Below are 226480 nucleotides of genomic sequence, written 5' to 3' on the forward strand. Positions count from 1 at the left end.
GCCTCGGAGCGCGGCTTGATCTCTTGCAGGATGCCGATCACCGCCAGCCCCCACACGATGCCGAACAGCGTCCAGCCCCAAGGGCCTCTCAACGTCACCAGGCAAAACGGCGTGTAGCTGCCGGCGATCAGCAGGTAGATCGAAAAGTGATCGACCTTCTGCATGATCTCTTTTCGCCGCCCCTGCACGCTGTGGTACACGGTCGACGCGCTGTACAGCACCATCAGCGTAAAGCCATAAATCGCCACGCTGACGATTTTCCAGGGGCTGCCGTCCAGGCTCGCCACCACCAACATCCACACGGCGCCAATACACGCCGCGACTGCACCGAGCAAATGGCTCCAGGCGTTGAATCGTTCCCCGTGATACATCTGTCACTGACCTCCTGTAGCCGCTGGAACTGGCTGGCAAGCGTCCAGCCTTGCGCATAAGAGTGCAAGCGACTTGTGACGTTCCGAGGACGCCGCCGGGTTTTGCGGGCACAATCGGACGCATTCGAACAAGAGCCCACGGCCATGCTGATCGACGAAGAATTCACCCTCAAGAAGCTGGAAATCTTCCTGGCATTCATGCGCACCGGCAACCTGGCCCGCGCCGCCGCCGAGCTGCAAACCAGCAATGTCAGCGTGCACCGCGCCATCCACTCGCTGGAAAATGCCTTGCGCTGCCCGCTGTTCAAACACGAGGGCCGCAACCTCACCCCGCTGGAAAGCGCCTACGTGCTGGAAGAACGCGCACAGAAACTCATCGCCGATGTGGTCGACAGTGTGCGCCTGACCCGCGAAGCCGCCGGTTTCTCCGCCGAACGCTTCAAGCTCGGCTCGCTGTATTCGCTGACGGTCAAGACCGTGCCGCAATTGATCATGGGCCTGAAAATCAGGCGCAGCGAACTCAATATCGACCTGATCCTCGGCTCCAATTTCGACCTGCTGTACAAGCTCAAGAACATGGAAGTCGACGCGATCCTCATCTCCCTCGACGAACACGCCAACGACCCCGACTGCGAACAGATCGAGCTGTTCTGCGACGACATCTTCCTCGCCACCCCCGCCGACTCGCCCTTCGACCGCACCCAGGAAATCGACCTGGCCGACGTGCGCGACGCCACCTTCATCACCCTCACCCAAGGCTTCGCCACCCACCAGGATGGCAACCGGGTGTTCAAGCAGGCGGGGTTCGAGCCGAAGGTGGCGATGCAGGTCAATGACATCTTCACACTGCTGAGCATGGTCAGTTCGGGGGTGGGTTATGCGTTGCTGCCGGGAAGGATTGCGGCGGTGTACGAGAACCGCGTGAAGCTGATACCGCTGCAACCCAGGTATCGGTTGCAGCAGCATATCGGCGTGGTGTTCCTGAAGGCCAAGGAGCGTGATCCGAATTTACTGGCGTTGCTGGCGGAGTGTCGAATGTATGCCAATCGGCAGGCCTGAGACCGCTATCGGGGGCAAGTCGAATCGTCGCGCCGCCCCTCCCACACTTGACCGAGTTCCAACATGAGAATGCGGTCAAAATGTGGGAGGGGGCTTGCTCCCGATAGCGCCAGACCAGTCACCGCAACCCCCAAGGTCAGCCCACCAACCCACGCACAATGAAGTACAGCAACGAAGGCCCCAGCAAACACCCAAGCCCGGTATGGAACGTCGCCGTCAACGCGCCATACGGCACCAAGCGCCGATCCGTCGCCGCCAGCCCTGCCGTCACGCCGCTCACGGTGCCGGCCAAGCCCCCAAACACCATCGCCGAACGCGGGTTGTCCAAGCCCATCCAACGCGCCGCCACCGGGGTGCCGACCATCACCAGGATCGCCTTGATCAACCCGGTTGCGATGGACAGCGCCATCACATCCGAAGTCGCGCCAATCGCCGCACCGGTCACCGGGCCGACGATGTAGGTCACGGCACCCGCGCCGATGGTGGTCATGCTGATAGCGTCGCGATAGCCAAACACCCAGGCCATGCTGGCGCCGACGATAAACGGCAGGATCGTGCCCAGCAGCAGCGCAATCACACCGATCATCCCGGCCTTGCGCGCTTCGGTGGCCTGTACCTCGAACGCCGTGGCAACAATGGCGAAGTCGCGCAGCATCGCGCCGCCCATCAGGCCGATGCCGGAGAACAGTGCCAGGTCGGCCAGGCCTTTTTGCCCGCCGGTAAGGGTGCCGCCGACCCAGGCCAGGACCAGGCCGATGACGATGGCAATCGCCGAGCCGTGGATGCGCCCGAACGTCAGGCGCTTGGACAGCACCACGGAAATCCACATCACCACGCCAACAAACGCAAACGCGGTGATCAGGCCGTTATGTTCCAGGCCTTTTTCGATGAGATCCCACATATCAGCGACCTCCCGCAGGCACGATCAACGGCTCTTCGGCGGGCAGGGGCTCGCCTTTGTGCGTACGGCTGATCAAGGCGATGGTGCAACCACAGACCACCACCGAACCAATCGCCGCCAGCACCGCGACCGGGCCGCCGTGCAGGGCGGTCACGACGTTCTGCTGCGCGGCCATCGCCACCACCACGGGAATGTACATGGCGCCCCAAAAGCCCACGCCCATCTCGCACTCCTTGGTCATGCCGCCGCGTTTTTGCATCCACAGGCGAGCGCAGATCAGCAGGATCATGGCGATGCCCACCCCGCCCACGTTGGATTTGACGCCCAGCAACACGCCGAGCATGTCACCCATGATCACGCCTGCCAGCGTGCAGATCGCCAGCAATGCCACACCGTAAATAATCATTGTTGTTGTCCTCGAAGTGCTCGATCGAAATTGTTGTTTTTGTGCTTCGACAGCCTTGGGTGGTGCTTTATCGGTGGCGGCGCTCCTCCTCTTCCAGCAGGGCCTGCAAGGTATCCAGGCGTGCACCTTCGCAGGCGATCACGGTGCCTTGTTCGAACACGCGGCGTGACAGGCCGGTGAGCACGGCGCCCGGGGGCAGTTCGATTTGCAGGCGCACACCGCGCTCGTAGGCGCCTTGTACGGTGCCGCGCCAGTCAACGACGCGGCACATGTTGAAGGCCAGGTCGTCGCGCAGATGTTCAGGGTGGTGGATCGGCCGCGCGCGGGTGCTGCTCAGGTAGGTGATGCGCGGCGCCTTGAGCGGGACAAATGCCTGGGCCAGGGCCTGGGCCGGTTGCGCCAGCAGCGCGCAATGGGACGGCACACTGACGGCCAGGCGTTTGGCAATGCCGTTGCCCTTGATGCGCGCGGCGACACGCTTCATGGCCTCGTCGCTGCCGGCGATCACAGTCTGGTTATCGGCGTTGATATTGGCCAGGTACACCGGGGTTTCGGGGCTGTGGATGTCGGCGAGGAGTGTTTCGACGGTGGATAACTCCACGCCGATGATCGCGGTCATGCCGTAGCCGTGTGGATAAGCGCTTTGCATCAGTTGGCCGCGCAGGCTGACCAGCTTTACCGCATCGGCAAAATCCAGGGCCCCGGCGATGACCGCCGCCGGGTAGGCGCCGATGGACAGGCCCGCCACGTAATCCGGGGTGCGCTCCAACAGGCGGGCGTGGGCGACGCCGGCGATCAACAGGCACAGTTGCACGGCGCGGGTACTGGCCAGGGCTTGCGCTGAATCGAGCCGGCGCACGTCTTCGCCCAGGGCATCGCTGGCTTCTTCCAGCACAGGTTCGGGCAGCGACTGGAGCATGCCTGGTCGCTGGGCACCCTGCCCCGGAAACACCAGGAGGCTGCTCATGCCACGGCCTGCCAGGGATCGTCGACCAGGTGCGCGCCGCTGATGGTTTTCAACAGCACGCGACGTGATCCGCCAGCCCATTCGCGCAAGGCCACGGCGCCGAACGGGGTTTGCAGTTGCAGGTCCACGGGGCACACCGCCGCGTCCAGGCTCGCCAGCAGGTCCTCGGCATCGCTGCGTTCAAGGCGCTTGGGCGTACGCAGGATCAAATCCAGATCACTCTGGGCATGCAGCGCTTCGATGCCGGTGGCCAATTCAAAGCCTGCGCTACCGCTGACGCCCCATGCCTCGTGCACCAGCACCGAACGCAATTGAGCAAGCGCTTGCAGCGCGGGTAAATCCCGTGACGAAACCACGTCGCGCAGGGCTTCCGGTGCAACACGCCGCTGCACCGCCGCCAGCGGCATCTCGGCGGCGAACCGCTGCTCACGCAAACGCCCGCGCACGCCGACCGCCACATGCCCCGGCGCGGCAATGGCGCGGCGCACCACCACGGGATGGCCGGCGCCGAGCGCTTCGAGCACCCAGGCCGGTACATCGGCGGGCGCATGCGCCGGGGTCATGCCCCAGAGCAAGTCGTGGGCGTTCACCATTGTTCCCGCAGCAGTTGGCGAACCTGGCTGGAGGCGGCGCGATTAGTCGCGCCGAGGCGTCCGCGCAGATCGGCGCTGCCGATGTCCTTGATCGCATTCACCAGGCAATCGCTGACCCGCGCTATATCGTCCGCCGTGGGCTGTTCAATCTGGCTGACCGACAAGGTCTCCCACAGCAAGCCAAGGCTGGCATAGCTGTCGATGTCATAGGCCATGGGCGGCACACTGGCGGCCAGGGCTTCCAGCTCTTCAACGCTGCGCAAGGTCACCCGCGCGGCCGAGGCCTTGCCCATGGCGTGCACCATCACGCCGGGGTCGCGCAGGGCGATCAGGCGGTTGGCCTGGTAACCGTGGGCCAGGAACGCACCGGACATGGCCTTGCCCACCAGCAGCGCAATCACTGGGTGGCCGGCGAGGCGCGCGCGGGCATAGCTGTCGGCCGCAGCGGCCAGGGCCTGGTGGATGCCGAGGGCTTCTTCGCGGCGGCCGTAGGCTTGGCTGGGCACATCGACGATGGCGATGATGGGGCACTTGTTGCCGCGGGCGATGGCCTCATCGACGGCCCTGGCCAGGCCCCAGCCTTCGAGCAGGCCGACTTCGCCATTGCGCGCCCGAGGGAAGCGGTTTTGCGCGTCGGTGACCACGGCGACAAAGCGCACCTGTTGCTCACCCAATACACCGTCGGCAACCCTCAGCGACGCTGGCAAACCTTCTACGGGTGGAGCGCCGGCGCTCAATGCGTTGAACCACTGCAAGCCTCTCATGAGCGTTCTCCCTGATACAGCTCGCGCACCGTCGCCGGGTCGATTTGCGCTACGGCGTCCAACTCAGCCAAACGTGCGAGGTAATCATCGGCCTGGCGACTGCGCTGTTGTGCGGGCAGGCCCTGCTGCAACAACGCGCTGACCGTCTGCTGGATCTGCGCCACATCGTCGGCCACGTAACGGTCCGCCAGGCCACTGTTAAAACGCTGTTCGCCGCCCGTGAGGCTCCAGATAAAGGGACGGTCGCGGGAGTCGTACTCTTCCAGCCCGGCCTCCTGCTCGATCACCTGCGGACCGTTCAGCCCCAGGCGCGCTTCGCGGGTGACGACAAGGTAACTGCACAGCCCGGCCGCGATGGACATGCCGCCGAAACAGCCAACGCTGCCCGCCACTACGCCGATCACCGGCTGGTACTGGCGCAGGTCGACAATCGCCGCGTGTATATCGGCAATCGCGGCCAGGCCGAGGTTGGCTTCCTGCAAGCGCACGCCGCCGGTTTCCAGCAGCAGCACGGCGCGGGTCGGGATGCCCTTGCGGTTGTCTTCGGCCGCCAGCTCCAGGGCGCCGGCGATTTTCGCGCCGCCCACTTCACCGAGGCTGCCGCCCTGGAAGTTGCCTTCAATGGCTGCAATCACCACAGGCAAGTCGCCGATGCTGCCCTTGGCGATCACCACGCCGTCATCGGCCTGGGGCACCACCCCTTGGCGGCTGAGCCAGGGCGACATGACGCGCTGGAACGGGTCGATCAGTTCGCGAAAGGTGCCGGCATCCAACAAGGCCTTGGCCCGCTGCCGCGCCCCCAATTCCACGAAGCTGTGTTTAGCCAGCAAGTCAGTCATGGCCGATCTCCTCGAAACCCTGTTCCAGGCGCAAACGCACCACGCCGGGGGTGGCACCGAAATCGTGGATATCAATGTTCAGGGCCGGAGGCGTCTGCTCCTGGAAGATGCGTTCGAACAGGTGCTGCCAGCGTTGTTCGGCGCCATTCACCGAGGTCTGGACCTGGATGGTCAGCGTGCCGGCCGTGCCCGGTTCCAGCAGCACTTCCAGGTCGCCCGAGCCAACGCAGCCCACCAGCGCACGGCCTGTTGGCGGCTGCCCGGCGGGGAATTCAAAGGATAAGGTTTCCATCACAACGCTCCGTCGAGGCGGTCGATAAACAGGCAGGCGGCCAACAGGTCGGCGGCGCCACCGGGGGAGGCATTCAGGGCCAAGAGCTGGTTGTCCAGTTCGTGCAGGCTGCGGCGCCCGGCCAGGGTGGCGCTGCCGCCAGCGTCGAGCACCGCTTGGGCGCCGTGTTGCATTGCCTGCAGGCCTGCGGTGCCGGCGCGGTAGAGCACGCAGGTGTCGGCAAGCTCGGTCATGATCGCGAGCAAGGCGTCAAGACGCGCGTTCTGTTCACCGACGTTCTGGCGGCGGCTCTGGCGCAGTTGCGGCAGACCACGTTGGGTCACGGCGGGGAAGCCCAGTTGCGCTTCTTCACGGGCACCGCGTGCGCCATAACGCTGGGCGACCTGGGCGCCGTGGCTCGGGGTTTGCGGCGCGTAACGGTCGTTGAGCAGGGCCAGTCTGGCGGCGTTCAGCGTTATGGCTCGCGGTTCCAGGGCAGCCGCTGCGGTCAGCAGGCCAAGGGCCCAGATCGCACCGCGATGGGTGTTCACGCCGTGGGTGGTGACGAGCATCGCCTGTTCGCCTTCGCGCCCGATACGGCCGAGGGCTTCGCGCAGGGGCAAACCGACTTCACCGAATTCAAGCGCGGCCTCGGCCATTGCCTTGAACATCGGCCACAGCGACAGCGCCGAAGCGTGCATCAGCCCCAGGTGCAAATCGCTGTGAGCGCCGTTGCCGCGACGGTCCACCAGGGCGGGCTTGGGCGACAGGTCGGCTTCATCGATCAGCGCATCGACGGCCATATCCGCCAGGCGATCCGCGAGGCTGAGTTCGTGCAGTTTAAGTGCGCGCATTTACCAGCTCCTGAATTTGGCGGGCGGGTTGTACAGGCCACCGGACCACTCCACCAGGTCCGCCACACTCTTGGCGGCCAACAACTCGCGGGTGGCGTCGGTGCGGCGGATGCCCAAATCTTCGGGCAAGGCGATCAGGCCTTCGCGGCGCATGCGCGCGGTGTCCTTGGGGTTGTGGCGCATGCCGATGGCGGTCACCCCGGCGACGGCGGCGATCATCGCCTGGCGTTCCTCCAGGGACCGCGCCTTGTACAGGTAGGCGATGCCTTCTTCGGTGAGCAGGTGGGTGACGTCGTCACCGTAGATCATGATCGGCGCCAGGGGCATGCCGCTTTTGCGCGCCACTTCCACGGCGTCGAGGGTGTCGACGAAGGTGGGCTTGCCGCCTTCCTGGAAGGTCTCGACCATCTGCACCACGAGCTTTTTGCCGCGCTCCAGCAGCGCTTCCGGCGCGTCGCCGTGGCGCATGTCCAGCCATGCCGGCGTGCCGTGACGACGACCGCGCGGGTCGTGGCCCATGTTCGGCGCCCCACCGAAACCGGCGAGGCGGCCACGGGTCACGGTGCTGGAATGGCCGTCGCCGTCGACTTGCAGGGTAGCGCCGATAAACAGGTCCACCGCGTATTGCCCGGCCAGCTGGCAGAACATCCGGTTGGAACGCATCGAACCGTCGCGGCCGGTGAAGAACACATCCGGGCGCGCGGCGATGTAGTTCTCCATGCCCAGTTCGGTGCCAAAGCAATGCACGCTTTCCACCCAGCCGCTTTCGATGGCCGGGATCAGCGTCGGGTGCGGGTTGAGGGTCCAGTTGCGGCAGATCTTGCCCTTCAGGCCGAGGGATTCACCGTAGGTGGGCAGGATCAATTCGATGGCAGCGGTGTTGAACCCGATGCCATGGTTGAGGGACTGCACATTGTGTTTTTCGTAGATGCCGCGGATCGCCATCATCGCCATCAGCACATGCACCGGCTTGATATGGCGCGGGTCGCGGGTGAACAGCGGCTCGATGTAGAACGGCTTGTCGGCCACCACCACGAAATCCACCCAACTGGCGGGGATGTCGACGCGGGGCAAGTCGCTGACGTCATCCACCAACTGGTTGACCTGCACGATCACGATGCCATCGCTGAACGCGGCGGGTTCGATCAGCGCCGGAGTATCTTCGGTGCTGGCGCCGGTGTAGATATTGCCGGCACGGTCAGCCATGAAACCGGCGGACAGTACGACGTTGGGGATCAGGTCCACCACCAGCCGTGCATAGAGTTCGATGTAAGTGTGGATCGCACCGATTTCCAGCAGGCCGTCTTCGAGCAATTGGCTGATGCGCAGGGATTGGGTGCCGGCGAAGGAAAAGTCCAGCTTGCGCGCGATGCCCTTTTCAAACAGGTCCAGGTGCTCGGACCGCCCGACGCTGGGCATGATCATGTGCAAATCGTGGAGCTTGGCCGGGTCGGCCTTGGCCAGAGAGCGCGAGAGGAAGTCGGCCTGCTTCTGGTTGTTGCCTTCCAGCACCACTCGGTCGCCGGGGAGGATCAGCGCCTCAAGCGCCTCGACGATCCTGTCGCTGGGCAAAACCGCCCCGTCTGCATACTGCAAAACCCGCCCGAGCCGCCGCTGCTTCTCGTCACGCCGCCGCGTCCAGCGCGAGTCGGGGGTAGTTATTGTTGTCATGGTCGCTCCACGGGTTTGCTGTCGTGGGCTGTACCTTAGGAGTGATTCGGGGGGCCATCAATCAAGCTTAGCGGTGGATCGTTACGGTTGGAGTAATGGAGAATCAGCAAACACTGATCCGAGCCAAAAGATGATCTAAATGTGGGAGGGGCGGTGCGACGATTCGACTTGCCCCCGATAGCGGAGGGTCAGCTAAGTGATGTATCAACTGACACTCAGCCATCGGGGGCAAGTCGAATCGTCGCACCGCCCCTCCCACATTTGTTCAGTGATGCCTGTTAGATAGCGGTCCCAAACAGGGGCTGATCAGTCCCTGTTTGGGACCTTTTCCAGCGAAGGGCTGACCTGCTCCAGCGCCCGATCCACCAACAACTGCCCCAACTCGGCCATTTGCTGGATCCCGAGCATGATGGCGCGCTGGGAAGTGTCCAGGTCGAAGGCCAGGTTGCAGGTGAGTGCATTGAGGGAGGACAGGGTTTCGCTGGCGTTGACCAGCAGGGTTTCGGTGTTTTGGTGGGGGTTTACGGTGAAGAGGTTGGTAGAGGATGAGTTCGACATGATGTGCAGTTCCTGAATGAATAATTAAGGAACGCCTTTGGATCTAGGCGTTTTGAGCGCCTAAACAGGTTTCTCGGACTTGCACGTCCGTGTCACCGTTTTTTGCGATGACGGGAGGAAGACTAGGCGCGCGGGCTGCAGGCGACAAGTTCATGCACAACCAAAAATCTTGCAGGAAAAATCCGAAGCCCCAGTCGCAGCCGCCAGCCAGCGCAAGGCCAAAGCCTTGCAATAGGGTGACGCGGAGCGTGGGAACGATCATCGACACTCAGAAGAGAATTATCTGACAGACTTTTCAGGTTGTTGCTCGGAACCGTTGTCCCTAGCCTTTTCGCTCCGAATAGCTACGGGCAGGCATCATGAACCCGATCGTTAATCCCGATGCAAGGCCATTGCAGAGCGTGATGTATCACATCACAATCGCGCCATGATCGTCAGCTGGAAACATAAAGGACTCAGGGCGTTCTATGAGACCGGTTCAACCAGAGGCATCAACGCAAATCATGCAAAGCGCTTGCGCCGCGTGCTGCTCATTCTGGACAAGGCCGAGCACCCAGATGCACTGGACCTGCCCGGCTGGCGCTTCCACCGTTTGAAGGGCGACCTGATCGACTACTGGTCCGTCAGCATAAGTGGTAACTGGCGCATCATTTTTCGAATGTTCGACGATCAGGTCGAACTGGTTGATTATCTTGATTACCACTGAGTGGAGGTATCGATATGGGTATGCACAACCCACCTCACCCAGGTGAAATTCTGCTTGAGGACGTGGTCCCAGCCTTGGGCATCACCATCACCGAAATGGCTAAACGTCTTGGCTTTGCCCGCGAAACTTTTTCAAGGATCTTGCATGGCCACGCTCCCGTCAGCCCGGACCTTGCCGTCCGGTTGGAGCGAGCCGGCGTAAGTACTGCGCAACTATGGCTATCGATGCAAAGTGCCTACGACTTGTGGCAGGCCGAGCATCGGGAGCAGCCGTTGATTGAGCGGTTTGCGCGGATTGATTGAGGGCTTGAGCAGGTCTCCCTGCGTAGCAGCTGTCGAGCCCTGGCGAGGCTGCGTCAGCGGTGTGTCAGACGGGCCGCAAACGCAGCCTCGCCGGGGCTCGACAGCTGCTACGCAATATCACATTCAGATGCCCCTCCCACAGGGGATCCTCACATGACTTAGATTCAGGCCAGTCCGGACTCGACCAATAAGGCTTCAAGCCCCATCAAATCCGGCACCTTCGCCACCTGTTCCCCCACCTGCACCGCCGCCAGTTCCAGCGGGCACAGTGGCACGTCCACGTAGCTCAATTCGCTATCGAGCTTGTACGACCGTGGAATCCCCTGGATCACCAGCGCAATGAACTTCAACGTCGGGCGCCCGCCCAGTGCATTCAACACCACGATCCGCGAGCGTTCGCCGGTCACGCTGGCCTCGCCGCATGCCGCTTCAAAGCTGATCAACGGGATTTGCCGATCCCGCCACGTCACTTGCCGCAAATACCACGGCGGTGCATCGCTGGCCGGTTCGCCGCGTTGGAAGTCGATCAACTCGGCGATGGCGACGTTGGGCAGTATCAGGTGGCGGTCGGCCAGGGGCAGGAGCAGGCCGGTGAGTTGGCTGGTGCGGTGGTCAAGCACGGGATTTGCTCCAGTAGGCGATGCTTTCGAGCAGCACCGATTCCTGGTACGGCTTGCCCAGGTAGTCGTTGACACCGATGGCCATGGCGCGGTCGCGGTGTTTCTGGCCGGTGCGGGAGGTGATCATGATGATCGGCAGGCGCATCAGCCGGGGGTCGTTGCGCACCTGGATGGCCACTTCGAAGCCGTCCATGCGCGGCATTTCGATGTCGAGCAGCATCAGGTCGGGGGTATGTTCCTCGAGCACGGCAAGGGCGTCGATGCCGTCCTTGGCGGTGAGTACGTTCATGCCGTTGCGCTCCAACAGGCGGCTCGTGACTTTGCGCACGGTGACCGAGTCGTCCACCACCAGCACCAGCAGCGGGCGCTTTTTCAGCGGGTCGTTGAGGATCAACGGAGCATCCACCGGCTGGGCCGGCAAGGCCGGTTGCCGGGCGCGGATGTGCGCGAGCAGGTCGATGATCAACACCACGCGCCCATCCCCCAGGATGGTCGCGCCGGATAACCCCTGCACCCCGGAAAACTGCGGGCCCAGGCCCTTGACCACAATCTCCCGGGTGCCGGCCATGGCGTCCACATGCACCGCCACACGGCGCTCGTTGCACTGCACCAGCAATACCGGCACGGGTTGATACTGGCCCAGTAATTTCGGGCGACCGACGGTGTGCAGCAGGTCACCCAGGTAAAACAGCTCGTAGCGTTGGCCGGCATATTCATAACACGGCGGATCCTGCTGGTAGTGCCCCGCCAGCTCATGGGGCAGCACCCGCACCAGCCCTTCGATGGTGTTGAGCGGGATCGCGTATTGATCGTCCGCGCAGTGCACCATCAACGCTCGGTTGACCGACACGGTAAACGGCAGGCGGATGCGAAAGTGCACGCCCTCCCCCGGTGTCGAGTCAATGAACATCGAGCCGCCGAGCTGGCGCACTTCTTCGTGCACCACGTCCATGCCCACGCCACGCCCGGAAATCTGCGTGATCTTTTCCGCCGTGGAGAACCCCGGCTGCAGGATGAACTGCAACACATCACGGTCGCTCATCTCTTGATGAGGGGCGAGCAAACCGCGCTTGATCGCCTTGCGCCGCACCGCGTCCAGAGGCACGCCGGCACCGTCGTCGCGCATGTCGAAAACGATATCGCCGCCTTCGTGGGTCAGGTCCAGGGTGATGCGGCCCTTCTCCGGTTTTCCGGCCAGCAACCGCGCATCGCGGGACTCCAGGCCATGGTCGACGGCGTTGCGCAGCATGTGTTCCAGCGGTGCCGCCATGCGCTCCAGCACATTGCGGTCCATCTCACCCTCGGCATTGCCGACGATGAATTCCACGTCCTTGCCCAACTCGCCCGCCACCTGGCGCACGATGCGTTTGAGGCGCGGCAGCATGCGTTCGAAGGGCACCATGCGCGTGCGCATCAGGCCTTCCTGCAACTCGGTGTTGATGCGCGCCTGTTGCTGCAACAGGCCATGGGCGTCCTCGTTGCGGCGGTCGAGGGTGTCCTTGAGGTCGAGCAGGTCGGAGGCCGATTCCGACAGCGCCCGGGACAGTTGCTGCAACTGCGAATGACGGTCCATTTCCAGCGGGTCGAATTCTTCATAGCCCAGGCGCTCGGCCTCGGCCTGTTGACGACTGAGGATGCGCCCCTGGGTTTCAGTGTCGAGGCGGCGCAGTTGGTCGCGCATGCGTTCGATAGTGGTTTCCACCTCATGCAGGGCAATGCGCGCGTCGTTGACTTGCTGCTCGATACGACCACGGAAGATCGAGGTCTCGCCGGCCAGGTTGACCAGGTCGTCCAGCAGTTCAGCGGAAATCTTCACCATGTCGGCGCCGGGATCAACCACCGCTTCGGCCTTGCCTGCGGGCAGCGCCACGGGCGTCACGGGCTCATCGCTGGGGTGCACCAGGCTCTTGATACGTTCGATGAGCTTGTCCACCGAACCCACCGGCAGCCCATCCGCCACGGCGTCGATCATCTGCGCCAGGCGGTCGTGGCAGCCCTGCAGCAACGCGAACAGTTCGGCGGACGGCGCGAGCAAACCGGCGGACAGCCCTTCGTAGAGAAATTCCAGCTCATGGGCCAGGTCACCGATCGGCCCGATCTCGACCATGCGCGCGCCGCCCTTGAGGGTGTGCAGGTCGCGCAGCAGGGTTTCGACTTCCTGGCGATTGTTCGGCTCGGCCTGCCAGCGCAGCAAGGCGCTGCCGGAGCTGTCGAGAATGTCGACGGCTTCTTCGAGGAAGATGTCCAGCAACTCGGGGTCGGTGCCCGGCGTTTCCGCAGGTGGAGCGGCCTGTGCAGCCGGCATGCCGCCCTGGCGTAGCGCGCGCAACCTGGCGACCAGTTCGGCGCTGTCGCTCAAGGGTTGATGGTGCTGCAGTTCCTCCAGTTGCAGGGCCAACCGCTCATGGCTGGCCATCAGCACCTGCGACAGCTCGCTGGAGTAGCTGTAGCGCCGATCCACCAGGCCTTCGTACACGCACTCCAATTCATGGGCAAGGTCGGCCACCGGTCCGATGTCGGCCATGCGCGCGCCGCCCTTGAGGGTGTGCAGGTCGCGCTGCAGGGACGACAACGGCGCGGCACTGTCCGGCTCCAGCAGCCAGCGTTTCAGGGACTGCCCCGCACTGTCGAGGATATCCACGGCTTCTTCGAGGAAGATCTCCACGAGTTCATCGTCGATCCACGTTTCATCCCGCAGTTGCGCGGTGGCGGCGCCCAGTTCGGAGATGCTCAGGGCGCGGCTGCCGTCGCTTTTGATCAGGCCGGTGGCAGAAGGGTCCAGTGCATCGTCCAACAGTTCGCGCAGGGCGTGTACACGTGCCGGTGCCGGGATGATTTCCTGGCCGGCGGCCAATTGATCGAGCATGTTGATCAGCGCTTCATGGGCCTGTTCGGCCTCATGGAAAAACCGCTCGCTGACCGCCAGGCTGCTTTCTTCCACGGCGCCGTAGAGGTCGAGCAAGGCTTCGCAGAGTTCATCGATGGCGTGCAGGTCGGCGACATGGGCGCCCTCCCCCAGCGTGGTCAATTCATCCAGCAGCGCGGTGAGTTCCTGGCGTTCGCCGGGGTGTTGCTGCCAGCGGCGCAGCAGGCTTTCGGCGTCGAGCAGAATGTCCATGCCCTGGGCCAGGAAGTTGGCGATCAGTTGCGGGTCGCGCTTGATCCGCAACCCCGTGTTGGGGGCGTCGAGCAGCGCGGCCAGTTGATGGTCGAGCAGGGCCTGGGTACGGCGGATCAAGTCATCCGCGCCCTTGATCGGCACCAGGGGATCGCGGTCCAGTTGACGCAACCCGCGCTGGAACAGGCCTTCGGCTTCCAGCAGCAACTCGACTTCGTCCAGGTCCAGCGGCAGGCGATGGGCCTTGTATTCGCGGGTCAGGTGATCCAGTGGGCGCACCAGCTCGGCGATGGGCAACACGCCAGCCATGTAGGCGCTGCCCTTGAGGGTGTGCAGGGCGCGTTGCAGTTCATCGCTGACTTGCAGCGGCACATGCTCGGCGGCCTGTTGCAGGAAGTGGTTGAGGCTGTCCAGATGGCTCTGAGCTTCGTTGCGGAAGATCTCCAGCAACATCGGATCGTGGGGTTCTGCGGCCGCCCCTGCGGCGCCGTTGGCCCAGGCGTGGGCGCGGGCGGCCAGGGCGTCGACCTCATCGCGCTGGTGTTGCTCGCCCGTCGCGAAGTCGGCGATCAATGCTGGCAGCAGGGCCACGGCGTCATCCAGCACCTGTTGGATCTCGGGGCCGAGGGCCACACTGCGCTCGAGCACACGGTTCAGCAGGTTTTCCACGGCCCAGGCCAATTCTGCCAGCACCAGGGCGCGCACCATGCGGCCGCTGCCTTTCAGGGTGTGGAAGGCGCGGCGCATTTCGCCCTGGGCGGTTTTGTCCGCGCTGTTGGGCAGGTGGCGGTGCAGCACCTCAAGGACTTCCTCGGTTTCTTCGAGGAAGACGTCGCGCAGTTCATCGTCGATGGGCGCTTCATCGGCCGGCGGCGGCAGCAGGCTACCGGGGCGTTGCAAGGCCGGTGGATTGAGGCCCGAAGTGGGGTTGGCCAGTGCGTCGAACTGGGACTGGCTGGGCGCAACCTCGCTCGACAGCGCGCCATCGGGTGCTGCCAGCGCCTGGCGCCAGGGTTTTTCGGCGGGCAGGTAGCCCAGCGCAGCCAGGCTTTGGGTGGCCAGTTCCAACACCCGCTCACCGGCGGCGTCCGGGTCCTGGAGCATGCGTTCGAGGTAATACTCCAGGCTGCTGATCACATCGGCGAAATGCCCCAGTTGCAGCTCCGACGGCGGGCTGTCGTTGACCATCAACTGTTCGTCGACGTAATCGGTGCAACCGCGCATCAGGCTGGCCGCGCGGGGCAAGGGAATCATCGCCAGCGCGCCGCGCACCTGGCTCAGCAGTTCCGGCAGGGATTCCAGGCGCTGGCGGTCCCAATCGGCTTCGATACAGTCGATCACCAGCTCCTTGGCTTGCTGCAGGCACTGGCAGGATTCGCGGATGACCAACTGGTGGATCTGGGTCAGGTCGGTGGTGGGCAGGCGGCTTTCTTCGTGGCCTTCCGGCTCGACGGTGCCGACCATTCCCGCCAGCGTGGCTTCCACATAGAGCAGCGCGCCGGCGACGTCCATCAACACCGCATCGTTGGGCTCGCGATGCCCCTGGGCCAGGCTCAATACCACCGCCAGCTGGTCGATGATGACTTTGCGCGGCTGGCCAAACCCCAGCACCGCGAGGGTATCGGCAATCTGTCGCAGGGGCGCCAGCAGCGCGTCGAGGTCGCTCGTGTGCTGGCGGTCGCTGCGCACGAACAGGTCGAGGCGCTCTTTGACCCGCACCAACTCTTCACACAACGCACCGAGCACCGAGCCCATGGCGTTGCGATCCGGCCCGGCAAGGCGCGCGCGTTCGGCGTCCACCACTGCGCTGTCGGGCAAGGCCTCATCCAGGCTGTAGCGCTCTTTCAGACTCTGCATGCGCGGGGTCGGTCGAGTGACTTTGGCGACGTAAAACAACAGGCTCTTGAGCAGTTCATCCGGTGCGGGTTGGTTGATCCCGCCGATGCCCTGCGCCAGCAGGCGCTTGAGTTGTTTGTCACTGGCCTTGAGCAGGCTGCGCAGTGCCGGGCTGTTGGCGACCACGCCGGTGAGCATGCCCTCGACCAGCGCCGACGTAACTTGCCACAGCGGTAACAGCGGCGCGCCCTGGCACAGCGCCTCGAGGCGCGCGAACACCCGCGCCATGTCTTCCAGGTTGCTCGGCCCGTGGTCTTCACGCAGCAGCCCGGCGAGGGCTTGCTGCAACAGTTGATGCCACTGGCGCAGTTGCGCCTGAAAGTCGGCCGGCGCGCGTTGGGCCAGGGTGTCCTCGGCAAGCGGCGCAATCGACAGCAGCGGCGGGCTGAACAAGCTGGTTTCCGACAGCAGGCTTTCGCCGTGGGCGCTGCGCAGGTCGTTGAGCAGCGGCAGCACCACCAGCGGTAAATCACGGCGGGCGCTGTGCACCCGGTCAAGGTACAACGGCAGTTGGCCCAGGGCCTGTTGCAGCAGGCGGATACTTTCCTCGCGCTGGCCGACATGCCCGGCCTGGAGCGCCAGGGCCAGCTCCTCGATCTCCTCGGCCAGCAGCGCCGCGCCGTAGAACTCGACCATTTGCAGCGCGCCATGCACCTGGTGGATAGCGTCCAGGCACTGGCTGATCACGCCATCGTCGTGGGTCTCGACAAATGCATCCAGCGCCGAACGGGCCTGTTTCAGGGTTTCGGCAATGTCGCCCTTGACCCATTCGAGGGCCACGTAGTCGTGCCGATCAACCATAACTGCTCCGCTTAGAATTCGTGGGTTGCCTGGATCTCAAAGCCAATAGAGATCTAGTGTGGGAGGGGGCAAGCCCCTCCCACATTTGGATCGCATTTCAATCATCAACCTGTTTGGCCGCAGGCAGGGTGAAACCCGACACCGACCTGCGCAACTGGCTGGCCATCTTCGCCAAGTTGCCGATGCTTTCGGCGGTAGCGGTGGAGCCCGATGACGTCTGCGTGGTGATCTGTTGGATCACGTTCATGGTCAGGGAGATCTGCCCCGCCGATGAGGTCTGTTGCTGCGCCGCGTTGGAGATGCTCTGGATCAGCGCGGCCAGGGTTTTCGATACGCCTTCGATCTCTTCCAGCGCCACCCCGGCGTCCTGGGCCAGCCGTGCACCGCGCACCACTTCGGTGGTGGTCTGTTCCATGGAGATGACGGCTTCGTTGGTGTCGGCCTGGATCGCGCGCACCAGGGTTTCAATCTGCCGGGTGGCCGCCGACGAACGCTCGGCCAGCCGTTGCACTTCATCGGCCACCACCGCAAAGCCGCGCCCGGCATCCCCGGCCATGCTCGCCTGGATCGCGGCGTTGAGGGCGAGGATGTTGGTCTGGTCGGCAATGTCGTCGATCAGGCTGACGATGTCGCCAATCTCCTGGGACGACTCGCCCAGGCGCTTTATGCGCTTGGCGGTGTCCTGGATCTGTTCGCGAATGTTGTCCATGCCGTGGATGGTGTTGTGCACCACCTCGTTGCCTTTGTTGGCGATTTCCACCGAACGTTCCGCCACCGCCGAGGATTCGGCCGCGTTGGCCGACACCTGGTCGATGGACTGGGCCATCTGGTTGATCGCGGTGGACGCTTCGGCGATCTGCTGGGCCTGATGCTCGGAGGCCTGGGCCAGGTGCATGGCGGTGGCCTGGGTCTCTTGCACGGCGCCCGCCACTTGCCCGGCGGTGAGGTTGATGGTGGCCACCAGGTCGCGCAGCTGGTCCACGGAATAGTTGATGGAGTCGGCGATGGTGCCGGTGAAGTCTTCAGTCACCGAGGCGGTCACGGTGAGGTCGCCGTCGGCCAGGTCTTCGATTTCATCGAGCAGGCGCATGATCGCGTTCTGGTTGCGCTCGTTCTTCTCGGCGGTCTCGTGCAGTTGGCGGTTGGTTTCGCGCACCATCACCAGGCCGATCAGGATGATCGAGGCCAGCGCCAACAGGCCCAGCACATAGCCGCCGATGGTGTCGAAGCTGCGTCCGCTGGCGAGGTTTTCAAAACCGGTGGCCAGGTGCGAGGCTTCATCGAGCAGGGTTTGCGACAGGTTGAAAATATTGCTCGCCGAGGCGCGGACCTGGAACAACTGCGGTGAGGTTTCGAGAATTTCATCCACGGAGCCGGAGACAAACTCGAACAGCTCGGCGATTTCCGCCAGCCGCGCGCGGGCATCGCGGTCTTCGACCTGGGTGATGCGCAGCCCGGGGTTGCCGTTGAGCATGCCATTGAGCACCTGCCCGAAGCGATTGGCATCGCGGCCAAAGGTGTCGGCGGCCTGGACGGCGGTTTCGTCACCGGCCAGCACCGTGTTGACCGCGCCCAGGATACGCTCGGCCAGCAGCGACTGGCGCTGGGCCAAGGCCACCTGGCTGGCCGGCGCGCCGCGTTGCAGCAGGATGTCGACGACCTTTTCCGACTCCATCTGCAATTGCGGTACGGTTTCGGCGAGGGTCGCGGCCACTTGGTGCAGGGACAGCACGGTCTGTTCGCTGGCGAGGATCGCGTCGGTGTTTTTCAGCAGCGCCTCCCAGTCAGTCTGCACCGCGCGCATTTCGGCACGGACCGCACTGGGCGCAGCGGGCAGGCCGGTTTCCGGGTCGCCTTTTTTCAGGTAGCCCCAGCGTCGGGCAAAGTCGTTGCGCGCATCGCCCAACAGCTTGAATGCGGCGGCCTTGCCGGCGGCGGCCTCGGTAGCATTCTTGGCAATGCGTTGGGACAGCACGCGCAGTTCACCGGCGTGGCCGATGTACTGTTTGTCGTAGGTGGACTGGGTGTTGAGGTAAGCGAAGTTGGCGAACAGCAGCATGATGAACACGATCAGCGCGATAAACAGCACGATGATCTGTGAACGGCTACGTGAGCCGGCCTGGGGTTTGGGCGTAGTAGCGGTGGTCATGCGGCGACATCCATGAAGCCAGGGGCCTGGGCCAGGGCGAAGGGGCTGAAGACCTGCCACAGCGGCTCGCCGTCGAACTGGCCCTGGATAAATGGCGCGCCGGGGCTGGGGCTCGCCAGCAAGGCGTCTTGCGCAAAATGCTGCATCCCCACCACCTCGTCTACCAGCAGCCCGACAAACAGATCGTTGTATTCCACCACCAGCACCCGCCGTTGCTTGCGCGCCTTGGACAGCTCAAGGCCAAGGAAGCCGCCGAGGTCCATCACCGGCAGCAAACGCCCGCGCAGGTTAGCAACACCCTTGACCCAGGCCTTGACCCCAGGCATTAAAGTGCAGCGCGGCTCATGCAGGACTTCGGCGACTTCGCCCATGGGCGCGACATACCAATGCTGCCCCAGGCGAAAGCCAATCCCGCTCCAGCGTTGCAGGCGGGTTTCCTGGGATGGCAGGTCGGCGGCCAGCAGGCGGCAGCGGCGGTCGATGTCCAGCAGCAACTCGAAGGCGGTTTGCGACTCGGTCATGATGGCGTGCCGTCAGCCGGCCAGCACCTTGTTCAGGGTGGCGATCAGGGTTTCCTCGTCCACAGGCTTGGTCAGGTAATCCTTGGCACCCTGGCGTGCGCCCCAGATCTTGTCGGTCTCCTGATCCTTGGTGGTGATGATGATGATCGGGATGCCGTTGGTTTCCGGCTCCTTGGACAGCTGTCGGGTGGCCTGGAAGCCATTGAGGCCCGGCATCACGATGTCCATCAGCACGGCGTCAGGCTTTTCCTGGCGAGCCAGGGCCACGCCGTCGGCGCCGTTCTCGGCCTTGAGGACCTGATGGCCGTGCTTTTCCAGCATGCCGGTCAGTTTGTACATTTCGGTCGGCGAATCGTCGACGATCAGAACACGTGCCATGGTTTTCCCCACTACATTGGTCGGCACCGGCCCTTGTGAGGCGGCGTCAGTGTGCTTGTTCCACTGCGGCGAACCCGGGCACATAGGCCTTGATCGCACTCAGCAGTTCTTCCTTGCTGAAAGGCTTGGTCAAAAACTGATCGACACCCACGATGCGCCCCTTGGCCTTGTCGAACAGGCCGTCCTTGGAGGACAGCATGATTACCGGGATCGACTTGAACACCGGGTTGTTCTTCACCAGGGCGCAGGTCTGATAGCCATCCAGGCGCGGCATCATGATGTCGACAAAGATAATGTGTGGGTGATGATCCACAATCCGGGCCAGGGCATCGAAACCGTCGATGGCCGTGATGACATCGCAGCCCACGTTCTTCAACAGCGTCTCGGCGGTGCGGCGGATCGTCTTCGAGTCGTCGATCACCATCACTCTCAAGGCGTTGGAATGCTGTTCCATATCTGCTCTACCATCGCCACAGCGAATCGGTTTTCGGTGTGTACTGCCTGATGTTGCACAGGATGAGCGCCGCAGGCCTTGGAATTCAAGGGCTGCTGCGCCGTGGCAGTCTTTTTAGCACAGTCTCGGGGAGCAATCTATCGAGGCACCCGCCCGGTGGTTTTTCCTTGACCCACAACAGCCGCAGCGCCACTCTGACGCCACTTTTATGCGCCCCAATTTTGCTAGAGGAAATCCCCCATGAGCGTTCGCGTCGGCATTGTCATGGACCCTATCGCCAGCATTTCCTATAAAAAGGACAGCTCGCTGGCCATGCTCCTGGCCGCCCAGGCCCGCGGCTGGAGCCTGTTCTATATGGAACAGCGCGACCTTTACCAGGGCGACGGCGAGGCCCGTGCACGCATGCGCCCGCTGCAGGTGTTTGCCAACCCCGAGAAGTGGTTCGAACTGCAGGACGAAATCGACAGCCCCCTGAGCGACCTCGACGTGATCCTGATGCGCAAGGACCCGCCGTTCGACATGGAGTTCGTCTACTCCACCTACCTGTTGGAGCAGGCCGAGCGTGCCGGCGTGCTGATCGTCAACAAGCCGCAAAGCCTGCGCGACTGCAATGAAAAGCTGTTCGCCACGTTGTTCCCGCAGTGCACACCGCCCACCGTGGTCAGCCGTCGTGCCGACGTGCTGCGTGAATTTGCCGCCAAACACGGTGATGTGATCCTCAAGCCGCTGGACGGCATGGGTGGCACCTCGATCTTCCGTCACCGCGCCGGCGACCCGAACCTGTCGGTGATCCTCGAAACCCTGACCGCCCTGGGCACCCAGCAGATCATGGGCCAGGCCTACCTGCCGGCGATCAAGGACGGCGACAAACGCATCCTGATGATCGACGGCGAGCCGGTGGATTACTGCCTGGCGCGTATTCCGGCGGCGGGCGAGACCCGTGGCAACCTGGCAGCCGGTGGTCGTGGCGAAGCGCGGCCGTTGTCCGACAAGGACCGCTGGATCGCCAGCCAAGTTGGCCCGACCCTGCGGGAAAAGGGTTTGCTGTTTGTTGGCCTTGACGTGATTGGTGAAAACCTCACCGAAATCAACGTCACCAGCCCGACCTGCATTCGCGAGATCGACAACGCATTTGGCACGAACATCGGCGAAATGTTGATGGCCGCCATCGAACGCAAGCTGCAGGCCAAGTGATATAGAACAGCCGGACACACACCAACATTGCGCTATCATGCCCGACCTGTGAAACGCGCGATGTTGGTTTTCCTGTCATGACACTCCCGTCCGATCTGCCCTCCGAACTCTCCCACAGCGGCGTGCGCCCGGCTGATCGGCTCGGATTTACCCTGTTTCTCGCGGCATTGATTCACCTGGCCTTGATCCTCGGCGTGGGTTTCACCATGGTCGAGCCCAAGCAGATCACCAAGACCCTGGAAATCACGCTCGCCACGTTCAAGAGCGAAAAGAAGCCCGAGAAGGCCGACTTTCTCGCCCAGGACAACCAGCAGGGCAGTGGCACCCTGGACAAGAAAGCGATCCCCAAGACCACCGAAGTGGCGCCCTTCCAGGACAACAAGGTCAATAAGGTCACACCGCCGCCGGCGCCCAAGCCTGAAGTCAAACAGGCCACGCCCAAGCCCACGGTGACCACCGTCGCACCCAAGCCACAAAAAGCCCCCATCCAGCGCGAGAAAACCAAGACCGAGCCGCAACCCGAGCCCGTGAAGCCGGCACCGACGTTCGACAGTTCGACACTGTCCGACGAAATCTCCAGCCTGGAAGCCGAACTGGCCCAGGAACAACAGCTGTACGCCAAGCGCCCACGCATTTACCGCCTGAACGCCGCCTCGACCATGCGCGACAAGGGCGCCTGGTATAAGGACGAGTGGCGTAAGAAGGTCGAGCGCATCGGTAACCTCAACTACCCGGAAGAGGCACGGCGCCAGCAGATCTACGGCAATTTGCGTCTTTTGGTGTCGATCAACCGCGACGGCACCTTATATGAAGTGCAGGTGCTGGAGTCGTCCGGTCAGCCGCTGCTGGACCAGGCGGCCCAACGCATCGTGCGCCTGGCCGCGCCCTTTGCCCCGTTTACCGGGGACTTGAACGATGTGGACCGCCTGGAAATCATCCGCACCTGGAAGTTTGCCAAGGGTGATCGCCTTTCCAGCAACTGAACGCGCCGTCCTACAGAAAAGCCGACAGCACTGTATTCGGGTCACGTCCAGCTTGTCAGTTCGCCCCTCCAACGCCACACTAGCGGACATGAAAAATGTCAGCCCGACCTACCTCAAGCACCAATTCCTGATCGCCATGCCCCATATGGCCGACCCGAACTTTGCGCAGACCTTGACCTACATCGTCGAGCACACGGCCAATGGTGCCATGGGGTTGGTGGTGAACCGCCCGCAGGCGCTGAACCTGGCCGATATCCTTGAACAACTGCGCCCGGAGGTCGACCCGCCGGCCCGTTGCCAGGGCGTGCCGATCTACATCGGCGGGCCGGTGCAGACCGATCGTGGCTTTGTGCTGCACCCCACCGGGCCGAAGTTCCAGGCCACGGTGGACCTGGACGGAGTCTCGCTGTCCACCTCCCAGGACGTGTTGTTCGCCATCGCCGACGGCGTGGGCCCTGAGCAAAGTGTGATCACCCTGGGTTACGCCGGCTGGGAAGCCGGGCAGCTGGAAGCCGAACTGGCCAGCAATGCCTGGCTGACCTGCCCGTTCGATGCCGACATCCTGTTCAACACCGCAAGCGAACTGCGCCTGGAAGCCGCCGCGGCCAAGCTGCGGGTCAACCTCAGCCTGCTGACCAGCCAGGCGGGGCACGCCTGATGGCCTTGCGTTTGATCCTCGGCTTTGACTACGGCACCAAGCAGATCGGCGTAGCGGTCGGCCAGGTCATCACCGGCCAGGCCCGCGAGCTGTGCACCCTCAAGGCCCAGAACGGCATACCGGACTGGAACCAGGTCGAAGCCCTGATCAAAGAGTGGAAGCCCGATGCCGTAGTGGTCGGCCTGCCCCTGAACATGGACGGCACCCCCAGCGACATGTGCCTGCGCGCCGAAAAGTTCGCCCGCCGTCTTAACGGCCGCTACAACCTGCCCTTCTATACCCACGATGAACGCCTGACCACCTTTGAAGCCAAGGGCGAACGCCGCGACCGTGGCGGCCAGAAAGGCAGCTACCGCGACAACCCGGTGGACGCCATCGCCGCCGCCTTGCTGTTGCAGGGCTGGCTGGACGAAAACACTGCTTTATTTGAATCCTGACTGACGCGGCTTGCCTGTCGCTTTTTGTAGGAGCGAGCTTGCTCGCGAAAAACGTAAACGATAACGCATGAAACCTGGATGAACACGGTGCCTGTGAGTTCTTCGCGAGCAAGCTCGCTCCTACACACTATCGCCTGCCTTGAAGGAGCCACCATGAGTCTGCCAAACCCCGCCGAACTGATCCGCCAGATGGCGGTTAGCCTCAAGACGCACCTGGAACACCGTGGCATCAGCGAACCGCGCTTTATCGGCATTCGCACCGGTGGTGTGTGGGTCGCCCAAGCGTTGCTGGACGAACTCGGCAGCGACTCACCCTTGGGTACCCTGGACGTGTCCTTCTACCGCGACGACTTCAGCCAGAACGGCCTGCACCCACAAGTGCGCCCGTCCGCCCTGCCGTTCGAGATTGAAGGCCAGCACCTGGTGCTGATCGACGACGTGCTGATGAGCGGCCGTACCATCCGCGCCGCCATGAATGAATTGTTCGATTACGGGCGCCCGGCCAGCATCACCCTGGTCTGCCTGCTGGACCTGGACGCAGGCGAACTGCCCATCAGCCCGGACGTGGTTGGCGCCACGCTGTCCCTTGAGGCCAGCCAGCGAGTAAAATTGTCCGGTCCCACGCCGCTCGAACTCGAACTGCAAGACCTTGCCCTTTAAACCGCCTTGTAAAGAGTCCCCGCGATGACGCCTCTAGATGCCAAGCGCCCGCTGCAGCTCAATGCTCAGGGCCAGTTGCAACACTTCTTGTCCCTCGACGGTTTGCCCCGCGAACTGCTCACCGAAATCCTCGACACCGCCGACTCGTTCCTCGAGGTTGGCGGCCGGGCGGTGAAGAAAGTCCCGTTGCTGCGCGGCAAGACCATCTGCAACGTGTTCTTCGAGAACTCCACCCGTACACGGACCACCTTTGAACTGGCGGCCCAACGGCTGTCGGCCGACGTGATCACGCTGAACGTGTCCACCTCGTCGGCGAGCAAGGGCGAGACCCTGCTCGACACCCTGCGTAACCTGGAAGCGATGGCCGCCGATATGTTCGTGGTGCGCCACGGCGACTCCGGTGCCGCCCACTTCATTGCCGAGCACGTGTGCCCGCAGGTGGCGATCATCAACGGCGGCGACGGCCGTCACGCCCACCCGACCCAGGGCATGCTCGACATGCTCACCATTCGTCGGCACAAGGGCAGCTTTGAAAACCTCTCGGTGGCCATCGTCGGCGACATCCTGCACTCGCGGGTGGCACGCTCGAACATGCTGGCCCTGAAAACCCTGGGTTGCCCGGACATCCGCGTAATCGCACCGAAAACCCTCTTGCCCATCGGCATCGAGCAATACGGCGTGAAGGTCTACACCGACATGACCGAAGGCCTCAAGGATGTGGACGTGGTGATCATGCTGCGCCTGCAACGCGAACGCATGTCGGGTGGCCTGCTGCCGAGCGAAGGCGAGTTCTACCGCCTGTTCGGCCTGACCACCGCACGCCTGGCCGGCGCCAAGCCCGACGCCATCGTAATGCACCCGGGGCCGATCAACCGAGGCGTGGAGATTGAGTCGGCGGTGGCCGACGGCAGCCAGTCGGTGATTCTCAACCAGGTCACGTATGGCATCGCCGTGCGCATGGCGGTGTTGTCCATGGCCATGAGCGGGCAAACCGCGCAACGTCAATTCGAGCAGGAGAAGGCCCAGTGAAGCTCAGCATTCTCGGCGCCCGAGTCATCGATCCGGCCAGCGGCCTGGATCAGGTTACCGATCTGCACCTGGAGGCCGGCCGGATCATCGCCATCGGCGCCGCGCCCGGTGCTTTCAGCCCCAGCGAGACCATCGATGCCAAAGGCCTGGTGGCCGCACCTGGCCTGGTGGACCTGAACGTCGCCCTGCGCGAGCCGGGCTACAGCCGCAAAGGCAATATCAACAGCGAAACCCGCGCGGCCGCAGCCGGTGGCGTCACCAGCCTGTGCTGCCCACCGCACACCAAGCCGGTGCTCGACACGTCGGCCGTGGCCGAGCTGATCCTCGACCGCGCCCGTGAAGCCGGCAATTGCAAAGTGTTCCCCATCGGCGCCCTGAGCAAAGGCCTGGAGGGCGAACAACTTGCCGAACTGATCGCCCTGCGCGACGCCGGTTGCGTGGCGTTCGGCAACGGCCTGGAGAGTTTCCGCAGCACTCGCACCCTGTGTCGCGCCTTGGAATATGCGGCCACCTTCGACTTGACGGTGATCTTCCACTCCCAGGACCGCGACCTGGCCGAAGGCGGCTTGGCCCATGAAGGTGCGGTCGCCAGCTTCCTCGGCTTGCCGGGCATTCCGGAAACCGCTGAAACCGTAGCCCTGGCCCGTGACCTGCTGCTGGTGGAACAAAGCGGCGTGCGTGCGCACTTCAGCCAGCTGACCAGCGCCCGGGGCGTAGCCCTGATCGCCCAGGCCCAGGCCCGCGGCCTGCCGGTGACGGCAGACGTGGCGTTGTATCAGCTGCTGCTGACGGATGAGGCGCTGATCGACTTCTCCAGCCTTTACCACGTGCAACCGCCGCTGCGCACATTGGCCGATCGTGACGGTTTGCGTGCGGCAGTCAAATCCGGTGTGGTCTCGGCGATTTCCAGCCACCACCAGCCCCATGAGCGCGATGCCAAGCTGGCGCCGTTCGGCGCGACAGAGCCGGGCATCAGCAGCGTGGAGCTGTTGCTGCCGCTGGCGATGACGCTGGTGGAAGACGGTTTGCTGGACCTGCCGACACTGCTGGCGCGCCTGAGCGCAGGCCCGGCCGAGGCCTTGCGCCTGCCGGCGGGCAAGCTGGCGGTGGGGTCGGCGGCGGATCTGGTGCTGTTTGACCCGGCCGGCTCCACAGTTGCGGGCGAGCACTGGCTGTCCAAGGGTGAGAACTGCCCGTTCATCGGCCATAGCCTGCCGGCGAGCGTGCGCTACACCTTGGTGGATGGGCGCATCAGCTATCAGGCTTGAGCCATTAAAAACTGTAGGAGCGAGCTTGCTCGCGAAGAACGTTAACGATAACGCAGCGCTATCAGGTAGCCCGCATTGTCTATTCGTTCTTCGCGAGCAAGCTCGCCCCTACAGGTTATTTATGATCTACCGGCCGCCATTGCGCTCGGCATTGCGGATCGAAATCTGCGTATTCAAGGTCCAGAAGTCATACAGCACCCCCACCAGGAACAAGCCGCCGGTCAGCAGGTAGATCAGGCCAGTGATCCATTTGCCCTGGTACATGCGGTGCACGCCGAACACCCCCAGAAACGCCAACAGAATCCACGCCACGTTGTATTCGATAGGCCCAGCGGTAAAACGCAGGTCCGCTTCACGGTCCATGGCCGGAATCAGGAACAGGTCGATCAGCCAGCCGATCCCCAGCAAGCCGAGGGTGAAAAACCAGATCGTTCCAGTGACCGGTTTGCCGTAATAGAAACGATGGGCACCGGTAAACCCGAAAATCCAGAGCAGGTAACCGATCACCTTGCTGTGAGTGTCTTGCTGCGGACCAACCTGTTGATAGGTGTTCATGGAGTACCTCTTTTGCTTCGATAGATAAATTTTTTCACTTTCTTTGTGACTTTTTTACAGGCGCCCGACGTACGGCAAATGGTATCTTCCCTCCCCTGAAAGCCTTATGCCACCTGACTTGTGTAGGACAATCGCGGCGAATCGTCGCGTTTTTCCTGAGTTTGACCCCAAGGTTCAGTCGACAAACGGCCTGAGAACGACACAAAAAGCTGTTATAAAGTTGCGCGCAAACCCATAAGAGCCACGCCTAATGCGACCATTTTTAAAGACATGGCTAACCATTTGCCTATTAATGCCACTGGCCGCCCACGCCACCAATCGTGAGCAACGACTTCCGAACGTCAACGGTTTCACCCCTAAAGTCCACAGCGCGCCCAGCACTGCCAAATCGGCAAAGCCGACCGTCAGCCGCCCGACTCAACTGAGCAAGGCCCACGGTAAAGCAGTTCCAGGCCTGATGGCAGTCAACACCAAGCAAAGCAGCACCGTCCTCAGCCGCGCCGTAAACGTGCTCGGCACTCCTTATCGTTGGGGCGGCAGCAGCCCAAGTAAAGGGTTCGACTGCAGCGGCCTGGTGAAATATGCGTTTAACGACGTAGCGGCCGTGGATCTGCCGCGCACCTCCAACGCCATGGCCGCCGGTCACGGGCAGAAGGTTGAGCGCAAGGACCTGAAACCGGGTGACCTGTTGTTCTTCAAACTGAAGAGCCGCCAGGTGAACCACGTAGCCATCTACCTGGGCAACGACCGCTTCATCCACGCACCGCGTCGTGGCAAGTCGGTCAGCATCGACACGCTGAAAAAGCCGTTCTGGGACAAGAACTACGTGATTGCCAAGCGGGTTCTGCCGAAAGAACAGAACACCTTGCGGGTAGTACAACGCTGATCTGAAGCTGGAATGCAGTAGTACATGTGGGAGGGGTGTAGCCCCCTCCCACATTTAGACCTGCCTATATCTCCCGATCTTATATATCCCCAGGCACCCTCGCCTTCTCCCGCGCCTCTTCCCGGCTGATCACGCCTTCCGTGACCAACACCTTCAAGCTCATATCCAGCGTTTTCATACCCAACGCACCGCCGGTCTGAATCGCCGAGACGATCTGCGCCACTTTGTCCTCGCGGATCAAATTTCGAATGGCCGGCGTGCCCAGCATGATTTCATGGGCCGCCACCCGCCCGCCGCCAACCTTCTTGACCAGCACCTGGGACACCACCGCCTGCAGCGACTCCGACAGCATCGAGCGGACCATGGCCTTTTCCCCCGCCGGGAACACGTCCACTAGCCTGTCCACGGTCTTCGCCGCCGAGGTGGTGTGCAGGGTGCCAAATACCAGATGCCCGGTCTCAGCCGCCGTCAGGGCCAGGCGGATGGTTTCCAGGTCGCGCAGTTCGCCCACCAGGATCACGTCGGGGTCTTCGCGCAGCGCCGAACGCAAGGCCAGCGAGAAACTGTGGGTGTCGCGATGCACCTGGCGCTGGTTGATCAGGGCGGTTTTCGGCGTGTGGATAAACTCGATGGGGTCTTCCAGCGTGAGGATGTGCTGGCGCCGATGCTGATTGAGGTAATCGATCATCGCCGCCAGGGTAGTGGACTTGCCGGAGCCCGTGGGGCCCGTCACCAGCACCAGGCCACGCGGCAACTGGGCAATACGCCGGAACACCTCCCCCAGGCCGAGGTTTTCCAGGCTCTGGACCTCGGCCGGGATGGTGCGAAACACCGCGCCCATGCCGCGATCCTGCTGGAATACGTTCGCCCGGAACCGCGCCACGCCCGGCAACTCGAAGGCAAAATCCGTTTCAAGAGATGTTTCGAAATCCTTTTGTTGGTAGCGGTTGAGCAACGGGCTCAATAAATCTGCCACTTGCGGGGGTGAAAGCACTGGCCAATCCAACGGCCAGACTTCGCCATCAATGCGCAGCATGGGTGCCACACCGGCCGACAAATGCAGGTCGGAAGCGCCGCGACGCACGCCCGCCTCCAGTAATTCAGTGATATCCATAGGGCTTTCCATTTCCAGTAGAATGCCGCGGACTCCATATCCACGGGCGCATCTTGAATGTCGACGATAGCAGACAACATCGGCCAGGTTAGCCAGCGCATCCGCGCCGCAGCCGACGCCGTGCAACGTGACGCAAACAGCATCCACCTGCTGGCCGTGAGCAAGACCAAACCCGCCCAAGCCGTGCGTGAAGCCTATGCCGCCGGGATGCGTGATTTTGGCGAAAACTATCTGCAGGAAGCCCTGGGCAAGCAGGCCGAATTAACCGACCTGCCCTTGAGTTGGCACTTCATCGGCCCCATTCAATCGAACAAGACTCGCGCCATCGCCGAGAATTTCGCTTGGGTGCATTCCGTGGACCGTCTCAAAATTGCACAACGCCTGTCCGAGCAACGCCCGGCCGACCTGCCACCGCTGAATATCTGCATCCAGGTCAATGTCAGTGGCGAGGCCAGCAAGTCCGGCTGCACCCCCGCCGACCTGCCGGCCCTGGCCAACGCCATCAGCGCCCTGCCGCGCTTGAAGCTACGGGGCCTGATGGCGATTCCCGAGCCGACGGACGATCGTGCCGAACAAGACGCCGCGTTTTCCAGCGTGCGCGACCTGCAAAACAGCCTGAACCTGCCTCTCGACACACTTTCCATGGGCATGAGTCACGACCTTGAGTCGGCCATCGCCCAGGGCGCCACTTGGGTGCGGATCGGTACCGCCCTGTTTGGCGCCCGCGACTACGGCCAGCCATGAAATGGCTGACATCCATCTAAGTAAGGACCTGTCATGAGCAACACGCGTATTGCCTTTATCGGCGCCGGCAACATGGCGGCCAGCCTGATCGGCGGCCTGCGGGCCAAGGGCCTGGAAGCGGCGCAGATCCGCGCCAGCGACCCGGGCGCCGAGACCCGTGCCCGCGTCAGCGCCGAGCACGGTATCGAAACCTTCGCCGATAACGCCGAAGCCATCCAAGGTGTCGATGTGATCGTGCTGGCGGTCAAGCCACAGGCCATGAAGGCCGTGTGCGAAAGCCTGCGCCCAAGCCTGCAGCCGCACCAACTGGTGGTGTCGATCGCCGCCGGCATCACCTGCGCCAGCATGAACAACTGGCTCGGCGCGCAACCGATCGTACGTTGCATGCCCAACACCCCGGCGCTGCTGCGCCAGGGCGTGAGCGGTTTGTACGCCACCCACGAGGTGACCGCCGAGCAACGTGACCAGGCCCAGGAACTGCTGTCCGCCGTGGGCATCGCCCTGTGGCTGGAACAGGAGCAGCAACTGGACGCGGTCACCGCCGTGTCGGGCAGCGGCCCGGCTTACTTCTTCCTACTGATCGAGGCCATGACCGCCGCCGGCGTGAAACTGGGCCTGCCACAGCAAGTCGCCGAGCAACTGGCCGAGCAAACCGCCCTGGGCGCCGCGAAAATGGCTGTCTCCAGTGAAGTGGACGCTGCCGAGTTGCGCCGCCGCGTCACCTCCCCCGGCGGCACCACGCAGGCTGCCATCGAATCGTTCCAGGCCGGGGGCTTTGAAGCCCTGGTGGAAAAAGCACTGGGTGCCGCAGCACATCGTTCGGCTGAAATGGCCGAGCAGCTGGGCAAATAGTCGTACCCCTACGAAGGAATAAATGATGCTTGGACTCAATGACGCCGTCATCTTCATCATCCAGACCTTGGGCAGCCTGTACCTGCTGATCGTGCTGATGCGTTTTATCCTGCAACTGGTGCGGGCGAACTTCTACAACCCGCTGTGCCAATTCGTGGTGAAGGCCACCCAACCGCTGCTCAAGCCCCTGCGTCGAGTGGTCCCGAGCATGTTCGGCCTGGACATGTCGTCGCTGGTGCTGGCATTGCTGCTGCAGATCCTGCTGTTCGCGCTGGTCCTGATGCTCAAGGGCTACCTGCCTTACACCGTGCTGCTGTTGCCATGGGCACTGATCGGGATCTTCTCGTTGTTTTTGAAGATCATCTTCTGGTCGATGATCATCAGCGTGATCCTGTCCTGGGTCGCACCGGGTAGCCGCAGCCCAGGTGCCGAGCTGGTGTCTCAGATCACCGAGCCGGTGCTCGCGCCGTTCCGTCGCTGGGTGCCCAACCTCGGCGGCCTGGATATTTCGCCGATCTTCGCGTTTATCGCGATCCAGCTGATACAAGGCTGGGGCATCCCGTACCTGGCTGACTTCGCGAACATGCCCAAGTTACTGTTCGGGCTGATCTGACAGGCGAAGCAAATGCAGGAGGGGCGGTGCGACGATTCGACCGGCCCCCTCCCACATTTGGCCTTTGCTTGCCGCTGGGTGCATCGGTCTTTAGACTTACGCCTCATTTAAACGAGAGCAGGGTCGATGCCAGCTGCCTTCCCCCCCGATTCTGTTGGACTGGTCGTGCCCCAAGTGGCGCACTTCAGCGAACCGCTGGCCTTGGCCTGCGGCCGTTCGTTGCCCGCCTACGACCTGATCTATGAAACCTACGGCCAACTGAACGCCACGGCGAGCAACGCCGTGCTGATCTGCCACGCCCTCTCCGGCCATCATCACGCCGCTGGTTTCCACAGCGTTGACGAGCGCAAGCCTGGCTGGTGGGACAGTTGCATCGGCCCCGGCAAGCCCATCGACACCAACAAGTTCTTTGTCGTCAGCCTGAACAACCTCGGCGGCTGCAATGGCTCCACCGGCCCCAGCAGCCTCAACCCGGAAACCGGCAAACCGTTCGGCGCCGACTTCCCCGTACTCACCGTGGAAGACTGGGTGCACAGCCAGGCTCGCCTCGCCGACCTGTTGGGCATCCGGCAATGGGCCGCGGTGATCGGCGGCAGCCTGGGCGGCATGCAGGCCCTGCAATGGACCATCACGTATCCGGATCGCGTGCGCCATTGCCTGGCCATCGCCTCGGCGCCCAAATTGTCGGCGCAGAACATCGCCTTCAACGAAGTGGCGCGCCAGGCCATCCTCACCGACCCCGAATTCCACGGCGGTTCGTTCCAGGAAGCCGGTGTGATCCCCAAGCGCGGCTTGATGCTGGCGCGAATGGTCGGGCACATCACCTACCTGTCCGATGACTCCATGGGCGAGAAATTCGGCCGTGGCCTCAAGAGCGAAAAGCTCAACTACGACTTCCACAGCGTCGAGTTCCAAGTGGAAAGCTACCTGCGTTATCAGGGCGAGGAGTTCTCCGGGCGTTTCGACGCCAACACCTACCTGCTGATGACCAAGGCCCTGGACTACTTCGACCCGGCAGCCAACCACGACGACGACCTGGCGAAAACCTTCGAGGGCGCCACGGCCAAGTTTTGCGTCATGTCGTTTACCACCGACTGGCGCTTCTCGCCGGCCCGCTCCCGAGAGCTGGTAGATGCGCTGATGGCGGCCAAGAAAGACGTCTGCTACCTGGAGATCGATGCACCGCAAGGCCATGACGCCTTCCTGATTCCGATCCCGCGCTACCTCCAGGCTTTCAGCAACTACATGAACCGCATTACTTTGTGAGAACGCCATGAGAGCCGACCTGGACATCATCCAAGACTGGATCCCCGCCGGCAGCCGCGTGCTCGACCTGGGCTGCGGCGATGGCGAACTGCTGAGCTGGCTGCGCGACAACAAGCAAGTCACCGGCTACGGCCTGGAAAACGACCCGGACAACATCGCCCAGTGCGTGGCCAAGGGCATCAACGTGATCGAGCAGGACCTGGACAAGGGCCTGGGCAACTTCGCCAGCAACAGCTTCGATATCGTGGTGATGACCCAGGCCCTGCAAGCGGTGCACTACCCGGACCGCATCCTCGACGAAATGCTGCGCGTGGGTCGCCAGTGCATCATCACCTTCCCCAACTTCGGGCACTGGCGCTGCCGCTGGTACCTGGCGACCAAGGGCCGCATGCCGGTCTCGGACTTCCTGCCATACACCTGGTACAACACGCCGAACATCCACTTCTGCACCTTCGAAGACTTCGAAGCCCTGTGTGGCGAGCGTGAAGCCAAGGTGATCAACCGCCTGGCCGTCGATCAACAGCATCGTCACGGCTGGGCAAGCAAGCTATGGCCCAATCTGTTGGGCGAAATTGGTATCTATCGGGTCAGCAGCCCTGGCCTGACGGATCACAAGATTGCCGTCTAATCATTTTCAAGAGGGACGATCATGAGTCGCTTGGCTATTTTTCTACTGACTGCATGCCTGGGCGCCAGCGCCATGGCGGCGGACACTATCGACGCTAATCGCAAGAAAGACTTCGGTGATATCACCGTTCATTACAACACCTTCACCTCCAGCTTCCTGCAGCCGGAAACCGCCCAGAAAGTCGGCGTGGTGCGCAGCAAGGAGAAGGGTTTGATCAATGTGACCGTGATCAAGGGCGTAACCCCGGTGGCAGCGCAGGTGACAGGCACCATCAAGGACCTGGGCGGCAAGAGCGAGATCCTGACGTTCAAGCAAATCGACGAGAAAGGCGGAATCAATTACCTCGCGCCGTACTCCGTGACACAGCGGGAGTACAAGACGTTTACCATCAATGTTGAAACCGGCGGCAAAGCCCATAGCTTCCAATTCAACCAGGAACTGTTTCCGGCGGAATGATGAACCTTACTCAACTCGTATTGGCCAGCCATAACGCCGGCAAGCTCAAAGAACTCCAGGCCATGCTCGGCGAATCCGTGCAGTTGCGCTCGATCGGCGAGTTCAGCCAGGTGGAGCCGGAAGAGACCGGCCTGTCGTTCGTCGAGAACGCCATCCTCAAGGCGCGCAATGCCGCACGCATCTCGGGCCTGCCGGCGCTGGCGGATGACTCGGGGCTGGCAGTGGACTTTCTTGGCGGCGCCCCTGGCATCTATTCGGCGCGTTATGCCGACGGCAAGGGCGACGCGGCCAACAACGCCAAGTTGCTGGACGCCCTCAAAGGCGTACCGGATAACGAACGCGGTGCACAATTCGTCTGCGTGCTGGCCTTGGTGCGGCATGCCGATGACCCGCTGCCGATCCTCTGCGAAGGCCTGTGGCACGGGCGCATCCTGCACGCTGCCAGCGGTGAGCACGGTTTTGGCTATGACCCGCTGTTCTGGGTGCCGGAGCGCAATGTCTCCAGTGCCGAATTGAGCCCGGCCGACAAGAACCAGATCAGCCACCGCGCCCGCGCAATGGATTTGCTGCGCCAGCGCCTGGGCTTGAAATGACCCGGAACACCTCCGCGCAGCCGCTGATCCACGGTGGCGCGCAAACACCTCGGGCGGCGCTGCCGGTGCTGCCGCCCCTGGCGCTGTACATCCACATCCCGTGGTGCGTGCGCAAATGCCCTTACTGCGACTTCAACTCCCACACCGCCAGCAAGGTGCTGCCGGAAGAAGAGTATGTGGACGCCTTGCTGGCCGACCTCGATCAGGACCTGCACGCGGTGTATGGGCGCGAACTGAGTTCGATCTTCTTCGGCGGCGGCACGCCAAGCCTGTTCAGCGCTGCGGCGCTGGGCCGATTGCTCAAAGGCGTGGAAGCACGCATCCCGTTTGCCGGCGACATCGAGATCACCCTGGAAGCCAACCCCGGCACGTTCGAGCAAGAGAAGTTCGTCGCCTACCGCACGCTGGGGATCAACCGGCTGTCCATCGGCATCCAGAGCTTCCAGCAGGAAAAGCTTGAGGCCCTGGGCCGTATCCACAACGGCGACGAGGCAGTACGCGCCGCCGGAATGGCGCGCCAGGCCGGGTTCGACAACTTCAACCTGGACCTGATGCACGGCTTGCCCGATCAGTCCCTGGACGATGCGTTGAGCGACCTGCGCCAGGCTATCGCGCTCAAACCCACACACCTGTCCTGGTACCAGTTGACCCTGGAACCCAACACCGTGTTCTGGAACCAGCCGCCCGCGCTGCCGGAAGACGACACCCTGTGGGACATCCAGGAAGCCGGCCAGGCGCTGCTGGCCGAGCACGGTTACGCACAATACGAAGTGTCGGCCTACGCCCAGCCAGGGCGCCCGGCGCGACATAACCTCAACTACTGGAGCTTCGGCGACTTTATCGGCATCGGCGCCGGGGCCCACGGCAAGCTCAGCCATCCGGACGGACGCATTGTGCGCACCTGGAAGACCCGCGCGCCGAAGGACTACCTCAACCCGGCCAAAAGCTTCCAGGCCGGGGCGAAGGAGCTGACCAACGAAGAGTTGCCGTTCGAGTTCCTGATGAACGCCCTGCGCCTCACCGAGGGCGTCGACGCCACGCTCTATGCCGAGCGCACCGGCCTCGACCTGGCGAGCCTCGACGAGGCGCGGCGCGAGGCAGAACAAAGTGGCTTAATGCAGGTCGAACCGTCACGCCTGGCGGCCACCGATCGCGGGCAACTCTTTCTCAATGACCTGTTGCAGAAGTTTTTGAGCTGATCGCTCTAAGGAAATCGAATGGATCTGGTACTCGACCTGCTCGCCACCGTATCCCGCTGGAGCCGCAGCAACCTGTCGGAAATCTCCCTGGCCCTTGTGGGCTGTTTGCTGGTGCTGTTTGGCGCCGACATCAAGGGCTGGGTCGAAGCACGCCTGGGCAGCGTTGCCGGCGCGTTGCGCGTACCGTTGATGGCCCTGCTGTGCATGATCGGCAGCGGTGCGGCGCTGATCTACGCCACGCCGTGGATTGTGCGGGGATTGAGCCAGTTCAATAACTACAGCCTGGCGCCGGTGTTGGTGGTGGTGCTGGTGCTGATTGGCGTCGTCGCCGATCGCCGCTGATTCCAACCAGGCCAAGACAGGGACGCTCATGAGCAAAAAGCTACTGGACGACACCAGCAAATTCCTAAGCTATGTATTACGCCACGAGCCTCAGGCTATTGGCCTGACGCTGAACACACAGGGCTGGGCAAGCATTGCCGAACTGATCGCCGGCGCCGCCCGAGACGGACGCAGCCTCACCCACGAACTGATCGGGCAGGTGGTGGGTACCAACGAGAAGAAACGCTTTGCACTGTCCGAGGACGGCCAACGTATCCGTGCGATACAAGGCCACTCCAACACAGGAGTGCAACTGCAACTGGATGAGAAACAACCACCGGCCATTCTTTATCACGGCACCGCGACCCGCTTTTTGGAGTCGATTAACGACAAAGGACTGATCCCTGGCTCGCGCCATCATGTCCATTTGTCCGAGCGCGTCGAGACGGCCACTGAGGTGGGGCAACGTTACGGAAAGGTGGTGGTCCTGAAAGTTGATACGCCGAAGATGCTGGCGGAGGGCTTCAAGTTTTATCAGGCGGAGAATGGCGTTTGGCTGACGGACCAGGTTCCTGCTCAATTCCTCGAAACCCTGTAAAGACAAGTTATCTGCCTATACCTCCAGTAGCACACAAACAAATGTGGGAGCGGGCTTGCTCGCGAATGCGGTGTGTCAGCCAGCGTAAATGTCGACTGATCTACCGCATTCGCGAGCAAGCCCGCTCCCACATTTTTTACTGCATTCCAAGCCAGGGACTTGTCAGTCGACTTTCTCGAACTTCAAATCCCAAACCCCATGCCCCAACCGCTCGCCACGACGCTCGAACTTGGTGATCGGGCGTTCGGCCGGGCGTGGTACGCATTTGCCGTCTTGCGCCAGGTTGCGGTAGCCAGGGGCAACGTCCATCACTTCCAGCATGTATTCGGCATAGGGTTCCCAGTCGGTAGCCATATGCAGGATACCGCCGACTTTCAGCTTGCTGCGCACCAGTTCCGCGAAAGAAGCCTGGACGATGCGGCGCTTGTGGTGACGGCTCTTGTGCCATGGATCGGGGAAGAACAGCATCAGGCGGTCGAGGCTGTTGTCGGCGATGCAGCGGTTGAGCACTTCGATCGCGTCGCAGTCATAGACCCGCAGGTTGGTCAGGCCTTGAGTCAACACGCCATTAAGCAGCGCACCGACACCTGGGCGGTGGACTTCCACGCCGATGAAATCCTGTTCCGGCGAGGCTGCGGCCATTTCCAGCAGGGAGTGGCCCATGCCGAAACCGATTTCCAGGGAACGCGGGGCCGAACGGCCGAACACCTGGTCATAGTCCACCGGCGCATCGGCCAGGGGCAGGACGAACAGCGGCGTACCTTGCTCCAGGCCCTTTTGCTGGCCCTCGGTCATGCGGCCGGCGCGCATCACAAAACTCTTGATGCGGCGGTGCTTGGACTCGTCGCCTTCTTCCACGGTGTTCGGCGTTTCGTTTGATTCAGTCATCAATGGCTCTTACTTGATCAGACCATCCAGCGGCGAAGAGGCGCTGGCGTAGAGTTTTTTTGGCATGCGCCCGGCGAGGTAGGCCAGGCGGCCGGCGACGATGGCGTGTTTCATGGCTTCGGCCATCAGCACCGGTTGCTGGGCGTGGGCGATGGCCGAGTTCATCAGCACCGCTTCACAGCCCAGCTCCATGGCGATGGTGGCGTCGGAGGCGGTACCGACACCGGCGTCCACCAAGACCGGGATCTTGGCTTCTTCGAGGATGATCTGCAGGTTGTACGGATTGCAGATACCCAGCCCGGAACCGATCAGGCCGGCCAGCGGCATCACGGCGATACAGCCGATTTCGGCCAGTTGGCGGGCGATGATCGGGTCATCGCTGGTGTAGACCATCACGTCAAAACCTTCCTTGACCAGGGTTTCTGCGGCCTTGAGGGTTTCGATCACGTTGGGGAACAGGGTTTTCTGGTCGGCCAGCACTTCCAGCTTGACCAGGTTGTGGCCGTCGAGCAGTTCACGGGCCAGGCGGCAGGTGCGCACGGCTTCGATGGCGTCGTAGCACCCGGCGGTGTTCGGCAGGAAGGTGTAGCGATCCGGCGACAGCACGTCGAGCAGGTTCGGCTCGCCTTCGATCTGGCCGAGGTTGGTGCGGCGCACGGCGAAGGTCACGATCTCGGCGCCCGAGGCTTCGATGGCCTGGCGGGTTTCTTCCATGTCGCGGTACTTGCCGGTGCCGACCAGCAGACGGGACTGGTAGGTACGACCGGCCAGGACGAAGGGCTTGTCGCTACGAACGATGCTCATGGGAAATCCTCGAAATGGGGTGAGGTTCTGCAGAATCCGGGGCTACATACACGCGTAGGACTAGCCGCCGCCGATGGCGTGGACCACCTCGACCTGGTCACCCTCGGTGAGCGTGGTCTCGGCGTGCTGGCTACGCGGGACGATATCCAGGTTGAGTTCCACTGCGACGCGACGCCCGGTCAGGTCCAGGCGGGTCAGCAGGGCCGCAACGGTTTCACCGTCGGGCAGTTCAAGGGATTCGCCGTTCAACTGAATGCGCATGCCACAGGCCGCCATCGATTTTAGGGGCCAGCATTCTAGCTCGATTGGCACCTGCAGGTCAGCTCCAAGCGTCAAGCGGTCAGTTGCATGCGCCAGGCAGCCAGGCCCAGGAAGAACCAACCCAGCAGGAACGCCAACCCGCCGAAGGGCGTAATGATGCCGAGTTTGCTGATCCCCGTGGTGGTCAGCACGTACAGGCTGCCGGAGAACAGCAGGATACCGACGACAAAGGACACGCCCGCCCACGTCACCAGGCGCCCCGGAATATGCGCCAGCAGCAGCGCCACGCCGAACAGCGCCAAGGTGTGCACCAACTGATAGGTCACGCCGGTGTGAAAGATCGCCAGGTACTCGGCGCTCAGACGGCTTTTCAGGCCATGGGCGGCGAACGCACCGAGGGCGACACCGGTGAAGCCGAAAAAGGCAGCCAGCATCAGAAAGCTACGCAGCATGAGGAACTCCAGTCAGACTCATTGGACAGGGTCTGTATAATGGCCCGCTCAACGGGTTCGGCCAAGCCATCTCTATGCTGCGTGTCCTCTTCAAACGCTTTCTCACCGTCGTGAAATGGTTTGCCATTGGCAGTGTTCTGCTGGTGCTACTGTTCCGTGTCGTCCCGCCGCCCTTTACCGCGCTGATGGTGGAACGCAAGGTCGAATCCTGGTTCGACGGCGAACCCATTGACCTGCAACGCACCTGGGTGCCGTGGGACGAGATCTCCGACGACCTGAAAGTGGCGGTGATGGCCGGTGAAGACCAGCGTTTCCCGCAGCACTGGGGCTTTGATTTCGGCGCGATCCAGGCGGCGCTCCTGCACAACGAGCGCGGCGGTTCGATCCGGGGCGCGAGCACGCTGAGCCAGCAGGTGTCGAAAAACCTGTTCCTGTGGGCGGGTCGCAGTTATTTGCGCAAAGGCCTGGAAGCCTGGTTTACCGGGCTGATCGAGGTGTTGTGGCCCAAGCAGCGGATTCTTGAGGTGTACCTCAACAGCGTGGAATGGGATGAAGGCGTGTTTGGCGCAGAAGCGGCGGCGCGACATCACTTTGGCGTGAGTGCCAAGGGGTTGTCCCGGCAGCAGGCCAGCTACCTGGCGGCGGTGTTGCCTAATCCACGGGTGTGGAGTGCCAGCCATCCGACCGCGTATGTGGCGCGAAGGGCGGCATGGATTCGCCAGCAGATGAGCCAGCTGGGCGGAGAGGGTTACCTGGTGGAACTGAACAATTCCCGCAAAGCACCTTGGTCCGACTGATACAAACAAATGTGGGAGGGGCTTACCCCCTCCCACATGTTCAGGCGGCGATCGACAACTTCAGCTTGTTCATTGCGCTTTTCTCAAGCTGACGAATGCGCTCGGCCGACACGTTGTACTTCTGCGCCAGGTCGTGCAGCGTGGCTTTTTCTTCCGCCAGCCAGCGCTGGTAGAGGATGTCACGGCTACGGTCGTCCAGCACTTCCAGCGCTTCGTGCAGGTTGTGGTTGGAGTTGTCGCTCCAGTCGGCGTCTTCCAGTTGACGCGCCGGGTCGTACCGGTGGTCTTCCAGGTAGTTGGCCGGCGATTGGAAAGCACTGTCGTCGTCCGCTTCGGCGGCCGGGTCGAAGGCCATGTCATGGCCGGTCAGGCGGCTTTCCATCTCGCGCACTTCACGGGGCTCCACGCCGAGGCTTTCGGCCACGCGGTGGACTTCCTCGTTGTTCAGCCACGCCAGGCGTTTTTTCTGGCTGCGCAGGTTGAAGAACAGCTTGCGTTGGGCCTTGGTGGTCGCGACTTTCACGATGCGCCAGTTGCGCAGGATGAACTCGTGGATTTCCGCCTTGATCCAGTGCACGGCAAACGACACCAGGCGCACGCCCATCTCAGGGTTGAAGCGCTTTACAGCCTTCATCAGGCCGACGTTGCCTTCCTGGATCAGGTCAGCCTGGGCCAGGCCGTAGCCGCTATAGCTACGGGCGATATGTACGACAAAACGCAGGTGGGCGAGCACCATCTGCCGAGCCGCCCCCAAATCCTGCTCATAGTAGAGACTCTCGGCCAGTTCACGCTCCTGCTCGGGCGTCAGCAATGGAATGCTGTTGACCGTGTGCACATAGGCTTCCAGGTTCGCACCCGGGACCAAGGCATAAGCAGGTTGCAAAGAAGTGGTCATACGAAAAAACCTCCGACTCACATAACTCGTGCAGTTCAGCACTGCGAAAATTGACCGGGAACCGTAGGACAAGTTCCCTAAACCACTGATACGGTCAATACAAACGAAACCACATTACCCTGACATTAACTACTTCGGTGCCAGCTCGCGTAAATGCCGTGCGACCGCAATCCAGGCACCGATATAACCCAACAATACCGCGCCAAGCAAGAGCGACAGACCATCGGCAACCGGCACCCCGGCCAGGGCAAAATCGCTGCCGTACAAGCCGGCAAGCCCGACAACCGCGTCGTTCAGCCAGTTAAGGCCGAACGCCAGCACGCCCCAGGACAAAATCCCCGCACCCAGGCCATAAAGCGCGCCCATGTACAGAAAAGGCCGACGCACATAGCTGTCCGTGCCGCCGACCAGTTTAATCACTTCTATCTCGGTGCGACGGTTTTCAATATGAAGACGAATGGTATTACCTATCACCAAAAGTAATGCAGACACCAACAGCACTGTCAGGCCGAACACAAACCGATCGCCCAGCTTGAGGATCGCCGCCAGGCGCTCCACCCAGACTAGATCAAGTTGCGCCTGTTGCACCTTCGGCATCTCTGCGAGTTTTTGTCGCAGGGCTTCAAGGCCCGCCTTGTCGACTTCATTCGGCGTCACCAGCACCACGCCCGGCAACGGGTTCTGCGGCAGCTCCTTGAGCGCTTCGCCCAGGCCGGACTGCTGCTGGAACTCCTCAAGTGCCTGATCGCGACTGACGTACTCGGCGTCCGCGACGCCCGGCATGTTCTTGATATCGTCCCGTAGCGCTTCGCCTTCCTTGGTGCTGGCATCCAGGTTCAGGTACAGGGAAATCTGTGCCGCACGCTGCCACGAACCGCCCAGGCGCTCGACATTATTAAGCAGCAGCGACAAGCCCATCGGCAGGCTCAGGGCCACGGCCATCACCAGGCAGGTAAAAAAGCTGCCGATCGGCTGCTTGCCCAGGCGACGCAGGCTGTCCAGCAGGCTGGCGCGATGGCTTTCGATCCAGGCGCGCAGCAGGGTGCTGAAGTCCGGGCCATCGTCATCGTCATGTTTTTTCTTTTTCGGTTGCGGGTCGGCCGGTTTCGGCGCCACACGCTCGGAAACCTTGGGGCTACGTGTTGCACTCATACGCCAGCCTCCCCGTCACCGATCAGGCGACCGCGTTGCAGGGTCAGCATGCGATGGCGCATGCGGGCGATCAGCGCCAGGTCATGGCTGGCGATCAGTACGCTGGTGCCCAGACGGTTGATGTCTTCGAATACGCCCATGATCTCGGCCGCCAGGCGCGGGTCGAGGTTACCGGTGGGTTCGTCCGCCAGCAGCAAGGCCGGGCGATGGACGATGGCGCGGGCAATGCCGACGCGCTGTTGCTGGCCGGTGGACAGGTCGCCGGGGTAGAGGTCGGTCTTGTCCGACAGCGCCACGCGCTCCAGGGCCGAATCCACGCGCTTGACGATTTCGGCCTTGGACAACCCAAGAATCTGCAACGGCAAGGCAATGTTGTTGAACACCGTGCGATCGAACAGCAACTGGTGGTTCTGGAACACCACGCCGATCTGGCGGCGCAGGAACGGGATCTGCGCATTGCTGATGGTGGCCAGGTCCTGGCCCGCCAGCAGCAACTTGCCCGTGGTCGGGCGTTCCATGGCCAGCAGCAGGCGCAACAGCGTACTCTTGCCGGCCCCCGAGTGACCGGTGACAAACAAGAACTCGCCGCGACGCACTCGAAAGCTCAGCTCATGCAAGCCCACATGCCCGTTGGCATAGCGTTTACCGACCTGTTCGAATCGAATCATGAACGCTCCCGCTCGGCAAACAGTGCCTGGACAAAGGGTTCGGCTTCAAAGGTGCGCAGGTCGTCGATGCCTTCACCGACGCCGATATAACGAATCGGCAACCCAAACTGCTTGGCCAGGGCGAAGATCACGCCACCTTTTGCCGTGCCGTCGAGCTTAGTCAAGGCCAGACCGGTCAGCTGAACCGTCTGGTTGAATTGCTTGGCCTGGCTGATGGCGTTCTGGCCGGTACCGGCGTCCAGCACCAGCAGCACTTCGTGCGGGGCGTCTGCGTCGAGCTTGCCGATCACGCGGCGGACTTTCTTCAGCTCTTCCATCAGGTTGTCTTTGGTGTGCAGGCGACCGGCGGTATCCGCGATCAGCACGTCGATGTTACGAGCCTTGGCGGCTTGCACGGCGTCGAAGATCACCGAGGCGGAATCGGCACCGGTGTGCTGGGCGATGACCGGGATCTTGTTGCGCTCCCCCCAGACCTGCAATTGCTCGACGGCAGCGGCGCGGAAGGTGTCGCCGGCGGCGAGCATGACTTTCTTGCCTTCCGACTGCAGCTTCTTGGCCAGTTTTCCGATGGTGGTGGTCTTGCCGGCGCCGTTGACACCCACGACCAGGATCACGAACGGCTTGTTCGGGGTGATCACCAACGGTGCTTCCACGGGCTTGAGCATCGCAGCCAGCTCGGCCTGCAAGGATTTGTAGAGGGCGTCGGCATCGGTCAACTGCTTGCGCGCGACCTTCTGGGTCAGGCTCTGGATGATCACGGCGGTGGCTTCGACGCCCACGTCGGCGGTCAGCAGGCGGGTTTCGATGTCTTCCAGCAGCTCATCGTCGATGACTTTCTTGCCGAGGAACAGGCTGGCCATGCCTTCGCCGATGCTGGCGCTGGTCTTGCTCAGGCCTTGCTTGAGGCGGGCGAAGAAGCCGGTCTTGCTGGTTTCGGTGGGGGCGACGGGCGCTTCGACGACGGCGGGAGCGGCAACCACCGGCTCCACTAGCGCAGGCACGGGGGCGGGAGATTCGACAACGACCGGCTGCGGCTCAACGGTCACCGGAATCGGCGGCACCACATGCTCGGCCTGCACATCTTCAACCAGCGCCACAGGCTCTTCGGGCACCGGCAGCTCAGGCCACGGCTTGTGTTCGGGCTCAGGCTCCACCTCGGCCACCGGCTGCAACACCGGCTCAGCCATCGGCAACACCACCGGCGCCGGCGCTTCGGCAACGGGCTCGGCTTCTACTATAGGCTCGGGGATCGGCTCAGCTTGAACCTGTGGCTGTTCAGCGACGGTTTCCTGCGGCTTTTTGCGCAGCCATCCGAACAGGCCTTTCTTCTCGCCAGCCGCAGCTGGGGTCTTCTTGTCGTCGTTGGAACCAAACATGGAGACGGCTATCTCAAGGTAGCGACGCGCCAAGGGGCACATCGGTAAATAAAATTCGATGCGTAACAGACTGTTTTTTAGCCAGCTCGTTCATGCGCAACATTTTGTAAGGCCTAAATAGGGCCTTAACAAGACAGCCATAGTGGCCGTCCCTAGGTCGGATCAGTATCCTAGCACCTCCTCGCCCGCCGACGCTAAGACCAAGCGAGCAGCCCAACAGGTTTAAAAACGAATGAATGCTCTAGCCCGCCACGCCGCAGGCCTGCTGTTCAGTACAGTTTGTCTGCCCCTTTCAGCCTTGGCTGCCGACCCACAACCCACCCATGAATTCACCCTGGATAACGGCCTCAAGGTGGTCGTGCGCGAAGACCATCGCGCGCCGGTGGTGGTTTCCCAGGTCTGGTACAAGGTCGGTTCGAGCTATGAAACCCCGGGCCAGACCGGTTTATCCCACGCCCTGGAGCACATGATGTTCAAGGGCAGCGCCAAGGTCGGCCCCGGCGAAGCCTCGCTGATCCTGCGTGACCTGGGCGCCGAAGAAAACGCCTTCACCAGCGATGACTACACCGCCTACTACCAGGTGCTGGCCCGTGACCGCCTGGGCGTTGCCTTTGAGCTGGAAGCCGACCGCATGGCCAGCCTGCGCCTGCCGGCCGACGAGTTCAGCCGCGAAATCGAGGTGATCAAGGAAGAACGCCGCCTGCGCACCGACGACAATCCCATGTCCAAGGCCTTCGAGCGCTTCAAGGCGATGGCCTTCCCGGCCAGCGGCTATCACACCCCGACCATCGGCTGGATGGCCGACCTCGACCGCATGAAGGTCGAGGAACTGCGCCACTGGTACCAGTCCTGGTATGTACCGAACAACGCCACGTTGGTGGTGGTCGGCGACGTCACCCCGGACGAGGTAAAAAACCTGGCCCAGCGCTACTTCGGCCCGATCCCCAAGCGTGACGTACCGCCCGCCAAGGTTCCGATGGAGCTGGCCGAGCCCGGCGAGCGCCTGCTGACGATGCATGTGCAGACCCAATTGCCGAGCGTGATCCTGGGCTTCAACGTACCTGGCCTGGCCACCGCCGAAGACAAGCGTTCGGTCCAGGCCCTGCGCCTGATCTCGGCCCTGCTGGACGGCGGCTACAGTGCACGGATCTCCGAACAACTGGAGCGTGGCGAAGAACTGGTCTCCGCCGCGTCCACCAACTACGACGCCTACACCCGGGGCGACAGCCTGTTCACCCTCTCGGCCACCCCGAACCAGCAAAAGAAGAAAACCGTTGCCCAAGCCGAAGCCGGCCTGTGGCGCCTGCTGGAAGAGCTGAAGGCCAAGCCACCGACCGCCGAAGAACTGGAACGCATCCGTGCCCAGGTCATCGCCGGCCTGGTGTACCAACGCGATTCCATCACCAGCCAGGCCACGGCCATTGGCTCCCTGGAAACCGTGGGCCTGTCCTGGAAACTCATGGACACCGAACTGGCCGACCTGCAAAGCGTGACCCCGGAAGATATCCAGAAGGCCGCGCGCACCTATTTCACCCGCGAACGTCTGAGCGTCGCCCATGTTTTGCCTGAGGAGACCGCTCATGAGTGATCGCAAAAGCAGCCGCCTGATCCTGCCGGGCCTGATCGTCGTCACCCTGATCGCGGCGAGCGCCGTGTACTTCCTGCGCCCGAGTGACTCCGTCGCCAGCCAGGCATTGGACAAGGCTCAATCGACCAACAAACTGCAATCCCTGGCGGAGCTGGACGGCAAGGCGCCGACCAACCGCAAGCTCGACGTGCAAACCTGGACCACCGCCGAAGGCGCCAAGGTGCTGTTCGTCGAAGCCCATGAGTTGCCGATGTTCGACATGCGCATCCTGTTCGCCGCCGGCAGCAGCCAGGACGGCAACGTGCCGGGCCTGGCGCTGATGACCAACGCCATGCTCAACGAAGGTGTACCGGGCAAGGATGTGAGCCAGATTGCCAGTGGTTTTGAAGGCCTGGGCGCCGACTTTGGCAATGGCGCTTATCGCGATATGGCGTTGGTGTCCCTGCGCAGCCTCAGCGACAGCGCTAAACGCGAGGCCGCCCTGGCGCTGTTTGACGAGGTGATCGGCAAGCCGACCTTCCCCGCCGACTCCCTGGCGCGGATCAAGAACCAGATCCTCGCCGGCTTTGAATACCAGAAGCAGAACCCCGGCAAACTGGCGAGCCTGGAGTTGTTCAAGCGCCTGTACGGCGATCACCCCTACGCTCACCCTAGTGAAGGCACGCCGCAAAGCGTTCCGAAGATTACCCTCGCGCAGCTGCAGGCGTTCCACGCCAAGGCTTATGCGGCGGGTAATGCGGTGATTGCCGTGGTCGGCGACTTGACCCGCGCCGAAGCCGAAGCAATGACGGCCAAGGTGTCGGCCGCGCTGCCCAAGGGCCCGGCCATGGCGAAGATCGCCCAGCCAACCGAGCCCAAGGCCGGCCTGAGCCATATCGAGTTCCCGTCCAAACAGACTCACCTGCTGTTCGCCCAATTGGGCATCGACCGCGCCGACCCGGACTACGCAGCCCTGTCCCTGGGCAACCAGATCCTCGGCGGCGGTGGCTTCGGCACCCGCTTGATGAGCGAAGTGCGCGAGAAACGCGGCCTGACCTACGGTGTTTACTCGGGCTTCTCGCCGATGCAAGTGCGTGGCCCGTTCATGATCAACCTGCAGACCCGCGCCGAAATGAGCGGCGGCACCCTGCGCCTGGTCGAAGACGTGCTGGCCGACTATCTCAAGACCGGCCCGACGCAAAAGGAGCTGGATGACGCCAAACGCGAGCTGGCCGGCAGCTTCCCGCTGTCCACCGCCAGCAACGCCGACATCGTTGGGCAGCTGGGCGCCATGGGTTTCTACAACCTGCCGCTGAGCTATCTGGAAGATTTCATGAAACAATCCCAGGCCCTGACCGTAGAGCAGGTCAAGGCTGCCTTGAACAAACACTTGAGCGCCGACAAGATGGTCATCGTGACCGCCGGCCCAACGACTGCGCAAAAGCCACTACCGCCCCCCACTGATAAACCTGCCGAGCAGCCGCTCGGGGTTCCGGAGCATTAATGGCCAGTTCATCTCGCCCGAAAAAACCTGTCCACAACGTGCATAACGGTGTGGGCCAACTGCGCATCATTGGCGGCGAATGGGGCAGCCGCAAGCTGAGCTTCCCCGACGTCGTGGGCCTGCGCCCGACGCCGGACCGCGTGCGTGAAACCCTGTTCAACTGGCTGGCGCCGTACATTGCCGGCGCCAAGGTGCTGGACCCGTTCGCCGGCAGTGGCGCGCTGTTCCTGGAGGCGCTGTCCCGTGGCGCGGCCCAGGCCCAGGCGCTGGATGCGAGCAATGTCGCGGTGTCCAGCCTCAAGGAACACCTGGGCACCCTGCGCTGCACCAATGGCCAGGTGCAGACCGCCGACGCCCTGCGCTACCTGGAAACCCAGGCGCCCAGCGCCTACGACGTGGTGTTCCTCGACCCACCGTTCAACCAGAACCTGTTGCCGACCGTGTGCGCCTTGCTCGAAGAGCGCCAATGGCTGGCGCCGGATGCGTGGATCTACACTGAAAGCGAGACCGCGCCGTCTACCCTGGGTTTGCCGGGCGCCTGGCGCCTGCACCGGGAGCAGAAATCCGGTCGTGTGTATTACGCGTTGTGGCATCGATTGGTCGAAAGCGTCGCTTAAAATCTGTGGTGAGCAAGCCCGCTCACCACAGACAGTGCAGCTCAAAACTGAGAGTGTCATGACACCGTCCTCCGACCAGTTCACCCCCGCCTTCGGCCTCGGCAACCCTCACCTGCAAACGCTGTGGGGGCCGCTGTGGCGGCCGACTACCCATATCGAGCGCCAACGCGAACGCCTGTGGCTGGAAGACGGCGACTTTCTCGACCTCGACTGGCATGGCCCCCATGACGCGCAGGCGCCGTTGGTGCTGGTGCTGCACGGGCTGACCGGCTCATCCAATTCCCCCTATGTGGCCGGCCTGCAAAAAGTCCTCGGCGCCCAAGGCTGGGCCAGTGCGGCCTTGAACTGGCGCGGCTGTTCGGGCGAGCCCAACCTGTTGGCACGCAGCTATCACTCAGGCGCCAGCGAAGACCTCGCCGCCGCGATTGCGCACCTGCGCGCCAAGCGGCCGTTGGCGCCGCTGTATGCGGTGGGTTATTCGCTGGGGGGCAATGTGCTGCTCAAGCACCTGGGGGAAACCGGCGAGGCGTCCGGGCTGCAAGGCGCAGCGGCGGTATCGGTGCCATTTCGCCTGGACCAGTGTGCAGACCGCATCGGGCTGGGCTTCTCGCGGGTTTATCAAAAGCACTTCATGGGTGAAATGCTCGCGTATATCCGCGTCAAACAACGCCGTTTTTTACAGGATGGCCGTGCGGACGGGCTGAAAACCCTGGAAGCGCTTGGCTCGCTGGAGAAGATGCGCACCTTCTGGGACTTCGACGGCCGGGTTACCGCGCCGCTGCATGGGTTCTTGAGTGCCGAGGACTATTACCGTCGCGCGTCGAGTCGCTACTACCTGGGCGCGATCCGCACACCGACGCTGATTATCCAGGCGGCCGACGACCCGTTCGTATTCGCCCACAGCTTGCCCGAGGCCAGCGAGCTGTCGGCGTGCACCGAGTTTGAGCTGACGGCCAAGGGCGGGCACGTGGGCTTCGTCGATGGCTCGCTGAAACGCCCAGGCTACTACCTGGAGCGGCGCATCCCACAATGGTTATTGGCACGACACGGTTAAACACCTGGGAGGGGCAAGCCCCTCCCACATTTGGACTGGGCTTACCGGGCCGGGAACTCAGTCACCCGTAGCTATTGCCCGTGTCGGATCGGTAATCCACTCGCTCCACGACCCCGCATACAACTTGCCCAACGGGTAACCCGCCAGGCTCAGGGCGAACAGGTTGTGGCAGGCCGTCACGCCCGAGCCGCAATACGCCACCAGTTCCTCCGGCGAGCGCCCCTGCAACTGCGCGGCGAAGCGCTGCTTGAGTTGCTCGGCCGGCAGGAAACGCCCGTCACTGCCCAGGTTTTCGTTGAACGCCGCACATTGCGCACCGGGGATATGCCCGGCAATCGGATCAATGGGCTCAACTTCACCGCGAAAACGCGCCTGGGCGCGGGCATCGATCAGGGTCAGGCCGGGTTGGCCCAGGCGTTTTTGCAGATGTTCGGCATCCAGCAGCAGGTGATTGTCCGGCGCGCCATCGAAAGTCCCACGCTCGGTTACCGGCGCGTCCAGGCTCAACGGGAAACCCGCGGCATGCCAGGCCTTGAGGCCGCCGTCCAGGATAAACACACCGTCACGCTTGCCCAGCCAGGCCAGCAGCCACCAGGCACGAGCTGCATAGGCGCCAGGGCCGTCGTCATACAGCACGATATCGGTGTCAGCATGGATACCCCAGGCTCGCAATTGCTCGGCGAAGGTGCCCGCCGCCGGCAACGGGTGACGCCCGGTCACACCTTTGATCACTGGCCCGCTGAGATGGCGCTCCAGGTCGGCATATTGCGCACCCTCGATATGCCCTTCGGCGTAGCTGCAACGCCCGTAATCCGGGTCTTCCAGGGCAAAACGGCAATCCAGGATCACCAGCCCCGCCGACGTCTGGCGCTCGGCCAATTGCTGGGGGCTGATCAGTTGGGCAAGCGGCATGACGGACTCCTGTGAACAGATTCGGGAAAGGTCCTACTTCACTTCTTCCAGTGCCTGGTTCAACGGCACGTAAAACTCTTTGAACAGTGCATCCACCGCTTCTTTTGCCTGGGGCGTGACAAAGCCCGCCTCCAGCACCAGCACCTGATACACCCCGCGCTTGATGGCTTCGGCACTCAGGTGGGTGGAATTTTCATTGGTGGTGCACAGGAAACGCACCCAGGAGGTGAGGATGATCCAGGCATTGAGGGTCAGGGCTTCGGTTTGCACCGGGTCCATATTCAGGATGCCCGCATCGACAAACCCCTGGTAGATGGCGCCGCCCTGGATCAGGCAACGCTGGGAAAAACGCCGATAGCCGGTGGCCAGCTCCGGGTCGCTCTCCAGCAGGTGTTCAAGGTCGCGGTGCAGAAAACGGTAGCGCCACATACCGGCCAGTACGGCCTGGAGATAAAAGCGCTTGTCTTCCACCACCATGGCCCGCCCCTGGGGCGGACGCAGGAAACTGTCCACCAACGCTTCATATTCGCGAAACAGCACGGAGATGATCGCTTGCTTGTTGGGGAAGTGGTAGTACAGGTTGCCCGGCGAAATTTCCATATGGGCGGCGATATGGTTGGTGCTGATACTACGCTCGCCCTGCTGGTTAAAAAGCTCCAGGCTGGTTTGCACAATACGCTCGCTGGTCTTTACTCGTGGTGCCATAGGGGAATCAGCTTCTGTACACGTGATAGGGCATCTTACGGCCTATCCTTGCCAGGATAAATCTGCATGTTGCTGCAATGTTATTTGACAATTTAGAGTAATGACTCTAAAAATCCACGCAGACCAATAACAATCGGTGCTGCGCCATGTCTGCCAACGTTGCCTACCTGCAAGATGCCCAGGTGCTGGATCAACTCCAGGACCTGTTCGACGCCCAACGCCGCGCCTACGCCGCCAACCCGATGCCGCCAGCCGCACAGCGCCAGCAATGGCTCAAGGCCTTGCGGGATGTGCTCAGTGACGAGCGCCAGGCACTGATCCATGCCATCAGCCAGGATTTCAGCCAGCGCAGCGCCGACGAAACCCTGTTCGCCGAACTGATGCCCAGCCTGCATGGCATTCACTACGCCAGTAAACACCTCAAGGGCTGGATGAAACCTTCCCGCCGCGCTGTAGGCCTGGCCTTCCAACCCGCGTCAGCCAAAGTCATTTACCAACCCCTGGGCGTGGTCGGCGTGATCGTGCCGTGGAACTACCCGCTGTACCTGGCCATCGGCCCACTGGTCGGTGCGTTGGCGGCAGGCAACCGGGTGATGCTCAAGCTCAGCGAATCCACGCCCGCTACCGGCGAACTGCTCAAGGCGTTACTGGCGAGGATTTTCCCCGAGGACCTGGTGTGCGTGGTGCTCGGCGAGGCCGAGGTGGGCATGGCGTTTTCCAAGCTGCGCTTCGATCACCTGCTGTTTACCGGCGCGACCAGTATCGGCAAGCACGTAATGCGCGCCGCTGCCGAACACCTCACGCCGGTCACCCTGGAACTGGGCGGCAAGTCGCCGGCCATTGTCTCCGCCGACGTACCGCTCAAGGACGCCGCCGAACGCATCGCCTTCGGTAAAGCCTTGAACGCCGGGCAAACCTGCGTGGCACCGGACTACGTGCTGGTGCCGGAGGACCGCGTGGAGGGTTTCGTCGAGGCCTACAGCAAGGCGGTTCGCGGGTTTTATCCGACGCTGGCCGACAACCCGGACTACACCGCCATCATCAATGAGCGTCAATTGGCCCGGCTCAATGCCTACGTCAAGGACGCCACCGACAAGGGCGCCACCCTGATCCCGCTGTACGACCAGGGCCAGGCACGGCGCATGGCCCATAGCCTGCTGCTGAATGTCAGCGATGACATGACCGTGATGCAGGACGAAATATTCGGCCCGGTGCTGCCGATCGTGCCTTATCGCGGCATCGACCAAGCCTTTGCCTACATCAACCAGCGCCCTCGCCCGCTGGCCCTGTATTACTTCGGCTACAACAAGCGCGAGCAGGACCGGGTCCTCCACGAGACCCATTCCGGCGGTGTCTGCCTGAACGACACCCTCCTGCACGTGGCCCAGGACGACATGCCCTTTGGCGGCATCGGCCCCTCGGGCATGGGCCACTACCACGGCCATGAAGGGTTCCTGACGTTCAGCAAAGCCAAGGGTGTGCTGGTGAAACAGCGCCTGAACGCGGCGAAATTGATCTACCCGCCCTACGGCAAATCGATCCAGAAACTGATCCAGAAGCTGTTTGTCCGCTGACACCGCCACCCACGGGATAACAATAACAATGAACCCTAGCCTCACGGATTCACCCGCGCTGTCGCGGCGCGGCGTCTTGAAAATCGGCCTGTGTGCCAGCGCTTTCCTGGCCACGGCCGGGCTGGGCGCCAGCCTCAGCGGCTGTTCCAGCAGCACCCCGGCCAGCGGCTTTGCCATGTTGCGCAGCAGCGACCTGCCGTTTCTGCGCGCGGTGATCCCGGTGCTGCTCGAAGGCGTGGCCAGCGCCCAGGATGTGGTCGCCGGGATTGAAGACACGTTGAAAAAACTCGACTACAGCCTGCAGCACCTGTCGCCGGAGATGTTCAAGCTCACCCAGCAGCTGTTCGATGTGCTCGGCATGGGCATTACGCGCGGACCGTTGACCGGCATCTGGGGCAGCTGGGAAAACGCCAGCGCGGAGCAGATCCGCAACTTCCTGCACCGCTGGGAAAACAGCTACCTGAACCTGCTGCGCATGGGCCAGGGCTCGCTGCTCAAGCTGGTGATCATGGCCTGGTACTTCCGGCCCGAATCCTGGGCGCATTGCGGCTACCCCGGCCCGCCGAAGATCTGATTTGCATCCCTCACAATAAAAACAAGAGACGACCCTGATGCCCGTACCCGATCTGTTCCGCGACGGCCTGGCCCGCGGCTGGAAAACCCACAATGGCGCCGCCCTCGACAGCGACCTGACCCTGGAAGCCGACGTGGCCATCATCGGCAGCGGTGCCGGTGGCGGCACCACTGCCGAGATCCTCAGCGCCGCCGGCTACAAAGTGCTGCTGATCGAAGAAGGCCCGCTCAAGACCAGCAGCGACTTCAAGCTGCTGGAGGACGAGGCCTATGCCAGCCTGTATCAGGAAGGCATCGGCCGCATGAGCAAGGACGGCGCGATCACCATCCTGCAGGGCCGCGCGGTGGGCGGTACCACGCTGATCAACTGGACCTCCAGCTTCCGCACCCCGGACGCCACCCTCAGCCATTGGGCCAGCGAGTACGCGGTAAAAGGCCACAGCAGTGCAGAGATGGCACCGTGGTTCGAAAAGATGGAGCAGCGCCTGGGCATCGCACCGTGGGCCATCCCCCCGAATGCCAACAATGATGTGATCCGCAAAGGCTGCGAAAAGCTCGGCTACAGCTGGCATGTGATCCCACGCAACGTCCGTGGCTGCTTCAACCTGGGTTATTGCGGCATGGGCTGCCCGGTCAATGCCAAGCAGTCGATGCTGGTGACCACCATCCCGTCCACCCTGGAAAAAGGCGGCGAGCTGCTGTACCTGGCCCGCGCCGAGCAGCTCAAATACAGCGGCGACACCATCAGCAGCCTGGAATGCGTAGCGATGGACGCGCGCTGCGTGGCGCCTACCGGGCGCAAGATCACAGTGAAGGCCAAGCATTACGTGCTGTCGGGCGGCGGCATCAATAGCCCGGCGCTACTGATGCGCTCGGATGCGCCCGACCCGCATTCGCGGCTGGGCAAGCGGACCTTTTTGCACTTGGTGAACTTCTCCGCCGCATTGTTCGACGAGGTGATCAACCCGTTCTACGGCGCGCCGCAGTCGATCTACTCCGACCATTTCCAGTGGCAGGACGGCACCACCGGCAAAATGTCCTACAAGCTTGAGGCGCCGCCCTTGCATCCAGCATTGGCCAGCACCTTGTTCGGCGGCTATGGCACGCAGAACGCCCTGGACATGGGCCAATTGCCGCATACCCACGCCATGCTCGCACTGTTGCGTGACGGCTTTCACCCCGACAGCCAGGGCGGCAGCGTGGACTTACGCGGTGACGGTACGCCGGTGCTCGACTATCAGGTTTCGCCCTACGCCTGGGATGGCCTGCGCCGGGCCTTCCACAGCATGGCCGAAATCCAGTTCGCGGCGGGCGCCAAGTCGGTCAAGCCCATGCACCATGACGCACGGTTCGTGAACACCTTGGCCGAGGCACGCAGCGTCATTGAGGGTTTGAATCTGGAATTGCACCGGACAACCCTGGGCAGCGCCCATGTGATGGGCGGCTGTGCCATGGGCGAAGATCCCAAAAATGCGGTAGCTGACAGCCTTGGCCGGCATCACCAATTGCGCAACCTGTCGATCCACGACGGTTCGTTATTCCCCACCAGTATTGGGGCCAATCCGCAATTATCGGTGTACGGATTAACCGCTCAACTGGCGACAGCCTTGGCCGAACGTCTGAAAACAGCGTGAAAAAACACGCTATTCACGGTGTCTATACGGCTTTCTTATGCATAAGTTGACTTGGCCGACCGGGATGGCTGCGATACCATCCGGTTCCCCAACGGACTCCGCCAGGACGACGCGATGAACCGAGTGTTGTACCCAGGTACCTTCGACCCGATTACCAAAGGCCATGGCGATCTGGTCGAACGCGCCTCTCGTTTGTTCGACCATGTGATCATCGCAGTCGCGGCCAGCCCCAAGAAAAACCCGCTGTTTCCCCTGGAACAGCGCGTGGAGCTGGCGCGTGAGGTCACCAAGCACCTGCCTAACGTGGAAGTGGTGGGCTTTTCCACGTTGCTCGCGCATTTCGCCAAAGAGCAGAACGCCAATGTATTCCTGCGTGGCCTGCGCGCGGTGTCGGACTTCGAATACGAATTCCAGCTGGCCAACATGAACCGCCAACTGGCGCCGGACGTGGAAAGCCTGTTCCTCACGCCGTCGGAACGTTATTCGTTCATTTCCTCGACGTTGGTCCGTGAAATTGCCGCTTTGGGCGGGGATATCACCAAGTTCGTGCATCCGGCCGTGGCTGATGCGCTGACGCTGCGCTTCAAGAAGTAATGTGGTGAGCGGGCTTGCCCCGCGTTGGGCTGCGTAGCAGCCCTAATAAAGACTTGCGTCGCCTCAGGTGAATAACCGGTCGTCTGGTTTTGGGGCCGCTTCGCTGCCCAACGCGGGGCAAGCCCGCTCACCACAGCTCGCACTGCGGGCGCCAATGCGGCACAATTGCGCGCATTAGTTTTCAGATGCCTTGGCTGACAGCCCTGGCAGGAGTTTCCATGTCCCTGATCATCACCGACGATTGCATCAATTGCGACGTCTGCGAACCCGAGTGCCCGAACGCCGCCATCTCCCAGGGCGAAGAGATCTACGTGATCGACCCCAACCTGTGCACCCAGTGCGTCGGTCACTACGACGAGCCGCAGTGCCAGCAGGTGTGCCCGGTGGATTGCATTCCGCTGGATGAAGCCCATCCGGAGACGGAAGAGCAGTTGATGGAGAAGTACCGGAAAATTACCGGCAAGGCTTGAGCTTCTTTAGTGCCTGGAAAGACCTCATCGGGGGCTTGCCCCCGATAGCGATATTAGCCACTACACAGCAATCAGCTCTGGCACCTGGGGCAAAACACACTCGCCCGCTGCCCCAGCACCACATTGCGCAGCTCAGTCCCACAGACCTTGCACGCCTCGCCACCCCGGCCGTAGACGAACAATTCCTGCTGGAAATACCCCGGCAGCCCATCGCCACCGATAAAGTCCCGCAACGTGGTGCCGCCACGCTCGATTGCCGCCGCCAGAATGCGCTTGATCTCGATCGCCAGCTTCAAATAACGCCCGCGTGAAATGCCGCCGGCCGCGCGACGCGGATCAATCCCCGCCGCAAACAACGCCTCAGTCGCGTAGATGTTGCCTACGCCCACCACCACCGCGTTGTCCATGATGAACGGTTTCACCGCCATCGACTTGCCGCGGGACAGCTGGAACAACCGCTCACCGTCAAACAGCTCGGTCAACGGCTCCGGCCCCAGGCGAATCAGCAGTTCATGGTTGTGCGGGTCCTGGCTCCAGAGCATCGCGCCGAAACGCCGAGGGTCGGTGTAGCGCAGGGCCAGGCCGGACTCCAACTCGATATCCACATGTTCATGCTTGGCCGCCGGCATGCCGACTTCGACCAGGCGCAAGTTGCCCGACATGCCCAGGTGGCTGATCAAGGTGCCCACTTCGGCATTGATCAACAGGTACTTGGCGCGCCGCTCCACCAGCACGATGCGCTGGCCGGACAGGCGCACATCCAGGTCTTCCGGGATCGGCCAGCGCAGGCGCCGCTCACGCACCACCACGCGGCTGACCCGCTGGCCTTCCAGGTGCGGCGCAATCCCACGCCGGGTGGTTTCGACTTCTGGTAACTCGGGCATGTGTACCTCGTGAAGGGGGAATCAGTGCGCGCCCAGTTCGCGGATCGACAACTTCAGGCTTTCGAAGTCGTAGTCCGACAGGCCCACGTAGTCCAGCACCAAGTGGCCGATGGCATTCCACTCATGGTCCACCGACTGGTTGCCCAGGACGCGATAGGACGAGCAGATGTGCTCGGCCATCTTCAGGATCGCCAGCAGGTTTTTCAGCTGCGGATTGCGCGACGTCTCATCGCTGAAGATCGCCAGGGCATTGTGGTGGTTGGCGATGGCGTCGGTCACATGCTCCGGCAGGCGCCAGGACTTGGCGGTGTAGTAGCCAACCACCGCATGGTTGGTGTTGAACGCATTGTTTTCGGTGTCGACCACGCGGCAGTCGGGGCCGGCGTTGGCGTAGGCCTCTTCGAGCACCGTCATGTAGTTGGGGAAACGCTTGAGCATCAGCGGCACGCCGCAGTCGTGGAACAGCCCCAGGGCATAGGCCTCGTCCACCGCCTGGGCGCCGGTGCGCTTGGCCAGGGTGAGGCAGGTCATGGCCACGTCCTGGGCGGTGTCCCAGAAGCGGTTGAGGGTGACGATGGTGTCGTCGCTCATCTCGCCCCTGATCGACAGGGCGTTGATCAGGTTGATGATCGAGCGGCTGCCCAGCAGGTTCACCGCGCGCTGGATCGAGGCGATCTTGTTGCTCAGGCCGTAATAGGACGAGTTGACGATCTTCAGCAGCGCACCGGACAGGCCCGGGTCCTGGGAGATCAACCGCGCGATCACTTCCAGGTCCGGGTCGGGCATGTACTGCTCCATCTGCAAATCCACCATGATTTGCGGCTGGGGCGGCACGCTGATGCCTTGGAGGGCCTGTTGGATCTGTTCGGCGGAAAGCTCTTGGGACATAAGTACATACTCTGGGCTAGGTGGGGATTCTAACCCTTATCAACCCTCGGCTGACACCTCCCCGCACATCCGGCAGCCCGGCCATTTCCTACATAACAAGGTATACTCCCGCTCTTTTTTCCGGAGCGACGTCATGTCCCTGCCAAGCCTGCGTCTCAAAGCCAACGCCGATCGTCGTTTGCGCAACGGCCACCTGTGGGTCTACAGCAACGAAATCGACGTGGCCGCCACCCCTCTGCACGGCTTCCAGGCGGGCGACCAGGCTATCCTGGAAGCGGCCGGCGGCAAGACCCTCGGCATCGTGGCCATGAGCCCGAACAACCTGATCTGCGCACGCCTGCTGTCGCGCGATATCAAGTTGCCGCTGGACAAGTCGCTGCTGGTGCACCGCATCAACGTCGCGCTGTCCCTGCGTGATCGCCTGTTCGACAATCCGTTCTACCGCCTGGTCTACGGCGATTCCGACCTGCTGCCGGGCCTGGTGGTCGACCGTTTCGGCGACATCCTGGTGGTGCAGATCGCCTCGGCGACCATGGAAGCCCATAAAGACGACGTGATCGCCGCCCTGACCCAAGTGCTCAAGCCGAGCGGCATCCTGTTCAAGAACGACTCCGCCGCGCGCGACGCCGAAGGCCTCAACCGCTACGTCGAAACCGTGTTCGGCCTGGTGCCGGAGTGGGTCGCGCTGGAAGAAAACGGCGTGAAATTCGAAGCCCCGGTGATCCAGGGCCAGAAAACCGGTTGGTTCTACGACCACCGCATGAACCGCGCGCGCCTGGCCCCGTATGCCAAAGGCAAACGCGTACTCGACCTGTACAGCTACGTCGGCGGCTGGGGCGTGCAGGCCGCGGCCTTCGGCGCCAGTGAAGTGTTCTGCGTCGATGCCTCGGCCTTCGCCCTCGATGGCGTGGAGCGCAACGCCGCGCTGAACGGCGTTGCCGAGAAGATGACCTGCATCGAAGGCGACGTCTTCGAAGCCCTCAAGGAGCTGAAAGCCAGCGAAGAGCGCTTCGACGTGATCGTCGCCGACCCACCGGCCTTCATCAAACGCAAGAAAGACATGAAAAATGGCGAAGGCGCCTACCGCCGCCTGAACGAGCAAGCCATGCGCCTGCTCAGCAAGGACGGCATCCTGGTCAGCGCCTCGTGCTCCATGCACCTGCCGGAAGACGACCTGCAGAACATCCTGCTGACCAGCGCCCGCCACCTGGACCGCAATATCCAGATGCTGGAACGTGGCGGCCAGGGCCCGGATCATCCGGTGCATCCGGCGATTGTCGAGACGCGGTATATCAAGAGCATTACGTGCCGGTTGTTGCCCAATAGCTAAGACGTGAACCCTCTGTAGGAGCGAGCTTGCTCGCGAAAAACGCATATACAACGCGGGCTACCTGATAGCGCTGCGTTATCGTTGACGTTCTTCGCGAGCAAGCTCGCTCCTACATTGCTACGGGAAGCCTCCCACAATAGTTTTGATTGAATTCCACTTTTCGCAGACTAGTATCGTTTTCTGGTTTTACTCCGGAAAACAAAAACAATGTCTGGGCCCACCCTCTCCCGCTTCATCCTCATCACCTGCATTTCACTGATCAGCTTTTTCCCGATCAATATCCTGCTCCCGTCGTTCCCCGCCCTGTCCGCCCGGTTCGACACGCCCAGCGCAGACATCGCACTGTCCATCAGCCTGTTCACCCTGGTCTTTTCCATCTCCCAACTGCTCGCCGGTCCGCTTTCGGATAAATGGGGGCGCAAGGAAGTCCTGCTCGGCTGTATCACGCTGTCGATCCTCGGGGCGATAGGTTGCGCCATGGCGCCGGATTACCTGACCTTCCTGCTGTTCCGCACGGTCCAGGCCATGGGCTGCGGCTTCTTCGTACTGGGCCATGCACTGGTGGAAGACCTGTTCGACGAGCAGGACCGAGCCCGGGTGCGCCTCTATTACATGACCCTGAGCGGCTCGTTTGTCGCGCTGTCGCCGCTGATCGGCTCCTGGCTGCAAACCACCTTCGACTGGCAAGGGAGCTTCTATGGGTTTGCGCTGATGGCATCGGGCATGTTGATCCATGCGCTCTGTATCCTGCCGTCGAAGTCCTCCAGCCCGCACCGCGAACCGGTATCCATCATCGGCACACTCAAGGCCGTGGCGCGCAATCGGGACTTCCTGCGCTATTGGTGGATCGCCGCCCTGGTATTTGCCTGCTACTTCGCCCTGATCAGCGTGACGCCGCTGATTTTCATGGATGCGCTGAAGCTGTCCGAATACCAATATGCGCTGGTGCTGATGGTGTACGGCCTGGCCTACCTGCTCGGCGGCGTTGCTGCCTCGTACCTGCAAAAACGCATGGCGCTGTCCCGGCAAATCAATATCGGTCTTGGCTTGCTGCTCGTCGCAGGCGCGCTGTTAACGCTGATCGTCAGCATTGAAGCCCTGACCACCGTGACCTTGTTGATCCCAATGCTGATCAGCGCCCTGGCCGTCACCCTGGTCAGGCCAGCCGCGATTTCCGCAGCAATGCTGTTGTTCTCCAGCAGCGCGGGCACGGCGGCGTCGGCGGGCAATAGCATCATGTTTCTCACTGCCGCTGTCGTCAGCGCGGCACTGGCCCAGGCCGGCGATCATCTATTGATGAGCATCGCCCTCGGTTTTATCGGATTCAGCCTCTGGGGGCTGGTGACCAATCGGCGGACTACGGCTCACGAACCACCGGCGTGAGCAACATGTCACTGGACTGCAACTGCCGGTAACGAGGCTTGACCAACGAGATCTTGCCCTCACGGATATCGTGGATCAGGGTCTCGGTGTCCACATAGCCGTCGGGCAGTTGCGTCCATACGAGAGGGCCGCGATCGTCCCATTCGCCCTTATCGTCCAGGACAAAAATGCGCGGCGGCTTGAAGTCATGGCGATAACTGGTGCGCGGTATCGCAAGCACTTCGGGCTGCCCGTCCTGATCGAAGTCCACCGCCCACAACACACAGCCGGGCTCGCACCCAGAGTCAGTGTTCAGGCTGAGCTCGGCAAACTGCTCGCTGCCCTTGGGCTCAGGGCCGATCCATTCCAGCTCGGGCTTGGGCCGGCGGGCACGCTCTTTTTCATACTGTTCACTGAAACTTAGCGAGGTGTCTTCCATCCGCTCACGCAAGGCACGGCGCGATTCCGGGTCCAGAATGCGCTCCTGGTCCAGGTCGACCTGCAACTTGGCATACGCCGCCTCCCCAGCCTTCTCCAGGCCAAAACGCAGGTAGTGCGCGTCAAACGCTTCAGCCTTGGTACGCCCGTCGAGCAAACGCCGGACCTGATCGTCGACGCTCAGGCGCACCGGATCGAGGATCGGCGTGTTGACCAACACCACCAGCCCACAAAACAGCAGCGCCAAGGCCGGGTTGGTAACACGCAGGTTGGCCAGCCAGACCGGCGAACGCAACACCACCGCCCACACGGCCGCCAGGCCATACAAACCACAGAGTAACGCCGCCGCCAATGCAATGAAGCGCTGTGGCGATAAGGCATATTGCTCGACCCGCAACCAGCTCGAATAAAACGCCAGGGCGGCGAGAATCGGCAGGCACAGCAGGCTCAATTCGATAAACCGCGTTAACCATTTGGGGTACGGTGGAGGTTGAACGCCCTCCTGAAAAACACCATTGAGCAAGAACAGCTGCGCCCCCGCCAGCACCAGCAGAATCGGCGTGGAATAACCCGTCGCCCAAATCCGACCGAGCCCGGTGAACGGCAAGGTCAGGGTAAACAGCAGGCTGATCAGGGCGATCAACGGCAACAACAAGCCACAGGCGCTGAACAGCATGCCGCGCATCTGGCCGATGACTTTCTCGCTGCGCGCCGCCAGGTACATGCCCAAGGCGAACACCAACGGCAAGCTGATGCACAGGAATAGCTGGCTCCAGAAGTGGCGCTCAAAAAATTCGATGCCCAGCATCAGGAACAGTCGGCCCCATAGCTTGAGCAGCAACATGAACACCCCCACCAGGATCAGGGCATACAGCACGATGAATACGCTGTTCCAGGCCTGCTGGAACAGGTCTTCATAACGCCAGCGTTGCCCTTTTTCGGCGGGCCAGGCGAACAGAAACGTGGCACAGACATAGCTCAACACCACCACGCTGATAAACCAGGAATTGATCGCCCAGCGGTTATTGCCGACATGGTCGAGGCCGTAGCAGACCCACAGCGTCATGCCACCCATCAACAGGGTGAATGCCAGCGTAGGCAGCAACGACCGCCACTGTCGGGCTTTTTCCCCCAGCAGTTGCAAGGTGGTACCGCCCACCAACACCACGGTGTAGGTGACAAAAAACACGGTTTCGCTCAAGCGATAGAGCTGATCGGAGTAATAGAAGACGATTCCCTGGATCAGACCGATCAGCAGGTAGAACCCAAGAAAACGATGGATACCGGGCATTCCAATTCCTTTGGAGAGGGGTCGGGGCAAAGGGCCGCCAGTCTAAACAAAGCCAGCGGCCCTGAGTATCCCGTTCCCTCCAGCCGCCAGCGGTGTAGAATCGGCCCTATTCATCGCCAGTCATCCCCCGGCGGGTTTATGAGCTCAAGGCCACTGCGCGCGGCGATCCCGCAGCGTTTGAGGCAACCTCCGGACACACGGCTATTTCTGAGTGCTCCAGACGTCAATAGAAGCTCACTCCCCTGTTTAGTACCTGATTAGCCGCCCGGAGTGCTCCATGCCAGATTACCGCTCGAAAACATCCACCCACGGCCGCAACATGGCCGGCGCCCGCGCACTGTGGCGTGCCACGGGGATGAAAGATGACGACTTCAAGAAGCCGATCATCGCCATTGCCAACTCCTTTACCCAGTTCGTACCCGGCCACGTGCACCTCAAGGACCTGGGCCAACTGGTCGCCCGCGAGATCGAACGCGCTGGCGGCGTGGCAAAAGAATTCAACACCATCGCCGTGGACGACGGCATCGCCATGGGCCATGACGGCATGCTGTATTCCCTGCCGAGCCGCGAGATCATCGCCGACTCCGTGGAGTACATGGTCAACGCCCACTGCGCCGACGCCATCGTGTGCATCTCGAACTGCGACAAGATCACCCCCGGCATGCTGATGGCCGCCCTGCGCCTGAACATCCCGGTGATCTTCGTCTCCGGCGGCCCGATGGAAGCCGGCAAGACCAAACTCGCCTCCCATGGCCTGGACCTGGTCGACGCCATGGTCATCGCCGCCGATTCCAGCGCTTCTGACGAGAAGGTCGCGGAATACGAGCGCAGTGCCTGCCCGACCTGCGGGTCGTGCTCCGGCATGTTCACCGCCAACTCGATGAACTGCCTGGTCGAAGCCCTCGGCCTGGCATTACCGGGCAACGGTTCGACCCTGGCCACCCACAGCGACCGTGAGCAGCTGTTCCTGCAGGCCGGCCGCACCATCGTCGAGCTGTGCAAGCGCTACTACGGCGAGAACGATGAGTCGGTGTTGCCGCGCAATATCGCCAACTTCAAGGCGTTCGAAAACGCCATGACCCTGGACATCGCCATGGGCGGTTCCACCAACACCATCCTGCACTTGCTGGCCGCGGCCCAGGAAGCCGAGATCGATTTCGACCTGCGCGACATCGACCGTCTGTCCCGCCATGTGCCGCAACTGTGCAAGGTCGCGCCGAACATCCAGAAGTACCACATGGAAGACGTGCACCGCGCCGGCGGGATCTTCTCGATCTTAGGCTCCCTGGCCCGTGGCGGCCTGCTGCACACCGACCTGCCGACCGTGCACAGCAAATCCCTGGCCGAAGGCATCGCCAAGTGGGACATCACCCTGACTGACGACGAAGCCGTGCACACCTTCTTCAAGGCTGGCCCGGCCGGTATCCCGACCCAGACCGCGTTCAGCCAGTCGACCCGTTGGGACACCCTGGACGCCGACCGTGAAAACGGCTGCATCCGCAGTGTCGAGCACGCCTACTCCAAGGAAGGCGGCCTGGCCGTGCTGTACGGCAACATCGCCCTTGACGGCTGCGTGGTGAAAACCGCCGGCGTGGATGAATCCATCCACGTCTTCGAAGGCCGCGCCAAGATCTACGAAAGCCAGGACAGCTCGGTACGCGGCATCCTCGCCGACGAAGTCAAAGAAGGCGACATCGTGATCATCCGCTACGAAGGCCCGAAAGGCGGCCCGGGTATGCAAGAGATGCTCTACCCGACGTCGTACCTGAAGTCCAAGGGCCTGGGCAAAGCCTGCGCCCTGCTCACCGACGGCCGTTTCTCCGGCGGCACCTCGGGCCTGTCCATCGGCCACGCGTCACCTGAAGCCGCTGCCGGCGGTGCGATTGGCCTGGTGCAGGACGGCGACAAGGTCCTGATCGACATTCCGAACCGCTCGATCAACCTGTTGATCAGCGATGAAGAGCTGGCAGCGCGCCGGGTCGAGCAGGACAAGAAGGGCTGGAAGCCGGTTGAAAAACGTCCACGTAAAGTGACCACCGCACTGAAGGCTTATGCCCTGCTGGCCACCAGCGCCGATAAGGGTGCTGTGCGTAACAAGGCGATGCTCGACGGCCTGTAAGCCTCGCGCATAAAAAAGCCCCGCCTGGTGCGGGGCTTTTTTTGCCTGTCCGTTCAACCGGTTTTTGCCTTTTACCCTGGGCGCGATAAAGTGCGCGCCAGAATTCTCATGGATGGCTCCCGCATGGACGCACGTTTGACCTTTCTATACCCGACCGCAGGGTGTGCTTCGTTACTGACCCTCATCCTGACCGGTTGCAGTACCCCTCCGACCTCTCAAGCACCTCAAGTGCATCCGGCCTTGGCACTGTTTAATGAGGCACTGGCGCTACCGGCGATGGACCACTCCATCGTGCGCGAAGGTGATCGGATCACCTACATGGTCGAGTTGAAACAAAGCCCGGCAATTGTTCGGTTCGACGCATCGTGCACCCAAGGTCCAGGAAGAATGTCCTACCCGACTCGGACCAGTTTCAGACCATTTGCCAACTTGGATGGAACGGGCACCGATTTACCTGCCCCGCAAGCTCAGCAATTGCAGCACAGCGCGCAACTGCAGAACGTCTGCAAAGCACGGCCCGCACCCGATTGGCGAGCGTTGACGGCAGCGGTTGATCAGGATTGGTTGCTTCTGGACCGCAATAGCCTGGAACAAAACGGTGGGCTCTTGTACGTATGGGCCGCGCACCGTTATCAGCACTACCAGATCATCAAGAACTCGTTGTTGGTGGCGCAAAACCAAGAGCGACTGTCCCTTGATTGCACAAAGCAAACGATCACACGCCTGAGCCAATTCAATCTCGACGACGCTCGGCAGGTCGCCAACGGCAGTGTCCAGGTCCAGCTCGATCCAACGCCGCTGAAGCAGGCTTCTGCCGACCACCAAGAGGTATTCAAGGCTGCTTGCCAATCGCCCGCAGCGCTGGGCCGGCTGCCTGAGGCCAAGCCGCGCCAGCCACTGGCGCCGGCCATCAGCACACCGGTTGCCAATCCGGCAGTGTTAGCGGCCATCCGAGCCCTGGAACTGCCGGTGCCTCCAAGCGCCCTGGGCCGATTGGACTACGACTATGAGGCCGTGCTCTTCAACGGCGCGCGCATCGGTGATCAGACAAAACAGACACTCATCAGCACTGATGCCGCGTCCGCTCAGACCCTCGTGCAAACCGAGGACTCCGCACTTGGGTTTTCTCTAGACCTGACGTTCAGAGGCCTGTTTGAGTTGGCAAGCCACAAGATCGACCGCAAAAGCGCTGAGAAAAAGACAGAATCACGTGCCTTGGTGGCGTTGAGCTTTCAAGGCGACTGGCGCAACTTACCCCTCGACAGCCACGTCAGTTACACACGAACCTGGTCAAAATCCGTCAACCCGGATGGCAGCCCTTCGCTCGAAACCAGCGAGCCAAGGACGGTGACCTGCCGCGTTGTCCGTGAGCAACCCGCAAGCAGCTTGAATCCAGCCTTACACGGTTCGGCCAGAATGCTGGAGTGCATCACAATGAAAATGCCCAAGCAGGATTGGACCTTCAAATCATGGTACCTGGCCGACTATGGGCTGTTCGCTCAGGTGCAGGAGAACACAATGCTTGGCGTGTGGAACTGGGATCTGAAATCGGCGCAATGATTGCGAGGGGTTAAATACCCACAATCCTGGAAGCACTGAGTATCCAATGTGGGGGCAGGTTTGCCCGCTCCCACAGGGACCGGTGCAGCGCTTTAGAACTGCGGTGTGTAGGTCATCGTAAACATCACATTACGCGGATCGCCGTAGTAGTTGCTGCCCCAGTTCGCGTTGTAGGCAGGGATGTAATACTTCTTGTCGAACATGTTGTACAGGTTCGCCGCGACGGTGAACTCCTGGTTGATCTTGTAGGCCACCCGCGAATCCCACAGTGCATTGCCCGGCACACTGAAGGTGCGGTCGTAGGCCACGGTACTGCTTTGCGCGGTCACCCCGGCGCCGACGCTGACTTTATTCCAGTCCCCCGGCAATTGGTAATCGCCCCAGACCTTGAGCAAGTGCTTGGGCGTCCAGGTACTGAAGACCTTGCCTTCGTAGGTGTCGTCCTTGAGGAATTTGGTCGTGTTGTAGGTATAACTGGAGACCAGTTGCAAACCCGGCAGCACTTCGCCGCTCAATGTGGCTTCCAAGCCTTGGCTTCGGACCTTGCCCGAGGCGACCGAGCAGTACCAGCCATCGCAGTTCATCGGCCCTTGAAGGTCTTGGACGCCGCGATTTTCCTGATCATAACGGAAGATCGCGAACGAGGTATTGAGACGACCATCCGCCAACTCACCCTTGAGACCCAGCTCGTAGTTCTTGCCCTCGATAGGCTTGAGCAAGGAGCCGGAAGTTGTCCGGTTGGTTTGTGGTTCGAACGCATCGGCGTAACTGGCATAGGCAGACCATTGGTCATTGAGGGCATATACCAGGCCCGCATACGGCGTGACCTTGCCATTCGTCTGAGTGGCGCTTCCGGACGGGCTGCCGTACACCCCCCTGGAACCACTCTGGTCGATGTAGGAATAGTCATACCAACTGGTACGTGCACCAACGATCAAGGTCAGCGGATCGAGCACTTTCACGCGCCAGGTGCCGTAGATGCCTTTCTGACGAATGTCGTACCAGCTCCTCGACGCATTTCCTGCCTGAAACAGCTGGTACTTATCGCGCTGCGGACGGTTGTGGTCGATGTTGAAAATATCGGCGCCAGCCGTCGCCGCACGGGCCCATTGGTCGTCTGTGGTGAGCTTGGAATAGTTGGCGCCCAACACCATCTCCTGTTGGAAACCCAGGCCTTCAAACTCGCCGTTGACATACACATCTGCACCGCGACTTTTGGTATTGAAGTCGGTAACCCAGTCCACATAACGCACGTTACCGGTGTCGCCGGGGTTGGGGATGGCGTCCCACGTCGCTTGGTATGTCGCGTCGTTATGCTCGTCCATCGCCACGAGGGCGGCTTTCACTTTCCAGTCGTCATTGAAGCGATGCTCGATGTCGGCGAACACCTGGGTCTGGTTGTTGACGGCGCGGTTCCAGCTGGCACCGACGAAGGTGGAGCGTGACAGGCCAATATCGTTGCCGTTGGCGTAACGGGGCAGCGACATGAAGTTGGGGCGTGAATGGCCTTTCTGGTTGCTGATACCAACACCCACGGTGGTGTCAGGCGTGAAGTCGTAGTCCACCGCCCCGTAGACCGTCTGATTCCAGCCGCCGGCATAGTCGACAAAGGAATCGGTGGTGTCGTAATCCGCCACAAAGCGGCCGCGCAACGTGCCTTCGGCGTTCAGCGGACCACCCGCATCCACCTGGGTGCCATAGTGATCCCACGAACCGGCCTTGGCGGTGACGGCCACCGTGGGCGCCTGCTGGCCGCGCTTGCGCACCAGGTTCATGGTGCCACCGGGGCTGTTGGCGCCTTGCAGCAAGGCGGCCGGGCCACGCAGGGTTTCGACGCGGTCGTAGATCGCCATGTTTTCGGTAAGGTAGCTGCCCAGCGCGTAGGTGTTACGCGGGATGCCGACGCCGTCGTATTGCAGGGTGCCGATCTCGAAGCCACGGGAGAAGATGAACATGCCGGGGCCCGGGGATTTGGTCGCTGTCAGACCGGGCGTGCGCTTGACCACTTCGGAGAGCTTGGTGGTGTTCTGGTCGTCCATCTGCTTGCGGGTCATGACGCTGACCGATTGCGGGATGTCCTTGAGTTTCTGTTCGCCCTTGCCCAGGGTCACTGCGCCGGTGGTGTAGGATCCGCTGCCTTCGGTGGTGGCGCCCAGGTGTTCGGCGCTGATGGTGGTGGCGCCGACTTCGATGGCGGAGCCTGTGTCCATGCGCTTTTCCAGGGTCACGGTGTCCGCGTTGATAAACGCCGCACTCAGCCCGGTACCGCCGAGCAGTTGCCCCAAGGCTTCGCGCTGGCCGAGGTTGCCTTTGACACCCGGCGACAGCACGCCCTGGGTCAACTCACCCGACACCAGCACCTGAACTCGCGTCACCGCCGAAAACGCCGCCAGCGCACCGTCCAGGCTTTGCCCTGCAATATCGAAACGGTAGGTCTGGGCCTGGGTGGTTTCGGCGGCCTGCAAATACAGCGGCGCAGTGCCACAGGCCATGGAAATGGCCAGTGCCAACAAGGACCGTGCGGCGAATCGATGTGCCATGGATGGTGCTCCCCGGTGCAAAAAGTCTGTGATCGGCGCCGCACTACTTGAGAGTGCTTACTATTTACGCCTCAGTGATCAAGGACGAGTGCCTGGGGAGAAACCCTGAAAGTTTTTTCAAAAAGTTGCGATTACGATGCCTTGCCTTCGCGCAACACCAGTAAATATGGGGTGTAGTGCTCGGCACGCAGGTTAAGGGTGTACTCCAGCGCTTTGATCACGGCTTCGGGTTTGTCGATTTCAAACACACCCGACACCACGCGATTGCGCAGCGCATCACCGAGCACCAGGGTCTTGCCGGGCCAATAGCGATTCAACTCGCTGACCACTTCCGACAGCGGCTGCTGGCGGAACACCAGTTGCCGTTGGCGCCAGGCAAAGCCGCTGGCCGGGTCGAAAGCATGCACCTCGGCCAGGCGCTGGCCTTGATATTCCACGGCCCGCCCTGGCTCCAGGTACACCGGTTCACCGCTGCCGGCACTGACCTGCACCTTGCCCTGCGCCACCTGCACCCGCGTCTGCGCATCGCGCCGCGCAACGCTGAACTGCGTCCCGACCACCTTCACCCAGCCGTCGCCGGACTGCACCACGAACGGCCGTGTCGGATCCTTGGTGACGTCGAAAAAGCCTTCGCCACGCAGCAAACGGATTTGCCGTTCGCCCCCGCTCAAGCGGATCTGCACCGCGCTGTCGGTGTTGAGTTGCAGGTGCGAGCCGTCGGCCAGTTCGATGTTGCGCGACTCGCCGGTGCCGGTGGCGTAGTCCGCGCGCAGGCGATCGAGCCATGGCGTGTTCTGCACGGTAAGCCCCACGGCCAGCAACACCGCCGCAGCACACGCCCAACGCTGCCAGGCTCGCGCCGGTTTGCGCCAGGCGGCCTGTTCGGCGCGGCGAATCACCCGCGCCGGTTCGCGCAGGCCGCCGAGCATCGCCTGCACTTCCCGCCAGGCGTCATCCTGGGCCGGGCCTTGCCCCAGCCAGGCGGCAAAAGCGTCCATGTCAGCCGGCGTTACGTCCTCGGCCTGCAGGCGGAAGTACCAGCCAGACGCTTCGTCGAACAACACGTCGGCAGTGGAGGTGGCGGTCATGAGCGACGTCCTTGTTCATCGCAGGCAAGCCGCGTCTTGATGTACGCGCGGCATTCAATCAAGGCGCGACGCAGTTGGTATTCCACACTGCGTGCCGTGATCGACAGACGTTCGCCAATCTCGCGGTAGGAAAGTTCGTCGACATGATAAAGCAGGAAGATCTGCCGAGTCGCTGGGGGCAACGCCAGGATCGCATCCTGCATCAGTTGTTCCTGTTGGTAGGCGGCTAATTGCTCGTCGGCCCCCGGATTGCTGCACGGCAGCTCTTCGCTGGGCTCACCCGCGTCCAGGCGCTCACGGCGGATGGCCTGGCGCTGGTGATCGCGCACCAGGTTGCTGGCGATGGTGAAGAGGAAGGCTGGGAGGTTGTCGATCTTTTCGCCGCAGTCCATGCGAGCCAGGCGCAGGAACGACTCCTGAGTCAGGTCGGCGGCCACCTGGGGGCTGCCGGTGCGGCGAGTGACGAAGGCTTCGAGGGCTTTCTTCTGCTCCGCGAACAGGCGCGCGATCTGCGAATTCCAGGAGGGCACAGCACTACCTTGAGAAGAACGAAGGGTTCAGGAAGTGCGCACGCTAGCAGAGGATGAGATTGGTTCGCAATTGATATCTATTTTAGGCTGGGTTTTGTAGTGCTATTCAGACAGCCATCGGGGGCAAGCCCCCTGCCACCTTTTGATGTGTGAACACCTTAAAAATGTGGGAGCTGGCTTGCCTGGGATGCAGGCGACTCGGTGTTACTGAATCTCGTCAGGCTTGACGATCACCCAGTTCTTGTCCGCCGTCACCGGCAACCCTTCCTTGGCTTGCGCCGCTGCATGCTTGGCGATCATGCCGTTGAGTTGGGTCATGTATTTGTCCTTGCGGTTGATCCACAGGTGGATACCGCCCTTGGCCACGTCCACATCGTGGAACAGCATGTAGCCATCGCTGGTCGGCGTATCGCCGCCGACGATCACCGGTTTTTTCCATTCATCGATGTAGGTCAGGATCGCCGCGTGCTTGCCGGCCATCCAAGTTGCGGGAGTCCACAGGTAGGGGGTCAGTTCCAGGCCGAGGTTGGCTTTTTCGTCGTATTTGCCGGCGGCGATCTGTTTACGTGCGGTGGTCAGTTCGCCCGTGTTGCGGTCCTTGAGCAAGGTCGTTACGCCAATGACATTCTCGGGTTTGACGTTGTAGCCGTACTTCGGATCGGCGGCGACCATGCGCACCAGTTCTTCCGACGCGGCGGTCATCACGTACACCTCGATGCCGTTTTCCATAAGCTTGTTGTACAGCTCGGCCTGGCCGGTGAAGACCTTCGGCGGCTGTACCTCGGACTGCTTGACCACGTCGCCTTCGAAATAGCTGACCGGCACGGGCTTGCCGGAGGCCATCAGTTCATCCACCTGGACCTTGAGTTCCTTGAGGGTAAAGCCGGAAAACACCTGCGCAACCCACGGGTAGCACACCATGTCGTCGACTTCGCAAAGGCGGTAGTAGTAGCTGAACAGACTTTCCTTATGGTTGGCGGTGTCTTTGAACGGCATAAGCTTGAGCGACGGGTCGAGGCTGTCGCGGGTGATCAGGCCCTTGTTTTCCATGTAGGGCAGCAGGGATTCTTCGAGGTCGTAGCGGTAGCTGGTGTTGTCCATGTCGAACACCGCGAAGTTACCCTTGTTGGCGTTGGCGGCGATCATCTCGTTCAGTTGTTTGGCGGCGGGTGCCGGCCAGTGTTTCAACTCGGTGGCGGCGAACGCCTGGCTGGCGAGTCCGAGGCAGAATGCGGCGGCTAGTAATTTCGGCGCGAGCTTCATAGGCGTTGTCTCCCTGAGTGAAAGACATGGACGCTAACAAATCCCTGTGACAGTTCCCAACGCGAGCACGACGGTGTGCGTCCTGATTCCGTCACGGGCATACGCCGGAGCGTCAGCAGCTTATTCCAAAAACGACAGTCGCCATTCCATATTGGTATTAAATCAATATATTTCAAGCTGTTAGCATTTCCGGTTCGCAATCGCAGGCTCACGCGATTGGCTGCCTTCTCAACGGAGCTTCAATGAATCTGCCCCTGATTCTCAACTTGCTGGTGTTCGTGGCCCTGTTGCTGGGCCTGGCACAAACCCGTCGCACCCACTGGAGCCTCGCCAAGAAGGTTCTGTTCGCCCTGGTCCTCGGCGTAGCGTTCGGTACGGCCTTGCACGCCATTTACGGCGACGGCAACCCCGTGCTCAGAGCCTCCATTGGCTGGTTCGACCTGGTCGGCAACGGTTACGTGCAACTGCTGCAAATGATCGTGATCCCGCTGGTATTCGCTTCCATCCTCAGTGCCGTGGCGCGCCTGCATAACGCCTCGTCCCTGGGCAAGATCAGCTTCCTGACCATTGGTACGCTGCTGTTCACTACCGCGATTGCAGCGCTGATCGGTATCGGCCTGACCAACCTGTTCGGCCTCACCGCCGAAGGCCTGGTGGCCGGCACCCAGGAAATGGCACGCCTGCAAGTGATCCAGAGCGATTACGCCGGCAAGGTCGCCGACCTGAATATCCCGCAGTTGCTGCTCTCGTTCGTGCCGGCCAACCCATTCGCCGACCTGGCCCGGGCCAAGCCGACGTCGATCATCAGCGTGGTGATTTTCGCCGCCTTCCTTGGGGTTGCCGCGCTGCAACTGCTCAAGGATGACGTGGAAAAAGGCCAGAAGGTGCTCAACGCCATCGACACCCTGCAAGCCTGGGTGATGCGCCTGGTGCGCCTGGTGATGAAGCTGACGCCGTACGGTGTGCTGGCGCTGATGACCAAGGTGGTCGCCGGTTCCAACCTGCAGGACATCATCAAGCTCGGCAGTTTTGTGGTGGTGTCGTACCTGGCCTTGGGCCTGATGTTCGTGGTGCATGGCCTGCTGCTGTCCCTGGCCGGGATCAACCCGCTGCGTTTCTTCCGCAAAGTCTGGCCGGTACTGACCTTTGCCTTCACCAGCCGCTCCAGCGCGGCGGCCATCCCGCTGAGCATTGAAGCGCAGACCCGCCGCCTGGGCATCCCGCACTCCATCGCAGGCTTCGCCGCCTCGTTTGGCGCGACCATCGGCCAGAACGGTTGCGCCGGCCTCTACCCTGCCATGTTGGCGGTGATGGTCGCGCCGACCGTGGGCATCAACCCGCTGGACCCGCTGTGGATCGCGACCCTGGTAGCGATTGTGACCCTGAGTTCGGCCGGTGTGGCGGGCGTGGGCGGCGGCGCGACTTTTGCCGCGTTGATCGTGCTCCCGGCCATGGGCTTGCCGGTGTCACTGGTGGCGCTGCTGATTTCCGTGGAGCCGCTGATCGACATGGGCCGTACGGCGCTGAACGTGAATGGTTCGATGACGGCGGGGGCCATTACCAGCCAGATCATGGGGCAGACGGATAAAGCGTTGTTGGATGCGGATGAGCATGGGGAGTTGGCGCAGGCCTGACGGAATAAGCTAGCAGGGACCTCACTCCCTGCTAGCTCAAACGATCAGCAGCCTTTCGGTAAACCTCATCACGCTCACGCTTATCGACAGCCACGACAAACACCGTGATCTCCTGATCAATGACTTGATACACCAACCGATAACCGGTGCTGCGTAGCTTGATTTTGTAGCAATCGGGCAAGCCATGCAGACGGCTGGCTTCAATACGTGGATTGTTCAGGATCTCGACCAGCTTCTTTTTAAACTGTTGACGAACGGTATCGCCCAGTTTGTGCCATTCCTTCAAAGCCCGTGCATCGAAACCCAGTTCATAGGTCATCCAGTGAGACCTTCACCCGCTGGGGCGCAGCCAGCCGCTCCCGAACTGTTGCCAACAATGCCTCATCATCTTCAGTCATGAGGACAGGCTTGAAAGGTAACTGGCCGCGGTCTGCCACGTACTGCAAGGCTTGACGCATTAATTCCGATGGGGTGACGCCGAGCTTTTCCAACTCGTGATAAGCACGAGCCTTAAGGTCGTCGTCGATACGTACGTTGATAGAGGCCATGGGGCAGCCCTCACTGTAAAGACATTGGTCATTACAGTGGCGCATCGAGGCTTCTTTTGCAAGTCTGACTAATCTGGTGCCTGTCAGGCCTTTTCCCAAACCTCAAAACTGTACGCCGGCTTGTCCCCTTCCGGCGGATTCTCGACATTCGACACCAACTTCCACTGGCTCGCATCAAACGCCGGAAACCACGCATCCCCTTCCGGGCTCAGCGCCACGCGCGTCAGGTACAGGCGATCCGCCTGTTCCAGCCCCTGCGCATATAACTGCGCGCCGCCGATGAGCATCAGCTCATCCACGCCCTGCTCCAGCGCCCAGGCTTCAGCCCGCGCCACGGCGGCATTGAGTGACGGAAAAACTTCCGCACCTTCCAGCGCCAGGTCGGTCTGACGGCTGACCACAATGTTCAAGCGCCCCGGCAGCGGTCGGCCTAGGGAATCCCAGGTCTTGCGCCCCATGATGATCGGCTTGCCGAGCGTGGTGGCCTTGAAATATTTGAAATCCCCCGGCAAATGCCAGGGCATGCTGTTGTCGACGCCGATCACGCGGTTTTCACCGAGGGCTGCGATCAGGCTTAAAGGGAGAGTTTTTTTCATGGCGACGAGAATACCAGAGCCACGAACCAGCGGTTATGCTCCAAGCTCACTTGCACGACAGGAAGACGCGTGACCGCACTGACCCCCCTGCAAAAACTCTGGCTGACGGAAACCGTGCGCCTGCGTGAAGAACACGCCGGCCCCCTGGAAGACCAGGAAGCCAATCGCCTCGCGCGCACGGCGGGCAGCGATCTGCCGACGCGCATCCAGCAGCGCGCCCTGCACCTGGCCGAGCGCGATGGCCTGACCGCCGCCCTCACGCGCTGGCTGCAAGGCGCACGCCTGGCCCTGGTGCTGCTGGCGGTGGTGGCTGTCATCAGCGGCGCGGGCCTGGCCTTTGCTGCGCTGGGCAACGGCTTGACCCCGGTGAATGTGTTCTGGGCCCTGGGCAGCCTGCTCGGCCTGAACCTGATCCTGCTGTTGAGCTGGGCGTTGGGGCTGCTGTTTGCCGGCGAGCACGGCGCCAGTCTCGGGCGGCTGTGGCTGTGGCTCAGTGAAAAGCTTGCGCGCGATGCCAAGGCCGCCCAGTTGGCCCCGGCGTTGCTGCTGTTGCTGCAACGGCAGAAACTCAATCGCTGGGCGGTCGGGGTGCTGGTCAACAGCCTGTGGTTGCTGGCGCTGCTCAGCGCGCTGGTGATTCTGCTGACGCTGCTCGCCACCCGCCGTTACGGCTTTGTGTGGGAAACCACTATCCTCGGCGCCGACACCTTCGTCGCCGTGACCCAGGCCCTCGGCACCCTGCCCGCCCTGCTGGGCTTCAACGTACCGACCGTCGAGATGATCCGCGCCAGCGGCGACTCCGCACTGAATATCGAAAGCGCCCGCCAGGCGTGGGCCGCCTGGCTGGTCGGGGTATTGCTGGTCTACGGCCTGCTGCCCCGCTTGATCCTCGCCCTGCTGTGCCTGTGGCGCTGGAAACGCGGGCGCGCCGCCCTGCACCTGGACCTCAACCTGCCCGGCTACAGCCCACTGCGCGAACGCCTGATGCCCAGCAGCGAGCGCCTTGGCGTCAACGACGCCGCGCCGGAACAACTGCACCCCGTCACCGGCGGCGTCAGTGCGCTGGAAAGCGACGGCGCCTTGCTCGTCGCCATCGAACTGGACGATCAACATCCCTGGCCGCCCAAGTTGCCGGCGAAGGTTAAGAACGCCGGCATCCTCGACAGCCGCGAATCGCGCAACAAGCTCCTGGAGCAACTCAGCCGCTTCCCGCCCGCGCGCCTGGCCATCGCCTGCGACCCGCGCCGCTCGCCGGACCGCGGCAGCCTGGCGCTGATCGCCGAACTCGCACGCAGCGCCGCCGCCACTCGCGTATGGCTGTTGCAAGCCCCGCCCGGCCAGGCGCTGGATGCCGAGCGCCTGGGCGACTGGCACAGCGCGCTGCAACAACTGGAGCTGCCGTTCGCCGATTGCGCGCCGTTGAACTGGCTGGAGACCGGTCATGACTAAGCCACTGAAACTCGCCGTGGTCGGCCACACCAACGTCGGCAAGACCTCGTTGCTGCGTACCCTCACCCGTGACGTCGGGTTCGGCGAAGTCTCCCATCGCCCCAGCACCACGCGGCATGTCGAAGGTGCGCGCTTGTCGGTCGACGGCGAAGCCTTGCTGGAGCTGTACGACACGCCCGGCCTGGAAGATGCTATCGCCCTGCTCGACTACCTGGAACGCCTGGATCGCCCCGGCGAACGCTTGGACGGCCCGGCCCGCCTGGCGCGGTTCCTGGAAGGCAGCGAAGCCCGCCAGCGTTTCGAACAGGAAGCCAAGGTGCTGCGCCAACTGCTGGCCTCGGACGCCGGCCTGTATGTGATCGACGCTCGCGAGCCGGTGCTGGCCAAGTACCGTGATGAGCTGCAAGTGCTGGCCAGTTGCGGTAAACCGTTGCTGCCGGTGCTTAACTTCGTCAGCAGCAGCGACCACCGCGAGCCGGACTGGCGTGAAGCCCTGGCACGCCTGGGCCTGCATGCGCTGGTGCGTTTCGACAGCGTCGCGCCGCCGGAAGACGGCGAACGCCGCCTGTATGAAAGCCTCGCCCTGCTGCTGGAAAACGCCCGGCCGCAGTTGCAGCGCCTGATCCTCGACCAGGAAGCCCAACGCCAGGCCCGTCAACAGAGTGCCGCGCGGTTGATTGCCGAATTGCTGATCGACTGCGCCGCGTGCCGACGCAGCGTGGTGACTGAAGATGAGCAACAAGCCATCAGCGATTTGCGCAAGGCGGTGCGTCAGCGCGAACAAAAATGCGTGGAGGCCTTGCTCAAGCTGTTCGGCTTCCGCCCCCAGGACGCCGCCGCCAGCGACTTGCCGTTGCTCGACGGCCGCTGGGGGGATGACCTGTTCAACCCGGAAACCCTCAAGCAACTCGGCGTGCGCCTCGGCGGTGGCATCGCTGCAGGCGCAGCGGCCGGAGCCGGTGTGGACCTGCTGGTCGGCGGGCTGACCCTCGGCGCCGCCGCCCTGGCGGGCGCCATCGCCGGTGGCGCATTGCAGACCGCGCGCAGCTACGGCAGCCGCCTGCTGGGCAAGATCAAGGGCCAGCGCGAGCTGACCGTGGATGACAGCGTGCTGCGCCTGCTCGCCCTGCGCCAGCGCCAGTTGCTCAAGGCCCTGAACCTGCGCGGCCATGCGGCGATGCACAGCATCAAGGTCGATACGCCCCAGGACAAGACCTGGCGCGAAGGCAAATTGCCGGACGCGTTGCACAAGGCCCGCGCCCACCCGCAATGGTCGTCCCTCAACCCCCAGGCCAGACTGAGCCAGGCCGAACGCCAGGAACAGGTCGAAGCCCTGGCCCAGCGCCTCGACGAGGCTTAAGCCGCCAGCAGCTGCCGGGCCTTGGCCTTGAGCACTTGCAGGTCGAGCACCGGCACGTGCATTTGCTTGGCCTGTTCGTCCCAGTGGCGCAGGCGCAGGCTGATCTGGCACAGCGGGTCTTGTTCAAAGGCGCGGGCCTCCTCGGCCGTCATCACGCCGCCCTGGTAACCCAGGGTGCGGCGGCTCGCCTCGCTCAAGCATGCGTAGTAGTCCGGCCGGCTGAACGTCAGGTAGCGCTTGGCCTGGACGTGGTACTCCACCAGCCTGGCCAGGCGCTCACTGAAGCCTGCGCGGCGCAAATAATCCGCGCCCAACCGTTCATGGCTGACCACGCCATAACCGCCCATGTTCTCGCCACCCTGGCCACACAGATGGCCGATATCGTGGAAAAACGCCGCCAGCACCACTTCATCATCGAAGCCTTCGGCCATGGCCAACTGCGCGGCCTGGGACATGTGCTCGATCTGCGACACCGGCTCGCCGATGTAATCCGCCGCGCCGTGCTGCTCGTACAAAGCGAAGATTGTGGCAATCGCCTGTTCCGGGCTCATCACGCCGGCCCCCACAGGGTTGTGATATTGCGCTCGGCCATCGCCGGCCCCACGCTCATGCCCACACCGGTGTGCATCAAGGCGGCGCTCACACCAGGTGCGGCCTGCACAAATGAAAATGGCGCCGGGCCCCTGGCGCCGTAGACGCCCTGCCAGCGTTCCATTACCTGGATCTTGCAACCCAAGGTCTGTTCGGCCAACTCGATCATCCAGTCATCCACCTGCTCGGCATTGAACGGCGAGGCATCGCTGCCGTAGTCGTGGGAGTCGCCGATGATCAGTTCGCCATGGGGTGTCGGGCTGATCAGCAGGTGAATCCCGTGTGCATGCAGGTGCGGCGCCTCGCGCAGGATTTGTGCCTGTACCGGCGCGGCTTCAGGCAGGTCGGCAAAAGCGCCGTAGTGCACGCAACTGAGGCCGGTGAGCAAGGCGTGTTGCAGGTTGAGGTTGAGTGCCGGCCGGGCGCGCAGCATTTGCAGGCGGCAGATCTGCGGGTTGAGTTCGGCGATCGCCTCGGCCAACAGGGTTTGATAATCGTGGCCGGAACAGACGATAACCTGCTCGCCACGAAAGCTGCCCGCCGTGCTGTGCACCTGGCCCGGTTCGACATCGCGCACCAGGGTGGAGAAGTGAAACTCCACACCCAGTTGCTGGCTCAGGTAGTGGATCAGCGCCGGTATCGCCTCGCGCGAATACAGTTGCTGGTCGTCCTTGCCATGCAGCGCGGCGCGGTGATGGCGGAACTGGCCGCCATACAGATCCTTCAACGCCGCGCCTTGCAACAGGTCGACGTTATAGCCGTGTTCACGCGCGCGGCCGGCGCAGAAGGCTTCCAGCAGATGCTCTTCGGCTTCGGTGCGGGCGAACAGGTACGAGCCGTTGCGCTTGAGCTGCAGGCCGGCAACCCGAGCCCATTGCCCCCAGATATCACGGCTTTGCCGTGCCAGGTCGAGCATCGGCCCCGGCGGCTGCCCGGTGACCAGGGCCTGGCCGAAGTTGCGTACCGAGGCGCCCAGGGGTGTGGCGCTGCGCTCGAACACCTTGACCTTGAGCCCGCGCCTGGCGGCGGCGTAGGCGTGGGACAGGCCGAGGATGCCGGCGCCGATGATGAGCAGGTCGCTGTGGTGTGTCATTTAGTGATGTCCTGTTTTCAAGACCGCTATCGGGGGCAAGCCCCCTCCCACATTTCGATTTGTGAATGCAGTCAAGTGTGGGAGGGGGCTTGCTCCCGATGAGGCCAGTAGCCCTAACGAAAACCTTACTGCCCCGCCACCTTCTCCGACTTCCCGTCATAGCGCTTGCGCCACTCAGCCAGGATGCTGTCGCGGTTTTTCGAGGCCCAGCCGAAGTCGTTCTTGATCAAACGCTGCTCATAGTCAGCCGGCAATTCGGTCTGCGGCTTGGCGATCCCCGGCTGGGCGAGCACGGCGAAGTTGTCCTTGTACAGGTCCATTGCCGCTGTACTGGCGGAGAAATCCGCGAGCTTTCTGGCGGCGTCCGCATGGGCGGTGCCCTTGATCACGGCGGTGGCTTCGATATCCCAGCCCAGGCCTTCCTTCGGCAGGATGATGTCCAGCGGCGCGCCCTGGCGCTTCAGCTGCACGGCCGGATACTCAAAGGAAATACCAATCGGGAACTCACCGGAAGCCGCCAACTTGCACGGTTTGGAACCGGAGTGAACGTACTGGCCGATGTTCTGGTGCAAGTCGTCCATGTACTGCCAGCCCTGCTTCTCGCCGAAGGTTTGCAGCCAGGCGCTCACATCCAGGAAGCCGGTGCCGGACGAGGCCGGGTTGGGCATCACGATCTTGCCCTTGTACTCGGGCTTGGTCAGGTCTTGCCAGCTCACCGGCTTGGTCAGGCCCTGCTTTTCGGCTTCGACCGTGTTGAAGCAAATGGTTGCCGCCCACACATCCATGCCGACCCAGGCCGGTGGGTTGGCGGCGTCACGGTAATTCTTGCCGATCTTGTCCAGGTCCTTGGGGGCGTAATTGTCCAGCATGCCCTGCTGATCGAGGATCGCCAGGCTCGATGCGGCCAGGCCCCAGACCACATCGGCCTGCGGGCGGTCTTTTTCGGCCAGCAGCTTGGCGGTGATGATGCCGGTAGAGTCGCGCACCCATTTGATCTCGACGTCAGGGTTGGCCTGTTCGAAGGCTTTTTTGTAGGTCTTCAACTGCTCGGCTTCAAGGGCCGTGTACACGGTCAACTCGGTCTTGGCGAAGGCATTCAGGCTGAATGCAGTGAGTACGGCAGCGACCAGCGCCAGGGGCTTGAACATGGAGCACCTCCTTCAGGGATGGTTATTGGCCGGGCGCGGTCTGGCGCCAGGCTTGGGAGCGGCGCAAGGCGCCACGTGAAGCCCACGCCAGCAGCAGCGAAACGCTGCCTGAGGTGAACAGGATCAGGGTCGACATGGCGGCCGCGCCGCCCACATTGCCGGCGTCGTCCATGTTCAACACGGCGACGGCGGCGAGGATGGTGTCGGGGCTGTAGAGGAAGATCGCGGCGGACACGGTGGTCATCGCCGACACAAACAGGTAGCGCACGATGTCCAGCAGCGCCGGCAGGCAGATCGGCACCGTGACTTTCAAGTAATGGCGATACAGCGGCGCCTTGAGCGACAGCGCCGCCGCTTCGAACTCGGCGTCCAGCTGGCGCAGCGCGGTGGTGGCGGTCATCTGTGCGGTGGTCAAATAGTGAGCAATGGTGCACACCACCAGCAGGGTCATGGTGCCGTAGAACACATGCAGCGGGTTGCCGCTCAGGTTGAAAAAGAACACGTAGCCCAGGCCCAGCACCAACCCCGGCACGGCCATCGGCACAAAGCTGAGCATGCGCAGCGCCAGGTTCAGGCCCTTCTGGCCCTTGGTCTTTTCCATCAGGTAGGCGCCGGTGAAGATCAATACGCTGCCGATCAATGCCGTGCACAACGCCAGGGTCAAGCTGTTGCGATAGGCCAGCCAACCGCCGCCGGCCGTGTCTTCGAACTGGTAGTGGCTGAACGACAGCGACAGGTTGTACGGCCAGAATTTCACCAGCGAGGAGTACACCGCCATGCCGAACACCACCAGCAACACGGCACTGATGAGCAGCACGATAAGCAGATAGGCGCTATCCCTCAGGCGCGACGGCGCCGGCTGGAAGACCTGGGCGCGGCCACTCATGGCATCGCCGTGGCGACGGCGCAACCAGGCGTCGACGCCAAAGCTGAACAGCGCCGGCAGCAGCAACACCATGCCGATCAACGCACCGCGACCGAACTGTTGCTGGCCGACCACCGCCTTGTAGGCTTCCAGCGCCAGCACCTGGTAATCCCCGCCCACCACCACGGGCACGCCGAAATCCGTAATGGTCAAGGTGAACACCAGGCAGAACGCGGCAAATACCGCCTGGCGCGTGGCCGGCCAGGTGATGCTGCGAAACGCCCGGGCAGGACTGGCGCCCATGCTTGAGGCCGCATCGAACAAGCGCGCATCGGCCAACGACAGCGCCGACAGCAAAATCATCAGGGCATGTGGGAAGGTGTAGATCACCTCACCGAGGACAATGCCCCAGAAGCCGTAGATGTTGTCCGAGAACAGCCCGCGCAACAGGCCCTGGTTACCGAACAGGTAGACCAGTGCAATCCCCGGCAGCATCGACGGCGCCATCAACGGCAGCAGCGACATACCGCGCCAGAGGGACTTGCCGGGTATCAACGTACGTTGCAGGGCGTAGGCAAACAGGTAGGCCAGCGGTACGACAATGGCCGCTACGCTGAGGGAGACTTTCAGGCTATTGCCCAGCAGCCAGTGGAAGTTGGCGCTGGTGACCAACGCCCGTGCGGCCACCAGGCCACCGCCCTGCCCGGCCTCGCTGCTGAAACCGCGCCAGAAGATCGCCAGCAGTGGCAGCAATACGGCGATGCCCAGCAGCACCAGCCAGAGCAGTTTGCCGCCAACCACGAAAATACGGTCGCCGATTTCGGCACGTGACGCTTGACGCGCCAGAGTCATGACCGCGGCCATCTCAGGCAAACACCTGCAGGCTGCGCGGCGGCAAGGCTACCCAGATGTCCTGGGCGCCCAGGCGCGGCATGGCTTCCGGGGCCAGCTCGGCAAGCAGCGGATGGCCGGGCAGCTGCTCCAGCTCAAAGCTCATGCGGCAGCGGTTGCCCAGGAAAGTGATCTCGCGGACCTTGGCCGGGAACAGGTTCTCCTCATGCACCGCCGGGTTGACGCTGATCGCTTCCGGGCGGCAGAACAGCCGGCCGGACCTGGCCACGCCGGCATCCTCGGCCAGGCGCATGTTCATCCCGCCGACTTGGGCATGGCTGGCACTGTTGCGGCTGAACGGCAGCCAATTGCCCTGGCCGACAAACTCTGCCACAAACGGCGTGGCCGGGCGGTCGTAGATTTCCTGGGGCGTGGCGTATTGCTCGACCTTGCCGTTGTTCATCACGGCGATGCGGTCGGCCATCAACATGGCTTCGTCCTGGTTGTGGGTGACCATCAGGGTGGTGATACCCAGGCGCCGTTGCAGCTGGCGCAGCTCAGTGCACAGATGCTCGCGCACGCGGGCGTCGAGGGCCGACATCGGCTCATCCAGCAACAGCAATGACGGCGCCGGTGCCAGGGCACGGGCCAGGGCAACCCGCTGCTGTTGGCCGCCGGAGAGTTGGCCGGGGTACTTCTTTTCACTGCCAAGCAGCCCCACCAGTTCAAGCATCTGTCCGACGCGCTGGCGCACTTCATCGCGACCGCTGCCGGTGAGGCCGTAGCCGATGTTCGCTTCGACGGTGAGATTGGGAAACAGCGCGTAGGACTGGAACAGAATGCCGTAGTCCCGCGCCTGGGGCGGCAGCAGGGAAACATCTCGATCACCCAGGTAAAGTTCGCCGCTGTCCTGGCGTTCCAGGCCGGCGATGCAGCGCAGCAACGTGGTCTTGCCGCAGCCGGAAGGGCCGAGCAGGCACACCAGCTCGCCGGCAGCCACGTCCAGGGACACATTGTCCAACGCTGTAAAGGCGCCGAAGCGTTTCTGGATACCGCGCACGTTCATCGGCGCGCCGGGTTGGGTCAGGGCTGTGTTCATGGTGGCACCTCATCAAACTGATGAAGGCCATGCTAGGCAGGCAATGCGTCCCTCTTGTGGCAGAAAGGCAAAAGGCGGCGATAGTGGTATTCGCAGATTTGTGTAGGACGCTTAGCGGTGAGCTGCCTGGTCTACCGCAATCGGGAGCAAGCCCCCTCCCACACTTGACCGAGTTCCAACATGGAAATGCGGTCACCTGTGGGAGGGGGCTTGCTCCCGATTGGTCCCCAAAGCCACTACAAGGCTTTAGATCGGCGACATTTCCTGCGCCAACCCCAGAAACGCCGCCGGCAGACGAGCGCCTTTTCTTTCCTTGAGGCAGTACAGGTACTCCGGGATCTGCGGCGCATGCTCGAGGGTCAGCACCTTCAGCTGCGGGTCATGGGGCACTTCCTGGCGGGCGATGATGCTGATGCCGATATTGCGCAGCACCGCTTCGCGGATCGACTCACGGCTGCCGATTTCCAGCAGCGGCCCGTAGCTCACGCCGGCGCCTTGCAGCATCTCTTCCGTGAGCCGCCGCGTGGTGGAGCCGGCTTCACGCATCAACAACGTATGCCCGGCCAACGCACTCAGCGGCACATGGTCGAGCTTGGCCAGTGGGTGGTTGCGGTGTACCGCCAGCACCAACGGGTCGGTGCCCAGTACACGACGGATCAGGCGCGGGTCTTCGAGCAACTGTGAGGACGCTGCGACATCGACGCGGTAGTCATCCAAGGCTTCAAGCACCTGCTGGGAGTTGCCGATTTCCACCGACACCTCCACCTGCGGCAGGCGTTCGCGAAAGGCTTTGACCAGGTCGAGGATGTAGTACGGCGCCGTGGCGGCAATCCTCAGCGCACCCTGGACCTGGCCGCTGTTGCGCAGGAAAAACTCGATGTCCGCTTCCTGCTGCAGCAGCGTCTTGACCATCGGCAGCAGGCGCGCGCCCTCGTCGCTGACGGTGAGGCGGCGCCCGCCACGGTAGAACAACTCAACGCCGTACTGGCTTTCCAGGTTGCGAATCTGGGTGGTAACGGTGGGCTGGCTCAGGCCGAGTTTTTTCGCCGCCTGGGTAATACTGCCCAGGCGGGCGACCATAAAAAACGCCTTCAACTCGGCACTCAGCACACCACCCTCTCATCCTCTATTTGCGCAACAGGCGCAGGCCATTGAACACCACCAGCAGGGCCACGCCCATGTCGGCGAACACCGCCATCCACATGGTCGCCATGCCCAGGAACGTGACCACCAGGAAGATCGCCTTGATCACCAGGGCCAGGGTGATGTTCTGCTTGAGGATACTCGACGTTTGCCGCGACAAACGAATGAATGCCGGAATCTTGCGCAAATCATCGTCCATCAAGGCCACGTCGGCCGTCTCGATAGCGGTGTCGGTGCCTGCCGCGGCCATGGCAAAGCCAATCTCGGCGCGCGCCAGGGCCGGGGCGTCGTTGATGCCGTCGCCGACCATGCCCACCCGGTGGCCTTGGCCGTAGAGGGTTTCGATGGCGTGCAGCTTGTCGGTGGGCAACAGGTCGCCCTGGGCCTGATCGATGCCGACCTGGGCCGCAATCGCCTGGGCGGTGTGGGTGTTGTCGCCGGTGAGCATCAAGGTCTTGATGCCCAGCTCATGCAGTTGCTGGATGGCTTCGCGGCTGCTGTCCTTGACCGTGTCGGCCACGGCGAACAGCGCCAGCGGGCCGGACTTGTCGAGCAACAGCACCACGGACTTGCCCTGTTTTTCCAGGGCGAACAGTTTTTCCTCCAGCTCCGGCGAACACAGGCCAAGGTCTTCCACCAGGCGGTGGTTGCCCAAGTGGTAGGTCTGGCCATTGATGTCGCCGCGCACACCGCGACCGGCCAGGGCTTCGAAGTTATCCACAACGTGCACCGGCAGGTTTTTATCCACAGCCGCATTGGCAATCGCCAGGGACACCGGATGATCGGAGCGCCCGGCCAAACTGGCGGCCAGGGCCGGGGCGCTGTCTTCGACAGTGGGGAACAGTGCCAGGTAATCGGTTTGCACCGGCTTGCCGTGGGTAATCGTGCCGGTCTTGTCGAGGGCCAGGTAGTCAAGCTTGTAACCGCCCTCCAGGTACACACCGCCCTTGATCAGGATGCCTTTGCGCGCCGCAGCCGCCAGGCCGCTGACAATGGTCACCGGGGTGGAGATCACCAGCGCGCACGGGCACGCCACTACCAGCAGCACCAGGGCGCGGTAGATCCAGTCGAACCAGGCGCCGGCCATGAACAGCGGCGGGATCAGCGCCACACCCAGGGCGAACAGGAATACGGCCGGGGTGTAGATTTTCGAGAAGCTGTCGACGAACCGCTGGGTCGGTGCCCGTGCGCCCTGGGCCTGCTCCACCGCATGGATGATGCGGGCCAGGGTGGAGTTGTTGGCAGCCGCCGTGACCTTGTACTCCAGGGAACCGGCCTGGTTGATGGTGCCGGCGAAGACCTTATCGCCGACGGTCTTTTCAATCGGCAGGCTTTCACCGGTGATCGGCGCCTGGTCGATGGTGGACTGGCCGGCGATGACTTCACCGTCAAGGCCGATACGCTCGCCGGGTTTTACCCGCACGATTGCGTCCAGCTCAATGCTTTTGACCTCCATTTCGACCCAGCTTCCATCAGCCTGCCGAACCGTGGCCTGTTCCGGTGTCATCTGCATCAAGCCACTGATGGCATTGCGCGCACGGTCCAGGGACTTGGCTTCGATCAGCTCGGCCACGGTAAACAGGAACATCACCATGGCCGCTTCCGGCCACTGGCCGATCAGGACCGCGCCAGTGACCGCGATGCTCATCAAGGCGTTGATGTTCAGGTTGAGGTTTTTCAGGGCGATCCAGCCCTTCTTGTAAGTGGTGAGGCCGCCGCTGAGGATCGATACCAGCGCTACCAGCGCAATCACCCAAGTGGGCGCGGCATTGGTGAAGTGCAGTACTTCGGCGCCCAACGCCCCCACACCGGACAACGCCAGCGGCCACCAATGCTTCTTGGCGGGCGGCTCGGCGGCCGGGGTGCCCTCCACGATCGGATCGGCCTGCATACCCAGGGATTTGATCGCATCGATGATCGGCGCGGTACTCGGCAGGTCATGGGTAACGCCGAGGATGCGGTTGATCAGGTTGAATTCCAGCTGCTGCACACCGGCCAGCTTGCCCAGTTTGTTCTGGATCAGCGTCTGCTCGGTGGGGCAGTCCATGGCTTCGATGCGGAAGGTACTCAGGCGCGAGCCGGCGGTGGGCGCCTCGCTCAACTGCACCAGCACAGGCGCGGGCGTGCCGGAACAGCAGGAACCGCCATGGCCGTGATCGTGCACGGGGGTGAGTTTCTTCGGCCCATGATCATGATCATGGTCGTGTTTATGCGGGGTGTGAATGGAGTCGCTCATCAGGTCGCGTCCGTAAGGTGCCTGTTGCCAAGTAAAGACCCTGTAGCCACTATAGGGTCAAGCACCCATTTGGAGATTGCTGCAATGAAGATCGGCGAACTGGCCAAACTGACCGATTGTCCGGTGGAAACCATCCGTTATTACGAGAAGGAAGGCCTGCTGCCACCCCCGGCACGCACCGAGGCCAACTACCGCGTGTACACCCAGGCGCACACCGAGCGGCTGATCTTCATCCGCAACTGCCGCAGCCTCGACATGACCCTGGAAGAGATCCGCAGCCTGCTCGGGCTACGGGACAGCCCCCAGGACCAGTGTGAAAACGTGAATGCGTTGATCGACGAGCATATCCACCATGTGAAAGCGCGGATTGACGGGCTGCTGGCGTTGCAGGAGCAGTTGCTGGACCTGCGCCAACGCTGTGGCGGCGGGGACCACTGCGGGATTTTGCAACGGCTGGAAGTCAACGGCGGTGTAGCCGCCAGCGAGGCCGAGCCCTCACACGTAGGCAGAAGCCACGGGCATTAATTCAGCCTGGTAACCGAATCAAAATGTGGGAGGGGGCTTGCCCCCGATGGCGGTGTGTCAGTCATTCTTCACTTAACTGATCCACCGCTATCGGGGCAAGCCCCCTCCCACATTGGACAGCGTCAGGCTCTAGATGGCGACATCGGCCTTGATGCTTGGATCGGCGTCATAACCCACGATTTCAAAGTCTTCGAACTTGTAATCGTAGATCGACGCCGGCTTACGCTTTATCACCAGTTCCGGCAGCTTCTTCGGCGTACGCGCCAGCTGGGTGCGGATCTGCTCCATGTGGTTGCTGTAGGCGTGGGTGTCGCCGGTGGTGACGATGATCTCGTGGGGGATCAGGTCGCATTGCTGGGCCAGCATATGGGTCAGCAGCGCCAGGGCGGCGGTGTTGTACGGCAGGCCGAGGAATACGTCGGAGCTGCGGATGTACAACTGCATCGACAGATGGCCGTCATGCACGAACGCCTGGTACAGCAGGTGGCAAGGTGGCAGGGCTTGCTTGCCGTTGCGCGCGTTTTCCTGGGGGCTTTTGGTTTCGTCCGGCAGGTATTCGACGTTCCAGCCGTGGAACAGGATGCGACGGCTGTTGGGGTTGGTCTTGAGTGTGTGCACCATGTAGTCGATCTGGTTGATCGTGCCGCCATCCTTGGTCGGCCAGGCAGTCCACTGCTCGCCATACACCGGGCCCAGGTCACCGTCTTCGGTGGCCCACTCGTCCCAGATTTTCACACCGTTTTCGTTCAGCCACTTGATGTTGGTGTTACCGCTCAACATCCAGATCAGTTCGTTGGCGATGCTTTTGAAGTGAAGCTTCTTGGTGGTCAGCAGCGGGAAGCCGTCGGCCAAGTTATGCCGATACTGACGGGCGAACACGGCCTTGGTGCCGGTGCCGGTACGGTCGCCTTTGGTCAGGCCATTGGTCACGACGTCGTTCAGTAGTTCGAGATATTGCTTCATGTCATTACCCGTATCGTTGAAGCCGAGACCTCGCGGGCCTCGGCATTCGAATTTAAAGCGCGGTGTGCTTCAGCGGTTGCGGGCGATTGTACGCCCACCACAGCAGGCCCAGGCCGACCAGGATCATCGGAAGGCTGAGCACTTGTCCCATGGTCAGCCAGCCCCACGCCAGGTACCCCAGCTGGGCATCCGGCACGCGCACGAACTCGACGATGAAACGGAAGATCCCGTAGAACAGCGCGAACATGCCGGAAACGGCCATGGTCGGGCGCGGTTTGCGCGAAAAGAGGTACAGGATAAGGAACAGTGCCACGCCTTCCAACGCGAACTGGTACAGCTGCGACGGATGGCGCGGCAGTTGCGCCGGGTCGCTGAACGGCGGAAACACCATGGCCCACGGCACGTCGGTCGGCTTGCCCCACAACTCGGCGTTGATGAAGTTGCCGATACGCCCGGCGCCCAGGCCAATCGGTACCAGCGGCGCGACAAAGTCCATCAGTTGGAAGAACGACTTGCCGTTGCGCCGGCCAAACCACCAGGCCGCGATCATTACGCCGATAAAGCCACCGTGGAATGCCATGCCGCCTTTCCACACTTCGAAGATCAGCGTCGGGTTGGCGATGTAGGCCGAGAGATCGTAAAACAGCACATACCCCAGGCGCCCGCCGACGATCACCCCCATCGACAACCAGAACACCATGTCGGAGAGCTTCTCCTTGGTCCAGGTCGGGTCGAAACGGTTCAGGCGCCGGGAGGCCAGCAGCCATGCACCGCCGATGCCGATCAGGTACATCAACCCGTACCAGTGGATTTTCAGCGGACCGATGGCCAGGGCCACCGGGTCGATCTGCGGGTAAGGCAGCATTGCGACTCCTCGTTCAATCATTCGTTATGGCGACCGGACCATGCCCGGGCGCGATTAAGCCTGCGTTACAGCAAAAAATTCAAACCGACACAAAACAGCAAGCCGGCGAACAACCGCTTGAGCAAGCGCGGCGACAACCGGTGCGCCAGGCGTGCGCCGAAACGGGCAAACACCATGCTGGTCAGGGCAATGCCCAGCAGTGCCGGCAAATACACGAACCCTAGACTATGAGCGGGCAACAGCGGGTCATGCCAGCCCAGAATCATGAAACTTAACGCACTAGCCAGGGCAATCGGCAAGCCGCAGGCGGACGAGGTGGCCACCGCCTGTTGCATCGGCACGCTGCGCCAGGTCAAAAACGGCACGGTCAGCGAGCCGCCGCCGATGCCGAAAATCGCCGAAGCCCAGCCGATCACGGTACCGGCCAACGTCAGGCCGAGCTTGCCCGGCACCGTGCGACTGGCCTTGGGCTTGACCTCCAGGGCCAGTTGCACGGCGATGATCAGGGCGAATACGCCGATGATCTTCTGCAAGTGGGGGCCGGAAATCGCCTCGGCGGTCAGTGCACCAAAGCCGGCGCCGAGCAGGATGCCCACGGTCATCCAGACAAAGATCGGCCAACGCACCGCGCCACGTCGGTGGTGCTCACGCACGGCATTGACCGAGGTAAAGATGATCGTCGCCAGGGAGGTGCCCACGGCCAGGTGAGTCAGCACCTGCGGGTCGAAGCCCTGCAAGGTGAAGCTGAACACCAGCACCGGCACGATGATGATCCCGCCGCCCACGCCAAACAGCCCGGCGAGCACGCCCGCGCACGCGCCCAGCAGCAAATACAGCAGAAATTCCATGGAAGCCCCCAAACCAGGTCCGGCATGTTAACGGATGGAAGGCATGCGACCCAACTGGATACGATGGAACGCCGCTGCCGGTGTGGGTAGAGTGGCAAAAAACACAAACGGGAATCGCCTGATGTGCCTGATTGTTTTTGCCTGGCGGCCGGGCCATGCCCAGCCGCTGATCGTCGCGGCCAACCGTGATGAGTTCTACGCCCGCCCCAGCCTGCCGCTGGCCCAGTGGCCGGATGCGCCCGAAGTCTACGCCGGCCGCGATCAGGAAGCGGGCGGCACCTGGCTGGGCGTGAATGCCAATGGGCGGTTTGCGGCCCTGACCAATATCCGTGATCCGCACCAGCCGCCGGCACGCAAGTCCCGCGGGGAACTGGTGGCGCGGTTTCTCAGTGGTTCGCTGCCGGTTGACGAGTATTTGGCCGACGTTAACGGCCGATCGATTGAATATGCCGGGTTTAACCTGCTGGTGGGGACGCGGGAAGAGTTGTGGCATTACAACGCCAATCACACCGAGCCGACGCAGTTGAAAGCGGGCGTGTATGGGTTATCCAATGCAGGGCTGGATACACCTTGGCCGAAACTGCTTAAGGCCAAAGCCGCGCTGAGTGAGTTGCTGAACGATCCCCAGCCCGAAGCGCTACTGGAGATTCTGAGCGATCCGCAGACGGCGCCGTTTGCTGACTTGCCCGATACCGGCGTGGGGTTAGCGACCGAGAGTTTGCTGTCGAGTGTGTTTATCGCCAGCCCCAGTTATGGGACACGGGCGAGCACGGCGTTGATTGTGAACGCCGATGGCACGCGGCGGATGGTGGAGCGCAGCTTTGGACCACATGGTGGACGGTTAGGCGAGGTGGACATCAACCTGTAGGAACTAGGCGTCCCCCTCGCTCCTACAAGGTTTTGGCAGACGCCGGGTTGATCATCCGCGTCAGCCCCAGGTTCTTCAGCGCCAATTGCAGCGAGCTGTGGATAACCTGCGGGTTGTCGATGGTCATCAACTCCGCCAGCAGGTCCTTGGCCATGCTCAGTTCAATCTGGCGCAGCATCCACTTCACCTTCGGCAGGTTGGTGGCGTTCATCGACAGGCTGTCAAAGCCCATCGCCATCAACAGCACCGCCGCCGCGGGGTCACCGGCCATTTCACCGCAGATGCTCACCGGCTTGCCTTCGGCATGGGCGTCGCGCACCACGTGTTGCAGGGCTTGCAGCACCGCCGGGTGGAGGTAGTCGTAGAGGTCGGCCACCCGCGGGTTGTTGCGGTCCACGGCCAGCAGGTACTGGGTCAGGTCGTTGGAGCCCACGGACAGGAAGTCCACCTGCCGCGCCAGTTCCTTGGCCTGGTAAACCGCCGCCGGGATTTCGATCATCACGCCAATCGGCGGCATCGGTACGTCGGCGCCTTCGTCGCGCACTTCGCCCCAGGCGCGGTGGATCAGGTGCAAGGCTTCTTCCAGCTCATGGGTGCCGGAGATCATCGGCAGCAGGATGCGCAGGTTGTTCAGGCCTTCGCTGGCCTTGAGCATGGCACGGGTCTGTACGAGGAAGATTTCAGGGTGGTCGAGGGTGACGCGAATACCGCGCCAGCCGAGGAAGGGGTTGTCTTCCTTGATCGGGAAATACGACAGGGACTTGTCGCCGCCGATGTCCAGGCTGCGCATGGTCACCGGCAACGGGTGGAAGGCGGACAGTTGCTCGCGATAAATCGCCAGCTGCTCCTTCTCACTCGGGAAACGCTGGTTGATCATGAACGGCACTTCGGTGCGGTACAGCCCCACCCCTTCGGCGCCGCGCTGTTGCGCGCGGGCCACATCGGCCAGCAGGCCGGTGTTGACCAGCAGCGGTACACGGTGACCGTCGAGGGTCACGCACGGCAGTTCGCGCAAGGAATCGAGCCCGAGCGCCAGTTGCTTCTCTTCTTCCACCACCTCGGCGTATTGCTTGCGCAGGACTTCGCTGGGGTTGGTAAACACCTCGCCGCGATGCCCATCGACGATCATGTCGATACCGTCGACCTTGGAGTACGGCAGGTCCACCAGGCCCATCACCGTCGGAATGCCCATGGCCCGGGCCAGGATCGCGACGTGGGAGTTACCCGAACCGAGGACCGAGACCAGGCCCACCAGCTTGCCTTCGGGCACTTCGCCGAGCATGGTGGCGGTCAGTTCTTCACTGATCAGGATGGTGTTGTCGGGGTAGACCAGATTGGTGGTGCGGTCTTCCTGCAGATAGGCCAGCAGACGGCGACCGAGGTCACGCACATCCGAGGCCCGCTCGCGCAGGTAGGCGTCATCCATCAATTCGAAACGGTTGACGTGATCGGTGACCACCTGGCGCAGCGCGCCCTGGGCCCACTGGCCGGTCTTGATCACGGTCTTGACTTCATTACCCAGGGACGCGTCGTCGAGCATCATCTGGTACACGTCGAACAACGCGCGCTCTTCGGGGCGCAGCTGGGTGGCCAGCTTGGTCGACAGGTTGCGCATGTCGGCGCGCACGCCTTCCAGGGCCGTCTTGAACAGTTTGATTTCAGCGTCGATGTCGTCGACGTGCTTGTCCGGCACCACATCGAGGTCGGCCGGCGGCAACATGACCACGGCAGTACCGACCGCCGCCCCCGGTGAACCCGGTACGCCGACGAACTTGGCTTCCTGGATCCCCTTGCCCTGGCGCCCCAGGCCGCGAATCGAGCCGGTGGCTTCGGCGTGGGCGATAACCCCGGCGAGCTGCGCGCTCATGGTCACGAGGAAGGCTTCTTCGCCCTCGTCGAACTGGCGACGTTCTTTTTGCTGGATGACCAATACGCCGACGACGCGGCGGTGGTGAATGATCGGTGCGCCGAGGAACGAGGCATAACGCTCTTCGCCGGTTTCGGCAAAGTAGCGATAACGCGGGTGATCGGCCGCGTTTTCAAGGTTCAGGGGTTCTTCACGCGTCCCCACCAAGCCCACCAGACCTTCATTGGGCGCCATGCTGACCTTGCCGATGGAGCGCTTGTTCAAGCCCTCGGTGGCCATCAGCACAAAACGGTTGGTCTCTGGGTCCAGCAGGTAAACCGAGCAGACCTGGCTGCCCATGGCTTCCTTGACGCGCAACACAATAATCCCCAACGCCGCCTTGAGATCCTTGGCGGAGTTAACTTCCTGGACGATCTTGCGCAGCGTATTGAGCATGGCTCGGGGTCGAACTCCGTCGTCAGTCGCGCGCTAAAAGGCGCGGGGCAAGCTCTTTGAGAGCGCGACGATAAACCTCGCGCTTGAATGTCACCACCTGGCCCAACGGGTACCAATAACTGACCCAACGCCAGCCATCGAACTCCGGTTTACCGGTCAAATCCATCCGCACCCGCTGCTCGTTGGAGATCAGGCGCAGGAGAAACCATTTCTGCTTCTGGCCGATGCACAGCGGTTGGCTGTGGGTACGCACCAGGCGTTGCGGCAAACGATAGCGCAACCAGCCCCGGGTACAGGCCAAAATCTGCACATCTTCACGCTCAAGGCCGACTTCTTCATTCAACTCACGGTACAAGGCGTCTTCAGGGGTTTCGTCGGGGTTGATTCCGCCTTGAGGAAACTGCCAGGCATCTTGGTTGATTCGGCGAGCCCATAGCACCTGTCCGGCATCATTCGTAAGAATAATCCCGACATTAGGACGGAAACCATCGGGGTCGATCACGGCAACAACCTCGCAAACGCATGTCGCCGCATTGTTCCACAAAGGTTGTTCCAGCGGCAACGAGGCTTCTTACCTTATGTGCACTCTTGTGAAAAGACCGTATTCTGGACGCCTTTTTACAGACTTTTCAGCGAGTAACTGCAATGCGCCTGGCTTTATTCGACTTGGACAACACCCTTCTCGGCGGTGACAGTGACCACGCCTGGGGCGATTACCTCTGCGAGCGGGGGATTCTCGACGCGGTCGCCTACAAAGCCCGCAACGACGAGTTCTACCAGGACTACCTGGCCGGCAAGCTGGACAACGCCGCCTACCTGAACTTCTGCCTGGAAATCCTCGGCCGCACCGAGATGGCCCAGTTGGACGAATGGCATAACGACTATATGCGCGACTGCATCGAGCCGATCATGCTGCCCCTGGCCGCTGAGCTGCTGGCCAAGCACCGCGCCGCTGGCGACAAGCTGGTGATCATCACCGCCACCAACCGTTTCGTCACCGCGCCAATTGCCGCACGCCTGGGCGTCGATACGCTGATCGCCACCGAGTGCGAGATGGAAAATGGCCGCTACACCGGGCGCAGCACGGATGTGCCGTGCTTTCGTGAAGGCAAGGTGACGCGCTTGAATCGGTGGTTGGAAGAGACGGGGTACAGCCTGGAAGACAGTTACTTCTACAGCGACTCGATGAATGACCTGCCGCTGTTGGAGCAGGTGACGCACCCGGTGGCGGTGGATCCGGATCCGAATCTGCGTGCTGAAGCCGAGAAGCGGGGTTGGCCGGTGATTACCCTGCGTAGCGAGTAACGGTGGTGAGCGGGCTTGCCCCGCGCTGGGCTGCGAAGCAGCCCCAAAACCTGCCAACCGGTCTCATCAGGAAAAATGCGGGCCTTTGTCAGGGCTGCTTCGCAGCCCAGCGCGGGGCAAGCCCGCTCACCACAGAAGCCCTCACCGCGTTACACCGGCTTGGCGCCCATGAGCCCGGCAATCGCCACAAACCCCACCAGGCTTACCACCGCCAGCACCAGGGTGAAATTCAGGCTGCCGCCCTCGCCTTTGCGCAGCCGGTTAAGCCGTGCCACCAGCCAGAACCAGGCCAGCGCGGCCACGGTATAGAGGATGCTGGAACCGAGGATCCAGGTCTGCCCCAGCGGCCAGCCGACCAGGTGCACCAGCCACCAGCCGGTAAACGGTATGCTGACCATGCAAACGCCCATCAGCAACCACACGAACGCCCACGGGCGCTGCACCGTCACGGCCGGGCCGGCGCTGCGCTTGCGCCAGGCCAGCAGCGCCAGGCCGAGGCCGCTGAGCAGCAGCAACACCGTGGCGGCGATGTGGATAACTTTGAGGGTGGTCAGGGTTTCCATATGTCGTTTTCCTTAAAGGCCGCCCCAATCAGCGTAGTCGCTCAACCGAGAAACAGTTTGTAGGCCGGGTTATCGCTTTCATCCCAATACGGGTAGCCAATGGCCTCCAGGGCTGCCGGGACCAGGTGACGCTCGCTCGCCGGCACTTGCAGGCCAGCAACCACACGGCCGTCAGCGGCACCGTGGTTGCGATAGTGGAACATCGAGATGTTCCAGCGCCCGCCCAATTTGTTAAGAAAGTTGAACAGCGCCCCCGGACGCTCCGGGAATTCGAAACGGAACACCACTTCATCACTGACCTGGGCCGCATGCCCGCCGACCATATGGCGGATGTGCAACTTGGCCAGTTCGTTCTCGGTCAGGTCCAGCACCGGGAAACCCTGGCCGGTGAGGCTGGCGATCAGCGCACTGCGCGGGTCGTTTTCCGGATGGGTCTGCACGCCGACAAAGATGTGCGCTTCGCTGCCGGAGTGGTAGCGGTAGTTGAATTCGGTGATCTGGCGCTTGCCCACCGCCTCGCAGAACGCCTTGAAGCTGCCCGGCTTCTCGGGGATGGTCACGGCGATGATGGCTTCGCGGCCTTCACCCAGCTCGGCGCGCTCGGCCACATGGCGCAGGCGGTCGAAGTTGACGTTGGCGCCGGAGTCGATGGCCACCAGGGTTTGCCCGCTGATGCCACGGGTCTCCACGTATTTCTTGATCCCCGCCACACCCAGCGCGCCGGCCGGCTCGGTGATGGAGCGGGTGTCGTCGTAGATGTCCTTGATCGCCGCGCAGATCTCATCGGTGCTGACGGTGATCACTTCATCCACATAGTCCTTGCAGATGTCGAAGGTGTGCTGGCCGATCTGCGCCACCGCCACGCCATCGGCAAAAATGCCCACGGCGGGCAGCACCACACGCTCGCCGGCAGCCATGGCAGCTTGCAGGCAGTTGGAGTCGTCCGGTTCGACGCCGATGATTTTGATCTCCGGGCGCAGGTATTTCACGTACGCCGCGATGCCGGCGATCAGCCCGCCGCCGCCCACCGGTACGAAAATCGCGTCCAGGGGCCCCGGGTGCTGGCGCAGGATCTCCATCGCCACGGTGCCCTGCCCGGCAATGGTGTGCGGATCGTCGTAGGGGTGAATGTAGACGTAGCCTTTTTCGTCGACCAGCTTGAGCGAGTAGGCCAGGGCTTCCGGGAAGGAATCGCCATGCAGCACCACTTTGCCGCCACGGGAGCGCACGCCTTCGACCTTGATCTCCGGGGTGGTCTTGGGCATCACGATCGTGGCCTTGACCCCCAGCACCTTGGCCGCCAGGGCCAGGCCCTGGGCATGGTTGCCCGCCGAGGCCGTGACCACGCCGCGTGCACGCTCTTCAGTGGTCAATTGAGTCAGCTTGTTATACGCGCCGCGAATCTTGAACGAGAACACCGGCTGCAAGTCTTCACGCTTGAGCCAGACCTTGTTGCCCAGCCGCTCGGAGAGCTGGCGGGCGGTCTGCAGCGGGGTTTCTACGGCAACGTCATAGACGCGCGAGGTGAGGATCTTTTTGACGTACTGTTCAAGCATCGGCGGAAATCACTGGGCGGGTTGGGCAGGGCCAAGGAGTCTAACCCAGCGTTTGGCCGGGCGACCACACGAATCCGGAGGTTTTGTTGGGTTATACTCGCGCCCCTCTTTACTCCCCGCCCGTTCCGGAGCCCGCATGACCCAGGATCAACTCAAACAGGCAGTGGCCCAGGCCGCCGTCGATTTAATCCTTCCTAAACTCGACGACAAGAGCATCGTCGGTGTCGGCACCGGCTCCACCGCCAACTGCTTTATCGATGCGCTGGCCCAGCACAAAGGCGCGTTCGACGGCGCCGTGGCCAGTTCCGAAGCCACCGCCGCGCGCCTCAAGGGCCATGGCATTCCGGTGTACGAGCTCAACACCGTGAGCGACCTGGAGTTCTACGTCGACGGCGCCGATGAAAGCGACGAACACCTGAACCTGATCAAGGGCGGCGGTGCAGCCCTGACCCGCGAGAAGATCGTCGCGGCCGTGGCCAAGACCTTTATCTGCATCGCCGACGCCAGCAAGCTGGTACCGGTGCTCGGCGCGTTCCCGCTGCCGGTGGAAGTCATCCCGATGGCCCGCAGCCACGTGGCTCGTGAGCTGGTGAAGCTGGGTGGCGATCCGGTGTACCGCGAAGGCGTGTTGACCGACAACGGCAACATCATCCTCGACGTGTTCAATATGCAGATCACCAACCCAGTGGAGCTTGAGACCCAGATCAACGCCATCGTCGGCGTGGTCACCAACGGCCTGTTCGCGGCGCGTCCGGCGGATGTGCTGCTGCTGGGCACTTCCGAAGGCGTGAAAACCCTTAAAGCCTGATGCAAAACCCAATGTGTCTCAGGGATTGGGTTTCTTGAACACGTAGAACAGGTTCGGCTCGCTGACCAGGTACAACGTACCCTCGTCATCCATGGCGATTCCTTCGGCCTGGGGCACCCGTTTTTTCAGGCCATGGCGCCCATTGAGCAGAGACAGGCTGCTCAATGGGCGACCGTCGATGTCCAGCTCCAACACCAGGAACGACTCATCCGACAGCGCCAGCAGATGGCCGCTGCGCTCGTCGTATTGCAGGCTCGACAGGTCGCGTACAAACAACCCGGCATCGCGCTTGGGGTTGTTGATCACGTGCACCGAGTAGGTTTTTTCCGGTTTGAAATGGGGAAAACCGTGGACCTCGTAGATCAGCATCGGGTCGCGTTCCTTGGCCACGAACAGGCGCTTGCCCACCGAGTCATAGGCCAACCCCTCAAACCCCTTGTTGCCCCCGACATGCAGGCCCAGGGTCATCTGTTCCGCATCGGCGGCGTCGAGGAATTGGGTATCGTCGTCCACATGCACCTTGATCAGCCGCTGCTGGCGCTCGTCGGTGATGACATAGATGTTGTCGCTGATAAATTCCACCGCCTCGGCATCACCAAACCCCACCAACGGGATGCGTCGCAGGATCTTGCCCTCAAGGGACAGCTCGATCAGCTCGGCGTTTTTATTGGTGACGGTAAACAGGCTCTTGCGTACCGGATCGTAGGTGAGGGCCGAGACATCGTCGTCGAGACCCTCGATAACCTGGGCCTCAAGGGTCACTCGGTAATCCGCCAGGCCGATGGAGCGCTCGTCCGCCGGCTGACGCCAGGCCTGCCAGTTGAACCAGGCGCGCTCGAACAGGCGAAAGTGCTGCGCAACAGCCCCGGCGCTGACCAGGGCGATCAACGCGAGCATCAAGAGAATGGGTTTGGGGCGGGCAAATCGACGCATCGGGCGGTGCTCAAAGTCAAAAGTGGCGAATGAATATCACGCCTGTCTGAATTTAAACTTAAACGCACCCTGGTGTCTGGCGAATGCCGCTAATAGAGAAATATCCGACGTGATTCGTGTGTTATTTCTGCGTTTCGAAACGATAGAACAGGTTTGGCTCACTGACCATATAGAGCGTGCCGTCCTCATCCATGGTGACCCCTTCTGCGCGGGGGATGGTGTTCTTGAGGCCGTTGAAGCCACCAAGCAGGGTCATGAAGCTGACTTGTTCACCCTTCTCATCCAACTCCAGCAACAAATGGGAGTCGGCCGATAACACCAGCAGATGGCCGGTGCGCGGATCGATGGCCAGGGCCGAAAGGTTGCGCATGTCCAGCTCTTTGCTGGCCAGTTTCTGTTTATCGCCGACCAGGGTCTGGCTGCCGTCGCTTTTCCAGGTGAACAACGCTGGCGGCCGCTCTTCACCCAGCACAAATTGCTGATTGCGCTTGTCCCAGGTAAGCCCCTCGAACGCTTTGTTCTGGTCCTTGGACGGGCCCAGGTCATAGCTCGGGAAGTCGGCCTTGTTCAATTGCTGGGTGGCAGCGTCGATCTTGACGATGGTCAGGTTGTGCTGGCGTTCGTCGACCACGGCCATCAGGCCATTTTCCATCACGGTCACGCCTTCCGGGTTGTCCCAGCCATTGAGCGGCATCTTGCGCAATACATCGCCTTGCAGGCTCAGCTCGACAAGGAACGGGTTTTTACCCATGACGGAAAACAGGGTTTTGGTCTGCGGGTTATAGGAGACGTCCGAGGCTTCGTCTTTCTCCATGCCCGGCAAAACCTTGGCGTCGATGACAACGTGATAGTCAGGCAACCACACACTTTCGCTGCGCTCGGCGGGCGTTTCAAAGCCCTCCAACAGCCACAGCACGCCGCGATCGTCCCAATGCATGGCCCAGGAAATGCCATACACGATGGCACCCGCCAGAAATAGCCAGGAATACCAGCGCAAGGCAAAGCGAGAGCGCGGTTTGGGTGTGGCGGAAGGCAGGGACACGGCCATTGGGTGCTTTTCCGGAAAGTCAGCGGTAGGTGATAGCACAGGATCAATGGACCCGCGCGCAGGAGGCTGAGGATTATCCGGATGGGGTGTGAAAAAAATGCAAAAGCCCATGCATTAAATGGACTCGGACCCAATGTGGAAGGGGGCAAGCCCCCTCCCACATCAGGTGCTTATCGAACGCTGCTTTCGAAACGATTCACGCCGGTCAATTCCAACACCAGGTCATCACCCACATTCAACGGGCCCACGCCGGCTGGGGTGCCGGTGAGGATCACATCGCCAGCCTGCAGCGAGAAGCAGCCGGCCATGTACTGGATCATCGGCACGATCGGGTTGAGCATGCTCGCGCTGTTGCCGTCCTGGCGCACTTCGCCATTGATGGTCAGGCGAATGCCAATATCGGTCACGTCCGCGAAGGTGCTGCCGACCACGAACGGCGCAATCACCGCCGCGCCGTCGAAGGACTTGGCGATTTCCCACGGCAGGCCCTTGGCCTTCAGCTCGGATTGCTTGTCGCGCAGGGTCAGATCCAGGGCCGGGGCGAAGCCGGAGATGGCGTCCAGCACTTCTTCACGGCTGGGCTTGTTCGACAGCGGCTTGCCGATCAGCACCGCGATTTCCGCCTCGTAGTGCACCGAACCGCGCTCGGTCGGAATGCTGAAACCGCCTTCCAGCGGGACGACGCAACTGCCCGGCTTGATGAACAGCAACGGCTCGGTCGGCACCGGGTTGTCCAGTTCCTTGGCATGTTCGGCGTAGTTACGCCCAATACACACCACTTTACCGACAGGAAAGTGAATATTGGTGCCGTCGACATACTTGTGCTGGTAGCTCATGAAACGACTCCTTCGGGGGCGGTTAAACAGCGAAGATCTTGCCAGGGTTCATGATCCCGTTCGGGTCGAACACCGCCTTCACTGCTTTCATGTATTCGATCTCAACCGGCGAGCGGCTGTAGGTCAGGTAATCGCGCTTGGTCATGCCCACGCCGTGTTCGGCGGAGATCGAACCGTTGTACTTCTGAACGGTTTCGAACACCCACTTGTTCACCGTGGCGCACTTGGCGAAGAACTCATCCTTGCTCAGGCTTTCCGGCTTGAGGATGTTCAGGTGCAGGTTGCCGTCGCCGATATGGCCAAACCAGACGATTTCGAAGTCCGGGTAGTGTTCGCCGACGATCGCATCAATTTCCTTCAAGAACCCTGGCACTTTGGAGACGGTGACCGATATGTCGTTCTTGTAAGGCGTCCAGTGGGAAATGGTCTCGGAGATGTACTCGCGCAGTTTCCACAGGTTGTGCAACTGGGTTTCGCTCTGGCTCATCACGCCGTCCAGCACCCAGCCCTGCTCGACGCAGTGCTCGAAGGTCTCCAGCGCGTGGTTGGCAACTTCTTCGGTGGTGGCTTCGAATTCCAGCAGCGCGTAGAACGGGCACTCGGTTTCGAACGGCGCCGGCACATCGCCACGGCCGAGGACTTTGGCCAAGGCCTTGTCGGAGAAGAACTCGAAGGCGGTCAGGTCCAGCTTGCCCTGGAAGGCGTGCAGCACTGGCATGATCGAGTCGAAATCGGTGGTGCCGAGCACCATCGCGGTGAGGTTTTTCGGCGCACGGTCCAGGCGCATGGTGGCTTCGACCACAAAGCCCAGGGTGCCTTCGGCGCCGATAAACAGTTGGCGCATGTCGTAGCCGGTGGCGTTCTTGATCAGGTCGCGGTTCAGCTCCAGCACATCGCCCTTGCCGGTGACGACTTTCATGCCGGCCACCCAGTTGCGAGTCATACCGTAGCGAATGACCTTGATCCCGCCGGCATTGGTGCCGATATTGCCGCCGATCTGGCTGGAACCGGACGATGCGAAGTCCACCGGGTAGTACAGGCCATTTTCTTCGGCGACGTTCTGCAATTGCTTGGTCACCACGCCCGGCTGGCACACCGCGGTACGGTCGGTGAGGTTCACGTCGAGGATCTGGTTCATATAGTCGAACGAGACGACCACTTCGCCATTGGCCGCCACGGCAGCAGCCGAGAGGCCGGTGCGACCACCGGATGGCACCAGCGCCACCTTGTGCGCATTGGCCCAACGGACAATGGCCTGCACCTGCTCGGTGGTCTTGGGGAACACGATGGCGGTCGGCGCGGGCGCGAAGTGCTTGGTCCAATCCTTGCCGTAAGCCTCCAGGGAGTCGGCGTCGGTCAGCACTTTGCCGGGCTCAACCAGGGTCTTTAGCTCATCAATCAGGGCAGGATGGGTCATCGACAGAACTCTCGAACAATTCATGGTCATCCTGAGAACGCTTCACGTCGCAGGAATAGGTGTTTAGCGGGGCGCGTATGCTAGCATACCGCCCCCGCAGGACAGAGCCCAAGGGCGTTTCTGCGGTGACGGCTTTCCTGCCGTCCGGGTCAGCTTAAGCGATCCGATTCCCTGCCATTTTTCTCCGGGATACAGGTTTACGCAGATGAGCAAGACTTCTCTCGATAAGAGCAAGATCAAGTTCCTTCTTCTGGAAGGCGTCCACCCATCGGCCGTCGACGTACTGAAGGCCGCCGGGTACTCCAGCATTGAGTACATCACCAGTTCTCTGCCGGAAGCCCAGCTCAAGGAAAAGATCGCCGACGCGCACTTTATCGGCATTCGCTCCCGTACTCAGCTGACCGAAGAGATCTTCGATCACGCCAAGAAACTCGTGGCGGTCGGCTGTTTCTGCATCGGCACCAACCAGGTCGACCTCGACGCAGCGCGCGAGCGCGGCATTGCAGTGTTCAACGCCCCGTACTCCAACACCCGTTCCGTGGCGGAGCTGGTGCTGGCCGAGGCCATCCTGCTGCTGCGCGGTATCCCTGAGAAGAACGCTTCCTGCCACCGTGGCGGCTGGATCAAGAGCGCGGCCAACTCCTTCGAAATCCGGGGCAAGAAGCTGGGTATCGTCGGTTACGGCTCGATCGGCACGCAACTGTCGGTACTGGCCGAAGGCCTCGGCATGCAGGTGTTCTTCTACGACACCCTGACCAAACTGCCATTGGGCAACGCCACCCAGGTGTCGAGCCTGACCGAGCTGCTGGGCATGTCCGACATCGTCACCCTGCACGTTCCGGAAACCGCCGAGACCCAGTGGATGATCGGCGAGAAGGAAATCCGCGCCATCAAGAAAGGCGGCATCCTGATCAACGCTGCACGGGGCACCGTGGTCGAGCTGGACGCCCTGGCCGACGCGATCAAGGACAAGCACCTGATCGGCGCCGCAATCGACGTGTTCCCGGTGGAGCCACGCTCCAACGACGACATCTTCGAAAGCCCGCTGCGTGGCCTGGACAACGTGATCCTGACCCCGCACATCGGCGGCTCCACCGCTGAAGCCCAGGCCAACATCGGCCTGGAAGTGTCGGAGAAGCTGGTCAAGTACAGCGACAACGGCACCTCGGTCTCGTCCGTCAACTTCCCGGAAGTGGCCCTGCCGGCTCACCCTGGCAAGCACCGTCTGCTGCACATCCACCAGAACATCCCGGGCGTGATGATGGAGATCAACAAGGTCTTCGCGGAAAACGGCATCAACATCTCCGGTCAGTTCCTGCAGACCAACGAGAAGGTCGGCTACGTGGTGATCGACGTCGACGCCGAGTACTCGGACCTGGCGCAAGAGAAGCTGCAGCACATCAACGGCACTATCCGTAGCCGCGTGTTGTTCTAAAACGGCGGGAATGGTCAGCGGCAAGCTAAAAGCGTCTACTTGCAGCTTTTAGCTTGCCGATAAAAAACGGGGGCCCCATCAGGGGCTCCCGTTTTTTATTTCACATTAACCGTGATGACTTTCGAGGCTACAGTCGGGTCGAACTGCATGTGCAGCTTGTCGCCGGCCACCAGTTGCAGGGTGTGTTTGCCTGGGGTGAGGGTCAGCTCGGTCTCGGTCTGGGCCTTGCCGTAGTGAATCACGGTGTCGGTGGCCGGGATCGGTACACTGGCGTCAGGCAGCGCTTTCTGATCGACCAGCAGGTGGTGGTGGCCGGTGCCTGCGGTTTGGTCAGTGGCCGGGGCCAGCTTCAGGCCTTCCATGCCGAATTTGACTGTGAAGGTTTTATCGACGGTGGCACCGTCTTTTGGCGAGACGATAAACACTTTGGCGCCTTCGGGTGGAGCACTGCGCGGGATGCCGTCGGCGGCATTCGCCAACATCGAGGCGCCCAGCAGCAGGCTGGCAATGGTTGCACGGGACAATAGGGCTTTCATTCGCTTCTCCAGTTTTTCCATGAATTCTGTAGGGTTCTGACAACTTCGCGACAAATTGCTGTCCAAGGCACTCACCACCATAGCAAAGCGATGCTGAACGGCGCCTCGCACATTCGAATTCTTTAGGAGTGACCATGCGCTTTTCGCCTGGCCTGTTACTGTTGCTGCCCCTGCTGAGCCCCCTGGCTCATGCCGAACTGATCGACGATGTAAACGATCGCGGCGAACTCCGCATCGCCCTTGAAGCCAACACACCACCGTACAATTTCAAGGAAGGCGACAAACTCACCGGCTTTGAAGTCGAGTTGGGTGAATTGCTGGCCAAGGAAATGGACGTGCGCCCTTCGTTTATCACCACCGATGACGCCGACATGCTGCCGGGGGTCTCAACCGGCAAATACGATGTGGCCATCAACCATGTCGCTATGACTGCCGAGCTTAAGGATCAGTTCGATTTCAGCGAGGCTTATCACGACAAGCCTGAGCTGGCGATCCCGTTCCAGAAGGGCAACCCGGCCTTCAAGACCAGCCTGGACGGGGCGCTGAAGCGGGTGAAGGACGATGGCCGTTTAAAGGCGCTGTCCCATAAGTGGTTAGAGGACCAGGCCCCTACAGACGCGCCAACGCCTGTGCCGCCGCAGGCAACTCCAGCTCACTGAACACCTGCACGCCATGGCGCTTGAGAAGCGCCGCCGTTACGCCTTCGCCACTGACCTTGACACCGGTGAAAGTGCCGTCATAGGTCAGCAGGTTGCCGCAGGACGGGCTATTGGCCTTGAGAATGGCGATGCGGATGTGATGGCGCTGCACCAACGCCAAGGCTTGCCGGGCGCCGTCGAGGAAGGCGGCGCTGAAGTCTTCGCCCTCGGCCGTCAGCACCTGGGCGCGGCCTTCCCAGACATCGATGCCCTGCCCACCTGGAATCTCGGCGGAGGGCCTGGGCGTCGGCAGACCGCCCGACACTTCCGGGCAGATCGCAACCACGCGCCCTTCAGCCTGCCACGCCGCCAGTTGATCGAACGGCCCGCTGGCCCCACCGTCGTAGCGCACCTTGTGGCCAAGCAGGCAGCGGCTGATCAGAATCTTTTGCATGGTTAGAACGGCTCGTTACCGCGCCGACGAAACCAGCCGGTGAGGGACAGGCGCTCGCGCGTAGCCGGCATGACTTCGTGGGGCACCTCGCCCGACAGGAACACCACCAGGCATCCACCGCTGGGCACCACGTCGTATTCGACGCCGTCCTTGAGGTACATGCGCAACTGGCCACCGTGCTCGGGCAACCAGGCGTCGTTCAAGTAGATCACCGCCGAGACCATGCGCCGATCATCGTCACGGAACCGGTCCAGGTGCCTGAGGTAAAACGCGCCAGGGGGATACATCGCGAAGTGGCTTTCGAAATCCTCAAGGCCGAGGAACAAACCACGGTTCATCGCCAGGCGCAGCGTGTCCATCAACGCCATATAACTGTCGCAGACCGCCGCGTCGCCCTCCTCCAGCCACTGGATATGGTCGCCGCGAATACCCTCGCGAATCTCCTGGGCCGGCCCGCGCCCCACTGCCGCCGGGGCCAGTTCACCCTCGGCCGCACGTTTACGGCACTCAGCCGCCAGTTCCAGGGTCAGAGCCTGGGGCAGGAAGCCGTTCTGCTGCGACCAGCCTTTTTCGGCCAGGTCATCGACGATGCGTTGCAGCAGGGGGTGATCAAGGGGTATTTGCATGGCGCGCATAGTATCCATACGCCTGTGAATCCGACAGAGCCGCCGAGCGTCTGAATACACTTTAGTCAGCTGACTGATAGGACTTCTCGACAAATCCTACGCCCGACACGGACAATAGTGGCCGACTGACAGGAGTCCATATGCGTCGTTTGTTTTTTTCCTTGCTGATGTTCTGCGTTTTGCCCGCTTGGGCAGACGGCCATGACCAGTTGTACAAGGTCGCCGGCTGGGCCGAACAACGTGCGCATTTCAATGACGCCCTCAGTGCTGCCCAGCAACGCTACCGTAACAGCCTGCCGCCGGCGGTGTACCAGGCGCTGGTGGACAACAGCAACAAGCGCTTTGCCGCCCAGGCCATGGACCAGCGCGCCGAAGCCCAGTTACGCAAGCACCTGGCGGACCCTGCGCCGGCCCTGGCGTTTTTCCAATCGCCCCTGGGCCGCAAGGTCGTTGCAGCCGAGTTACTGGCCACGCGCCGCGACCAGTTGGCAAAAAACGCCCAAGGCCTGCCGCACATCGAGGCTGACGCCACTCGCAGCCTGATCATCGGCCACCTGGCCCAGGCCCTGCCCGCCCGCGAAGCCGGGGCGGAGGTGAGCCTGGCGATCGCCGGCGTGGCCGCCGACAGCTTGAGCCAGATGATCCCCGGCCTGCTGGGTGGCGGCCAGGCCCAAGGCATGTTGAATGGCCAGCGTGAGCGGCTGATGCAACAGATTGGCAATGACCTGAACAACACTCTGCTGTACGTCTATCGGGATTTGTCCGACCCGGAGCTGGAAGAATTCGCGACGTTTGCGGAGTCGCCAGAGGGTAAGGCGTATTACCAGGCGGCGCTGGCGGCGATTCGCGCAGGTCTGGCAGTCGGCCAGAGCACTTCAAGCCTGGCGCAGTAATAAAATGTGGGAGGAGGCTTGCCCCCTCCCACATTTGGACTGTGTTATTTCAGATGGTCCGTCAAATACCGGAAGTACTCTTCGCGAATCTGCGGAATCTCATTCGCCAGGTGATGTCGGCCGCGCGGCAGCATCAACACTTCGGGCTGGTCGAACTTGCCCCGCAGCACCTGCAAGTTGTGCTGCCAATCCACCGTCATGTCTTCCTCACCCTGCACAATCACCGGCCGCCGAGGGCTGCGTGGCGCGGCTTCGATGCGTTTGATCCAGCGCGCCAGGGCGCCTACCCAGGCGGTGGGCAGTTGCCGGGGTTGCAGCGGGTCGGCTTCCAGGAACGGCTTGAACGCCGGGTCGTGAGTGTTCTCGCTGAAGCGCCGGGCGATGCCTTTGACGAACGGGCGCAGCAGGTAATAGCTGACCTGTGACCATCCCCACGCACGCGGCCGCACCAGCGGTGAGAGCAGGAGGGTCTTGCCTTGCGCCGGGCTGGTAGCGCCATGGTTGAGCAGGTGATCCACCACCACCGCGCCGCCGGTGCTTTGCCCGAACAAGTGCCACGGCTGCGGCAATTGCAGCGCTTGGGCCTGGGCGAACAGTGCCTGCACCACATCCTGGTACACGGCAAAATCATCGATGCTGGCGCGCGCGCCGCTGGACAAGCCATGGCCCGGCAAATCGCAGGCGATTACCACAAAGCCCTGGTCCAGGGCCCAGTCCACCACGTGGCGATACAGGCCCATATGGTCGTAGAAGCCGTGGAACATAAACATCGTCGCCACCGGCACGGGCGGCCACCACACCTGGGCGACCACCTCGAACCCAGCCACCTCGAAACGCCCCAGCCGACTCACCGTCGGCACGTTGCGTGCACTCAGGTCCAGTCCGTAGAAACGCTGGTAGACCCGCGCTTCGGCTGAAAGCGGTTGCGCATCCACCAGGGGCCGCAGGCTTTCGCGAAGGTGATCAGGGTCAAAGGTCACAGGCATAAAGGGTTCCAGACTTGCGGCGAAGATGAATATCGAGCTGCGATATTCATCTGTCAGGACAAGCATGGCAAGCTACGCGACCTGCGAGGATAGATCCGAATGCGACAGCCTTACCGTAACGCCCTGTTCGCCAGCCTGATCCTGATCATCTGCGGCGGCGTGCTGTGGGCGGCGTATGACTGGTTCCAGGGCCGCTACCTGCGCGCCTTCAGCGAACACACGGCGGTATTCTCCGGCGACCCTCTGCGCCTGCCCGCCGAACTCAGCGGCCCCGGGCCGATCCGCCTGGTGCATTTCTGGGATCCGGCGTGCCCGTGCAACGTCGGCAACCAGCAGCACCTGGGCGAGTTGATCGAGCAATACGCGCCCCAGGGCGTCGAGTTCTATGCCCTGCAAAAAGCCGGCAGCCACGGCCAGTTGCCCGATAACCTGCGCAAGATGAAAACCCTCAACGCCCTGCCCGGCGCCGACCAGGTGCCGGCCAGCCCCGCCGTGGGCATCTGGGACCGCACCGGCAAGCTCGCGTATTTCGGGCCCTACAGCGAAGGGCTGACGTGCAACGCCAGTAACAGTTTTATCGAGCCGATCCTGAAAGCCCTTGAAGCCGGCCGAGACGTGAACGCCACGCACACCCTGGCGGTGGGCTGCTATTGTTCGTGGTCGAAAGATGAGTAGCCCGCCACCCCACTCTTGGTAAGGAATGTTCATGAAGCGCGTCCTGCAGGTTATTGCGGTTCTGCTGGTACTGATCGGCCTCGGTGCGGGCTGGTACGTCTACAGCAAGCAACCCACCCGCCAGGGCACGGTTGAACTGGCCAACCTGCAAGGCTCGGTCACCGTGCGCTACGACGACCGTGGCGTGCCGCATATTCGCGCCGAGAACGAGACCGACCTGTATCGCGCCCTGGGCTACGTGCATGCCCAGGACCGCCTGTTCCAGATGGAGATCATGCGCCGCCTGGCCCGTGGCGAGTTGGCCGAGGTACTCGGGCCGAAGCTGCTGGAGACCGACAAGTTGTTCCGCAGCCTGCGCATTCGCGACCGCGCCGCCACCTACGTGGCGCAGCAGGACCATGAGTCGGCGCACTGGAAGGCCCTGCAAGCCTATCTGGACGGGATCAACCAGTATCAGGACAGCCACGCCCGCCCGATGGAGTTCGACGTGCTGGGCATCCCCAGGCGCGCGTTTACCGCCGAGGACACCATCAGCGTCGCCGGGTACATGGCCTACAGCTTTGCCGCTGCGTTTCGTACCGAGCCCTTGCTGACTTACGTCCGCGACCAACTGGGCAGCGACTACCTGAACGTCTTCGACCTCGACTGGCAACCCAAGGGCGCCCTCAACCTCGCCGACAGTGACTGGAAAACCCTCGGCGCCCTCGCCGCGCTGAGTGAGCAGGCCCTGGCCGACAACGGCTTGCCGCAGTTCGAGGGCAGCAACGCCTGGGCCATCAGTGGCAGTCGCACCAAGAGCGGCAAACCGCTGCTGGCGGGTGACCCGCATATTCGCTTCTCGGTGCCGTCGGTGTGGTACGAGGCGCAGTTGTCGGCGCCGGGCTTCGAGCTGTATGGCTATCACAACGCGCTGGTACCCGTGGCGTTCCTGGGGCACAACCTGGATTTCGGCTGGAGCCTGACCATGTTCCAGAACGACGACCTCGACCTGATCGCCGAGAAGGTCAACCCGGACAACCCCAACCAGGTCTGGTACCACGGCCAGTGGGTCGACATGACCCGCAGCGAGCAACAGATCGCCGTCAAAGGCCAGGCACCGGTCAGCCTCACCCTGCGCCAATCGCCCCACGGCCCGATCGTCAATGACGTGCTCGGCGACAACGGCGGCAAAACGCCGATTGCCATGTGGTGGGCGTTCCTCGACACCCAGAACCCGATCCTCGAAGGCTTCTACCAGCTCAACCGCGCCGACACGTTGGCCAAGGCCCGTACGGCGGCGTCAAAGGTGTCCGCACCGGGGCTGAATATCGTGTGGGCCAATGCCAGGGGCGATATCGGCTGGTGGGCGGCGGCCCAGTTGCCGATTCGCCCGGCAGGTGCCAACCCAGGGTTTATCCTCGACGGCAGCACCGCCCAGGCCGACAAGCTGGGCTTCTACCCCTTCAGCGCCAACCCCCAGGAAGAAAACCCGGCGCGGGGCTATGTGGTCTCGGCCAATGCCCAGCCGGCGTCGCCCACCGGCATGGAAATCCCCGGTTATTACAACCTCGCCGACCGGGGCCAGCAATTGAACGCGCAGTTGAGCGACAAGAGCGTGAAGTGGGATGTGACCAACAGCCAGGCCCTGCAACTGGGCACCACCACCGCCTTCGGCCCGCGCCTGCTGGCGCCGCTGTTGCCGGTGCTGCGCGAGGTGGTCACGGACCCGGCGCAGTTGAAGCTGGTGGAACAACTTGCCAGCTGGAAGGGTGACTACCCGCTGGATTCCACCAGCGCCACGCTGTTCAACCAGTTCCTGTTCAACCTCGCCGACGCGGCCTTCCACCCGAAGCTGGGTGACGGCATGTTCAAGACCCTGCTCACCACCCGCGTGATCGACGCAGCCCTGCCCCGCCTGGCTGCCGACCCGGCCTCGCCCTGGTGGGACGGCAAGCGCACCGACAGCGTCAAGCGGGCCTGGGACAACAGCCTCGCGCACCTCAAGGCCACCTTCGGCGATGACCCGACGCAATGGCAGTGGGGCAAGGCCCATACCCTGACCCACGGCCATCCGCTGGGCTCGCAGAAACCCTTGGACCTGATCGTCAACGTCGGCCCGTTCCCGGCCCCCGGCACCCATGAAGTGCCGAACAACCAGTCGGCCGTCATCGGCACCGCGCCCTGGCCGGTGACCTATGGCCCGTCCACCCGGCGCCTGATCGACTTTGCCGACGTGGCCCACGCCCTCACCATCAATCCGGTGGGGCAAAGCGGCGTGCCGTTCGACAAGCACTATGGCGACCAGGCCGAGACCTATATCGAAGGGGGTTACGAGCAGGCGCATTTCACCGATGAGGAGGTCACCGCGAACACCCGCGGCACGCTGAAGCTGTTGCCAGCACGTACTCTGCGCTAACCCTTTCTGTAGGAGCGAGCTTGCTCGCGAAGGTCGTTAACGATAACGCGTAAAGCCAGAATGAAAGCGGTGCCCATGGGTTTCTCGCGAGCAAGCTCGCTCCTACAGTGTGCTCGTTGCGCGAGCCTGCACCGGCACCGCAAAGTTTAGCCGGAACTGTTGCGGCGTCACGCCCAGCCGGCGGTTGAACACGCTGCGCATGTGCTGGGCATCGCGAAACCCGCATTGATAGGCCACGGTCTTCAGCGGCGCATGTGTGCTTTCGAGCATCACCCGCGCCGCATCCACCCGCGCCCGTTCGACAAACTCCGCTGGCGTAATCCGCGCCTCACGGGCAAACACCCGGGAGAAGTTGCGCGCGCTCATGTTGGCGGCCTTGGCCAGGTCGGCGATGGTCAGGTCGCCAGTGAGGTTCGCCAATACGTATAACTGCACCAACGCCACCGCCGAGGTGGTTTCGGCATGGGGCGTGAGGAACGGGCTGAACTGCGACTGCCCACCCGAGCGCTGGGTGAACACCACCAGGCGCTTGGCCACGCTCAACGCCACTTCCGGGCCGTGGTCCTGGGCCAGCAGGTACAGCGACAGGTCGATGCCTGCGGTGACGCCCGCCGAGGTGTAGAGATTGCCATCCTGTACGTAGAGGCGGTCGGCTTCGATCTGGGCCGAGGGGCACAGACGCGCCAGGTCGGCGGCGTCGTTCCAATGGGTGGTGACGGTTTTTCCGTCCAGCAATCCAGCGCGCGCCAGCATGAAGGCCCCGTTGCAGATTGAGCCAAACCGTCGCGCCCGGGCGGTGGCGCCACGCAGCCAATCATCGAACGGAGCGCCGAAGTCCTCGAAGGGTAACTGCGGGCCGCCCGCGACCAGCAGCAGGTCATAGGCCTGCAAGGCTTCGCTGTAATGCTTATGGGCCTGGAGTGACAGGCCATTGGAAGCTGCCATCGTGCCGTGGCCTAAACCTATCACTTCCAACTGGTAATGATCTTCGGGCACCAGAAAGCGGTTGGCCTCGCAGAACACATCCATGGGACCGGTCACATCCAGTGACTGGACGCCGGGGAAGATCAGGATCGCGACGGTCTTGTGCATGCTCACAGACACCTTTTTCTAGCGGAATAAAATGCAAGCCCCCTCCCACACTGGGATTTTCGCAGGCTTCCAGAGTGATATCGCCCGCTACACCCTAGTCGATTTCTGCTTGGCACGATGTGTCGGCACATTGGCCGGGATCGCGCCCTCACCGCGATGGTCGCTGCACCGACCAGCGACCAAACTGACTGCTTTCCAGAGGAGAACCACCATGACCACCACCATCGCCGGTATCAAGATCCCGGACAGCGCCCTGGCCAGGGCCACCACCGAATACATCCGCGACATTGAGTCCGACCTGCTCTACCACCACTCCCGCCGGGTGTTCCTGTTCGGCGCATTGAGCGGTGAGCGCAAGCAACTGGCCTACAACCCGGAGCTGCTCTACGTCGGCGCCATGTTCCATGACCTGGGCCTGGTGGCAGGCCATCGCAGTGATGACCAGCGCTTCGAAGTGGACGGCGCCAACGCCGCCGCGGCCTTCCTCAAGCCTTACGGGCTGAGCGACGACGATATCGAACAGGTGTGGCTGTCTATCGCCCTGCACACCACGCCGGGCGTGCCGCAGCACCTGCGCCCGACCGTGGCACTGGTGACCGCCGGTGTGGAAATGGACGTGCTGGGCATGGACTACGCCGCGTTCAGCAGCGTGCAGCGCGAAGCCGTGGTGCATGCGCATCCACGCGGGGAAGGGTTCAAGGAGTGCATCATCTGCGCGTTTGCCGACGGCTTGCGCCATCGCCCACAGACCACGTTCGGCAACGTGAAGACCGATGTGCTGGTGGATCAGGAACCGGGGTTCAAGCCGATGAATTTTGTCGAGGTGATTCGCAAGTCGCCGTGGGCTGCATAGCCAATCTGGAATGCGGTCAAAACTGTGGGAGTGGGCTTGCCCCCGATTGCTGAGTGTCAGTCACTGCATTTATTGACTGACCCACCGCCATCGGGAGCAAGCCCCCTCCCACATTTGGACCGCGCAGGCCTTTAGACCGGCGCTGGAGCCCGACGCTTGTCCGGCTGCTGCCAGCCATCGGCGGCGGCTTCTTCAATCGCCTGCTGGATCGCTTTCTTGCGCATCTCTTCGGCACGTCGGCTGAAGAACCACACCAGGAAGGTCACCAGCGACACCGCCAGCAGAATCAGGCTGGCCACGGCGTTGATCTCGGGTTTAACCCCAAGGCGCACGGCCGAGAACACTTCCATCGGCAACGTCGTCGAACCCGGCCCCGAGACGAAGCTGGCCAGTACCAGGTCATCCAGGGACAGTGCGAACGACATCATGCCGCCCGCCGCCAGCGACGGCGCGATCATCGGGATGGTGATCAGGAAGAACACCTTCCACGGCCGCGCCCCCAGGTCCATCGCCGCTTCTTCGATCGACAGGTCCAGCTCACGCAGGCGCGCCGATACCACCACCGCCACATAAGCGGCGCAGAACGTGGTGTGGGCGATCCAGATGGTGACGATGCCACGCTCCTGGGGCCAGCCGATCATCTGCGCCATGGCCACGAACAGCAGCAGCAGCGACAGACCGGTGATCACTTCCGGCATCACCAACGGCGCGGTCACCAGGCCGCCGAACAGCGTGCGGCCCTTGAACTGGCTGATGCGCGTCAGCACAAACGCCGCCAACGTACCCAACGCCACGGCGGCCACCGCCGTGTAGCAGGCGATTTCCAGGGAACGTGCCACCGAGCCCATCAACTGGGTGTTGTCCAACAGGCCCACGTACCACTTGATCGACCAACCGCCCCACACCGTCACCAGCTTGGATTCGTTGAACGAGTAGATCACCAGGATCAGCATCGGCAGGTAGATGAACAACAACCCCGCCACCAGCATGAAGCTTGAGAAACTGACGCGCTTCATATCTTGCCCTCCATCTCTTTGGCTTGGCTGCGGTTAAACAGAATGATGGGCACGATCAGGATCGCCAGCATCACTACCGCCAGGGCAGACGCCACCGGCCAGTCACGGTTGTTGAAGAATTCTTGCCACAACACTTTACCGATCATCAGGGTTTCCGGGCCGCCGAGCAGTTCCGGGATCACGAACTCGCCCACCACCGGGATAAACACCAGCATGCAGCCGGCGATGATGCCGTTCTTGGACAGCGGCACGGTGATTTTCCAGAAGCTGTTGAAGGTGCTCGAACCCAGGTCCGATGCGGCTTCCAGCAGGCTCTGGTCATGCTTCACCAGGTTGGCGTACAGCGGCAGGATCATGAACGGCAGGTACGAATAGACCACGCCGATATACACCGCGATGTTGGTGTTGAGGATCTGCAGCGGTTCGTTGATCAACCCCATGGACATCAGGAAGCCATTGAGCAGGCCGTTGTTGCTGAGGATGCCCATCCACGCATACACGCGGATCAGGATCGCGGTCCAGGTCGGCATCATGATCAGCAGCACCAGCACGGTCTGCATCTCTTTGCGTGCGGTGGCAATGGCATAAGCCATCGGGTAGCCGATCAGCAGGCACAGCAGCGTGCTGAAGAACGCCATCTTCAGCGAGCCCAGGTACGCCGCGATGTACAGCTCATCACCTGCCAGCAAACTGTAGTTGGCCAGGTTCAGCACCACCTGCAGCTTCTGCTCGACGTAGGTGTAGATCTCGGTGTACGGCGGAATCGCCACGTCGGCTTCGGCGAAGCTGATTTTCAGGACGATGAAAAACGGCAAGGCGAAAAACAGGAACAGCCACAGGAACGGAATCCCGATGACCACCTGCTTGCCGCTGGGGACGATGCGGTGCAAGCGCCGCTTGAGCTTCTTCATGTTCATGTGCGCAGTACCACGCCGCTATCGTCTTCCCACCACACGTAGACCTGGTCACCCCAGGTTGGACGCTGGCCACGGCGTTCGGCGTTGGCGACGAAGGACTGCACCAGCTTGCCGCTTGGCAGCTCGACGTAGAACACCGAGTGGCCGCCCAGGTAGGCGATGTCGTGTACCTTGCCGCTGGACCAGTTGTGCTCGCAGGTCGGCATTTCGGTGGTGACCAACAGTTTTTCCGGGCGGATGGCATAGGTCACCGACTTGTCTTCCACCGAGGTGGCGATGCCGTAGCCCACGTAGATGTCGCGGTCCAGGTCCGGGCACTTGAGCACCGCGTGGCCTTCGGCGTCATCCACCACCTGGGTGTCGAAGATGTTGACGTTACCGATGAATTCGCACACCAGGCGGCTGGTCGGCGTCTCGTAGATGTCGATCGGGCTGCCGATCTGGGCGATCCAGCCCAGGTGCATGATCGCGATGCGCTCGGCCATGGTCATGGCCTCTTCCTGGTCGTGCGTCACCATCACGCAGGTCACGCCGACGCGCTCGATGATCTCCACCAGTTCCAGCTGCATCTGCGAGCGCAGCTTCTTGTCGAGGGCGCCCATGGGCTCATCGAGCAGCAGCAGTTTCGGGCGCTTGGCCAGTGAGCGGGCCAACGCCACCCGCTGACGCTGGCCACCGGACAACTGGTGCGGCTTGCGTTTGGCGTACTGGCTCATCTGGACCAGCTTGAGCATTTCAGCCACGCGGGCATCGACCTCGGCCTTGGGGATCTTGTCCTGTTGCAGGCCGAACGCGATGTTCTGCGCCACGGTCATGTGGGGGAACAAGGCGTAGGACTGGAACATCATGTTGATCGGCCGCTCGTAGGGCGGCATGTCGGTGATGTCCACGCCGTCGAGGTAAATCCGACCTTCTGTCGGGCGTTCGAAGCCTGCGAGCATGCGCAGCAGGGTGGACTTGCCCGAACCCGAACCACCGAGCAAGGCGAATATCTCGCCTTTCTTGATTTCCAGGGACACATCGTCCACGGCAATCGTCTCGTCGAACTTCTTCGTGACCCGGTCGATTTTGACCAGCACCTTTTTCGGTGTCTGGTCGCCCTCGAGGGCTTTCTTATAGGCGCCGGAGGCAACTGCCATTTACGAAACTCCCAAAAAAAAGAGTGCAGTTCGCCCGAGGCGGGCGAACCTTGGATAGTTTGAGCCTTACTTGCCCGTCTTGACCTTGGTCCAGCTACGGGTCATTAAACGTTGCACTTTCGGGGGTAGCTCGAAGTTGACGAATGTCCGGTCGAGAACCGCCTGCGGTGGGTAAACCGCTTCGTCGGTGCGTATCGATTGCTCCATCAGTTTGTCCGCCCCTGGGTTAGGGTTGGCGTAACCGACGGTGTCACTGACCTGGGCGATCACCTCAGATTGCAGTAAATAGTTGATGAAGGCGTGGGCTTCCTTGATGTTGGTGGCGTCCTTGGGGATGGCCAGCACGTCAAACCACAGGTTGCCGCCTTCCTTCGGAATTGCGTAGGCGATGTTCACGCCTTTGCCCGCTTCGCTTGCGCGAGCCTTGGCCTGGAACACATCGCCGGAGAACCCGGCGGCCACGCAGATGTTGCCGTTGGCCAGGTCGGAGATGTATTTGGAAGAATGGAAGTAGGTCACGTAGGGCCGCACTTTGAGCAGCTTTTCCTCGGCCTTCTTGTAGTCTTCAGGGTTGGTGCTGTTAGGGTCCAGGCCCATGTAGTTGAGCACCGCCGGCAGCATTTCATCCGCCGAGTCCATGAACGACACACCACAGGTGGCCAGCTTCTTCATGTTTTCCGGTTCGAACAGCACGGCCCAGGAGTCGATCTTGTCGACACCCAGCACTTCCTTCACTTTGTCGACGTTATAACCGATGCCGTTGGTACCCCACAGGTACGGCACGGCGTACTGGTTGCCCGGGTCGTTCTTCTCCAGGCGCTTGAGCAGCACAGGGTCCAGGTTGGCGTAATGAGTCAGCAGCGACTTATCGAGTTTCTGGAACGCCCCGGCCTTGATCTGCTTGCCAAGGAAGTGGTTGGACGGCACTACCACGTCATAGCCGGTACGCCCGGCCAGTAACTTACCTTCCAGGGTTTCGTTGGAATCAAACACGTCATACACGGGTTTGATGCCGGTGGCCTTTTCGAAGTTGGCCAGGGTGTCGGGACCGATGTAATCCGACCAGTTATAAATATGCACAGTCGGTGCGGCCTGCACGCTGACAGCCAGCGTGAGACCTGCACCTACCAGCAAGGCTTGGCGAAACAAAGAAATTGGCAAGTGGAGGTCCTCTTAAATAGTTGGGCCCAAAGTTGTTGCCCGGCAACAAAACCGGCGCGCAACTTACCCTCGATAAACCGATCCGGCAAAACTTTCTGTCATTTATTTGTTTCATTAACCACCGCGGGGCGCGCGGTGGTTAACGAAGGCCGGTTTATTTACCGGATTTGATCTTGGTCCAGCTGCGTGTCATTTCACGCTGGGTCGCAGCCGGCAAGTCCGCAATGGCGTAGAGCTTGGCTTGCACATCCGCTGGTGGGTAGATGCCCGGGTCGCTGGTGATGTCTTTGTCGACCAGTGCGGTGGCCTTCTCGTTACCGTTCGGGAAACGCACGCTGTTGGTGATCGAAGCCATGACTTCCGGCTTGAGCAGGTAGTTCATGAACTTATAGGCGGCGTCGACGTTTTCGGCATCTTTAGGGATGGCGACCATGTCGAAGAAGCTACCGGCACCTTCTTTCGGAATGTCGTAGGCCACCTTGACCTTGCCACCGGCTTCAGCCGCACGGGACTTGGCCTGCTGGATGTCCCCCGAGTAACCCACGGCTACGCAGATGTTGCCGTTGGCCAGGTCGGAGATGTACTTGGACGAGTGGAAGTAGCCAATCGAAGGACGGATTTTCAGGAACAGGTCTTCGGCTTGCTTGAGGTCGGCCTTCTTCTGGCTGTCGGTTGGCAGGCCCAGGTAATGCAGCGCGACCGGCAGCATTTCGGTCGGCGAGTCGAGGAAGCTCACGCCGCAGCTTTTGAGCTTGGCGATGTTTTCCGGCTTGAGCAGCACGTCCCACGAATCGATCTTGTCCACGCCCAGCGCGGCCTTGACCTTGTCCGGGTTGTAGCCGATGCCGATCGAACCCCACATGTACGGGAAAGCGTGCTTGTTGTCCGGGTCGCTGACCGACACGGCTTTAAGCAGGGAGGTGTTCAGGTTGCCGTAGTTGGGCAGCTTGGACTTGTCCAGTTCCTGGTAGACACCGGCCTTGATCTGCTTGGCGAGGAAGTTGTTCGACGGTACGACGATGTCGTAGCCGGACTTGCCTGCCAGCAACTTGGCTTCGAGTGTCTCGTTGCTGTCAAAAACGTCGTACACCACTTTAATGCCCGACTCTTTTTCAAAGTTGGCGATGGTGTCCGGTGCAATGTAGTCGGACCAGTTGTAGACGTGCAGCACTTTATCGTCGGCCTGGACCGCGCCCGCCATTGCGCCCATCAGGGACAAGGCGAGGAGGGTCTTGCCAGCGTTCTTCAAACCTAATGCCTTCATTTGGTGATGCTCCAATTTTTCTTTTTTGGGCCACGTTCTTTTATGTTCAGCGACCCTTCCAGAGGGCAGCAAAACAGGGCGACAGTCTGGCAAGTTCAGGGGCCGGCTTTCAACCAAAGCCCCCTGCATTTATAACTGCCCGGTGCGCTGCGCACTGAGCCTAGCACTTAGCCCTGCAATGCCGCCAAAGTCAGGTCCAGGCACTGACGAGCCTTGGTCACCAGCTCGTCGATTTCAGCCTTGCTGATCACCAGAGGCGGCGAAATGATCATGGTGTCGCCCACGGCGCGCATGATCAGGCCATTCTCGAAGCAGAAGGTTCGGCAGATCATGCCTACGCCCCGGCCCTCGTAACGCTTGCGCGTCGCCTTGTCCTGAACCAGCTCAATTGCACCAAGCATGCCGACACCGCGCACTTCACCCACCAACGGGTGATCCGCCAGCTCCCGCAGACGTTTCTGCAAATACGGTGCCGTTTCGTCGTGGACGCGGTTAACGATTGTTTCATCGCGCATGATGCGGATGTTTTCCAGGGCCACGGCCGCCGCCACCGGGTGACCGGAGTAGGTGAAACCATGGTTGAAATCACCGCCTTCGTTGAGCACGGCCACCACGTCGTCGCGCACGATCAGGCCGCCCATGGGGATGTAGCCCGAGGTCAGGCCCTTGGCGATGGTCATCATGTGGGGCTTGAGGTCGTAGAAATCGCTACCGAACCACTCACCGGTACGGCCGAAACCGCAAATCACTTCGTCGGCAACAAACAGGATGTCGTACTTGGCGAGGATTTCCTTGATGCGCGGCCAGTAGCTGTCCGGCGGCACGATCACGCCACCGGCGCCCTGGATCGGCTCGGCAATAAAAGCGCCGACATTGTCCACGCCCAGCTCGAGGATCTTCTCTTCCAGTTGGTTGGCGGCCCAGACCCCGAACTCTTCGGGGCTCATGTCGCCGCCTTCGCCGAACCAGTACGGCTGGGCGATATGGACGATGCCCGGGATCGGCAAGTCGCCCTGTTCATGCATATAGGTCATGCCGCCCAGGCTGGCGCCAGCCACGGTGGAGCCGTGGTAGCCATTCTTGCGGCTGATGATGGTTTTCTTGTTCGGCTGGCCTTTGATCGCCCAGTAGTGGCGGACCATGCGCAACATGGTGTCGTTGCCTTCGGAGCCGGAGCCGGTGAAGAACACGTGGTTCATGCCGGCAGGTGCGATGTCGGAAATCGCCTTGGCCAGCTCCAGCACCGGCGGGTGAGCGGTCTGGAAGAACAGGTTGTAGTACGGCAGTTCTTTCATCTGCCTGGCGGCGGCGTCGGCCAGTTCATCGCGACCGTAACCGATCGCCACGCACCACAGGCCGGCCATGCCGTCGAGGATCTTGTTGCCTTCGCTGTCCCACAGGTACACGCCGTGGGCTTTGGTGATGATCCGTGGGCCTTTCTCTTTCAATTGCTTGAAGTCGCTGAACGGCGCCAGGTGGTGATCACTGCTCAAGGCTTGCCATTCGCGGGTTTGCGGGTTGTTGCTGGACATACCAATCTCCTAGACTTTTCAGTGAGGGGCGCACCGTGTGACGGGCGCGCCCGGCGCATCAGACGGCGAAGAGCAGGAATTCCCGCTCCCACGAACTGATCACGCGCTTGAAGTTTTCATGCTCGGCCCGCTTGACCGCGACGTAGCCTGTGATGAATTTCTGACCCAGGTATTTCTCGATGGTCTTGCTGTTTTCCATGCGTTCCAGGGCGTCTTCGATGGTCAACGGCAGGCGCAGATTGCGGCGCTCGTAACCACGCCCCACCACCGGGGCGCTGGGGTTATGGCCTTCGACCATGCCGATGTAGCCACACAGCAGGCTGGCGGCAATCGCCAGGTACGGGTTGGCGTCGGCGCCCGGCAGGCGGTTTTCGACGCGACGGTTCTGCGGGCCGGCATCCGGCACGCGCAGGCCGACGGTGCGGTTTTCTTCGCCCCACTCCACGTTCACCGGCGCCGAGGTGTCGGGCAGGAAGCGGCGGAACGAGTTCACGTTGGGGGCAAACAGCGGCAGCAACTCAGGGATGAACTTCTGCAGGCCGCCAATGTGGTTGAGGAACAGTTGGCTCATGGTCCCGTCTTCATTGGAGAAGACGTTCTTGCCGGTGGCGATGTCGATGATGCTCTGGTGCAGGTGCATGGCGCTGCCGGGCTCGCCGGTCATCGGCTTGGCCATGAAGGTGGCCGCCACGTCGTGCTTGAGCGCGGCTTCACGCATGGTGCGCTTGAACACCAGGATCTGGTCCGCCAGGGACAGGGCATCGCCGTGACGGAAGTTGATTTCCATCTGGGCCGTGCCGTCTTCATGGATCAGGGTGTCGAGGTCCAGCTCCTGCAACTCGCACCAGTCGTAGACGTCTTCGAACAGCGGGTCGAATTCGTTGGCGGCTTCTATAGAGAAGGATTGGCGGCCGGTCTCCGGGCGCCCGGACCGACCGATCGGCGGTTGCAGCGGGAAGTCCGGGTCTTCGCAGCGTTTGGTCAGGTAGAACTCCATCTCCGGTGCCACGATGGGCTGCCAGCCTTTGTCGGCGTAGAGCTTGAGGACTTTCTTGAGTACGTTGCGCGGCGACAGCTCGATCGGGTTGCCTTGCTTGTCGTAGGTGTCGTGGATCACCTGGGCGGTCGGCTCGATGGCCCAGGGCACCAGGAACACCGCGTTCTGGTCGGGGCGGCAGATCATGTCGATGTCTGCCGGGTCGAGCAATTCGTAATAGATGTCGTCTTCGACATAGTCGCCGGTCACGGTCTGCAACAGAACGCTCTCGGGCAGGCGCATGCCTTTTTCGGCGATGAACTTGTTGGTCGGCGAGATCTTGCCCCGGGTGATACCGGTCAGGTCGCCAATCATGCATTCGACTTCTGTGATCTTGTGGTCTTTCAACCAATCGGTGAGCTGGTCGAGGTTGTTACTCATAAATGCCTCTGGGCTGGGTTTCCTGGCATCCATTAAAGGCCAGGCGTTGGTTGACGCAGCATCCGCGTCGTTTTTTCGTTCAGGGTAGGAGCTTACCTGCCATTTGCTGCAGCGTTGCATTCCTCAAGCCAAAGTCGTGCAGAATCATGAGCGGCCGCGCGGATGGCAGCCGGTCAGTGACAGTCGAGGAGGCAAAAAAGAGAGCGGATGGGCCGTCAAGAATATTGGCCGGTGCGTGGGCATTCACGCGGGACGAACGGACTGCGGACAAAGCCTGGCTGAAGCAGGCTGAGACGCCGATTGGCGGCAGGCGAGACATGAAGCACCCCGGTATTATTGCTGTTATGGGTTTGAATCGAGCTTAGCCTTGTTCATTTTTTTACACAACACCCCCGTAAAAAATACAACACGGCCCGCTCAAGCCTGCGAGTCCCAAGCCGGTCAAACCGAAAAAACCGCCCCAAAAAGCCCCAAAAGTGCGGTCACGGCGCTTTTTTAGGGCAAAAAAGGCCTCGCTTGACTTCGGCATGCCGTTCGGGTTGACTGAAACCAGAAAAGATCAATGATTGATATTTTTAACAACAAAGGTGTTGCATCATGTCGGTACCCCCGCGTGCCGTTCAGCTTAACGAAGCGAACGCGTTCCTTAAGGATCATCCTGAGGTTCTGTACGTAGACCTTCTAATTGCGGATATGAATGGTGTGGTGCGCGGTAAGCGCATCGAACGCACCAGCCTCCACAAGGTTTACGAGAAGGGCATTAACCTGCCTGCCTCTTTATTTGCCCTGGATATCAATGGCTCGACGGTGGAAAGCACCGGCCTGGGCCTGGACATCGGTGATGCTGACCGAATCTGTTATCCGATCCCTGACACCCTGTGCAATGAACCCTGGCAAAAGCGCCCTACCGCGCAATTGCTGATGACCATGCACGAACTTGAAGGTGAACCTTTCTTCGCCGATCCGCGCGAAGTGCTCCGCCAAGTTGTAAGCAAGTTCGACGACCTCGGTCTGACCATCTGCGCCGCCTTCGAGCTTGAGTTCTACCTGATCGACCAGGAGAACGTGAACGGCCGCCCACAACCGCCCCGCTCGCCGATCTCCGGCAAACGCCCGCACTCGACACAGGTCTACCTGATCGACGACCTCGACGAATACGTCGATTGCCTCCAGGACATCCTGGAAGGTGCCAAAGAGCAAGGCATCCCGGCCGACGCCATCGTCAAGGAAAGTGCCCCGGCGCAGTTCGAAGTGAACCTGCACCACGTGGCCGACCCGATCAAGGCCTGCGACTACGCAGTGCTGCTCAAGCGCCTGATCAAGAACATCGCCTACGACCATGAGATGGACACCACCTTCATGGCCAAGCCTTACCCAGGCCAGGCAGGCAACGGTTTGCACGTACACATCTCGATCCTGGACAAGGACGGCAAGAACATCTTTGCCAGCGAGGATCCCGAGCAGAACGCCGCATTGCGTCACGCGATCGGCGGTGTGCTCGAGACCCTACCCGCCCAAATGGCGTTCCTGTGCCCTAACGTCAACTCCTACCGTCGTTTCGGCGCACAGTTCTACGTGCCGAACTCGCCGTGCTGGGGCCTGGACAACCGCACCGTGGCGATTCGCGTACCGACCGGCTCGTCCGACGCCGTACGTATCGAACACCGTGTGGCCGGTGCCGACGCCAACCCTTACCTGCTGATGGCTTCGGTCCTGGCAGGCGTGCACCACGGCCTGACCAACAAGATCGAGCCGGGCGCACCCGTGGAAGGCAACAGCTACGAGCAGAACGAACAGAGCCTGCCGAACAACCTGCGCGATGCCCTGCGCGAGTTGGACGACAGCGAGGTGATGGCCAAGTACATCGATCCTAAATACATCGATATCTTCGTGGCCTGTAAGGAAAGTGAGCTGGAAGAGTTCGAACACTCCATCTCCGACCTTGAGTACAACTGGTACCTGCATACCGTCTAAACGACGGCTGCATTGACTGTGGTGAGCGGGCTTGCCCCGCGCTGGGCTGCGTAGCAGCCCCAAACACAGACGCCGAGTTCTTTCTGAAGGAACTCGGCGTTTTTTATGGGGGCCGCTTCGCAGCCCAGCGCGGGGCAAGCCCGCTCACCACAACAAGCGGTATGGATCATCCTCAGGCTCTGCGTACAATGCCCGCTGCCTTGTAGGAGACTTCCATGCCCACCCGCCCCGCCGCCCCTCGCAAACCCCGCGCCCGCAGCCAGGCACGGATCGACGCGATTCTCGATGCCGCCCGCACCTTGCTGGCCGCCGAAGGCGTGGCGAGTTTGTCGATCTACAGCGTGGCCGAGCGCGCGCAGATTCCGCCGTCGTCGGTGTATCACTTTTTCGCCAGTGTGCCGGCGCTGCTGGAGGCACTGACCGCCGATATACATGCAGCCTTCCGCTGCGCCATCCAGGCCCCCATCGAGCATGATTCACTCAAGCATTGGCGCGACCTGTCCTACATCGTCGAACAGCGCATGCTGACCATCTACAGCAACGACGCCGCCGCGCGCCAGTTGATCCTGGCCCAGCACGGGCTGACCGAAGTGACCCAGGCGGACCGTCAGCATGATCTGGAGCTGGGGGATTTGATGCTGGAAGTGTTCGACCGCCACTTTGAAGTGCCGAGCTTGCCAACCGATGTGGATGTGTTTGCGCTGGCGTTGGAATTGAGTGATCGCGTGTATGCGCGTTCGGTGCATCAGCATGGGCTGATTACGCCGCGTATGGCGGAGGAAGGGATGCGGGTGTTTGATGCGTATGTGGGGCTGTATTTGCCGGCGTATCTGCCTAAGCGCTGAGTTTTGTGCTGGCCGGACTGGCCTCATCGGGGGCAAGCCCCCGATGACGGCCTCAAGAACGACGCAAATCACAACTTGGCGATCGACACCTCAGTCGACTTCACAAAGGCAATCACTTCGCTGCCAATCACCAGCTCCAGCTCTTTGACCGAGCGGGTGGTGATCACGGAAGTGACGATACCGGACGCGGTCTGCACGTCGATTTCCGACAGCACGTCGCCGACGACGATTTCCTTGATGGTGCCTTTGAACTGGTTACGCACGTTGATGGCTTTAATAGTCATGGTGTACTTCCTTCGTAGGACAAGTGAGTTATTGAGCCCAACGCAATTGCGTAGGCAGCGGTGAAACAGGTTCGGGTTCCGGCGGTGTGCCGGGCAACGACAGCACACGGTTAAGTACTTGCGCTTCCAGTGCGGCCAGGCGATGTGAGCCTCGGGCCCGTGGGCGCGGCAGATCGACGATCAGGTCGAGGCCGATTTCGCCGTCTTCGATCAGGATCACCCGGTCGGCAATGGCCACGGCTTCGCTGACGTCATGGGTTACCAGCAACACGGTGAAGCCGTGTTTTTGCCAGAGGTTTTCGATCAGTTGCTGCATCTCGATACGGGTCAGGGCGTCCAGGGCGCCCAGCGGTTCGTCGAGCAGCAGCAAACGCGGCTGGTGGATCAAGGCGCGAGCCAAGGCCACACGCTGCTTCTGGCCACCGGACAAGGCCGCCGGCCACTCATTGGCGCGCTCGGCCAGGCCTACCGCTTCCAGGGCTTCCAAGGCTTTAGGGCGCCAGTTGCCTTTGAGGCCCAAACCGACGTTGTCGATGATCTTTTTCCACGGCAGCAGGCGCGCTTCCTGGAACATCAAGCGCGTGTCTTCAATCGCCTCGCTCAGCGGCGCCGAACCGGCCAGCAGCTCGCCGCCGCTGGCTTTATCGAGGCCGGCCAACAGGCGCAGCAAGGTACTTTTGCCGCAGCCACTGCGACCGACCACGGCCACGAACTGTCCCGCCGGAATGTGCAGGTCGATTTCCTTGAGCACTTCCCGCGCGCCGAAGGCCTTGCGCAATTTGCGCACCGCCAGGGGAATCCCCTTCAGCAGGCGCGGAGGTTGTTGAGCCGTCATGCCGCACCTCCTTTATTCACTTGGTAAGCCGGGTGCCAGCGCAGCCATAGACGCTCCAGACCGCGAGCGGCCAGGTCGGCCAGCTTGCCGAGGATGGCGTACATCACGATGGCCAACACCACCACGTCGGTTTGCAGGAATTCGCGGGCGTTCATCGCCAGATAACCAATGCCGGAGCTGGCAGAGATGGTTTCCGCCACGATCAGCGTCAGCCACATAAAGCCCAGGGCAAAGCGCACGCCCACCAGGATCGACGGCAGCGCGCCCGGGAGGATCACTTGCCAGAACAGGCTGAAACCGGACAAGCCGTAGCTGCGCGACATTTCCACCAGCGCCGGGTCGACGTTGCGGATGCCGTGGTAAGTGTTGAGGTAGATCGGGAACAGCGTGCCGAGAGCCACGAGGAAAATCTTCGCGGTCTCGTCGATGCCGAACCACAGGATCACCAGCGGAATCAGCGCCAGGTGCGGCACGTTGCGGATCATCTGCACCGAGCTGTCCAGCAGGCGTTCGCCCCACGTCGACAGGCCGGTGATAAACCCCAGCGCCAGGCCGATGCTGCCACCGATCACAAAGCCCAGGCCGGCACGCCAGCCACTGATGGCCAGGTGCGTCCAGATTTCGCCGCTGCGCACCAGGTTGACCCCAGCCTCAATCACCGCGCTGGGCGCCGGCAGGATGCGTGTCGACAACCAACCCGCCGACACTGACAACTGCCACACCGCCAGCAATAGAATCGGCAGCACCCAGGGCGCCACGCGATGGCTCAATTTTTCCAGGTTCATGGCGCCGCCTCAGCTCTGTGACGCAGCTTTGGGAAGGATGTCGTTGGCGACCATTTCGCCGAACGGGCTTACGTAACCGGCGCTTTTCGGCAGCTCGGGACGTTCGATATCCAGGTGCGGGAACAGCAGCTCGGCGACCCGATACGATTCTTCCAGGTGTGGATAACCGGAGAAGATAAAGGTGTCGATGCCCAGCGCTGCGTACTCCTTGACCCGCTCCGCAACCGTCGGGCCATCGCCCACCAGCGCGGTGCCCGCACCGCCACGCACCAGGCCGACGCCGGCCCACAGGTTGGGGCTGACTTCCAGGTTGTCGCGGTTGCCGCCATGCAAGGCCGCCATGCGCTGCTGGCCGACAGAATCGAAGCGCGCCAGGGAAGCCTGGGCACGGGCGATGGTGTCGTCGTCCAGATGGGAGATCAGTTTGTCGGCGGCTTTCCAGGCCTCCTCGTTGGTTTCGCGCACGATCACATGCAGACGAATGCCGAAGCGCACGGTGCGCCCGAGTTTCGCCGCCTTGGCCCGCACCTGTTCGATCTTCTCGGCGACGGCGGCCGGTGGCTCGCCCCAGGTCAGCACCATCTCCACTTGTTCGGCGGCGAGGTCCTGGGCCGCTTCGGAGGATCCGCCGAAGTACAGCGGCGGGCGCGGTTGCTGGATCGGCGGGTAGAGCAACTTGGCGCCTTTGACGCTGATGTGCTCGCCGTCGTAATCCACGGTTTCGCCTTCCAGCACGCGGCGCCAGATGCGGGTGAACTCCACCGAAGCCTGGTAGCGCTCTTCGTGACTGAGGAACAAGCCATCGCCGGCCAGCTCTTCCGGGTCACCACCGGTTACCAGGTTGAACAACGCACGGCCGCCGGACAGGCGGTCCAGGGTCGCGGCCTGGCGCGCCGCCACCGTCGGGGAAATGATCCCGGGACGCAGCGCGACAAGGAATTTCAAACGCTGGGTCACCGGGATCAGCGAGGCGGCCACCAGCCACGAGTCTTCGCAGGAGCGACCGGTGGGGATCAGCACCCCGCCGAATCCCAGGCGGTCAGCGGCCTGGGCCACTTGCTGCAGATAACCGTGGTCGACGGCGCGAGCGCCTTCGGCGGTGCCAAGGTAATGGCCGTCGCCGTGGGTAGGCAGGAACCAGAAAATAGTGAGGCTCATGGAGTTGTCTCCTGAAGAAATCGGATTACGGCGCTTTAGCCACGGCAGCCGGTGGCGTCCAGATCACGTCCTTGATGCTCAAGGGCTTGGGAATCAATTTGAGTTGATAGAAGCTGTCGGCGATTTTCTGCTGGGCCGCCACCACTTCCGGGGTCAGGAACAGCGCGCCGTAGCCCTGGCGTTTTACCGAGGTCAGGGTGATATCTGCCGGCAGGCCCAGCAGCGGCGCGACTTGTTCGGTCACTTCCTGGGGGTTGGCCTTGGACCACTCGCCCACCGCGCGCACTTCTTCGATCAGCGCCTTGACCACTTCCGGATGCTTTTCGGCGTACGGCTTGGTGGCCAGGTAGAACTGGTGGTTGTCGGCGATGCCGGTGCCGTCACGCAGGGTGCGCGCTTGCAGTTGCTTCTCGGCGGCGGCCTGGTACGGGTCCCAGATCACCCACGCATCCACGCTGCCACGCTCGAAGGCGGCACGGGCATCGGCGGGCGGCAGGAACACGGTCTGCACGTCGGTGTATTTCAGGCCGGCGTCTTCCAGGGCACGCACCAGCAGGTAGTGCACGTTGGAGCCTTTGTTGAGCACGACTTTCTTGCCCTTGAGCTCGGCCACCGATTTGATCGTCGAGTCTTTCGGCACCAGGATCGCTTCACTGGTGGGCGCTGGCGGCTCGTAGGCCACGTAGAGCAGGTCGGCACCGGCGGCCTGGGCGAAGACCGGCGGGGTTTCGCCGGTGACACCGAAGTCGATGGAGCCCACGTTCAGGCCTTCGAGCAGTTGCGGACCGCCGGGAAACTCGGTCCATTGGACGTTGACGCCTTGGGCCGCCAGGCGTTTTTCCAGGGTGCCCTTGGCCTTGAGCAGCACCAGGGTGCCGTATTTCTGGTAACCGATCCGCAGGGTCTCGGCAGCTTGAGCCTGAACAATGGCGCCGAAGGACACAGCCGCAGCAAACAGTGCGACCAGACCACGACGCAAGATGACAGTGCGCATGGCGCTCTCTCCAAATAATGCGATGAGGGGGTTGGCTGCACCTGCTTGGCCGTTGGCGGCTGAGTAAGGTGAGTACATCTCTATAACGGTGAGGCTGACTTAAATGCTCCAGCGAGCACTCAACAAACGTTCATTCAACACATGCGGGTCCAGCGGTTTCGGACGACGGGCCATGGCGCCGTAAAGCGTCTCCAGGGCCTCGTGCAAACGGTGTTCGAGGACCGGTACCAGTTGTGCCTGGGCACTGCCTTCGCCGTAGGCGATCTGGCTGTCTTCGGCAAAAATGCCGTGGAGCAGCTCCTGGGCTTTGAGGGCCGACAATACCGGCTTCAGGGCGTAATCCACCGCCAGCATGTGGGCGATGCTGCCGCCGGTCGCCATCGGCAACACAACCTTGTGGGCCAGGGCGCGCTCGGGCAGCAGGTCGAGCACGGTTTTCAACGCCCCGGAGAACGACGCCTTGTACACGGGCGTGGCGATCACCAGGCCATCCGCGTTAGCCACCTGTTGCAGCAGGTCAATGACCTTGGGGCTGTCGAAGCGTGCATGCAGCAAGTCTTCAGCCGGGAAGTCCCGTATCTGGTAACTCACCACTTCGACGCCTTTGTCTTGCAACCACTGACGGGTTTTTTCCAGCAAGACCCCGGAGCGGGAACGCTGGCTGGGACTGCCTCCAAGTGTTACGACCAACATGCAGGAATTCCTTGAGCAAGTGCCGGCGGTTCGCTGTGTGGCGATGGCGCCAAGATGGAACAGACCTTATCAGCAGATTCATATATCTATAAATCTTATTTTTTCATTTGTTTATTCTTTAAATGCATATGAGGTTTGTAGGTCGCCAGGCGAAAAAAAGGCCGTAGAAACGGCCTGAAAACCCCTGCTGTGATTCAGTTTCAACGATTGGGTTGTGGAGTAAGCCGCAAATACGGCTTCACCGCCCGATAGCCCTTCGGAAAGCGCTTCTTGATCTCTTCCTCATCTTTGAGCGACGGCACGATCACCACTTCATCACCGTCCTGCCAGTTGGCGGGGGTGGCGACTTTGTAGTTGTCGGTCAGTTGCAGCGAGTCGATGACCCGCAGGATTTCGTGGAAGTTACGGCCGGTACTGGCCGGGTAGGTGATGGTCAGGCGGATCTTCTTGTTCGGGTCGATCACGAACAAGGAACGCACGGTGAGGGTGTCACTGGCGTTCGGGTGGATCAGGTCGTAGAGGTCCGAAACCTTGCGGTCGGCGTCAGCCAGGATCGGGAAGTTGACGACGGTGGCCTGGGTTTCGTTGATGTCTTCGATCCACTTGTGGTGCGAGTCCACCGGGTCCACCGACAGGGCAATGGCCTTGACGCCACGCTTGGCGAACTCGTCCTTGAGCTTGGCGGTGAAGCCCAGCTCCGTGGTGCACACCGGGGTGAAGTCCGCCGGGTGGGAAAACAACACACCCCAGCTGTCGCCCAGCCATTCGTGGAAACGAATCTTGCCGGCGCTGGAATCCTGTTCGAAGTCGGGGGCGATATCGCCCAGTCTTAGGCTCATGGTGTGGCTCCTGGTGAGTGCTTATGGAGCCCACTGTGCATGGATTACGGATTATTTAAAAAGAATAAATATCGATTTATCTAGACGATAAAGGAATATTAAAAATCTGTTCATTGGACGCGGGAAAGGGCGAAGCGCAACATCGTTTCCAAGGTTCGAGAAGGCCTTGAGACGCTGTACAAAGAGGGGTTCAGGAAGGGCTTGCGGGGGTTTAGCCCGACTTGAAAGGCAAGACACCTTGCCCGGCGTGCGCCGGGCAAGGTTTTACGGTCTTACAACAGCTTCACGCGACTAGAACAGTGGCAGCGAGTAGCTGACGATCAGGCGGTTTTCGTCCTGGGAACGGGTGTTCGCCAGGTCGGTGCGCCACATAGCGTTTTTCCAGGCAACGCCAAGGTTTTTCAGCGGGCCTTCTGGAATCACGTAAGCAACGGTGATGTCACGTTCCCACTCGGATTGACCGGTGATTTCAGTACGACCAGCGTTGGTGCCAACGGTGTCGATGTCGCTACCCTTGAGGTAAACGACACCAGCAGTCAGGCCAGGTACGCCGACTTTAGCGAAGTCGTAAGCGTAGCGAGCTTGCCAGGTACGCTCGCCGGCGCGGGCAAACTTCTGGATCTGCATGTCAGTCGTCAGGTAAGCCGACGAACCGTCGCCCTGGTTCAACCAAGGGAAGTCGCTGCTGCCGTTGCTGACCTGGTAACCACCACCGAAGGTGTGGCCGGCAACGGTGTACAGGAACAGGCCGCTGTACAGGTTGTTATCAACCTTACCCTTGCCGCCGCTGAAACCGTTGTAGTTACCGCTGCTGTAGTAAGCAGGGGTGTTGCCGTTTTTACCATCGTCAGAGCTGTTGAAATAACGCAGGTCAGACTTCAAAACGCCCGGGCCGATTGCCCAGTTGTGAGTCAGGCCCAGGAAGTGCTGCTTGTAGAAGTCTTCCAGGTTGCCGTAGTAGTACTGGGCGGTCAGGTCTTTGGTGAGTTTGTAGTCACCACCCGCATAGTAGAACTTGTTAACGAAAGTGCCTGTGTTGTAGTTGGAGCTACCGTTGGCACCACCAATCGACAGGTTTTCGTTGTTGCTGGAGTTACGACCCTTGGCCTTTTCCACCTGACCAGCAACCAAGGTCAAATCCTTGATGTCGTTGGTAGTGATCTGGCCACCTTGGAAGGTCTGCGGCAACAGACGGCCATCGTTGGTCACGATAACCGGCAACTTAGGCTGCAGGGTGCCCAGCTTCAGTTCGGTTTGGGAGATTTTGACCTTGCCGGTCACGCCCAGGCTGGCGAAATCGTTAACAGCCGTGTTGCCATCGCTCGGGAACACAGTACCGCCAGATGCGGTGCCGTTGTAGTTACCGTGTTCAGCACGGCTCGAATCCAGGCGCACGCCGTACAGGCCGATCGCATCAACGCCGAACTGAACGGTACCTTGGGTGTAACCCGAGATGAAACGCAGGTCGAAGCCTTGGCCCCATTCAGCGTTCTTGCTGCGGGTGTTCGAGGTCGACGATGGGTGGCCATCACGGTTATCGGTGTTGATGTAAAAGTTACGCGCACTCAGTGTGGCGTGGCTGTCTTCGATGAAACCGGCAGCGCCTGCTTGCTGAGCGATTACGCCCAAAGCTACAGACAGTGCCAAGGTGGACTTCTTCATGTACCGCTCCTCTCGTTTCTAATTTTTGTATTTCTTTGGTCTCGGGTCTGACGCCCTCGATCCACAGATGCGCGATTAGCACCGGATAGTGACTGACAAGTCAATCGTAACCTTGTGTGTCTACTACCTTCGTCTAACCACCGTTGATTTGGTCCCTGCAGGGTAATGAGTTTTTCATACACCCAAAAAGAATTATTTCATTCTTTTTCATACGATTCAGGAATAAGCCTTTCCGTGATGCGAACAGGCCAGCGTAGACCATCCGCTCAGCAAGCTAATTCCTAAAGGGTATTTATTAGCGCTTTTTTAGATCGATTAGCGTGGCCGCTCTGCCGCATACGTCACCCACGATCAAAAAGGCGACGCCATGATGGCCAAAGGCACATCCTCCCGTCAATTTGTTACAGTTTTTGTGTCACTAATAGTTTCTTTTGGTGTCAAAGCCGCCCATTCGACGATTCAAGTGTTTGTGGGCTCCCACAATCTATCCGTATCCGCCATCCTGTTATCGGCGTCAGATCAAGAATTCTTAAACTTTAGTCGTGCGTGACGGCACGCCAGATTGGCCTGCGACGCGGGCAGGCTCTTACACGAGCCTGCCCAGTGACTTGGGGGATAGGGCTTTACAAGGCCTTCTCGAAAATCTTCGAGTTACGCTGGTAGTTGTAGAGCGACGCCCGCGCCGATGGCAGACGGTCTACGCTGCTCGGCACAAAGCCGCGCTCACGGAACCAGTGGGCAGTGCGTGTAGTGAGCACGAACAAGGTCTTCAACCCCTGGGCACGGGCACGCGTCTCGATGCGCTCAAGCAGCTCATCACCGCGCCCGCCATGGCGATACTCCGGGTTCACCGCCAGGCACGCCAGTTCACCCGCGTCCGAATCGGCGATCTGATACAACGCCGCACAAGCGATGATCATGCCTTCGCGCTCCACCACGCTGAACTGCTCGATCTCACGCTCCAGCACTTCCCGCGAGCGGCGTACCAGGATGCCCTGCTCTTCCAAGGGGCTGATCAGGTCGAGCAGGCCGCCAACGTCTTCAATCGCCGCCTCGCGCACCAGTTCGAATTGCTCCTGGGCCACCAGCGTACCGCCGCCATCGCGGGTAAACAGCTCGGTGAGCAACGCGCCGTCTTCGGCGTAGCTGACGATATGGCTGCGCCCTACCCCGCCCCGGCAAGCCTCGGCCGCCGCATCGAGCAATTCGGACTGGTAGTTACTGCTGCCCAGGCGTTGCAGGTGCGCCGGTACTTGCTGCGGACGCAACTCACGCACCAGGCGGCCATTTTCATCGATCAGGCCGAGATCGGCACCGAACAGCAGCAGCTTATCGGCCCCCAGGTCAATGGCGGCGCGGGTGGCGACGTCTTCGCAGGCCAAGTTGAAGATCTCACCCGTAGGCGAATAGCCCAGGGGCGACAGCAGCACAATCGAGCGCTCGTCCAGCAGGCGATTGATGCCTTTGCGGTCGACCCGGCGCACTTCGCCGGTGTGGTGATAGTCCACGCCTTCCAGCACGCCGATAGGACGTGCCGTCACCAGGTTGCCGCTGGCCACCCGCAGGCGCGAGCCCTGCATCGGCGACGAGGCCATGTCCATCGACAGGCGCGCTTCGATGGCGATACGCAGGTGGCCGACCGCGTCGATCACACACTCCAGCGTCGCGGCATCGGTGATGCGCATGCCTTCATGGTAAGTCGGGACCAGGCCGCGCGCTTCAAGGCGCGCTTCGATCTGTGGGCGCGAACCGTGCACCAGCACCAGACGCACGCCCAGGCTGTGAAGCAGCACCAGGTCGTGGACGATATTGCCGAAGTTCGGATGATCCACACCGTCGCCGGGCAACATGACCACAAAGGTGCAGTCGCGGTGGGCATTGATGTAGGGCGAAGCGTGACGAAGCCAATTAACGTAGTCGGGCATGGAACCTGGGCCTGTAATAAGAAGCAGCCGAAAAAGGATGAGTCGTGAAAACGCACAGCGGGCTGATGGTTATCGTCGGAACAGGCTTGGCGACACGCTCGCTCTCCTTATGTACGAATGGACAGGGGTTAATTTACGCAGGTTTCAGGCAGTAATGTTCGATCAGTTCCCGCAATAGACGCACTGTAGGCGTCAAGCGTGACATTTCGAGGTACTCGCCCGGTTGATGGGCACAGGCGATGTCGCCAGGGCCAAGCACCAGGGTTTCACAACCAAGGCGCTGAAGATAAGGCGCTTCGGTGCCGAACGCTACTGCTTCAGCACGATGCCCGGTCAATCGTTCCGCGACCCGCACCAACTCGGCGTCTTCGGCCTGTTCGAACGGCGGCACTGCGGGGAATAACGGCGCGTAGTCGATCTTGACTTTATGGCGCTCGGCCAGGGGGTCGAGCTTTTGCCGGATAGCCGCACGCAGCACTTCGGGATCCATGCCCGGCAAGGGCCGCAGGTCGAATTCCAGGGAGCACTGGCCACAGATGCGGTTGGGGTTGTCGCCACCATGGATACAGCCGAAGTTCATGGTCGGTTGCGGCACGCTGAATTGCGGGTTTCGGTACTCGCGCTGCCAGGCAAGGCGCAGGCCGCGCAGCTCGCCGATGGCGTCATGCATGGCTTCCAGGGCGCTGTGGCCCAGGCTTGGGTCCGACGAATGGCCGCTTTGGCCGAGAATGTCGATGCGCTCCATCATCACGCCTTTGTGCAGGCGGATCGGCTTGAGGCCGGTCGGTTCACCGATTACCGCCGCCCGGCCCAGCGGGCGCCCGGCTTCGGCCAATGCCCGGGCACCGGACATGGAGCTTTCTTCATCGCAGGTGGCGAGGATCAGCAACGGTTGCTTGAACGGTTGGTCCAGCAGCGGCAACACCGCTTCAATCGCCAGCGCGAAAAAACCCTTCATGTCGCAACTGCCCAATCCTACCCAGCGGCCGTCGACTTCCGTCAGCTTGAGCGGATCGGTCCTCCACAACGCAGCGTCATAAGGAACGGTGTCGCTATGGCCGGCCAATACCAGGCCACCGGGGCCGGTGCCAAAGCTGGCCAGCAGGTTGAATTTGCCGGGGCTGACCGGCTGGATGTCGATGGAGAACCCCAGGTCACCCAACCAACCGGCGAGCAAATCGATCACCGGGCGGTTGGTCTGGTCGAGAGACGCCTGGGTGCAACTCACCGAAGGCGCGGCAATCAGCGCGGCGAACTGCTCTTTCATGGACGGTAACGGCATACGCGGTCTCCCTACTTCCCGGATGAGCCCCACTATAGAGGCATCTGCACGAGACAATAAACCGTTGCGGCGCGTTGCCGGGCTCAGTCCTGTACACTGCACGACCTTGGCAGCCACTCTTTTCCCCGGCTGCGCTCCCGATCCTGGATTTTCCGGCCATGCAGAAAGAAACCGAAATCAAGCTCCGCGTCAGCCGCGAAACACTCGCCGCGCTGCGTGAGCACCCGCTACTGAAAAAACGCAACAAAAGTGGCTGGGAACGCCGTGAGTTGATGAACCAGTACTTCGACACCCCCGAGCGTGACCTGGCCCAGGCCAAAGTCGCCCTGCGCCTGCGCAAGGACGGTGACGAGATTATCCAGACCCTCAAGACCCGTGGCCAAAGCGTCGCCGGCCTGTCGGAACGCAATGAGTACAACTGGGACCTGCCCAAGGCCAAGCTCGACGTGAAGAAACTCGACGGCGACTGCTGGCCCGAGCAACTGGCCGAGCTGGACAAAAAGACCCTCAAGCCGATCTTCACCACCGACTTCGTGCGCGAACGCGCCGAAATCGCCTGGGGCCGTGGCAAGGCCAAGGTGGTGATCGAAGCCGCCCTGGACCTGGGCCATGTGGTCGTGGGTAAGCAGAAAGAAGAAATCTGCGAGCTGGAACTCGAACTGCGCGAAGGCGAACCGGCTGCCCTGCTGGAGTTGGCCGCCGAACTGGCCGCCACCCTCGCGCTGATGCCGTGTGACATCAGCAAGGCCGAGCGCGGCTACCGCCTGCACGACGCCAGCAGCTACTCCCTGAGCCTGCCGGCGCCGCAGATCCACGCCGAAATGCCGCTGGACGACGCCTTCGCCGCAATCATGTGGCACCTGCTCGGCAGCAGCCAGCGCCTGGCCGAGCAATACCGCTTCAATGGCCACTGGCGTCTGCTGCAGGACTGGGTCGACAACCTCGGCGAACTGCGCGCCCTGATCGGTAGCCTCGGCCAGGCAGCACCGCGTCAATCCACCAGCGAACTGCGCAGCGCACTCGATGCACTGCTGGAAGACTGGCGCCCGCTGGTCCAGGCCGGTGACGACGACGAAGACATCCGCAAAGCCGCACCCGAGCAGTTTGCCGAAGAATTGGACGACGTGCGCTGGGGCTTGTTCTCGCTGAGCATGTCACGCTGGCTGATGGCCCGCACCTGGACTGCCGACCGCAACGTGCGCGGCAACCGCCAGGGCGCCGCGCAAATCACCAACTGGCTGCCGCGCCTGCTGGCCGACGATGCCGTCGCCCTGCAACTGCCGCGCTACCAGCAGCAACCGGAAGACCTGGCCGAGCAACTGCCGCGCATCGAACGCATCCAGGCCTGGCTGCACCACGGGCGTAACGTGGTGGACATTGCGGAACTGGATCGCTTGTACGGCGAGTTGAACAAGCTGGCGCAACTGGCCAACCAGCCGATCACCGACGAGTCGCTGGATGCGCGCATGCATCAGGCGATTGCGGTGTATCAGAACCGTGCCTGGAAGACCCTGCTGCGCCTGTAATATCGCCATCGGGGGCCTAGCCCCCGATGAGGCCGATCCTGTCAGCGCAATACTGGCAGGCTGGTGGTCGACTTGATCTCGGACAGCGCCACGATCGAGTTGACCTCCTGAATCCCTGGCACCATCGATAACTTCTCGAAGAAAAACCGCTCGTACGCCTCAATGTCCGACGTCACGATGCGCAGCAGAAAATCCACCGCCCCCATCAGCACATAGCACTCCAGCACTTCCGGAAACCCACGAATCGCGTCGGTGAACTCGGTGAAGTTGGATCGGCCGTGGGCGTTGAGTTTGACCTCGGCAAAGATCTGCGTATTCAGGCCGATCTTCTTGCGATCCAGCAGAGTGACCTGGCCGCGAATCACTCCTTCCTCCTTGAGCCGCTGGATGCGTCGCCAGCACGGCGACTGAGACAGGCCGACCTGTTCGGCGATCTGCGCGCTGGACAGCGAGGCGTCCTCTTGCAGCAGGGCCAGGATGCGGCGGTCGTAGGCGTCCAATTCACTGTGCATAAAAATACCTTGAAGGCTGTCTTTTCTGAATTGACCGATTCAATTAATCGCATATCAGGCTCATCTTAGATAAGAAATCTCCCGAAGCGAATGTAAAAATTTCTCCAGTCGAATCTGGAGAGTCAGCATGCATGCCGTCGAAACCACCCACCCCATGACCCGCGTCGATGCGTGGGCTGCCAGCAGCGCCCATTGCCAGGCGCATTACCGGATCGTCGCCGAGGCGGAGCCCGATGTGTTGTGTCGGGTACTCAACTATTTTGCGTTGCAGTTCCTGACACCGAGCCAGGTCAACGTGAGCCGCCAGGAAGACCTGCTGAACATCGATATCGTGATGGATAGCCTGAGCTGGCATCGCGCCCAAGTGATCGCCGAAAAGATTCGAAACCTGATCAGCGTGTGCACGCTGCACGTGTGGCGCGCTGATTCCGTGGGGCCTGCGGCCGTGGCGGCAGCAGCTTGGTAAAGGCCTGCAACATACGTTGGGAGGAAGATATTCGGCGGCTGGCTAGCCTGAAATTTCTTCCGAGGCTACCCAGGAACACCTTCATGCCTGCTGATCACCGATTGGAACTGCATCAGTTGCTCCCGGCGCTGGTCGAGGGAGGGCTGATTGCTCCCGACATCGCGCAGCGCTTATCGGCGCTGCCCGCCGGCAACGCCCAGCACCCGTTGGAGTGCATCGCCGCCCTTGGGCCTTCCCTGGAAACCCTGACCCAGTGGCTTGCCCAACATGTGGGGCAACCTTATTGGCGTATCGACCCGCTGAAGATCGATGTCGCAACGGTGGTGCCGCTGATGTCCCACGCGTTTGCCCAACGCCACGCCATCCTCGCGGTAGCCGTAGACGCGCAGACCGTCACCGTTGCCAGCGCCCAGCCCCATGTCACCAGTTGGGAATCGGGACTGGCACAAGTGCTCCAGCGCTCGATCAGGCGCGTGGTTGCCAACCCCCAGGACATTCAGCGTTGTATCAGCGAATTCTACCGGCTGGCGAAGTCCGTCAGCGGTGCGGATCAAAAGGTGGCGGGGCCTGGCAACGTCGAGTTGCTCAACCTCGGCGCCAGCGACCAGGAGCCGGACGCCAACGACGCGCATATCGTCAATATCGTCGACTGGCTGTTGCAATACGCGTTCGCCCAGCGGGCCAGTGATATTCATATCGAGCCGTGCCGTGAGCAAGGCCGCGTGCGCTTTCGCATTGATGGGCTGTTGCACGACGTCTATCAATTTCCCCCCCAGGTGACGATGGCGGTGGTCAGCCGCCTGAAAAGCCTCGGGCGGATGAACGTGGCGGAAAAACGCAAACCCCAGGACGGTCGGGTCAAGACCAAAAGCCCTGCAGGCACAGAAGTCGAGTTGCGGCTGTCGACCTTGCCCACCGCCTTTGGCGAAAAACTGGTGATGCGGATTTTCGATCCGCAGGTGCTGCTCAAGGACTTTGACGAGCTGGGCTTGTCGGCCGAGGACCAGCAGCGATGGCACGACATGACGCGCCACACCAACGGCATCATCCTGGTCACGGGACCTACCGGTTCAGGCAAGACCAGCACCCTCTACACCACGCTCAAACACTTGGCGACCCGGGAGGTCAATCTTTGCACCGTGGAAGACCCTATCGAGATGGTCGAGCCGGCGTTTAACCAAATGCAGGTACAGCCCAATATCGACCTGACCTTCGCCAGCGGCATCCGAGCCCTGCTCCGCCAGGACCCGGACATCATCATGATCGGCGAGATCCGCGACCGGGAAACCGCCGAGATGGCGATCCAGGCCGCATTGACCGGGCACTTGGTGCTCTCGACGCTGCACACCAATGATGCGCCCAGCGCCATCAGCCGCTTGCAGGAACTGGGCATTGCTCATTATTTGATCAAGGCCACGTTATTGGGCGTAATGGCGCAGCGCTTGGTGCGCTTGCTGTGCCCTCATTGCAAGCGGGTGGCGGGCGATGCTCACGAAGCGGTAGGGTGTGCGGAATGTCGAAACAGCGGGTTTCGCGGGCGCGCCGGGGTCTACGAGATCATGGTGCTGAATGACTCGCTCAAGGCGCTGATCACGCCAGGCGCCGACGTGCAGTCCCTGCGCAGGGAGGCGGTGGCGCAAGGCATGTGCGGCCTGCGCATGGCCGGCGTGGGTAAAGTCAAGGCGGGGCTGACCACGATGGCCGAGGTGTTGCGAGTGACTCCTGGGGATTCGGTAACAAATGCTTTGATTACCGCGTGCTGAAACCGTTCTTATCGGTGACAGGACCGTTACAATCGGCCGAACGTCGTTTAACTGACACCACCAGATAGGGAATCGCTATGCAGATCGGAACCGTGCTGCTTCTTTTCGTGGGCTTGGCCATCGCCATCCTGTTCATGGGCTTCAAGGTGGTACCCCAGGGCTATCAGTGGACCGTCGAGCGCTTCGGCCGGTACACCAACACCCTCAAGCCGGGCCTGAACATCATCATCCCGGTCATGGACCGCATCGGCCGCAAGATCAACGTGATGGAAAGCGTGCTGGATATCCCGCCCCAGGAAGTCATCACCGCCGACAACGCCACCGTGCAGATCGACGCCGTGTGCTTCTTCCAGGTGGTCAATACCGCCCAGGCCGCCTACGAGGTCAACAACCTCGAACACGCTATCCGCAACCTGCTGCAAACCAATATCCGTACCGTGCTCGGCTCCATGGAGCTGGATGCCATGCTCAGCCAGCGCGACGGCATCAACGAAAAACTGCTGCGCACCGTCGATGAAGCCACGGCGCCGTGGGGCATCAAGATCACCCGGATCGAAATCAAGGACATCAGCCCGCCCGCCGACCTGATGGCCGCCATGTCCGGCCAGATGAAAGCCGAGCGGATCAAGCGCGCACAGATCCTGGAAGCCGAAGGCCTGCGGGCATCGGCGATCCTGACGGCCGAAGGCAAGAAGCAGGCACAGATTCTTGAAGCCGAAGGTGGACGCCAGGCCGCGTTCCTGGAGTCTGAAGCCCGTGAGCGTCAGGCAGAGGCAGAGGCCCGCGCGACCCAGGTCGTGTCCGAAGCAATCGCCACCGGTAACGTGCAGGCCATCAACTACTTCGTCGCGCAGAAATACATCGATGCCCTTGGCAAATTGGCGTCAGCCAATAACAGCAAAGTGATCCTGATGCCACTGGAAGCCAGCCAGGTGATCGGCGCTGTCGGCGGCATCGGCGAAATCGTCAAGGCAACCTTCGATAACAAGAAAGCCTGAGGCGATCGCCATGTGGGATTTCCTGCAGCATCTTTCGTTCTGGGATTGGCTCGCACTGGGTACGGTGCTATTGATTCTTGAGGTCTTCGGCGCCGGTGGCTACCTGCTGTGGATGGGCATAGCTGCGGCAGCCGTGGGCGTGATCAAGTTTCTGGTGCCGCCGCTCGGGCTGGAGTGGCAACTGTTGCTGTTCGCTGTGCTGTCGATATTGACTGCGGTGTACTGGTGGAAACGCCAGCGCAGCAGCGCCAAAGCCAGTGACCAGCCGGGCCTCAACGAGCGTGGCTCGGAGCTGGTCGGTCGCGTGTTCGTGGTGCATCAGGCGATTGTGGAGGGTCGAGGCAAGGTAAAAGTCGGTGATGGCGTCTGGATGGTGTCCGGGCCTGACAGCCCTGTAGGCGCTCAAGTGCGTGTGGTGGGCCTGGATGGCGTGATCTTGAAGGTAGAAACTGTTTAGTCAGTGATGGAACTCGGTTGGGCTAACTACAATCAAACGGTACAGATCACCCACCCGGAGTCACCCATCATGCGTCTTAAATATGCTGTCGCTACCCTCGCTGTGCTTTCCCTCCCTGTCGGTTCAGCCATGGCCGACAGTTTCTGGCGCAATGTCATCTCGTCGGGCGCCACTACCGGCTCGACCTACCTGACCTTCAAGGACCACAAGCTGGTGGTTGCCGCACAAGACGACGCAGGCAGCTTCGTTGCCAGCGACGGCGGTATCCGCGGCCCGTACCTGGAAGCCGCCATGCAGAAAGTCCGCGCCGACAACCCTGGCCTGCAGGCCACGGATATGGAGCTGGCCAACGCTATCCTGGCGAAAAACGCTATCGCCGCCGAGTAAAACCGCCGGTTAAAACAGCCGCTCCCTGGGAGCGGCTTTTTTGTGCCACTTTTCTTCCTACAGCAAAGACTGTTGAGTTGACGATTGAACAGGAGAAATCCTCTACTTCACTGCTCTCCACCGACGACAAGCTATCGATTCCAACCTTCCCTCAGTGAATGAATCGATAACCATGCGAAAACTCTCTTCCTTTGTGTTCCTCACCGCTATTGCAACGCCTTATGCACAGGCAGATGCCTGGTACGGCTCGGCAAAGTTCAACAGTGCACGCCAGAATCTATCCAGCGCACTGTTGACCAGCCCGCGCGTCACCGAACGAGTGGAGGCGCCTGATAGCACTAAAACATTCACCGGATCCTACTCGGTAGGTTATGCCTTCACCGATGGCTGGCGCGCAGAAGGGGAATACACCCGCTCCGGCAACTCGACCTTCGACTCCTTCTGGTCGCCTTTCAATGCCAACGTCAACCGTCTTGAAGTGGACAGCCAGCGCTTGATGGTCAACGGCTATAAAAACATACCGCTCACCCATTGGCTGTCGTTCTACGGCATGGCGGGGGTGGGCGTCGCGCAAATTGATGCCGAGGGTTTTCAGAGCAATGACACCCGTCGCTTTGCCAGCCACCGCCAATATAATTTTGCCTATAGCGTAGGCTTGGGCCTGGATGCCAAGGTCAACGACCGCATTTCCTTTGGCACAGGTTGGCGCTACGTGGACATGGGCCGTATCGAGACCGGCTACAACACCTTCACCAACCGGATAAACGCTCGCGATGAACAGCTCAAGGGCAAGCTCAAGGAGCAGAGTGTGTTCTTTGAAACCCGTGTGTACTTCTGACCGGCACCAGGACATGCCGCCGTTCAAGCGGCACTTCCGTGTCCGTGGCATAACGATTCATTCACAGGCGACAGGCTATATTCAGTCTAACCGTGCCACCATGCCGGGACTGAACCCTCGCTCACTCATCGCCAATCTGAAACGGATGCCTTCGTCGTCATGAGCCAACAGCCCTTTCTGCCGTTCTCCAAACCTACCATCGATGAAGCCACCATCTCGGCGGTCGGCGATGTACTGCGCTCGGGCTGGATCACCAGTGGGCCGAAAGTGCAGGCGTTCGAAGCACAGCTGTCGGAATACTTTGGCGGCCGGCCGGTGCGCACCTTCAACTCGGGCACTTGCACCATGGAGATCGCCTTGCGTATCGCCGGTATCGGGCCCGGCGATGAAGTCATCACCACACCGATCTCCTGGGTCGCAACAGCCAACGTGATCCTGGAAGTAGGCGCCACGCCGGTATTCGCCGACATCGACCCGGTCACCCGCAATATCGACCTGGCCCAGGTGGAAGCCGCAATCACCCCGCGCACCAAGGCGATCATCCCGGTGTACCTGGCCGGCCTGCCCCTGGACATGCCGATGCTGTACGCACTGGCCAACAAGTACAACCTGCGCATCGTCGAAGACGCCGCCCAGGCCCTGGGCTCCAGTTGGGATGGCGAACGCATCGGTTCCACCGGGGACTTTGTATCGTTCAGCTTCCAGGCCAACAAGAACATCACCTCTTCCGAGGGCGGTTGCCTGGTGTTGAACAATGCCGAAGAAGCCCGCCTGGCGGAAAAATACCGCCTGCAGGGCGTCACCCGCACCGGCTTCGACGGCCTGGACGTGGATGTACTGGGCGGCAAGTTCAACATGACCGACATCGCTGCAGCCATCGGCCTGGGGCAGTTTGCCCACATCGAGAAGATCACCGCCCATCGCCAGCACCTGGCCCGGCACTACTTCAAATGTTTCGGCAGTGATTTCGAAGAAAAGTACGGCGCGCAACTGCCGCCGGCCGACTTCGAAAACAGCAACTGGCACCTGTTCCAGTTGGTGCTGCCGGAGCGCCAAGACAGCCTGCCCGCCCGCGCGACCTTCATGGAAAAAATGCAGGCACAGGGTGTTGGCATTGGCTATCACTACCCGCCGATTCACCTGCTGAGCCTTTATCGGGCACAGGGGTTCAAGGAAGGTATGTTCCCGGTAGCGGAAAAGGTTGGACGTTTGATCGTGTCGTTGCCGATGTTCACGGCGATGACAGAGGCAGATGTGGAGCGGTCGGTGGCGGCGGTAAAGGCAGTCTTGAAGGCGGACTGAGCACTCACGGCTCACGACGATTGAATGTGGGAGGGAGCTTGCTCCCTCCCACATGGGTCTTGCGGTTATTCGCCGATGGCGGCTTTGTAGCCAGCAGCATCCAGCAGTTTTTCCAGATCAGCCGGGTTGCTTGGCTTGAGCTTGAAGATCCACGCGCCGTAAGGGTCGGAGTTCAGCAGCTCAGGGCTAGCACTCAGCTCCTCGTTGACGGCAATCACTTCACCGGCAACCGGGGCATAGATATCCGAAGCAGCCTTCACCGACTCAACCACACCCGCCTGGCCTTCGGCTTCAAACGTAGCGCCGACTTCGGCCAACTCAACAAACACCACATCACCCAAAGCTTCCTGAGCATGGTCGGAGATCCCGACGGTCACCGTACCGTCAGCTTCCAGACGGGCCCATTCGTGACTTTCGGCAAAACGCAGGTCGGCAGGGATATCGCTCATAGTCTGTGTCCTCAAGAAGAAATGTCAGCAGCCATTGGCCTGCCGGAAATAGTTAGATCAAGGTTTTGCCATGGCGTACGAAGGTCGGTTTGACCACTCGAACCGGGTACCACTTGCCGCGGATTTCCACTTCGGCCCGATCGGCAGTCGCCATCGGTACACGCGCCAGGGCAATGGATTTGCTCAGCGTAGGTGAGAAACTACCACTGGTGATCTCCCCTTCGCCAACATTGGCGATGCGAACCACCTGGTGAGCGCGTAAAACCCCACGCTCTTCCAGTACCAGCCCGACCAGTTTGAACTGCACACCGGCGGCCAACTCTGCTTCCAGCGCCGCTCGCCCGATGAAATTGCGCTCGGCAGGTTCCCAGGCAATGCTCCAGGCCATGTTGGCCGCCAGGGGCGAAACGTTCTGATGGATGTCCTGGCCGTACAGGTTCATGCCGGCTTCCAGCCGCAGGGTGTCCCGCGCGCCGAGGCCTATGGGTGAAATACCCGCACCGACCAGATCGTTGAAAAACCCCGGCGCCTGATCGGCAGGCAGGACAATTTCCAGGCCGTCTTCGCCGGTGTAACCCGTGCGGGCGATAAACCAATCGCCGTCGGCATGCCCTTCAAAGGGCTTGAGCTGGTGGATCAGGGTGCCGCGAGACTGGGTGACCAGCTCGGCAATCTTCTGCCGGGCATGGGGGCCTTGAATGGCGAGCATGGCCAACTCGGGCCGCTCATGCAGGTGCACCTGATAGCTGCCAAGTTGCGCCTGGATCCAGGCCATGTCCTGGTCTCGGGTGGCGGCGTTGACCACCAGCCGGTATCCGGTCTCGGTGCGGTAGACGATCATGTCGTCCACCACGCCACCCTGCTCATTGAGCATGGCGCTGTACAACGCACGGCCACAGCCATGCAAACGCTCGACATCATTGGCCAGCAGGTGCTGGAGCCATTCCTTGGCCTGGGGGCCGGTGATATCGATCACGGTCATATGAGATACATCGAACACCCCGCAGTCGCGCCGCACCTGATGGTGCTCCTCAACTTGCGAGCCGTAGTGCAAAGGCATATCCCAACCGCCAAAATCGACCATTTTCGCGCCGAGGGCGAGATGCAGGTCATACAAAGGCGTACGCTGTCCCATGGGTTTCTCCTTCCGGGCTTGGCGAAGGTGCGCAGGCCGTTGCCCGTGCCGGACACCTTGAATGACAAGGCCTGCAGCCACGTACAGCGACTCGATCCGAAGGACGGACCGCACCGAATGCCGCGCATTGTAGCCGCAAGCCGTAGGACTGGCACCTAACCGATTGGTCGGGCGGAGCGTCGGATCAGCCCGATGACCGGCAGCAGACCCACCAGCACCAGCGTCAACGCTGGCAGAGAAGCCCGCGCCCACTCGCCTTCGCTGGTCATTTCAAAGATCCGCACCGCCAGGGTGTCCCAGCCGAACGGGCGCATCAGCAGGGTTGCGGGCATTTCCTTGAGCACGTCTACGAACACCAGCAGTGCTGCACTCAGGGTGCCGGGCAGCAACAGCGGCAGATACACTTTGCAAAACAGTCGCGGCCCACTCACGCCCAAACTGCGTGCTGCTTCCGGCAACGAAGGCCGGATGCGCGCCAGGCTGTTTTCCAGCGGCCCGTAGGCCACGGCCAGAAAGCGCACCAGATACGCCAGCACCAGCGCCGACAGACTGCCCAGCAACAATGGCTTGCCCGCCCCGCCAAGCCAGCCGGACAGCGGCACCACCAGCTCACGGTCCAGGTAACTGAACGCCAGCATGATCGACACCGCCAGCACCGAGCCCGGCAAGGCATAGCCGACATTGGCCAGGCTGATACCGGAGCGAATCGCCCGGGTCGGCGCCAGGCGGTTGGCGAAGGCCAGTACCAGCGCCACGCTGACCGTGATCAGCGCCGCGATACCACCCAGGTAGAGGGTATGGACGATCAGGCCCGAATAGCGCTCATCCAGGTCGAAACGGCCCCGCTGCCAGAACCAGGCGACCAATTGCAGCATCGGGATGACAAAAGCACAGGCAAACACCAATCCACACCAGGCACTGGCCGCCGCCGCCTTGAACCCGCGCAAGTGGTACAGCGCCTTGCCCCGTGGCCGTTCATTGCTGGATCGACTGGCGCCCCGGGCACGCCGTTCGCCATACAGCACCAGCATCACCACCAACAGCAACAGGCTGGCCAGTTGGGCCGCGCTGGACAGGCTGAAAAAGCCGTACCAGGTCTTGTAGATCGCGGTCGTGAACGTATCGAAGTTGAACACCGACACCGCACCGAAATCCGCCAGGGTCTCCATCAGTGCCAACGCCACCCCGGCCCCTATTGCCGGCCGCGCCATAGGCAGGGCCACATGCCAGAATGCCCGCAAGGGCGACTGTCCCAGCACCCGCGCCGCCTCCATCAGGCCCTTGCCCTGGGCGAGGAATGCGCTGCGCGCCAACAGGTACACGTAGGGATAGAACACCAGCACCAGCACAATGATCACGCCGCTGGTGGAGCGCACCCGTGGCAGGCGCAAGCCGGTGCCGAACCATTCGCGCAGCAGGGTCTGCACGGGGCCTGAAAAATCCAGCAAGCCGACAAACACGAAGGCCAGCACATAGGCGGGAATGGCAAAGGGCAGCATCAACGCCCAGTCGAGCCAACGCCGGCCGGGGAATTCGCAGAGGCTGGTGAGCCAGGCGAGGCTGACGCCCAACAGGGTTACGCCGACGCCGACCCCCAGCACCAGGGTCAGGGTGTTGCCCAGCAGCCGCGGCATCTGGGTTTCCCACAGGTGGGACCAGATTTGTGCGTCGATACTTTGCCAGGACAGTACCAGCACGCTCAGCGGCAGCAGCACCAGGGCGGCGACGCTGAAGACCGGCAGGTACCAGCGGCGTTGGGCGGGGTGGGCCAAAGGTGGGTTCTCAATAATGAATATCTTCAAATCACCACAATCCAATGTGGGAGGGGCTTGCCCCCGATGGCAGTGGATCAGTCAACGATGAGTAGACTGACACTCCGACATCGGGGGCAAGCCCCCCTCCACATTTGGATCTGCGGCGTCCTACAAATTTTACTTAGTTCCAGCCCGCCCGATCCATCAGGCGAATGGCTTCAGCCTGGCGCTTGCCCGCCACTTCCACCGGCAATGTATCCGCCACGAACTTGCCCCAGGTCGCCACTTCAGCCGACGGCGGTACCGCCGGGTTGGCCGGGAATTCCTGATTCACGTCGGCAAAGATCTTCTGCGCCTCAGGCGTGGTCATCCACTCCACCAATGCCTTGGCGGCTTCCGGGTGTGGCGCGTGTTTGGTCAAGCCGATGCCCGACAGGTTCACATGCACGCCACGGTCGCCCTGGTTCGGCCAGAACAGCTTCACCGCCAGGTCAGGCTTCTGCTTGTGCAGACGGCCGTAGTAGTAGGTATTGACGATACCCACGTCGCATTGCCCGGCGTTGATCGCCTCCAGCACGGCAATGTCATCCGAGAACACGTCGGTGGACAGGTTATTCACCCAGCCCTTGACGATTTCTTCGGTCTTGGCCGCACCGTGGGTTTCGATCAGGGTGGCCGTCAGTGATTGGTTGTAGACCTTTTTCGCCGTGCGCAGGCACAGGCGGCCTTCCCACTGTTTGTCGGCCAGGGCTTCGTAGGTGGTCAGGTCACCCGGTTTGACCCGGTCGGTGGAGTACGCGATGGTCCGCGCGCGCAGGCTCAAACCGGTCCAGGCATGCGCCGAAGAGCGGTATTGCAGGGGAATGTTCTTATCGATTACCGGCGAGGTGAACGGTTGCAGAATGCCCATTTGCTCGGCCTGCCAGAGGTTGCCGGCATCCACGGTGAGCAGCAGGTCGGCGGTGGCGTTTTCGCCCTCGGCCTTGATGCGCTGCATCAGCGGCGCTTCCTTGTCGGTGATGAACTTCACCTGTACACCGGTCTTTTGGGTGTAGGCGTCGAACACCGGTTTGATCAGTTCGTCGATACGCGAGGAGTAGACCACCACTTCGTCGGCTGCCTGCACGGTGGTGCTGCCGATCAGGGTGAGTGCCAGGGCAGTCAGGAGGCGCTTGGGTGCCAACATGGGTGCGGTCTCTCATTTGCAAAATAAGCGCAAATGATAGGGACTCACATTTGGTAACGCTCGGCGGAGCCGTTACCAAATGTTGCACAAACCTGTCAGGGCTTGGCCAGGTCCGGCAGATCCCCGCTCAACCCGAGGGCCTGGCGCACAAACACGGCTTTGGCTTCGGGCATCTGGTCGACCATCTTCAACCCGGCATTACGCAACCAGCGTAGCGGCAGTTGATCGGCCTGGAACAGGCGCTCAAAGCCTTCCATCGCAGCCATCAGGGCCAGGTTATGGGGCATGCGTCGGCGCTCGTAACGGCTGAGCACCTTCACATCGGCCAGACGTTCACCGCGTTCGGTGGCCGACAACAACACTTCGGCCAGCACCGCCGCATCGAGGAAACCCAGGTTGACGCCCTGCCCGGCCAATGGATGGATGACATGGGCGGCGTCGCCGATCAATGCCAGGCCCTCGGCCACATAGCGTTTGGCGTGGCGCTGGCGCAAGGGTACGCACACACGCGGATCGGCGCTGACCACGCTACCGAGGCGCCCTTCAAAGGCGCGCTCCAGTTCACGGCAGAAGCTTTCATCATCCAGCGCCATCAGGCGTTCGGATTCAACCGGCGTAGTCGACCAGACGATCGAGCACCAATCTTGCTGCCCGTCCCGCTCCAGCGGCAAAAACGCCAGCGGGCCGGTGTCGGTAAAGCGTTGCCAGGCCGTGCGCTGGTGCGGCTGGCTGCTGCGCACGCTGGTAACGATGGCGTTATGAAGGTAGTCCCATTCACGGGTCGCGGTGCCGGTCAGGCGGCGCACGGCGGAGTTGGCGCCATCGGCGGCCACCACCAGCGGCGCGCGCAATTTTCGGCCATCGGCCAGGGTCAGCAACCAGTCATCGCCGGAACGGCGCATCTGCTCCAGGCGCGCATTCGCCAGCAGGCCCAGGTCGCAGTCGTGCAGACGTTCGAGCAAGGCATCCTGGACCACGCGGTTCTCGACGATATGCCCGAGCACTTCGGCATGCACGCTGGCCGCCGAAAAGTGGATCTGCCCGGTGCCGCTGCCGTCCCACACCTGCATCTCGCCGTACGGGCTGGCGCGTCGTTCAACGATGCCATCCCACACACCGAGGCGCTCGAGGATGCGCTGGCTGGCCGCCGACAAGGCACTCACACGGGGTTCGAAGGCCGCCGCGCGGTCGAACGGCTTGACGCTCAGCGGGCTGCCGTCGAGCAGCAGCACTTGCAGGCCGCTGCCTTGCAATGCCAGCGCCAGGGCGCTTCCGACCATTCCGGCCCCGACAATCAGCACATCTGCGCGCATGTCCATGCTTTAAGCCTGTCTCGCTGGCGGCTTGCACCGCACGTAAAAGGATTGATGAGTCTCACGCATCGGGACGCGTCCCCAGGCCCATGGCCTGACGGGCGAACCAACGCTTGGCCGGCGGCAACAGGTCCAGGCCCAGCAGGCCCATATTGCGGCCCAGGGCGACCAGCGGTTGCGCGCTGCCAAACAGCCGCGTGACCTGGTCGGAGAAACCCACGGTCAACTTCTGATCCATGCGCTGACGCTCGCGATAAGCCTGCAACGTTGCCAGGTCGCCCGGCACCGCCGGCCCGGCCAGCAAGGCCTCGGCCAAGGCGTGGGCATCACGCAGGGACAGGTTGAACCCCTGCCCGGCAATCGGGTGCAGGCTGTGGGCGGCATTGCCGAGGATCGCCAGGTGCGAGCGCACTTGCTCTTCGGCTTCCACCAGGGTCAACGGATACAGATGACGGGCGCCGACTTGCTTGAGGGTGCCCAGGCGGTAGCCGAACACGCCCTGCAACTCGCTCAGGAAGCTGCGTTCATCGAGATTGGCCAGGCGCTGTGCGTCCATGCCAATACGGGTCCATACCAGTGCGCAACGGTTGTCCGGTAGCGGCAGCAGGGCCATCGGGCCTTCATCGGTGAAACGCTCGAACGCTTCGCCGTTGTGGGCTTCGCTCGGGGTGATGTTGGCGATCAGCGCGCTCTGGTTGTATGGGCGGGTTTTCACGCCAATGCCCAGTTGCTCGCGCAGGCCGGAGCGGCCGCCGTCGGCGAGCACCGCGAGGTCGCATTCCAGCACGGTTTCATCGTTGAGGGTCAGGCGGTAGCCATCGGGCAGCGGCTCCATGCGTGTGACTTCCGCCGGGCAGCGCCAACTCACCACGTCCTTGTCCAGGCCTTGCCACAGGCATTGGCCGAGCCAGGCGTTTTCCACCACATAACCAAGGGCCGGCACGCCCTCCTCCATGGCGGACAGTCGCGCGGTGGAGAAGCGTCCACGGTCCGACACATGGATCTGCTTGATCGGCTCGGCGCGGCGCGAGATCTGCTGCCACAGGCCCAGGCGCTGATAAATCTGCCGGGCGCCGTAGGACAGCGCCGAAGACCGCGCGTCGTAGCTCGGCTGGTAGCTGTCGCCGGGCGCGAAGGGTTCGATCAGCACGATCTTCCAGCCACGCGCCTTGGCCCCGGCCTGCAACGCCAGCGCCAGGCTCGCGCCCACCAGGCCGCCACCGATAATCGCCAGGTTGACCCGGCTCATCGGGCGGCCGCCATCAGGGCTTCGATTTCAACGACGCTCTTGGGGGCGCCGCCGGTCAGGATTTCACAGCCTTGCTTGGTCACCACCACGTCGTCCTCGATACGTACACCAATGCCACGCCATTTTTTCGCGACGGTCTGGTTATCCGGCGAGATATAAATGCCCGGTTCCACCGTCAGCGCCATGCCAACTTCCAGCACACGCCATTCGCCGCCCACCTTGTACTCGCCCACGTCATGCACATCCATCCCCAGCCAATGGCCGGCGCGATGCATATAGAAGGGTTTGTAGGCTTCACTGGCGATCAGCTCGTCGACGTCGCCCTTCAGCAACCCCAGCTTCACCAGCCCGGCAGTGATGACCTGCACCGTCGCCTCGTGGGCTTGGTTCCAATGCTTGTTCGGCGCGATCTCGGCAAAGGCGGCTTCCTGGGAAGCCAGCACGATTTCATAGATCGCCTTCTGTTCCGGCGAAAATTTGCCATTGACCGGCCAGGTGCGCGTGATGTCGCTGGCGTAACAGTCGATTTCGCAACCGGCATCGATCAGCACCAGGTCACCGTCCTTGAGCACGGCGTCATTCTGCTGGTAATGCAGGATGCAGCTGTTGCGCCCGGTGGCGACGATGGAGCCATAGGCCGGCATCTTCGCGCCGCCCTTGCGGAATTCGTAATCCAGTTCGGCTTCCAGGCTGAACTCATGCAAGCCGGCGCGGCTGGCCTGCATGGCCTTCACATGGGCCGCGCAGGAAATTCGCGCTGCCTCGCGCATCACCTTCACTTCCGCCGCCGATTTATACAGGCGCATGTCGTGGAGCAGATGATCCAGGGCAACAAACTCGTTCGGTGGCTGGGCGCCAAGGTGCGCTTTGGAACGGATGACGTTGATCCACTCCATCAGGTGCCGATCGAATTCGGCGTTGCTGCCCATGGCCGAATACACCCGGTCGCGGCCTTCGATCAGGCCGGGCAGGATGTCGTCGATATCGGTGATGGGGAAGGCATCGTCGGCGCCAAAGTCACGGATGGCACCTTCGGTACCGGCACGCAGGCCGTCCCACAATTCGCGCTCGGCATTGCGTTCGCGGCAGAACAGCACGTACTCGCCATGCTGGCGACCGGGCATCAGCACGATCACCGCTTCTGGTTCGGGGAAACCGCTCAGGTACTGGAAGTCACTGTCCTGGCGATAGACGTGCTCCACATCGCGATTGCGGATCGCCACGGCGGCAGCCGGCAGGATCGCGATGCTGTTGGGTTCCATCTGCGCCATGAGCGCCTTGCGACGCCGGGTGTATTCCGCTTTGGGGATATGGATCATGGGCAGATGGGCTTCCTTTCTCTTTTAGTGCAGCGAAGGCTTGGGTGCAGCAGGCTCAGCGGACTTCCTGGTCTCGGTGAACAGCAGCAATGGCGCGACGCGCAGGTATTCCATGACTTCCATGTAGTCGCCTTCGCCGTCTTCAGATTCTTCCAGGGCATCTTGCACCTGGGAGATGGCAGCCAGGTCCTGCAGCACTTCCTTGGCGTCGGTGCTCAGTTCCAGGCCGCCGGCGTTCACGCCGAAACCGTGGAGGAAGCCCTGGCACCATTGGCCCAGTGCGGCGGCGCGTTCGGGGAGCGGTGCATCGTCGGTCGGGAGCAGCAGGACCACGGTGACGTCATCACCGGTCAGTTCGCCCTTGACCATCTCTTGCAGGCCGATCAGCGCGTTACGCACGTTGTCGGTCGGTTCGGTTTCCAGCAGCTCGGCCACATCGGCCAGCCAGTTGTCGGCATCAAAGCCAACACCGGTGCAACTGCGGCCGAGCAGCACGCCATGCAGCTCGGCGGGCGAGCAAGGATGGCCGCTGGTGCTCAGCAGTTTGGAAAAAGCATCGTACGGGGAGTTCTGAATGGGCATGGTGAGCTAGGCGCCAGACGGCGCAATGTCTAGAATGGAGCGCTGTATCCTAGCACCGGCAGACGTACCAAGACTATCGAGGGCGTCAGATCGTTTATCCTGCAGTTGCCATTCATCAGACAAATCCAGTGGAACCCAATGGAAGACACCGACCTGCAAGCGCTGATGGCCAGACTCGAATTGCTAATTACTCGGGTCGAGCAACTTAAGAGTCAAAACGGACTCCTATTAGCTCAGGAAAAGACCTGGCGCGAGGAACGCGCTCACCTCATTGAAAAAAACGAAATCGCCCGGCGTAAGGTCGAATCGATGATTTCGCGCCTGAAGGCCCTGGAGCAAGACTCATGAGTTCAAGCAATAGCGTCACCGTGCAGATCCTCGACAAAGAATATTCGATCATCTGCCCCCAGGAAGAGCGCAACAACCTGGTGAGCGCCGCCCGCTACCTGGACGGCAAGATGCGTGAAATCCGCAGCAGCGGCAAAGTCATCGGCGCCGACCGCATCGCCGTGATGGCCGCACTGAACATTACCCACGACCTGCTGCATAAGCAGGAACGCCCTGACGTACAGGCCAGCGGCTCGACGCGCGAGCAGGTGCGCGACCTGCTCGAACGCGTCGACCTGGTGCTTTCCAGCGACACAGAGCAACCCAAGGGCTGATTGCCGCGACTGTTTAAGGTATACTCGCCCCACTCCCTGGCGTGCTTGCCAGTCGGCGATGTCCCGGAGCCGATTCGCACTACCCTGGAAGTTGCACGTTGGGCTGGTGTGCATGTCCGCTAGACGGAAAGCCTTAAAGCCTACTGCTTCTTCCACCTTGAACTTTCGGGTTCAAGGGCTGAGTCGACAGCGGCTCTGTCGGGGAGCCTGAATTCCAGAACTCAATGCCAGTCCCCGGACTGGCATTGTTTTATGAGCCGAAAAACCATGAACGAACCTGCGCCGCTTTCCCGTCCGCACCTTCGACGCATGTTGCGCAAAGCCCGCCGCGCCCTCACGCCCAGCGAGCAGCGCCAGGCCGCCCATGGCCTGTATCGGCAACTGGCACAGCACCCGCTGTTTCGCCGGGCCAAACATATTTCCCTGTATCTACCGACGGACGGTGAAATCGATCCGCGCCTGCTGCTGCGTGCGGCACAGCGCCGGGGCAAGGCCACTTACCTGCCGGTGCTCAGCGCCTGGCCACGGACCAAGATGGTGTTCCAGCGCGTGAAGCCTGGGGAAACGTTGCTGCCCAATCGCTTTCGCATTTTGGAGCCACGGGTCAACGCCAGGCGCCAGCGCAAGGTATGGGCGCTGGATCTGGTGTTGCTGCCGTTGGTGGGGTTCGATGATGCCGGTGGCCGCCTGGGCATGGGCGGCGGTTTCTACGACCGCAGCCTCGCCTATCTGGCACGCCGCAAAAGCTGGCGCAAGCCGGCGCTGCTGGGCCTGGCCCATGAATGTCAGAAGGTCGATCGATTGGCACAGGCCAGCTGGGATGTGCCGTTGGCTGGCACCGTTACCGACAGGCAGTGGTATGTCGCAGAAACGCCGCAGGAAGCTACGGCGTCTTGAAGAAGGGTCAGCGCTTGAAGGGTTGCGGCTGCTGCTGAACCAGTTCGACTGGCGCATCGGTCTTGTTCGACCACAAGCTTTGCGCATACCCGGTGGTCACGACGCCCAGACCAAACAAAATCACCAATATCCATAGTAAATCCGGTTTACGTTGCATCGATTGCCCCCCTTCAGGCATCTCGTACACGATGACAACAACGTTCCAAAGTAGTCCGTTGCAGCTGCGTCAAGCTTAAAATCCCGGCATTCTGCGATAACGTGAACCAACACGCAAACCTTGACGCCAACCGACTGTCGGTTTGTCATCAAATTGCCTGACAACTTGCCCACCGCCTTTTTCAGGAGCGCAAAAATGGCCTACTGGCTGATGAAATCCGAGCCCGACGAACTCTCCATCAACGGCCTGGAAACGCTGGGCGAAGCGCGCTGGGACGGGGTCCGCAACTACCAGGCACGCAACTTCCTGCGCGCCATGGCGGTGGGTGACCAATTTTTCTTCTACCACTCCAGTTGCCCCGAGCCCGGCATTGCCGGCATCGGCAAGATCATCGCGGCCGCCTATCCGGACCCTACCGCGCTGGAGCCGGACAGCCATTACTTCGACGCCAAGGCCACCCCGGAGAAAAACCCGTGGAGTGCGATCAATGTCGCGCACGTCCAGACCTTTCCCAAGGTGCTGGGCCTGGGCTATCTGAAACAGCAAACCGCCCTCGCCGAATTGCCCCTGGTACAAAAGGGCAGTCGCTTGTCCGTGATGCCGGTCACGGCAGAACAATGGGCGGCGGTGCTGGCACTGCGCTGACCAGAACCCTGCGGTCACGCTCCCGGCGCATGCATCTGCACCTGAACCGGGTTAGGCTTGCGCTTCATTTGACCGGCATCAACGCCCCTCGGGCTGCCTCGGTCAAACTAGGACGCTAACGCCGCAGGATGCACCCATGTCGATCACGCCCCGCTCCTCCCACCTGTTTGCCGCTTTGTTGATTGCCTTGTTGCTCGCCGCCGGCGGCTTCGGTTACTGGAAGTCCACCCAGGATCGCCTGCCCGAAGGCTTGGGCATGGGCAACGGCCGCCTGGAATCCACCGAAGTGCAGATCGCCGCCAAGATCCCCGGTCGCCTGGCGGAGGTGCGGGTGGATGAAGGTGACAAGGTGCTCAAGGGCCAGTTGCTGGCGCGCATGGACACCCGCACCCTGGAAGCCCAGCGCGCCCAGGCCGAAGCCGAAGTGCTGCGCGCCAGGGAAAACTTCGCCGCCGCCGAGGCCAATGTGCAACTGCGCCAAAGCGAGCAACTGCTGGCCAACCAGGAACTCAAGCGTACCCAGGAACTGTACAAGCGCGGCTTTGCCAGCAGCCAGTTGATCGACCAGCAGCAGGCCCGCCAGAACACCGGCAACGCCGCCGTGATCGCCGCGCAAGCCCAGGTCAATTCGGTCAAGGCCGCCATCGGTGCCGCCCAGGCCCAGGTCGCCCAGTTGACCAGCGAAATCGATGACAGCAGCCTGCGCGCGCCCATCGACGGCATTATCCAACTGCGCCTGGCCGAGCCCGGCGAGGTCCTCGGTGCCGGCGGGCGCGTGCTGTTGTTGATCGACCCCGAGGATCAGTACATGAACCTCTACCTGCCCGCCTCCGTCACCGGGCGCCTGACGGTGGGCAGTGACGCACGCATCCTGCTCGATGCCCTGCCCCAGCAACCGCTGCCGGCGAAAATCAGTTTTGTTGCCGCCAAGTCGCAGTTCACCCCCAAGGAAGTGGAAACCCGCGATGAACGCCAGAAACTGGTGTTTCGCGTCAAGCTGCGCCTGACCCAACCCAGCGCCGTGCCCCAGGCCAAACCGGGCATGCCCGGCGCCGGCTACGTGCGCATGGCTGACATCGACTGGCCGGCCAACCTGCAATGACCGGCCTGGCGCTGCACGCCACCGCCATCAACCACCGTTACGGCAAGCAGCAGGCCTTGATCGACATCGCCTTCAGCCTGCCCACCGGCACGCGCTGCGGACTGATCGGCCCGGATGGTGCAGGCAAGTCGAGCCTGTTGGGGTTGATCGCCGGGGTTAAAAAGCTCCAGGACGGCCAACTGGAGGTGCTCGGCGGCTCCATCCAGGACCGCCGCCACCGCAACAGCCTGTACCCGCGCATCGCCTTCATGCCCCAGGGCCTGGGCGGCAACCTGTACCCCGAACTGTCCATCAGCGAAAACATCCGCTTCTTCGCCACGCTGTTCGGCCTGTCCAAAGCCGACTGCGACCAGCGCATGCACAACCTGCTGTTGGCCACCGACCTCGCGCGCTTCGCCGAGCGGCCGGCCGGCAAGCTCTCCGGTGGCATGAAGCAGAAGCTCGGCCTGTGCTGCGCGCTGATCCACGACCCGGACCTGTTGATCCTCGACGAACCCACCACCGGCGTCGACCCGCTGTCGCGGCGGCGCTTCTGGGAACTGGTCGAGACCGTACGCAGCGAGCGCCCGCAACTGACGCTGCTGGTAGCCACCGCCTACATGGAAGAAGCCGAGCAATTCGAACATTGCCTGATGCTCGACCGTGGCAAGCTGATCGCCGACGGGCTCAGCAGCGAACTGGCGGCAGCGACCCCCAGCGGCAAACTGGATGAGGCCTTCACCCACTTCCAGGGCGACAGCGCCCACGACAACCAACCACTGGCGATCCCGCCAAGGGAAAACGCCAACACCGATATCGCCATCGAAGCCCACGACCTGACCCTGCGCTTCGGCGACTTCACGGCGGTGAACAAGGTCAGCTTTGCCATCGGCCGTGGCGAGATCTTCGGCTTCCTCGGCTCCAACGGCTGTGGCAAGACCACCACGATGAAAGTCCTCACCGGGCTGATGCCGGCCACCGAAGGCAGCGCCACGCTGCTGGGCAACCCGGTGAACGCCAAGGACCTGGCCACCCGCAAGCGCGTAGGGTTCATGTCGCAAAGCTTCTCGCTGTATGGCGAGCTGAGCGTGCGCCAGAACCTGGTGCTGCATGCACAACTGTTCGATTTGCCCAAGGCCGACAGCGGCCCGCGCATCGATGAGCTGATCCAGCGCTTCGACCTCGGTGAAGTGGCCGAGCAGCCGTCCGGGGAGCTGCCCCTCGGCCTGCGCCAACGCTTGTCATTGGCCGTGGCGGTGCTGCATCGCCCGGAAGTATTGATCCTCGATGAGCCCACCTCGGGCGTCGACCCGGCAGCCCGGGATGATTTCTGGCGGCTGTTGATCGAGTTGTCCCGCGAACAAGGGGTGACGATTTTCCTGTCTACCCACTTCATGAATGAAGCCCAGCGCTGCGACCGCATCTCCTTGATGCATGCCGGCAAGGTACTGGCCTGCGACACACCGGACGCACTGCAACGGCAATTCAACGGCGACACCCTGGAAGCCGCGTTCGTCACCTGCCTTGAGCAAGCCCAAGGCGATGCCGAACCCGCCACGTCGGCCAAAACCGTCAGCGAAACCCATGCGCCGCCCCTCAGCAAGCGTGGTTTCAGCCTGTCTCGCCTGCTGGCCGTGGCCAGCCGCGAAGGCAAGGAATTGCTGCGCGACAAAGTGCGCATGGCCTTCGCCCTGCTCGGTGCGATGTTCATGATGGTGATCTTCGGCTACGGCATTTCCCTGGACGTGGAAAACCTCGCCTTCGCCGTCTACGACCAGGACCAGACGCCACAAAGCCGCGCCTATCTGGAAGCCTTCCGCAGCTCGCGCTACTTCGCCGAGCAGGCGCCGATCCATAACGCCCCTGAATTGCACCGACGCCTGCAACGCTCGGAAATCAAACTGGCCCTGGAGATCCCGCCCGGCTTTGGTCGCGATCTCTATGCCGGGCGCCAACCCACCGTGGCCGCGTGGCTCGATGGCGGCATGCCGTTTCGTGCGGAAACCAGCCGCAACTATGTAGAGGCGGTGCACCAGGGCAACCTGCAGCAACTGGCCGAACTGAGCAGCCTGCCGCGCAGTACCCAGGCAGCCGCCAAACTGGAAACCCGTTTTCGCTATAATCAGGACGTGGTCAGCGTGAATGCCATCGGCCCGGGCGTGATGGCACTGATCCTGGCGTTTATCCCGGCGATGCTCACCGCCCTGGGCATCGTGCGCGAGAAAGAACTGGGTTCGATCACCAACTTCTACGCCACACCCCTGACGCGTCTGGAATTCCTGCTCGGTAAACAGGCGCCTTACCTGGCCGTGAGCCTGGTCAACCTGGCGCTGCTGGTGGCGATGAATCGCTGGCTGTTCGGCGTGCCGTTCAAGGGCAGCGGCCTGACGCTGGCGTTTGGCGGGCTGCTGTATGTGCTGGCCACCACCAGCATGGGCCTGCTGATTTCCGCGTTCACCCGCACCCAGATCGCGGCGATCCTCGGCACCATGATCATCACCAGCCTGCCAACCATCCAGTTTTCCGGGCTGATCGTGCCGCGCTCGTCCCTGGAGGGCGCCGCCGCCTTGATGGGCGCACTGTTTCCGGCCGGGCACTTTCTGGATATTGCCGTGGGCACCTTCACCAAGGCCCTGGATCTGCGCCAGTTGTGGCCGCAATGCCTGGCGCTGTTCGGCTTCTTTATCGGGTTCACCGGGTTGAGCCTGGTCATGCTCAAGAAGCAGGAAGCCTGATGCACAAGCTCGCACACATCTTCCGGCTGGGCATCAAGGAACTCACCAGCCTGCGTCACGACAGCGTCTTGCTGCTGTTTCTGTTCTACGCCTTCACCGTCGCCATCTACATGCCCGCCGCCGGCTCGGTGATCGGCGTGCACAACGCCAGCGTGGCGTTTGTCGATGAAGACCACAGCGCGCTCTCCCGGCAGATGGCCGAGGCGCTGCAACCGCCCGAGTTCCAAGCACCGGCACCGTTGGCCTATGACCAGTTGGACAAGGTGATGGACAGCGGCCAGTACACCTTCGTGATCAACGTACCGGCCAACTTCCAGGCCGACCTGTTGGCCGGTCGCCAGCCTGGCGTGCAGGTGAACGTCGACGCCACGGCGATGAGCCAGGCGTTCATGGGCGCGGGATATATCGGGCGGATCTTCCAACGCGAATTGCTCAGCTACAGCGGGCAAACCGACGCCACCCGCCAGGCGCCCGCGCTGCTCACGACCCGAGCACTGTTCAACACCAACCTGGAGGGCGGCTGGTTCCTGGCCGTGATCCAGATCGTCAACAACATCACCATCCTGGCCATCGTGCTCACCGGCACCGCGCTGTTGCGCGAGCGCGAGCACGGCACCCTCGACCACCTGCTGGTACTGCCGCTGACCGCACTGGAAATCATGCTGGCGAAAATCTGGAGCAATATGCTGGTGGTGGTGCTGTGCACCTGGCTATCGCTGGAGGTGGTGGTCAAAGGGCTGCTCGGCGTACCGCTGGCCGGGTCGCTGGGGTTGTTCCTGTTTGTGACTGCCCTGTATCTGTTTGCCAGTACGGCACTGGGGATCTTCCTCGCCACCCTCGCCCGCTCGACGCCACAGTTCGGCTTGCTGGCGATCCCGGTGATTATCCCGATGCTGTTGTTATCAGGCGGCAGCACGCCGCTGGACAGCATGCCCGAGTGGTTGCAGTGGGTGATGCAGGGCTCGCCGTCGACGCACTTTGTGAGCCTGAGCGCAGCGATTTTGTTTCGCGATGCGGGGGTGAGTGTGGTGTGGCCGGACTTGCTGGCGCTGGCGGGGATCGGGCTGTTGTTTTTTGCGGTGGCGTTGGCGCGGTTCAGGAAGAGCCTGGCTTCCTGAACCGCAAGCCAGGCTGATTACTGAATGATCAGGTTATTGAACAGCAGGTCTTCCACCATAGGCTTGCCTGTCTCGTCGTTCATCACTTGCTGGGTTTGCTTGAGGGCTTCCTGGCGCAGCTTCTCCTTGCCGTCGACCGTGCTCATGGCCTCGTTGGTCTGCTGGGTGAACAACGCGACCAACTGGTTACGGATCAATGCGTCGTTGGCCTTGACCGCTTTGGCGGCTTCTTCGCCGGTCACGCGCAGGGCGATGTCGGCCTTGAACACTTTGAGCTTGGCTGTGCCATCCAGGCCGTAGTTACCCACGAACGGCGGGCTCAGGCTGATATAGCTGACCTTCGGCGCCTCGCCTTCTTTGGCTTCTTCGGCCTGGGCTGCCATCGGCAAGGTCAGGGCCAGCATCAATAGGATCCACGCTTTCACAGTTCATTCCTCACATTCGGTTGCCGGGTAGCATAACGCTAGCAAGGCAGAGCACAAGCTTATGGCGACTTATCAGGGCCGAGCATGCTCGTTGACCCACAGGCCTACCCTCCTACACTTATCGGCCACGACACCAAAAGGAATAGCCCGATGAAAGCTGTGCTGTGCAAAGCCTTCGGCCCCGCCGAAACCCTGGTGCTGGAAGACGTCGCAAGCCCCACGATCAAGAAGAACGAAATCCTGCTGGACGTGCATGCCGCCGGGGTCAACTTCCCCGACACCCTGATCATCGAGGGTAAATACCAGTTCAAGCCGCCCTTCCCGTTCTCGCCGGGTGGCGAGGCATCGGGGGTGGTCAGCGAAGTCGGGGAAAAGGTCAGCCACCTGAAAGTCGGCGACCGGGTCATGGCACTGACCGGCTGGGGCAGCTTTGCCGAGCAGGTCGCGGTGCCAGGCTACAACGTGCTGCCGATCCCGCCGAGCATGGACTTCAACACCGCCGCTGCCTTCAGCATGACCTACGGCACCTCCATGCACGCGCTGAAACAACGCGCCAACCTGCAACCTGGCGAAACCCTGCTGGTGCTCGGCGCGTCCGGTGGCGTGGGCCTGGCCGCCGTGGAAATCGGCAAGGCCATGGGCGCGCGGGTGATCGCCGCCGCGAGCAGTGCCGACAAACTCGCCGTGGCCAAGGCCGCCGGCGCCGATGAACTGATCAACTACAGCGAAGCCAGCCTCAAGGACGAGATCAAGCGCCTGACCGACGGTAACGGCGCCGATGTGATCTACGACCCGGTGGGCGGCGACCTGTTTGACCAGGCCATTCGCGCGATTGCCTGGAACGGCCGCCTGCTGGTGGTGGGTTTTGCCAGCGGGCGCATCCCGGAGCTGCCGGTGAACCTGGCGTTGCTCAAGGGTGCGGCGGTGGTCGGGGTGTTCTGGGGTTCGTTTGCCCAGCGCCAGCCCCAGGACAATGCGGCGAACTTCCAGCAACTGTTCACTTGGTACGGTGAGGGCAAGCTCAAGCCGTTGGTGTCGCAGGTGTATCCGCTGGAGCAGGCCGCTCAGGCGATTAATGACCTCGGGCAGCGCCGGGCGGTAGGCAAGGTCGTCGTCCAGACCCGCTGACCGATCTGAAATGCAATCAAATGTGGGAGGGGGTTTGCCCCCTCCCACATTGGTTCTCCTGCGGTCTTAAAATCGATAACGACCCACACGTATCCATTTACGACATGTTCATAAGAGAACATGCAATTGCTCTCATTTCCTGTGTTTGCGCATAAGAGGCAATGCTATTTTCGGTAACGAAACTGTAACATTCGCATCCGCAGTCAAAACAAGAAATTTGGAGCTCTTGAATGTTTGCTTTCTTTCGTCCTGCCGCACACCAGGCGCCTCTGCCTGAAGAAAAAATCGACAGTACCTACCGACGGCTGCGCTGGCAGATCTTCGCCGGTATTTTCTTCGGTTATGCCGGGTATTACCTGCTGCGCAAAAACTTCTCCCTGGCCATGCCCTACCTGATCGACGAGGGTTACACCCGGGGTGAGCTGGGCCTGGCGATGTCGGCGATCGCGATCGCCTATGGCCTGTCCAAGTTCCTCATGGGCCTGGTGTCCGACCGCTCCAACCCGCGTTACTTCCTGCCCTTCGGCCTGCTGGTTTCAGCCGGGGTGATGTTCATTTTCGGTTTCGCGCCTTGGGCGACGTCCAGCGTGACCATGATGTTCATTTTGCTGTTCATCAACGGCTGGGCCCAGGGCATGGGCTGGCCGCCCAGTGGCCGGACCATGGTGCACTGGTGGTCGCAGAAAGAACGCGGCGGCGTGGTGTCGGTGTGGAACGTGGCGCACAACGTCGGCGGCGGCCTGATCGGCCCGCTGTTCCTGCTGGGCATGGCCTGGTTCAACGACTGGCATGCGGCGTTCTACGTACCGGCCACGGTGGCCTTGGCGGTGGCGGCATTTGCCTTCATCACCATGCGCGACACCCCGCAATCGGTCGGTCTGCCACCGATTGAGAAATACAAGAACGACTACCCGGAAGGCTACGACGCCAGCCACGAAGACGAATTCAGCGCCAAGGAAATCTTCGTCAAGTACGTGCTGCGCAACAAAATGCTCTGGTACATCGCCTTCGCCAACGTGTTCGTCTACCTGCTGCGCTACGGCGTACTGGACTGGGCGCCGACCTACCTCAAGGAAGCCAAGCACTTCACGGTGGATAAATCGTCCTGGGCGTACTTCTTCTACGAGTGGGCAGGTATTCCGGGCACGCTGCTGTGCGGCTGGATGTCGGACAAGATCTTCCGTGGCAACCGTGGCCTGACCGGCATCGTGTTCATGGCGCTGGTGACCGTGGCGACCCTGGTGTACTGGCTCAACCCGCCGGGCAACCCGATGGTCGACATGATCGCGCTGATCTCGATCGGCTTTTTGATCTACGGCCCGGTGATGCTGATCGGCCTGCAGGCGCTGGAACTGGCACCGAAGAAAGCCGCCGGTACGGCTGCGGGCTTCACCGGTCTGTTCGGCTACCTGGGCGGTTCGGTGGCAGCCAGTGCGGCCATGGGCTACACCGTGGACCATTTTGGCTGGGACGGCGGTTTCGTGCTGCTGATCGGCGCGTGCGTGCTGGCCATCGCGTTCCTGATCCCAACGCTGTGGCACACCAACAGCGTCAGCTCGGCGCGTTAATCGCCTGAGCAATCCTTGGCACAACGCTTGAGCCGCGCCTCCAGGTTTTTATCTGGCATGGCGTGGCTACGCAGGGCGTTGACGGTCTGCTCGACATAATCGCGAGTAGTGCCGTAACGCCCGCAAGCGCTTTGCAGCACGTGGTTCAGCACGATATCGGGCAGGTTGCCGGCGTAGCTGGGCAAGTGCCGCTCCAACACAAACCCCAACGCCTGCACCTGGCTGCCATCTTCAAGGCGGCAACTGAGCCAGTGCGGCCGGTAGGACGGGTAAGGCATCTCGCGCTGCCACAAGGCGTAAAGCGAAGCCTCCAGTTGATCTTCCGGCAAGCGGTAGGCAAAGCCGCTGCACGAGCCTCCGCGATCCAGGCCAAAGACCAGGCCCGGCAACTCCGGCGTGCCCCGATGCTCGTGGGACCACAGGTACAAACCCCGGTGATAACCGTGGACCCGTGCCCGCACCCGCTCAGTCGACGAACATTCCGGGCGCCAGATCAGCGAACCATATGCAAATAGCCAGACCGGCCCACCCTTGTGCCGGCCCATGGTGGCCTGCATCGAGCTCATTAACTGTTCGTGAGTGAGTTGCGGCCCCAGATCGAGCCGCGGAGGGTAAGCCAATTGCAAAAGATCGGATTCAATGGCGGTCATGGCGAAAAGCGGTGCGCCTCCTGTGTGTTACCAGTTGTAAGCAACTTTACCGTAATAAAACGCGCCGCTGTAACCGTACGGCGAAAAAGTGCTATAGGCCAGATTGCCCCCACTGCTGGCGAAGGCGTTGACCTTCTCCGGGTATTTATCGGTGACGTTGTCGCCGCCCAGGGTGAAGGTCCAATTCTTCAGCCTGTAGTCCGCCGACAGGTCCAGCACCCAGGCGGCCTTGAAGGTCTGATCGTTGACCTTGTCCGCCTGGTAACTGGTGAATTCACCATAGCGCACCAGGTTGCTGTGCAGGGCCCAATGGCCGTAAGTGAAGTCGTTACCCAGGCTCAGCTTGTGCTGCGGCGTGGTATCCCCCAGCAAACCGATGCGTTCGCGGCGGTCCACTCGCACCAGGTTCGCGCCCAGGCTGTCGAGAATGGCCGGGTTGGCCTTCACATCCGTCACCTTGGTGTGGTTGTAGTTGTAGCCCACGGTGCTGTTCCAGCGGATGCCGCTGTCGAACTGATAGCGATAGTTGGCGACCAGGTCGACGCCGTCGGTGCTGGTGTCGGTGGCGTTGGTGAAGTAGCGGGCGGTGGTGTAGTCGATATTGCCAACACCGTTGGCCTGCAAATAGGCGCGCGTCGCCGCGTTTATGCCGAGGTTGGACGACAGGCTGATACGGTCACGGATGTCGATGCGGTACACATCCACCGTCACCGTCAGGTCATCGGCCGGCTCCAGCACCAGCCCAAGGCTGTAGTTGCGCGACTTCTCGGCCTTGAGGTCTTCGGCGCCGAGCAAACGCGCGACCTGGCTGTTGGCCGGGAACGTGCCGGCTTCCTGGATGGTGCTTCCGATCAGCTGCGATGAGGTGTAGGCAAAGTTCTGCTGGGCCAGGGACGGCGCGCGGAAACCGTTGGAAACACTGCCGCGCACGGCCACCTGAGGGGTGAAGTCATAACGGGCCGACAGCGAGCCACTGACATTCGAGCCGAAATCGCTGTAGTCCTCGTGGCGTACCGCCGCCGAGGCACTGAGTTTTTCGGTGAAGTTGGTTTCCAGGTCCAGGTACTGGGCCCAGTTGTGGCGCGTGCTGGTGCCCGCGTCGGCGTCACGGAAACCACCCAGTCCGGAACTGCCGGTCTGGTAGTAGGAGGCCGGCTCGCCCGCCTCGATTTCATAACCCTGGTGCAGGTATTCACCGCCAAACGCCACGGACACCGGGTAAGGCAGCCAGCCCACGTCGAACTCGCGGGACAGGTCCAGGCTGACTTGCTTCTGGTCGTTGCTCAGGGTGCCGTTGTCGAACTTGCGCGGCGTGGCCAGGCCCAGGGAGGTGTTGATGGTTTCGGTGCTGAGTGCGTACTGGTTCTTGCCATAGTTGGCCGACAGGTCGTAATGCCAGTCGTAGGCCAGCAAACCGCGCAGGCCCACCACCAACGAGGTGTCTTCAAGGTTGCCCTTGATCAGCGGCAGGTAACCGTTGGGGTTGAGCGCCGGGATGTTGTTGGACGCATTGCTCGCGCGGTAGAACGCCGCCGTCTCGCCGCGCCGCTTGCTATAGCCGCCGAAGGTGTAGAACTCGGCCGCATCGTTGAAGGAATATTCGGAGTTGAACTGGAACTTGCCTTCATTGGTGGCCGGCTCACCCTGGCGGAACACCTGCTGGCCGTAAGTGGTAGAGCCAACGCTGCCAGGCCGGAAGTCTTTACCGGCACGGTTGGTGTAATCGTTATCGGCCCCTTCGGCCGACAGGTTGATAAAACCGTTGTCGCCCAGTGCCAGGCCGGTGTTGCCGCTGACATTGCGCTGGATACCATCGCCCTTCTTGTATTCGCCGAACTTGGTGGAGATCGAACCGCCATGGTCGGCATGCTTGAGGATCACGTTGATCACCCCGGCAATCGCATCCGAGCCGTAGCGCGCGGAAGCACCGTCACGCAGCACTTCGATATGGTCCACCGCCGACAGCGGGATCGCGTTCAGGTCCGCCGGTGCCGACCCACGGCCCACCGCGCCGCCCAGGTTGACAAAGGCACTGGTGTGGCGGCGCTTGCCGTTGACCAGCACCAGCACCTGATCGGGTGACAGGCCGCGCAACTGCGCGGGGCGCACCAGCTCGGCGCCATCCACCAGGCTTGGGCGCGGGAAGTTGATCGACGGAATCAGGCGCGCCAGCACCGCCCCCAACTCATCAGAGCCCGTGCTGCGCAGGCTATCGCCGGAAATCACATCGATCGGAGACAGCGAAGCACTGGCGGTACGCTCCTGGGCGCGGGTGCCGGTGACGATCACGGTGTCGAGTTTGGGTGCATCGGTGGCGGGCGCTTCGGCCGCCAGGACAGGATTGAAGCCCACAGCGGCCAGCAAATTAGCCGACAAAATCGCCGTGTACAGCGCGTGTTGCGTGTAGCTCCCCATACCGCTCCCCTTTGAATCAAGAATCAGAACGTCAGTGTTCTGAGTTCGCAAGATCGATCCGGCTGGCGGGCGGTGGCGGTCAGTTAATGGTTATTGGAAGAAAATCGGTAGTCCGTTGAGATATAGCTTAAAGATATTTATTTAACAAATTAAATACCTTTAAAGCATAAGCGAATGCATAAGCCCGATGCCCCTTTCGTCAGGATTACACAGGGCAATCCCGCTACTTTCAGGCCCGGTTCAGCCTGGGAGCACGCCAAACCGTCAAACTGGCGCGCACATCACGACCCACCTAGCCGCCCATCAAACCGCCTATCGAGGTCGCACCCATGAAGAAATTTCGACTGCCTGGCCTGCTGTTCCTGGCCCAGGCCACCACCGCACTGGCTGGCGAAACACCGCCTGCCGAGGATGACAAAGGCTTCTGGTACGCGCAGACCAGCGTCTATACCCGGCACTTCGTGCCGGACAAAGACCACAACAACAACCAGGACCTGATCGGCCTGGAGCGCAATGAGGCATCAGGATTGGTGTATGGCGGGGCGACGTTTCGCAACTCGTTCAGCCAGCGCTCTTACTACGCCTATGCAGGCAAGCGCTATGACATGGGCGACTCTGCGGTGTACCTGAAGGTCACAGGCGGGGCGATCCAGGGCTATCGCGGCAAATACCGCGACAAGATCCCCCTCAATCGTTTCGGTGTGGCGCCGGTGATCATCCCGTCGGTAGGCACCCATTACGGGCCGGTGGCAGCGGAGCTGGTGCTGCTGGGGTTCAATGCCGCGATGGTGACGACCGGAGTACGTTTCTGAGCGTGCGCATGCCCCGTTCCACCGTTCCGTTGCGTCATGGCCGCGGGGCGTAGGCGAATACGTCGGCGCGCATCTGGTGCGCATCCATGCCGGCATCGACCAGAGCATCCAGCGTGCCGTAGATCATCGCCGGTGAACCGCTGGCGTAGACATGCACCGCCTTGAGGTCGGCAATGTCTTCGCACACCGCTTCATGCAGCAGGCCGCAGCGCCCCTCCCAACCACACAGGTCGCTGACCACCTTGTGCAGGAACAGGTTGGGCAGTTGCAACCATTGGTCCCAGTGCTCGATCTCGTAGAAATCTTCCGGGCGACGCACGCCCCAGTACAGGTGCACCGGGTGCTTGAAGCCGGACGCGCGGCAATGCTCGATCAGGCTGTGCATCTGCGCCATGCCGGTACCGGCGGCGATCAGCACCAATGGCCCGTCCGGCAGCTCGGCCAGGTGGGTGTCGCCAAAGGGCAGCTCGATGCGCGCCATCTGGTTGCGCTGCAATTGTTCCAGCAAGTTGCGCGCGCTGTCCTCGCGGGCCAGTACATGCAGTTCCAGCTCGCGACCGGCGTGGGGCGCCGACGCCAAGGAAAATGCCGACTTCTCGCCATTCTCCCGCTCAATCATCAGGTATTGCCCGGCGTGGTAACGCACCGTCTTGCCGGCCGGGGCCCGCAGGCGCACGCGCCACACATCGCCGCCCACTTCCACGCACTCGCTCAATTGGCACGACAATTTGCGCAACGGCAACTCTCCCGGCGCCAGCACGCCATCCCACAACACAATGCAATCTTCCAGCGGCTCGGCGATGCAGGTGTAGAACTCACCATGGTCGCGCACCTCACCGGCTTGCTGCACCCGGCCCTCCACCAGCAGTGCGGCGCACACGTGGCACACGCCATTGCGACACGCCTGGGGGCATTCGTAGCCCAGGCGGCGCGCGCCTTCGAGGATTCGCTCGCCGGGGACCAGCTCCAGCACGGCGCCGGAAGGTTGCAGGGTTACACGCATCAATCTATTCCCAATTCTTTCCAAATCGCATCGACACGTGCCGTGACGGCCTCATCCTTGACGATCACCCGGCCCCACTCGCGGGTCGTTTCACCCGGCCATTTGTGGGTAGCGTCCAGGCCCATCTTCGAGCCCAGCCCCGACACCGGCGACGCGAAGTCGAGGTAGTCGATCGGCGTGTTGTCGATCATCACCGTGTCGCGCTTGGGGTCCATGCGCGTGGTGATGGCCCAGATCACATCGTTCCAGTCCCGGGCATTGATGTCGTCGTCGGTGACGATAACGAACTTGGTGTACATGAACTGTCGCAAAAACGACCACACACCCAGCATGACCCGCTTGGCATGGCCGGGATACGACTTCTTCATGGTCACGATGGCCATGCGATACGAGCAGCCTTCCGGCGGCAGGTAGAAGTCGGTGATTTCCGGAAATTGCTTTTGCAGGATCGGCACGAACACTTCGTTCAGCGCCACACCCAGAATCGCCGGCTCATCTGGCGGACGGCCGGTGTAGGTGCTGTGGTAGATCGGCTTGATCCGATGGGTGATGCGCTCCACGGTGAACACCGGGAAGCTGTCGACTTCGTTGTAATAGCCGGTGTGGTCGCCGTAAGGGCCTTCATCGGCCATCTCGCCGGGGTGAATCACGCCTTCCAGGATGATTTCGGCGGTGGCCGGTACCTGCAGGTCGTTGCCACGGCACTTCACCAGTTCGGTACGGTTGCCACGCAACAACCCGGCGAAGGCGTATTCGGACAGGCTGTCGGGCACCGGGGTCACGGCGCCGAGGATGGTCGCAGGGTCGGCGCCCAGGGCCACGGAGACCGGGAACGGCTTGCCGGGGTGCTTCTCGCACCATTCACGGAAGTCCAAGGCACCGCCACGATGGCTCAGCCAACGCATGATCACCTTGTTGCGGCCGATCACTTGCTGGCGGTAAATACCCAGGTTCTGGCGGTCCTTGTTCGGACCCTTGGTGACGGTCAGGCCCCAGGTGATCAGCGGGCCGACGTCGCCGGGCCAGCAGGTTTGCACCGGCAGCATGGCCAGATCGACATCATCGCCTTCGATGACCACTTCCTGGCATACCGCGTCCTTGACCACCTTGGGTGCCATGGCAATGATCTTGCGGAAGATCGGCAGCTTCGACCAGGCATCCTTCAAGCCCTTGGGCGGCTCGGGTTCCTTGAGGAACGCCAGCAGCTTGCCGATCTCGCGCAATTCGCTGACCGCCTCGGCGCCCATGCCAAAGGCCACACGCTCGGGGGTACCGAACAGGTTGCCGAGCACCGGTATGTCAAAGCCGGTCGGGTTCTCGAACAGCAGCGCCGGGCCCTTGTTACGCAAGGTGCGGTCGCAAATCTCAGTCATTTCCAGCACCGGTGAAATCGGCATCTGGATACGTTTCAACTCTCCGCGCTGCTCAAGTTGCTGCACGAAATCCCGAAGATCCTTGAATTTCATTAACCATGCCACCCGTAAAATAGGCGTACATCCTACCTGCTCTGAGGGCTGCTGGCAGCTTATCGAGGTGCTTTTGGATCAGGAACATGCTTAAAAAACGTGCAAAAAGAATGGCGCCCCTGGGGGCGCCATTCTTTTGGACCTGAAACGTCGTGATTACTTACGTTTCATCGACAGGAAGAACTCGTCGTTGGTCTTGGTGGTTTTCAGCTTGTCGATCAGGAACTCGATGGCCGCTACTTCGTCCATCGGGTGCAGCAGCTTGCGCAGGATCCACATGCGCTGCAGTTCGTCGTCGGCGGTCAGCAACTCTTCGCGGCGGGTGCCGGAGCGGTTGATGTTGATCGCCGGGAACACGCGTTTTTCCGCAATGCGACGGTCCAGGGGCAGTTCCATGTTGCCGGTACCCTTGAACTCTTCGTAGATCACTTCGTCCATCTTCGAACCGGTTTCAACCAGTGCGGTGGCGATAATGGTCAGCGAACCGCCTTCTTCGATATTCCGCGCAGCGCCGAAGAAACGCTTCGGTTTCTCCAGGGCGTGGGCATCGACACCACCGGTGAGCACCTTGCCGGAGCTCGGGATCACGGTGTTGTAGGCACGGGCCAGACGGGTGATGGAGTCGAGCAGGATCACCACGTCCTTCTTGTGTTCGACCAGGCGCTTGGCCTTCTCGATCACCATTTCGGCAACCTGCACGTGGCGGGTCGGCGGCTCATCGAACGTCGAGGCAACCACTTCGCCGCGCACGGTGCGCTGCATTTCAGTGACTTCTTCCGGACGCTCATCGATCAGCAATACGATCAGGTGAACTTCAGGATTGTTACGTGCGATATTCGCTGCAATGTTCTGCAGCATGATGGTCTTACCGGCTTTCGGCGGTGCGACGATCAGGCCACGCTGGCCTTTACCGATCGGGGCGCACAGGTCGATCACGCGACCTGTCAGGTCTTCGGTGGAACCGTTACCGGCTTCCATCTTCATGCGCACGGTCGGGAACAGCGGCGTCAGGTTCTCGAAGAGAATCTTGTTTTTCGCGTTCTCGGGACGATCGAAGTTGATCGTGTCGACCTTGAGCAGGGCGAAGTAACGCTCGCCTTCCTTCGGTGGGCGGATCTTGCCAACGATGGTGTCACCGGTGCGCAAGTTGAAGCGACGGATCTGGCTCGGCGAGACATAGATGTCGTCTGGGCCGGCGAGATAGGAGGCGTCTGCAGAGCGGAGGAAGCCGAAGCCGTCCTGGAGAATCTCCAGCACGCCATCACCGGAGATTTCCTCGCCGCTTTTCGCGTGCTTTTTCAGCAGGGAGAAAATCACGTCCTGCTTGCGCGAACGGGCCATATTTTCTATGCCCATTTCTTCGGCCAGTTGGAGCAGGTCGGTAATCGGCTTTTGCTTGAGTTCAGTCAGATTCATATAGGAATGACGTAATCATTTATGGAGGGGGGGAAATTAAGCTTTTGGCTTAATGAGGCCGCGCCGCGGAGAAGGCGACAGGATCGCGTACTAATCGAAAAGGAATGCGTCGGCGACGGCTTGCAGGGGGCAGTGGAGAAACCAGTGCGGGGCCGAATGTACCACCTGAGTTTCGGAGCGTCTAGCCCTGTTTCACGAAAAAGCCCCGCTATTTGCGGGGCTTTTTGACGACGCTTAGATGTTGGCGTCGAGGAAAGCTTCCAACTGAGACTTCGACAGCGCACCCACCTTGGTGGCTTCGACGTTGCCGTTCTTGAACAGCATCAGCGTAGGAATACCGCGCACGCCATGCTTGGCCGGGGTTTCCTGGTTGTCGTCGATGTTCAGCTTGGCAATGGTCAGCTTGCCTTCGTAGGTGGTTGCAATGTCGTCCAGGACCGGAGCGATCATTTTGCAAGGGCCGCACCATTCAGCCCAGTAGTCAACCAGCACCGGGCCAGCAGCCTTGAGTACTTCGGCCTCAAAGGTCGCGTCGGTGACGTGCTTGATAAGATCGTTGCTCATGGATGTCTCCGGATTGTAAGCAAAAAAAACGTTGCCCATCATAGCCGCCCTTCCCCCGTTCAGGAAGCCGCCTCTGATTGAGTCTTCCTATGATGGCCCATGAGTTTGGATATAGCCCAACTCAGGGCGCAACAGGAGTCACGAAGGCAATCCCCGTGCGCAACGCCGCGTTGCGTACGTGCTCCTGCATGGTTTTCTGCGCCGACGCACTGGCTCGCCGGGCCAGGGCACGCAGGATCTTGCGATGTTCCTGCCAGGTTTCCATGGCCCGCTCCGGCCGGATGAACGGTAGTTTCTGGCTTTCCAGAAACACCTCGGCACGGACACTCAGGATGCTCACCATTGCCTGGTTGCCACTGGCCAACAGGATGCGCTGGTGGAACTCGAAGTCCAGCCGCGCGGCTGCTTCGAAGTCACCGGCCTTGAGCACCTTGCGCATGGCCTCGACGTTGTCTTCCAGGCTGTCCAGCTCATCGATCGTCAGCGTGACCGCCGCCAAACCCGCCGCAAACCCTTCCAGCGCATAGCGCAACTGGAAGATATCGAGCGGCGTGGCCTGGGCTGCAAAAGGCCAGGCAAAGCCCGGCGCATCCTCAACCGCCTGTACGAACACACCTTTGCCCGGCTGCACACTGACCACGCCCAAGGCGCTCAAGGACGACAGCGCCTCGCGCAGCGACGCCCGGCTGACGCCCAATTGCACCGCCAGGTCGCGCTGGGACGGCAGTGCATCGCCCGGCCCGAAGCCCTGCTCCTTGATCAGTTTGCGGATGGCCTGCAGGGCCGCTTCCGGTACGGCTTGGGCGATGGAATTCATAAAAAACTCAAGGTTTGCGTCAACAGAGCGGCTAGTTGTAAAGCTATTCAGGAGCCACGGCAAGCCACGCCCCAAAGGGGCTCGCGCAGTTTTACCGACGCTCGAAAAGGGTGCGAAAACCCGCACAACTGTTCAGACCAGTAAGACCACCAAAGCTCAACAAACTCGCGCCTCGCAGACGATCCGCGCAGTACTGGCATGGGCTGTGCACTGAGCAAATCCAGAAAATTCCTTCGCCCTTCTCGGAGAGTTGCCATGACCAAGCGCTGCAGCGCCCTGCTCACTGCCCTGTTTGCCAGCCTGATGCTGAGCCAGGCACCCGCCCAGGCCAACGGTCTGGACGATATCGTCGCCCGTGGCACCCTCAAAGTCGCCGTGCCCCAGGACTTCCCACCGTTCGGCTCGGTCGGCCCCGACATGAAACCCCGCGGCCTGGACATCGACACCGCCAAACTGCTGGCCGACCAACTCAAGGTCAAGCTGGAGCTGACCCCGGTCAACAGCACCAACCGCATCCCGTTTCTCACCACCGGCAAGGTCGACCTGGTGATCTCCAGCCTGGGCAAGAACCCCGAGCGCGAAAAGGTCATCGACTTCTCCAAGGCCTACGCACCGTTCTACCTGGCCGTGTTCGGCCCGCCTGACGCCGCCATCAGCAGCACCGACGACCTCAAGGGCAAGACCATCAGCGTGACCCGTGGCGCCATCGAAGACATCGAGCTGACCGCCGTAGCGCCGAAGGAAGCCACCATCAAGCGCTTCGAAGACAACAACTCCACCATCGCAGCCTACCTGGCCGGGCAGGTCGACCTGATCGCCAGCGGCAACGTGGTCATGGTGGCGATCAGCGAGCGCAGCCCGAAACGCGTGCCGGCGCTGAAAGTGAAGCTCAAGGACTCGCCGGTGTACGTGGGCGTGAACAAGAACGAGCCGGCGCTTCTGGAGAAGGTCAACCAGATCCTGGTCGCGGCCAAGGCCGATGGCAGCCTGGAAAAGAATGCGATGCAATGGCTGAAAGAGCCGCTGCCCGCCGATCTTTGATACGACGGAGCTGACTCATGGCCTATCAATTCGACTTTGTGCCGGTGCTGGCCAATACCGATCTGCTGTTGCGCGGCGCGCTGTTCACCCTTGAGCTGACGGCTATCGGCGCAATCCTGGGCGTCGCCCTGGGCACTGTCGGCGCCGTGGTGCGGGCGTGGAAGATCCAGCCCTTTGCCTGGTTCTTCGGTGTGTATGTCGAGTTGATCCGCAACACGCCGTTCCTGGTGCAGTTGTTCTTCATCTTCTTCGGCCTGCCCTCCCTGGGATTGAAAATCACCGAGTGGCAAGCAGCCGTATTGGCGATGGTGATCAACCTGGGGGCCTACTCCACGGAGATCATCCGCGCCGGCATCCAGGCCATCCCGCGCGGGCAACTGGAAGCCGCCGCCGCGCTGGCGATGACGCGTTTCGAAGCGTTTCGCCATGTGGTGCTGCTGCCGGCGCTGGGCAAGGTGTGGCCTGCCTTGAGCAGCCAGATCATCATCGTGATGCTCGGTTCGGCGGTGTGTTCGCAGATCGCCACCGAGGAGCTGAGTTTTGCCGCCAACTTTATCCAGTCACGCAACTTCCGCGCCTTCGAAACCTATGCCCTGACCACCCTGGTGTACCTGTGCATGGCATTGATGATTCGCCAGTTGCTCAACTGGATCGGCCGCCGTTTTGTGATGAGGAATAGCCGATGAGTGATTTTTCCTTCTGGGACATCGTGCGCAACCTGCTTACGGGCCTGCAGTGGACGCTGTTGCTGTCGATCGTGGCGTTTATCGGCGGCGGCCTGATCGGCTTGCTGGTGATGACCATGCGCATCAGCCGCAAGGCATTCGCGCGCAATGTTGCGCGCACCTATATCGAACTGTTCCAAGGCACCCCGTTGTTGATGCAGCTGTTCCTGGTGTTTTTCGGCATTGCCCTGCTCGGCGTGGATATTTCGCCCTGGCTGGCGGCCGCGATCGCCTTGACGCTGTTCACCAGCGCCTACCTCGCCGAAATCTGGCGCGGCTGCGTCGACTCCATCGCCCATGGCCAGTGGGAAGCATCGGCCAGCCTGGCGTTGAACCCGCTTGAACAACTGCGCTACGTGATCCTGCCTCAGGCCCTGCGGATCGCCGTGGCGCCTACCGTGGGCTTCTCGGTGCAGGTGGTCAAAGGCACCGCCGTCACTTCAATCATCGGCTTTACCGAACTGACCAAGACCGGCGGCATGCTCGCCAACGCCACCTTCGAGCCCTTCATGGTCTACGGCCTGGTGGCCCTCGGTTACTTCCTGCTCTGCTACCCCTTGTCCCTCAGTGCGCGCTACCTGGAAAGGAGACTGCATGCCTCTGCTTAGAATTTCCGCCCTGCATAAGTATTACGGCGATCACCACGTCCTCAAGGGCATCGACCTGACCGTTGAAGAAGGCCAGGTGGTGGCAATCATCGGCCGCAGCGGCTCGGGCAAGTCCACCCTGCTGCGCACCCTCAACGGCCTGGAATCGATCAACGACGGCGTGATCGAGGTGGATGGCGAATACCTCGACGCCGCCCGGGCCGACCTGCGCAGCCTGCGGCAGAAAGTCGGCATGGTGTTCCAACAGTTCAACCTGTTCCCGCACCTGACAGTGGGTGAGAACGTCATGCTTGCACCGCAAGTGGTGCAGAAAGTGCCCAAGGCCAAGGCCGCCCAATTGGCCAGGCAAATGCTGGAACGCGTGGGCCTGGGTGAAAAATTCGACGCGTTCCCCGATCGCCTGTCCGGCGGCCAGCAGCAACGCGTTGCCATCGCCCGCGCCCTGGCCATGTCGCCCAAGGTGCTGCTGTGCGATGAAATTACCTCGGCCCTGGACCCGGAACTGGTCAATGAAGTACTCAGCGTGGTGCGCCAACTGGCCAAGGACGGCATGACCTTGATCATGGTGACGCACGAAATGCGCTTCGCCCGGGAAGTGGGCGACAAGCTGGTGTTTATGCACCAAGGCAAGGTGCACGAAGTCGGCGATCCCAAGGTACTGTTCGCCAACCCGCAAACCCCTGAGTTCGCCAACTTCATCGGCTCGGTGGAACAGCCGGACTGACCAGTTCGAAACTGCCACGGCCCTCCAGCACCACTTGATTGGTGACTTGCAGGGCGTTGGCGGGCAGGTCGGTGTCGACTTCAACCTGGGCAGTCAATCGCTTTCCCACCGCCCGAGCGACCAGGACCTGGCCCGGCAACAACTGCCCGTCGAAGGCCTTACCCGGAAGGTGGGCCTGCGCCCATTCGACGGCACGCCCATCCACCTGGGCGTGCTTGAGAGTCAGGCTGAACCGCCCATGATGCCCAAACCGAAAACCTTGCCCGTCGGCCACGCCGGTAAATCGCAATGCGACGGCTGCCGGCTCTGCGCACAGTACGTTCAGGTGCACCCTGCGCGTACCCAGTGCGATTGAACGGCTCTCGACAAGCGCCTCCCGGCGAATGACGCCATAGTCGATATACGGCTGGCTGACGGACAGTTGGCAGTTTTCGGCACGTACTCCACCGGCCATCGACAGCGTGCAGAGCAATGCGAAAAAACCCGCGATTTTCAGTTTAACGACCATGGCACACCGCCGATGTAGTCTCATAGAACTTGTCATGGTCGGCCTCGGTCTCGGGAGCAAGGTTGAGCAGGCAAGAGGAAGCGTCCGGCAACGCAACGCGCAGGTGCTGCGAATCATTGAGGTCGTTCAGAAAGATCATGCCGTCACCCACCACGCTGGTCAGGAAGCGATTGTTTTTATCGAACACCGAAGCGCCCTGAGGCAGTGTTCGCCCTTGTTGATCAGTGGCCGTGACTAACACACGACGCACTGTCACCACATCGAATGCGACGGTATTGACGGACCCTCGCCCCGGGGCAAGCATTCGGGTGCCGTTCTTCAGGTCAACGCGCTTGGGCAAGGACTGGGTCTGCACTTCGATGCGACTGTTCGTGTAGGCGGGCAAGCCTGGGATCACGGCCTGCCCGCTGAAGTCGGTCCACACCGGACCGTAGGGCGTGTCGAGTTTTGCAGAGCCGATATTCCCTACCGAGGCGATGCCAAAGGTGTCCTGGATGGCATACGGCGAGAAGGTCACGCCACCCGTGTGGGCCACTACGCCACCTTGCAGTTGCCCCGTGTAACTGGTGCCCGATGGGTCGCGACTGACCCCCAGGCCCACGCGGGTGTAGCGTGGCACCAGGTCCACCTGGCCGCGTATCGACTGCTCCCGAGCGCTGAGGTCGCGCTCGACACCGACCTCGTAATTCACATATTCATTGACCCGCTCACTGAGCGCCGTACCGGCTCGGGATTGATTGCCACGCCGGCTGACGTAGCTGTTCACCCGCCGATCGCTGCCCAGGGGTACGCTGACCTGCAGCCGCACGGACAGATCGCTGTCATCGACCGTATCGCGCCGACGGCCCTCATACAGGGCGTCGCGGCGTGCCGAAGTACCGCCTACCTGAGAGTCAGCGACCAATGCGACGTCCGCATAGCGGAACGACTTGTTCCATGCCGCAAAGACATGGTCGGCCGATTGCCCATCAAACTGGGAACTGCGGGTATACCCCACGGAAAATGCACCCAGCGTGTTGTCGACCCAGCTCACACCCGCCGTGTACTGACTCTTGAAGCGTGCGTCCAACTCGTCGGCCCTGGTCGATCGGCCCGCTTCAAGGACCTCGCGATAACCACGGCTTTGCGTAGTGGCACTGAGGTTAAGATCGATATTGGCGTACACCGGGCTGCTTGCGGACACGCTGCTGCGTGATCCGGACACCGCATTACGGCTGTCCCGGGACACGTTGTGACGTGCGCCAACAGACACCCGTTGGAAAAACACGCTGCCCAGGGTGCCTCCTGCCGCCCCATACTCATCGGCGCTCAACAAGCCGAAGCCTGCCGAGGAGTCTCGTCCCAAGCCCCAGGTGCCGCTGCCCATGGCAACGACCGGACTCGGGCCTTCCTCATGCGCATTTCTACGCACCTTGCCCAGGGAGAAATAGTAGCCAGGCTCCGCCGGCGCGCTCCCGGCAAATGAAGCCGCAGGTACCACGAAGCTGCGCTTGGCACCTCGCACATCGATGACGCTGACCTCCAGGTCGCTGGTGCCGTTGAGCAATGGCAGGCCCGTCAGCCGGAACGGTCCCTCGGGCACCAGTGTGCTGTGGATCAACACTCCCGATTGACGGACTTCAATCCGCGACTGGCTCTGCGCCAGCCCCTCCACCACAGCATTGTTACTGCCCGCCGGCGTGCGCGACTGACCGTCAGGAAAAAACTGCACACCGGACAGCTGAACACCGCCAAACAGTGGGTTGTTGCTGGAGAGCTGGCCTACCTGAAAAGTCGATTGCAACGCGGCAATATCCCGCTGCGCATAAGCATAAAGATGCTCGTTGCGGGTCACGCCGTTGTCGGACACATAAAATTGGCGGCTGCGGACAACCCAATCGCCCAGGTTGAAACCCGCCTCGGTGTAGGCCGAAACAAAACGATTGCTTCCACTGTTCGAATAACTGTCGAATCCTTGCACGTCATAGTTGAACAACGCCGCCGCCCCGCCCCGGGCAAACTGGCCAGCCTCCCACTGCGGTTCACGCAGTGATCCGGTCGGCACTACCAGCGCCACTTCGTCATTTCCTGGGCGCAGCCGCACCATCGTGGCCGGGAAAGCACCCAGGAAGTCATGGCAGGCCTGGTCTGCAGTAGCCCCCTTGCGGATAATGCCTTCGGGCTTTACCAATCCGGCTTTATCAAGCAGCCCCGGGGTGAAACACAGCTGCCCTTGTGAGTCGAACCGGGCATCGACCAACCCCAGCGGGTTACCATTGACCCGCAACCCCACCACATGGACACCTTCGCGAAAGCGCGCCGCACTGCGAAAGTAATCGGAGACCTTCGGATCAATGCCGTGGGTAGTCAGGGCCGCCAGGTCGAAACCCTCCCCCAGCTCAATCGCGGGGGCAAGGCAAGGCAAGCCCCACAGTGTCGCCACCCCCATCAGTAGAGTGGGCCGACACGGCCACAAAGGGGCCACTCGTTTGTTATTCGACAGGTTGGCCATGGGTCGATCACCCCCTGTCGGCATTGATCGGGGCCCGGAAGCTGTCCGCCGAAAAGCCGTAGAGCGTAGCCGGCTGGATCTCGACGCCTGTTACCCCTTCCATCACGCCATCCACCTTCAGCGTCAGCGTTTCCCCCGGCAACACGTAAGTGCGCGGCAAGGTTGCCAGGGCGCCTTGTGGCAACAGCCGCACCTCCGGAATCAGGCGCACTACATAGGCACTGTCGTTGTGAACCGTCAGCCCCGCCCCTGCGCGCGTCCACTTCAGCAGCTCCCAGGGCGTGTGATGAACCGGCAGATCTTTCGGGTGAAGAATCAACGGCAAATTCTGTCGCAGCGTGATGCCGATAGTCGCACCGCCTGCGGCGCGCGCCTGGGGGATGCCTTCGAAAGACACGCGTTTCAACCGCTGGGTCTTCAGTGGCTCCTTCAAGGTGCTGATGAAACGCACCAATTGGGTTTCCCCCGCCTCCACGCGGGTAATGGGTGGCGTCACAATTAACAGCGACTCCACATCCTCGGGCACATTCTCTACGACCGAGTGAAGCAGCGCTGGCGCCGCGTCGGTATTCTTGATGTTCAGCGTGGCTTCGCCCTGGGCTTCATAAAGCACAACTACCGTAGTTTCGGGCAACATACCGTCGGCGAATGCAATACCGGTAAAACACAGACACGCGCCCACACAAAACAACCGTGCATTATTTATTAATGAAAGACTAAGCACTCAGTGTTCCCCACGACCTTTAAGTTGTTTTTATCCAGACATCCACATAAAAACAGCCGACAAGAAGCACACAGCTTCTTTATCGGCTGTAGTTCGAGCGCTTAGATGTAACTCAACTCAAGTGTCGCGCGCCCATCCAGGGTAATGTCACGACTCAGGTCCAGATCCTGCCCCCTGTTGATCACCGCCCGCACCGCGATGGTTCCGGTCAATTGAGCGATTGAGGCCGGGGTGATAGTTGTGCCGCTGCGCCATGAATACTGAGTGGGCGATTGGGCGACCTTGCCGTCGCTGTTCTGCCAGGCACCGCTACCGATACGCATGATGGGAGACAGTACCGTACTCGACGACCTGAGGTCCCTGAGGGTGACCGCAAAGCCGCCGGTTCGCCGGCCGTTCGCAGTACCCAGGCCATAGTTGTGCACCTCGGTATAGCCTGCGCCGAGCACATTGAGGATGCCCGGGACCTTGCTGGCCGCCTGCAGGTCGACGAATTTCAGTCCGAACGTGGCAGGCGTGGTGCCGCAAGTGACGGTCAACGGGGCGGTTCTTTCCGCCAGTGGGTTGAACGCGGTTGGCAGCAGTTGGCCAGAAGGAATGTCGCCGTAGTTGATGATGCCACCACCGGTCATGCTGAGGTTGCAGGCGGCTGGTTTGATCGTCCCCCTGACGATCAGCTCGGCACTGGTGGATGCATGGACGTTGAGGGCGGCGGCCAGCCAAGCAATACCGAGAGTCAATCCAACAATTTTTTTCATAGTCGACCTGTCACTTAAAGTTGTCAGGCGTACTTATTTTTGCCTTGAAGACACAAGCCACAAATAAATAACACCACGGCACGATTGCCGAATGACAGTCTGTCGCCTCAAGGCCCGAATAAAGAATAAGGCAATACCGTGTTTAGTGTGGGAGCGATAAAAACAAATTGTCGGCACAACCCACCACGGCAGTAGTCCTGAACATAAAAACCAATAGCGCTCCGTCTCAAAAGTTGTAGGCGAAATCAAATATCGCCTTATAAAAATCCGAAGTTAAATTCCCCTACAGAACTACGCGTATGCGCCAACAGAACCATGGAAAGACACCCTACACTTTCCATAAAAATCCCCTACAGACGAGCGCAGAGAAATTCACGGAGCACTACGCGTTGGCGTCAGCGGTCGATCGTGGCACGATGGTAAGGTTATCGACCGAGACCCCCTAACCATGCCGCAATCCCAAGCCAAGAATCTGTCCCTGATCGCCGCCATCGACCTGGGCTCCAACAGCTTTCACATGGTCGTGGCCAAGGCCCAGAACGGCGAAATCCGCATCCTTGAGCGGCTCGGCGAAAAAGTGCAGCTGGCTGCCGGGATCGACGACGAGCGCCAGCTCAATGAAGAATCCATGCAACGCGGCCTCGACTGCCTCAAGCGTTTTGCACAGCTGATCAACGGCATGCCCCTCGGCGCCGTGCGAATCGTCGGCACCAACGCCCTGCGCGAAGCCCGTAACCGGGGCGAATTCATCCGTCGCGCCGAGGAGATCCTCGGTCACCCGGTGGAAGTCATTTCCGGCCGTGAAGAAGCACGCCTTATCTACCTCGGCGTGTCGCATACCCTGGCCGATACCCCTGGCAAGCGCCTGGTGGCGGACATCGGCGGTGGCAGTACCGAGTTCATCATCGGCCAGCGCTTCGAACCGCTGCTGCGCGAAAGCCTGCAGATGGGCTGTGTCAGTTATACCCAACGCTATTTCAAGGACGGCAAGATCACCCCGGCGCGCTACGCCCAGGCCTACACGGCAGCGCGACTGGAGATCATGAGCATCGAGCACGCCCTGCACCGCCTGACCTGGGATGAAGCCATCGGCTCGTCCGGCACCATCCGTGCCATCGGCCTGGCGCTCAAGGCCGGCGGCCATGGCACCGGTGAAGTCAACGCCGAAGGTTTGGCCTGGCTCAAGCGCAAGCTGTTCAAGCTGGGGGATGCCGAGAAGATCGACTTCGACGGCATCAAGCCCGACCGTCGCACCATCTTCCCGGCCGGCCTGGCGATTCTCGAGGCGATCTTCGACGCCCTCGAACTGCAACGCATGGACCACTGTGACGGCGCCCTGCGCGAAGGCGTGCTGTATGACCTGCTGGGCCGCCATCATCATGAAGACGTACGAGAGCGCACGCTCACCTCGCTGATGGAGCGCTATCACGTCGATCAGGAGCAGGCAGCCCGCGTGGAGCGTAAAGCCCTGCATGCGTTCGACCAGGTCGCCGAAGACTGGGACCTGGAAGACGGCGTATGGCGCGAACTGCTCGGCTGGGCGGCCAAGGTGCATGAAGTGGGCCTGGATATCGCCCATTACCACTACCACAAGCACGGCGCCTACCTGATCGAGCACTCCGACCTGGCGGGTTTCTCCAGGGAAGACCAGCAGATGCTCGCACTGCTGGTGCGCGGCCATCGTCGCAATATTCCCAAGGACAAGTTTGCCGAGTTCGGCGATGAAGGCATCAAGCTGATCCGCCTGTGCGTGCTGCTGCGCTTCGCGATCCTGTTCCACCACATTCGTGGCACCCAACAGATGCCCCAGGTGACCCTGCGCGCCAATGGCGACAGCCTGGATGTCGTATTCCCCAAAGGCTGGCTGGATGAGAACCAGCTGACCCAGGCGGACTTCGCCCAGGAAGCGGAGTGGCTGACGCGGGTGGGGTTCAGCCTGAACCTGCGCTAACCCGATCTCATGAACACTGCGAAAACAAATGTGGGAGGGGGCTTGCCCCCGATTACGGTGTGTCAGTCGCGAATACTTTGACTGAACCACCGCAATCGGGAGCAAGCCCCCTCCCACATTTTCAGAGCGTGTTGTCTGTTAGTTCACCGACAGAATCGGGCTACCCAACTTTTCCAGCAAGGTCGCCTGGGCGCTGCGCGGGTTCTGGTTGCCGGTCGGCGTGTTACGCACATAACGGCCATCCGACTGCAGGCTCCAGCTGTGGGTGTTATCGGTGAGGTAGCTTTCCAGCTCCTTCTTGACCCGCATGATCAGCTTCTTGCCCTCGACCGGGAAGCAGGTCTCCACACGCTTGTCGAGGTTGCGCTCCATCCAGTCGGCACTGGAGAGGAACATCTGCTCCTCGCCGCCGTTGAGGAAGTAGAACACCCGCGTGTGTTCCAGGAAGCGGCCGATGATCGAGCGCACATGGATGTTATGCGACACGCCGACAATGCCCGGACGCAGGCAGCACATGCCGCGCACCACCAGGTCGATACGCACGCCGGACTGGCTGGCCTTGTACAGCGCGCGGATGATCTTCGGGTCGGTCAGCGAGTTGAACTTGGCGATGATGTGCGCCGGTTTGCCCTCGAGGGCGAACTGGGTCTCGCGGGCAATCATGTCGAGCATGCCCTTCTTGAGGGTGAACGGCGCGTGCAGCAGCTTCTTCATGCGCAACGTCTTGCCCATGCCGATCAACTGGCTGAACAACTTGCCGACGTCTTCACACAAGGCGTCGTCGGAAGTCAGCAGGCTGTAATCGGTATAGAGCTTGGCGTTGCCGGCGTGGTAGTTGCCGGTACCCAGGTGAGCGTAACGCACGATCTCACCGGCTTCGCGGCGCAGGATCAGCATCATCTTGGCGTGGGTCTTGAAGCCCACCACGCCGTAGATCACTACCGCGCCGGCCGCTTGCAGGCGGCTGGCCAGTTGCAGGTTCGACTCTTCGTCAAAGCGTGCGCGCAACTCGATCACCGCAGTGACTTCCTTGCCGTTGCGCGCGGCGTCTACCAGCGCGTCGACGATTTCCGAGTTGGCACCGGAACGGTACAGGGTCTGGCGCACGGCCAATACGTGCGGGTCCTTGGCGGCCTGGCGCAGCAGGTCGACCACCGGGGTGAAGGACTCGAACGGGTGCAGCAGCAGGATGTCCTGCTTGCTCACGACGCTGAAGATGTTCTCGCTGTTTTGCAGCAGTTTCGGGATCTGCGGGGTGAACGGGGTGTATTGCAGCTCCGGATGGCTGTCCAGGCCGGTGATGCTGAACAGGCGCGTGAGGTTCACCGGGCCATTGACCTGGTACAGCTCGGTCTCGCCCAGGTTGAACTGCTTGAGCAGGTAGTCCGACAGATGTTTCGGGCAGGTGTCGGCCACTTCCAGGCGCACCGCATCCCCGTAGCGCCGCGAGAACAGCTCGCCGCGCAGGGCGCGGGCCAAGTCTTCGACGTCTTCGGAATCCAGCGCCAGGTCGGCGTTACGGGTCAGGCGGAACTGGTAGCAGCCCTTGACCTTCATGCCTTGGAACAGGTCATCGGCGTGGGCGTGGATCATCGACGACAGGAATACATAGTTGTCGCCAGCGCCCCCCACCTCTTCGGGTACCTTGATGATCCGTGGCAGCAAGCGCGGCGCCGGGATGATCGCCAGGCCCGAATCGCGACCGAAGGCGTCGATCCCTTCCAGCTCGACGATGAAGTTCAGGCTCTTGTTCACCAGCAGCGGGAACGGGTGTGTAGGGTCCAGGCCGATCGGCGTGATGATCGGCGCGATTTCGTCGCGGAAGTAGCGACGCACCCAGGTCTTGATCTTGGTGGTCCAGTGGCGGCGACGGATGAAGCGAACCTGATGCTTTTCCAGTTCCGGCAGCAGGATGTCATTGAGGATCGCGTACTGGCGATCCACATGACCGTGCACCAGCTCGCTGATGCGCGCCAGCGCCTGGTGCGGCTGCAGGCCGTCCGCGCCAGCTTGTTCACGGGCGAAGGTGATCTGTTTCTTGAGGCCGGCGACGCGGATCTCGAAGAACTCATCCAGGTTGCTGGAGAAAATCAGCAGGAATTTCAGGCGTTCCAGCAACGGGTAGGACTCATCCAGTGCCTGTTCAAGCACGCGGATGTTGAATTGCAGTTGTGACAGCTCGCGGTGGATGTACAGGCTGCTGTCATCCAGGTTGGTCACCACGGCGGCCACCGGGGCCGGGGCTGGCGCTTCGGCGACCACCACAGGCGCGGCCGGCTCGTGCTCCGGCGGGGTCTCGGTGACTTGTTCCACCACCGGGTGAGCGTCTTTTACGGCAACTTCGGAGAGTCCTTCGGTATTCATCGAATGTTCCTGTGAGGGCTATTGTTGCTCTCTAAGCAATTGGGCGGCGCGGGCGGCGAAATAGGTCAGGATGCCATCAGCCCCGGCACGTTTAAAGGCCGTCAAGGATTCTAGGATTACCCCTTCACTCAACCAGCCATTTTGGATTGCAGCCATGTGCATGGCGTATTCGCCACTGACCTGATACACAAAGGTCGGCACTTTGAATTCCTCTTTGACCCGGTAAAGGATGTCCAGGTACGGCATCCCCGGCTTGACCATCACCATGTCGGCGCCTTCGGCCAAATCGGCCGCCACTTCGTGCAAGGCTTCATGGCTGTTAGCCGGGTCCATCTGGTACGAAGCCTTGTTGGCCTTGCCCAGGTTCAGCGCCGAGCCCACCGCATCGCGAAACGGGCCGTAGTAGGCGCTGGCGTACTTGGCCGAGTAGGCCATGATCCGCACATTGACGTGGCCGGCCAGTTCCAGGGCTTCGCGAATCGCCTGGATGCGGCCGTCCATCATGTCCGACGGCGCAACCACCTGGGCGCCTGCTGCCGCATGGGACAAGGCCTGCTTGACCAGCGCATCGACGGTAATGTCGTTCTGAACATAGCCGTCTTCGTCAAGAATGCCATCCTGCCCGTGGGTAGTGAACGGGTCCAACGCCACGTCGGTGATCACCCCCAGCTCCGGGAAACGCTCGCGCAGGGCGCGGGTGGCGCGCTGGGCAATACCGTCCGGGTTCCAGGCTTCGGCAGCATCAAGGGACTTGAGTTCAGATGGCGTGACCGGAAACAACGCCAACGCCGGAATCCCCAGTTCGACCCAACCCGTCGCCTCTTCAAGCAGCAGATCAATGGTCAGACGCTCTACACCCGGCATCGACGCCACCGCTTCCCGGCGATTTTCGCCGTCGAGCACAAACACCGGCAGGATCAGATCATCCGTGGTCAGTACGTTTTCACGAACCAGGCGGCGAGAAAAATCATCACGACGATTACGGCGCAGGCGGGTAGCAGGGAACAGGCGATTGGCAGGGGTAAAGCTCACGACAGACTCCTGAGCCCGGGTTCACGGGCGAGCGTTGCAGTTATAAGCGGGCATTATGACGAAGGTATGACAGTTGTGCTTAACGATGCGACCTGTAGTCGCATTCGTCGCCCAATGTAGGAATTGTTCACTTCGTGACACATCTCGATACTTTCATGAATGTTCACGAAGGCGTAGGCTGCGCGTTCATTTCGCCAGCACCCAGACCATGCTTCAACAATTTCTGCATGACTTCGGCTACTTTGCCCTCTTCCTAGGCACGTTCTTCGAAGGCGAAACCATCCTGGTTCTCGCAGGCTTCCTGGCGTTCCGTGGGTACATGGATATCAACCTGGTGGTGGTCGTTGCCTTCTTCGGCAGCTACGCCGGCGACCAGCTTTGGTATTACATGGGGCGCAAGCACGGCCGCAAACTGTTGGCGCGCAAGCCGCGCTGGCAATTGATGGGCGACAAGGCCCTGGAACATATCCGCAGGCACCCGGATATCTGGGTGCTGAGCTTCCGCTTTGTCTATGGATTGCGCACGGTGATGCCGGTGGCCATTGGTCTTTCCGGTTACCCACCGATGCGCTATCTGATCCTCAACGGTATCGGCGCCGCGATCTGGGCTGCCGCGTTGGGGGCTGCGGCTTATCACTTTGGCGCGGTGCTGGAAGGCATGCTTGGCAGCGTCAAGAAATACGAGTTGTGGGTACTGGGCGCCTTGCTGTTGCTGGGCTTTGGCCTGTGGCTGCGCCGCCGCTTAAAGAACGCACGCATCGCCCGCCAGGCCTGTGCCGATGCCAAGGCACGGCTCGCCGCCGCCGAGCCCGTCCCGGTAGAAGCGCCTAAGACACCAGTCGAGTAAGCCGGCCCCTGCAACAGTAGAGGCCAATCACGCTGAGCAGGCTGTAGCTCACCAGGCCCAGCCAGCCCAGGTTGCTGGCCGGCCACAGCCCGACCACCGGCGCCAGCCACACCAACGGCACATTCAGCGCCAGCCGTATCAGCTCGGCCTTTAAGGCCCATGAGCGATTCTCCAGGGCCACGCCGAGGGTAAACAACCCAAGCGCCATCGCACTCCAGCCGACGATCAGCGCTGCACTGGGCAGCCCCTCGCCGAAATTCATCAAGTAGCTGCCAAACCCCACATACGCCGCGAACTGCAGGGCGATATAGACCTGTTGGCGCGTGTCCAGCGGCACCTCGAATTTGCGGAACTGGCTCAAGTCGGGCTTGGCCGATGGATACTTGGCCTTCACGTCCGCCGGGCGCCAACCGGTGCGCATAAACCAGATGCGCAGCTTGTCCCACCGACTCTCGGTACGCCGTGCATCACTCCAGAGCTGTGCATAAAACTGCAGGTTGGCCCACAGCGGGTTCCAGCTGGCCAAGGGTGTGGTCACGCCGAAAATCACCGGTTCGTTGTCGTCTTCTTCCTGGAAGGTGCCGAACAGCCGGTCCCAAAGAATGAACACACCGCCGTAGTTGCGATCCATGTAGAGAGCATTCTGTGCATGGTGGGCCCGATGATTGGAGGGCGTGACGAAAAACCATTCGAACCAGCCAAGCTTGGGCACGTGCCGGGTATGCACCCAGAATTGATACAGCAGGTTGAGGGACGCCACGCTGATAAACACCACCAGCGGCACGCCAAGCACGGCCAGGGGCAGGTAGAAGATCCAGCTCAGCAGGAAGCCGGTGCTGGTCTGGCGCAGGGCGGTGCTGAGGTTGTAGTCCTCGCTCTGGTGATGCACCGAGTGCGCAGCCCACAGGATGTTGCGCTCGTGCCCCATCCGGTGCAGCCAGTAATAACAGAAGTCGTAGAACACAAACGCGAACACCCAGGTCCAGACACTCTGGGCAGGCAGCTCGATCAACGCCAGGTGCTTGAGGGCGAACGCGTAGGTCAGCAGCCCCACCCCCTTGGTCAACAGCCCGGTGGTGGTGGACAGCACGCCGGTGCTGAGGCTGTTGATGGCGTCCGCCACCCGGTAGTTGCGCTGGCCACGCCAGCGGTCGGCGAGCAGCTCCACCACAATCAAGGCAATGAAAAACGGTACCGCGTAAGGCACGAAGTCCATGGTCTGGTCCGGTCTATTTTTGTTACATCAAGATTAGGTGCAGCGGCGCGAGATCCCATTGGCAACAGGTGACAAATTAGTAGACATTTAACGCCAAGACTCCAGGAGAAATGCCCATGAGCAAAAAGATTGCAGTGATCCTTTCCGGCTGCGGCGTGTACGACGGCGCAGAGATCCACGAAAGCGTGATCACCCTGCTGCGCCTGGATCAGCGCGGCGCTCAGGTCCAATGTTTTGCACCCGATATTGCCCAGTTGCACGTGATCAACCACCTGACGGGCGAAGAAATGCCCGAGTCGCGCAACGTGCTGGTGGAGTCGGCCCGCATTGCCCGTGGCAAGGTCAAGGATATTCGAGACGCCAACGCCGACGAGTTCGATGCGCTGATCGTACCCGGTGGGTTTGGTGCGGCGAAGAACCTGTCGAACTTTGCCGTCGAGGGCGCCGGTTGCAGCGTCAACCCGCAAGTGCTGGAACTGGCCGAAGCCTTTGCCGAAGCGGGCAAGCCGGTGGGGCTGATCTGCATCTCCCCGGCACTGGCCGCGAAGATCTACGGCCCGGGCGTGACCTGCACCATCGGCAACGACACCAACACTGCCGCAGCCCTGGACAAGATGGGCGCCACCCACCAGGAATGCAGCGTGGAAGACATTGTCGAGGACACCGCACGCAAATTGGTCAGTACGCCCGCCTATATGCTCGGCAAGAACATCAGTGAAGTGGCTTCAGGCATCAACAAGCTGGTGGACCGGGTGCTGGAGCTTACCCACGAGAACGATTAGCGGGGATGCCGGGCTCCCTCTCCAACGGATCAGGACTGGCGCATTAACCGCGTCAGTATCCTGTCGAGCGAGTTGGCAAACGCCTGCTTGTCCTTCTCCCCATGGGGCGGTGGTCCACCGCCCATCTGGCCCTGCTCGCGCAGGTCGGTAAACAGATTGCGCACCGCCAACCGCTCACTCATGTTTGCCGGGCTGAACTCCTTGCCCCGAGGGTCGAGGGCCGTGACGCCCTTCTTCACCAGGCGGTCGGCCAGGGGCACATCGCTGCAGATCACCAGTTCGCCGGGCACTGCGTGCTCCACCAGGTAGTCATCTGCTGCGTCCGGGCCGCTGGGCACCACGATCAACTTCACGCACGAGAAGCTCGGCTTGATCTGGCTCTGCCCGGCCACCAATACAACTTCGAACTGGCGCTTGAGGGCGAACTTCACCACCTGGTCCTTGGCGGCCCTGGGGCAGGCGTCCGCATCGATCCATACGCGCATGTTATGCCGCCACTCGCTGCTTTTCTGCCAGCCGGCTGCGACCGTAGAGCACCACAATGGCCAGGATCGCCACGGCCTGTGCGCTCAACGAGTATGCATCGGCGTGGATGCCCAGCCAGTCGAAATCAAAGAACGCCACCGGCCGCGTGCCGAAGATGCCGGCTTCCTGCAACGCCTTGACGCCATGCCCGGCGAACACCACCGACAACGCGCACAGCAGCCCCGCATTGATGCCAAAAAACAGCGCCAGCGGCAGTTTCGCCGAACCGCGCAGGATCACCCAGGCCAGGCCCACCAGCAGCACCAACGCCGTGGCGCCACCCGCCAGCACCGCGTTGTGCCCGGCCGGGCCCGCTTGCAGCCACAGGGTTTCGTAGAACAGGATCACTTCGAACAGCTCGCGGTAGACCGAGAAGAACGCCAATATCGCAAAACCGAAACGCCCACCGCCGCCCACCAGGCTGCTCTTGATGTAGTCCTGCCACGCCGCAGCATGGCGGCGGTCGTGCATCCATACGCCAAGCCACAGCACCATTACGCTGGCGAACAGCGCCGTGCAGCCTTCGAGCAATTCGCGCTGGGCGCCGCTGACATCAATCACATACGCCGCCAGCGCCCAGGTGGCCAAGCCGGCCAAGAGCGCCAGGCCCCAGCCGACGTTGACGCTGCGCACCGCCGATTGCTGGCCGGTGTTGCGCAGAAACGCGAGGATCGCCGCCAGCACCAGGATCGCTTCCAGGCCTTCGCGCAGTAGGATCAGCAAGCCCGAGATGTAGCTCAACGACCAGCTCAGGCCATCGCTGCCCAGCAAGCCTGCGGATTCGGTGAGCTTGCCCTTGGCCACGTCCAGGCGTTGCTGCACCTGCTCGATCGGCAGACCGTCCTGTAACGACTGCCGGTAAGCCATCAGGGCCTTCTCGGTGTCCTTGCGCACGTTGGCATCGACGTTATCCAGTGAGCTTTCCACCAGCTCAAAGCCTTCCAGGTAGGCCGCTACCGACAAGTCATAGGCTTGTTCGTGGTCTCCGTTACGGAACGCCGCGAGGCTTTTGTCCAGGGTGGTCGCGGTGTAATCGAGCAACTGCGCCGGGCCACGCTTGACCTGCGGCGGTTGCGCACGCTGGGCGCGGAAGGTTGCGGCAGCTGCCGGGCCGTTTGCGGCCAGTACTTCATTGGGCGTCTGGCGGGCCAGGTCGGCGAGGTTGAAGGGCTGCTCGCTTTTCGCCGCAGCCGGGTCGGCGGTGAAGCCGGCAATGTAGGTGGCCAGGTCCCAACGCTGGCGGTCGTCCAGTTGGTCGGCGAAGGACGGCATGTCAGTGCCTTCGACACCCAGACCCAGGGTGTTGTAGATCGCGTAGAGGCTCAGGCGATCCAGGCGCGCAGCATCCGTCAAATTGGCCGGAGGCGGCGTCATCCCCACTCCGGCCGGACCATCGCCGGCACCGGCAGTGCCGTGGCACACCGAACAGTGCTGGGCGTAGAGCGGTGCGCCGCGCGTCGGGTCGGGCGTGATGGCCGGGGCTTGGCTGACTTCATACGCGACTGCCAGCTTGGCGCCCAACTGGCGCGCCTGGCGAGCGACGGTCGCGCCGTCTGCATGAGCGGTGACAGCCGCCAGCAGGTCCTCGACCCCCTTTACCAGCTCCGCGCGCTCGGGCTTTTGCGGCAAATCCGCCACCAACCCCTGCAATACCCCGAGAAACTCTACCTGCTCACGGTATTCCGAATCATCCACCACCTTGCCCGCCGCCACCGTCGGTGGGTAGTCGGCACCAATGTAGTCCAGCAGATGCAGGGCTTGTGGCGCGCCCTCGGCAGTCGCGGCCAGCAGGTTGAAGCTGCACGACATCAATGCCGGCAACAGCAGCCAGGCGAGAAAACGGAAGGGCGCAATCATGAATGAATCTCAAGTGGAAATACGAAGTAACACATTGTTAAGCGTTAAAGGGTTTGACTCAAGGCGTTAGTGATTTGTCGTTTGGGAGAACGGGCATTTGAGAGATGCGTTAGTGGCATCTTGGCCAGCTCAAACGAGGCAAAAAGCCATTGTTTTGCCAGTAACGATGCTTATAATGCCGGCCCTGTTAGTGCGAAAGGGAATTTCATTCCTCGGTTTTATGAGGAATAACCATATTGGTTGACTACTTTCAGGGAAGAAGTGACATGGTTTTTCGCGCCTTACCTCCGCTCGCGCTCGCGGCAGTCACTTTGCTCAGCGGCTGTTCAATGTTCCGCAGCTACGACGCCGAGCTGCAAGCCACCAACCAGCAACTCGCCACCGGCAATGTCGACGCCGCCCTGACCCTGCTGGAAAAGAACAACACCGGCGAAGACAAAGACCTGCTGTATTTCTTCGAAAAGGGCGAGTTGCTGCGGGCCAAGGGCGACCTGACCGGCAGCCAGACCGCCTGGCGCAATGCCGACCTGCAAGTCTACAAGTGGGAAGAGTCGGTCAAGTTCGACAGCGCAAAATACCTGTCCCAGTTCGGCAGCTTCCTGGCCAATGACAAGGTGCGTCGCTACGAAGGCTATGACTACGAAAAAGTCATGCTGACCACGCAGATGGCCCTGAACCTGCTGGCCTTGAACGACTTCGACGGCGCACGCACCGAAATCAAGAAGACCCACGAACGCGAAGCGGTGATCGCCGACCTGCGCGACAAGGAATACCTCAACCGCGAAGACGAAGCCGAGCGCCAGGGCGTGACTACCCAGATCAAGGACCTGCACGGCTACCCGGTGCAAGCCCTCGACGCGCCGGAAGTGGTCGGCCTGAAGAACAGTTACCAAAGTGCGTTCAGCCATTACCTGGCCGGCTTCGTCTACGAAGCCCTGGGCGAAAAAGACCTGGCCGCCCCCGGTTATCGCAAGGCCATCGAGCTGCGCCCTAACACGCCACTGCTGGAAAAAGCGCTGCTCGACCTGGACAAATCCAAGGTCGGCAGCGATGAAACCGACGTGCTGATCGTGGTGCAGAGCGGCCTCGCACCCGCCCGCGACTCGATCCGCCTGCCGCTGCCGATCCCGATCAATGGCAACCTGGTGATCACCCCGCTGTCGTTCCCGGTGATCAAGGCCGATACCTCCACGGCGACCCTCGCCCAGATCGGTGTCGACGGCCAGCAACAGAACCTCACGGCGCTCAACAGCACCACAGCCATGTCCCGCCGCGCCCTGCGTGACGACATGCCGGGGATCATTCTGCGCACCACCGTGCGTGCGGTAAGCCGTGGTGTGGCGCAGAACAACCTGAACAAGACCAACCCCATGGCAGGCCTGGTACTGGGTATCGCCTCGGCCGTGACCGAAGGCGCCGACACCCGCACCTGGCGCACCCTGCCGGACATGACCCAAGTCACGCGCCTGCGCCTCAAGCGCGGTGAACACCAGGTCAGCCTGCCCAACGCCCTCGGTGGCACGCTGGTAACGATCAAGGCCGACCAGCGCTACCAGGTGATCACCCTGCGCATGGTCGGCAACCAAGTGTTCGCCGGTGGCCTCGCCGCCCATGTGCTGCCCGGTTCGACAACCCAGGCCATCGCCCTCAAACAACCTTAAGGAGCACCCTATGCGTCACTTTATCCTCGGCGCACTGGCGCTGGTCCTGCTTGCCGGCTGCGCCACCCCGCCACCACTGGAACCTGGCAGCGCCGCGAGCAAGATCGTGGTGATGGGCAAGTTCAAGGGCATCGCGGTCGGCGCCATTCGTGTAGCCCGCGAGAACGGCTTCCTCACCGCCAAGGTGCAACTGAGCAACATCACCAGCAGTAACCAGATGATGTATTACCGCTTCGCCTGGCTGGGCGCCGATGGTTTCCCGGTGGGCGATGAAGAGACCTGGAAGGTGCTGAACCTGTACGCCAACCAGGCGACCTTCCTGCCCGCCATTGCCAATGTGCCCCAGGCCGCGGACTTCCGCCTTGAAGTCAAAACCCCTTGAGCCGTTCATTCTTTTTGCTGCTGAGAGATTTCCCCATGCTTGCACGTTTCTCGATCCTCGCCGTGGTTGCCGTCCTGGCCAGCGGCTGCGCGAATACCTCCCCGGTACTGGGGGGTAAAAACATCAGCTACGGCGACACCAAGGCGGTGGAACTGGTGACCAACGAGTTCGGCTCCACCGACCTGCAGATGATCGCCGAAAGCATGACCCGCTCCCTGGCCCAGTCCGGCATCCTGCAAGGCCGCCCGGTGGTGCAGGTGTATGACGTGAAGAACAAGACCAGCGAGTACATCGACACCCGTGAGATCACCACGTCGATCAAGACCCAGTTGATGAAGACGGGCACCGCACGCTTCGCCAGTGACAACACCGACATGCAGAGCCAGGTCGACCAGCTCAAGCTGCAGAACCAGAGCGGCTTGTACAAGAAGTCCAGCGTCAGCAAGACCGGCAACATGGTCGCGGCCAAGTACCGCCTGGAAGGCTCCATCAGTTCCATCGTCAAGCGCAGCTCGGACTACAAGGACGTGTTCTACAAGTTCAGCCTGCAGCTGATCGACGTCGAGAGCGGCCTGGCCGAATGGATGGACGAAAAAGAAATCCGCAAGACCACGGAGCGCTAGGCAATGCGTGCATGGATTGGTTTGATCGGCCTGTTGTGCGCCTTTGGCGCCTCGGCCGCACCGAAGATCGCGGTGACCGACCTGGCCTACCAGGCGCAGGTCGAGGAATACATCCACCAGGTTTCGGCCAGCAACAACTTCCAGGCAAGCAGCTATCACGCCAGCGGCGCGGCGAACTACAGCGAGTACGAGAGCCGTAGCAGCTACATCGAACAAACCGAGCTGCGGAAGTTCAGCGGTGATATCAAGGGCGAGATTCTCAAGTCCCGCCAGTTCCAGCTGGTGCAGGGCACGCCCTACACCGCCGATGCCAAGGGTGACGTCTATGACGTGATCAAGCGCATCAAGGCCGGTCACTTCAAGGGCGCGGACTATGTGCTGTTCGGTACGCTGTCGGACATCGACTTCACCCAGGACATCAACGCCCTGGACCACACCAACAGCTACTCGGCAGTGCTGGGCCTGACGCTGGTGGCGGATTTCAGCCTGATCAATACGCGCACCTACGAAATCACCTCGGCGTTTACCGCCATGGGCGAAGGCCAGGACACCAAGCTGGTGAACAGCCGCGACGTACGCGTAAGCCTGAACCGGCCGCGGGTGGTGAAGGAGGTGTCGAAGGCGCTGGGTGAGGACGTCGCCAGGCAGTTGGCGGAGCAGTTGGGCGGTGGATATCAGGAGCCTGGCCAGCCGGCGTTGCGTAATAACCTGCCCAGGGATGAAGCGCCGAAGATCCTGCGCTGAAGGGTAATTCTTTGGAAACACACAACCAATGTGGGAGGGGGCTTGCCCCCTCCCACACGTTCAAGTACCGAGGTTTACGCCGTTGCGCGATGCAAGCTGGCCAGGAAACCCGCGGCCCCTACGAACAATCCGGCAAACGTCCGGTTCACGCGCTTCTGCTGCTTGGGCGTGCGCAACAGGCGCAGGACTTTGGACGCCAACCCCGTATACCCCGCCATCACGATCATATCGACGCTGATCATCGTCGCACCGATGATCAGGTACTGCACCAGCAACGGCGCCTGGGGATTCACGAACTGCGGCAGCACCGCCAGCATGAACACCAGGGCCTTGGGGTTGCTGGCGTTGACCAGGAAACCACGGAACATCATCGCCATCGGCTTGCCGAGCGGGCGTATCGCCGCGTCATCGGCCATGTCCATGGGCAAGGCACGCCATTGCTTGACGGCCAGGTACACCAGGTACGCCACGCCAAACCATTTGATCGCATAGAACGCGGTCGACGACGCCGCCAGAATGGCACCCAAGCCGCCCGCTACCACGGCAATCTGCATGGCCAGGCCCAGTTGCAGGCCAATGGCGTTCCAGTAACCGCGCAGGAAGCCGTATTGCAGGCCGCTGGACATCGAAGCGATGGCGCCGGCGCCAGGGGAAAGGGAGATGATCCAACTGGCCAGGAAAAAGGCCAGCCACGTGTCGAGTGCCATAGCACACCTCGGGGAAGAGTCAGCGATTGTCGGGCCTTAAGCTAACTCCGCCGAGCAGAGGCTGGCTATAGATTTTTACAGGATGTAAACGCTAGCGGTCACCCGGGAACACATGGGTACCAGGCCAACGTCGCACCGAGCGTTGGAAGAACAGACTGTTAGGCACCTGTACGATGGCGCTGTCGGTGCCTGCGGCTTCCACTTCGATCAGTGTGGTGTAGAGCAAGTTGATTGCCACTACCCTGCCCTTCACGCCGGGCTTGTCGACGGTATCCACCAACTCGACGATGTCACCGAGGCGAAACGGTCCGACGGTAAAGATCAGGATCGCGCACAGCAGGTTGGACAACACCGACCACATGGCGAAGAACGCCACTGCCGCCACTGCGACAAACCCCGACAGCGCGGTCCACAACACCGTGGCGGACACACCCAGCCGGCCCAGCACAAAGATCAACGCACTGCCCATGATCAGCCAACGCAATCCGCCACGCAGGGGCATCAGCAGTTGCGGCGGAAACGGGTAGCGCTCACCCAGGCGCGTCAGGCCCTTGGCGACAAACCGCTGGGCGAGGTAGCCGGCCAGCAGGATCAGCAGGATTTGCACGCCGATCCATACAGGCTCGATCCATTGCGCAGGCAACGGCAGTTGCAAGGCCTCCATCAGGACAGCGCCTCCAGCTCCGCTTGTAGGGTTTCCAGCAGTTCGAGGGCTTCCATCCAGGTTTCCTCCAATTGCCCTTCGCGCACCTTGAGCCTGGCCTGCTCGGCCAACAGGTCGCGCAGCTCATCCTTGCGCGCAGCCTCGTACACGGCGCTGTCGCCCAGGCTGGCTTCGATCTTGGCCAGGCGCTCGTGGACCTTGCCCAACTCGGCCTCAAGCTTGTCGGCTTCGCGCTTGTGCGGCGCCAACTGCTGGCGCAGTGCGGCAGCGGCCTGGCGCTGGGCTTTCTTGTCGGTCTTGTCCGGGTTGACCGGGGTGTTGCTGACCGGCGCATTGCGCAGGCGGTAGTCCGTGAGCCAGCGTGCGTAGTCGTCCAGGTCACCGTCGAACTCTTCGACCTTGCCATCCGCTACCAGCAGGAAGTTGTCGGTGGTGCTCTTGAGCAAGTGGCGATCGTGAGACACCACCAGGACCGCACCGCTGAATTCCTGCAGGGCCATGGTCAGCGCCAGGCGCATTTCCAGGTCGAGGTGGTTGGTCGGTTCGTCGAGCAGCAGCAGGTTCGGGCGGTCCCAGGCGATCAACGCCAGGGCCAGGCGGGCTTTTTCGCCACCGGAGAAGTTCAGCACCGGCTCATCGATGCGCGCGCCACGGAAGTCAAAGCCACCGAGGAAGTCGCGCAGGGTTTGCTCGCGCTCGGTCGGCGCCAGGCGTTGCAGGTGCAGCAGCGGGCTGGCCTTGGCGTCGAGGGAGTCCAACTGATGCTGGGCGAAGTAGCCCACCACCAGGTTCTCGCCACGGGTCAAACGACCGGCCAGGGGTTGCAGCTCGCCCGATAGGTTCTTGATCAGCGTCGACTTGCCCGCGCCGTTCGGACCGAGCAAACCGATGCGCGCACCCGGGGTGAGCTGCAGCTTGACCTTCTCCAGGATGGTTTTCTCGCCATACCCCAGGCGTGCATCGGAGAGGTCCAGCAACGGGCTGGAGATTTTCACCGATTCGCGGAACACAAAGTCGAACGGCGAATCGACGTGGGCCGCCGACAGTTCTTCCATGCGCTCCAGGGCCTTGATCCGGCTCTGGGCCTGGCGGGCCTTGGTGGCCTGGGCCTTGAACCGGGCGATGTAGCTTTCCATGTGCGCGCGCTGCGCCTGCTGCTTCTCGAACGCCTGCTGCTGTTGGGCCAGGCGCTCGGCACGCGCCCGTTCGAACGCGGTGTAGCCGCCACGGTAGAGGGTGATCTTCTTCTGTTCGACGTGGGCAATGTTGTCGACCACGGCGTCGAGGAAATCCCGGTCGTGGGAAATCAGCAGCAAGGTGCCCTGATAGCTCTTGAGGAAGTCCTCCAGCCACAGGATCGCATCGAGGTCCAAGTGGTTGGTCGGTTCGTCGAGCAGCAGCAGGTCCGAGGGGCACATCAGCGCCTGGGCCAGATTAAGGCGCATGCGCCAGCCACCGGAGAAGTCGGCGACTGGACGATCCATCTGTTCGTTGGTGAAGCCAAGGCCAGCGAGCATCTTGCGGGCGCGGGCGTCGGCGGTGTAGCCGTCGGCGCTATCGAGTTCCGCGTGCAGGCGGGCCTGGGCGCCGCCGTCCTGGGCTTTCTCGGCCTCGGCCAGGTCGTGTTGCACCTGGCGCAGGCGCAGGTCGCCATCGAGCACGTAGTCGATCGCGATGCGGTCCAGGGTGTCGATTTCCTGGCGCATATGGGCGATGCGCCAGTCGGCCGGCAGCAAGCAGTCCCCGGAATCCGGGGTCAGCTCACCCAGCAACAGGGCGAACAACGTGGATTTGCCGGCGCCGTTGGCACCGATCAGGCCGGCTTTGTGACCGGCGTGCAGGGTCAGCTCGGCGTCTTCGAGAAGACGTTGCGGGCCACGCTGTAATGTTAGGCTTTGAAGTCGGATCATAATGGCGGCGGAGTCTACCAGCTTCGTTGGCCGCTGGCTTGGGTGTGAATATGAACGCTGACCTATGGAGCTTTGCTCTCTCGACTTACGCCCGCCCGGGCGTCGAAGCCGCCTGCCTGCGCTTGCAGGAGCAAGGGGCGGACGTGTGCCTGTTGCTCTGCGGCGCATGGCTGGAACAGCGGGGTGTGGCACTCGAGCCGGAGCGTATGCGCACCCTGCAACAACTGGCGCGACCGTGGCAGGCGCAGGTGATCGAACCCTTGCGGCAGTTGCGGGTGCAATGGCGTGCCATGGTGCAGCAGGATGAGCAACTGGCGGCGCTGCGCGAACGGGTCAAAGCCCTGGAACTGGATGCCGAACGGCAATTGCTGACGCGCCTGGAAGCGTTGACGCAGGCATGGCCGAAAGGGGAGATGACTCAACCGCGGTGGCTGGAAGGACTGGCGGCTGAGGATGCCGCCGACCTTGACCATGACGCGCTGCAGCAGCTGCGCGTCATGGTCACCGGCACTTAGGAAGCGCTGGTTGGGGTGGTGCTTGGCGCTACCGGTGCAGGGGTGCTGCTGGCCGATGCGGTTGGAGCGGTGGTCGCTGCCGGAGTAGCAGCAGGTGCTGCTGGCTTGGCCGGTGCTGGTTTCGCAGCAGCTGGCTTGGCGGCCGGTTTTGCAACTGCAGGTTTGGCAGCCGGCTTGGCGGCTGGTTTTGCAACTGCGGTTTTGGCAGCTGGCTTGGCGGCTGGTTTTGCAGCGGCGGTTTTGGCAACTGGCTTGGCGGCTGGTTTTGCTGCAGCGGTCTTGGCAACTGGCTTCGCAGCTGGTTTTGCTGCAGCGGTCTTGGCAACTGGCTTCGCAGCTGGTTTTGCAGCAGCAGTTTTGGCAGCTGGCTTGGTAGCTGGTTTTGCAGCGGCGGTTTTAGCAGCTGGCTTGGCAGCCGGTTTTGCAGCAGCGGTTTTGGCAACTGGCTTGGCGGCTGGTTTTGCAGCAGCGGTTTTGGCAGCTGGCTTGGCGGCTGGTTTTGCAGCAGCAGTTTTGGCAACCGGCTTGGCGGCTGGTTTTGCAGCAGCAGTTTTGGCAACTGGCTTGGCGGCTGGTTTTGCAGCAGCGGTTTTAGCAGCTGGCTTGGCAGCCGGTTTTGCAGCAGCAGTTTTGGCAACTGGCTTGGCGGCTGGTTTTGCAGCAGCAGTTTTGGCAACTGGCTTCACAGCGGGTTTTGCAACAGTGGCTTTAGCCGCTGGCTTGGCTGGCGCTTTAGCCGGTGCACGGGCACCCAGCACTTTAGCTACGGCTTCCTTCACACGACCAACGCCCTGGGCCAGTTTCAGGCTTTCTTGAGCATCTTTTTTGAGTTGGGAAATGTAGGTGCGGGTTTCAGCTTGACGATCCTTGAGAGCGTCCAGCAGGTCTTCGAGTTCTTTTACCGCGTCTTTGGCTTTGGCTTGTGCCTTGGCCTTGCCGGCAGTGGCGGCGTCTTGAAGTTTGGTGCGGGATTTATGCAGTTTTTCTTGCGCTTTACCGCGTTGTTTTTCCAGCTTGGCGAGCAGTTTTTCTGCATCGGCCAACGCTTGGGAACATGCGCTTTCCAGATGTTCGAGCAAGCTGCCCGACAATTGTTGGAGTAAATGCAACGGGGTATTTACAGGCTTCTGTTTGGCCGACATGGTTTACCTCCTGGCTGACGTGGGTGCGGCTCATACTAGCCCTCTGCTCTTACCGCCGCTAGGGCATGTTGACAGTATCGTTTGCGTTGCGTTGCAACGTGCGAAAATTCTTATCGATATAACGAAAACACACGGCACTTTTTACGTACACGCACTGGCATAATCCGTCGCACTTTCGGCAGGAGAATGCCCATGTCGCGTTACCTTTTCCTTGTGCTGGGCCTGGCGATTTCCGCGGCCAATGCAAGCGAGCAATCACCGTCAAAAACTACGCCCCAAGATCAGCACGATCTCGCCTACAGCCTGGGCGCCAGCCTCGGTGAGCGCCTGCGCCAGGAAGTCCCGAACCTGCAGATCCAGGCCTTGATCGACGGCCTCAAACAAGCCTATCAAGGCAAGCCGCTGGCGTTGGATAACGCGCGCATCGAACAGATTCTTGCCGAGCACGAAGCGCAGACCGAAGCCGATGCCCAAGCGCCTGAAAGTGAAAAGGCACTTGCCGCCGAGCAACAGTTTTTAGCCAAGGAAAAAGCCGCGAAAGGAGTGCGTGGGTTGGCCGATGGCATCCTGCTCACGGAACTGACACCCGGCACGGGTAACAAGCCTGGCGCAAATGATCAGGTCCAGGTGAACTACGTTGGACGATTGCCCGATGGCACGGTTTTCGATCAGAGCACACAACCCCAGTGGTTTCGCCTGGACAGTGTGATCAGCGGCTGGAGCAGCGCATTGCAGCAAATGCCGGTAGGTGCGAAGTGGCGCCTGGTGATTCCATCGGCGCAGGCCTATGGCGCCGACGGTGCTGGAGAGTTGATCCCGCCTAATACGCCATTGGTTTTTGAGATCGAATTGCTAGATACCCGTTCTTAACCCAATAAAAAACGGTGCAACCTGTGCACCGTTCTTTATCGCATCCCCCTCGGTCAGGCCTGGGCGACAGTGTGTTCCTTGTGAGCGTTGTGCAGCACTTCAATCAGGCAGTCTTCCAGCTCGAAACGCTCGTGAAGCAGCACGCCCAACTCTTTGAATTTCTCGGCGACACACTTGCCTTGATCGCACAGGTCGGTAAACGCTAGCAACTTCTCAGTGATCACATCGATACGTGGGTAAAGGGTCTTGGCGAAATCCAGACCGCGCTGGTCTTTGAAGGCTTCCGCCTCCTTGGTTAGCTGGGTGTAAATGCTCAAGTGCCCTGCGGATACGTAATCCACCAACACAACACAGAAATCTTGCAGCGGTTCACGCTTCTGGCTCAATGCTTCGGGCTCGGCACCCAGGTCATCAAAGGCCAGCACCAATTTGCGTCGTGCATCCAGCCATTTGTCGATCAGGGTATGCACCCCACCCCAGCGTTCCCGAGCATTCTTGCAACGTTCCAACATGATGATCTCTCTTCCCTATAGGGGCGCTGCCGCCTGATGCCCGCGCAACACTTCAAGGATAAAACAGCAGCGGGACAAGGCCGCGTCTGACAAACGGTTTCAATAACGCGTGCGGGCCAGATTATGCCCCCATGACTATGGCTTCAAGGTACGCAGGAGAGAAAGTTCATACAAGTGTTTAATCCCGGCCTACAAACTGCGGCCTCCGATCAGCGCCTCGCTGAGCGCAATGGACGGCTCAAAAACAGTCGGAAAAATTGCATGACACCGAGGATCAACATGCTCAGGAAGAACAACAGGCTCCACTCGGGAAGGCTCAGGTCAAATAGCGTCCAGCTTATTTCCATACAATCGACCGTGCCTTTGACCGTCAATTGCAACGCCTGCCACAGCGACAGGTTCTCGAGCATGTGACTGAGACTGGGCCAGCATTCGGCGGCCTGATCGGCTGCGGCATTTTGCAGCAGCACTTGGCGTACTGCGGTGATGGCACCCAGCAACGCACAGACCATGCTCGTAACCCCATATAGGTAAAAAGTGGAACGCCTGGGGTTGTGGATGGCGGCGACCAGATTGATCAGCGTGAAGGCAGCCAAAAAGGCCCTTTGCATCTGGCACAGGAAACAAGGGCGTAACGAGGCACCGAACTCAAGATAGAAGGACGCACCCAACGTCAGCGCACCCGCCATGAACGCAAGGAAAAACAAGGAGCGTGAAGGGGCCAAAGACATGCTTTATCCGCATCGCGAGAGATAGGTCGTTACGTTAGAGGAAAGGCCTGACCCCTTTCAATACGCGCCAGAGCAGACGATTCCGTGAGAACGTAGGGACATCCCGTCAGAGAATGGAAGACTTGAAGCGCATGAACGTAGGAGTTTGCTTCAAAGCCCCTCAGGGCCGGCATACGCTCAGCATTGAAGGGCTGGCCATCAGAAATATCTGAGCCAACCCTAGACTTCTTCCTGCATCAAACTCGGGCAGGAGCTGGCAGCGGAGACGCCAGCAAGCGGTTATCCAATAAGCCCAGGCCTTCCTGGAACAGCTGGTTGCTGCGCTCAGTGTCACCCAACTGGGCCAACAGCCGCGCCAGTTCGGCACAGGCCTCGGGATTACGCTGCACCTGCAGGCTGCTTTCCAGGTAATCCCGCGCCTTGCCCCACAGGCTGTTTTGCAGGCACAGACGACCCAATGTCAACAACAGGCTGGCATCGCCCGGGTGATCCTTGAGCCAGCCTTCGGCAAACTTCAATTGCCGGGCAGGGTCACTGCCGCGCAGCAGGCCGTAGAGACGAATCAGGTGGCTGTCGTAGCCGCGCTTGATGGCACCGCGCAATGCTTCCTCCGCGTTGGCATCGGCGCCCAGTTGACGCAGTTGCTCGGCATAGGCCAGGACCAGTTGCGGCTCCTGGCGCTGGGCGGAAGTCAGTTGTTGCCAGGCCCGCTCAAGAGACTGCAAGCCGGCTTCGCCCTGCTCTTCGCGCTGGGCCGCCAGGCTCAGGTTCTCCCCCCAGGCACGTCGCTCCAGTTCGGCCAATTCGCCGGCGGGCAGTACCTTGTCCTTGCGCAGCTCCGGCAACAGGCGGATCACCGACGACCAGTCGCCACGCTGCTGGTGCAGACGCTGCAATTGGCGCAGCACCTGGCCGTTGTGAGGATGGCGCTCGTGCATGGCCTGCAAGGTGGTAAGGGCGCCATCAGTGTCGCCACGGTCCAATTGCAACTGCGCATGGCTCAAGGCAACCGCCAGCTCGGCCTGGGGCTGACGCTCCAGGGCGCGCTCGAGCAAGCCGTCCGATTCTTCATAACGGCCCTGCTCATTCGCCGCCCGGGCCGCGCCCAGGTAGTACAGCAATGGCTGGCGCTCCGCCTCGGCGGCACGGTGCAGGTGACGTTCGGCACTGGCCCAACGGCCTTCGGCGAGGTCCATCTGGCCCTGTTCGATGGCGATCTGCACACGGCGACTGCGGTTACGTCGCGACCACGGGTTGACCACGCCACCCGAGGTGGTGACCAGGCTCAGCAATACGCGGATCAAGTAGATGGCCAGGCCGAAGACAAACACCGCCACCACGGTAGCCCATAGACTCGACTCGTAGTGCAGCACATGAGGATAGGTAATCAACACATAGCCGGTGTGTTTCGAAATGCCCACAGCCAGTGCCAGGGCGATTGCAATCGCCAGCACCAGGATCACATAGAAACGCTTCATCGGCTCTACTCCTGCTTCGCCGACGTGGCCGCCGGCGTGGCAGCCGCCTTGGCTTCGTCGGCAGATAGATGACGACGTTCGAGGTACGCCTGTACCGCAGCCAGGCTCGCCGCCAGGTCCGGTGTCACCACCGAGACAGCCTTGGGCTCAAGCTCGGCGATACGCGCCAGCATCGCCTTGCTCTGCGGGTTGTCCTGGTTGAAGTTGTCCTGCAACACGCTGCGTGCCTCACCCAGGGAGCGGCTGTACACCGCCGATTCACCATTGAGCGCCGCCCATTGTGCTTGCTCCAAGGCCAGGCTTAGGGCCAGGCGTACCTGGTTCAGGCCTTGACCGGCGAGCAGTGGACGAATGTTGTCGTCGGGGTTGAAGTCGATGCGGAAGTACCGGGAAATCTGCTCCCACCACTGGCTCCAGCGATTGTCCGTATCGGTGCTTGGACGCCCCTGGGATGCGGGTTCAGTCAGTTGGTACTCAGGGGCGATGGCCGCCAGTTGCACGACCTGATCACGCAAGGCTGCCAATTGCAGATACAGCCCGGTGCGATCCGGCTGCTCAGTACTGCGCAACGCAGCAAGGCTCTTGGCCAACTGCTCGCGCGCGGCGTAGGAGCCCGGATCGCTTTGCTCGCGAAGAATCTCATCGGCGCCCTGGACCAACGCCTGGGCGCTGTTGATGTCCTGCAAGGCAGACAAGCGCAAACTCGCCAGGCGAATCAGGTGCTCGGCCTCAGCCAGGCGCCAATCCTTGCGGCTGGCACCCAGCACGGTTTCCAGGCGCTGGCTCAAGCGCTGCTGGTCACCCTGCAACTGGGCCACCAGGCGACGGCGCTCCTCGAGCTCATCCGCACCCGGCAGTTGCGCCAGGCGTGCAGCCAGTTGTTGCTGGCTTTGCTTGAGGGCCTGGGATTGGTCATCCAGGGTCTGCACTTGGCCCAGCTGGTGCTGGCTGCTGGCTTGCAGGGCACGAACCTGCCAGAGACCCCAACCGCCGGCCGCAACACCCGCAGCGCCAAGCAGCAGGGCGACAACTGCCAGGCCATTGCCGCGGCGCGGCGCGGTGACCGGTGACTCAACCGGCGCATCAAGTGCGGGTTGGGTTTCATCTTTAGGCAAGGCTGTTTCGCTCACGTATCCGTCCTTTGCGTATCAGAGAGTGGGAACGGCATGACTCCGTAACGCCACTAACAAAGCCGCGGCACTCGCGCCGCGACAATCCACAACTTTTTCTGCGCCAGCGGCCCGCGCCATCTCGGCGACTCGCGGGCTGGGCACGAACAACGGCAGCTGCGCCACCTGTGGCCAATCGGGTCCGGCCAGGGCCTGCAGGTGCAAAAAACCCTGCCCACTGCTGACCACCAGGCCGTTCAAGCGTTCCAACTGGATGCGCTGGGTCAGTACGCCCGTGTCGTAAGCCGGTAGGAAACGGCGATACAACTCCAGGTAGTCGACACTAGCACCTTGCTCGCGCAAACGCTCAGCCAGCAGCTCCCGCCCCCCCTCGCCGCGCAGGATCAACACCCGCGCACCGGGCCGTGCGATAGCCTCGCGCAACGCAGGCAATTGAAGCAAGGCCTCGCTGTCGTCGCCGGTTTGGGGATAGTGAACGCAAAGGCCGTGATCAGCCAGGACCTGCGCGGTGGCCGCACCGACGCTGAACCACGGCAGTTGCGGCCAGGCTTGATCCAACTGCTGCACGGCAAGCCGCGCGGCCGGCTTGCTCACCACGATCACCGCACAGTAGCGGCCAAGATTACCGAAGACAGCCTGTTGTTCGGGGGTAACGGGTAACGGTTCGGTGTCCAGCAAAGGCAAGCTGCTGCTGAAGATACCGGCTTCGGACAACGCCGCCGCCAGGGCCGCCGATTCCTCGGCAGGCCGTGTCAGCAGCACGCGCCAATCGGTCACTGCGGGCCGGCCTCGCCGTAGACTTTTTGCAGAATGGCGCCAGCGCCCTTGTCCAGCAGCTCTTCAGCCACCTGGACACCCAGGGCGATGGCGTCACGCTGCGGACCACGGATTTCGGCAGTCAGCAGAGTGCCCCCATCCGGATCCCCAACCAGGCCACGCAGCCACAGGTTTTCACCTTCGAGCACGGCGTAGCAGGCGATCGGCACCTGGCAGCCACCGTTGAGGTGCTTGTTCAGGGCGCGCTCGGCCGTGACACGCACTTCGGTCTCATGGTGATCCAGGGGTTTGAGCAGCGCGTGGATTTCACTATCGGCGGTACGGCATTCAATGCCCACGGCGCCTTGCCCGCCAGCAGGCAGGCTGTCTTCGACGCTGATGGCCGAGGTGATACGGTCTTCGAAGCCCAAACGGATCAGGCCGGCGGCGGCGAGGATGATCGCGTCATACTCACCGGCATCCAGCTTGGCCAGGCGGGTGTTGACGTTGCCACGCAGGAAGCGAATCTGCAGGTCCGGACGACGGGTCAACAGTTGTGCCTGGCGACGCAGGCTGGAGGTGCCGACAATGCTGCCCAGAGGCAAATCATCCAAAGACGCAAAGGTATTGGAAACGAAGGCGTCACGCGGGTCTTCACGTTCACAGATGCAAAACAGGCCCAGGCCTTCGGGGAAATCCATGGGCACGTCTTTCATGGAATGCACGGCGATGTCGGCTTCGTTTTCCAGCAGCGCGGTTTCCAGCTCCTTGACGAACAGGCCCTTGCCGCCGATCTTCGACAGCGGCGAGTCGAGCAGCTTGTCGCCGCGACTGACCATGGGCACCAGGGTCACCTTGAGGCCGGGATGGGCCTGCTCAAGGCGTGCTTTGACGTATTCGGCCTGCCACAAGGCCAGGGCGCTTTTACGGGTGGCGATGCGGATTTCGCGAGAGGACATGGATCAATCCGTACTGAATAGATACGGCAGATAATAACAGCTCAGGCAAATACGCTTTGATTTGAATCAGCAAGTGCGGGGCCTCCCTGGCCACGTCGCACCGGGATAATGAATGCAGGCTTGCCAAAACCCTCGGGCTAAAGCTGCTGCATCATCTTGCGCACGCCGGCGACATGGCGACGGCTGACGATCAACGCATCCCCGTTAAGCCCTTTGAGGAATAACTGAAAGTGCCCGAGGGGCGTGCGCTGCAGGCGCTCGATTCGCTCACGGGCCACCAGCGCGTTCCGGTGGATTCGCACGAAGCGGTCACCGAATTCATCCTCAAGGGCCTTGAGCGGCTCATCGAGCAACACTTCGCCAGCCTCATGCCGCAGGGTCACGTACTTGTGATCGGCAATGAAGTAGACCACCTGGTCCAAGGGGATCAACTCGATGCCTTTGCGTGTGCGGGCGCTGATATGGCTGCGCGGCCCGTTGCCGCTTTGGGCGGCCGGCTGGGTCAGGGCAGCGAGTTGGGCGCGATTGGGACGTTCGGCTTTCTTCAGGGCCCTGAGCAAGGCCTCGGCAGTCACTGGCTTGACTACGAAGCTGACACCACTGGCTTCCAGTGTCTGCGCGGCAAACTCTTCTTGAGCGGCGCACAGCACCACGGCAGGTGGCGATTCGCGCTCACTCAGGCGGGCAGCAACTTGCAGGCCATCGAGGCCCGGCATCCGGATATCGAGCAACACCACGTCCGGCTTGAGGCTGTCGATCAACGTCAACGCCTCCTCGCCGCTGGTGGCACTCGGTTCAAGGACTGTATAACCCTCGAGTTCACTGACCAAACGGCTCAGTCGCTCGCGGGCTTGGGGTTCGTCATCAACGATCAGGACATTCATATAGCGCTGGATTCCTGCGTGAGTCTCGCACAAGGATAGCGTAGACAGGTGCGGTGACTTGCGTCACAGCGATCCACGCTAAGACTAGCGCGAGCGGCAAAAAGTGCCCTGACAGCGGCACCCATATTTACCCGGACCTGTTCAATAGCGCCCAAGACCTGCTGCCTTCGGGCATCGTCGTAGGGTTTGCTGATACACAATCCGAATACCCCCCTTTTAAATGGATAGTCAGGCTCTGACCGCATTACCCGACTTTGGTGCATTCACACACTATCAGTCCAACTGTAGACGCTCGCCGAGACGATATTGCTCAATCGTCAAATATCGTATCAATAAGCAGCTGCCTCCAGTCTCGTCCCGGACGCGGTCGGCGGCAAGGCACTTAGCCATCCTTTGCACAAATAAAAATGCCGACGACCCGCAGCACCGCCTCCAAGGGCAACCCTGTTATTATCGCCGCCACACTTTCATGCCTCTTAATAAGCAGACCACGAGCGAACCCATGAGCACCGACAAGACCAACCAGTCCTGGGGCGGCCGCTTCAGTGAACCCGTCGACGCCTTCGTCGCCCGCTTCACCGCCTCCGTCACCTTTGACCAGCGCCTGTACCGCCACGACATCATGGGCTCCATCGCCCACGCGACGATGCTGGCCAAGGTCGGCGTGCTGACCGACGCCGAGCGCGACAGCATCATCGATGGCCTGACCACCATCCGCGGTGAGATCGAAGCCGGTACGTTCGACTGGCGTGTCGACCTGGAAGACGTGCACATGAACATCGAGGCGCGCCTCACCGACCGTATCGGTGTGACCGGCAAGAAACTGCACACCGGTCGCAGCCGTAACGACCAGGTGGCCACCGACATCCGCCTGTGGCTGCGCGATGAAATCGACCTGATCCTGGCCGAAATCACCCGCTTGCAGAAAGGCTTGCTGGAGCAGGCCGAGCGTGAGGCGGACACCATCATGCCTGGCTTCACCCACCTGCAAACCGCACAACCCGTGACCTTCGGCCACCACCTGCTGGCCTGGTTCGAAATGCTCAGCCGCGACTACGAGCGCCTGGTGGATTGCCGCAAGCGCGCCAATCGCATGCCGCTCGGCAGCGCTGCCCTGGCCGGCACCACTTACCCGATCGACCGCGAATACACCGCGCAGCTGCTGGGCTTCGATGCCGTCGGCGGCAACTCCCTGGACGGCGTGTCGGACCGCGACTTCGCCATCGAATTCTGCGCCGCCGCCAGCATCGCGATGATGCACCTGTCGCGTTTCTCCGAAGAGCTGGTGCTGTGGACCAGTGCGCAATTCCAGTTCATCGACCTGCCGGACCGCTTCTGCACCGGCAGCTCGATCATGCCGCAAAAGAAAAACCCCGACGTGCCCGAACTGGTGCGGGGCAAGAGCGGCCGTGTATTCGGCGCACTGATGGGCCTGCTGACCCTGATGAAAGGCCAGCCTTTGGCCTACAACAAGGACAACCAGGAAGACAAGGAACCGCTGTTCGACGCCGCCGACACCCTGCGCGACTCGCTGCGCGCGTTTGCCGACATGATCCCGGCGATCAAGCCCAAGCACGCGATCATGCGTGAAGCGGCCCTGCGCGGTTTCTCCACGGCGACTGACCTGGCGGACTACCTGGTACGCCGTGGCCTGCCGTTCCGCGACTGCCACGAGATCGTTGGCCATGCGGTGAAATACGGCGTCGACACCGGCAAGGACCTGGCGGAAATGAGCCTGGAAGAGCTGCGCCAGTTCAGTGACCAGATCGAACAGGACGTGTTTGCCGTGTTGACCCTGGAAGGCTCGGTGAATGCCCGTAACCACGTGGGCGGTACCGCGCCGGCACAGGTGAAGGCTGCGGTCGCTCGCGGCCAGGCCCTGCTCGCCAGCCGCTGAAAGAGGTGGGAGGGGGGCAACCCTCTCCCACATTTGATCACTTTTTGGCCGCAACCATCGCCATGAACGCCGGCATCGCGGCCTCCCTGTCCGCCGCCACCTTCTGCGCATTAGGCATGGCATGCAGTCGCTCCAGCAACACTCTGGCCGCCGGCAATTCAGCCAACAGGTCCAGGCCAAACAGCTTCTCGCCCACCGCACAGGCGAGGTTCACGCTGTACATGAAATACAGATCCGCAATCGTAAAGCCCTCCCCCGCCACATAAGGCGCGAACTTGCCGTGACGGCCTAAAGAGCCGATCCCCAGCAGCAACTCAGCCCTGGATTTCTCCTTGATCGCCTCCGGCACCGGCATACCGAAAAACGCCTCGGCAAAACACGCGCGGGCGGGCAATTCGATGTACAGCTCGATTTCCCTGCACAATGCCAGCACTTGGGCACGCTGGAACGGGTCGGCCGGCAACAGCGACGGGCCTTCCTGGGAGTGCTCGATGTATTCGAGGATCACACTGGTTTCGTTGATAAACCCCTGCTTCACGCCCAGCACCGGCACCTTGCCACGCGGGCTGACCGCCAGGGCCTCAGGGGTTTGCCCGGCATAAAAGGGCACCTCCTCAAAAGCCAGGCCTTTCTCCAGCAGTGCCAGTTTCACCATGTTGTAGTAGTTGCTGACCGAGAATCCGTAAAGCTTGAGCATCGCAAAGCCTCCAGGCCGTGTGCGGGGTTGGCTGCAGGAGTTATAGATCCCCGGGGCCAGCCTGACCAGCAGCATCACCTGCCTGAATGGGGGTAGACTGGCGCCCTTTCCTTGAGGAGCCTGCCATGAGCGAGCCGACCGATATCGACAGCGACGAAGAAGCGTTCACCGAAAACACCTTGATCGAAGCGATCGAAAACCAGATCGAAAGCGACAATCCGCCTGCCGCCAAGGCCACGTTCAATAAGCTGACCCTGGTGGGCTATGAGCGTGAAGAGATCCTGAATCTCATGGCTCACGTGTTGGCTTTCGAAATCGACGCGATGCTGGATGAGGACCGCGCCTTCAATACCGAATGGTATGAAACAGCGCTGCGGGCACTGCCTGAGCTGCCGCCCGAAAAGGAATAATCCCGGCACACCGCAACACGCTGGACAGTTCGGCAAAGTGCGTTCACCTTATGGCCTGCTAGCCTCTAATAAATTTTAGAAAGTCTGGAGTCCTTATGTCGTATACCCCTGAGTTGGTTGCCGAACTGGAAATCCTTGTACTCTTCCCCTTGGACAGCACCAAGGAAGGTCTGAAAGTCCATCAGACCGCTGCTCCCTCTGCCATCGCCGCTGCCAAGCGTCTCCATGCGAAAGGGCTTATCGACCAACCGGACGGAGGCTACCTGACCAGCCTTGGCCGGGACGCTGCAGAGCAGGCCCAAACCCTGCTGACCATCCTGAGCACCGCCAACACCAAAGAAGCCGCCTGATACCGTATACCGCCCATGGAGTCCGCCTCTCGCGGATTCCGAGGGCGCTGCTGTGGAATGGCCCGATTATTGACGTCAAAAACCATTTCCCTCTAAACCTCCTACGCGACTGGCTGTAAACTCCCACATGGCCGCCCGCGTCGGGCCCTGCGAGCCACCGAGTTCGACATGACCCGCACCCATGAAATCCGCCCTGACCTGGACGAAGGCATCGACCGCAAGGTGCTGGCCCAATTGCGCGCGCGCTTCATGGCTCTCAATGAAGGTCGCATGGCTCGTGCCATCGAAGGGCTGACGCCGCGCCAGCAAAGCGTACTGACCCTGCTGCCGCTGTTTTTTCACGTCAATCATCCACTGTTGCCGGGTTATGTATCGGGCAGTACACCGGCCGGGCTGTCGAATTTCGAGCCCGACGCCCAGGCACTCACGGAAGCCCAGCGCCTGACCCGCTCGTTCTCCTACAAGCCGCGCCCGGTCAATCAACCCAAGCCGATCCACGGCCTGTTCCTGATGGGCAGCCTCGGCACCCTCGCCCAGGCCGACCAGAGCGACATGGATGTGTGGGTGTGCCACGCCCCCGACCTGGGCGAAAACGAGCTCGCCGAGCTGCGCAAAAAATGCCAACTGCTGGAAGCCTGGGCCCTGGGCATGGGCGCAGAAGCGCACTTCTTCCTGATCGAGCCGACTCGCTTTGTGCTTGGCGAGCGCGATACCCAACTCAGCTCCGACGACTGCGGCACGACCCAGCACTACCTGTTGTTGGACGAGTTCTACCGCACAGCGATCTGGCTGGCCGGGCGTACGCCGATCTGGTGGCTGGTGCCGGTGTATGAAGAGACCCGCTATGCGGAGTTCACCCACACGCTGCTCTCCAAGCGTTTTATCCGCGCCGATGAAACCCTCGACCTCGGCCACCTGGCGCGTATCCCTCCCGGTGAATTCATCGGTGCCGGCCTGTGGCAACTGTTCAAGGGCATCGAGTCGCCCTACAAGTCGGTACTCAAGCTGTTATTGACCGAGGTCTACGCCAGCGAACACCCGAACGTGCACTGCCTGAGCCTGCGCTTCAAGCGCGCGGTGTTCGCCAACCACATGGACCTGGATGAGCTGGACCCGTACATCGTGGTGTACCGCCGTATCGAGGAATACCTCAAGGCACGCAACGAACCGGAGCGCCTGGAGCTGGTGCGTCGTGCCCTGTACCTGAAGGTCAACCGCAAGCTCAGCACGGGCCAGCGCGCCACCGGCTGGCAACGCCTGCTGCTGGAGCGCCTGGCCCACGAGTGGGGCTGGGACCAACGCCAACTGGCGCTGCTGGACAGCCGCAGCCAGTGGAAAGTGCGGCAGGTGGCCTCCGAGCGCCGCGCCCTGGTCAGCGAGCTGAACTACAGCTATCGCTTCCTGACCCAGTTCGCCCGGACCGAACAGACGGTCAGCCTGATCAACAAGCGCGACCTCAATGTGCTGGGGCGGCGCCTCTATGCCGCCTTTGAACGCAAGGCCGGCAAGGTTGAATTCATCAACCCCGGCATCGCCCCGGACCTGGCCGAAGACACCCTGACCCTGGTGCAATCGCCCAACCGCAAGGAGCCCGGCCAGCACCACTGGGGCCTGTACAACGGTAACCTCACGGCCCTGGAATGGGAGCACTTCGCGCCGATCAAGCGCAGCCGCGACCTGTTGGAAATGCTCACCTGGTGCCACCGCAACGGCGTCATCGACAGCAGCACGCGCCTGGCGCTGCACCCCGGCACCAGCGACATGACCGAGTTCGAGCTGTTCAACCTGCTGGGCAGCCTGCAGCAGGCTATCGCCCTGCCCCTGGCCAGCGTTGATGAAGCGCGCCTGCTGCGCTCGGCGGTGCCCGAGGAAGTGTTGCTGCTGATCAACGTCGGCGTCGACCCACTCAAGCATCATCGCGACCTGAATATCCTGATGACCACCGAGCGCACCGACTCCCTGAGTTATGCCGGTGTGCGCGACAACCTGGTACTGACCCTGGACCAGGTCACGCTCAACAGTTGGAACGAGGTGATGGTGAGCCGCTACGACGGCCCCCATGCGCTGCTCGACTGCCTGCGCGACTACCTCAACCAATTGCCGCCGGATCATCTGCCTCGGCTGCGGGTGCGCTGCTTCTGCCACAACCGTGCGCAGTTCATTGCCCAGCGCGTGGAAGAAATCTTCAATACCGCGCAGCACCTGTTGCTGGGACAGGGCAATCACCGCTACGTGCTCCAGGTGCAGCAGCACTATCACGTGATGGAGTTGATGCCGGGCCAGGCCACCCACGTCTCACTGGCGACCCAGGATGCGCTGGTGGCCTACCTCAGCGAAGAACTGGCCAGCTACAGCCCGCTGCATCTGGACGCCATGGCCCTGGAAGACCACGACCTGGCGCTGTTGCTGCCCATGGGCATGGCCGATTGCGTACAGGTGTTCTACCGGGTCAACGAAGGCTTCGCCGAGCTGTATGTGCTGGATGAATTCAACGCGCTCTGGCAGCAACGCTTGCCGTTTCATGATGAGCAGAGCCTGTTGGCGCCGTTGCAGCGCTTTTTGCAGTCGATCATCTATCGCCGGGAAGCACTGTCGCCCCTGGACACGCAACAACCGTTGGGTGAGGTGCAAATCTTGTACTACCAACTGCTGCCGTCAGGCAGCACGCGCGCGCGCGGGGTGGAGTCGCGGCCGGCCCCGCAGAACCCTGCCGACAAACCGTTTTATGACGTGCAGGCGATTATCGGCAAGGCGGCACCGGGCCAGGTGGGCATTACCTTGTACTGCAATCAGCGGGAGTTTTCCGAATTGGAATTCGGCGACCAGTTATTTGCCGTGGTCGCCCAGGAGATCGTCGGTCAACGCCGGGAAACCGAACGCTATCGCTGCTACATCACCGACCTCGACCTGTCGGGCCTGCTCGGTGATGTGCAAAGCCCGAGCAACCTGTACCTGCGCTACAAGGCCGAGCTGGAACAGGCACTCAATGCGGCGTTGAATCAGGTTTAGAGCGGGAAGGCACCGCCGTCTTTGGGCTGGCCTTCAACACTGAGCAGTTCAAGCTTGAGGGTCTTGCCGCCGGGTGCTGGCCAATCAATGTGTTGACCCACCTGCAAGCCGAGCAAGGCACTGCCCACCGGGGCCAGGATCGAGATCTTGCCTGCATCGGCATTTGCATCCTTCGGATAGACCAGGGTCAGGTGGTAGTCCTTGCCGCTGCCTTGCTCACGGCAATGCACGCTGGAGTTCATGGTCACGACACCCGCAGGTACTTCATCGTGACCAACCACGTCGTCGGCGCGGTCGAGTTCGGCTTGCAACGCTTCGACGCCGGGAGACTCGTCGCCCAAGCGGTCGATCAGTTGCTCCAGACGCTGCACGTCAAGACGGGTAAGAATGATGGAAGGTGCGGTGGTCATGATTCAGGCAGACTCCTTTTTTCTGCACAAAAAAGCAAAACCCCGCCAGGAAAAGGCGGGGTTCTCACGGGCCTCGATGAGTTGAGGCGTATCCGGACACTACCACAGCACCGTAAATAAACAAGACGAGCTCAAAGCGCGGCCTTGCGTTGCTCGGCCTGGGCCACGATCACTCGACGCCGCTGATCATCGGCGGAGCGCCATTCACGGATGTCTTCCACATGACGGAAGCAGCCGAGGCAGACTTTTTGCTCGTCCAGGCGACACAAACTGATACAAGGTGACGGCACCGCCGGGCTGACATTACTGAACAGCGGCTTGGGGGGGCGTGCGGGTGCAGGCTGGGTCACGGTCAAATCTCGTCGAAATCCAGCTCGGCGCCGGTATATTCGTGGACCAGGAGCGCGAGCATCTCGCCCAGCAACTCCTCACTTTTGTCGCACTGCCATTTGCCGCTTTCTTCGTCGTAGTCGAAGTGAACGCCCCCGGAGCGCGCCGCCAGCCACAGCTGACGCAGCGGTTCCTGACGGCTGAAGATCAGTTGCTGGCCGCTCTCGAACTTGACGGTCAACACCCCGGCCGAGTTTTCCAGATCCACATCCAGGTCGCTGTCGTCGAAAATATCTTCCAGCTTCTCTTGGGTGGCATCCACCAGGTCGTGAAAACGGGCTTCGGTCAAACTCATTGTGGCAACCTCGAAAGTGTCTGGTTTTGCCCAAGCGCCGCACGATACGGACGAGCCCCGCCGATTGCAAAGGATACCGATTTCAACACGATTGACGGCGTGAAATATCCTCAACCAGCGTAGTCCGCTTCCCGACCATCTCGGCAAACCCCCGCCGGACGGGTATTTCAGCGCATAGGCAAGCTGGCGGGTGGTCGGTATACTCGGGCGCAATTAATGCATATTCAAGGATTTCGCCATGAAGCGCCTGATCTCTTCCCTTGCTGCGCTCGTCGCGGTCGCTTGCCTCGTTAGTGCCTGTGGTCAAAAAGGCCCGCTGTACCTGCCCGATGACAGCAAAGACCCGAATGAACAGGCGCAATCGTCGCAAAAGCCCTCCAAAGCGCATAAGCACGACACCTACGAATAAGGGAGCTCCATGGACGCTTTTAACTACCGGGACGGCGAGCTGTTCGCGGAAGGCGTGGCGTTGTCCGCGATTGCCCAGCGCTTTGGGACCCCGACCTACGTGTACTCCCGTGCGCATATCGAAGCCCAATACCGCTCGTTCACCGACCCGCTCGATGGCGTACCGCACCTGGTGTGCTACGCAGTCAAGGCCAACTCCAACCTGGGTGTACTGAATGTCCTGGCGCGTCTGGGCGCCGGTTTCGACATTGTCTCCCGTGGCGAGCTGGAACGGGTCCTGGCCGCCGGCGGCCAGGCCGACAAGATCGTGTTCTCCGGCGTCGGCAAGAGCCGCGAGGACATGCGCCGGGCCCTGGAAGTCGGCGTACATTGCTTCAACGTCGAATCCACCGACGAGCTGGAACGCCTGCAAGTCGTCGCGGCCGAGATGGGTGTTCGTGCGCCGATCTCACTGCGCGTCAACCCGGACGTCGATGCCGGCACCCACCCGTACATTTCCACCGGTCTCAAAGAGAACAAGTTCGGCATCGCCATTGCCGACGCCGAAGACGTGTACATCCGCGCCGCCCAGTTGCCGAACCTGGAAGTGCTGGGTGTCGACTGCCATATCGGCTCGCAACTGACCACACTGCCGCCGTTCCTGGATGCCCTCGACCGCCTGCTGGCATTGATCGACCGCCTGGGCGAATGCGGCATCTACCTGCACCACATCGATCTCGGTGGTGGCGTGGGCGTGCGTTATCGCGATGAAGAGCCACCGGCGATCGCCGACTATATCCAGGCCGTGCGCGAGCGTATCGAAGGCCGCGACCTGACGCTGATGTTCGAGCCGGGGCGCTATATCGTCGCCAACGCCGGCGTGCTGCTGACCCAGGTCGAGTACCTCAAGCACACCGAGCACAAGGATTTCGCCATCGTCGATGCGGCGATGAACGACCTGATCCGCCCGGCGCTGTATCAGGCCTGGATGAATGTCACCGCCGTGACGCCTCGTGACACCCAAGCCCGCGCGTACGACATTGTCGGCCCTATCTGTGAGACCGGCGACTTCCTGGCCAAGGATCGTCAACTGGCCCTGGAAGAAGGCGACCTGCTGGCCGTGCATTCGGCCGGTGCCTACGGGTTTGTCATGAGTTCCAACTACAACACCCGCGGACGTACCGCCGAGGTGTTGGTGGACGGTGATCAAGCGTTTGAAGTGCGTCGCCGCGAGACGGTAGCCGAGTTGTATGCTGGCGAAAGCCTGCTGCCGGAGTAAGCCATGCTGCTGCGTTTTACCAAGATGCACGGGCTGGGCAATGATTTCATGGTCCTCGACCTGGTCAGCCAGCACGCACACATCCTGCCCAAGCACGCTAAACAGTGGGGCGACCGGCATACCGGGATTGGCTTCGACCAATTGCTGATCGTCGAGGCGCCAAGCAACCCGGAGGTGGATTTCCGTTACCGGATCTTCAACTCCGACGGTTCCGAAGTGGAACAGTGCGGCAACGGTGCGCGCTGCTTTGCACGCTTTGTGCTCGACAAGCGCCTGACCGCCAAGCGGCAGATTCGCGTCGAGACCAAGAGCGGCGTGATCGAGCTGGATATCCGCAGCGACGGCCAGATCAGCGTCAACATGGGTGCGCCGCGCCTGGTGCCGGCGGATATTCCGTTCCAGGCGACCGAGCAGGCCACCAGCTACCCGCTGGACGTTGACGGCCAGACCGTCGACATCGCTGCCGTGTCCATGGGCAACCCCCATGCGGTGCTACGGGTCAACGACATCAACACTGCCCCCGTGCATGAACTGGGGCCGAAAATCGAACACCACCCGCGTTTTCCGGCGCGGGTCAATGTGGGTTTCCTGCAGGTGATCGACCGTTCCCGCGCGCAATTGCGCGTGTGGGAACGCGGCGCCGGCGAAACCCAGGCCTGCGGTACCGGTGCTTGCGCCGCTGCCGTGGCCGCGATCAGCCAGGGGTGGATGGATTCGCCCCTGTTGATCGACCTGCCCGGTGGACGCCTGTCCATCGAGTGGGCAGGCCCTGGCCACCCGGTGATGATGACCGGGCCGGCCTCGCGCGTATACGAAGGACAGGTCCGTCTATGAGTGAGCCAAGCCAATGACCGATAAGCCTCAAGTACCCGCACAAGCAACAACCCCGAGCGAAAGTCTGGAGGCCGCTGCCGTCGCGGCGTACCTTGAGGCTAATCCGGACTTCTTCGTCGAACACGAAGAACTGCTCCCGGCCCTGCGCATCCCCCACCAGCGCGGCGACACCGTGTCGTTGGTGGAGCGACAGATGAAGATCCTGCGCGAGCGCAATATCGAAATGCGCCACAAGCTCTCGCACCTGATGGATGTCGCCCGCGACAACGACCGTCTGTTCGAGAAAACCCGCCGCCTGATTCTTACCCTGATGGACGCCACCAGCCTGGAAGAAACGGTCATCGCCGTGGAAGACAGCCTGCGCCAGGACTTCCAGGTGCCGTTTGTCAGCCTGATCCTGTTCAGCGACAACCCGATGCCGGTGGGTCGCTGGGTCAGTGGCGGCGACGCGCAAACCGCGATCGGCGGCCTGCTTTCCGAAGGCAAGACCATCAGCGGCACCCTGCGCGAGCACGAACTGGACTTCCTGTTCGGCGCCGAACAGCGCAAGCAGATCGGCTCTACCGCCGTCGTCGCCCTCAGCCATCAAGGCCTGCACGGCGTACTGGCCATCGCCAGCCGCGATCCCGCGCACTACAAGAGCTCGGTGGGCACTTTGTTCCTCACCTATATCGCCGAAGTACTGGGCCGCGTCCTTCCGCGCCACACCACCGCCCTGCGCGCGGTGCGCTAGCCATGGAACGGCAACTGGACGCTTACTGCGCTCACCTGCGTAACGAGCGCCAGGTGTCACCCCATACCCTGGAGGCTTACCGACGGGACTTGAACAAGGTCCTGGCGTATTGCGAAAAGCAGCAGGTCACCAGCTGGAAGGCCTTGGATATCCAGGGCCTGCGCAGCCTGATCGCACGGCTGCACCAGGCGGGCCAGTCCTCGCGCAGCCTGTCGCGACTGCTGTCGGCGGTGCGCGGTCTCTATCACTACCTCAATCGCGAAGGCCTCTGCGACCACGACCCGGCCAATGGCCTGGCCCCGCCGAAAGGCGAACGACGCCTGCCCAAGACCCTGGACACCGACCGTGCCCTGCAATTACTCGATGGCGCCGTGGAGGACGATTTCCTCGCCCATCGCGACCAGGCGATCCTCGAACTGTTCTACTCTTCAGGCCTGCGCCTGTCGGAGCTGACAGGCCTGAACCTCGATCAACTGGACCTGGCCGACGGCCTGGTGCAAGTACTCGGCAAAGGCAGCAAGACTCGGGTGCTGCCGGTAGGCAGGAAAGCCCGCGAAGCCCTGCAACTGTGGCTGCCGCTGCGCGCCCTGGCCAACCCGGTGGACGACGCGGTGTTTATCAGCCAGCAAGGGCGGCGCCTGGGGCCGCGCGCCATCCAGGTACGGGTCAAGGCTGCCGGCGCACGCGAGCTGGGGCAGAACCTGCATCCACACATGCTGCGGCACTCCTTTGCCAGCCATATGCTGGAATCGTCCCAGGACCTGCGCGCCGTGCAGGAACTGCTTGGCCATTCCGACATCAAGACCACACAGATCTATACCCATCTGGACTTCCAGCACCTGGCAACGGTCTACGACAGCGCCCATCCACGGGCCAAACGCATCAAGGACGGCGACTCATGAGCATCAAGCTGATCACCTTCGACCTGGACGACACGCTCTGGGACAACGTACCCGTCATCATCAGCGCCGAAGCGTCGATGCGCGAATGGCTGGCCACCCATGCCGCCAAGGTGGGCGACCTGCCCCTGGAGCATTTCGCCAGCCTGCGCCAACAGGTGCTGCAACGGCATCCCGAACTCAAACACCGCATCAGTATCCTGCGCCATCGGGTGTTGATACATGCGTTTGAAGAGGCCGGTTATCCACAGCCTGAGGCCACGGAAATGGCCGATGTGTGTTTCGAAGCGTTCATTCACGCCCGCCATCAGCTCACGCCTTTCCCTGAGGCCGAGCCGATGCTGCAAGCGCTGCGCCAGCACTTTCTGCTGGGTGTGATCACCAATGGTAATGCCGATGTGCAGCGTGTTGGCCTGGCGGACTACTTTCACTTTGCGCTACGCGCTGAAGATATCGGCATCGCCAAGCCGGATGCGAGGCTGTTCCACGAAGCGCTGCAGCGCGGCGGTGTGGATGCCAGTGCGGCGGTGCATGTTGGCGACCACCCCGGGGACGACATTGCCGGAGCCCAGCAGGCGGGGCTGCGGGCGGTGTGGTTCAACCCGTCGGGCAAGGTGTGGGAAGGAGATAAACTCCCGGATGCACAGATTCGCAGCCTGACGGAGTTGCCGGCGCTACTTCGTAGCTGGCAGTAATACGGGTGAGAAAAATGTGGGAGGGAGCTTGCTCCCGATAGCGGTGTATCAGTCTCCAGATGTATTGCCTGACCTACTGTAATCGGGAGCAAGCCCCCTCCCACACTTGATTGGGGGTGACTTGTAGCCGGTTATTACAGGCATGAAAAAACCCGCAGCGACGGCGGGCTTTTTCTTACAAGCAGGAGGCTGACCTTAGATAGGTCGGCTGCCGTACTTGTTATCCGGCTTCTTGGGCGGGTCTGCAACCACATTGGGCTCGACTTCGACCACTTTGCCGCCTTTGGCAAGAAACTCTTCCATCGCACGGGCCAGGGCATCGCGCTCTTTGTTCTTGGCCTCAACGCTCGGCAATTCGTCTACCGAAACAGCAGCCTTGGCTTTGCCTTTGGCAGCTGGAACAGGAGCGTCATCACCACCGTCGTCCTCAGCAACGTCTTCCGCCGCCGCTTCAAGACCTTCTTCGGTGTCGTCTTCGTCACCTACTTCGAGTTCGTCGTTTTCCAGATCATCGTCGCTCATGTTCTACCTCATGACTTGCGAAAAGCAGATTAGTTATAGCCCAGCTTCATCCTCTGTCGAGGTCACCGGGAAAAAATCAACATCCACCGGATAACCAGTGGCTTATGCCCCATCACCGTGCAGGGTGGCGAGGACTTTACGAGCACCGCCATGATCACGGTGCTCGCCCAGATAAACACCTTGCCAGGTCCCTATCGCCAAGCGGCCGGCCTTGACCGGCAAACTCAGCTGGCAGCCCAGGAGACTGGCCTTGAAGTGCGCCGGCAGATCATCCGGACCTTCGTCGTTGTGTTCGAACCCGGCGCGGCCTTGTGGCACCAGCGAGTTGAAAAAACGCTCGAAGTCACGACGAACCGCCGGATCGGCATTCTCGTTGACGGTCAACGAGGCCGAGGTGTGCTGCAGCCACAGGTGCAACAGGCCCACGCGGCAGGCCTTCAGCTCAGGCAAGCCGGCAAGCAACTCGTCAGTCACCAGGTGAAAGCCCCGGGGCTTGGCCCGCAGGGTAATCAGGGTCTGTTGCCACATACAGTTCTCCGCCCATCGGCGCGCATTCTAGCGCGCTCTGGGAAAAAACAAAGTGCCGAATACGCCTACATGCCTGTAAGACATTCGCACGCCGGAAAGTGCATGACAAACTCTGCGCAAAAACCGGCACAGCTTGTTATGACTGACAAACGCCAGGCAAAAAAATGCCCGGCAAGCCGGGCATCTTTTTTTAGCGTACTTACAGGTTGTAGCCGCGTTCGTTGTGTTGCGCCAGGTCGAGGCCGACAGCCTCTTCCTCTTCGGTAACCCGCAGGCCCATGACCGCGTCCAGCACCTTGAGGATGATGAAGGTGACGATGGCGGTATAGATCACGGTGAAGCCGACACCTTTGCACTGGATCCAGACTTGAGCTGCGATGTCAGTCACGGTGCCGAAGCCGCCCAATGCAGGGGCTGCAAACACACCGGTGAGGATCGCACCGACGATACCGCCGATACCGTGCACGCCGAATGCGTCCAGGGAATCGTCGTAGCCCAGCTTGCGCTTGAGGCTGGTGGCGCAGAAGAAGCAGATCACACCGGCCACCAGGCCAATCACCAGGGCGCCCATCGGGCCAACAGTGCCGGCAGCCGGTGTAACGGCGACCAGGCCAGCCACTACACCCGAGGCGATGCCCAGTGCGCTTGGCTTACCGTGAGTGATCCACTCGGCGAACATCCAGCCCAGGGCTGCAGCAGCGGTAGCAATCTGAGTCACCAGCATCGCCATGCCGGCGGTGCCGTTGGCCGCAGCCGCAGAGCCGGCGTTGAAGCCGAACCAGCCGACCCACAGCATGGCCGCACCCACCAGGGTGTAACCCAGGTTGTGAGGCGCCATTGGAGTGGTCGGGAAGCCTTTACGCTTGCCGAGCACGATGCACGCCACCAGGCCAGCGACACCGGCATTGATGTGCACCACGGTGCCGCCGGCGAAGTCCAGCACGCCCCAGTCCCACAGCAGGCCACCGTTGCCGCTCCACACCATGTGGGCGATTGGCGCATAGACCAGAGTGAACCAGATAGCCATGAAGATCAGCATGGCGGAGAACTTCATGCGTTCGGCGAACGCACCGACGATCAGCGCCGGGGTGATGATGGCGAAGGTCATCTGGAAGGTGATGAACACGGCTTCCGGGAACAGCGCAGCCGGCCCGGTGATGCTGGCCGGGGTCACACCCGCCAGGAACGCCTTGCCCATGCCGCCGAAGAAGGAGTTGAAGTTGACCACCCCCTGTTCCATACCGGTGGTATCGAACGCGATGCTATAGCCGTAGACAACCCACAGGATGCTGATCAGGCCGGTGATGGCGAAGCACTGCATCATCACCGACAGAATATTTTTGGAGCGCACCATGCCGCCGTAGAACAGCGCCAGGCCTGGAATGGTCATGAACAGCACCAGCGCGGTGGATGTGAGCATCCAGGCGGTGTCACCGGAGTTGAGGACTGGAGCAGCCACTTCGTCTGCCGCCATGGCCAGGCTTGGCATTACGATGGACAACAGGGCTCCGAGCCCTGCGAATTTACGCAGAGTCATATTGTTTTCTCCTGGGGCGTTGGGGTTTGGCGGCTTAGATTGCGTCGGTATCGGTTTCGCCGGTACGGATGCGAATAGCCTGTTCCAGATTGACCACGAAGATCTTGCCGTCACCGATCTTGCCGGTGTTGGCGGCCTTGGTTATCGCCTCGATAACCCGGTCAAGATCCTTGTCGTCAATGGCGACATCAATCTTCACCTTCGGCAGGAAATCCACTACATATTCCGCGCCGCGATACAGCTCGGTGTGACCCTTCTGCCGACCGAAGCCCTTGACCTCAGTAACGGTAATGCCCTGCACGCCGATCTCGGACAACGACTCGCGTACATCGTCCAACTTGAACGGCTTGATGATGGCAGTGACTAGCTTCATGAAAACTCTCTCCCGAATTGGTGGACTTGCCCCAGGAAAACAAACCCGTCTCAAGTCTAAGCGCAGTGCCTGGCTTTGTAACGCATCGTCGCAAGGGCAGTTGCCATTGCGACGCCAGCGAACCACTGGTGACGAAACCTGTACCCCTGATCCGTCGGCGCACTGCATTCGTCACAGCGACTGCATCAGTGCATGGGTCATGATCGTCTAAGCAGAAACCTTGCCAGCTCCGTAAAAATCACTGAAATCAGTCCTTTGCTCACCTAGGCCCACCATCGGGGCCATCCGGCGCCTGCAATGCGCACGAAAACGGTGCATCACCGCCCGGCCCGATGCGCGAAAAGCGTGCGACCCAGGCCGTGAAAAAGACTATAGACGCTGCGTGATACACTGCCCGCCAACAGTTTTCCGGAATATTTCCCATGCTCGCGCCCAAAGACCTCCTCGACGCCCTGAGCGGCCACGCCTCTCGCCTGTTCAGCGGCGACACCCTGCTGCCCCGCAATGAAATCGAAAGCCAGTTCAAGGCCTTGCTGCAAAGTGGTTTCAGCAAGCTCGACCTGGTGAGCCGGGAAGAGTTTGATAGCCAGATGGTGGTTCTCGCCCGCACCCGTGCGCGGCTGGAGAGCCTGGAAGCGAAAGTGGCAGAACTGGAAGCGCGGTTGACCCCTCCTGCCGAATAAATGCGCTCAGTGTGGTAGGGGGCTTGCTCCCGATGGCGGTGTATCAGCCGGTATCAATGCTGACTGCCCCCCCGCTATCGGGAGCAAGCCCCCTCCCACATTCGCTCTACCTTTTGCTCTGGATACGTTCTGTAAAACCTCCCCGCCTCGCTCTTCCCTACCTCGTCTACCCTTGAAAAACCGCAGGAAGCGGCCTCCCCTTTCAAGGAACGAGCATGTCCCTCGCCATCGTCCACAGCCGCGCCCAGATCGGCGTCGAAGCCCCTGCCGTCACCGTTGAAGTGCATATGGCCAATGGTCTGCCGTCCCTGACGCTGGTTGGCCTGCCCGAAACCGCGGTCAAGGAAAGCAAGGACCGGGTGCGCAGTGCCATTCTCAACTCTGCGCTGCAATACCCCGCTCGCCGGATCACCCTCAATCTCGCGCCCGCCGACCTGCCCAAGGACGGCGGGCGTTTTGACCTGGCGATTGCCCTGGGGATCCTGGCGGCCAGTGTGCAGGTGCCGGCGTTGACGCTCGATGACGTGGAATGCCTGGGGGAGTTGGCGCTGTCCGGCGAGGTGCGGGCGGTAAAAGGCGTGTTGCCGGCCGCGCTGGCGGCGCGCAAGGCCGGGCGCACCGTGATAGTGCCGCGAGCGAATGCCGAAGAGGCGTGCCTGGCGTCGGGGTTGAAGGTGATCGCGGTGGACCACCTGCTGCAAGTGGTGGCGCACCTGAATGGACATGTGCCGATCGAGCCTTACACGTCCGATGGCCTGCTGTACTTGAACAAGCCCTATCCAGACCTGAGTGAAGTCCAGGGCCAGCTCGCGGCCAAACGAGCGTTGCTGATCGCGGCAGCGGGCGCGCATAACCTTTTGTTCAGCGGGCCGCCCGGCACCGGCAAGACCTTGCTCGCCAGCCGCCTGCCCGGTTTATTACCGCCGTTGAGCGAACAGGAGGCGCTGGAGGTTGCCGCGATTCAATCGGTTGTAAGTCTGGCGCCGCTGAGCCATTGGCCCCATCGACCGTTTCGTCAACCGCATCACTCGGCATCCGGCCCGGCACTGGTGGGCGGCGGCTCGAAACCACAGCCGGGAGAAATCACCCTGGCTCATCATGGGGTGCTGTTCCTGGATGAGCTGCCGGAATTTGATCGCAAGGTGTTGGAAGTGCTGCGTGAACCGCTGGAGTCGGGGCATATCGTGATTTCCCGCGCTCGCGACCGAGTGAGCTTCCCGGCGCGCTTCCAACTGGTCGCGGCGATGAACCCCTGCCCTTGCGGTTATATGGGCGAACCCAGCGGGCGCTGTCGCTGTACGCCGGAGCAGATTCAGCGGTATCGCAACAAGCTCTCGGGGCCGCTGCTGGACCGGATTGACTTGCACCTGACCGTTGCGAGGGAAACGACAGCGCTGAACCCGATCCAACAGGCGGGCGAGGATACCGCCCATGCCTCAGCGCGGGTCGCCCAGGCTCGCGAGCATCAGCAAAAGCGCCAGGGCTGTGCGAATGCCTTTCTTGATCTGCCGGGGCTGCGCGAGCACTGCAAGCTCGCGAAGGTGGATGAAAGCTGGCTGGAAACGGCCTGTGAACGACTGACCCTATCGCTGCGCGCGGCCCATCGACTGCTCAAGGTGGCACGCACCCTGGCGGATCTGGACCAGGTAGAGACCATCACCCGCGACCACCTGAAAGAGGCCCTGCAATACCGCCCGGCGGCGATCACTTAAGCTTGGCGCAGCACCAAATGTGGGAGGGGGCAGGCCTCCCACATCTTGGAAAACGGTGGCTCAGCGAAAGCGATCCACCTCATGGCGCAGGCTCGCCGCCAACGTCTCCAGTTCCCTGGCGGTAATCGCCAGGTTGGACACCACTTCACGCTGCTCGCTGTTGGCCAGTGCAATGCTCTGCAGGTTGCTGCTGAGCAGGGTCGCGGTGCTGCTCTGCTCCTGGGTGGCCGTGGTGATTGCCGCGAACTGCTGACCGGCCGAGCGGCTTTGCTCGTCGATACGCGCCAGGGCCGAGGCCACGTCGGCGTTGCGCGACAGGCCTTCCTGCATCAGCGCGTTGCCTTGCTCCATGGTGCTGATGGCGTTGCCGGTTTCCTTCTGGATGCTCTGGATCATGCCGGAAATTTCATCGGTGGCTTCACGGGTACGCGACGCCAGGTTACGTACTTCGTCGGCCACCACGGCAAACCCACGGCCTTGCTCCCCTGCACGGGCGGCTTCAATGGCGGCGTTGAGCGCCAGCAAGTTGGTCTGTTCGGCAATCGAGGTGATCACGCCGACGATCCCGCCGATTTCCTGGGAGCGCTGGCCGAGGGTGTTGATCACCGTAGCCGTGCTGTTCAGGGCGGTGGCAATGTGTTCCAGGGATGACGACGCTTCCTGCATCGAAGTGCGGCCAATGCGGGTCTGCTGGGCGTTTTCCTGGGCCAGGCGTTCGGTATTGCCCATGTTGTCGGCGATATTCAACGACGTCGCGCTGAACTCCTCTACCGCGCCGGCCATGCTGGTGATCTCGCCGGACTGCTGCTCCATGCCCTCATAGGCACCGCCGGACAAACCGGACAAGACCTGGGCGCGGCTGTTGACCTCTTCGGCAGCGTTACGGATATGGGAGACCATGGTCGACAACGCTTCGCCCATCTGGTTGAAGCTGCGTGCCAGTTGGCCGATTTCGTCATGGCTGGACACGTTCAAGCGTGCGCTCAGATCGCCCGCACCCAGGGCCTCGGCTTGACTCACCAGGTCACTCAGGGGCTGCAACTTGCTGCGCAGCAGCCAGACCGTGGCGCCCACCGCCAGCAACATCGCCAGCACGCTGCCGATCACCAGGCGAATACCCACGGCCCAGGTCACCGCGCGGATTTCGGCTTTCGGCATACTTGCAACCACGGCCCACGGGCCGCCTTCGAACGGTACCGAAACGCTATAGAAATCTTCGTTCTTGTCGCTCCAGAAGCGACCTTTGCCCGGGGTCTTGGCCAGGTCCAGCATCACCGGCACCGATTGATCCAACGCCTGCACGCCGGCGGGTGGCACCAGCCAGTGCTTTTGCTCATCCAGCAGCGCAAGGGAGCCGGTCTGGCCAATTCGGAAGCGCTTGAGGTTTTCGAATTGGGCATTCTGCGCATCGGTGTAGTCAAAACCGATGAACAGCACGGCGATAACCTTACCGCCGCTGTCACGCACCGGGCTGTACTGGGTCATGTAGGAACGATCGAACAACACCGCCCTGCCGATGTAGGTCTGCCCACCCACAACGCGCTGGTAGGCCGGGCCCTGACGGTCGAGGACGGTGCCGATGGCGCGGTTGCCATCTTGCTTGGTCAGGGACGTGCTGATACGGATGAAGTCGTCGCCACTGCGCACAAATACGGTGGCCACGCCGCCGGACATTTGCTTGAACTCGTCCACCTCATCAAAGTTGTTGTTCAACACCTCGTTGCCCAGGTACAGGCTGGGCGTCTGAACACCGGCCACGCTCACGGGTTGGTCCACATGCACGCTCAACCCGGCGCCGAAGCGTTTTTCAAACAGTCCGCTCAAACGCTGGGTGCTCTCGCGCAAGGTGCTGTGGAAGGTATTGAGTTGGTCGGCGAGCAGGCGCGCCTCGCTGGCCAGGTGCTCCTCGCGGGTGTCGAGGTTGGCGGCGTCAAGGGAACGCAAGGCAAACACCGTACTGCCGCTGATAACGACAGCCAGAATCACGGCTAACGCGAGGCCTAACTGGGAGGCAATCCGGGCGCGAGGTTGAGACATGACAGCTCCTGGCCGAGGCCAGGATCATCCTGATCTCATAGCGCTGCTCGGCAAATTATCTGATGGGAAACGTTGGTGCACGATAGTTCCAACACACCTACTTCGGCTGGCCGCAGCAATACTTGAGCGCTTCACAGGGGTATCACGCAAACGGTTGCGAACCAACGCCGCCAAGCATTCAGTCGAGGCGTTCGACCGCAGGCAACACCATCGCCTGCACCTCGCCTTGCAGAAATTCCGCCAGCCGTCGCAAGCGCTCGCCGCCAGGGCGGGTTTTGGGCCAGACCAGGTAGTAATTTTCCCCACTGGCCACCGCCGTCGGCCACGGCAGGCTCAATCGTCCTTGGGCGACGTCCTCAGCCACCATCAGCAAATCGCCCATGGACACGCCGTAGCCCCGCGCAGCGGCGATCATGCCCAGCTCCAGGGTGTCGAACACCTGCCCTCCCTTGAGCGAGACCTGGGACGACAGCTGCATGCGCGCCAGCCAATTGCGCCAGTCGCGCCGGTCGGGCGTGGGGTGCAGCAATTCGGCGGTGGCCAGGCGCGCGGCGTCCCAAGGCCCATCCTCCAGCAGGTTCGGCGCACCGACAGGAATCAACAGCTCCGGAAACAGGTAACTGGCCTCCCAATCCACTGGAAAACGCCCATCGCTCAGCAGCACCGCACAGTCGAAAGGCTCCTGATTGAAGTCCACCTCGTCCACGCTCATCCAGGCGCTGGTCAGTTGCACCTCATTGCCAGGCTGCAGCGCCCGGAAGCGGCTGAGTCGCGCCAGCAGCCAGCGCATGGTCAATGTGGAGGGGGCCTTCATGCGCAGGATGTCATCTTCGGCATTCAAGGTATGGCAGGCGCGTTCCAGCGCCGCGAACCCTTCGCGCACACCGGGCAACAACAGACGCGCCGCCTCAGTGAGCTGCAAGGTGCGGCCGTTGCGCTGGAACAGGCGGCAGGCGAAATGCTCTTCAAGCGTGCGGATATGTCGGCTCACCGCACTTTGGGTGATGGACAATTCCTCGGCGGCACGGGTGAAAGAGCTGTGTCGGGAGGCCGCTTCAAACGCGCGCAAGGCATAAAGAGGAGGAAGACGACGAGACATGAGGAAAGCTCCGACAGCGCAATACTGAAACCCTACCAGAATCAACCAGGCATGAGTTTTAATCATGCAAACGATCGCATTTATCCCTTTGTGCAATGGGGCTGAGAGCGCCGAGAATCAACCCTTCCCCAACCCTCTGACTTTTTGAGCGTGATGATCATGCAGCATCCGGCACGTACCGAACTCTGGGCCATTCTGCGGCTGTCAGGGCCGTTGATTGCCTCACAGTTGGCGCACATGCTGATGGTGTTGACTGACACCCTGATGATGGCGCGCCTGAGCCCCGAAGCCCTGGCCGGTGGCGGCCTGGGTGCGGCGAGCTATTCGTTCGTCGCGATTTTCTGCATCGGCGTGATTGCCGCCGTGGGCACCTTGGTTGCGATCCGCCACGGCGCGGGCGATATCGAAGGCGCCACCCGCCTGACCCAGGCCGGGCTGTGGCTGGCCTGGCTGATGGCCCTGGCGGCGGCCCTGCTGCTGTGGAACCTCAAGCCGGTGCTGCTGATGTTCGGCCAGACCGAGACCAACGTACATTCGGCCGGGCAGTTTCTGACCATGCTGCCGTTTGCACTGCCCGGCTACCTGAGCTTCATGGCCCTGCGCGGTTTTACCAGCGCCATCGGCAAAGCCACTCCGGTGATGGTGATCAGCGTCGGTGGCACGGTGGTCAACTACCTGCTCAACCACGCGCTGATCGAAGGCATGTTCGGCCTGCCCAAGCTCGGCTTGATGGGCATCGGTCTGGTCACGGCGATTGTCGCCAACAGCATGGCGCTGGCGTTGATGTGGTACATCCGCAGCAACCGGGCCTACGTCGCCTACCCGCTGAGTACCGGGCTGCTGCGCCTCAACACCCAATATCTGCGCGAGTTGTGGCGCCTGGGCCTGCCGATTGGCGGCACCTATGCGGTGGAGGTCGGGCTGTTTGCCTTTGCAGCCCTGTGCATGGGCACCATGGGCAGCACGCAGTTGGCGGCGCATCAGATCGCCCTGCAAATCGTGTCGGTGGCCTTTATGGTGCCGGCGGGGATGTCCTACGCGGTGACCATGCGCATCGGCCAGCATTATGGCGCCGGGCAGTTGCTGCAGGCACGCATGGCCGGGCGTGTCGGCATAGGCTTTGGCGCGGCGATAATGCTGGGATTCGCGGCTGTGCTGTGGTTGTTTTCCGAACCGCTCATAGGACTGCTGATCGACCACGACAACCCGGCGTTCCACGACGTGATCGTCCTGGCCGTGAGCCTGCTGGCCGTCGCCGCGTGGTTTGAGTTGTTCGACGGCGTGCAAACCATCGCCATGGGTTGCATTCGCGGGCTCAAGGACGCCAAGACCACGTTCCTGATCGGTGCAGGCTGCTACTGGTTGATTGGCGCACCCTCGGCCTGGCTGATGGCTTTCACCTTGGGCTGGGGGCCAACCGGCGTGTGGTGGGGCCTGGCACTGGGACTGGCCTGCGCCGCGATAAGCCTGACCTGGGCGTTTGAAGCGAAGATGAAGCGGATGATTCGCCGGGAAGGCCCGGAGCCTGAAGCCGACACCGGCTTTCAGGCCGCACAGGCCGACTAGAGCCCCTCGCTTACGCGGGTGTGCTTGCCGTCGCCGAAGGTCAGGTATTCCACCAGCTCCGGCAACGGCAGCGGCTTGCTGATCAGGTAACCCTGGGCCTGGTCGCAGCCGAACAGCCGCAACAGCGCCAGTTGCTCGGGGGTTTCCACACCTTCGGCCACCACTTCCAGATTGAGGTTGTGCGCCAGGTTGATCATGGCGTGCACCAGCTTGCGGTTTTCCTCGCGCTCTTCCATCCCGCCGACAAAGCTTTTGTCGATTTTCAGCAACGCAATCGGCAAGCTGTTGAGGTGCACGAACGAAGAGAAACCGGTGCCGAAGTCATCCAGGGAAAACCGCACACCCAGGCGACCAAGGGCGTCCATGGTCTGCTTGACCAGGTCACTGCGGCGCATCACGGCGGTTTCGGTCAGTTCGAATTCCAACCATTGCGCTTCCACGCCGCGCTCGCTGATCAGCCGGCTCAGCGTAGAAAGCAGCTGGCTGTCCTGGAACTGGCGAAATGACAGGTTGACCGCCATGTGCAGCGGCGGCAGGCCGCGTTCGCGCAGGTCTTGCATGTCACGCAGGGCCCGGGAAATCACCCAGTAACCCAACGGTACAATCAGGCCACTCTGTTCGGCCAGGGGCACGAATTCACTCGGCGGCAACAGGCCGCGCTCGCCGTGGCGCCAGCGCACCAGGGCTTCCAGGCCAACGATATGCCCGTCGTCCAGGTCGAGGCGCGGCTGGTAATGCAGCTCCAGCTCATCGCGGCGCAAGGCACGGCGCAGCTCGCTTTCCAGGTCGGCTAGGCTGCGCGCGTTACGGTTGATGCGTTCGTTGAAGATATGAAAGGTACAGCCCTGGGTGCTCTTGGCCTGCTGCATGGCGATATGGGCGTGCCACATCAGCGGGTCGGCGCCGGCACGGGCGCGGGCATGGGCCACGCCCAGGCTGCAGCCGATCAGCAGGCTTTCGCCATCCACCCAATACGGCTCGGCCATGGCTTCGGTGATGCGCTCGGCCATCCACTCCGCACGCTGGGGCGCGCGGCGCGTATCGATCAGCAGGGCGAATTCGTCGCTGCCCAGGCGCGCCAGTTGATCGCCGGCTTCCAGCTGGCTCTTGAGCCGCGAGACCACTTGCAGGATCAGGCGGTCGCCGGCCTGGTGGCCGAGGGCATCGTTGGCATGGCGGAAATTATCGAGGTCCAGGTGACCGAGGGCCAGGCCGCGACCTTCGTTCTCGGCCAACCGTGCAGCCAGCAGGGTCTGGAAGCCCTGGCGGTTGGCGATGCCGGTGAGCGGGTCCTGCTCGGCCAGGCGTTGCAGGGTGTTTTCCAGCACACCCCGCTCACGCACATGGCGCAGGCAACGACGCAGTGTGTCGGCGTCCAGCGCATTGCGGATCAGCCAGTCACTGACGCCCAGTGGCGAAACCAGCGGTTCCTGCTCCAACAACAACACGCACGGCAAGCTGCAACGGCCAGGACCGGGTTGCAGGCTGGGCATGGTCAACAGCACGGCACTGTCGTCGTCATCGAACAGACGACTCACCGAGTCCCAGTTTGGCGCGCTGATCAGCACAGCCCCATCGCCCATCGGCGCCAGGCACTCGCGCAACAACGCTGCCCACTCAGGCGTATCGGCCAGTAGCAGCAAACGCAAGGGTTCGACAGGCGTAGACAAGCTAGCTCCCTAGACTCTGCAAAAATTCGTTGGCGGCGGGCATTATGACGTGCGGCCTGATAATCACCAATGAT

At 61.7% G+C, this 226480-nt stretch carries 222 protein-coding genes and 1 other RNA gene (1 of these 223 running past the window's edge); 95 read left to right on the forward strand and 128 right to left on the reverse strand.

The features are described from left to right. Positions 1-371, reverse strand: the 5' portion of a protein-coding gene (locus J3D60_RS19335) for a hemolysin III family protein (RefSeq protein WP_065938136.1). The gene continues 247 nt to the left of window position 1, outside the view; only the first 371 of its 618 coding nucleotides appear in the window; its start codon is at positions 369-371; its stop codon lies beyond the left edge, outside the window. 144 nt (positions 372-515) lie between these two features. Between J3D60_RS19335 and J3D60_RS19340 the strand changes: the two genes are divergently transcribed. Further along, positions 516-1430, forward strand: coding sequence for a LysR substrate-binding domain-containing protein (locus tag J3D60_RS19340; RefSeq protein ID WP_065938135.1), 915 nt, complete (start codon positions 516-518; stop codon positions 1428-1430). Between the two features lie 136 nt (positions 1431-1566). Here the strand turns inward: J3D60_RS19340 and madM are convergent, their stop codons facing one another. The 10 genes from madM to J3D60_RS19390 form a co-directional block, all read right to left on the reverse strand. Next, complete coding sequence (madM, locus tag J3D60_RS19345; protein ID WP_027606067.1) at positions 1567-2331, reverse strand: malonate transporter subunit MadM; 765 nt, start codon at positions 2329-2331, stop codon at positions 1567-1569. Between the two features lies 1 nt (position 2332). Further along, positions 2333-2737: a malonate transporter subunit MadL gene (madL, locus tag J3D60_RS19350; RefSeq protein WP_027606068.1), complete on the reverse strand. Its 405-nt coding sequence runs from the start codon at positions 2735-2737 to the stop codon at positions 2333-2335. A gap of 67 nt (positions 2738-2804) precedes the next feature. Beyond that, positions 2805-3704, reverse strand: coding sequence for a malonate decarboxylase subunit epsilon (gene mdcH / locus J3D60_RS19355; protein ID WP_253492458.1), 900 nt, complete (start codon positions 3702-3704; stop codon positions 2805-2807). Beyond that, positions 3701-4297 carry a malonate decarboxylase holo-ACP synthase gene (locus J3D60_RS19360; RefSeq protein WP_253492460.1) on the reverse strand — a complete coding sequence of 199 codons (597 nt, stop codon included), beginning with the start codon at positions 4295-4297 and terminating at the stop codon, positions 3701-3703. Before J3D60_RS19360 ends, mdcH begins: the two co-directional genes overlap by 4 nt. Then, complete coding sequence (mdcE, locus tag J3D60_RS19365) at positions 4291-5061, reverse strand: biotin-independent malonate decarboxylase subunit gamma (protein ID WP_253492462.1); 771 nt, start codon at positions 5059-5061, stop codon at positions 4291-4293. Before mdcE ends, J3D60_RS19360 begins: the two co-directional genes overlap by 7 nt. After that, the gene (locus tag J3D60_RS19370; RefSeq protein WP_253492464.1) at positions 5058-5900 is read right to left on the reverse strand and encodes a biotin-independent malonate decarboxylase subunit beta; all 843 of its coding nucleotides are present in this window, start codon (positions 5898-5900) and stop codon (positions 5058-5060) included. Before J3D60_RS19370 ends, mdcE begins: the two co-directional genes overlap by 4 nt. Next, positions 5893-6192, reverse strand: a complete 300-nt coding sequence (locus J3D60_RS19375) for a malonate decarboxylase subunit delta (RefSeq protein ID WP_065923835.1) — start codon at positions 6190-6192, stop codon at positions 5893-5895. Before J3D60_RS19375 ends, J3D60_RS19370 begins: the two co-directional genes overlap by 8 nt. Beyond that, positions 6192-7025 (reverse strand): triphosphoribosyl-dephospho-CoA synthase, encoded by an 834-nt coding sequence (locus J3D60_RS19380; protein ID WP_253492466.1) that lies wholly within the window; start codon positions 7023-7025, stop codon positions 6192-6194. The genes J3D60_RS19375 and J3D60_RS19380 overlap by 1 nt, the downstream gene beginning before the upstream one ends. Beyond that, entirely contained in the window at positions 7026-8696 is a 1671-nt protein-coding gene (gene mdcA / locus J3D60_RS19385) for a malonate decarboxylase subunit alpha (protein ID WP_065938129.1), read from the reverse strand. A gap of 306 nt (positions 8697-9002) precedes the next feature. Next, positions 9003-9254 (reverse strand): DUF6124 family protein, encoded by a 252-nt coding sequence (locus J3D60_RS19390; RefSeq protein ID WP_141696501.1) that lies wholly within the window; start codon positions 9252-9254, stop codon positions 9003-9005. 427 nt (positions 9255-9681) lie between these two features. Between J3D60_RS19390 and J3D60_RS19395 the strand changes: the two genes are divergently transcribed. Next, on the forward strand, positions 9682-9960 hold the full coding sequence (locus J3D60_RS19395) for a type II toxin-antitoxin system RelE/ParE family toxin (protein ID WP_065938127.1): 279 nt from the start codon (positions 9682-9684) through the stop codon (positions 9958-9960). Positions 9961-9974: 14 nt separating this feature from the next. Beyond that, complete coding sequence (locus J3D60_RS19400; RefSeq protein WP_065923840.1) at positions 9975-10262, forward strand: HigA family addiction module antitoxin; 288 nt, start codon at positions 9975-9977, stop codon at positions 10260-10262. Positions 10263-10426: 164 nt separating this feature from the next. On the opposite strand, the gene J3D60_RS19405 is transcribed toward J3D60_RS19400, so the two are convergent. The 6 genes from J3D60_RS19405 to pilG all read right to left on the reverse strand — a co-directional run bounded on the left by J3D60_RS19405 (position 10427) and on the right by pilG (position 20199). Then, positions 10427-10882, reverse strand: coding sequence for a chemotaxis protein CheW (locus J3D60_RS19405; protein ID WP_253492468.1), 456 nt, complete (start codon positions 10880-10882; stop codon positions 10427-10429). Then, the gene (locus J3D60_RS19410) at positions 10875-16697 is read right to left on the reverse strand and encodes an Hpt domain-containing protein (RefSeq protein ID WP_253492469.1); all 5823 of its coding nucleotides are present in this window, start codon (positions 16695-16697) and stop codon (positions 10875-10877) included. Before J3D60_RS19410 ends, J3D60_RS19405 begins: the two co-directional genes overlap by 8 nt. A 97-nt stretch (positions 16698-16794) precedes the next feature. Beyond that, positions 16795-18846 carry a methyl-accepting chemotaxis protein gene (locus J3D60_RS19415; RefSeq protein WP_027606079.1) on the reverse strand — a complete coding sequence of 684 codons (2052 nt, stop codon included), beginning with the start codon at positions 18844-18846 and terminating at the stop codon, positions 16795-16797. Continuing rightward, positions 18843-19367: a chemotaxis protein CheW gene (locus J3D60_RS19420; RefSeq protein ID WP_065938125.1), complete on the reverse strand. Its 525-nt coding sequence runs from the start codon at positions 19365-19367 to the stop codon at positions 18843-18845. Before J3D60_RS19420 ends, J3D60_RS19415 begins: the two co-directional genes overlap by 4 nt. 12 nt (positions 19368-19379) lie before the next feature. Then, positions 19380-19745: a twitching motility response regulator PilH gene (gene pilH / locus J3D60_RS19425; RefSeq protein ID WP_014720320.1), complete on the reverse strand. Its 366-nt coding sequence runs from the start codon at positions 19743-19745 to the stop codon at positions 19380-19382. Between the two features lie 46 nt (positions 19746-19791). Beyond that, on the reverse strand, positions 19792-20199 hold the full coding sequence (gene pilG / locus J3D60_RS19430) for a twitching motility response regulator PilG (RefSeq protein WP_027606081.1): 408 nt from the start codon (positions 20197-20199) through the stop codon (positions 19792-19794). 240 nt (positions 20200-20439) lie between these two features. On the opposite strand from pilG, the gene gshB reads away from it, so the two are divergent. From gshB to J3D60_RS19465, 7 genes are all read left to right on the forward strand, one after another. Continuing rightward, positions 20440-21393, forward strand: coding sequence for a glutathione synthase (gene gshB / locus J3D60_RS19435; protein WP_065923845.1), 954 nt, complete (start codon positions 20440-20442; stop codon positions 21391-21393). A 77-nt stretch (positions 21394-21470) separates the two neighbouring features. After that, positions 21471-22376, forward strand: a complete 906-nt coding sequence (locus tag J3D60_RS19440; protein ID WP_253492470.1) for an energy transducer TonB — start codon at positions 21471-21473, stop codon at positions 22374-22376. Positions 22377-22464: 88 nt separating this feature from the next. Beyond that, on the forward strand, positions 22465-23034 hold the full coding sequence (locus J3D60_RS19445; protein WP_027606084.1) for a YqgE/AlgH family protein: 570 nt from the start codon (positions 22465-22467) through the stop codon (positions 23032-23034). Further along, a complete protein-coding gene (gene ruvX / locus J3D60_RS19450; protein WP_005792259.1) occupies positions 23034-23471 on the forward strand; it encodes a Holliday junction resolvase RuvX in 438 nt (145 codons plus the stop codon). The genes J3D60_RS19445 and ruvX overlap by 1 nt, the downstream gene beginning before the upstream one ends. A 153-nt stretch (positions 23472-23624) precedes the next feature. Next, entirely contained in the window at positions 23625-24131 is a 507-nt protein-coding gene (gene pyrR, locus J3D60_RS19455) for a bifunctional pyr operon transcriptional regulator/uracil phosphoribosyltransferase PyrR (RefSeq protein WP_065923847.1), read from the forward strand. 24 nt (positions 24132-24155) lie between these two features. After that, entirely contained in the window at positions 24156-25160 is a 1005-nt protein-coding gene (locus J3D60_RS19460) for an aspartate carbamoyltransferase catalytic subunit (RefSeq protein WP_027606086.1), read from the forward strand. Then, positions 25157-26428, forward strand: a complete 1272-nt coding sequence (locus J3D60_RS19465; RefSeq protein ID WP_253492471.1) for a dihydroorotase — start codon at positions 25157-25159, stop codon at positions 26426-26428. Before J3D60_RS19460 ends, J3D60_RS19465 begins: the two co-directional genes overlap by 4 nt. 126 nt (positions 26429-26554) lie before the next feature. Here J3D60_RS19465 and J3D60_RS19470 read toward each other — a convergent pair whose 3' ends face one another. Beyond that, positions 26555-26983: a TM2 domain-containing protein gene (locus J3D60_RS19470; RefSeq protein WP_065938121.1), complete on the reverse strand. Its 429-nt coding sequence runs from the start codon at positions 26981-26983 to the stop codon at positions 26555-26557. A gap of 250 nt (positions 26984-27233) precedes the next feature. On the opposite strand from J3D60_RS19470, the gene J3D60_RS19475 reads away from it, so the two are divergent. Next, positions 27234-27869 carry a C40 family peptidase gene (locus tag J3D60_RS19475; RefSeq protein ID WP_065938120.1) on the forward strand — a complete coding sequence of 212 codons (636 nt, stop codon included), beginning with the start codon at positions 27234-27236 and terminating at the stop codon, positions 27867-27869. Between the two features lie 79 nt (positions 27870-27948). On the opposite strand, the gene J3D60_RS19480 is transcribed toward J3D60_RS19475, so the two are convergent. After that, a complete protein-coding gene (locus tag J3D60_RS19480) occupies positions 27949-28983 on the reverse strand; it encodes a type IV pilus twitching motility protein PilT (RefSeq protein ID WP_253492473.1) in 1035 nt (344 codons plus the stop codon). Between the two features lie 57 nt (positions 28984-29040). Here J3D60_RS19480 and J3D60_RS19485 point away from each other — a divergent pair, with 57 nt between their 5' ends. The 10 genes from J3D60_RS19485 to J3D60_RS19530 all read left to right on the forward strand — a co-directional run bounded on the left by J3D60_RS19485 (position 29041) and on the right by J3D60_RS19530 (position 36253). Then, on the forward strand, positions 29041-29727 hold the full coding sequence (locus tag J3D60_RS19485; RefSeq protein WP_065938118.1) for a YggS family pyridoxal phosphate-dependent enzyme: 687 nt from the start codon (positions 29041-29043) through the stop codon (positions 29725-29727). Between the two features lie 33 nt (positions 29728-29760). Beyond that, positions 29761-30579 carry a pyrroline-5-carboxylate reductase gene (gene proC / locus J3D60_RS19490; RefSeq protein ID WP_027606092.1) on the forward strand — a complete coding sequence of 273 codons (819 nt, stop codon included), beginning with the start codon at positions 29761-29763 and terminating at the stop codon, positions 30577-30579. Positions 30580-30604: 25 nt separating this feature from the next. Beyond that, entirely contained in the window at positions 30605-31192 is a 588-nt protein-coding gene (locus tag J3D60_RS19495) for a YggT family protein (protein WP_065938117.1), read from the forward strand. A gap of 126 nt (positions 31193-31318) precedes the next feature. Next, positions 31319-32458, forward strand: coding sequence for a homoserine O-acetyltransferase (locus tag J3D60_RS19500; RefSeq protein WP_115485575.1), 1140 nt, complete (start codon positions 31319-31321; stop codon positions 32456-32458). Positions 32459-32465: 7 nt separating this feature from the next. After that, positions 32466-33086, forward strand: a complete 621-nt coding sequence (gene metW, locus J3D60_RS19505) for a methionine biosynthesis protein MetW (RefSeq protein ID WP_017735309.1) — start codon at positions 32466-32468, stop codon at positions 33084-33086. Between the two features lie 21 nt (positions 33087-33107). Continuing rightward, entirely contained in the window at positions 33108-33542 is a 435-nt protein-coding gene (locus tag J3D60_RS19510) for a DUF4426 domain-containing protein (RefSeq protein WP_027606095.1), read from the forward strand. After that, positions 33539-34135 (forward strand): RdgB/HAM1 family non-canonical purine NTP pyrophosphatase, encoded by a 597-nt coding sequence (gene rdgB / locus J3D60_RS19515; RefSeq protein ID WP_092489433.1) that lies wholly within the window; start codon positions 33539-33541, stop codon positions 34133-34135. The genes J3D60_RS19510 and rdgB overlap by 4 nt, the downstream gene beginning before the upstream one ends. Next, the gene (gene hemW, locus J3D60_RS19520) at positions 34132-35334 is read left to right on the forward strand and encodes a radical SAM family heme chaperone HemW (protein WP_253492475.1); all 1203 of its coding nucleotides are present in this window, start codon (positions 34132-34134) and stop codon (positions 35332-35334) included. Before rdgB ends, hemW begins: the two co-directional genes overlap by 4 nt. Before the next feature lie 18 nt (positions 35335-35352). Continuing rightward, a complete protein-coding gene (locus J3D60_RS19525) occupies positions 35353-35676 on the forward strand; it encodes a DUF3392 domain-containing protein (protein WP_010207241.1) in 324 nt (107 codons plus the stop codon). Positions 35677-35704: 28 nt separating this feature from the next. Beyond that, entirely contained in the window at positions 35705-36253 is a 549-nt protein-coding gene (locus tag J3D60_RS19530) for an RNA 2'-phosphotransferase (RefSeq protein WP_253492476.1), read from the forward strand. A 162-nt stretch (positions 36254-36415) separates the two neighbouring features. Here the strand turns inward: J3D60_RS19530 and trmB are convergent, their stop codons facing one another. The 4 genes from trmB to J3D60_RS19550 form a co-directional block, all read right to left on the reverse strand. Continuing rightward, positions 36416-37141 (reverse strand): tRNA (guanosine(46)-N7)-methyltransferase TrmB, encoded by a 726-nt coding sequence (gene trmB, locus J3D60_RS19535; RefSeq protein WP_253492478.1) that lies wholly within the window; start codon positions 37139-37141, stop codon positions 36416-36418. Between the two features lie 9 nt (positions 37142-37150). Next, positions 37151-37945, reverse strand: a complete 795-nt coding sequence (locus J3D60_RS19540; RefSeq protein WP_108573383.1) for a thiazole synthase — start codon at positions 37943-37945, stop codon at positions 37151-37153. Positions 37946-38005: 60 nt separating this feature from the next. Beyond that, positions 38006-38206: a sulfur carrier protein ThiS gene (thiS, locus tag J3D60_RS19545; RefSeq protein ID WP_049711100.1), complete on the reverse strand. Its 201-nt coding sequence runs from the start codon at positions 38204-38206 to the stop codon at positions 38006-38008. Between the two features lie 71 nt (positions 38207-38277). Next, positions 38278-38658 (reverse strand): DUF423 domain-containing protein, encoded by a 381-nt coding sequence (locus J3D60_RS19550; RefSeq protein WP_065938111.1) that lies wholly within the window; start codon positions 38656-38658, stop codon positions 38278-38280. Positions 38659-38732: 74 nt separating this feature from the next. On the opposite strand from J3D60_RS19550, the gene mtgA reads away from it, so the two are divergent. After that, positions 38733-39455 (forward strand): monofunctional biosynthetic peptidoglycan transglycosylase, encoded by a 723-nt coding sequence (gene mtgA, locus J3D60_RS19555; RefSeq protein WP_065938110.1) that lies wholly within the window; start codon positions 38733-38735, stop codon positions 39453-39455. Between the two features lie 40 nt (positions 39456-39495). Here mtgA and rpoH read toward each other — a convergent pair whose 3' ends face one another. From rpoH to ftsY, 4 genes are all read right to left on the reverse strand, one after another. After that, complete coding sequence (gene rpoH, locus J3D60_RS19560; protein ID WP_003176698.1) at positions 39496-40350, reverse strand: RNA polymerase sigma factor RpoH; 855 nt, start codon at positions 40348-40350, stop codon at positions 39496-39498. Positions 40351-40479: 129 nt separating this feature from the next. Then, on the reverse strand, positions 40480-41502 hold the full coding sequence (gene ftsX, locus J3D60_RS19565; RefSeq protein WP_065923857.1) for a permease-like cell division protein FtsX: 1023 nt from the start codon (positions 41500-41502) through the stop codon (positions 40480-40482). Then, positions 41499-42170 (reverse strand): cell division ATP-binding protein FtsE, encoded by a 672-nt coding sequence (gene ftsE, locus J3D60_RS19570; protein ID WP_003213784.1) that lies wholly within the window; start codon positions 42168-42170, stop codon positions 41499-41501. The genes ftsX and ftsE overlap by 4 nt, the downstream gene beginning before the upstream one ends. Then, positions 42167-43546, reverse strand: coding sequence for a signal recognition particle-docking protein FtsY (gene ftsY / locus J3D60_RS19575; RefSeq protein ID WP_253492481.1), 1380 nt, complete (start codon positions 43544-43546; stop codon positions 42167-42169). The genes ftsE and ftsY overlap by 4 nt, the downstream gene beginning before the upstream one ends. Positions 43547-43778: 232 nt before the next feature. On the opposite strand from ftsY, the gene J3D60_RS19580 reads away from it, so the two are divergent. From J3D60_RS19580 to J3D60_RS19595, 4 genes are read left to right on the forward strand one after another with little or no spacing between them, the layout of a single operon-like run. After that, the gene (locus J3D60_RS19580; RefSeq protein ID WP_027606105.1) at positions 43779-45134 is read left to right on the forward strand and encodes a pitrilysin family protein; all 1356 of its coding nucleotides are present in this window, start codon (positions 43779-43781) and stop codon (positions 45132-45134) included. Then, positions 45127-46617 (forward strand): pitrilysin family protein, encoded by a 1491-nt coding sequence (locus tag J3D60_RS19585; RefSeq protein WP_065938107.1) that lies wholly within the window; start codon positions 45127-45129, stop codon positions 46615-46617. Before J3D60_RS19580 ends, J3D60_RS19585 begins: the two co-directional genes overlap by 8 nt. Further along, positions 46617-47234 carry a 16S rRNA (guanine(966)-N(2))-methyltransferase RsmD gene (rsmD, locus tag J3D60_RS19590; RefSeq protein WP_027606107.1) on the forward strand — a complete coding sequence of 206 codons (618 nt, stop codon included), beginning with the start codon at positions 46617-46619 and terminating at the stop codon, positions 47232-47234. The genes J3D60_RS19585 and rsmD overlap by 1 nt, the downstream gene beginning before the upstream one ends. 58 nt (positions 47235-47292) lie before the next feature. Then, a complete protein-coding gene (locus tag J3D60_RS19595; protein ID WP_253492484.1) occupies positions 47293-48288 on the forward strand; it encodes a hydrolase in 996 nt (331 codons plus the stop codon). Between the two features lie 57 nt (positions 48289-48345). Here J3D60_RS19595 and J3D60_RS19600 read toward each other — a convergent pair whose 3' ends face one another. Continuing rightward, positions 48346-49200 carry a sulfurtransferase gene (locus tag J3D60_RS19600; RefSeq protein WP_253492487.1) on the reverse strand — a complete coding sequence of 285 codons (855 nt, stop codon included), beginning with the start codon at positions 49198-49200 and terminating at the stop codon, positions 48346-48348. Positions 49201-49233: 33 nt separating this feature from the next. After that, a complete protein-coding gene (locus J3D60_RS19605) occupies positions 49234-49905 on the reverse strand; it encodes a TetR/AcrR family transcriptional regulator (protein ID WP_065938105.1) in 672 nt (223 codons plus the stop codon). Between the two features lie 146 nt (positions 49906-50051). Here J3D60_RS19605 and J3D60_RS19610 point away from each other — a divergent pair, with 146 nt between their 5' ends. The 5 genes from J3D60_RS19610 to J3D60_RS19630 all read left to right on the forward strand — a co-directional run bounded on the left by J3D60_RS19610 (position 50052) and on the right by J3D60_RS19630 (position 54750). After that, positions 50052-51479, forward strand: coding sequence for a coniferyl aldehyde dehydrogenase (locus tag J3D60_RS19610; protein WP_065938104.1), 1428 nt, complete (start codon positions 50052-50054; stop codon positions 51477-51479). A gap of 28 nt (positions 51480-51507) precedes the next feature. After that, on the forward strand, positions 51508-52053 hold the full coding sequence (locus tag J3D60_RS19615) for a twin-arginine translocation pathway signal protein (RefSeq protein WP_065938103.1): 546 nt from the start codon (positions 51508-51510) through the stop codon (positions 52051-52053). Between the two features lie 37 nt (positions 52054-52090). Further along, entirely contained in the window at positions 52091-53686 is a 1596-nt protein-coding gene (locus J3D60_RS19620) for a GMC family oxidoreductase (protein ID WP_065938102.1), read from the forward strand. A gap of 114 nt (positions 53687-53800) precedes the next feature. Beyond that, on the forward strand, positions 53801-54280 hold the full coding sequence (gene coaD, locus J3D60_RS19625) for a pantetheine-phosphate adenylyltransferase (RefSeq protein ID WP_003176711.1): 480 nt from the start codon (positions 53801-53803) through the stop codon (positions 54278-54280). A gap of 218 nt (positions 54281-54498) precedes the next feature. Further along, entirely contained in the window at positions 54499-54750 is a 252-nt protein-coding gene (locus J3D60_RS19630) for a YfhL family 4Fe-4S dicluster ferredoxin (protein WP_003195146.1), read from the forward strand. Positions 54751-54821: 71 nt separating this feature from the next. Here J3D60_RS19630 and mutM read toward each other — a convergent pair whose 3' ends face one another. Further along, the gene (gene mutM / locus J3D60_RS19635) at positions 54822-55634 is read right to left on the reverse strand and encodes a bifunctional DNA-formamidopyrimidine glycosylase/DNA-(apurinic or apyrimidinic site) lyase (protein ID WP_065938101.1); all 813 of its coding nucleotides are present in this window, start codon (positions 55632-55634) and stop codon (positions 54822-54824) included. Between the two features lie 21 nt (positions 55635-55655). Continuing rightward, positions 55656-56468 (reverse strand): HDOD domain-containing protein, encoded by an 813-nt coding sequence (locus tag J3D60_RS19640; protein ID WP_253494023.1) that lies wholly within the window; start codon positions 56466-56468, stop codon positions 55656-55658. A 187-nt stretch (positions 56469-56655) separates the two neighbouring features. Here J3D60_RS19640 and J3D60_RS19645 point away from each other — a divergent pair, with 187 nt between their 5' ends. Further along, complete coding sequence (locus J3D60_RS19645; RefSeq protein ID WP_253492489.1) at positions 56656-57852, forward strand: class I SAM-dependent rRNA methyltransferase; 1197 nt, start codon at positions 56656-56658, stop codon at positions 57850-57852. Between the two features lie 207 nt (positions 57853-58059). Beyond that, positions 58060-59235 carry an MFS transporter gene (locus J3D60_RS19650; protein ID WP_253492490.1) on the forward strand — a complete coding sequence of 392 codons (1176 nt, stop codon included), beginning with the start codon at positions 58060-58062 and terminating at the stop codon, positions 59233-59235. On the opposite strand, the gene J3D60_RS19655 is transcribed toward J3D60_RS19650, so the two are convergent. Next, positions 59210-60943: a DUF4153 domain-containing protein gene (locus J3D60_RS19655; RefSeq protein WP_169898750.1), complete on the reverse strand. Its 1734-nt coding sequence runs from the start codon at positions 60941-60943 to the stop codon at positions 59210-59212. The two genes, J3D60_RS19650 and J3D60_RS19655, sit on opposite strands and share 26 nt — an antisense overlap. 277 nt (positions 60944-61220) lie before the next feature. On the opposite strand from J3D60_RS19655, the gene ilvD reads away from it, so the two are divergent. Next, a complete protein-coding gene (gene ilvD, locus J3D60_RS19660; protein ID WP_027606118.1) occupies positions 61221-63062 on the forward strand; it encodes a dihydroxy-acid dehydratase in 1842 nt (613 codons plus the stop codon). A gap of 123 nt (positions 63063-63185) precedes the next feature. Continuing rightward, a complete protein-coding gene (locus J3D60_RS19665; protein ID WP_253492491.1) occupies positions 63186-64622 on the forward strand; it encodes a hypothetical protein in 1437 nt (478 codons plus the stop codon). Between the two features lie 92 nt (positions 64623-64714). Here the strand turns inward: J3D60_RS19665 and J3D60_RS19670 are convergent, their stop codons facing one another. From J3D60_RS19670 to J3D60_RS19685, 4 genes are all read right to left on the reverse strand, one after another. After that, complete coding sequence (locus tag J3D60_RS19670) at positions 64715-67162, reverse strand: TonB-dependent siderophore receptor (protein WP_253492493.1); 2448 nt, start codon at positions 67160-67162, stop codon at positions 64715-64717. 131 nt (positions 67163-67293) lie between these two features. Further along, positions 67294-68250 (reverse strand): FecR family protein, encoded by a 957-nt coding sequence (locus J3D60_RS19675; RefSeq protein WP_253492495.1) that lies wholly within the window; start codon positions 68248-68250, stop codon positions 67294-67296. Next, positions 68247-68780, reverse strand: coding sequence for an RNA polymerase sigma factor (locus tag J3D60_RS19680; protein ID WP_253492497.1), 534 nt, complete (start codon positions 68778-68780; stop codon positions 68247-68249). The genes J3D60_RS19675 and J3D60_RS19680 overlap by 4 nt, the downstream gene beginning before the upstream one ends. A 204-nt stretch (positions 68781-68984) precedes the next feature. Then, entirely contained in the window at positions 68985-70043 is a 1059-nt protein-coding gene (locus J3D60_RS19685; protein WP_253492499.1) for a haloacid dehalogenase-like hydrolase, read from the reverse strand. Between the two features lie 242 nt (positions 70044-70285). On the opposite strand from J3D60_RS19685, the gene J3D60_RS19690 reads away from it, so the two are divergent. Further along, positions 70286-71677, forward strand: a complete 1392-nt coding sequence (locus J3D60_RS19690; RefSeq protein ID WP_253492502.1) for an L-cystine transporter — start codon at positions 70286-70288, stop codon at positions 71675-71677. Positions 71678-71708: 31 nt separating this feature from the next. Here the strand turns inward: J3D60_RS19690 and J3D60_RS19695 are convergent, their stop codons facing one another. The 3 genes from J3D60_RS19695 to J3D60_RS19705 all read right to left on the reverse strand — a co-directional run bounded on the left by J3D60_RS19695 (position 71709) and on the right by J3D60_RS19705 (position 72821). After that, on the reverse strand, positions 71709-71996 hold the full coding sequence (locus tag J3D60_RS19695) for a type II toxin-antitoxin system RelE/ParE family toxin (protein ID WP_092489413.1): 288 nt from the start codon (positions 71994-71996) through the stop codon (positions 71709-71711). Beyond that, a complete protein-coding gene (locus J3D60_RS19700) occupies positions 71986-72225 on the reverse strand; it encodes a type II toxin-antitoxin system RelB/DinJ family antitoxin (RefSeq protein WP_065938253.1) in 240 nt (79 codons plus the stop codon). The genes J3D60_RS19695 and J3D60_RS19700 overlap by 11 nt, the downstream gene beginning before the upstream one ends. A gap of 83 nt (positions 72226-72308) precedes the next feature. After that, the gene (locus tag J3D60_RS19705) at positions 72309-72821 is read right to left on the reverse strand and encodes a dihydrofolate reductase (protein ID WP_253492505.1); all 513 of its coding nucleotides are present in this window, start codon (positions 72819-72821) and stop codon (positions 72309-72311) included. 69 nt (positions 72822-72890) lie between these two features. On the opposite strand from J3D60_RS19705, the gene J3D60_RS19710 reads away from it, so the two are divergent. Beyond that, complete coding sequence (locus J3D60_RS19710; protein WP_253492507.1) at positions 72891-74270, forward strand: DUF2868 domain-containing protein; 1380 nt, start codon at positions 72891-72893, stop codon at positions 74268-74270. Continuing rightward, a complete protein-coding gene (locus tag J3D60_RS19715; protein WP_253492509.1) occupies positions 74263-75630 on the forward strand; it encodes a DUF3482 domain-containing protein in 1368 nt (455 codons plus the stop codon). The genes J3D60_RS19710 and J3D60_RS19715 overlap by 8 nt, the downstream gene beginning before the upstream one ends. On the opposite strand, the gene J3D60_RS19720 is transcribed toward J3D60_RS19715, so the two are convergent. The 7 genes from J3D60_RS19720 to J3D60_RS19750 form a co-directional block, all read right to left on the reverse strand. Beyond that, positions 75627-76181, reverse strand: a complete 555-nt coding sequence (locus tag J3D60_RS19720) for a phosphonate degradation HD-domain oxygenase (RefSeq protein ID WP_253492510.1) — start codon at positions 76179-76181, stop codon at positions 75627-75629. The two genes, J3D60_RS19715 and J3D60_RS19720, sit on opposite strands and share 4 nt — an antisense overlap. Next, positions 76181-77314 carry a TIGR03364 family FAD-dependent oxidoreductase gene (locus tag J3D60_RS19725; RefSeq protein ID WP_253492511.1) on the reverse strand — a complete coding sequence of 378 codons (1134 nt, stop codon included), beginning with the start codon at positions 77312-77314 and terminating at the stop codon, positions 76181-76183. The genes J3D60_RS19720 and J3D60_RS19725 overlap by 1 nt, the downstream gene beginning before the upstream one ends. Positions 77315-77439: 125 nt before the next feature. Then, positions 77440-78462, reverse strand: coding sequence for a putative 2-aminoethylphosphonate ABC transporter substrate-binding protein (locus J3D60_RS19730; RefSeq protein WP_065938090.1), 1023 nt, complete (start codon positions 78460-78462; stop codon positions 77440-77442). Between the two features lie 22 nt (positions 78463-78484). After that, positions 78485-80191, reverse strand: a complete 1707-nt coding sequence (locus J3D60_RS19735) for a putative 2-aminoethylphosphonate ABC transporter permease subunit (RefSeq protein ID WP_253492513.1) — start codon at positions 80189-80191, stop codon at positions 78485-78487. Position 80192: 1 nt separating this feature from the next. Then, on the reverse strand, positions 80193-81257 hold the full coding sequence (locus tag J3D60_RS19740; protein WP_065938088.1) for a putative 2-aminoethylphosphonate ABC transporter ATP-binding protein: 1065 nt from the start codon (positions 81255-81257) through the stop codon (positions 80193-80195). 246 nt (positions 81258-81503) lie between these two features. Further along, the gene (locus tag J3D60_RS19745; RefSeq protein WP_027606132.1) at positions 81504-82367 is read right to left on the reverse strand and encodes a LysR family transcriptional regulator; all 864 of its coding nucleotides are present in this window, start codon (positions 82365-82367) and stop codon (positions 81504-81506) included. 16 nt (positions 82368-82383) lie between these two features. Continuing rightward, positions 82384-84636, reverse strand: a complete 2253-nt coding sequence (locus tag J3D60_RS19750; protein WP_253492514.1) for a heavy metal translocating P-type ATPase — start codon at positions 84634-84636, stop codon at positions 82384-82386. A gap of 84 nt (positions 84637-84720) precedes the next feature. Here J3D60_RS19750 and cadR point away from each other — a divergent pair, with 84 nt between their 5' ends. Continuing rightward, positions 84721-85161: a Cd(II)/Pb(II)-responsive transcriptional regulator gene (gene cadR / locus J3D60_RS19755; protein WP_027606134.1), complete on the forward strand. Its 441-nt coding sequence runs from the start codon at positions 84721-84723 to the stop codon at positions 85159-85161. A 129-nt stretch (positions 85162-85290) separates the two neighbouring features. Here the strand turns inward: cadR and J3D60_RS19760 are convergent, their stop codons facing one another. The 3 genes from J3D60_RS19760 to J3D60_RS19770 all read right to left on the reverse strand — a co-directional run bounded on the left by J3D60_RS19760 (position 85291) and on the right by J3D60_RS19770 (position 87837). Next, complete coding sequence (locus J3D60_RS19760; protein ID WP_015886389.1) at positions 85291-86124, reverse strand: thymidylate synthase; 834 nt, start codon at positions 86122-86124, stop codon at positions 85291-85293. A 52-nt stretch (positions 86125-86176) separates the two neighbouring features. Beyond that, positions 86177-86989 carry a prolipoprotein diacylglyceryl transferase gene (gene lgt / locus J3D60_RS19765; protein WP_027608428.1) on the reverse strand — a complete coding sequence of 271 codons (813 nt, stop codon included), beginning with the start codon at positions 86987-86989 and terminating at the stop codon, positions 86177-86179. Positions 86990-87054: 65 nt separating this feature from the next. Continuing rightward, positions 87055-87837, reverse strand: a complete 783-nt coding sequence (locus J3D60_RS19770) for a sulfite exporter TauE/SafE family protein (RefSeq protein ID WP_065938085.1) — start codon at positions 87835-87837, stop codon at positions 87055-87057. Positions 87838-87958: 121 nt separating this feature from the next. Between J3D60_RS19770 and J3D60_RS19775 the strand changes: the two genes are divergently transcribed. After that, a complete protein-coding gene (locus tag J3D60_RS19775) occupies positions 87959-88705 on the forward strand; it encodes an NRDE family protein (protein ID WP_253492515.1) in 747 nt (248 codons plus the stop codon). A gap of 22 nt (positions 88706-88727) precedes the next feature. Here J3D60_RS19775 and ptsP read toward each other — a convergent pair whose 3' ends face one another. Both ptsP and J3D60_RS19785 read right to left on the reverse strand, forming a co-directional pair. Beyond that, the gene (gene ptsP / locus J3D60_RS19780; protein WP_115485549.1) at positions 88728-91007 is read right to left on the reverse strand and encodes a phosphoenolpyruvate--protein phosphotransferase; all 2280 of its coding nucleotides are present in this window, start codon (positions 91005-91007) and stop codon (positions 88728-88730) included. Positions 91008-91029: 22 nt separating this feature from the next. After that, positions 91030-91509, reverse strand: a complete 480-nt coding sequence (locus J3D60_RS19785) for an RNA pyrophosphohydrolase (protein WP_003176750.1) — start codon at positions 91507-91509, stop codon at positions 91030-91032. Between the two features lie 143 nt (positions 91510-91652). Here J3D60_RS19785 and J3D60_RS19790 point away from each other — a divergent pair, with 143 nt between their 5' ends. Further along, positions 91653-92312, forward strand: a complete 660-nt coding sequence (locus J3D60_RS19790; protein ID WP_253492517.1) for an HAD family phosphatase — start codon at positions 91653-91655, stop codon at positions 92310-92312. A 149-nt stretch (positions 92313-92461) separates the two neighbouring features. On the opposite strand, the gene J3D60_RS19795 is transcribed toward J3D60_RS19790, so the two are convergent. Together J3D60_RS19795 and ilvA are read right to left on the reverse strand one after the other, a co-directional pair. Beyond that, positions 92462-92875, reverse strand: a complete 414-nt coding sequence (locus tag J3D60_RS19795) for a DUF2269 family protein (protein ID WP_253492519.1) — start codon at positions 92873-92875, stop codon at positions 92462-92464. A 41-nt stretch (positions 92876-92916) separates the two neighbouring features. Continuing rightward, positions 92917-94431: a threonine ammonia-lyase, biosynthetic gene (gene ilvA / locus J3D60_RS19800; RefSeq protein ID WP_253492521.1), complete on the reverse strand. Its 1515-nt coding sequence runs from the start codon at positions 94429-94431 to the stop codon at positions 92917-92919. Positions 94432-94567: 136 nt separating this feature from the next. On the opposite strand from ilvA, the gene rpiA reads away from it, so the two are divergent. Then, on the forward strand, positions 94568-95239 hold the full coding sequence (gene rpiA, locus J3D60_RS19805; protein ID WP_053127902.1) for a ribose-5-phosphate isomerase RpiA: 672 nt from the start codon (positions 94568-94570) through the stop codon (positions 95237-95239). A gap of 18 nt (positions 95240-95257) precedes the next feature. Here the strand turns inward: rpiA and J3D60_RS19810 are convergent, their stop codons facing one another. The 4 genes from J3D60_RS19810 to J3D60_RS19825 all read right to left on the reverse strand — a co-directional run bounded on the left by J3D60_RS19810 (position 95258) and on the right by J3D60_RS19825 (position 99473). Continuing rightward, the gene (locus tag J3D60_RS19810; protein WP_065938079.1) at positions 95258-96172 is read right to left on the reverse strand and encodes an SdiA-regulated domain-containing protein; all 915 of its coding nucleotides are present in this window, start codon (positions 96170-96172) and stop codon (positions 95258-95260) included. A gap of 121 nt (positions 96173-96293) precedes the next feature. Further along, complete coding sequence (locus tag J3D60_RS19815; protein ID WP_253492523.1) at positions 96294-97220, reverse strand: SdiA-regulated domain-containing protein; 927 nt, start codon at positions 97218-97220, stop codon at positions 96294-96296. Positions 97221-97390: 170 nt separating this feature from the next. Then, positions 97391-98056, reverse strand: coding sequence for a fumarylacetoacetate hydrolase family protein (locus tag J3D60_RS19820; RefSeq protein ID WP_027608418.1), 666 nt, complete (start codon positions 98054-98056; stop codon positions 97391-97393). Between the two features lie 22 nt (positions 98057-98078). Continuing rightward, a complete protein-coding gene (locus J3D60_RS19825) occupies positions 98079-99473 on the reverse strand; it encodes an FAD-binding oxidoreductase (RefSeq protein ID WP_065938076.1) in 1395 nt (464 codons plus the stop codon). A gap of 205 nt (positions 99474-99678) precedes the next feature. Here J3D60_RS19825 and serA point away from each other — a divergent pair, with 205 nt between their 5' ends. Then, positions 99679-100908, forward strand: coding sequence for a phosphoglycerate dehydrogenase (gene serA / locus J3D60_RS19830; RefSeq protein WP_027608416.1), 1230 nt, complete (start codon positions 99679-99681; stop codon positions 100906-100908). Between the two features lie 95 nt (positions 100909-101003). Here serA and J3D60_RS19835 read toward each other — a convergent pair whose 3' ends face one another. Further along, positions 101004-101444: a DUF4399 domain-containing protein gene (locus J3D60_RS19835; protein ID WP_065938075.1), complete on the reverse strand. Its 441-nt coding sequence runs from the start codon at positions 101442-101444 to the stop codon at positions 101004-101006. Positions 101445-101578: 134 nt separating this feature from the next. On the opposite strand from J3D60_RS19835, the gene J3D60_RS19840 reads away from it, so the two are divergent. Further along, on the forward strand, positions 101579-102103 hold the full coding sequence (locus tag J3D60_RS19840) for a transporter substrate-binding domain-containing protein (protein ID WP_253492525.1): 525 nt from the start codon (positions 101579-101581) through the stop codon (positions 102101-102103). Here J3D60_RS19840 and J3D60_RS19845 read toward each other — a convergent pair. Together J3D60_RS19845 and J3D60_RS19850 are read right to left on the reverse strand one after the other, a co-directional pair. Then, positions 102054-102536 (reverse strand): DUF523 domain-containing protein, encoded by a 483-nt coding sequence (locus J3D60_RS19845; RefSeq protein ID WP_065924355.1) that lies wholly within the window; start codon positions 102534-102536, stop codon positions 102054-102056. The two genes, J3D60_RS19840 and J3D60_RS19845, sit on opposite strands and share 50 nt — an antisense overlap. Before the next feature lie 2 nt (positions 102537-102538). Beyond that, positions 102539-103171, reverse strand: a complete 633-nt coding sequence (locus J3D60_RS19850; protein WP_065924356.1) for a 2OG-Fe(II) oxygenase — start codon at positions 103169-103171, stop codon at positions 102539-102541. A gap of 131 nt (positions 103172-103302) precedes the next feature. Between J3D60_RS19850 and J3D60_RS19855 the strand changes: the two genes are divergently transcribed. Continuing rightward, a complete protein-coding gene (locus J3D60_RS19855; protein ID WP_065938073.1) occupies positions 103303-104055 on the forward strand; it encodes a DUF2059 domain-containing protein in 753 nt (250 codons plus the stop codon). A 44-nt stretch (positions 104056-104099) separates the two neighbouring features. Here J3D60_RS19855 and J3D60_RS19860 read toward each other — a convergent pair whose 3' ends face one another. Then, positions 104100-105041, reverse strand: a complete 942-nt coding sequence (locus J3D60_RS19860) for an alpha/beta hydrolase (RefSeq protein ID WP_253492527.1) — start codon at positions 105039-105041, stop codon at positions 104100-104102. Between the two features lie 99 nt (positions 105042-105140). Here J3D60_RS19860 and J3D60_RS19865 point away from each other — a divergent pair, with 99 nt between their 5' ends. Further along, on the forward strand, positions 105141-105716 hold the full coding sequence (locus tag J3D60_RS19865; RefSeq protein ID WP_253492529.1) for a DUF6436 domain-containing protein: 576 nt from the start codon (positions 105141-105143) through the stop codon (positions 105714-105716). A gap of 31 nt (positions 105717-105747) precedes the next feature. Next, complete coding sequence (locus J3D60_RS19870; RefSeq protein ID WP_253492530.1) at positions 105748-108111, forward strand: penicillin acylase family protein; 2364 nt, start codon at positions 105748-105750, stop codon at positions 108109-108111. Positions 108112-108213: 102 nt separating this feature from the next. Here the strand turns inward: J3D60_RS19870 and J3D60_RS19875 are convergent, their stop codons facing one another. Further along, the gene (locus J3D60_RS19875; protein ID WP_253492531.1) at positions 108214-109203 is read right to left on the reverse strand and encodes a GlxA family transcriptional regulator; all 990 of its coding nucleotides are present in this window, start codon (positions 109201-109203) and stop codon (positions 108214-108216) included. 211 nt (positions 109204-109414) lie between these two features. On the opposite strand from J3D60_RS19875, the gene J3D60_RS19880 reads away from it, so the two are divergent. Further along, positions 109415-110056, forward strand: a complete 642-nt coding sequence (locus J3D60_RS19880; protein ID WP_027608407.1) for an HD domain-containing protein — start codon at positions 109415-109417, stop codon at positions 110054-110056. A 131-nt stretch (positions 110057-110187) separates the two neighbouring features. On the opposite strand, the gene J3D60_RS19885 is transcribed toward J3D60_RS19880, so the two are convergent. From J3D60_RS19885 to J3D60_RS19915, 7 genes are all read right to left on the reverse strand, one after another. Then, on the reverse strand, positions 110188-111072 hold the full coding sequence (locus J3D60_RS19885) for an ABC transporter permease subunit (protein WP_015886412.1): 885 nt from the start codon (positions 111070-111072) through the stop codon (positions 110188-110190). Further along, positions 111069-111989, reverse strand: coding sequence for an ABC transporter permease subunit (locus J3D60_RS19890; protein WP_027608406.1), 921 nt, complete (start codon positions 111987-111989; stop codon positions 111069-111071). Before J3D60_RS19890 ends, J3D60_RS19885 begins: the two co-directional genes overlap by 4 nt. Continuing rightward, positions 111986-113128 carry an ABC transporter ATP-binding protein gene (locus tag J3D60_RS19895; protein WP_027608405.1) on the reverse strand — a complete coding sequence of 381 codons (1143 nt, stop codon included), beginning with the start codon at positions 113126-113128 and terminating at the stop codon, positions 111986-111988. The genes J3D60_RS19890 and J3D60_RS19895 overlap by 4 nt, the downstream gene beginning before the upstream one ends. A gap of 66 nt (positions 113129-113194) precedes the next feature. Beyond that, positions 113195-114289 carry a polyamine ABC transporter substrate-binding protein gene (locus tag J3D60_RS19900; RefSeq protein WP_027608404.1) on the reverse strand — a complete coding sequence of 365 codons (1095 nt, stop codon included), beginning with the start codon at positions 114287-114289 and terminating at the stop codon, positions 113195-113197. A gap of 154 nt (positions 114290-114443) precedes the next feature. Continuing rightward, positions 114444-115538, reverse strand: coding sequence for a polyamine ABC transporter substrate-binding protein (locus J3D60_RS19905; protein ID WP_065938252.1), 1095 nt, complete (start codon positions 115536-115538; stop codon positions 114444-114446). A gap of 182 nt (positions 115539-115720) precedes the next feature. After that, positions 115721-117085: an aspartate aminotransferase family protein gene (locus tag J3D60_RS19910; protein WP_141156257.1), complete on the reverse strand. Its 1365-nt coding sequence runs from the start codon at positions 117083-117085 to the stop codon at positions 115721-115723. Positions 117086-117143: 58 nt separating this feature from the next. After that, positions 117144-118502 (reverse strand): glutamine synthetase family protein, encoded by a 1359-nt coding sequence (locus tag J3D60_RS19915; RefSeq protein ID WP_003176780.1) that lies wholly within the window; start codon positions 118500-118502, stop codon positions 117144-117146. A gap of 597 nt (positions 118503-119099) precedes the next feature. On the opposite strand from J3D60_RS19915, the gene J3D60_RS19920 reads away from it, so the two are divergent. Both J3D60_RS19920 and J3D60_RS19925 read left to right on the forward strand, forming a co-directional pair. Next, entirely contained in the window at positions 119100-120476 is a 1377-nt protein-coding gene (locus tag J3D60_RS19920; protein WP_003213894.1) for a glutamine synthetase family protein, read from the forward strand. A 215-nt stretch (positions 120477-120691) separates the two neighbouring features. Beyond that, entirely contained in the window at positions 120692-121321 is a 630-nt protein-coding gene (locus tag J3D60_RS19925) for a TetR/AcrR family transcriptional regulator (RefSeq protein ID WP_065924363.1), read from the forward strand. Between the two features lie 68 nt (positions 121322-121389). On the opposite strand, the gene J3D60_RS19930 is transcribed toward J3D60_RS19925, so the two are convergent. The 10 genes from J3D60_RS19930 to argE form a co-directional block, all read right to left on the reverse strand. Then, entirely contained in the window at positions 121390-121605 is a 216-nt protein-coding gene (locus J3D60_RS19930; protein ID WP_003176783.1) for a molybdopterin-binding protein, read from the reverse strand. Positions 121606-121633: 28 nt separating this feature from the next. Further along, positions 121634-122440, reverse strand: a complete 807-nt coding sequence (gene ssuB / locus J3D60_RS19935; protein ID WP_027608400.1) for an aliphatic sulfonates ABC transporter ATP-binding protein — start codon at positions 122438-122440, stop codon at positions 121634-121636. Continuing rightward, positions 122437-123225, reverse strand: coding sequence for an aliphatic sulfonate ABC transporter permease SsuC (ssuC, locus tag J3D60_RS19940; RefSeq protein ID WP_253492534.1), 789 nt, complete (start codon positions 123223-123225; stop codon positions 122437-122439). Before ssuC ends, ssuB begins: the two co-directional genes overlap by 4 nt. A gap of 9 nt (positions 123226-123234) precedes the next feature. Further along, positions 123235-124383: an FMNH2-dependent alkanesulfonate monooxygenase gene (gene ssuD / locus J3D60_RS19945; RefSeq protein WP_027608398.1), complete on the reverse strand. Its 1149-nt coding sequence runs from the start codon at positions 124381-124383 to the stop codon at positions 123235-123237. A gap of 25 nt (positions 124384-124408) precedes the next feature. Further along, positions 124409-125377: a sulfonate ABC transporter substrate-binding protein gene (locus tag J3D60_RS19950; RefSeq protein WP_053127861.1), complete on the reverse strand. Its 969-nt coding sequence runs from the start codon at positions 125375-125377 to the stop codon at positions 124409-124411. A gap of 99 nt (positions 125378-125476) precedes the next feature. Continuing rightward, positions 125477-126070, reverse strand: coding sequence for an NADPH-dependent FMN reductase (gene ssuE, locus J3D60_RS19955; protein ID WP_027608396.1), 594 nt, complete (start codon positions 126068-126070; stop codon positions 125477-125479). Between the two features lie 200 nt (positions 126071-126270). Next, positions 126271-126909 (reverse strand): peroxiredoxin, encoded by a 639-nt coding sequence (locus J3D60_RS19960; RefSeq protein WP_027608395.1) that lies wholly within the window; start codon positions 126907-126909, stop codon positions 126271-126273. A gap of 291 nt (positions 126910-127200) precedes the next feature. Continuing rightward, on the reverse strand, positions 127201-128571 hold the full coding sequence (locus tag J3D60_RS19965) for an OprD family porin (protein WP_092355760.1): 1371 nt from the start codon (positions 128569-128571) through the stop codon (positions 127201-127203). Positions 128572-129194: 623 nt separating this feature from the next. Next, complete coding sequence (gene argA, locus J3D60_RS19970) at positions 129195-130496, reverse strand: amino-acid N-acetyltransferase (protein WP_253492535.1); 1302 nt, start codon at positions 130494-130496, stop codon at positions 129195-129197. Positions 130497-130629: 133 nt separating this feature from the next. Beyond that, a complete protein-coding gene (gene argE / locus J3D60_RS19975) occupies positions 130630-131778 on the reverse strand; it encodes an acetylornithine deacetylase (protein ID WP_253492536.1) in 1149 nt (382 codons plus the stop codon). Positions 131779-131936: 158 nt separating this feature from the next. Here argE and J3D60_RS19980 point away from each other — a divergent pair, with 158 nt between their 5' ends. Next, on the forward strand, positions 131937-133304 hold the full coding sequence (locus J3D60_RS19980) for an inorganic triphosphatase (protein ID WP_253492538.1): 1368 nt from the start codon (positions 131937-131939) through the stop codon (positions 133302-133304). Between the two features lie 41 nt (positions 133305-133345). Here J3D60_RS19980 and J3D60_RS19985 read toward each other — a convergent pair whose 3' ends face one another. Further along, on the reverse strand, positions 133346-133816 hold the full coding sequence (locus J3D60_RS19985; RefSeq protein ID WP_010207358.1) for an Lrp/AsnC family transcriptional regulator: 471 nt from the start codon (positions 133814-133816) through the stop codon (positions 133346-133348). A 127-nt stretch (positions 133817-133943) separates the two neighbouring features. Between J3D60_RS19985 and J3D60_RS19990 the strand changes: the two genes are divergently transcribed. From J3D60_RS19990 to J3D60_RS20020, 7 genes are all read left to right on the forward strand, one after another. Then, positions 133944-134282 (forward strand): hypothetical protein, encoded by a 339-nt coding sequence (locus J3D60_RS19990; protein ID WP_253492540.1) that lies wholly within the window; start codon positions 133944-133946, stop codon positions 134280-134282. An 83-nt stretch (positions 134283-134365) separates the two neighbouring features. Further along, positions 134366-136045 carry a GspE/PulE family protein gene (locus J3D60_RS19995; protein WP_253492544.1) on the forward strand — a complete coding sequence of 560 codons (1680 nt, stop codon included), beginning with the start codon at positions 134366-134368 and terminating at the stop codon, positions 136043-136045. A 77-nt stretch (positions 136046-136122) separates the two neighbouring features. Beyond that, positions 136123-137043, forward strand: coding sequence for an SPFH domain-containing protein (locus J3D60_RS20000; RefSeq protein WP_027608388.1), 921 nt, complete (start codon positions 136123-136125; stop codon positions 137041-137043). A 10-nt stretch (positions 137044-137053) separates the two neighbouring features. Beyond that, positions 137054-137500 carry an NfeD family protein gene (locus J3D60_RS20005; protein ID WP_065938059.1) on the forward strand — a complete coding sequence of 149 codons (447 nt, stop codon included), beginning with the start codon at positions 137054-137056 and terminating at the stop codon, positions 137498-137500. Positions 137501-137566: 66 nt separating this feature from the next. Next, complete coding sequence (locus tag J3D60_RS20010) at positions 137567-137887, forward strand: DUF2388 domain-containing protein (protein ID WP_169898797.1); 321 nt, start codon at positions 137567-137569, stop codon at positions 137885-137887. Between the two features lie 172 nt (positions 137888-138059). Beyond that, entirely contained in the window at positions 138060-138725 is a 666-nt protein-coding gene (locus tag J3D60_RS20015; protein WP_253492546.1) for an outer membrane protein, read from the forward strand. A gap of 159 nt (positions 138726-138884) precedes the next feature. Then, entirely contained in the window at positions 138885-140027 is a 1143-nt protein-coding gene (locus J3D60_RS20020; protein ID WP_253492548.1) for a DegT/DnrJ/EryC1/StrS aminotransferase family protein, read from the forward strand. Between the two features lie 65 nt (positions 140028-140092). Here J3D60_RS20020 and gcvH read toward each other — a convergent pair whose 3' ends face one another. The 8 genes from gcvH to J3D60_RS20060 form a co-directional block, all read right to left on the reverse strand. Continuing rightward, positions 140093-140476, reverse strand: a complete 384-nt coding sequence (gcvH, locus tag J3D60_RS20025; protein ID WP_253492550.1) for a glycine cleavage system protein GcvH — start codon at positions 140474-140476, stop codon at positions 140093-140095. Positions 140477-140528: 52 nt separating this feature from the next. Then, a complete protein-coding gene (gcvT, locus tag J3D60_RS20030; RefSeq protein ID WP_253492552.1) occupies positions 140529-141611 on the reverse strand; it encodes a glycine cleavage system aminomethyltransferase GcvT in 1083 nt (360 codons plus the stop codon). A 155-nt stretch (positions 141612-141766) separates the two neighbouring features. Beyond that, positions 141767-143383, reverse strand: coding sequence for an iron ABC transporter permease (locus J3D60_RS20035; protein WP_253492554.1), 1617 nt, complete (start codon positions 143381-143383; stop codon positions 141767-141769). Between the two features lie 163 nt (positions 143384-143546). Next, positions 143547-144551, reverse strand: a complete 1005-nt coding sequence (locus J3D60_RS20040) for an extracellular solute-binding protein (RefSeq protein WP_053127831.1) — start codon at positions 144549-144551, stop codon at positions 143547-143549. A 95-nt stretch (positions 144552-144646) separates the two neighbouring features. Next, positions 144647-145864, reverse strand: a complete 1218-nt coding sequence (locus J3D60_RS20045; RefSeq protein ID WP_166655295.1) for a 2-octaprenyl-3-methyl-6-methoxy-1,4-benzoquinol hydroxylase — start codon at positions 145862-145864, stop codon at positions 144647-144649. A gap of 61 nt (positions 145865-145925) precedes the next feature. After that, a complete protein-coding gene (ubiH, locus tag J3D60_RS20050) occupies positions 145926-147113 on the reverse strand; it encodes a 2-octaprenyl-6-methoxyphenyl hydroxylase (RefSeq protein WP_131697574.1) in 1188 nt (395 codons plus the stop codon). Next, entirely contained in the window at positions 147110-148432 is a 1323-nt protein-coding gene (gene pepP / locus J3D60_RS20055) for a Xaa-Pro aminopeptidase (protein ID WP_065938044.1), read from the reverse strand. The genes ubiH and pepP overlap by 4 nt, the downstream gene beginning before the upstream one ends. 24 nt (positions 148433-148456) lie before the next feature. Beyond that, positions 148457-149014 carry a YecA family protein gene (locus J3D60_RS20060; RefSeq protein WP_065938043.1) on the reverse strand — a complete coding sequence of 186 codons (558 nt, stop codon included), beginning with the start codon at positions 149012-149014 and terminating at the stop codon, positions 148457-148459. Between the two features lie 138 nt (positions 149015-149152). Here J3D60_RS20060 and J3D60_RS20065 point away from each other — a divergent pair, with 138 nt between their 5' ends. The 4 genes from J3D60_RS20065 to J3D60_RS20080 all read left to right on the forward strand — a co-directional run bounded on the left by J3D60_RS20065 (position 149153) and on the right by J3D60_RS20080 (position 150573). Then, a complete protein-coding gene (locus J3D60_RS20065; RefSeq protein ID WP_007982902.1) occupies positions 149153-149362 on the forward strand; it encodes a TIGR02449 family protein in 210 nt (69 codons plus the stop codon). Beyond that, positions 149359-149676, forward strand: coding sequence for a cell division protein ZapA (locus tag J3D60_RS20070; protein ID WP_027608375.1), 318 nt, complete (start codon positions 149359-149361; stop codon positions 149674-149676). Before J3D60_RS20065 ends, J3D60_RS20070 begins: the two co-directional genes overlap by 4 nt. Positions 149677-149706: 30 nt before the next feature. Continuing rightward, positions 149707-149885: non-coding RNA, 6S RNA (ssrS, locus tag J3D60_RS20075), on the forward strand. 58 nt (positions 149886-149943) lie between these two features. Continuing rightward, on the forward strand, positions 149944-150573 hold the full coding sequence (locus tag J3D60_RS20080; protein WP_092489829.1) for a 5-formyltetrahydrofolate cyclo-ligase: 630 nt from the start codon (positions 149944-149946) through the stop codon (positions 150571-150573). Between the two features lie 7 nt (positions 150574-150580). Here J3D60_RS20080 and J3D60_RS20085 read toward each other — a convergent pair whose 3' ends face one another. Further along, complete coding sequence (locus J3D60_RS20085; protein WP_253492556.1) at positions 150581-150730, reverse strand: hypothetical protein; 150 nt, start codon at positions 150728-150730, stop codon at positions 150581-150583. Between the two features lie 195 nt (positions 150731-150925). Between J3D60_RS20085 and J3D60_RS20090 the strand changes: the two genes are divergently transcribed. From J3D60_RS20090 to J3D60_RS20105, 4 genes are all read left to right on the forward strand, one after another. Further along, complete coding sequence (locus tag J3D60_RS20090) at positions 150926-151375, forward strand: EVE domain-containing protein (protein WP_027608373.1); 450 nt, start codon at positions 150926-150928, stop codon at positions 151373-151375. 136 nt (positions 151376-151511) lie between these two features. Next, complete coding sequence (locus J3D60_RS20095) at positions 151512-152477, forward strand: HlyD family secretion protein (RefSeq protein WP_027608372.1); 966 nt, start codon at positions 151512-151514, stop codon at positions 152475-152477. After that, entirely contained in the window at positions 152474-155191 is a 2718-nt protein-coding gene (rbbA, locus tag J3D60_RS20100) for a ribosome-associated ATPase/putative transporter RbbA (protein ID WP_253492559.1), read from the forward strand. Before J3D60_RS20095 ends, rbbA begins: the two co-directional genes overlap by 4 nt. Further along, on the forward strand, positions 155191-156309 hold the full coding sequence (locus J3D60_RS20105; protein ID WP_065938040.1) for an ABC transporter permease: 1119 nt from the start codon (positions 155191-155193) through the stop codon (positions 156307-156309). The genes rbbA and J3D60_RS20105 overlap by 1 nt, the downstream gene beginning before the upstream one ends. A 17-nt stretch (positions 156310-156326) precedes the next feature. Here J3D60_RS20105 and J3D60_RS20110 read toward each other — a convergent pair whose 3' ends face one another. Further along, a complete protein-coding gene (locus tag J3D60_RS20110; RefSeq protein ID WP_027608369.1) occupies positions 156327-156734 on the reverse strand; it encodes a flagellar basal body-associated protein FliL in 408 nt (135 codons plus the stop codon). 150 nt (positions 156735-156884) lie between these two features. Here J3D60_RS20110 and J3D60_RS20115 point away from each other — a divergent pair, with 150 nt between their 5' ends. Both J3D60_RS20115 and glpT read left to right on the forward strand, forming a co-directional pair. Next, positions 156885-157862: an NADPH:quinone oxidoreductase family protein gene (locus tag J3D60_RS20115; protein WP_065938039.1), complete on the forward strand. Its 978-nt coding sequence runs from the start codon at positions 156885-156887 to the stop codon at positions 157860-157862. 230 nt (positions 157863-158092) lie between these two features. After that, positions 158093-159430 carry a glycerol-3-phosphate transporter gene (gene glpT / locus J3D60_RS20120; RefSeq protein WP_253492561.1) on the forward strand — a complete coding sequence of 446 codons (1338 nt, stop codon included), beginning with the start codon at positions 158093-158095 and terminating at the stop codon, positions 159428-159430. Here glpT and J3D60_RS20125 read toward each other — a convergent pair. Further along, a complete protein-coding gene (locus J3D60_RS20125; protein ID WP_065926652.1) occupies positions 159427-160080 on the reverse strand; it encodes a gamma-glutamylcyclotransferase in 654 nt (217 codons plus the stop codon). The two genes, glpT and J3D60_RS20125, sit on opposite strands and share 4 nt — an antisense overlap. A gap of 27 nt (positions 160081-160107) precedes the next feature. Continuing rightward, positions 160108-162495, reverse strand: coding sequence for a TonB-dependent siderophore receptor (locus tag J3D60_RS20130; RefSeq protein ID WP_253492563.1), 2388 nt, complete (start codon positions 162493-162495; stop codon positions 160108-160110). Between the two features lie 329 nt (positions 162496-162824). Here J3D60_RS20130 and J3D60_RS20135 point away from each other — a divergent pair, with 329 nt between their 5' ends. Then, positions 162825-163307: a sn-glycerol-3-phosphate transporter gene (locus J3D60_RS20135; RefSeq protein WP_253492564.1), complete on the forward strand. Its 483-nt coding sequence runs from the start codon at positions 162825-162827 to the stop codon at positions 163305-163307. Between the two features lie 34 nt (positions 163308-163341). On the opposite strand, the gene J3D60_RS20140 is transcribed toward J3D60_RS20135, so the two are convergent. The 5 genes from J3D60_RS20140 to J3D60_RS20160 all read right to left on the reverse strand — a co-directional run bounded on the left by J3D60_RS20140 (position 163342) and on the right by J3D60_RS20160 (position 168573). Beyond that, on the reverse strand, positions 163342-164310 hold the full coding sequence (locus J3D60_RS20140; protein ID WP_253492567.1) for a CDP-6-deoxy-delta-3,4-glucoseen reductase: 969 nt from the start codon (positions 164308-164310) through the stop codon (positions 163342-163344). Continuing rightward, the gene (ubiD, locus tag J3D60_RS20145) at positions 164310-165776 is read right to left on the reverse strand and encodes a 4-hydroxy-3-polyprenylbenzoate decarboxylase (protein ID WP_027608362.1); all 1467 of its coding nucleotides are present in this window, start codon (positions 165774-165776) and stop codon (positions 164310-164312) included. Before ubiD ends, J3D60_RS20140 begins: the two co-directional genes overlap by 1 nt. Before the next feature lie 156 nt (positions 165777-165932). Then, positions 165933-167192, reverse strand: coding sequence for a transcription termination factor Rho (rho, locus tag J3D60_RS20150; RefSeq protein WP_003176825.1), 1260 nt, complete (start codon positions 167190-167192; stop codon positions 165933-165935). A gap of 234 nt (positions 167193-167426) precedes the next feature. Further along, the gene (gene trxA, locus J3D60_RS20155) at positions 167427-167756 is read right to left on the reverse strand and encodes a thioredoxin TrxA (protein ID WP_253492570.1); all 330 of its coding nucleotides are present in this window, start codon (positions 167754-167756) and stop codon (positions 167427-167429) included. Positions 167757-167877: 121 nt separating this feature from the next. Further along, positions 167878-168573 carry a FadR/GntR family transcriptional regulator gene (locus tag J3D60_RS20160; RefSeq protein ID WP_253492572.1) on the reverse strand — a complete coding sequence of 232 codons (696 nt, stop codon included), beginning with the start codon at positions 168571-168573 and terminating at the stop codon, positions 167878-167880. Between the two features lie 255 nt (positions 168574-168828). On the opposite strand from J3D60_RS20160, the gene J3D60_RS20165 reads away from it, so the two are divergent. From J3D60_RS20165 to J3D60_RS20180, 4 genes are read left to right on the forward strand one after another with little or no spacing between them, the layout of a single operon-like run. After that, complete coding sequence (locus J3D60_RS20165) at positions 168829-169614, forward strand: transporter substrate-binding domain-containing protein (RefSeq protein ID WP_027608360.1); 786 nt, start codon at positions 168829-168831, stop codon at positions 169612-169614. A 17-nt stretch (positions 169615-169631) separates the two neighbouring features. Next, complete coding sequence (locus J3D60_RS20170) at positions 169632-170300, forward strand: amino acid ABC transporter permease (RefSeq protein WP_017736949.1); 669 nt, start codon at positions 169632-169634, stop codon at positions 170298-170300. Continuing rightward, positions 170297-170947, forward strand: a complete 651-nt coding sequence (locus tag J3D60_RS20175; RefSeq protein WP_065926657.1) for an amino acid ABC transporter permease — start codon at positions 170297-170299, stop codon at positions 170945-170947. Before J3D60_RS20170 ends, J3D60_RS20175 begins: the two co-directional genes overlap by 4 nt. Continuing rightward, positions 170934-171671, forward strand: coding sequence for an amino acid ABC transporter ATP-binding protein (locus tag J3D60_RS20180; RefSeq protein ID WP_065938032.1), 738 nt, complete (start codon positions 170934-170936; stop codon positions 171669-171671). Before J3D60_RS20175 ends, J3D60_RS20180 begins: the two co-directional genes overlap by 14 nt. Here J3D60_RS20180 and J3D60_RS20185 read toward each other — a convergent pair. The 4 genes from J3D60_RS20185 to J3D60_RS20200 form a co-directional block, all read right to left on the reverse strand. Further along, positions 171643-172179 (reverse strand): hypothetical protein, encoded by a 537-nt coding sequence (locus J3D60_RS20185; RefSeq protein WP_115485518.1) that lies wholly within the window; start codon positions 172177-172179, stop codon positions 171643-171645. The genes J3D60_RS20180 and J3D60_RS20185 overlap by 29 nt on opposite strands. After that, the gene (locus J3D60_RS20190; RefSeq protein WP_301294529.1) at positions 172169-174670 is read right to left on the reverse strand and encodes a fimbria/pilus outer membrane usher protein; all 2502 of its coding nucleotides are present in this window, start codon (positions 174668-174670) and stop codon (positions 172169-172171) included. Before J3D60_RS20190 ends, J3D60_RS20185 begins: the two co-directional genes overlap by 11 nt. 7 nt (positions 174671-174677) lie before the next feature. Beyond that, on the reverse strand, positions 174678-175394 hold the full coding sequence (locus J3D60_RS20195) for a fimbria/pilus chaperone family protein (RefSeq protein ID WP_083236320.1): 717 nt from the start codon (positions 175392-175394) through the stop codon (positions 174678-174680). 101 nt (positions 175395-175495) lie between these two features. After that, positions 175496-176152 (reverse strand): DUF1120 domain-containing protein, encoded by a 657-nt coding sequence (locus tag J3D60_RS20200; RefSeq protein WP_065938028.1) that lies wholly within the window; start codon positions 176150-176152, stop codon positions 175496-175498. Between the two features lie 448 nt (positions 176153-176600). Between J3D60_RS20200 and ppx the strand changes: the two genes are divergently transcribed. Then, entirely contained in the window at positions 176601-178103 is a 1503-nt protein-coding gene (gene ppx, locus J3D60_RS20205) for an exopolyphosphatase (RefSeq protein ID WP_027608352.1), read from the forward strand. Positions 178104-178241: 138 nt separating this feature from the next. On the opposite strand, the gene ppk1 is transcribed toward ppx, so the two are convergent. Both ppk1 and hemB read right to left on the reverse strand, forming a co-directional pair. Further along, positions 178242-180467 (reverse strand): polyphosphate kinase 1, encoded by a 2226-nt coding sequence (ppk1, locus tag J3D60_RS20210; RefSeq protein ID WP_027608351.1) that lies wholly within the window; start codon positions 180465-180467, stop codon positions 178242-178244. Between the two features lie 18 nt (positions 180468-180485). Then, positions 180486-181499, reverse strand: a complete 1014-nt coding sequence (gene hemB / locus J3D60_RS20215; RefSeq protein ID WP_253492574.1) for a porphobilinogen synthase — start codon at positions 181497-181499, stop codon at positions 180486-180488. Between the two features lie 208 nt (positions 181500-181707). Here hemB and J3D60_RS20220 point away from each other — a divergent pair, with 208 nt between their 5' ends. Continuing rightward, positions 181708-182346, forward strand: coding sequence for a DedA family protein (locus J3D60_RS20220; protein ID WP_253492577.1), 639 nt, complete (start codon positions 181708-181710; stop codon positions 182344-182346). Here the strand turns inward: J3D60_RS20220 and J3D60_RS20225 are convergent. Further along, positions 182327-183562 (reverse strand): sterol desaturase family protein, encoded by a 1236-nt coding sequence (locus J3D60_RS20225; RefSeq protein ID WP_253492578.1) that lies wholly within the window; start codon positions 183560-183562, stop codon positions 182327-182329. The genes J3D60_RS20220 and J3D60_RS20225 overlap by 20 nt on opposite strands. 116 nt (positions 183563-183678) lie before the next feature. Here J3D60_RS20225 and elbB point away from each other — a divergent pair, with 116 nt between their 5' ends. Then, a complete protein-coding gene (gene elbB / locus J3D60_RS20230; RefSeq protein WP_253492580.1) occupies positions 183679-184344 on the forward strand; it encodes an isoprenoid biosynthesis glyoxalase ElbB in 666 nt (221 codons plus the stop codon). Positions 184345-184373: 29 nt separating this feature from the next. Here elbB and J3D60_RS20235 read toward each other — a convergent pair whose 3' ends face one another. Both J3D60_RS20235 and J3D60_RS20240 read right to left on the reverse strand, forming a co-directional pair. Beyond that, the gene (locus J3D60_RS20235) at positions 184374-184829 is read right to left on the reverse strand and encodes a YaiI/YqxD family protein (RefSeq protein WP_065938024.1); all 456 of its coding nucleotides are present in this window, start codon (positions 184827-184829) and stop codon (positions 184374-184376) included. Between the two features lies 1 nt (position 184830). Further along, positions 184831-186726, reverse strand: coding sequence for an FTR1 family protein (locus J3D60_RS20240; RefSeq protein WP_253492581.1), 1896 nt, complete (start codon positions 186724-186726; stop codon positions 184831-184833). 266 nt (positions 186727-186992) lie between these two features. On the opposite strand from J3D60_RS20240, the gene J3D60_RS20245 reads away from it, so the two are divergent. Genes J3D60_RS20245 through J3D60_RS20260 form a run of 4 tightly spaced genes read left to right on the forward strand, consistent with a single transcriptional unit; the run spans position 186993 to position 190136 of the window. Next, positions 186993-188387 carry a COG3014 family protein gene (locus J3D60_RS20245; RefSeq protein ID WP_253492583.1) on the forward strand — a complete coding sequence of 465 codons (1395 nt, stop codon included), beginning with the start codon at positions 186993-186995 and terminating at the stop codon, positions 188385-188387. A 10-nt stretch (positions 188388-188397) separates the two neighbouring features. Further along, a complete protein-coding gene (locus tag J3D60_RS20250) occupies positions 188398-188769 on the forward strand; it encodes a YcfL family protein (protein WP_253492585.1) in 372 nt (123 codons plus the stop codon). 35 nt (positions 188770-188804) lie between these two features. Beyond that, positions 188805-189392 carry a penicillin-binding protein activator LpoB gene (gene lpoB / locus J3D60_RS20255; protein ID WP_027608342.1) on the forward strand — a complete coding sequence of 196 codons (588 nt, stop codon included), beginning with the start codon at positions 188805-188807 and terminating at the stop codon, positions 189390-189392. 3 nt (positions 189393-189395) lie between these two features. Next, positions 189396-190136 carry a penicillin-binding protein activator LpoB gene (locus J3D60_RS20260; RefSeq protein ID WP_253492587.1) on the forward strand — a complete coding sequence of 247 codons (741 nt, stop codon included), beginning with the start codon at positions 189396-189398 and terminating at the stop codon, positions 190134-190136. A gap of 74 nt (positions 190137-190210) precedes the next feature. On the opposite strand, the gene J3D60_RS20265 is transcribed toward J3D60_RS20260, so the two are convergent. From J3D60_RS20265 to J3D60_RS20275, 3 genes are all read right to left on the reverse strand, one after another. Next, complete coding sequence (locus J3D60_RS20265; protein WP_027608340.1) at positions 190211-190843, reverse strand: LysE family transporter; 633 nt, start codon at positions 190841-190843, stop codon at positions 190211-190213. A gap of 91 nt (positions 190844-190934) precedes the next feature. After that, positions 190935-191507 (reverse strand): mechanosensitive ion channel family protein, encoded by a 573-nt coding sequence (locus J3D60_RS20270; RefSeq protein WP_003176850.1) that lies wholly within the window; start codon positions 191505-191507, stop codon positions 190935-190937. After that, positions 191507-193417 carry an ATP-binding cassette domain-containing protein gene (locus tag J3D60_RS20275; protein ID WP_253492591.1) on the reverse strand — a complete coding sequence of 637 codons (1911 nt, stop codon included), beginning with the start codon at positions 193415-193417 and terminating at the stop codon, positions 191507-191509. Before J3D60_RS20275 ends, J3D60_RS20270 begins: the two co-directional genes overlap by 1 nt. A 50-nt stretch (positions 193418-193467) precedes the next feature. On the opposite strand from J3D60_RS20275, the gene J3D60_RS20280 reads away from it, so the two are divergent. Beyond that, positions 193468-193932 carry a TIGR02444 family protein gene (locus J3D60_RS20280; protein WP_065938019.1) on the forward strand — a complete coding sequence of 155 codons (465 nt, stop codon included), beginning with the start codon at positions 193468-193470 and terminating at the stop codon, positions 193930-193932. On the opposite strand, the gene J3D60_RS20285 is transcribed toward J3D60_RS20280, so the two are convergent. After that, entirely contained in the window at positions 193929-195074 is a 1146-nt protein-coding gene (locus J3D60_RS20285) for an AlgP family protein (protein WP_253492594.1), read from the reverse strand. The genes J3D60_RS20280 and J3D60_RS20285 overlap by 4 nt on opposite strands. Before the next feature lie 192 nt (positions 195075-195266). On the opposite strand from J3D60_RS20285, the gene J3D60_RS20290 reads away from it, so the two are divergent. Continuing rightward, positions 195267-195944 (forward strand): FKBP-type peptidyl-prolyl cis-trans isomerase, encoded by a 678-nt coding sequence (locus J3D60_RS20290; protein WP_253492598.1) that lies wholly within the window; start codon positions 195267-195269, stop codon positions 195942-195944. A gap of 53 nt (positions 195945-195997) precedes the next feature. Here J3D60_RS20290 and J3D60_RS20295 read toward each other — a convergent pair whose 3' ends face one another. From J3D60_RS20295 to J3D60_RS20325, 7 genes are all read right to left on the reverse strand, one after another. Continuing rightward, the gene (locus J3D60_RS20295; protein WP_065938016.1) at positions 195998-196456 is read right to left on the reverse strand and encodes an Rsd/AlgQ family anti-sigma factor; all 459 of its coding nucleotides are present in this window, start codon (positions 196454-196456) and stop codon (positions 195998-196000) included. A 209-nt stretch (positions 196457-196665) separates the two neighbouring features. Then, positions 196666-197187 carry a disulfide bond formation protein B gene (locus J3D60_RS20300; protein ID WP_065938015.1) on the reverse strand — a complete coding sequence of 174 codons (522 nt, stop codon included), beginning with the start codon at positions 197185-197187 and terminating at the stop codon, positions 196666-196668. Between the two features lie 236 nt (positions 197188-197423). Further along, on the reverse strand, positions 197424-198665 hold the full coding sequence (locus J3D60_RS20305) for a heme biosynthesis protein HemY (RefSeq protein WP_065938014.1): 1242 nt from the start codon (positions 198663-198665) through the stop codon (positions 197424-197426). Between the two features lie 5 nt (positions 198666-198670). Next, entirely contained in the window at positions 198671-199795 is a 1125-nt protein-coding gene (locus tag J3D60_RS20310) for a uroporphyrinogen-III C-methyltransferase (protein ID WP_065938013.1), read from the reverse strand. Between the two features lie 18 nt (positions 199796-199813). Beyond that, positions 199814-200572 carry a uroporphyrinogen-III synthase gene (locus tag J3D60_RS20315; protein WP_253492599.1) on the reverse strand — a complete coding sequence of 253 codons (759 nt, stop codon included), beginning with the start codon at positions 200570-200572 and terminating at the stop codon, positions 199814-199816. Beyond that, positions 200569-201510: a hydroxymethylbilane synthase gene (gene hemC, locus J3D60_RS20320; RefSeq protein ID WP_065938011.1), complete on the reverse strand. Its 942-nt coding sequence runs from the start codon at positions 201508-201510 to the stop codon at positions 200569-200571. The genes J3D60_RS20315 and hemC overlap by 4 nt, the downstream gene beginning before the upstream one ends. A gap of 137 nt (positions 201511-201647) precedes the next feature. After that, a complete protein-coding gene (locus tag J3D60_RS20325; protein ID WP_065926678.1) occupies positions 201648-202394 on the reverse strand; it encodes a LytTR family DNA-binding domain-containing protein in 747 nt (248 codons plus the stop codon). A gap of 502 nt (positions 202395-202896) precedes the next feature. Here J3D60_RS20325 and argH point away from each other — a divergent pair. Further along, positions 202897-204291 carry an argininosuccinate lyase gene (gene argH, locus J3D60_RS20330; protein ID WP_065926679.1) on the forward strand — a complete coding sequence of 465 codons (1395 nt, stop codon included), beginning with the start codon at positions 202897-202899 and terminating at the stop codon, positions 204289-204291. A 37-nt stretch (positions 204292-204328) separates the two neighbouring features. Here the strand turns inward: argH and J3D60_RS20335 are convergent, their stop codons facing one another. Further along, positions 204329-204988 (reverse strand): glutathione S-transferase family protein, encoded by a 660-nt coding sequence (locus J3D60_RS20335; protein ID WP_065938010.1) that lies wholly within the window; start codon positions 204986-204988, stop codon positions 204329-204331. 125 nt (positions 204989-205113) lie between these two features. On the opposite strand from J3D60_RS20335, the gene J3D60_RS20340 reads away from it, so the two are divergent. From J3D60_RS20340 to J3D60_RS20350, 3 genes are all read left to right on the forward strand, one after another. Next, positions 205114-205398, forward strand: coding sequence for a hypothetical protein (locus tag J3D60_RS20340; protein WP_027608326.1), 285 nt, complete (start codon positions 205114-205116; stop codon positions 205396-205398). A gap of 95 nt (positions 205399-205493) precedes the next feature. Beyond that, the gene (locus J3D60_RS20345) at positions 205494-205748 is read left to right on the forward strand and encodes a TIGR02647 family protein (RefSeq protein WP_027608325.1); all 255 of its coding nucleotides are present in this window, start codon (positions 205494-205496) and stop codon (positions 205746-205748) included. 168 nt (positions 205749-205916) lie between these two features. Next, a complete protein-coding gene (locus J3D60_RS20350; protein WP_253492600.1) occupies positions 205917-208757 on the forward strand; it encodes a class I adenylate cyclase in 2841 nt (946 codons plus the stop codon). On the opposite strand, the gene rnk is transcribed toward J3D60_RS20350, so the two are convergent. The 3 genes from rnk to cyaY all read right to left on the reverse strand — a co-directional run bounded on the left by rnk (position 208754) and on the right by cyaY (position 209852). Further along, positions 208754-209167, reverse strand: a complete 414-nt coding sequence (gene rnk / locus J3D60_RS20355) for a nucleoside diphosphate kinase regulator (RefSeq protein WP_115485496.1) — start codon at positions 209165-209167, stop codon at positions 208754-208756. The genes J3D60_RS20350 and rnk overlap by 4 nt on opposite strands. A 131-nt stretch (positions 209168-209298) precedes the next feature. Further along, positions 209299-209517 (reverse strand): DUF1289 domain-containing protein, encoded by a 219-nt coding sequence (locus J3D60_RS20360; RefSeq protein WP_253492601.1) that lies wholly within the window; start codon positions 209515-209517, stop codon positions 209299-209301. 2 nt (positions 209518-209519) lie between these two features. Then, positions 209520-209852, reverse strand: coding sequence for an iron donor protein CyaY (cyaY, locus tag J3D60_RS20365; protein ID WP_253492602.1), 333 nt, complete (start codon positions 209850-209852; stop codon positions 209520-209522). A gap of 238 nt (positions 209853-210090) precedes the next feature. On the opposite strand from cyaY, the gene J3D60_RS20370 reads away from it, so the two are divergent. The 6 genes from J3D60_RS20370 to J3D60_RS20395 are packed head-to-tail and all read left to right on the forward strand — an operon-like array spanning position 210091 to position 214679. Then, on the forward strand, positions 210091-210261 hold the full coding sequence (locus J3D60_RS20370) for a lipoprotein (RefSeq protein ID WP_010207449.1): 171 nt from the start codon (positions 210091-210093) through the stop codon (positions 210259-210261). 9 nt (positions 210262-210270) lie between these two features. Further along, entirely contained in the window at positions 210271-211518 is a 1248-nt protein-coding gene (lysA, locus tag J3D60_RS20375; RefSeq protein WP_053127711.1) for a diaminopimelate decarboxylase, read from the forward strand. 3 nt (positions 211519-211521) lie between these two features. Further along, positions 211522-212352 (forward strand): diaminopimelate epimerase, encoded by an 831-nt coding sequence (gene dapF / locus J3D60_RS20380; RefSeq protein WP_253492603.1) that lies wholly within the window; start codon positions 211522-211524, stop codon positions 212350-212352. A 13-nt stretch (positions 212353-212365) separates the two neighbouring features. Further along, positions 212366-213085: a DUF484 family protein gene (locus J3D60_RS20385; protein WP_027608318.1), complete on the forward strand. Its 720-nt coding sequence runs from the start codon at positions 212366-212368 to the stop codon at positions 213083-213085. A 2-nt stretch (positions 213086-213087) separates the two neighbouring features. Continuing rightward, on the forward strand, positions 213088-213987 hold the full coding sequence (xerC, locus tag J3D60_RS20390) for a tyrosine recombinase XerC (RefSeq protein ID WP_141156296.1): 900 nt from the start codon (positions 213088-213090) through the stop codon (positions 213985-213987). Continuing rightward, positions 213984-214679, forward strand: a complete 696-nt coding sequence (locus J3D60_RS20395) for an HAD family hydrolase (protein ID WP_065938005.1) — start codon at positions 213984-213986, stop codon at positions 214677-214679. Before xerC ends, J3D60_RS20395 begins: the two co-directional genes overlap by 4 nt. Positions 214680-214874: 195 nt before the next feature. On the opposite strand, the gene sutA is transcribed toward J3D60_RS20395, so the two are convergent. The 4 genes from sutA to glnK form a co-directional block, all read right to left on the reverse strand. Beyond that, complete coding sequence (sutA, locus tag J3D60_RS20400; RefSeq protein ID WP_027608315.1) at positions 214875-215201, reverse strand: transcriptional regulator SutA; 327 nt, start codon at positions 215199-215201, stop codon at positions 214875-214877. 102 nt (positions 215202-215303) lie between these two features. Continuing rightward, positions 215304-215729, reverse strand: coding sequence for a secondary thiamine-phosphate synthase enzyme YjbQ (locus tag J3D60_RS20405; RefSeq protein ID WP_065938004.1), 426 nt, complete (start codon positions 215727-215729; stop codon positions 215304-215306). 199 nt (positions 215730-215928) lie between these two features. Next, positions 215929-217266 (reverse strand): ammonium transporter, encoded by a 1338-nt coding sequence (locus J3D60_RS20410; RefSeq protein ID WP_027608313.1) that lies wholly within the window; start codon positions 217264-217266, stop codon positions 215929-215931. Between the two features lie 34 nt (positions 217267-217300). Next, entirely contained in the window at positions 217301-217639 is a 339-nt protein-coding gene (glnK, locus tag J3D60_RS20415) for a P-II family nitrogen regulator (protein ID WP_002555808.1), read from the reverse strand. 422 nt (positions 217640-218061) lie between these two features. On the opposite strand from glnK, the gene J3D60_RS20420 reads away from it, so the two are divergent. Further along, on the forward strand, positions 218062-218322 hold the full coding sequence (locus J3D60_RS20420) for an accessory factor UbiK family protein (protein ID WP_253492606.1): 261 nt from the start codon (positions 218062-218064) through the stop codon (positions 218320-218322). A gap of 215 nt (positions 218323-218537) precedes the next feature. After that, positions 218538-220034, forward strand: coding sequence for a YifB family Mg chelatase-like AAA ATPase (locus J3D60_RS20425; RefSeq protein WP_027608311.1), 1497 nt, complete (start codon positions 218538-218540; stop codon positions 220032-220034). 60 nt (positions 220035-220094) lie between these two features. Here the strand turns inward: J3D60_RS20425 and J3D60_RS20430 are convergent, their stop codons facing one another. Beyond that, positions 220095-222071: a methyl-accepting chemotaxis protein gene (locus tag J3D60_RS20430; protein WP_253492607.1), complete on the reverse strand. Its 1977-nt coding sequence runs from the start codon at positions 222069-222071 to the stop codon at positions 220095-220097. A 178-nt stretch (positions 222072-222249) separates the two neighbouring features. Further along, entirely contained in the window at positions 222250-223170 is a 921-nt protein-coding gene (locus J3D60_RS20435) for a LysR substrate-binding domain-containing protein (RefSeq protein ID WP_027608309.1), read from the reverse strand. Positions 223171-223323: 153 nt separating this feature from the next. On the opposite strand from J3D60_RS20435, the gene J3D60_RS20440 reads away from it, so the two are divergent. After that, on the forward strand, positions 223324-224736 hold the full coding sequence (locus J3D60_RS20440; RefSeq protein ID WP_253492608.1) for a NorM family multidrug efflux MATE transporter: 1413 nt from the start codon (positions 223324-223326) through the stop codon (positions 224734-224736). Here J3D60_RS20440 and J3D60_RS20445 read toward each other — a convergent pair. After that, positions 224733-226406, reverse strand: coding sequence for a bifunctional diguanylate cyclase/phosphodiesterase (locus tag J3D60_RS20445; RefSeq protein ID WP_027608307.1), 1674 nt, complete (start codon positions 226404-226406; stop codon positions 224733-224735). The two genes, J3D60_RS20440 and J3D60_RS20445, sit on opposite strands and share 4 nt — an antisense overlap. Positions 226407-226480: the final 74 nt, after the last annotated feature.

It is taken from the genome of Pseudomonas sp. S3E17, assembly GCF_024168685.1.
Classification (GTDB): domain Bacteria; phylum Pseudomonadota; class Gammaproteobacteria; order Pseudomonadales; family Pseudomonadaceae; genus Aquipseudomonas; species Aquipseudomonas marginalis.

Coding starts and splice junctions, on each gene's coding strand:
- J3D60_RS19340 (WP_065938135.1), top strand. CDS start 516: ATGCTGATCGACGAAGAATTCACCCTCAAGAAGCTGGAAATCTTCCTG.
- madM (WP_027606067.1), bottom strand. CDS start 2,331: ATGTGGGATCTCATCGAAAAAGGCCTGGAACATAACGGCCTGATCACC.
- madL (WP_027606068.1), bottom strand. CDS start 2,737: ATGATTATTTACGGTGTGGCATTGCTGGCGATCTGCACGCTGGCAGGC.
- mdcH (WP_253492458.1), bottom strand. CDS start 3,704: ATGAGCAGCCTCCTGGTGTTTCCGGGGCAGGGTGCCCAGCGACCAGGC.
- J3D60_RS19360 (WP_253492460.1), bottom strand. CDS start 4,297: ATGGTGAACGCCCACGACTTGCTCTGGGGCATGACCCCGGCGCATGCG.
- mdcE (WP_253492462.1), bottom strand. CDS start 5,061: ATGAGAGGCTTGCAGTGGTTCAACGCATTGAGCGCCGGCGCTCCACCC.
- J3D60_RS19370 (WP_253492464.1), bottom strand. CDS start 5,900: ATGACTGACTTGCTGGCTAAACACAGCTTCGTGGAATTGGGGGCGCGG.
- J3D60_RS19375 (WP_065923835.1), bottom strand. CDS start 6,192: ATGGAAACCTTATCCTTTGAATTCCCCGCCGGGCAGCCGCCAACAGGC.
- J3D60_RS19380 (WP_253492466.1), bottom strand. CDS start 7,025: ATGCGCGCACTTAAACTGCACGAACTCAGCCTCGCGGATCGCCTGGCG.
- mdcA (WP_065938129.1), bottom strand. CDS start 8,696: ATGACAACAATAACTACCCCCGACTCGCGCTGGACGCGGCGGCGTGAC.
- J3D60_RS19390 (WP_141696501.1), bottom strand. CDS start 9,254: ATGTCGAACTCATCCTCTACCAACCTCTTCACCGTAAACCCCCACCAA.
- J3D60_RS19395 (WP_065938127.1), top strand. CDS start 9,682: ATGATCGTCAGCTGGAAACATAAAGGACTCAGGGCGTTCTATGAGACC.
- J3D60_RS19400 (WP_065923840.1), top strand. CDS start 9,975: ATGGGTATGCACAACCCACCTCACCCAGGTGAAATTCTGCTTGAGGAC.
- J3D60_RS19410 (WP_253492469.1), bottom strand. CDS start 16,697: ATGGTTGATCGGCACGACTACGTGGCCCTCGAATGGGTCAAGGGCGAC.
- J3D60_RS19415 (WP_027606079.1), bottom strand. CDS start 18,846: ATGACCACCGCTACTACGCCCAAACCCCAGGCCGGCTCACGTAGCCGT.
- J3D60_RS19420 (WP_065938125.1), bottom strand. CDS start 19,367: ATGACCGAGTCGCAAACCGCCTTCGAGTTGCTGCTGGACATCGACCGC.
- pilH (WP_014720320.1), bottom strand. CDS start 19,745: ATGGCACGTGTTCTGATCGTCGACGATTCGCCGACCGAAATGTACAAA.
- pilG (WP_027606081.1), bottom strand. CDS start 20,199: ATGGAACAGCATTCCAACGCCTTGAGAGTGATGGTGATCGACGACTCG.
- gshB (WP_065923845.1), top strand. CDS start 20,440: ATGAGCGTTCGCGTCGGCATTGTCATGGACCCTATCGCCAGCATTTCC.
- J3D60_RS19440 (WP_253492470.1), top strand. CDS start 21,471: ATGACACTCCCGTCCGATCTGCCCTCCGAACTCTCCCACAGCGGCGTG.
- J3D60_RS19445 (WP_027606084.1), top strand. CDS start 22,465: ATGAAAAATGTCAGCCCGACCTACCTCAAGCACCAATTCCTGATCGCC.
- ruvX (WP_005792259.1), top strand. CDS start 23,034: ATGGCCTTGCGTTTGATCCTCGGCTTTGACTACGGCACCAAGCAGATC.
- pyrR (WP_065923847.1), top strand. CDS start 23,625: ATGAGTCTGCCAAACCCCGCCGAACTGATCCGCCAGATGGCGGTTAGC.
- J3D60_RS19460 (WP_027606086.1), top strand. CDS start 24,156: ATGACGCCTCTAGATGCCAAGCGCCCGCTGCAGCTCAATGCTCAGGGC.
- J3D60_RS19470 (WP_065938121.1), bottom strand. CDS start 26,983: ATGAACACCTATCAACAGGTTGGTCCGCAGCAAGACACTCACAGCAAG.
- J3D60_RS19475 (WP_065938120.1), top strand. CDS start 27,234: ATGCGACCATTTTTAAAGACATGGCTAACCATTTGCCTATTAATGCCA.
- J3D60_RS19480 (WP_253492473.1), bottom strand. CDS start 28,983: ATGGATATCACTGAATTACTGGAGGCGGGCGTGCGTCGCGGCGCTTCC.
- J3D60_RS19485 (WP_065938118.1), top strand. CDS start 29,041: ATGTCGACGATAGCAGACAACATCGGCCAGGTTAGCCAGCGCATCCGC.
- proC (WP_027606092.1), top strand. CDS start 29,761: ATGAGCAACACGCGTATTGCCTTTATCGGCGCCGGCAACATGGCGGCC.
- J3D60_RS19495 (WP_065938117.1), top strand. CDS start 30,605: ATGCTTGGACTCAATGACGCCGTCATCTTCATCATCCAGACCTTGGGC.
- J3D60_RS19500 (WP_115485575.1), top strand. CDS start 31,319: ATGCCAGCTGCCTTCCCCCCCGATTCTGTTGGACTGGTCGTGCCCCAA.
- metW (WP_017735309.1), top strand. CDS start 32,466: ATGAGAGCCGACCTGGACATCATCCAAGACTGGATCCCCGCCGGCAGC.
- J3D60_RS19510 (WP_027606095.1), top strand. CDS start 33,108: ATGAGTCGCTTGGCTATTTTTCTACTGACTGCATGCCTGGGCGCCAGC.
- rdgB (WP_092489433.1), top strand. CDS start 33,539: ATGATGAACCTTACTCAACTCGTATTGGCCAGCCATAACGCCGGCAAG.
- hemW (WP_253492475.1), top strand. CDS start 34,132: ATGACCCGGAACACCTCCGCGCAGCCGCTGATCCACGGTGGCGCGCAA.
- J3D60_RS19525 (WP_010207241.1), top strand. CDS start 35,353: ATGGATCTGGTACTCGACCTGCTCGCCACCGTATCCCGCTGGAGCCGC.
- J3D60_RS19530 (WP_253492476.1), top strand. CDS start 35,705: ATGAGCAAAAAGCTACTGGACGACACCAGCAAATTCCTAAGCTATGTA.
- trmB (WP_253492478.1), bottom strand. CDS start 37,141: ATGACTGAATCAAACGAAACGCCGAACACCGTGGAAGAAGGCGACGAG.
- J3D60_RS19540 (WP_108573383.1), bottom strand. CDS start 37,945: ATGAGCATCGTTCGTAGCGACAAGCCCTTCGTCCTGGCCGGTCGTACC.
- thiS (WP_049711100.1), bottom strand. CDS start 38,206: ATGCGCATTCAGTTGAACGGCGAATCCCTTGAACTGCCCGACGGTGAA.
- J3D60_RS19550 (WP_065938111.1), bottom strand. CDS start 38,658: ATGCTGCGTAGCTTTCTGATGCTGGCTGCCTTTTTCGGCTTCACCGGT.
- mtgA (WP_065938110.1), top strand. CDS start 38,733: ATGCTGCGTGTCCTCTTCAAACGCTTTCTCACCGTCGTGAAATGGTTT.
- rpoH (WP_003176698.1), bottom strand. CDS start 40,350: ATGACCACTTCTTTGCAACCTGCTTATGCCTTGGTCCCGGGTGCGAAC.
- ftsX (WP_065923857.1), bottom strand. CDS start 41,502: ATGAGTGCAACACGTAGCCCCAAGGTTTCCGAGCGTGTGGCGCCGAAA.
- ftsE (WP_003213784.1), bottom strand. CDS start 42,170: ATGATTCGATTCGAACAGGTCGGTAAACGCTATGCCAACGGGCATGTG.
- ftsY (WP_253492481.1), bottom strand. CDS start 43,546: ATGTTTGGTTCCAACGACGACAAGAAGACCCCAGCTGCGGCTGGCGAG.
- J3D60_RS19580 (WP_027606105.1), top strand. CDS start 43,779: ATGAATGCTCTAGCCCGCCACGCCGCAGGCCTGCTGTTCAGTACAGTT.
- J3D60_RS19585 (WP_065938107.1), top strand. CDS start 45,127: ATGAGTGATCGCAAAAGCAGCCGCCTGATCCTGCCGGGCCTGATCGTC.
- rsmD (WP_027606107.1), top strand. CDS start 46,617: ATGGCCAGTTCATCTCGCCCGAAAAAACCTGTCCACAACGTGCATAAC.
- J3D60_RS19595 (WP_253492484.1), top strand. CDS start 47,293: ATGACACCGTCCTCCGACCAGTTCACCCCCGCCTTCGGCCTCGGCAAC.
- J3D60_RS19600 (WP_253492487.1), bottom strand. CDS start 49,200: ATGCCGCTTGCCCAACTGATCAGCCCCCAGCAATTGGCCGAGCGCCAG.
- J3D60_RS19605 (WP_065938105.1), bottom strand. CDS start 49,905: ATGGCACCACGAGTAAAGACCAGCGAGCGTATTGTGCAAACCAGCCTG.
- J3D60_RS19610 (WP_065938104.1), top strand. CDS start 50,052: ATGTCTGCCAACGTTGCCTACCTGCAAGATGCCCAGGTGCTGGATCAA.
- J3D60_RS19615 (WP_065938103.1), top strand. CDS start 51,508: ATGAACCCTAGCCTCACGGATTCACCCGCGCTGTCGCGGCGCGGCGTC.
- J3D60_RS19620 (WP_065938102.1), top strand. CDS start 52,091: ATGCCCGTACCCGATCTGTTCCGCGACGGCCTGGCCCGCGGCTGGAAA.
- coaD (WP_003176711.1), top strand. CDS start 53,801: ATGAACCGAGTGTTGTACCCAGGTACCTTCGACCCGATTACCAAAGGC.
- J3D60_RS19630 (WP_003195146.1), top strand. CDS start 54,499: ATGTCCCTGATCATCACCGACGATTGCATCAATTGCGACGTCTGCGAA.
- mutM (WP_065938101.1), bottom strand. CDS start 55,634: ATGCCCGAGTTACCAGAAGTCGAAACCACCCGGCGTGGGATTGCGCCG.
- J3D60_RS19645 (WP_253492489.1), top strand. CDS start 56,656: ATGTCCCTGCCAAGCCTGCGTCTCAAAGCCAACGCCGATCGTCGTTTG.
- J3D60_RS19650 (WP_253492490.1), top strand. CDS start 58,060: ATGTCTGGGCCCACCCTCTCCCGCTTCATCCTCATCACCTGCATTTCA.
- J3D60_RS19655 (WP_169898750.1), bottom strand. CDS start 60,943: ATGCCCGGTATCCATCGTTTTCTTGGGTTCTACCTGCTGATCGGTCTG.
- ilvD (WP_027606118.1), top strand. CDS start 61,221: ATGCCAGATTACCGCTCGAAAACATCCACCCACGGCCGCAACATGGCC.
- J3D60_RS19665 (WP_253492491.1), top strand. CDS start 63,186: ATGGACGCACGTTTGACCTTTCTATACCCGACCGCAGGGTGTGCTTCG.
- J3D60_RS19670 (WP_253492493.1), bottom strand. CDS start 67,162: ATGGCACATCGATTCGCCGCACGGTCCTTGTTGGCACTGGCCATTTCC.
- J3D60_RS19675 (WP_253492495.1), bottom strand. CDS start 68,250: ATGACCGCCACCTCCACTGCCGACGTGTTGTTCGACGAAGCGTCTGGC.
- J3D60_RS19685 (WP_253492499.1), bottom strand. CDS start 70,043: ATGAAGCTCGCGCCGAAATTACTAGCCGCCGCATTCTGCCTCGGACTC.
- J3D60_RS19690 (WP_253492502.1), top strand. CDS start 70,286: ATGAATCTGCCCCTGATTCTCAACTTGCTGGTGTTCGTGGCCCTGTTG.
- J3D60_RS19695 (WP_092489413.1), bottom strand. CDS start 71,996: ATGACCTATGAACTGGGTTTCGATGCACGGGCTTTGAAGGAATGGCAC.
- J3D60_RS19700 (WP_065938253.1), bottom strand. CDS start 72,225: ATGGCCTCTATCAACGTACGTATCGACGACGACCTTAAGGCTCGTGCT.
- J3D60_RS19705 (WP_253492505.1), bottom strand. CDS start 72,821: ATGAAAAAAACTCTCCCTTTAAGCCTGATCGCAGCCCTCGGTGAAAAC.
- J3D60_RS19715 (WP_253492509.1), top strand. CDS start 74,263: ATGACTAAGCCACTGAAACTCGCCGTGGTCGGCCACACCAACGTCGGC.
- J3D60_RS19720 (WP_253492510.1), bottom strand. CDS start 76,181: ATGAGCCCGGAACAGGCGATTGCCACAATCTTCGCTTTGTACGAGCAG.
- J3D60_RS19725 (WP_253492511.1), bottom strand. CDS start 77,314: ATGACACACCACAGCGACCTGCTCATCATCGGCGCCGGCATCCTCGGC.
- J3D60_RS19730 (WP_065938090.1), bottom strand. CDS start 78,462: ATGTTCAAGCCCCTGGCGCTGGTCGCTGCCGTACTCACTGCATTCAGC.
- J3D60_RS19735 (WP_253492513.1), bottom strand. CDS start 80,191: ATGGCCGCGGTCATGACTCTGGCGCGTCAAGCGTCACGTGCCGAAATC.
- J3D60_RS19740 (WP_065938088.1), bottom strand. CDS start 81,257: ATGAACACAGCCCTGACCCAACCCGGCGCGCCGATGAACGTGCGCGGT.
- J3D60_RS19750 (WP_253492514.1), bottom strand. CDS start 84,636: ATGAGCGACTCCATTCACACCCCGCATAAACACGACCATGATCATGAT.
- cadR (WP_027606134.1), top strand. CDS start 84,721: ATGAAGATCGGCGAACTGGCCAAACTGACCGATTGTCCGGTGGAAACC.
- J3D60_RS19760 (WP_015886389.1), bottom strand. CDS start 86,124: ATGAAGCAATATCTCGAACTACTGAACGACGTCGTGACCAATGGCCTG.
- lgt (WP_027608428.1), bottom strand. CDS start 86,989: ATGCTGCCTTACCCGCAGATCGACCCGGTGGCCCTGGCCATCGGTCCG.
- J3D60_RS19770 (WP_065938085.1), bottom strand. CDS start 87,837: ATGGAATTTCTGCTGTATTTGCTGCTGGGCGCGTGCGCGGGCGTGCTC.
- J3D60_RS19775 (WP_253492515.1), top strand. CDS start 87,959: ATGTGCCTGATTGTTTTTGCCTGGCGGCCGGGCCATGCCCAGCCGCTG.
- ptsP (WP_115485549.1), bottom strand. CDS start 91,007: ATGCTCAATACGCTGCGCAAGATCGTCCAGGAAGTTAACTCCGCCAAG.
- J3D60_RS19790 (WP_253492517.1), top strand. CDS start 91,653: ATGCGCCTGGCTTTATTCGACTTGGACAACACCCTTCTCGGCGGTGAC.
- J3D60_RS19795 (WP_253492519.1), bottom strand. CDS start 92,875: ATGGAAACCCTGACCACCCTCAAAGTTATCCACATCGCCGCCACGGTG.
- ilvA (WP_253492521.1), bottom strand. CDS start 94,431: ATGCTTGAACAGTACGTCAAAAAGATCCTCACCTCGCGCGTCTATGAC.
- rpiA (WP_053127902.1), top strand. CDS start 94,568: ATGACCCAGGATCAACTCAAACAGGCAGTGGCCCAGGCCGCCGTCGAT.
- J3D60_RS19810 (WP_065938079.1), bottom strand. CDS start 96,172: ATGCGTCGATTTGCCCGCCCCAAACCCATTCTCTTGATGCTCGCGTTG.
- J3D60_RS19815 (WP_253492523.1), bottom strand. CDS start 97,220: ATGGCCGTGTCCCTGCCTTCCGCCACACCCAAACCGCGCTCTCGCTTT.
- J3D60_RS19820 (WP_027608418.1), bottom strand. CDS start 98,056: ATGAGCTACCAGCACAAGTATGTCGACGGCACCAATATTCACTTTCCT.
- J3D60_RS19825 (WP_065938076.1), bottom strand. CDS start 99,473: ATGACCCATCCTGCCCTGATTGATGAGCTAAAGACCCTGGTTGAGCCC.
- serA (WP_027608416.1), top strand. CDS start 99,679: ATGAGCAAGACTTCTCTCGATAAGAGCAAGATCAAGTTCCTTCTTCTG.
- J3D60_RS19835 (WP_065938075.1), bottom strand. CDS start 101,444: ATGAAAGCCCTATTGTCCCGTGCAACCATTGCCAGCCTGCTGCTGGGC.
- J3D60_RS19840 (WP_253492525.1), top strand. CDS start 101,579: ATGCGCTTTTCGCCTGGCCTGTTACTGTTGCTGCCCCTGCTGAGCCCC.
- J3D60_RS19845 (WP_065924355.1), bottom strand. CDS start 102,536: ATGCAAAAGATTCTGATCAGCCGCTGCCTGCTTGGCCACAAGGTGCGC.
- J3D60_RS19850 (WP_065924356.1), bottom strand. CDS start 103,171: ATGCGCGCCATGCAAATACCCCTTGATCACCCCCTGCTGCAACGCATC.
- J3D60_RS19855 (WP_065938073.1), top strand. CDS start 103,303: ATGCGTCGTTTGTTTTTTTCCTTGCTGATGTTCTGCGTTTTGCCCGCT.
- J3D60_RS19860 (WP_253492527.1), bottom strand. CDS start 105,041: ATGCCTGTGACCTTTGACCCTGATCACCTTCGCGAAAGCCTGCGGCCC.
- J3D60_RS19865 (WP_253492529.1), top strand. CDS start 105,141: ATGCGACAGCCTTACCGTAACGCCCTGTTCGCCAGCCTGATCCTGATC.
- J3D60_RS19870 (WP_253492530.1), top strand. CDS start 105,748: ATGAAGCGCGTCCTGCAGGTTATTGCGGTTCTGCTGGTACTGATCGGC.
- J3D60_RS19875 (WP_253492531.1), bottom strand. CDS start 109,203: ATGCACAAGACCGTCGCGATCCTGATCTTCCCCGGCGTCCAGTCACTG.
- J3D60_RS19880 (WP_027608407.1), top strand. CDS start 109,415: ATGACCACCACCATCGCCGGTATCAAGATCCCGGACAGCGCCCTGGCC.
- J3D60_RS19885 (WP_015886412.1), bottom strand. CDS start 111,072: ATGAAGCGCGTCAGTTTCTCAAGCTTCATGCTGGTGGCGGGGTTGTTG.
- J3D60_RS19890 (WP_027608406.1), bottom strand. CDS start 111,989: ATGAACATGAAGAAGCTCAAGCGGCGCTTGCACCGCATCGTCCCCAGC.
- J3D60_RS19895 (WP_027608405.1), bottom strand. CDS start 113,128: ATGGCAGTTGCCTCCGGCGCCTATAAGAAAGCCCTCGAGGGCGACCAG.
- J3D60_RS19910 (WP_141156257.1), bottom strand. CDS start 117,085: ATGTCCAGCAACAACCCGCAAACCCGCGAATGGCAAGCCTTGAGCAGT.
- J3D60_RS19915 (WP_003176780.1), bottom strand. CDS start 118,502: ATGAGTAACAACCTCGACCAGCTCACCGATTGGTTGAAAGACCACAAG.
- J3D60_RS19920 (WP_003213894.1), top strand. CDS start 119,100: ATGTCGGTACCCCCGCGTGCCGTTCAGCTTAACGAAGCGAACGCGTTC.
- J3D60_RS19925 (WP_065924363.1), top strand. CDS start 120,692: ATGCCCACCCGCCCCGCCGCCCCTCGCAAACCCCGCGCCCGCAGCCAG.
- J3D60_RS19930 (WP_003176783.1), bottom strand. CDS start 121,605: ATGACTATTAAAGCCATCAACGTGCGTAACCAGTTCAAAGGCACCATC.
- ssuB (WP_027608400.1), bottom strand. CDS start 122,440: ATGACGGCTCAACAACCTCCGCGCCTGCTGAAGGGGATTCCCCTGGCG.
- ssuC (WP_253492534.1), bottom strand. CDS start 123,225: ATGAACCTGGAAAAATTGAGCCATCGCGTGGCGCCCTGGGTGCTGCCG.
- ssuD (WP_027608398.1), bottom strand. CDS start 124,383: ATGAGCCTCACTATTTTCTGGTTCCTGCCTACCCACGGCGACGGCCAT.
- J3D60_RS19950 (WP_053127861.1), bottom strand. CDS start 125,377: ATGCGCACTGTCATCTTGCGTCGTGGTCTGGTCGCACTGTTTGCTGCG.
- ssuE (WP_027608396.1), bottom strand. CDS start 126,070: ATGTTGGTCGTAACACTTGGAGGCAGTCCCAGCCAGCGTTCCCGCTCC.
- J3D60_RS19960 (WP_027608395.1), bottom strand. CDS start 126,909: ATGAGCCTAAGACTGGGCGATATCGCCCCCGACTTCGAACAGGATTCC.
- J3D60_RS19965 (WP_092355760.1), bottom strand. CDS start 128,571: ATGAAGAAGTCCACCTTGGCACTGTCTGTAGCTTTGGGCGTAATCGCT.
- argA (WP_253492535.1), bottom strand. CDS start 130,496: ATGCCCGACTACGTTAATTGGCTTCGTCACGCTTCGCCCTACATCAAT.
- argE (WP_253492536.1), bottom strand. CDS start 131,778: ATGCCGTTACCGTCCATGAAAGAGCAGTTCGCCGCGCTGATTGCCGCG.
- J3D60_RS19980 (WP_253492538.1), top strand. CDS start 131,937: ATGCAGAAAGAAACCGAAATCAAGCTCCGCGTCAGCCGCGAAACACTC.
- J3D60_RS19985 (WP_010207358.1), bottom strand. CDS start 133,816: ATGCACAGTGAATTGGACGCCTACGACCGCCGCATCCTGGCCCTGCTG.
- J3D60_RS19990 (WP_253492540.1), top strand. CDS start 133,944: ATGCATGCCGTCGAAACCACCCACCCCATGACCCGCGTCGATGCGTGG.
- J3D60_RS19995 (WP_253492544.1), top strand. CDS start 134,366: ATGCCTGCTGATCACCGATTGGAACTGCATCAGTTGCTCCCGGCGCTG.
- J3D60_RS20000 (WP_027608388.1), top strand. CDS start 136,123: ATGCAGATCGGAACCGTGCTGCTTCTTTTCGTGGGCTTGGCCATCGCC.
- J3D60_RS20005 (WP_065938059.1), top strand. CDS start 137,054: ATGTGGGATTTCCTGCAGCATCTTTCGTTCTGGGATTGGCTCGCACTG.
- J3D60_RS20015 (WP_253492546.1), top strand. CDS start 138,060: ATGCGAAAACTCTCTTCCTTTGTGTTCCTCACCGCTATTGCAACGCCT.
- J3D60_RS20020 (WP_253492548.1), top strand. CDS start 138,885: ATGAGCCAACAGCCCTTTCTGCCGTTCTCCAAACCTACCATCGATGAA.
- gcvH (WP_253492550.1), bottom strand. CDS start 140,476: ATGAGCGATATCCCTGCCGACCTGCGTTTTGCCGAAAGTCACGAATGG.
- gcvT (WP_253492552.1), bottom strand. CDS start 141,611: ATGGGACAGCGTACGCCTTTGTATGACCTGCATCTCGCCCTCGGCGCG.
- J3D60_RS20040 (WP_053127831.1), bottom strand. CDS start 144,551: ATGTTGGCACCCAAGCGCCTCCTGACTGCCCTGGCACTCACCCTGATC.
- J3D60_RS20045 (WP_166655295.1), bottom strand. CDS start 145,864: ATGCGCGCAGATGTGCTGATTGTCGGGGCCGGAATGGTCGGAAGCGCC.
- ubiH (WP_131697574.1), bottom strand. CDS start 147,113: ATGAGCCGGGTCAACCTGGCGATTATCGGTGGCGGCCTGGTGGGCGCG.
- pepP (WP_065938044.1), bottom strand. CDS start 148,432: ATGATCCATATCCCCAAAGCGGAATACACCCGGCGTCGCAAGGCGCTC.
- J3D60_RS20060 (WP_065938043.1), bottom strand. CDS start 149,014: ATGCCCATTCAGAACTCCCCGTACGATGCTTTTTCCAAACTGCTGAGC.
- J3D60_RS20065 (WP_007982902.1), top strand. CDS start 149,153: ATGGAAGACACCGACCTGCAAGCGCTGATGGCCAGACTCGAATTGCTA.
- J3D60_RS20070 (WP_027608375.1), top strand. CDS start 149,359: ATGAGTTCAAGCAATAGCGTCACCGTGCAGATCCTCGACAAAGAATAT.
- J3D60_RS20080 (WP_092489829.1), top strand. CDS start 149,944: ATGAACGAACCTGCGCCGCTTTCCCGTCCGCACCTTCGACGCATGTTG.
- J3D60_RS20085 (WP_253492556.1), bottom strand. CDS start 150,730: ATGCAACGTAAACCGGATTTACTATGGATATTGGTGATTTTGTTTGGT.
- J3D60_RS20090 (WP_027608373.1), top strand. CDS start 150,926: ATGGCCTACTGGCTGATGAAATCCGAGCCCGACGAACTCTCCATCAAC.
- J3D60_RS20095 (WP_027608372.1), top strand. CDS start 151,512: ATGTCGATCACGCCCCGCTCCTCCCACCTGTTTGCCGCTTTGTTGATT.
- rbbA (WP_253492559.1), top strand. CDS start 152,474: ATGACCGGCCTGGCGCTGCACGCCACCGCCATCAACCACCGTTACGGC.
- J3D60_RS20105 (WP_065938040.1), top strand. CDS start 155,191: ATGCACAAGCTCGCACACATCTTCCGGCTGGGCATCAAGGAACTCACC.
- J3D60_RS20115 (WP_065938039.1), top strand. CDS start 156,885: ATGAAAGCTGTGCTGTGCAAAGCCTTCGGCCCCGCCGAAACCCTGGTG.
- glpT (WP_253492561.1), top strand. CDS start 158,093: ATGTTTGCTTTCTTTCGTCCTGCCGCACACCAGGCGCCTCTGCCTGAA.
- J3D60_RS20125 (WP_065926652.1), bottom strand. CDS start 160,080: ATGACCGCCATTGAATCCGATCTTTTGCAATTGGCTTACCCTCCGCGG.
- J3D60_RS20130 (WP_253492563.1), bottom strand. CDS start 162,495: ATGGGGAGCTACACGCAACACGCGCTGTACACGGCGATTTTGTCGGCT.
- J3D60_RS20135 (WP_253492564.1), top strand. CDS start 162,825: ATGAAGAAATTTCGACTGCCTGGCCTGCTGTTCCTGGCCCAGGCCACC.
- J3D60_RS20140 (WP_253492567.1), bottom strand. CDS start 164,310: ATGCGTGTAACCCTGCAACCTTCCGGCGCCGTGCTGGAGCTGGTCCCC.
- ubiD (WP_027608362.1), bottom strand. CDS start 165,776: ATGAAATTCAAGGATCTTCGGGATTTCGTGCAGCAACTTGAGCAGCGC.
- rho (WP_003176825.1), bottom strand. CDS start 167,192: ATGAATCTGACTGAACTCAAGCAAAAGCCGATTACCGACCTGCTCCAA.
- trxA (WP_253492570.1), bottom strand. CDS start 167,756: ATGAGCAACGATCTTATCAAGCACGTCACCGACGCGACCTTTGAGGCC.
- J3D60_RS20160 (WP_253492572.1), bottom strand. CDS start 168,573: ATGAATTCCATCGCCCAAGCCGTACCGGAAGCGGCCCTGCAGGCCATC.
- J3D60_RS20165 (WP_027608360.1), top strand. CDS start 168,829: ATGACCAAGCGCTGCAGCGCCCTGCTCACTGCCCTGTTTGCCAGCCTG.
- J3D60_RS20170 (WP_017736949.1), top strand. CDS start 169,632: ATGGCCTATCAATTCGACTTTGTGCCGGTGCTGGCCAATACCGATCTG.
- J3D60_RS20175 (WP_065926657.1), top strand. CDS start 170,297: ATGAGTGATTTTTCCTTCTGGGACATCGTGCGCAACCTGCTTACGGGC.
- J3D60_RS20180 (WP_065938032.1), top strand. CDS start 170,934: ATGCCTCTGCTTAGAATTTCCGCCCTGCATAAGTATTACGGCGATCAC.
- J3D60_RS20185 (WP_115485518.1), bottom strand. CDS start 172,179: ATGGTCGTTAAACTGAAAATCGCGGGTTTTTTCGCATTGCTCTGCACG.
- J3D60_RS20190 (WP_301294529.1), bottom strand. CDS start 174,670: ATGGCCAACCTGTCGAATAACAAACGAGTGGCCCCTTTGTGGCCGTGT.
- J3D60_RS20200 (WP_065938028.1), bottom strand. CDS start 176,152: ATGAAAAAAATTGTTGGATTGACTCTCGGTATTGCTTGGCTGGCCGCC.
- ppx (WP_027608352.1), top strand. CDS start 176,601: ATGCCGCAATCCCAAGCCAAGAATCTGTCCCTGATCGCCGCCATCGAC.
- ppk1 (WP_027608351.1), bottom strand. CDS start 180,467: ATGAATACCGAAGGACTCTCCGAAGTTGCCGTAAAAGACGCTCACCCG.
- J3D60_RS20220 (WP_253492577.1), top strand. CDS start 181,708: ATGCTTCAACAATTTCTGCATGACTTCGGCTACTTTGCCCTCTTCCTA.
- J3D60_RS20225 (WP_253492578.1), bottom strand. CDS start 183,562: ATGGACTTCGTGCCTTACGCGGTACCGTTTTTCATTGCCTTGATTGTG.
- elbB (WP_253492580.1), top strand. CDS start 183,679: ATGAGCAAAAAGATTGCAGTGATCCTTTCCGGCTGCGGCGTGTACGAC.
- J3D60_RS20235 (WP_065938024.1), bottom strand. CDS start 184,829: ATGCGCGTATGGATCGATGCGGACGCCTGCCCCAGGGCCGCCAAGGAC.
- J3D60_RS20240 (WP_253492581.1), bottom strand. CDS start 186,726: ATGATTGCGCCCTTCCGTTTTCTCGCCTGGCTGCTGTTGCCGGCATTG.
- J3D60_RS20245 (WP_253492583.1), top strand. CDS start 186,993: ATGGTTTTTCGCGCCTTACCTCCGCTCGCGCTCGCGGCAGTCACTTTG.
- J3D60_RS20250 (WP_253492585.1), top strand. CDS start 188,398: ATGCGTCACTTTATCCTCGGCGCACTGGCGCTGGTCCTGCTTGCCGGC.
- lpoB (WP_027608342.1), top strand. CDS start 188,805: ATGCTTGCACGTTTCTCGATCCTCGCCGTGGTTGCCGTCCTGGCCAGC.
- J3D60_RS20260 (WP_253492587.1), top strand. CDS start 189,396: ATGCGTGCATGGATTGGTTTGATCGGCCTGTTGTGCGCCTTTGGCGCC.
- J3D60_RS20265 (WP_027608340.1), bottom strand. CDS start 190,843: ATGGCACTCGACACGTGGCTGGCCTTTTTCCTGGCCAGTTGGATCATC.
- J3D60_RS20270 (WP_003176850.1), bottom strand. CDS start 191,507: ATGGAGGCCTTGCAACTGCCGTTGCCTGCGCAATGGATCGAGCCTGTA.
- J3D60_RS20275 (WP_253492591.1), bottom strand. CDS start 193,417: ATGATCCGACTTCAAAGCCTAACATTACAGCGTGGCCCGCAACGTCTT.
- J3D60_RS20280 (WP_065938019.1), top strand. CDS start 193,468: ATGAACGCTGACCTATGGAGCTTTGCTCTCTCGACTTACGCCCGCCCG.
- J3D60_RS20285 (WP_253492594.1), bottom strand. CDS start 195,074: ATGTCGGCCAAACAGAAGCCTGTAAATACCCCGTTGCATTTACTCCAA.
- J3D60_RS20290 (WP_253492598.1), top strand. CDS start 195,267: ATGTCGCGTTACCTTTTCCTTGTGCTGGGCCTGGCGATTTCCGCGGCC.
- J3D60_RS20295 (WP_065938016.1), bottom strand. CDS start 196,456: ATGTTGGAACGTTGCAAGAATGCTCGGGAACGCTGGGGTGGGGTGCAT.
- J3D60_RS20300 (WP_065938015.1), bottom strand. CDS start 197,187: ATGTCTTTGGCCCCTTCACGCTCCTTGTTTTTCCTTGCGTTCATGGCG.
- J3D60_RS20305 (WP_065938014.1), bottom strand. CDS start 198,665: ATGAAGCGTTTCTATGTGATCCTGGTGCTGGCGATTGCAATCGCCCTG.
- hemC (WP_065938011.1), bottom strand. CDS start 201,510: ATGTCCTCTCGCGAAATCCGCATCGCCACCCGTAAAAGCGCCCTGGCC.
- J3D60_RS20325 (WP_065926678.1), bottom strand. CDS start 202,394: ATGAATGTCCTGATCGTTGATGACGAACCCCAAGCCCGCGAGCGACTG.
- argH (WP_065926679.1), top strand. CDS start 202,897: ATGAGCACCGACAAGACCAACCAGTCCTGGGGCGGCCGCTTCAGTGAA.
- J3D60_RS20335 (WP_065938010.1), bottom strand. CDS start 204,988: ATGCTCAAGCTTTACGGATTCTCGGTCAGCAACTACTACAACATGGTG.
- J3D60_RS20340 (WP_027608326.1), top strand. CDS start 205,114: ATGAGCGAGCCGACCGATATCGACAGCGACGAAGAAGCGTTCACCGAA.
- J3D60_RS20345 (WP_027608325.1), top strand. CDS start 205,494: ATGTCGTATACCCCTGAGTTGGTTGCCGAACTGGAAATCCTTGTACTC.
- J3D60_RS20350 (WP_253492600.1), top strand. CDS start 205,917: ATGACCCGCACCCATGAAATCCGCCCTGACCTGGACGAAGGCATCGAC.
- rnk (WP_115485496.1), bottom strand. CDS start 209,167: ATGACCACCGCACCTTCCATCATTCTTACCCGTCTTGACGTGCAGCGT.
- cyaY (WP_253492602.1), bottom strand. CDS start 209,852: ATGAGTTTGACCGAAGCCCGTTTTCACGACCTGGTGGATGCCACCCAA.
- J3D60_RS20370 (WP_010207449.1), top strand. CDS start 210,091: ATGAAGCGCCTGATCTCTTCCCTTGCTGCGCTCGTCGCGGTCGCTTGC.
- lysA (WP_053127711.1), top strand. CDS start 210,271: ATGGACGCTTTTAACTACCGGGACGGCGAGCTGTTCGCGGAAGGCGTG.
- dapF (WP_253492603.1), top strand. CDS start 211,522: ATGCTGCTGCGTTTTACCAAGATGCACGGGCTGGGCAATGATTTCATG.
- J3D60_RS20385 (WP_027608318.1), top strand. CDS start 212,366: ATGACCGATAAGCCTCAAGTACCCGCACAAGCAACAACCCCGAGCGAA.
- xerC (WP_141156296.1), top strand. CDS start 213,088: ATGGAACGGCAACTGGACGCTTACTGCGCTCACCTGCGTAACGAGCGC.
- J3D60_RS20395 (WP_065938005.1), top strand. CDS start 213,984: ATGAGCATCAAGCTGATCACCTTCGACCTGGACGACACGCTCTGGGAC.
- sutA (WP_027608315.1), bottom strand. CDS start 215,201: ATGAGCGACGATGATCTGGAAAACGACGAACTCGAAGTAGGTGACGAA.
- J3D60_RS20405 (WP_065938004.1), bottom strand. CDS start 215,729: ATGTGGCAACAGACCCTGATTACCCTGCGGGCCAAGCCCCGGGGCTTT.
- J3D60_RS20410 (WP_027608313.1), bottom strand. CDS start 217,266: ATGACTCTGCGTAAATTCGCAGGGCTCGGAGCCCTGTTGTCCATCGTA.
- glnK (WP_002555808.1), bottom strand. CDS start 217,639: ATGAAGCTAGTCACTGCCATCATCAAGCCGTTCAAGTTGGACGATGTA.
- J3D60_RS20420 (WP_253492606.1), top strand. CDS start 218,062: ATGCTCGCGCCCAAAGACCTCCTCGACGCCCTGAGCGGCCACGCCTCT.
- J3D60_RS20425 (WP_027608311.1), top strand. CDS start 218,538: ATGTCCCTCGCCATCGTCCACAGCCGCGCCCAGATCGGCGTCGAAGCC.
- J3D60_RS20430 (WP_253492607.1), bottom strand. CDS start 222,071: ATGTCTCAACCTCGCGCCCGGATTGCCTCCCAGTTAGGCCTCGCGTTA.
- J3D60_RS20435 (WP_027608309.1), bottom strand. CDS start 223,170: ATGTCTCGTCGTCTTCCTCCTCTTTATGCCTTGCGCGCGTTTGAAGCG.
- J3D60_RS20440 (WP_253492608.1), top strand. CDS start 223,324: ATGATCATGCAGCATCCGGCACGTACCGAACTCTGGGCCATTCTGCGG.